General features: G+C 41.8%; 220 protein-coding genes, 5 tRNA genes, 3 rRNA genes and 3 riboswitches (2 of these 231 cut by a window edge). Of the genes, 50 read left to right on the plus strand and 178 right to left on the minus strand.

Translation table 11 applies throughout. The features are described 5' to 3' along the window. The 13 genes from ACY8DT_RS03060 to ACY8DT_RS03120 form a co-directional block, all read right to left on the minus strand. Positions 1–966, minus strand: the 5' portion of a protein-coding gene (locus ACY8DT_RS03060) for an MFS transporter (protein WP_462421475.1). The gene continues 276 nt to the left of window position 1, outside the view; the window shows 966 of its 1,242 coding nt (coding positions 1–966); the start codon lies at positions 964–966; its stop codon lies off the left edge, out of view. 168 nt (positions 967–1,134) lie between these two features. Continuing rightward, the gene (locus ACY8DT_RS03065) at positions 1,135–2,376 is read right to left on the minus strand and encodes an NAD(P)/FAD-dependent oxidoreductase (protein ID WP_462421476.1); all 1,242 of its coding nucleotides are present in this window, start codon (positions 2,374–2,376) and stop codon (positions 1,135–1,137) included. 159 nt (positions 2,377–2,535) lie between these two features. After that, positions 2,536–2,976 (minus strand): oxidoreductase, encoded by a 441-nt coding sequence (locus tag ACY8DT_RS03070; RefSeq protein ID WP_462421477.1) that lies wholly within the window; start codon positions 2,974–2,976, stop codon positions 2,536–2,538. Next, positions 2,957–3,307, minus strand: a complete 351-nt coding sequence (locus ACY8DT_RS03075; protein WP_462421478.1) for an oxidoreductase — start codon at positions 3,305–3,307, stop codon at positions 2,957–2,959. The genes ACY8DT_RS03070 and ACY8DT_RS03075 overlap by 20 nt, the downstream gene beginning before the upstream one ends. A gap of 122 nt (positions 3,308–3,429) precedes the next feature. Beyond that, complete coding sequence (locus tag ACY8DT_RS03080) at positions 3,430–3,828, minus strand: acyl-CoA thioesterase (RefSeq protein WP_462421479.1); 399 nt, start codon at positions 3,826–3,828, stop codon at positions 3,430–3,432. Beyond that, the gene (locus ACY8DT_RS03085; protein WP_462421480.1) at positions 3,828–4,913 is read right to left on the minus strand and encodes an acyl-CoA dehydrogenase family protein; all 1,086 of its coding nucleotides are present in this window, start codon (positions 4,911–4,913) and stop codon (positions 3,828–3,830) included. The genes ACY8DT_RS03080 and ACY8DT_RS03085 overlap by 1 nt, the downstream gene beginning before the upstream one ends. Before the next feature lies 1 nt (position 4,914). Beyond that, positions 4,915–5,694 carry a citrate/2-methylcitrate synthase gene (locus ACY8DT_RS03090; protein ID WP_462421481.1) on the minus strand — a complete coding sequence of 260 codons (780 nt, stop codon included), beginning with the start codon at positions 5,692–5,694 and terminating at the stop codon, positions 4,915–4,917. Further along, a complete protein-coding gene (locus ACY8DT_RS03095; protein WP_462421482.1) occupies positions 5,695–6,555 on the minus strand; it encodes a nitrilase-related carbon-nitrogen hydrolase in 861 nt (286 codons plus the stop codon). Next, positions 6,522–8,054 carry a class I adenylate-forming enzyme family protein gene (locus tag ACY8DT_RS03100; protein ID WP_462421483.1) on the minus strand — a complete coding sequence of 511 codons (1,533 nt, stop codon included), beginning with the start codon at positions 8,052–8,054 and terminating at the stop codon, positions 6,522–6,524. The genes ACY8DT_RS03095 and ACY8DT_RS03100 overlap by 34 nt, the downstream gene beginning before the upstream one ends. Beyond that, a complete protein-coding gene (locus tag ACY8DT_RS03105) occupies positions 8,018–8,464 on the minus strand; it encodes a MaoC/PaaZ C-terminal domain-containing protein (protein ID WP_462421484.1) in 447 nt (148 codons plus the stop codon). The genes ACY8DT_RS03100 and ACY8DT_RS03105 overlap by 37 nt, the downstream gene beginning before the upstream one ends. Before the next feature lie 19 nt (positions 8,465–8,483). After that, positions 8,484–9,266 (minus strand): SDR family NAD(P)-dependent oxidoreductase, encoded by a 783-nt coding sequence (locus ACY8DT_RS03110; RefSeq protein WP_462421485.1) that lies wholly within the window; start codon positions 9,264–9,266, stop codon positions 8,484–8,486. Between the two features lie 78 nt (positions 9,267–9,344). Beyond that, a complete protein-coding gene (locus ACY8DT_RS03115) occupies positions 9,345–10,148 on the minus strand; it encodes a polysaccharide deacetylase family protein (RefSeq protein WP_462421486.1) in 804 nt (267 codons plus the stop codon). A gap of 169 nt (positions 10,149–10,317) precedes the next feature. Then, entirely contained in the window at positions 10,318–10,701 is a 384-nt protein-coding gene (locus ACY8DT_RS03120; RefSeq protein WP_462421487.1) for a DUF805 domain-containing protein, read from the minus strand. A gap of 200 nt (positions 10,702–10,901) precedes the next feature. Continuing rightward, positions 10,902–11,003: riboswitch (purine riboswitch) on the plus strand. 77 nt (positions 11,004–11,080) lie between these two features. Between ACY8DT_RS03120 and ACY8DT_RS03125 the strand changes: the two genes are divergently transcribed. Beyond that, positions 11,081–11,665, plus strand: coding sequence for a xanthine phosphoribosyltransferase (locus tag ACY8DT_RS03125; RefSeq protein WP_462421488.1), 585 nt, complete (start codon positions 11,081–11,083; stop codon positions 11,663–11,665). After that, positions 11,665–12,990 carry a nucleobase:cation symporter-2 family protein gene (locus ACY8DT_RS03130; protein WP_462421489.1) on the plus strand — a complete coding sequence of 442 codons (1,326 nt, stop codon included), beginning with the start codon at positions 11,665–11,667 and terminating at the stop codon, positions 12,988–12,990. The genes ACY8DT_RS03125 and ACY8DT_RS03130 overlap by 1 nt, the downstream gene beginning before the upstream one ends. A 53-nt stretch (positions 12,991–13,043) precedes the next feature. On the opposite strand, the gene ACY8DT_RS03135 is transcribed toward ACY8DT_RS03130, so the two are convergent. From ACY8DT_RS03135 to ACY8DT_RS03150, 4 genes are all read right to left on the minus strand, one after another. After that, complete coding sequence (locus tag ACY8DT_RS03135; protein ID WP_462421490.1) at positions 13,044–14,564, minus strand: ATP-binding protein; 1,521 nt, start codon at positions 14,562–14,564, stop codon at positions 13,044–13,046. A gap of 288 nt (positions 14,565–14,852) precedes the next feature. After that, positions 14,853–16,733 carry a heavy metal translocating P-type ATPase gene (locus tag ACY8DT_RS03140; RefSeq protein WP_462421491.1) on the minus strand — a complete coding sequence of 627 codons (1,881 nt, stop codon included), beginning with the start codon at positions 16,731–16,733 and terminating at the stop codon, positions 14,853–14,855. A 388-nt stretch (positions 16,734–17,121) separates the two neighbouring features. Continuing rightward, on the minus strand, positions 17,122–17,355 hold the full coding sequence (locus ACY8DT_RS03145; RefSeq protein ID WP_462421492.1) for a heavy-metal-associated domain-containing protein: 234 nt from the start codon (positions 17,353–17,355) through the stop codon (positions 17,122–17,124). A gap of 108 nt (positions 17,356–17,463) precedes the next feature. Next, a complete protein-coding gene (locus tag ACY8DT_RS03150; RefSeq protein ID WP_462421493.1) occupies positions 17,464–19,344 on the minus strand; it encodes a heavy metal translocating P-type ATPase in 1,881 nt (626 codons plus the stop codon). Between the two features lie 309 nt (positions 19,345–19,653). On the opposite strand from ACY8DT_RS03150, the gene ACY8DT_RS03155 reads away from it, so the two are divergent. The 3 genes from ACY8DT_RS03155 to ACY8DT_RS03165 all read left to right on the plus strand — a co-directional run bounded on the left by ACY8DT_RS03155 (position 19,654) and on the right by ACY8DT_RS03165 (position 21,878). Beyond that, positions 19,654–20,121: an SRPBCC family protein gene (locus ACY8DT_RS03155; protein ID WP_462421494.1), complete on the plus strand. Its 468-nt coding sequence runs from the start codon at positions 19,654–19,656 to the stop codon at positions 20,119–20,121. A gap of 42 nt (positions 20,122–20,163) precedes the next feature. Further along, positions 20,164–20,616 (plus strand): antibiotic biosynthesis monooxygenase family protein, encoded by a 453-nt coding sequence (locus ACY8DT_RS03160; RefSeq protein WP_462421495.1) that lies wholly within the window; start codon positions 20,164–20,166, stop codon positions 20,614–20,616. Positions 20,617–20,876: 260 nt separating this feature from the next. Beyond that, positions 20,877–21,878: a YheC/YheD family protein gene (locus ACY8DT_RS03165; RefSeq protein ID WP_462421496.1), complete on the plus strand. Its 1,002-nt coding sequence runs from the start codon at positions 20,877–20,879 to the stop codon at positions 21,876–21,878. A gap of 46 nt (positions 21,879–21,924) precedes the next feature. On the opposite strand, the gene ACY8DT_RS03170 is transcribed toward ACY8DT_RS03165, so the two are convergent. Further along, positions 21,925–22,644, minus strand: coding sequence for a YheC/YheD family protein (locus tag ACY8DT_RS03170; protein WP_462422214.1), 720 nt, complete (start codon positions 22,642–22,644; stop codon positions 21,925–21,927). 142 nt (positions 22,645–22,786) lie between these two features. Here ACY8DT_RS03170 and ACY8DT_RS03175 point away from each other — a divergent pair, with 142 nt between their 5' ends. Further along, on the plus strand, positions 22,787–24,100 hold the full coding sequence (locus tag ACY8DT_RS03175; RefSeq protein WP_462420189.1) for an IS1380 family transposase: 1,314 nt from the start codon (positions 22,787–22,789) through the stop codon (positions 24,098–24,100). 178 nt (positions 24,101–24,278) lie between these two features. Here the strand turns inward: ACY8DT_RS03175 and ACY8DT_RS03180 are convergent, their stop codons facing one another. The 3 genes from ACY8DT_RS03180 to ACY8DT_RS03190 form a co-directional block, all read right to left on the minus strand. Further along, the gene (locus ACY8DT_RS03180) at positions 24,279–24,881 is read right to left on the minus strand and encodes a YheC/YheD family protein (RefSeq protein WP_462421497.1); all 603 of its coding nucleotides are present in this window, start codon (positions 24,879–24,881) and stop codon (positions 24,279–24,281) included. An 86-nt stretch (positions 24,882–24,967) separates the two neighbouring features. After that, a complete protein-coding gene (locus ACY8DT_RS03185) occupies positions 24,968–26,074 on the minus strand; it encodes a UDP-N-acetylmuramoyl-tripeptide--D-alanyl-D-alanine ligase (protein WP_052254686.1) in 1,107 nt (368 codons plus the stop codon). Between the two features lie 43 nt (positions 26,075–26,117). Beyond that, entirely contained in the window at positions 26,118–27,752 is a 1,635-nt protein-coding gene (locus ACY8DT_RS03190) for a hypothetical protein (protein WP_462421498.1), read from the minus strand. A 417-nt stretch (positions 27,753–28,169) separates the two neighbouring features. On the opposite strand from ACY8DT_RS03190, the gene ACY8DT_RS03195 reads away from it, so the two are divergent. Next, on the plus strand, positions 28,170–29,423 hold the full coding sequence (locus ACY8DT_RS03195; protein ID WP_462421499.1) for a serine hydrolase: 1,254 nt from the start codon (positions 28,170–28,172) through the stop codon (positions 29,421–29,423). Between the two features lie 45 nt (positions 29,424–29,468). On the opposite strand, the gene ACY8DT_RS03200 is transcribed toward ACY8DT_RS03195, so the two are convergent. The 3 genes from ACY8DT_RS03200 to ACY8DT_RS03210 all read right to left on the minus strand — a co-directional run bounded on the left by ACY8DT_RS03200 (position 29,469) and on the right by ACY8DT_RS03210 (position 33,983). Then, on the minus strand, positions 29,469–30,611 hold the full coding sequence (locus ACY8DT_RS03200; RefSeq protein WP_462421500.1) for a YheC/YheD family protein: 1,143 nt from the start codon (positions 30,609–30,611) through the stop codon (positions 29,469–29,471). Positions 30,612–31,083: 472 nt separating this feature from the next. Further along, positions 31,084–32,550: an acylphosphatase gene (locus ACY8DT_RS03205; protein WP_462421501.1), complete on the minus strand. Its 1,467-nt coding sequence runs from the start codon at positions 32,548–32,550 to the stop codon at positions 31,084–31,086. 44 nt (positions 32,551–32,594) lie between these two features. Beyond that, positions 32,595–33,983: a sugar-transfer associated ATP-grasp domain-containing protein gene (locus ACY8DT_RS03210; protein ID WP_462421502.1), complete on the minus strand. Its 1,389-nt coding sequence runs from the start codon at positions 33,981–33,983 to the stop codon at positions 32,595–32,597. Between the two features lie 388 nt (positions 33,984–34,371). On the opposite strand from ACY8DT_RS03210, the gene ACY8DT_RS03215 reads away from it, so the two are divergent. Further along, positions 34,372–36,045, plus strand: a complete 1,674-nt coding sequence (locus ACY8DT_RS03215; protein ID WP_462421503.1) for an ATP-grasp domain-containing protein — start codon at positions 34,372–34,374, stop codon at positions 36,043–36,045. 524 nt (positions 36,046–36,569) lie between these two features. Here ACY8DT_RS03215 and ACY8DT_RS03220 read toward each other — a convergent pair. The 13 genes from ACY8DT_RS03220 to ACY8DT_RS03280 all read right to left on the minus strand — a co-directional run bounded on the left by ACY8DT_RS03220 (position 36,570) and on the right by ACY8DT_RS03280 (position 54,845). Then, entirely contained in the window at positions 36,570–37,610 is a 1,041-nt protein-coding gene (locus ACY8DT_RS03220) for a CapA family protein (RefSeq protein WP_462421504.1), read from the minus strand. Between the two features lie 55 nt (positions 37,611–37,665). Further along, a complete protein-coding gene (locus ACY8DT_RS03225) occupies positions 37,666–39,099 on the minus strand; it encodes an acylphosphatase (RefSeq protein WP_462421505.1) in 1,434 nt (477 codons plus the stop codon). A 22-nt stretch (positions 39,100–39,121) separates the two neighbouring features. Further along, a complete protein-coding gene (locus ACY8DT_RS03230; protein WP_462421506.1) occupies positions 39,122–40,771 on the minus strand; it encodes an acylphosphatase in 1,650 nt (549 codons plus the stop codon). 33 nt (positions 40,772–40,804) lie between these two features. Then, positions 40,805–42,424 (minus strand): acylphosphatase, encoded by a 1,620-nt coding sequence (locus tag ACY8DT_RS03235; RefSeq protein WP_462421507.1) that lies wholly within the window; start codon positions 42,422–42,424, stop codon positions 40,805–40,807. A 31-nt stretch (positions 42,425–42,455) separates the two neighbouring features. Then, entirely contained in the window at positions 42,456–43,814 is a 1,359-nt protein-coding gene (locus tag ACY8DT_RS03240; protein WP_462421508.1) for an ATP-grasp fold amidoligase family protein, read from the minus strand. Positions 43,815–43,844: 30 nt separating this feature from the next. After that, positions 43,845–45,875, minus strand: coding sequence for a glycosyltransferase family 2 protein (locus ACY8DT_RS03245; RefSeq protein WP_462421509.1), 2,031 nt, complete (start codon positions 45,873–45,875; stop codon positions 43,845–43,847). 1 nt (position 45,876) lies between these two features. Continuing rightward, entirely contained in the window at positions 45,877–47,712 is a 1,836-nt protein-coding gene (locus tag ACY8DT_RS03250; RefSeq protein WP_462421510.1) for a glycosyltransferase family 2 protein, read from the minus strand. An 18-nt stretch (positions 47,713–47,730) separates the two neighbouring features. After that, positions 47,731–49,410 (minus strand): ABC transporter ATP-binding protein, encoded by a 1,680-nt coding sequence (locus ACY8DT_RS03255; RefSeq protein ID WP_462422215.1) that lies wholly within the window; start codon positions 49,408–49,410, stop codon positions 47,731–47,733. Between the two features lie 68 nt (positions 49,411–49,478). Next, positions 49,479–50,258 (minus strand): ABC transporter permease, encoded by a 780-nt coding sequence (locus ACY8DT_RS03260; RefSeq protein ID WP_462421511.1) that lies wholly within the window; start codon positions 50,256–50,258, stop codon positions 49,479–49,481. A 41-nt stretch (positions 50,259–50,299) separates the two neighbouring features. After that, on the minus strand, positions 50,300–51,097 hold the full coding sequence (locus ACY8DT_RS03265) for a glycosyltransferase family 2 protein (RefSeq protein WP_462421512.1): 798 nt from the start codon (positions 51,095–51,097) through the stop codon (positions 50,300–50,302). Positions 51,098–51,101: 4 nt separating this feature from the next. After that, positions 51,102–52,256 carry a glycosyltransferase gene (locus ACY8DT_RS03270; RefSeq protein ID WP_462421513.1) on the minus strand — a complete coding sequence of 385 codons (1,155 nt, stop codon included), beginning with the start codon at positions 52,254–52,256 and terminating at the stop codon, positions 51,102–51,104. A 21-nt stretch (positions 52,257–52,277) separates the two neighbouring features. After that, entirely contained in the window at positions 52,278–53,381 is a 1,104-nt protein-coding gene (locus ACY8DT_RS03275) for a glycosyltransferase (protein WP_462421514.1), read from the minus strand. Positions 53,382–53,537: 156 nt separating this feature from the next. Beyond that, positions 53,538–54,845: a UDP-glucose dehydrogenase family protein gene (locus ACY8DT_RS03280; protein WP_462421515.1), complete on the minus strand. Its 1,308-nt coding sequence runs from the start codon at positions 54,843–54,845 to the stop codon at positions 53,538–53,540. A gap of 234 nt (positions 54,846–55,079) precedes the next feature. On the opposite strand from ACY8DT_RS03280, the gene ACY8DT_RS03285 reads away from it, so the two are divergent. Further along, positions 55,080–56,393 carry a nucleotide sugar dehydrogenase gene (locus tag ACY8DT_RS03285; protein ID WP_462421516.1) on the plus strand — a complete coding sequence of 438 codons (1,314 nt, stop codon included), beginning with the start codon at positions 55,080–55,082 and terminating at the stop codon, positions 56,391–56,393. A gap of 61 nt (positions 56,394–56,454) precedes the next feature. On the opposite strand, the gene ACY8DT_RS03290 is transcribed toward ACY8DT_RS03285, so the two are convergent. Then, positions 56,455–57,198, minus strand: coding sequence for a glycerophosphodiester phosphodiesterase (locus ACY8DT_RS03290; protein ID WP_462421517.1), 744 nt, complete (start codon positions 57,196–57,198; stop codon positions 56,455–56,457). A gap of 160 nt (positions 57,199–57,358) precedes the next feature. Here ACY8DT_RS03290 and ACY8DT_RS03295 point away from each other — a divergent pair, with 160 nt between their 5' ends. Next, positions 57,359–57,829, plus strand: a complete 471-nt coding sequence (locus tag ACY8DT_RS03295) for an S-ribosylhomocysteine lyase (protein WP_462421518.1) — start codon at positions 57,359–57,361, stop codon at positions 57,827–57,829. Positions 57,830–58,050: 221 nt separating this feature from the next. On the opposite strand, the gene ACY8DT_RS03300 is transcribed toward ACY8DT_RS03295, so the two are convergent. From ACY8DT_RS03300 to ACY8DT_RS03315, 4 genes are read right to left on the minus strand one after another with little or no spacing between them, the layout of a single operon-like run. Further along, entirely contained in the window at positions 58,051–58,968 is a 918-nt protein-coding gene (locus tag ACY8DT_RS03300) for a DUF7916 family protein (protein WP_462421519.1), read from the minus strand. Between the two features lies 1 nt (position 58,969). Next, entirely contained in the window at positions 58,970–59,461 is a 492-nt protein-coding gene (locus tag ACY8DT_RS03305) for a GNAT family N-acetyltransferase (protein ID WP_462421520.1), read from the minus strand. 14 nt (positions 59,462–59,475) lie between these two features. Beyond that, the gene (locus ACY8DT_RS03310) at positions 59,476–60,075 is read right to left on the minus strand and encodes a response regulator transcription factor (RefSeq protein ID WP_462421521.1); all 600 of its coding nucleotides are present in this window, start codon (positions 60,073–60,075) and stop codon (positions 59,476–59,478) included. A gap of 1 nt (position 60,076) precedes the next feature. Next, on the minus strand, positions 60,077–61,117 hold the full coding sequence (locus ACY8DT_RS03315; protein WP_462421522.1) for a sensor histidine kinase: 1,041 nt from the start codon (positions 61,115–61,117) through the stop codon (positions 60,077–60,079). Positions 61,118–61,231: 114 nt separating this feature from the next. Between ACY8DT_RS03315 and ACY8DT_RS03320 the strand changes: the two genes are divergently transcribed. The 6 genes from ACY8DT_RS03320 (at position 61,232) to ACY8DT_RS03345 (ending at position 66,527) form a co-directional block, all read left to right on the plus strand. Beyond that, positions 61,232–62,158, plus strand: coding sequence for an ABC transporter ATP-binding protein (locus ACY8DT_RS03320; RefSeq protein ID WP_462421523.1), 927 nt, complete (start codon positions 61,232–61,234; stop codon positions 62,156–62,158). After that, positions 62,158–63,210: an ABC transporter permease gene (locus ACY8DT_RS03325; RefSeq protein WP_462421524.1), complete on the plus strand. Its 1,053-nt coding sequence runs from the start codon at positions 62,158–62,160 to the stop codon at positions 63,208–63,210. Before ACY8DT_RS03320 ends, ACY8DT_RS03325 begins: the two co-directional genes overlap by 1 nt. Beyond that, on the plus strand, positions 63,197–64,330 hold the full coding sequence (locus tag ACY8DT_RS03330) for an ABC transporter permease (protein ID WP_462421525.1): 1,134 nt from the start codon (positions 63,197–63,199) through the stop codon (positions 64,328–64,330). Before ACY8DT_RS03325 ends, ACY8DT_RS03330 begins: the two co-directional genes overlap by 14 nt. A gap of 35 nt (positions 64,331–64,365) precedes the next feature. Next, complete coding sequence (locus ACY8DT_RS03335) at positions 64,366–64,515, plus strand: hypothetical protein (protein WP_462421526.1); 150 nt, start codon at positions 64,366–64,368, stop codon at positions 64,513–64,515. Between the two features lie 79 nt (positions 64,516–64,594). After that, a complete protein-coding gene (locus tag ACY8DT_RS03340; RefSeq protein WP_462421527.1) occupies positions 64,595–65,491 on the plus strand; it encodes a fructose bisphosphate aldolase in 897 nt (298 codons plus the stop codon). Between the two features lie 268 nt (positions 65,492–65,759). Then, entirely contained in the window at positions 65,760–66,527 is a 768-nt protein-coding gene (locus ACY8DT_RS03345; protein WP_462421528.1) for an NRDE family protein, read from the plus strand. A gap of 266 nt (positions 66,528–66,793) precedes the next feature. On the opposite strand, the gene ACY8DT_RS03350 is transcribed toward ACY8DT_RS03345, so the two are convergent. From ACY8DT_RS03350 to ACY8DT_RS03360, 3 genes are all read right to left on the minus strand, one after another. Beyond that, positions 66,794–68,251, minus strand: a complete 1,458-nt coding sequence (locus tag ACY8DT_RS03350; protein WP_462421529.1) for a phospholipase D family protein — start codon at positions 68,249–68,251, stop codon at positions 66,794–66,796. Further along, a complete protein-coding gene (locus tag ACY8DT_RS03355; protein ID WP_462421530.1) occupies positions 68,252–68,761 on the minus strand; it encodes an RDD family protein in 510 nt (169 codons plus the stop codon). It lies immediately after the preceding gene. 63 nt (positions 68,762–68,824) lie between these two features. Then, a complete protein-coding gene (locus tag ACY8DT_RS03360) occupies positions 68,825–69,751 on the minus strand; it encodes a prenyltransferase (protein ID WP_462421531.1) in 927 nt (308 codons plus the stop codon). Between the two features lie 205 nt (positions 69,752–69,956). Between ACY8DT_RS03360 and gabR the strand changes: the two genes are divergently transcribed. Next, a complete protein-coding gene (gabR, locus tag ACY8DT_RS03365) occupies positions 69,957–71,375 on the plus strand; it encodes a MocR-like transcriptional regulator GabR (RefSeq protein ID WP_462421532.1) in 1,419 nt (472 codons plus the stop codon). A gap of 58 nt (positions 71,376–71,433) precedes the next feature. Here gabR and ACY8DT_RS03370 read toward each other — a convergent pair whose 3' ends face one another. From ACY8DT_RS03370 to ACY8DT_RS03430, 13 genes are all read right to left on the minus strand, one after another. After that, positions 71,434–72,198 carry a LamB/YcsF family protein gene (locus tag ACY8DT_RS03370; RefSeq protein WP_462421533.1) on the minus strand — a complete coding sequence of 255 codons (765 nt, stop codon included), beginning with the start codon at positions 72,196–72,198 and terminating at the stop codon, positions 71,434–71,436. Positions 72,199–72,221: 23 nt separating this feature from the next. Next, positions 72,222–73,562 (minus strand): acetyl-CoA carboxylase biotin carboxylase subunit, encoded by a 1,341-nt coding sequence (locus ACY8DT_RS03375; protein WP_462421534.1) that lies wholly within the window; start codon positions 73,560–73,562, stop codon positions 72,222–72,224. Between the two features lie 28 nt (positions 73,563–73,590). Further along, the gene (locus ACY8DT_RS03380; RefSeq protein WP_462421535.1) at positions 73,591–73,839 is read right to left on the minus strand and encodes an acetyl-CoA carboxylase; all 249 of its coding nucleotides are present in this window, start codon (positions 73,837–73,839) and stop codon (positions 73,591–73,593) included. A gap of 19 nt (positions 73,840–73,858) precedes the next feature. Beyond that, entirely contained in the window at positions 73,859–74,830 is a 972-nt protein-coding gene (locus tag ACY8DT_RS03385; protein WP_462421536.1) for a 5-oxoprolinase subunit C family protein, read from the minus strand. Beyond that, on the minus strand, positions 74,827–75,696 hold the full coding sequence (locus ACY8DT_RS03390) for a 5-oxoprolinase subunit B family protein (RefSeq protein WP_462421537.1): 870 nt from the start codon (positions 75,694–75,696) through the stop codon (positions 74,827–74,829). Before ACY8DT_RS03390 ends, ACY8DT_RS03385 begins: the two co-directional genes overlap by 4 nt. Positions 75,697–75,940: 244 nt before the next feature. Then, positions 75,941–76,567, minus strand: coding sequence for a nucleotidyltransferase family protein (locus tag ACY8DT_RS03395; RefSeq protein ID WP_462421538.1), 627 nt, complete (start codon positions 76,565–76,567; stop codon positions 75,941–75,943). Between the two features lie 18 nt (positions 76,568–76,585). Further along, entirely contained in the window at positions 76,586–77,410 is an 825-nt protein-coding gene (locus tag ACY8DT_RS03400) for an XdhC family protein (protein ID WP_462421539.1), read from the minus strand. Further along, the gene (locus ACY8DT_RS03405; protein ID WP_462421540.1) at positions 77,407–77,742 is read right to left on the minus strand and encodes an XdhC family protein; all 336 of its coding nucleotides are present in this window, start codon (positions 77,740–77,742) and stop codon (positions 77,407–77,409) included. Before ACY8DT_RS03405 ends, ACY8DT_RS03400 begins: the two co-directional genes overlap by 4 nt. Before the next feature lie 86 nt (positions 77,743–77,828). Next, on the minus strand, positions 77,829–78,686 hold the full coding sequence (locus tag ACY8DT_RS03410; protein WP_462421541.1) for an FAD binding domain-containing protein: 858 nt from the start codon (positions 78,684–78,686) through the stop codon (positions 77,829–77,831). Continuing rightward, positions 78,683–81,031 carry a xanthine dehydrogenase family protein molybdopterin-binding subunit gene (locus ACY8DT_RS03415; protein ID WP_462421542.1) on the minus strand — a complete coding sequence of 783 codons (2,349 nt, stop codon included), beginning with the start codon at positions 81,029–81,031 and terminating at the stop codon, positions 78,683–78,685. The genes ACY8DT_RS03410 and ACY8DT_RS03415 overlap by 4 nt, the downstream gene beginning before the upstream one ends. Before the next feature lie 3 nt (positions 81,032–81,034). Continuing rightward, positions 81,035–81,538 carry a (2Fe-2S)-binding protein gene (locus ACY8DT_RS03420; protein ID WP_462421543.1) on the minus strand — a complete coding sequence of 168 codons (504 nt, stop codon included), beginning with the start codon at positions 81,536–81,538 and terminating at the stop codon, positions 81,035–81,037. Positions 81,539–81,613: 75 nt separating this feature from the next. Beyond that, on the minus strand, positions 81,614–82,063 hold the full coding sequence (locus tag ACY8DT_RS03425; protein ID WP_462421544.1) for an SRPBCC family protein: 450 nt from the start codon (positions 82,061–82,063) through the stop codon (positions 81,614–81,616). 475 nt (positions 82,064–82,538) lie between these two features. Beyond that, on the minus strand, positions 82,539–83,933 hold the full coding sequence (locus ACY8DT_RS03430) for a purine-cytosine permease family protein (protein WP_462422216.1): 1,395 nt from the start codon (positions 83,931–83,933) through the stop codon (positions 82,539–82,541). Positions 83,934–84,168: 235 nt separating this feature from the next. On the opposite strand from ACY8DT_RS03430, the gene ACY8DT_RS03435 reads away from it, so the two are divergent. Beyond that, positions 84,169–85,014 (plus strand): hypothetical protein, encoded by an 846-nt coding sequence (locus ACY8DT_RS03435; RefSeq protein WP_462421545.1) that lies wholly within the window; start codon positions 84,169–84,171, stop codon positions 85,012–85,014. Positions 85,015–85,141: 127 nt separating this feature from the next. Here ACY8DT_RS03435 and ACY8DT_RS03440 read toward each other — a convergent pair whose 3' ends face one another. The 5 genes from ACY8DT_RS03440 to groES form a co-directional block, all read right to left on the minus strand. Beyond that, positions 85,142–87,109 (minus strand): acetoacetate--CoA ligase, encoded by a 1,968-nt coding sequence (locus ACY8DT_RS03440; RefSeq protein WP_462421546.1) that lies wholly within the window; start codon positions 87,107–87,109, stop codon positions 85,142–85,144. A gap of 49 nt (positions 87,110–87,158) precedes the next feature. Beyond that, a complete protein-coding gene (locus ACY8DT_RS03445) occupies positions 87,159–88,664 on the minus strand; it encodes a sodium:solute symporter family transporter (protein ID WP_462421547.1) in 1,506 nt (501 codons plus the stop codon). A gap of 220 nt (positions 88,665–88,884) precedes the next feature. Further along, the gene (locus tag ACY8DT_RS03450; RefSeq protein ID WP_462421548.1) at positions 88,885–90,051 is read right to left on the minus strand and encodes an acetyl-CoA C-acyltransferase; all 1,167 of its coding nucleotides are present in this window, start codon (positions 90,049–90,051) and stop codon (positions 88,885–88,887) included. Between the two features lie 96 nt (positions 90,052–90,147). Next, a riboswitch (SAM riboswitch) is annotated at positions 90,148–90,255 on the minus strand. 217 nt (positions 90,256–90,472) lie between these two features. Beyond that, positions 90,473–92,104, minus strand: a complete 1,632-nt coding sequence (gene groL / locus ACY8DT_RS03455) for a chaperonin GroEL (protein WP_462421549.1) — start codon at positions 92,102–92,104, stop codon at positions 90,473–90,475. Between the two features lie 43 nt (positions 92,105–92,147). Next, complete coding sequence (gene groES / locus ACY8DT_RS03460) at positions 92,148–92,432, minus strand: co-chaperone GroES (protein WP_462421550.1); 285 nt, start codon at positions 92,430–92,432, stop codon at positions 92,148–92,150. 174 nt (positions 92,433–92,606) lie between these two features. Between groES and ACY8DT_RS03465 the strand changes: the two genes are divergently transcribed. After that, positions 92,607–93,401: a CPBP family intramembrane glutamic endopeptidase gene (locus tag ACY8DT_RS03465; protein ID WP_462421551.1), complete on the plus strand. Its 795-nt coding sequence runs from the start codon at positions 92,607–92,609 to the stop codon at positions 93,399–93,401. Positions 93,402–93,451: 50 nt separating this feature from the next. Here ACY8DT_RS03465 and ACY8DT_RS03470 read toward each other — a convergent pair whose 3' ends face one another. The 3 genes from ACY8DT_RS03470 to ACY8DT_RS03480 are packed head-to-tail and all read right to left on the minus strand — an operon-like array spanning position 93,452 to position 96,393. Further along, positions 93,452–94,309 (minus strand): TPM domain-containing protein, encoded by an 858-nt coding sequence (locus tag ACY8DT_RS03470; protein ID WP_462421552.1) that lies wholly within the window; start codon positions 94,307–94,309, stop codon positions 93,452–93,454. Beyond that, complete coding sequence (locus tag ACY8DT_RS03475; protein ID WP_462421553.1) at positions 94,309–94,902, minus strand: LemA family protein; 594 nt, start codon at positions 94,900–94,902, stop codon at positions 94,309–94,311. Before ACY8DT_RS03475 ends, ACY8DT_RS03470 begins: the two co-directional genes overlap by 1 nt. Positions 94,903–94,956: 54 nt before the next feature. Beyond that, positions 94,957–96,393 (minus strand): phosphate--AMP phosphotransferase, encoded by a 1,437-nt coding sequence (locus ACY8DT_RS03480; protein ID WP_462421554.1) that lies wholly within the window; start codon positions 96,391–96,393, stop codon positions 94,957–94,959. 144 nt (positions 96,394–96,537) lie between these two features. Between ACY8DT_RS03480 and ACY8DT_RS03485 the strand changes: the two genes are divergently transcribed. After that, complete coding sequence (locus ACY8DT_RS03485; RefSeq protein WP_462421555.1) at positions 96,538–98,238, plus strand: M3 family oligoendopeptidase; 1,701 nt, start codon at positions 96,538–96,540, stop codon at positions 98,236–98,238. 745 nt (positions 98,239–98,983) lie between these two features. Here ACY8DT_RS03485 and ACY8DT_RS03490 read toward each other — a convergent pair. From ACY8DT_RS03490 to ACY8DT_RS03515, 6 genes are all read right to left on the minus strand, one after another. Further along, positions 98,984–100,339, minus strand: a complete 1,356-nt coding sequence (locus ACY8DT_RS03490; protein WP_462421556.1) for an LPXTG cell wall anchor domain-containing protein — start codon at positions 100,337–100,339, stop codon at positions 98,984–98,986. Between the two features lie 220 nt (positions 100,340–100,559). Continuing rightward, the gene (locus ACY8DT_RS03495) at positions 100,560–101,396 is read right to left on the minus strand and encodes a MurR/RpiR family transcriptional regulator (RefSeq protein WP_462421557.1); all 837 of its coding nucleotides are present in this window, start codon (positions 101,394–101,396) and stop codon (positions 100,560–100,562) included. A gap of 124 nt (positions 101,397–101,520) precedes the next feature. Next, positions 101,521–103,020, minus strand: a complete 1,500-nt coding sequence (locus ACY8DT_RS03500; RefSeq protein ID WP_462421558.1) for a glycoside hydrolase family 32 protein — start codon at positions 103,018–103,020, stop codon at positions 101,521–101,523. An 11-nt stretch (positions 103,021–103,031) separates the two neighbouring features. Next, a complete protein-coding gene (tatC, locus tag ACY8DT_RS03505) occupies positions 103,032–103,793 on the minus strand; it encodes a twin-arginine translocase subunit TatC (RefSeq protein WP_462421559.1) in 762 nt (253 codons plus the stop codon). Positions 103,794–103,840: 47 nt separating this feature from the next. Then, positions 103,841–104,044, minus strand: coding sequence for a twin-arginine translocase TatA/TatE family subunit (locus ACY8DT_RS03510; RefSeq protein ID WP_462422217.1), 204 nt, complete (start codon positions 104,042–104,044; stop codon positions 103,841–103,843). Between the two features lie 46 nt (positions 104,045–104,090). Further along, positions 104,091–104,726: a redox-sensing transcriptional repressor Rex gene (locus tag ACY8DT_RS03515; RefSeq protein WP_462422218.1), complete on the minus strand. Its 636-nt coding sequence runs from the start codon at positions 104,724–104,726 to the stop codon at positions 104,091–104,093. Positions 104,727–104,858: 132 nt separating this feature from the next. On the opposite strand from ACY8DT_RS03515, the gene ACY8DT_RS03520 reads away from it, so the two are divergent. Further along, positions 104,859–106,775 carry an ABC-F family ATP-binding cassette domain-containing protein gene (locus ACY8DT_RS03520; RefSeq protein ID WP_462421560.1) on the plus strand — a complete coding sequence of 639 codons (1,917 nt, stop codon included), beginning with the start codon at positions 104,859–104,861 and terminating at the stop codon, positions 106,773–106,775. A gap of 466 nt (positions 106,776–107,241) precedes the next feature. Next, entirely contained in the window at positions 107,242–107,481 is a 240-nt protein-coding gene (locus tag ACY8DT_RS03525; protein ID WP_462421561.1) for a hypothetical protein, read from the plus strand. 103 nt (positions 107,482–107,584) lie between these two features. Here ACY8DT_RS03525 and ACY8DT_RS03530 read toward each other — a convergent pair whose 3' ends face one another. Beyond that, on the minus strand, positions 107,585–107,827 hold the full coding sequence (locus ACY8DT_RS03530; RefSeq protein WP_462421562.1) for an AbrB/MazE/SpoVT family DNA-binding domain-containing protein: 243 nt from the start codon (positions 107,825–107,827) through the stop codon (positions 107,585–107,587). Between the two features lie 161 nt (positions 107,828–107,988). Here ACY8DT_RS03530 and ACY8DT_RS03535 point away from each other — a divergent pair, with 161 nt between their 5' ends. After that, entirely contained in the window at positions 107,989–108,555 is a 567-nt protein-coding gene (locus ACY8DT_RS03535; RefSeq protein ID WP_462421563.1) for a GNAT family N-acetyltransferase, read from the plus strand. A gap of 20 nt (positions 108,556–108,575) precedes the next feature. Here the strand turns inward: ACY8DT_RS03535 and ACY8DT_RS03540 are convergent, their stop codons facing one another. The 13 genes from ACY8DT_RS03540 to ACY8DT_RS03600 all read right to left on the minus strand — a co-directional run bounded on the left by ACY8DT_RS03540 (position 108,576) and on the right by ACY8DT_RS03600 (position 118,720). Then, positions 108,576–109,958, minus strand: a complete 1,383-nt coding sequence (locus tag ACY8DT_RS03540) for an LLM class flavin-dependent oxidoreductase (protein WP_462421564.1) — start codon at positions 109,956–109,958, stop codon at positions 108,576–108,578. Positions 109,959–110,063: 105 nt separating this feature from the next. Then, positions 110,064–110,172, minus strand: a riboswitch (SAM riboswitch). A gap of 136 nt (positions 110,173–110,308) precedes the next feature. Further along, a complete protein-coding gene (gene tsaD, locus ACY8DT_RS03545) occupies positions 110,309–111,331 on the minus strand; it encodes a tRNA (adenosine(37)-N6)-threonylcarbamoyltransferase complex transferase subunit TsaD (RefSeq protein ID WP_462421565.1) in 1,023 nt (340 codons plus the stop codon). Further along, the gene (gene rimI, locus ACY8DT_RS03550; RefSeq protein ID WP_462422219.1) at positions 111,324–111,749 is read right to left on the minus strand and encodes a ribosomal protein S18-alanine N-acetyltransferase; all 426 of its coding nucleotides are present in this window, start codon (positions 111,747–111,749) and stop codon (positions 111,324–111,326) included. Before rimI ends, tsaD begins: the two co-directional genes overlap by 8 nt. Positions 111,750–111,760: 11 nt before the next feature. Continuing rightward, on the minus strand, positions 111,761–112,408 hold the full coding sequence (gene tsaB, locus ACY8DT_RS03555) for a tRNA (adenosine(37)-N6)-threonylcarbamoyltransferase complex dimerization subunit type 1 TsaB (RefSeq protein ID WP_462421566.1): 648 nt from the start codon (positions 112,406–112,408) through the stop codon (positions 111,761–111,763). Next, a complete protein-coding gene (gene tsaE, locus ACY8DT_RS03560) occupies positions 112,389–112,844 on the minus strand; it encodes a tRNA (adenosine(37)-N6)-threonylcarbamoyltransferase complex ATPase subunit type 1 TsaE (protein WP_462421567.1) in 456 nt (151 codons plus the stop codon). The genes tsaB and tsaE overlap by 20 nt, the downstream gene beginning before the upstream one ends. Positions 112,845–112,921: 77 nt before the next feature. Continuing rightward, positions 112,922–113,036: ribosomal RNA gene (gene rrf / locus ACY8DT_RS03565) — 5S ribosomal RNA — on the minus strand. Positions 113,037–113,217: 181 nt separating this feature from the next. Continuing rightward, a 23S ribosomal RNA gene (locus ACY8DT_RS03570) occupies positions 113,218–116,104 on the minus strand. Between the two features lie 200 nt (positions 116,105–116,304). Continuing rightward, positions 116,305–116,380 (minus strand) — tRNA-Ala (locus ACY8DT_RS03575). 16 nt (positions 116,381–116,396) lie between these two features. Further along, a tRNA-Ile gene (locus ACY8DT_RS03580) sits at positions 116,397–116,473 on the minus strand. 102 nt (positions 116,474–116,575) lie between these two features. Next, positions 116,576–118,125 (minus strand): 16S ribosomal RNA (locus ACY8DT_RS03585). Together the 16S, 23S and 5S rRNA genes with 5 tRNA genes alongside form the textbook arrangement of a ribosomal RNA operon. Positions 118,126–118,287: 162 nt before the next feature. After that, positions 118,288–118,361 (minus strand) — tRNA-Gly (locus ACY8DT_RS03590). Between the two features lie 62 nt (positions 118,362–118,423). Then, a tRNA-Leu gene (locus ACY8DT_RS03595) sits at positions 118,424–118,508 on the minus strand. A 140-nt stretch (positions 118,509–118,648) separates the two neighbouring features. Further along, positions 118,649–118,720 (minus strand) — tRNA-Glu (locus ACY8DT_RS03600). Positions 118,721–119,009: 289 nt separating this feature from the next. Between ACY8DT_RS03600 and ACY8DT_RS03605 the strand changes: the two genes are divergently transcribed. Continuing rightward, positions 119,010–120,584: a catalase gene (locus ACY8DT_RS03605; RefSeq protein ID WP_462421568.1), complete on the plus strand. Its 1,575-nt coding sequence runs from the start codon at positions 119,010–119,012 to the stop codon at positions 120,582–120,584. 59 nt (positions 120,585–120,643) lie between these two features. Here ACY8DT_RS03605 and ACY8DT_RS03610 read toward each other — a convergent pair whose 3' ends face one another. The 15 genes from ACY8DT_RS03610 to ACY8DT_RS03680 all read right to left on the minus strand — a co-directional run bounded on the left by ACY8DT_RS03610 (position 120,644) and on the right by ACY8DT_RS03680 (position 133,890). Further along, complete coding sequence (locus ACY8DT_RS03610; RefSeq protein ID WP_462421569.1) at positions 120,644–122,785, minus strand: Tex family protein; 2,142 nt, start codon at positions 122,783–122,785, stop codon at positions 120,644–120,646. A gap of 65 nt (positions 122,786–122,850) precedes the next feature. Further along, positions 122,851–123,627, minus strand: a complete 777-nt coding sequence (sigB, locus tag ACY8DT_RS03615) for an RNA polymerase sigma factor SigB (RefSeq protein WP_462421570.1) — start codon at positions 123,625–123,627, stop codon at positions 122,851–122,853. Then, positions 123,602–124,078, minus strand: a complete 477-nt coding sequence (gene rsbW / locus ACY8DT_RS03620; protein WP_462421571.1) for an anti-sigma B factor RsbW — start codon at positions 124,076–124,078, stop codon at positions 123,602–123,604. The genes sigB and rsbW overlap by 26 nt, the downstream gene beginning before the upstream one ends. A 1-nt stretch (position 124,079) precedes the next feature. Further along, positions 124,080–124,406, minus strand: coding sequence for an anti-sigma factor antagonist (locus ACY8DT_RS03625; RefSeq protein ID WP_462421572.1), 327 nt, complete (start codon positions 124,404–124,406; stop codon positions 124,080–124,082). 97 nt (positions 124,407–124,503) lie between these two features. Continuing rightward, positions 124,504–125,478: a SpoIIE family protein phosphatase gene (locus ACY8DT_RS03630; RefSeq protein ID WP_462422220.1), complete on the minus strand. Its 975-nt coding sequence runs from the start codon at positions 125,476–125,478 to the stop codon at positions 124,504–124,506. 88 nt (positions 125,479–125,566) lie between these two features. Continuing rightward, positions 125,567–125,932: a type II toxin-antitoxin system PemK/MazF family toxin gene (locus tag ACY8DT_RS03635; protein WP_462421573.1), complete on the minus strand. Its 366-nt coding sequence runs from the start codon at positions 125,930–125,932 to the stop codon at positions 125,567–125,569. Next, on the minus strand, positions 125,933–126,097 hold the full coding sequence (locus tag ACY8DT_RS03640) for a hypothetical protein (RefSeq protein WP_462421574.1): 165 nt from the start codon (positions 126,095–126,097) through the stop codon (positions 125,933–125,935). 65 nt (positions 126,098–126,162) lie between these two features. Next, the gene (gene alr / locus ACY8DT_RS03645; protein WP_462421575.1) at positions 126,163–127,311 is read right to left on the minus strand and encodes an alanine racemase; all 1,149 of its coding nucleotides are present in this window, start codon (positions 127,309–127,311) and stop codon (positions 126,163–126,165) included. 12 nt (positions 127,312–127,323) lie between these two features. Next, positions 127,324–127,671 (minus strand): holo-ACP synthase, encoded by a 348-nt coding sequence (gene acpS, locus ACY8DT_RS03650; protein WP_462421576.1) that lies wholly within the window; start codon positions 127,669–127,671, stop codon positions 127,324–127,326. Then, on the minus strand, positions 127,668–128,141 hold the full coding sequence (locus ACY8DT_RS03655; protein WP_462421577.1) for a PH domain-containing protein: 474 nt from the start codon (positions 128,139–128,141) through the stop codon (positions 127,668–127,670). Before ACY8DT_RS03655 ends, acpS begins: the two co-directional genes overlap by 4 nt. Next, positions 128,098–129,672 (minus strand): PH domain-containing protein, encoded by a 1,575-nt coding sequence (locus ACY8DT_RS03660; RefSeq protein ID WP_462421578.1) that lies wholly within the window; start codon positions 129,670–129,672, stop codon positions 128,098–128,100. Before ACY8DT_RS03660 ends, ACY8DT_RS03655 begins: the two co-directional genes overlap by 44 nt. Further along, positions 129,665–130,129 (minus strand): PH domain-containing protein, encoded by a 465-nt coding sequence (locus ACY8DT_RS03665; protein WP_462421579.1) that lies wholly within the window; start codon positions 130,127–130,129, stop codon positions 129,665–129,667. The genes ACY8DT_RS03660 and ACY8DT_RS03665 overlap by 8 nt, the downstream gene beginning before the upstream one ends. A 112-nt stretch (positions 130,130–130,241) precedes the next feature. Next, on the minus strand, positions 130,242–131,759 hold the full coding sequence (locus ACY8DT_RS03670; protein WP_462421580.1) for a DEAD/DEAH box helicase: 1,518 nt from the start codon (positions 131,757–131,759) through the stop codon (positions 130,242–130,244). A 75-nt stretch (positions 131,760–131,834) separates the two neighbouring features. Then, the gene (locus ACY8DT_RS03675) at positions 131,835–132,458 is read right to left on the minus strand and encodes an alpha/beta hydrolase (protein ID WP_462421581.1); all 624 of its coding nucleotides are present in this window, start codon (positions 132,456–132,458) and stop codon (positions 131,835–131,837) included. Between the two features lie 67 nt (positions 132,459–132,525). Next, positions 132,526–133,890, minus strand: coding sequence for a UDP-N-acetylmuramoyl-tripeptide--D-alanyl-D-alanine ligase (locus tag ACY8DT_RS03680; RefSeq protein ID WP_462421582.1), 1,365 nt, complete (start codon positions 133,888–133,890; stop codon positions 132,526–132,528). A 115-nt stretch (positions 133,891–134,005) separates the two neighbouring features. Between ACY8DT_RS03680 and ACY8DT_RS03685 the strand changes: the two genes are divergently transcribed. After that, complete coding sequence (locus ACY8DT_RS03685; RefSeq protein WP_462422221.1) at positions 134,006–135,196, plus strand: FtsW/RodA/SpoVE family cell cycle protein; 1,191 nt, start codon at positions 134,006–134,008, stop codon at positions 135,194–135,196. Positions 135,197–135,230: 34 nt separating this feature from the next. Here the strand turns inward: ACY8DT_RS03685 and ACY8DT_RS03690 are convergent, their stop codons facing one another. Then, entirely contained in the window at positions 135,231–135,380 is a 150-nt protein-coding gene (locus tag ACY8DT_RS03690) for an Lmo0850 family protein (protein WP_462421583.1), read from the minus strand. A 136-nt stretch (positions 135,381–135,516) separates the two neighbouring features. Between ACY8DT_RS03690 and cls the strand changes: the two genes are divergently transcribed. Then, positions 135,517–136,998, plus strand: coding sequence for a cardiolipin synthase (gene cls / locus ACY8DT_RS03695; protein ID WP_462421584.1), 1,482 nt, complete (start codon positions 135,517–135,519; stop codon positions 136,996–136,998). Between the two features lie 57 nt (positions 136,999–137,055). Here the strand turns inward: cls and yidC are convergent, their stop codons facing one another. The 4 genes from yidC to ACY8DT_RS03715 all read right to left on the minus strand — a co-directional run bounded on the left by yidC (position 137,056) and on the right by ACY8DT_RS03715 (position 141,689). Then, entirely contained in the window at positions 137,056–137,928 is an 873-nt protein-coding gene (gene yidC / locus ACY8DT_RS03700) for a membrane protein insertase YidC (RefSeq protein ID WP_462421585.1), read from the minus strand. A 629-nt stretch (positions 137,929–138,557) separates the two neighbouring features. Further along, a complete protein-coding gene (locus ACY8DT_RS03705) occupies positions 138,558–139,463 on the minus strand; it encodes a nuclease-related domain-containing protein (protein ID WP_462421586.1) in 906 nt (301 codons plus the stop codon). Positions 139,464–139,702: 239 nt separating this feature from the next. After that, a complete protein-coding gene (locus ACY8DT_RS03710) occupies positions 139,703–140,605 on the minus strand; it encodes a LysM peptidoglycan-binding domain-containing protein (RefSeq protein WP_462421587.1) in 903 nt (300 codons plus the stop codon). A gap of 493 nt (positions 140,606–141,098) precedes the next feature. After that, entirely contained in the window at positions 141,099–141,689 is a 591-nt protein-coding gene (locus ACY8DT_RS03715) for a single-stranded DNA-binding protein (RefSeq protein ID WP_462421588.1), read from the minus strand. Between the two features lie 185 nt (positions 141,690–141,874). Between ACY8DT_RS03715 and ACY8DT_RS03720 the strand changes: the two genes are divergently transcribed. Next, entirely contained in the window at positions 141,875–142,297 is a 423-nt protein-coding gene (locus tag ACY8DT_RS03720; RefSeq protein ID WP_462421589.1) for a YwpF family protein, read from the plus strand. A gap of 7 nt (positions 142,298–142,304) precedes the next feature. On the opposite strand, the gene fabZ is transcribed toward ACY8DT_RS03720, so the two are convergent. From fabZ to fsa, 27 genes are all read right to left on the minus strand, one after another. Continuing rightward, positions 142,305–142,742 carry a 3-hydroxyacyl-ACP dehydratase FabZ gene (fabZ, locus tag ACY8DT_RS03725; protein ID WP_052254762.1) on the minus strand — a complete coding sequence of 146 codons (438 nt, stop codon included), beginning with the start codon at positions 142,740–142,742 and terminating at the stop codon, positions 142,305–142,307. Positions 142,743–142,745: 3 nt separating this feature from the next. Further along, positions 142,746–142,934 (minus strand): DNA-directed RNA polymerase subunit beta, encoded by a 189-nt coding sequence (locus tag ACY8DT_RS03730; protein ID WP_462421590.1) that lies wholly within the window; start codon positions 142,932–142,934, stop codon positions 142,746–142,748. A 14-nt stretch (positions 142,935–142,948) separates the two neighbouring features. After that, positions 142,949–144,238, minus strand: a complete 1,290-nt coding sequence (gene murA, locus ACY8DT_RS03735; RefSeq protein WP_462421591.1) for a UDP-N-acetylglucosamine 1-carboxyvinyltransferase — start codon at positions 144,236–144,238, stop codon at positions 142,949–142,951. Between the two features lie 97 nt (positions 144,239–144,335). After that, positions 144,336–144,575: a DUF1146 family protein gene (locus tag ACY8DT_RS03740; RefSeq protein ID WP_462421592.1), complete on the minus strand. Its 240-nt coding sequence runs from the start codon at positions 144,573–144,575 to the stop codon at positions 144,336–144,338. 34 nt (positions 144,576–144,609) lie between these two features. Next, the gene (locus ACY8DT_RS03745) at positions 144,610–145,014 is read right to left on the minus strand and encodes a F0F1 ATP synthase subunit epsilon (protein ID WP_462421593.1); all 405 of its coding nucleotides are present in this window, start codon (positions 145,012–145,014) and stop codon (positions 144,610–144,612) included. 19 nt (positions 145,015–145,033) lie between these two features. Then, positions 145,034–146,446 (minus strand): F0F1 ATP synthase subunit beta, encoded by a 1,413-nt coding sequence (gene atpD, locus ACY8DT_RS03750; protein WP_462421594.1) that lies wholly within the window; start codon positions 146,444–146,446, stop codon positions 145,034–145,036. A 20-nt stretch (positions 146,447–146,466) separates the two neighbouring features. Continuing rightward, the gene (gene atpG / locus ACY8DT_RS03755) at positions 146,467–147,345 is read right to left on the minus strand and encodes an ATP synthase F1 subunit gamma (protein ID WP_462421595.1); all 879 of its coding nucleotides are present in this window, start codon (positions 147,343–147,345) and stop codon (positions 146,467–146,469) included. 32 nt (positions 147,346–147,377) lie between these two features. Further along, on the minus strand, positions 147,378–148,886 hold the full coding sequence (atpA, locus tag ACY8DT_RS03760; RefSeq protein ID WP_462421596.1) for a F0F1 ATP synthase subunit alpha: 1,509 nt from the start codon (positions 148,884–148,886) through the stop codon (positions 147,378–147,380). Between the two features lie 16 nt (positions 148,887–148,902). After that, complete coding sequence (gene atpH / locus ACY8DT_RS03765) at positions 148,903–149,445, minus strand: ATP synthase F1 subunit delta (protein ID WP_462421597.1); 543 nt, start codon at positions 149,443–149,445, stop codon at positions 148,903–148,905. Beyond that, positions 149,445–149,960 carry a F0F1 ATP synthase subunit B gene (locus tag ACY8DT_RS03770; RefSeq protein ID WP_462421598.1) on the minus strand — a complete coding sequence of 172 codons (516 nt, stop codon included), beginning with the start codon at positions 149,958–149,960 and terminating at the stop codon, positions 149,445–149,447. The genes atpH and ACY8DT_RS03770 overlap by 1 nt, the downstream gene beginning before the upstream one ends. Before the next feature lie 96 nt (positions 149,961–150,056). Next, a complete protein-coding gene (gene atpE / locus ACY8DT_RS03775) occupies positions 150,057–150,272 on the minus strand; it encodes a F0F1 ATP synthase subunit C (RefSeq protein WP_052254771.1) in 216 nt (71 codons plus the stop codon). Between the two features lie 47 nt (positions 150,273–150,319). Continuing rightward, complete coding sequence (gene atpB, locus ACY8DT_RS03780; RefSeq protein ID WP_462421599.1) at positions 150,320–151,057, minus strand: F0F1 ATP synthase subunit A; 738 nt, start codon at positions 151,055–151,057, stop codon at positions 150,320–150,322. A 13-nt stretch (positions 151,058–151,070) separates the two neighbouring features. Next, positions 151,071–151,424 (minus strand): ATP synthase subunit I, encoded by a 354-nt coding sequence (locus tag ACY8DT_RS03785; protein WP_462421600.1) that lies wholly within the window; start codon positions 151,422–151,424, stop codon positions 151,071–151,073. 151 nt (positions 151,425–151,575) lie between these two features. Then, complete coding sequence (wecB, locus tag ACY8DT_RS03790; RefSeq protein ID WP_462421601.1) at positions 151,576–152,709, minus strand: non-hydrolyzing UDP-N-acetylglucosamine 2-epimerase; 1,134 nt, start codon at positions 152,707–152,709, stop codon at positions 151,576–151,578. Between the two features lie 24 nt (positions 152,710–152,733). Further along, the gene (upp, locus tag ACY8DT_RS03795) at positions 152,734–153,363 is read right to left on the minus strand and encodes a uracil phosphoribosyltransferase (protein ID WP_462421602.1); all 630 of its coding nucleotides are present in this window, start codon (positions 153,361–153,363) and stop codon (positions 152,734–152,736) included. Between the two features lie 33 nt (positions 153,364–153,396). Continuing rightward, positions 153,397–154,635 carry a serine hydroxymethyltransferase gene (gene glyA, locus ACY8DT_RS03800; RefSeq protein ID WP_462421603.1) on the minus strand — a complete coding sequence of 413 codons (1,239 nt, stop codon included), beginning with the start codon at positions 154,633–154,635 and terminating at the stop codon, positions 153,397–153,399. Between the two features lie 24 nt (positions 154,636–154,659). Next, entirely contained in the window at positions 154,660–155,211 is a 552-nt protein-coding gene (locus tag ACY8DT_RS03805) for a TIGR01440 family protein (RefSeq protein ID WP_462421604.1), read from the minus strand. Beyond that, on the minus strand, positions 155,180–155,608 hold the full coding sequence (gene rpiB / locus ACY8DT_RS03810; protein ID WP_462421605.1) for a ribose 5-phosphate isomerase B: 429 nt from the start codon (positions 155,606–155,608) through the stop codon (positions 155,180–155,182). The genes ACY8DT_RS03805 and rpiB overlap by 32 nt, the downstream gene beginning before the upstream one ends. A gap of 68 nt (positions 155,609–155,676) precedes the next feature. After that, on the minus strand, positions 155,677–156,090 hold the full coding sequence (locus ACY8DT_RS03815) for an arsenate reductase/protein-tyrosine-phosphatase family protein (protein WP_462421606.1): 414 nt from the start codon (positions 156,088–156,090) through the stop codon (positions 155,677–155,679). Then, positions 156,083–157,132 (minus strand): L-threonylcarbamoyladenylate synthase, encoded by a 1,050-nt coding sequence (locus ACY8DT_RS03820; RefSeq protein WP_462421607.1) that lies wholly within the window; start codon positions 157,130–157,132, stop codon positions 156,083–156,085. The genes ACY8DT_RS03815 and ACY8DT_RS03820 overlap by 8 nt, the downstream gene beginning before the upstream one ends. Positions 157,133–157,138: 6 nt before the next feature. Beyond that, positions 157,139–157,993: a peptide chain release factor N(5)-glutamine methyltransferase gene (gene prmC, locus ACY8DT_RS03825; RefSeq protein ID WP_462421608.1), complete on the minus strand. Its 855-nt coding sequence runs from the start codon at positions 157,991–157,993 to the stop codon at positions 157,139–157,141. Continuing rightward, complete coding sequence (gene prfA, locus ACY8DT_RS03830; protein WP_462421609.1) at positions 157,980–159,059, minus strand: peptide chain release factor 1; 1,080 nt, start codon at positions 159,057–159,059, stop codon at positions 157,980–157,982. Before prfA ends, prmC begins: the two co-directional genes overlap by 14 nt. A 107-nt stretch (positions 159,060–159,166) precedes the next feature. Then, a complete protein-coding gene (locus ACY8DT_RS03835) occupies positions 159,167–159,424 on the minus strand; it encodes a type B 50S ribosomal protein L31 (RefSeq protein ID WP_052254783.1) in 258 nt (85 codons plus the stop codon). 117 nt (positions 159,425–159,541) lie between these two features. Further along, complete coding sequence (gene rho / locus ACY8DT_RS03840) at positions 159,542–160,858, minus strand: transcription termination factor Rho (protein ID WP_462421610.1); 1,317 nt, start codon at positions 160,856–160,858, stop codon at positions 159,542–159,544. Between the two features lie 162 nt (positions 160,859–161,020). Continuing rightward, positions 161,021–161,986, minus strand: coding sequence for a class II fructose-bisphosphatase (gene glpX, locus ACY8DT_RS03845; RefSeq protein ID WP_462421611.1), 966 nt, complete (start codon positions 161,984–161,986; stop codon positions 161,021–161,023). A 107-nt stretch (positions 161,987–162,093) separates the two neighbouring features. After that, positions 162,094–163,356 (minus strand): UDP-N-acetylglucosamine 1-carboxyvinyltransferase, encoded by a 1,263-nt coding sequence (gene murA, locus ACY8DT_RS03850; protein WP_462421612.1) that lies wholly within the window; start codon positions 163,354–163,356, stop codon positions 162,094–162,096. A 30-nt stretch (positions 163,357–163,386) separates the two neighbouring features. Beyond that, entirely contained in the window at positions 163,387–164,031 is a 645-nt protein-coding gene (gene fsa, locus ACY8DT_RS03855; RefSeq protein ID WP_462421613.1) for a fructose-6-phosphate aldolase, read from the minus strand. A gap of 219 nt (positions 164,032–164,250) precedes the next feature. On the opposite strand from fsa, the gene ACY8DT_RS03860 reads away from it, so the two are divergent. Continuing rightward, positions 164,251–164,763, plus strand: a complete 513-nt coding sequence (locus tag ACY8DT_RS03860) for a DUF2529 family protein (protein WP_462421614.1) — start codon at positions 164,251–164,253, stop codon at positions 164,761–164,763. Between the two features lie 22 nt (positions 164,764–164,785). On the opposite strand, the gene pyrG is transcribed toward ACY8DT_RS03860, so the two are convergent. The 3 genes from pyrG to ACY8DT_RS03875 form a co-directional block, all read right to left on the minus strand. Further along, positions 164,786–166,381: a CTP synthase gene (gene pyrG, locus ACY8DT_RS03865; RefSeq protein ID WP_462421615.1), complete on the minus strand. Its 1,596-nt coding sequence runs from the start codon at positions 166,379–166,381 to the stop codon at positions 164,786–164,788. 134 nt (positions 166,382–166,515) lie between these two features. After that, a complete protein-coding gene (gene rpoE, locus ACY8DT_RS03870; protein ID WP_462421616.1) occupies positions 166,516–167,046 on the minus strand; it encodes a DNA-directed RNA polymerase subunit delta in 531 nt (176 codons plus the stop codon). 72 nt (positions 167,047–167,118) lie between these two features. Continuing rightward, on the minus strand, positions 167,119–167,958 hold the full coding sequence (locus ACY8DT_RS03875) for a GNAT family N-acetyltransferase (protein WP_462421617.1): 840 nt from the start codon (positions 167,956–167,958) through the stop codon (positions 167,119–167,121). A 350-nt stretch (positions 167,959–168,308) separates the two neighbouring features. Here ACY8DT_RS03875 and ACY8DT_RS03880 point away from each other — a divergent pair, with 350 nt between their 5' ends. The 3 genes from ACY8DT_RS03880 (at position 168,309) to ACY8DT_RS03890 (ending at position 171,458) form a co-directional block, all read left to right on the plus strand. Continuing rightward, the gene (locus ACY8DT_RS03880) at positions 168,309–169,892 is read left to right on the plus strand and encodes a BCCT family transporter (RefSeq protein WP_462421618.1); all 1,584 of its coding nucleotides are present in this window, start codon (positions 168,309–168,311) and stop codon (positions 169,890–169,892) included. Between the two features lie 63 nt (positions 169,893–169,955). Beyond that, positions 169,956–170,759, plus strand: coding sequence for a type II pantothenate kinase (coaW, locus tag ACY8DT_RS03885; RefSeq protein WP_462421619.1), 804 nt, complete (start codon positions 169,956–169,958; stop codon positions 170,757–170,759). A 72-nt stretch (positions 170,760–170,831) separates the two neighbouring features. After that, positions 170,832–171,458, plus strand: a complete 627-nt coding sequence (locus ACY8DT_RS03890) for a hypothetical protein (RefSeq protein ID WP_462421620.1) — start codon at positions 170,832–170,834, stop codon at positions 171,456–171,458. Positions 171,459–171,501: 43 nt separating this feature from the next. Here the strand turns inward: ACY8DT_RS03890 and ACY8DT_RS03895 are convergent, their stop codons facing one another. From ACY8DT_RS03895 to ACY8DT_RS03910, 4 genes are all read right to left on the minus strand, one after another. Then, positions 171,502–171,918 (minus strand): OsmC family protein, encoded by a 417-nt coding sequence (locus tag ACY8DT_RS03895; RefSeq protein ID WP_462421621.1) that lies wholly within the window; start codon positions 171,916–171,918, stop codon positions 171,502–171,504. 30 nt (positions 171,919–171,948) lie between these two features. Beyond that, positions 171,949–173,178 carry an Nramp family divalent metal transporter gene (locus tag ACY8DT_RS03900; protein WP_462421622.1) on the minus strand — a complete coding sequence of 410 codons (1,230 nt, stop codon included), beginning with the start codon at positions 173,176–173,178 and terminating at the stop codon, positions 171,949–171,951. A gap of 46 nt (positions 173,179–173,224) precedes the next feature. Next, positions 173,225–174,133: an agmatinase family protein gene (locus tag ACY8DT_RS03905; RefSeq protein ID WP_462422222.1), complete on the minus strand. Its 909-nt coding sequence runs from the start codon at positions 174,131–174,133 to the stop codon at positions 173,225–173,227. A 135-nt stretch (positions 174,134–174,268) separates the two neighbouring features. Further along, on the minus strand, positions 174,269–174,622 hold the full coding sequence (locus ACY8DT_RS03910; RefSeq protein WP_462421623.1) for a carboxymuconolactone decarboxylase family protein: 354 nt from the start codon (positions 174,620–174,622) through the stop codon (positions 174,269–174,271). Between the two features lie 138 nt (positions 174,623–174,760). Between ACY8DT_RS03910 and ACY8DT_RS03915 the strand changes: the two genes are divergently transcribed. Continuing rightward, positions 174,761–175,138: a DUF6176 family protein gene (locus ACY8DT_RS03915; RefSeq protein WP_462421624.1), complete on the plus strand. Its 378-nt coding sequence runs from the start codon at positions 174,761–174,763 to the stop codon at positions 175,136–175,138. A 58-nt stretch (positions 175,139–175,196) separates the two neighbouring features. On the opposite strand, the gene ACY8DT_RS03920 is transcribed toward ACY8DT_RS03915, so the two are convergent. Both ACY8DT_RS03920 and ACY8DT_RS03925 read right to left on the minus strand, forming a co-directional pair. Next, entirely contained in the window at positions 175,197–175,397 is a 201-nt protein-coding gene (locus tag ACY8DT_RS03920; RefSeq protein WP_462421625.1) for a hypothetical protein, read from the minus strand. 46 nt (positions 175,398–175,443) lie between these two features. Beyond that, complete coding sequence (locus ACY8DT_RS03925) at positions 175,444–175,950, minus strand: GNAT family N-acetyltransferase (protein WP_462421626.1); 507 nt, start codon at positions 175,948–175,950, stop codon at positions 175,444–175,446. Positions 175,951–176,136: 186 nt separating this feature from the next. Between ACY8DT_RS03925 and ACY8DT_RS03930 the strand changes: the two genes are divergently transcribed. Then, complete coding sequence (locus ACY8DT_RS03930) at positions 176,137–177,144, plus strand: NADH:flavin oxidoreductase/NADH oxidase (protein ID WP_462421627.1); 1,008 nt, start codon at positions 176,137–176,139, stop codon at positions 177,142–177,144. 61 nt (positions 177,145–177,205) lie between these two features. Here the strand turns inward: ACY8DT_RS03930 and ACY8DT_RS03935 are convergent, their stop codons facing one another. Then, complete coding sequence (locus tag ACY8DT_RS03935) at positions 177,206–177,802, minus strand: class I SAM-dependent methyltransferase (protein WP_462421628.1); 597 nt, start codon at positions 177,800–177,802, stop codon at positions 177,206–177,208. Between the two features lie 63 nt (positions 177,803–177,865). Here ACY8DT_RS03935 and ACY8DT_RS03940 point away from each other — a divergent pair, with 63 nt between their 5' ends. Together ACY8DT_RS03940 and ACY8DT_RS03945 are read left to right on the plus strand one after the other, a co-directional pair. Further along, positions 177,866–178,582, plus strand: coding sequence for a TMEM164-related integral membrane acyltransferase (locus ACY8DT_RS03940; protein ID WP_462421629.1), 717 nt, complete (start codon positions 177,866–177,868; stop codon positions 178,580–178,582). After that, positions 178,583–179,209 (plus strand): hypothetical protein, encoded by a 627-nt coding sequence (locus ACY8DT_RS03945; RefSeq protein WP_462421630.1) that lies wholly within the window; start codon positions 178,583–178,585, stop codon positions 179,207–179,209. Between the two features lie 81 nt (positions 179,210–179,290). Here the strand turns inward: ACY8DT_RS03945 and ACY8DT_RS03950 are convergent, their stop codons facing one another. From ACY8DT_RS03950 to ACY8DT_RS03985, 8 genes are all read right to left on the minus strand, one after another. Then, positions 179,291–180,136 carry an aldo/keto reductase gene (locus ACY8DT_RS03950; RefSeq protein ID WP_462421631.1) on the minus strand — a complete coding sequence of 282 codons (846 nt, stop codon included), beginning with the start codon at positions 180,134–180,136 and terminating at the stop codon, positions 179,291–179,293. A 19-nt stretch (positions 180,137–180,155) separates the two neighbouring features. Continuing rightward, on the minus strand, positions 180,156–180,683 hold the full coding sequence (locus tag ACY8DT_RS03955) for a chromate transporter (RefSeq protein ID WP_462421632.1): 528 nt from the start codon (positions 180,681–180,683) through the stop codon (positions 180,156–180,158). Next, the gene (locus ACY8DT_RS03960) at positions 180,680–181,219 is read right to left on the minus strand and encodes a chromate transporter (RefSeq protein ID WP_462421633.1); all 540 of its coding nucleotides are present in this window, start codon (positions 181,217–181,219) and stop codon (positions 180,680–180,682) included. Before ACY8DT_RS03960 ends, ACY8DT_RS03955 begins: the two co-directional genes overlap by 4 nt. Before the next feature lie 15 nt (positions 181,220–181,234). After that, complete coding sequence (locus ACY8DT_RS03965) at positions 181,235–182,824, minus strand: gamma-glutamyltransferase family protein (RefSeq protein ID WP_462421634.1); 1,590 nt, start codon at positions 182,822–182,824, stop codon at positions 181,235–181,237. A gap of 74 nt (positions 182,825–182,898) precedes the next feature. Continuing rightward, positions 182,899–183,933 (minus strand): Rho termination factor N-terminal domain-containing protein, encoded by a 1,035-nt coding sequence (locus ACY8DT_RS03970; RefSeq protein WP_462421635.1) that lies wholly within the window; start codon positions 183,931–183,933, stop codon positions 182,899–182,901. A 55-nt stretch (positions 183,934–183,988) separates the two neighbouring features. Beyond that, positions 183,989–184,912, minus strand: coding sequence for an AEC family transporter (locus ACY8DT_RS03975; protein WP_462421636.1), 924 nt, complete (start codon positions 184,910–184,912; stop codon positions 183,989–183,991). A 17-nt stretch (positions 184,913–184,929) separates the two neighbouring features. Further along, on the minus strand, positions 184,930–185,214 hold the full coding sequence (locus ACY8DT_RS03980; RefSeq protein ID WP_462421637.1) for a branched-chain amino acid transport AzlD family protein: 285 nt from the start codon (positions 185,212–185,214) through the stop codon (positions 184,930–184,932). Beyond that, positions 185,211–185,894 carry an AzlC family ABC transporter permease gene (locus ACY8DT_RS03985; protein WP_462421638.1) on the minus strand — a complete coding sequence of 228 codons (684 nt, stop codon included), beginning with the start codon at positions 185,892–185,894 and terminating at the stop codon, positions 185,211–185,213. The genes ACY8DT_RS03980 and ACY8DT_RS03985 overlap by 4 nt, the downstream gene beginning before the upstream one ends. Before the next feature lie 106 nt (positions 185,895–186,000). Here ACY8DT_RS03985 and ACY8DT_RS03990 point away from each other — a divergent pair, with 106 nt between their 5' ends. Beyond that, positions 186,001–186,855 carry an HAD family hydrolase gene (locus ACY8DT_RS03990; protein ID WP_462421639.1) on the plus strand — a complete coding sequence of 285 codons (855 nt, stop codon included), beginning with the start codon at positions 186,001–186,003 and terminating at the stop codon, positions 186,853–186,855. A 29-nt stretch (positions 186,856–186,884) separates the two neighbouring features. On the opposite strand, the gene ACY8DT_RS03995 is transcribed toward ACY8DT_RS03990, so the two are convergent. After that, complete coding sequence (locus ACY8DT_RS03995; RefSeq protein ID WP_462421640.1) at positions 186,885–187,043, minus strand: hypothetical protein; 159 nt, start codon at positions 187,041–187,043, stop codon at positions 186,885–186,887. 22 nt (positions 187,044–187,065) lie between these two features. Beyond that, positions 187,066–187,713 (minus strand): alpha/beta hydrolase, encoded by a 648-nt coding sequence (locus ACY8DT_RS04000; RefSeq protein ID WP_462421641.1) that lies wholly within the window; start codon positions 187,711–187,713, stop codon positions 187,066–187,068. A gap of 80 nt (positions 187,714–187,793) precedes the next feature. Between ACY8DT_RS04000 and ACY8DT_RS04005 the strand changes: the two genes are divergently transcribed. Continuing rightward, positions 187,794–188,720 (plus strand): VOC family protein, encoded by a 927-nt coding sequence (locus tag ACY8DT_RS04005; RefSeq protein ID WP_462421642.1) that lies wholly within the window; start codon positions 187,794–187,796, stop codon positions 188,718–188,720. A gap of 143 nt (positions 188,721–188,863) precedes the next feature. Here ACY8DT_RS04005 and ACY8DT_RS04010 read toward each other — a convergent pair whose 3' ends face one another. The 3 genes from ACY8DT_RS04010 to ACY8DT_RS04020 form a co-directional block, all read right to left on the minus strand. Next, positions 188,864–189,685 carry a DUF6612 family protein gene (locus tag ACY8DT_RS04010; RefSeq protein WP_462421643.1) on the minus strand — a complete coding sequence of 274 codons (822 nt, stop codon included), beginning with the start codon at positions 189,683–189,685 and terminating at the stop codon, positions 188,864–188,866. A gap of 72 nt (positions 189,686–189,757) precedes the next feature. Further along, positions 189,758–190,675 (minus strand): EamA family transporter RarD, encoded by a 918-nt coding sequence (gene rarD / locus ACY8DT_RS04015; protein ID WP_462421644.1) that lies wholly within the window; start codon positions 190,673–190,675, stop codon positions 189,758–189,760. A 122-nt stretch (positions 190,676–190,797) separates the two neighbouring features. Beyond that, on the minus strand, positions 190,798–191,826 hold the full coding sequence (locus tag ACY8DT_RS04020; RefSeq protein ID WP_462421645.1) for a hypothetical protein: 1,029 nt from the start codon (positions 191,824–191,826) through the stop codon (positions 190,798–190,800). A gap of 172 nt (positions 191,827–191,998) precedes the next feature. On the opposite strand from ACY8DT_RS04020, the gene ACY8DT_RS04025 reads away from it, so the two are divergent. Genes ACY8DT_RS04025 through ACY8DT_RS04035 form a run of 3 tightly spaced genes read left to right on the plus strand, consistent with a single transcriptional unit; the run spans position 191,999 to position 195,426 of the window. Further along, positions 191,999–192,469, plus strand: coding sequence for a MarR family transcriptional regulator (locus tag ACY8DT_RS04025; protein ID WP_462421646.1), 471 nt, complete (start codon positions 191,999–192,001; stop codon positions 192,467–192,469). Continuing rightward, complete coding sequence (locus tag ACY8DT_RS04030; protein WP_462421647.1) at positions 192,447–195,131, plus strand: MMPL family transporter; 2,685 nt, start codon at positions 192,447–192,449, stop codon at positions 195,129–195,131. The genes ACY8DT_RS04025 and ACY8DT_RS04030 overlap by 23 nt, the downstream gene beginning before the upstream one ends. Before the next feature lie 49 nt (positions 195,132–195,180). Then, a complete protein-coding gene (locus ACY8DT_RS04035; protein WP_462421648.1) occupies positions 195,181–195,426 on the plus strand; it encodes a hypothetical protein in 246 nt (81 codons plus the stop codon). A gap of 37 nt (positions 195,427–195,463) precedes the next feature. Here ACY8DT_RS04035 and argH read toward each other — a convergent pair whose 3' ends face one another. Together argH and ACY8DT_RS04045 are read right to left on the minus strand one after the other, a co-directional pair. Further along, a complete protein-coding gene (gene argH / locus ACY8DT_RS04040) occupies positions 195,464–196,837 on the minus strand; it encodes an argininosuccinate lyase (protein ID WP_462421649.1) in 1,374 nt (457 codons plus the stop codon). Then, positions 196,830–198,035, minus strand: a complete 1,206-nt coding sequence (locus ACY8DT_RS04045) for an argininosuccinate synthase (protein ID WP_462421650.1) — start codon at positions 198,033–198,035, stop codon at positions 196,830–196,832. The genes argH and ACY8DT_RS04045 overlap by 8 nt, the downstream gene beginning before the upstream one ends. 177 nt (positions 198,036–198,212) lie before the next feature. Between ACY8DT_RS04045 and ACY8DT_RS04050 the strand changes: the two genes are divergently transcribed. Both ACY8DT_RS04050 and ACY8DT_RS04055 read left to right on the plus strand, forming a co-directional pair. Next, on the plus strand, positions 198,213–198,797 hold the full coding sequence (locus ACY8DT_RS04050; RefSeq protein WP_462421651.1) for a hypothetical protein: 585 nt from the start codon (positions 198,213–198,215) through the stop codon (positions 198,795–198,797). Positions 198,798–198,900: 103 nt separating this feature from the next. Beyond that, positions 198,901–199,254: a YflT domain-containing protein gene (locus ACY8DT_RS04055; protein ID WP_462421652.1), complete on the plus strand. Its 354-nt coding sequence runs from the start codon at positions 198,901–198,903 to the stop codon at positions 199,252–199,254. A 36-nt stretch (positions 199,255–199,290) separates the two neighbouring features. On the opposite strand, the gene ACY8DT_RS04060 is transcribed toward ACY8DT_RS04055, so the two are convergent. Beyond that, complete coding sequence (locus ACY8DT_RS04060; protein WP_462421653.1) at positions 199,291–200,277, minus strand: cation diffusion facilitator family transporter; 987 nt, start codon at positions 200,275–200,277, stop codon at positions 199,291–199,293. 55 nt (positions 200,278–200,332) lie between these two features. Further along, complete coding sequence (locus tag ACY8DT_RS04065; protein WP_462421654.1) at positions 200,333–201,439, minus strand: amidohydrolase; 1,107 nt, start codon at positions 201,437–201,439, stop codon at positions 200,333–200,335. Positions 201,440–201,529: 90 nt separating this feature from the next. Here ACY8DT_RS04065 and ACY8DT_RS04070 point away from each other — a divergent pair, with 90 nt between their 5' ends. Both ACY8DT_RS04070 and menC read left to right on the plus strand, forming a co-directional pair. Continuing rightward, complete coding sequence (locus tag ACY8DT_RS04070; RefSeq protein WP_462421655.1) at positions 201,530–202,951, plus strand: YfcC family protein; 1,422 nt, start codon at positions 201,530–201,532, stop codon at positions 202,949–202,951. Positions 202,952–202,961: 10 nt separating this feature from the next. Further along, a complete protein-coding gene (gene menC / locus ACY8DT_RS04075) occupies positions 202,962–204,101 on the plus strand; it encodes an o-succinylbenzoate synthase (RefSeq protein WP_462421656.1) in 1,140 nt (379 codons plus the stop codon). 100 nt (positions 204,102–204,201) lie between these two features. On the opposite strand, the gene ACY8DT_RS04080 is transcribed toward menC, so the two are convergent. The 10 genes from ACY8DT_RS04080 to ACY8DT_RS04125 form a co-directional block, all read right to left on the minus strand. Beyond that, positions 204,202–204,852 (minus strand): LysE family translocator, encoded by a 651-nt coding sequence (locus ACY8DT_RS04080; RefSeq protein WP_462421657.1) that lies wholly within the window; start codon positions 204,850–204,852, stop codon positions 204,202–204,204. A 14-nt stretch (positions 204,853–204,866) separates the two neighbouring features. Continuing rightward, complete coding sequence (locus tag ACY8DT_RS04085) at positions 204,867–205,706, minus strand: metallophosphoesterase (protein WP_462421658.1); 840 nt, start codon at positions 205,704–205,706, stop codon at positions 204,867–204,869. 84 nt (positions 205,707–205,790) lie between these two features. After that, on the minus strand, positions 205,791–207,056 hold the full coding sequence (locus ACY8DT_RS04090; protein WP_462421659.1) for a hemolysin family protein: 1,266 nt from the start codon (positions 207,054–207,056) through the stop codon (positions 205,791–205,793). A 112-nt stretch (positions 207,057–207,168) separates the two neighbouring features. Next, positions 207,169–207,378, minus strand: coding sequence for a copper chaperone CopZ (gene copZ / locus ACY8DT_RS04095; protein WP_462421660.1), 210 nt, complete (start codon positions 207,376–207,378; stop codon positions 207,169–207,171). Between the two features lie 30 nt (positions 207,379–207,408). Further along, positions 207,409–209,754 carry a heavy metal translocating P-type ATPase gene (locus ACY8DT_RS04100; RefSeq protein ID WP_462422223.1) on the minus strand — a complete coding sequence of 782 codons (2,346 nt, stop codon included), beginning with the start codon at positions 209,752–209,754 and terminating at the stop codon, positions 207,409–207,411. 61 nt (positions 209,755–209,815) lie between these two features. Then, positions 209,816–210,118, minus strand: coding sequence for a metal-sensing transcriptional repressor (locus tag ACY8DT_RS04105; protein ID WP_462421661.1), 303 nt, complete (start codon positions 210,116–210,118; stop codon positions 209,816–209,818). A gap of 96 nt (positions 210,119–210,214) precedes the next feature. Beyond that, positions 210,215–211,996 (minus strand): S9 family peptidase, encoded by a 1,782-nt coding sequence (locus ACY8DT_RS04110; RefSeq protein WP_462421662.1) that lies wholly within the window; start codon positions 211,994–211,996, stop codon positions 210,215–210,217. A 227-nt stretch (positions 211,997–212,223) separates the two neighbouring features. Further along, on the minus strand, positions 212,224–214,041 hold the full coding sequence (locus ACY8DT_RS04115) for a purple acid phosphatase family protein (RefSeq protein WP_462421663.1): 1,818 nt from the start codon (positions 214,039–214,041) through the stop codon (positions 212,224–212,226). Positions 214,042–214,210: 169 nt separating this feature from the next. Continuing rightward, a complete protein-coding gene (locus ACY8DT_RS04120; RefSeq protein WP_462421664.1) occupies positions 214,211–214,987 on the minus strand; it encodes a 2-keto-4-pentenoate hydratase in 777 nt (258 codons plus the stop codon). A 122-nt stretch (positions 214,988–215,109) separates the two neighbouring features. Beyond that, on the minus strand, positions 215,110–216,270 hold the full coding sequence (locus ACY8DT_RS04125) for an aminotransferase class I/II-fold pyridoxal phosphate-dependent enzyme (protein WP_462421665.1): 1,161 nt from the start codon (positions 216,268–216,270) through the stop codon (positions 215,110–215,112). Positions 216,271–216,421: 151 nt separating this feature from the next. Here ACY8DT_RS04125 and ACY8DT_RS04130 point away from each other — a divergent pair, with 151 nt between their 5' ends. Next, a complete protein-coding gene (locus tag ACY8DT_RS04130) occupies positions 216,422–216,610 on the plus strand; it encodes a hypothetical protein (RefSeq protein WP_462421666.1) in 189 nt (62 codons plus the stop codon). 40 nt (positions 216,611–216,650) lie between these two features. Here the strand turns inward: ACY8DT_RS04130 and ACY8DT_RS04135 are convergent, their stop codons facing one another. After that, positions 216,651–217,817: an MFS transporter gene (locus ACY8DT_RS04135; protein WP_462421667.1), complete on the minus strand. Its 1,167-nt coding sequence runs from the start codon at positions 217,815–217,817 to the stop codon at positions 216,651–216,653. A 27-nt stretch (positions 217,818–217,844) separates the two neighbouring features. Next, positions 217,845–218,894 (minus strand): tartrate dehydrogenase, encoded by a 1,050-nt coding sequence (locus ACY8DT_RS04140; RefSeq protein ID WP_462421668.1) that lies wholly within the window; start codon positions 218,892–218,894, stop codon positions 217,845–217,847. 197 nt (positions 218,895–219,091) lie between these two features. On the opposite strand from ACY8DT_RS04140, the gene ACY8DT_RS04145 reads away from it, so the two are divergent. Continuing rightward, positions 219,092–220,156: a branched-chain amino acid aminotransferase gene (locus tag ACY8DT_RS04145; RefSeq protein ID WP_462421669.1), complete on the plus strand. Its 1,065-nt coding sequence runs from the start codon at positions 219,092–219,094 to the stop codon at positions 220,154–220,156. 296 nt (positions 220,157–220,452) lie between these two features. Here the strand turns inward: ACY8DT_RS04145 and ACY8DT_RS04150 are convergent, their stop codons facing one another. Both ACY8DT_RS04150 and ACY8DT_RS04155 read right to left on the minus strand, forming a co-directional pair. Beyond that, positions 220,453–221,199, minus strand: a complete 747-nt coding sequence (locus tag ACY8DT_RS04150; protein ID WP_462421670.1) for a 2-keto-4-pentenoate hydratase — start codon at positions 221,197–221,199, stop codon at positions 220,453–220,455. A gap of 115 nt (positions 221,200–221,314) precedes the next feature. Beyond that, entirely contained in the window at positions 221,315–222,760 is a 1,446-nt protein-coding gene (locus tag ACY8DT_RS04155) for an anthrax toxin lethal factor-related metalloendopeptidase (protein ID WP_462421671.1), read from the minus strand. 251 nt (positions 222,761–223,011) lie between these two features. On the opposite strand from ACY8DT_RS04155, the gene ACY8DT_RS04160 reads away from it, so the two are divergent. Further along, complete coding sequence (locus ACY8DT_RS04160) at positions 223,012–224,232, plus strand: DUF819 family protein (protein ID WP_462421672.1); 1,221 nt, start codon at positions 223,012–223,014, stop codon at positions 224,230–224,232. Between the two features lie 68 nt (positions 224,233–224,300). Here ACY8DT_RS04160 and ACY8DT_RS04165 read toward each other — a convergent pair whose 3' ends face one another. Beyond that, entirely contained in the window at positions 224,301–225,254 is a 954-nt protein-coding gene (locus ACY8DT_RS04165) for a zinc-binding dehydrogenase (RefSeq protein ID WP_462421673.1), read from the minus strand. 128 nt (positions 225,255–225,382) lie between these two features. After that, positions 225,383–225,892, minus strand: coding sequence for a thioredoxin domain-containing protein (locus tag ACY8DT_RS04170; protein ID WP_462421674.1), 510 nt, complete (start codon positions 225,890–225,892; stop codon positions 225,383–225,385). Between the two features lie 206 nt (positions 225,893–226,098). Here ACY8DT_RS04170 and ACY8DT_RS04175 point away from each other — a divergent pair, with 206 nt between their 5' ends. Continuing rightward, positions 226,099–227,325, plus strand: a complete 1,227-nt coding sequence (locus ACY8DT_RS04175) for a pyridoxal phosphate-dependent aminotransferase (RefSeq protein WP_462421675.1) — start codon at positions 226,099–226,101, stop codon at positions 227,323–227,325. Positions 227,326–227,400: 75 nt separating this feature from the next. Further along, complete coding sequence (locus ACY8DT_RS04180) at positions 227,401–227,697, plus strand: hypothetical protein (RefSeq protein ID WP_462421676.1); 297 nt, start codon at positions 227,401–227,403, stop codon at positions 227,695–227,697. Between the two features lie 102 nt (positions 227,698–227,799). On the opposite strand, the gene ACY8DT_RS04185 is transcribed toward ACY8DT_RS04180, so the two are convergent. Then, positions 227,800–228,597 (minus strand): carbon-nitrogen family hydrolase, encoded by a 798-nt coding sequence (locus ACY8DT_RS04185; protein WP_462421677.1) that lies wholly within the window; start codon positions 228,595–228,597, stop codon positions 227,800–227,802. A gap of 160 nt (positions 228,598–228,757) precedes the next feature. Between ACY8DT_RS04185 and ACY8DT_RS04190 the strand changes: the two genes are divergently transcribed. Then, a complete protein-coding gene (locus tag ACY8DT_RS04190; RefSeq protein WP_462421678.1) occupies positions 228,758–229,933 on the plus strand; it encodes an RNA polymerase factor sigma-54 in 1,176 nt (391 codons plus the stop codon). A 92-nt stretch (positions 229,934–230,025) separates the two neighbouring features. Here ACY8DT_RS04190 and ACY8DT_RS04195 read toward each other — a convergent pair whose 3' ends face one another. Further along, on the minus strand, positions 230,026–230,686 hold the 3' portion of the coding sequence (locus tag ACY8DT_RS04195) for a dihydrodipicolinate synthase family protein (protein WP_462421679.1). 221 nt of this gene lie beyond the right edge of the window; the window shows 661 of its 882 coding nt (coding positions 222–882); the start codon falls outside the window, past its right edge — the gene reads right to left on this strand; it ends in the stop codon at positions 230,026–230,028.

Raw genomic sequence — 230,686 nt, forward strand, 5'->3', positions numbered from 1 at the left:
CCCGTAGATAAAAAATCCTGCCAAGGCCAGAAGTAACGCAATTATTAAGTAATGACCATTCAAATAACCTATTGCTATTCCAATAAATATTGCTGAACTGAGGCCGCTTGATAAAACTATAAAAGGTGTGTGTTTATTTTTATTATCGGATAAGCGGCCAAACAAAAATGCACCTAAAATCCCTGCCAAGGGAGCAAATGAAGCCGTGAATCCAGATATTTCGTCTGACCATCCACTTTCTTCTATTAAAATTGTAGGAATCCAATAAGCAGCTAGATTAAATACGCTAAATAAACCTATTACGTATATAAACCCTGCTATAACAGTCCGGTATTTCAGCACCTTTAGAAATTCTCTGATGTTGAAAGAGTCTCTAGATTTTTCTACCACATTAAAATCTGGAGGATCTTTCAAAAATTTTAATGCAACCAATATAATCATCAGTAATAACAAACAACTTAAGAGCGAACCGATTCTCCAGTCAAAAGTTAAAAGAATCATCGAGAATAGATAAGTGGCAACTAAAGTCCCTATACCATCAGTCCCCAACATTATCCCTACACTCATGCCGGTAGTCTTTGTTTTTTCAAACCATACTATCGCCATAGTATAAGGAGCAATTATTAAAATCCCAACCCCGGCGCCTATCAACATCCTTGAAAACAACATAATATAGTAGTTTGGCGATACAGCGAATATCATTTGACCAATGACCAGAATGATTAATCCATAAATTATGACTCTCTTAGGCCCGTATTTATCCACATAATGACCTGCAAAAGGTAACACGAGTCCCCCCACTAAAGCTGTTACTGCAGCAAGCAAACTTACTTCACTATATCCTATGGACATCGCTTCCATTATATCCAAGGTTTTAATCGTATAACCTATATACGGTATGAACATAACTACCATCACTAAAAAGCTGAGCCACAATGCAAACCAATTTTGGTTACTTTTGACCATGATATTTCCTCCCTTGTCAGCATACGCTTTCTATTCTAAGGCTTTCAATTTGCCCGGTTTTCATTCCTCGTAACTATTTGATTTTTTAGAAAATACCATTCTTATCTTTAATCACGATGAGTAAACTTAAAAATTCGAGGGAATGGTGAGAGCATTTTCAAAAAATGTTCATTGCCACCCAACCATTCCGACTTTATCCCCTTGTTTCAGTGAGTCTCTGTCCAATTTCAATTCATCCAGAGGCAGGCTCGTTTCCTCGCCATTCACCATTTCAGAAATCAATTTGCCGGTTATCGGTCCGGCAACGTTGCCGTAAACGTGACCACATGCGACATACATGCCTTCATATTCCTTCACCTTATCGACGATCGGCAGCATATCAGCAGTATACGGCAGAAGGCCTGCCCATACATCGTCTATCTCCAGGTTTTTATACTCCGGCCACTGTTCCAAAAATGCGTTCATCGCCATATTAATCCCGCCGATGGAAGGTTTCATTGTATATGAATCTGGATAATCCATCGGGCAGCCTAATAAGAGTGAATTGTCCTGCAATTGTGCCATCAGCTCGAGACTTGTCACACCTGATGCCACATCTTCATGAGGTCCCGTGAAATAGTCGATTTTATATGACGGCAGATTGCAGAAGTCCACATAAGTCTTCGTCGCAAGAGGCCCGTAGATGACTTTGTCCAGAACCCTTTCCTTCAAGGGCATCGTTTTGATGACGCCCAGTCTTTCAGGTTCGACAGGGATGTCCACCCCGACAGTTTCACCCAGCAGTTTCGTCCAGGCTCCGGAGGCGAGCACCACCGAGCCAGCATCGATGTTGCCCTTGGTTGTCAACACCCCTTTGGTCTGACCATCTTCCACCTTGACTTTCATCACTGCAGTCTCTTCATATATTCTGACACCCATGTTCTTGCATGCTTCCCCCAGAGCTTTCACCAGCTTCGGTGTTCTCATCTGTCCGTCTTCGGGACTGTATGTCGCTCCGAGAACATTGTCCGGCAGGATGGGTGCGTACTCTTTGGCAGTCTTCGCATCCAGCAGTTCCATTTTAACACCGTCTTTATTCCTCGCCTCTACGAATTCTTCAAAGACTTTTTTCTGCTCTTCAGTATAAAAATAGATCATGCCGCCGTTCCGGCGGTATTCGAAGCTGTTGCCAAGATCCGGGATGAACACGTCCTCATAAATTTTCATTCCGGCCCTCGCCAAATCCAGCGCAATGCCTTTGTTCCTATTGTGCAGCCACAAATAACCTGGGTTCCTGCCGGAAGCACCGTGTGCCAATTCATGCCGTTCGACCAGGACAACATCAAATCCTTTTTTCTTAAGGAAGTATGCTGACGATACTCCTACAATTCCTCCACCTACTACAACCACTTCTGCAGAATCCAAACTCATGTAATATCCCCCTTAATGATATAAAAATCTATTCTGTCCAAACGTATTTTAATAAAAATTGATTCCACTATGAATATTGATTCAGTACTTTTTCAAACTCATCTTTCTCTTGAGTACGTGACTTGGCATAGTAACCCGATCTTGAGATGTTGTATCGTTTCATCTTATGAAGATCCCCTTCTTGACATCGGTGGGCGGAATCATTGCCGGTATGCTTTGATCAAGGTTCCCGCCGGACACCCGGATTGAAACGATGCCCATATCCTGAAGCCACTGCGATACTTGTACGGCTTCATCAAAAGTGATGCCGTCTTCCACAAATTCACCGAAATTCAACCGTACGATTACAGGAAAGTCTTCACCCGCCTCCTCCTGGATTGCCTGGACTGTCTCCTTTAAAAATCTGAAGCGGTTTTCAAGAGAACCACCGTATTCATCATTACGGATGTTGGAACCCGGTGAGAGGAACTGGGAAAAAAGATAACCGTGTCCCCCGTGTATTTCCACCGCATCCATATCCGCTTCGCGGGCGCGGCGGGCAGCCTGGCCGAAAGATAACGCCAAATCTTTGATTTCATCTTTAGTCAGCTCCCGGGGCACTTCCCCGGTGACCTTCGTCGGTACAGCAGAGGCACCTACAGTTTCCCCGACACTGACTGCATATGTCCGCCAGCTTTTTCCAGGATTCTATACTGTCATCTGAAGCGAGGGAAGGTGTGCGGACGTTGTATCTGAAATGATCGACCACACCGGTGGACTCCAGAATCAACATTGCAACCCCCCCTTCTGCCCGACGTTCCAGATAACGGATGAAACGTTCATTGGGTTCTCCGGATAACTCCGGCATTCCCGTCGCCATGGCAGACATGACGAATCTATTCTTCAATTTTAAAGAACCCAGATTGATGGGTGTGCTCATTATGGAATCCAATGTTTGTCCCTCCAAAACGTTACGATTAATTCTTTTTTCCGATTATCAAAATAACTCCGTAATAGATTACTTAACAGTAAGTAAATAAAGTATGATACTTCATCTGAACTGATTGACTGAGGTTATTTCTCGCTGGCCGTTAAAGTTTCAAGAAAATTCTTTATGTCATATGGAATAGGAAACGACTGGTTTTCTTTTATATTTACATACAGAATTTCAATGGTGCAAAGATGCTCATCTGCCGACATATCGTATTTCAGTTTAAAGCTTGATTTTCCCACATGGAGGACAGACGCATCGACTGTGACAAGATTATCCAACCCAGCCGGCGATTCATAAGTGATTTCAACTTTTTTCAAAACAAAGTCAAAACCCATTTCTTTCAAAGTTATTGGTGACCACCCCTCCAACCTGAAAAACTCATAGGCTGCATGGTCACACCAGGTCAAATAATGTGAATTAAAAACGATTCCCTGTTCATCGACTTCGTTATATCTCACCCTGTGTTGAAGGACTTCCATCAGCTTCTCTTCACCAGCTTCTTTGCGATACTTGTTTTCAGTGCGTCATTAGCGCCTTCTCCGACGAGATACATCATCGAATCCCTGATATACCTTTCTGTAGGATAGTCCTTCAGGTAACCATAACCTCCGAGGACCCTCAACGAAGTGACAGTTACATCCACAACCACTTCACTCGCAAAATATTTTGCTGCACTGGTTATTATATCGGAGTTTCCTTCCTGTTCAGCTGCCTGTTTCGTCAAGGCACGTGCCGCCTGGATGTTCGTATACATATCCGCTAAATGCAGCTGTACGGTCTGCATCTCACTGATGGGCCGGCCGTATGCTTCTCTTTCCTTTGCGTATTCGAGTGCATCATCATAGGCCGCCTGGGCCAGCCCCACTGAGGTCGCAGCCAAGGATAGACGCCCAAATTCAAGCGACCTCAGAAAATTTTGTATCCCCCGGCCTGCTTCTCCTAAAATGTCGTCCTCACTGATCGGGACGCCGTCAAAACTTACTTCTACAGTTTCAATACCTCTGATTCCCATCTTCCCCATATTTGGGCCGGGAGTGATTCCTTCCCTGTCTGTCGGGACGAGATAAATGGAAATTCCATGCTTGTCTTTTGCCAATACAGCATAGTGGGTTGCCGTGCGGCCATTTGTGATCATTGTTTTTTCACCTGAGAGAGTCGACTCCCCCTCTTTCACTATGGTCTGCACATTGCTTAAATCCGTCCCTGCCTGAGGTTCGGTCAACAGTATGGCACCCCTGTATTCTCCTTTGGACATTTTATGCAGAATGTCTTTTTGTTGTTCAGTTCCGTATATTTCTATCAGTTTAGCAACAATCAGGTGGGAATTTATAAATGCCGGCACGCTGCCCCAGCCGTAGGCCAATTCTTCGATCACCTTGATATATGTCATTTTAGAAATTTCCATACCACCGTATTTTTTGGGTATTGTTAAGCCGAAAAGACCAATCTCCTTCATCTCGTCCACTATTTCCTGAGGATATGTATCCTCCAGGTCATGAGCGGCAGCCTGTTTCTTCACGCTGTTTCTTACAAAATCTCTGATGATCAAAGGCAGTTCTTTCATTTTATTCCCTCACTTTCATTTCCCTTTTGGCTTCACCGACATATTCCATATCATGGATCTGCCGGATTGGAACACCGTTCTCCAACTCATATACGGTGTTTGCGATGATACCCGGCAGCATTGACATTGCCGCAACCCCGCCCATTTCCACAGGTTTCAGTCCTATTTCATAAAGTGCCACCGCCAGCATTCCATCCACGTTCATGACAAGATTTTTACCCGTCACTTCGTTCCAGTGATTTTGGATCGTTTTAAAAAGCTGATATGCATCATTGTTCAAATTGTTCTCTTCAAGCACCTTCTCCAAAGCCGCTGCGCGTGGGTCCATCCCCAATCCGCTCGGATGCCCGAGCCCCGGAACCCTTTTCTTCTGCACACGCAGAGTTCCCACAATATTTTCAGCGGTGGCGATGAAATCACCGTCATTGCTTTTGAGCTCTGTCAGAGCCTCCTGGATGAATTCTCCTGCATCCTGCGGGGAGACTGCGTATTTCCCCTGCGCCAAAATTCCGGCAGCCATCGCTGGTCCCAGCTGCGGATTTGCAGAAGCGACTACCCTGCCGGCAAACGGGGCAGGACCCATGGAATAATCCAGTATTGAATTCAAACATGCGGCAAACACCTTGGACTTTTGTTCAGTAGGGATTTCCCCCTTCAAAGTTAAATAAATTGCATCACTGAATCCCAGACGTTCTATAATTTCATCAATTGCGTAACCCCTGACTAAAATTTCTCCGTCCTGTACGGTACTGACCGGTGTTTTCCATTTATATCTATCCATTTAATTCTCAATCCTCTCTAATAATGATCTTAAAGGTGCCTCCGATTCGTATCTCGAGCCATCAAGTATCGATAAGTCGAGATCTGCAACAATGACATCATCACCCTCTTTTACGGACTTCGCCACTACGCCGTCTTCCAGCCTGGTCTTGTTGTCGACGGGGCCAAATATTCCTGAATGCCCCACAGGCCTTAAAGGTTTCTCTTCCGGGATGTCCAGAATGGTCTGGTTTGTGCTTGCGACCACATACATCTGATTTTCCACTGCTCTGGACCTTGCACAGATTTCCACCCTTGAAGCCCCCCTTTGGTTCACCGTCAGTGAAGGGACGAGGAGTATATCAGCACCGAGCCTGGCAGCTTCTCTCGCATTTTCCGGGAATTCAACATCCAGACAAATGTTGATGCCTGCTTTGACCCCTCCCGGCAGCTCCACGATTCCGGGTTCAGTCCCGCCTTCCATCGCCATCGCCCTCTCCGGCGGAGTGGGATTGAATTTGGGGAACCTTTTGAAACCGCCTTCATAATCGAAGAAAAAAGCGCCGTTATATGATTTCCCGTCTTCCTGGTACCAATGACTCCCGACAAGGATGTGTGTGGCATGTTTAAGGCAGAGGCCGGTCATCATTTGAATCATCGGTTCCGTCAAGTCAGTGAAGTAACTGTCATACAGTTCTTTCATTTGCGGTCTTCTGAAACCTTTTAAATTTTGAAGAAGCGGAAGCATTGCGTATTCAGGGAGGACGATCAATTCCGGCTGGCCGGCAGCCTTGATGACGTCTTCCAGATACTCTTCATATTTCTTCATGGTCGTTATATGACTGCCTCTTAATTGTATTGTCGCAACTCTGATTTTTTCCAATTCTTTTCAATCTCCTTTTTGGAAACCTTACCATTTTTTCCGCGGGGCAATTCTTCTAAAAGCTGTATGTGTTTTGGTACCTTATATTTCGCTATGAGCTGCAGTAAATCCTCTTTCAGCTTTTCAATTGAAATATTACTGCCTTTATTCAACACCACCGCCGCAAAGAGTTCTTCTCCCAAAGTTTCATGAGGGACGCCGATGACTGCAGACTCTTGAATGGCGGGGTGTCTGGCCAACCCTTTTTCGACATCCGCAGGGAATATATTGATGCCCCCGCTGATGATCATATCTTTTTTCCTGCCTACGATATAAAAATATCCTTCCTCATCGAAAACAGCTAAATCACCGGTGTAGAACCACCCATCTTTAAACACTTCCCTGGTCATCGTCTCCAGCCCTAAATACTCCTTGAACATAGCCCCGCTTTTTACTATCACTTCCCCGACTTCTTCAGGCTTTGTCACCGTTTCACCATTTTCATCGAGGATCTGCACCTCCACACTTGGAACTTTTCTCCCGCATGAGTTGATTTTATATTCCTGATCGTCATTAAAATTATATGAAAAAATCAACCGGGTTTCAGACAGCGCATAAAATTCATGTAATGTTTTACCGAAGTGTTCTTGAAAATCTCTTTTCATCTTGTCTGTTGAAGGCGCCCCCGCTGTCAGAAGGATTCTGATGGAAGAAAGATCATAATCTTTACCCTGCTCCCGTTTGACATTCAGCAGCATATTGAACATTGCCGGGACCCCCATAAAAATTGTTATCCTTTGATTCTGGATGATTTCGAGCACCCGCACCGGATGGAATCTCTCCTCGAGCACAATCTCTGCACCGCTGAATAATGAAACACCGCATCCGGCGGCCAGTGAAAACACGAATGACATCGGTAAGGTGATGAGGACACGGTCCCCTTTTTTTACGTGCCATGCAGTATTATAGACGCCGACGGAAGCAATCTCCGCTTCATGTGTCGACACCACGCCTTTGGGTTCACCCGTGCTTCCCGAAGTGAATGAGACCAGAACAGGGGCGTCCTTATCAATATCTTCCCTGATGAAGTCCCTGTCAGGATTCGACTGTAAAGGGGTTTTTATATCCATCAGCTCAATGCCGCCATCCACATTTATCTTTTCTTTTTGATCCGATGAATAAATGACCAGAGCAGGCTTGCATTTCTCAATCATAATACTGATTTCTTCCCTGGAGCTGTCGGGATGGAGCGGAACGAAGACTCCGCCCAGTCCCGCTGCAGCTATATATACGGCAAAAAGGGCGGGATTGTTCCTGCTGATGCAGACCAGCCGATCGCCCGGGTTTATAAATCCTTTCAAATGATTGCCCCAAAAGCATATCCTGTCTGTCAGGTCATTATAGGACAGCCTTTGGTCATTGAAAGTGATGGCTGGAGACCCCGGATGATGAGCGGCCCGGTCGATGAAATATCGGGCCAGGTTCATTCTTCTTCTCTCCTCATCATCATTACTTTCCATTCACCTTCCTGACAGACCACATCATCCTGATTGACGATTTTTACGTCGAAGAATACGATTCCTCTGTCTTTCTTTGACGTCTCGCGCTTTGAATTGATTGTCTCCACAATATGGATCGTATCTCCGATTTTAATCGGAGCCTTCAGATCCCATGTCATCCCTAAAAATGCTATCGCAGTACCGTCTTTGATGCCCAGCCTGCTTTCCAGACCTGTTGCAATCGCAAATCCGGCCGGCCCGTGAAGTATCCTTGTACCGAACGGTGTAGTTTTAGCAAATTCTTCGTCCGTATGGATTGGGTTGTAGTCCCCTGAAAAACCTGCAAAAATCACTACATCCGCTTCTGTAATTGTTCTTCTCGGCGTTACAAACTCCTGTCCAATTTCCAAATCTTCGTAATAATAACCCATGTCCATCCCCCTAAATTATTTATGTGGCAGTCCATCCGCCATCTACTGCAATCGATTGGCCTGTAATATATGATGATTCATCACTTGCAAGAAAAGCGACTAAGCTCGCAACTTCTTTAGGTTCTCCCGCCCGCTTCATAGGCAGGTTATTATCAAGGAACTCCTGTGACAAGCCTCTTCCGGTATTCATGTCCGGAGAGTTCTCACCGAGAATCTCCGAGGAGGTTTCACGTATTGAAGTTTTTATAACTCCCGGGCAGACTGCGTTCACCGTTATATTTTCTTTGCCTAATTCTACCGCCATCCTCTTAGTCAGCCCGATTACACCGAACTTTGCTGCTGTATATGATATACCGTCCGCTGATCCCCTCAATCCACCTACGGAAGATATATTGATGACCCTCCCGTTTTGGTTGGTGACCAGGTGATCAGTAAATATCTTGCTTACATTGAAAGTCCCTTTTAGATTTATGTCCAGGATTTTATCCCACAACCCGTCGGATGTATCTCTTATATCTGCATCCCCATCATAAATGCCGGCGCAGTTGACGATGATATCCACAGTCTCCACTTCATCCAAAACTTTCTCATGAAGCTGCTGCACTGCATCGATATTTGAAACATCCGCAGCGACTGCCATGCCCCCGCTGTTGCCCTGAACCATTTCCAGGGTCTCATTCATCCTGTTTTCGGATATATCCGAAACCACCACGTAGCATCCTTTTTGGGATAAAGTATTTGCAATTTCTTTTCCGATACCTGAACCGGCGCCTGTCACCAGCGCCACTTTATTCTCAAGCATTTCCCCACTCCTTTGTTTTTTCTACTTACCGGTAAGTAGAATATAGCATATAAATCTGAATTTTAAAATAAAAAAACATCATCCTTTATAGAATTCATATGCGTCCTTCATTGTGCAGAATTTCACCTGATCTCTGTAAGTTCTGATGAAGTCCCTCACCATTTCAATCCTCGGTCCTCTTCCGATGACTTGGGGATGCATCGTATAAGTGACGATGCTGTCCGGTATATTCTTTGCATAGTCCAGTTCTTCAGACCAACGGGCCTTCACTTCTGAAGGTGCAGCCAAACCGGTGTGCCTGCCGTGAGAAAAGTACGGAAAGTCATCCAGTTCCCAAGGCATCGGGAACTCCATCAATGCACTCTCTTCCCCAAATCGGATATTGCCCTCCAAATCTACTTCGTCCCCTGTCCTGAGGTAGTAGGGTTCATAATCCTGTGCAGACAGGCTAGAGTCGTATTTGATGCCAGCATCCAGCAGTAATTCCGGTGAATGTAAATTTAAATCGAGTGCAGGAGAGCGGAATCCCGTGATATCGCTTTCAATTAATGATTCAAGAGTATTTTTCCCCTTCTCAATCACCTGCTTCTCTTCGTTGAAATCCAGGTCGGTCCATCTTTCATGTATATATCCATGAAGCCCGATCTCGTGGCCGCCGTCTTTGATTTTCAGTACCAGTTCAGGATAGACTTCCGCGACTTTGCCCGGTATGAAAAATGTGGCTTTGACATTCTCCTCTTCAAGCATTTCAAGTATTCTATGGATGCCTACCCTCGCCCCGAATTCCCCTCTGGACAATTCCCTCAAGGTGGTTTTACGGAAAGTGCCGATCCACAAAAATTGAAAATCCACATCAAATGTTAACATTACTCTAGTGCTCATGTTGACCCCCTCTGTTAGATTGATTAAATATATTATATCATTTACTTACCGTTAAGTAAATAAGAATTTAGAATATTTTTTTAAGTCAGATAACCAGCCTGCTGATGGATTGAAAAAGACACCCCTAAGTCGGCAGCCAATGCTTACCACTCCGGGGGTCTTTTAATCTCTATTTCCTAAGCCGGTCGCTCGGCAGAAGTGTCAATATAAAGCCGACTGTATTGAACAGTGCGATGATGGTGATGATGACGGCTTTCATCCATTTTGCCACAAAATTCATGAACACGAGCGGGAGCAGCAGGAACGACAGCAGCTGCGGAAGCTGGAACCAGCCTGAGACCCCTGCATCCTGGTAACGCCTCGACGTCAGGCTGATCGACGGCAGGACGGAAACGATGCCGATGACATCCTCCAGTCTGCGCGGCAGTTTCAATGAGCGTATCAATACGCTTGCCACCACCAGAGCGAATGTCGGCAGCCAGTAATCCTTCCTTGTCGCCCTTCCTCTGAAATGGAATGTTTTCATAAAAAAATCGTTTAAAGCTTGAATCATATTATCTTCCTCCCCTTTGAAGACTCTTTCACCTTCAATTATACAGAAAAAGCTCTTGTTTTCTCATCTGGATCTTTATTTTATAATATTTCTCCTGAAAACACGAAAGTTATATTATCTTTTTTCATTGAAAACGTTATTTTAATGTACGTTATCACATAATCATCTTGATAAGTTCGTGTTTTATGTTAATATAAGTATCAATAAAATAAAATCACACTCATATAATCGCAGTGATATGGTCTGCAAGTTTCTACCGGGAAGCCTTAAAGTTCCCGACTATGGGTGGGTAACTGCCGTGGTCTGTCTGCACCCGGAGTGTACTCATCTCATGATGAAGCGCTCCGGGTGTTTTTAAATACATAGAAGAGGTGTCTTTGTGGACTTGTTGAAAGAAAGAATCATGAAAGATGGTACGGCTTTATCGGATACGGTTTTAAAGGTGGACGAGTTTTTGAATCATCAGATCGATCCGGAACTGATGGTCGAAATCGGCAGAGAGTTCAAAAGACGTTTCAATAATAAAAAAATCGATAAGATTTTGACTTTGGAGTCATCAGGCATTGCACCGAGCGTGATGGCTGGTCTTGAGCTCGGTATCCCTGTCGTCTTTGCAAGAAAGAGAAAATCACTGACGTTGGACGCCGGGTTGTTGACGGCGGACGTTTACTCCTATACCAAGCAGGAGACGAACAACATTGCGGTCGCAGAAAAATTCATCCAGCCGGATGACAATATTTTAATCATCGATGACTTTTTGGCAAACGGTGAAGCTGCGAATGCCCTGATACATATTGTAAAAAAAGCACAGGCCAATGTGTCAGGAATCGGCATCGTCATTGAAAAATCATTCCAGAAAGGCTCAAAGGAACTCCGTGACAATGGGTACCAGGTGGAATCACTTGCACGGATCGAATCTCTGGGTGAAGGCAGTATACAGTTTTTGGATGAGGTCAAAAATTAATGCAATTATCCAAAGTAAAACAACTTTCACTCGGGTTTCAGCATGTGTTGGCGATGTATGCAGGCGCTGTGGTGGTCCCGCTCATCGTCGGCAATGCACTCGGCCTGACTGCTGCACAGCTTACATATTTGATTGCCATCGACATCATGATGTGCGGCGTCGCTACAATTCTGCAAGTATGGAAAAAGAAGTTTTCAGGCATCGGTTTGCCGGTAGTACTCGGCTGTACGTTTACAGCCGTCGGTCCGATGATTGCGATCGGCAATACATACGGCATACCGGCAATTTACGGCGCGATACTAGTTTCAGGACTTTTTGTACTGTTGATTGCCACATTTTTCAGTAAGATCGTCAAACTGTTCCCGCCGGTCGTCACCGGTACCGTGATTACAATCATCGGCATCACTCTGGTGCCTGTCGCGATGAATGATATTGCCGGCGGTCAGGGCAGTGCGGATTTCGGTTCGATGACGAACCTCGCACTCGGCTTCGGCACCCTTGCTGTCATCCTGGTTTTATTCAGATTTGGCAAAGGATTCATGAAATCGATTGCGATATTAACCGGCATTGTCATCGGAACGGTCGGTGCATCGTTTATGGGTCTTGTAGACTTCAGTGCCGTCGGGGACGCTTCATGGCTCCATCTGCCGCAGCTATTCTACTTCGGTACACCTGAGTTTCATCTTGTACCGATTCTGACGATGATGCTTGTAGTGACCGTCGGACTGATAGAAGCGACCGGCGTATACTTCGCACTCGGAGATATTACTGAACGTGATGTGAACAGCAGCGACTTGAAGAGAGGCTACCGTGCAGAAGGCATTGCCATCATTTTTGGCGGGCTGTTCAACGCCTTTCCCTACACGACCTATTCACAGAATGTCGGTCTGATCCAGCTGTCCGGCGTAAAGAGCAACCAGATCATCTATATCGCAGGCGGCATGCTGATACTGCTCGGACTCGTTCCCAAAATCGGGGCCATCACCATTGCCATCCCCACTTCGGTACTCGGCGGTGCGATGCTTGCGATGTTCGGCATGGTCATCGCCTACGGCATTAAAATGCTCAGCCGTGTCGATTTCTCAGACCAGAGAAATTTGATGATCATGGCAGTCTCGATAGGCATGGGGCTGGGCGTGACAGTCGTCCCTGAAATGTTTGCGATTGTACCGGAAAGCATCCAGGTCGTGACAGAAAGCGGCATCGTCATGGGCAGTCTGACTGCAATCATATTGAACTTTATTTACCATATCGGTGATATGGGCTATATAAAATCGAAAAATAATGACGAAGCGTCACTCACGAAAGAACATGTGACGGAATAGCCAAAAGACATGTACTGTAAGTTACAGCACATGTCTTTTTATGTTCAAATATACTACTCGCCTTTCAAGTCAGCCAGTTCTTTTTTCAGCTTTGTAATTTCTTCTTTCATCGCCATGCTTTCTTTCCTCAGGCGATTGACACCGCCCATGCCTGTACTTTCGGGTGCTTCAAACTTATACATCAATAATGAATTCCACTCATTTTGGGCTTCGACTTTAATATCCAGTTTCGGGGCTATTTCCAATAAGTTTTCCAGAAATTCTGTAAGGTGCTTCGTCGTCCCTGAAACCACCAGCTTTGCTTTGCCATTTTTCAGCATTTTGATATGTCCGCCCAGTCTGTGCCCGGTGGCTGAATTGGATATGATATTTTTATAGTAATTGACATTGCCTGAAAGCACCAGATGGACATTTTCAATATTCCCCTTCGGTAAAGGCGGCAAAATGACTTCTTTTACTATGCCCTTTTTAAGAAAACGGAAAATCTTATCAAAATCGAAAGTGAAATAGTCATTCACCCCTTTGTCGATAGCAGCCGTTTCAGGAAAATAGTAATCGAGTATTTTTTTTGAAACATCCCTTGATTTACCGTAAATCGGAAACATATGGCCGCCGAGGTCCGGCCTGCAGTTGATTTCAAGCACTTTATTCGTGTCTTTTTCCTCATCCCTGATAATATCCACACCGCCCATGTTCATGCCGGGAATGCTCTTTACTGCATTGACTGCCGTCTGAATATAATCTTCTGAAACATCTTCAGTGATATCCACCGTATCCGATGCATCTTTTGCGAATGTACTGTCAGTCAGATTGATTTGCGTCCCTTTTTCAAGGACGGAATCCAAACTGTATCCCTGACTGCCGATAAAATCATTCAACTTTCCGTCAATTTTAATCTGGCTCGCGCTTAAATGCGGATTCAATCTCCGCTTCTGATTTTTCAAATCAATCAGCTGCCCGATAGTGTGTTCGCCCTCCCCCTCTATGTGGGCTGCCACTCTCTTGAATGCAGCAATCAGCCGGTCTTCGATGACGTAGGCCCTTGTGTCAAAACCCGTCGCGTGACGTTCAACGATGATATCTGTATAACCCAATTCCCCGTGGACATATTCCAGTCCCCCGGCGAGGGCAGCCCGGTCATTAAGATTCGTCCGGACGCCTATCGCCAGACTCGCATGGGCAGGTTTTACGATTACAGGGTATCCGATTGAATCAGCGTAGTCCAATGCCTCTGTAAAGTCATTCTTTTGAACAGATATCACTTTGCCTTCAGGTACAGATACACCCGCTGCACTTAAGTGCGCCTTCGTCAGCTCTTTACTCTTGCCGATCTGTCTCGCTTCTTTTGCGACTTTATCACCCAAAGATAGTTGGAATCTGTATGTCTTGTCGCCATAGGACAACTTATGACGGATTTTGATATGATTTTTAACGTATACCGTCATAAATCTGACTTCAATACCCCGGCGCCATGCCTCAAGCGCCATCCTATACATGCTTATGCTCGGGCCCTGGGCTTCTGCAGGATGGTTCAGCATAATATCTTTTGTAAAATCAAGTTCTTTTAACGTCATGACAAGTCTCCTCTTTCTACACTGCTGAATTTTAATAAAAACCGCTTATTAATATCAATTGTACCTTTATAACTACCCTCTTATTCCATGAGGTAATTGAATCTCATAATATAATTGGAACGCATTTACTTTTTAACGGCAAAATCCCTGTAACCATACTCCACAGGGACTACAAGGATTGCCTTCAAATAAAAATTCAAGTTAGAGATATAATTTCTCTGACCACTGATATTTCCAAGCTTCGAGGTTCTTCAATATGTACATATCCAAATTTTTCAGCTGTCGAACCTATTCTTTCACCTCTGACAGATTTAAAGATTGCTGCCCTGATTTCTTTTCTTTCCCCTGCCTCAGCAGACGCAGACCATTCAATATGACCAGAATGGTCGAACCTTCATGGAAAAGTACCGCCATCGGCAAATTCAGCAGACCGAAAATATTCAATATGACCAGGGTGATGATGACTCCAACCGAGAAGATGACATTGCCGACAATGATACGATTCAGTTTATGGCTCAACTTGAAACTATAGAAAAGTTTATGCAGATTATTTTTTACAATTACAACATCGGAAGATTCCATTGCAACCGAAGAACCGCTGCCCATCGCAATGCCTATATCAGCATTTGCCAGTGCCGGGGCATCGTTGATGCCATCGCCGATCATACCGACCACTTTGCCTTTTGCCTGGCTTTCATTGACATACCTTATTTTATCTTCCGGCAGACAGGAGGCAGCAAAATCGGCAATTCCCACTTCATCCGCAACTTTTTTTGCCACCATTTCATTATCCCCGGTCAGAAGGGAGACCTGGATATTTTCTTTTTGAAAACCGGCTACAGCTTGAACGGCTTCTTTCCGTATACGGTCGGCAAGGGAGAAGTAACCTTCAATCCGATTGTTTTTTCCTACGAAAATATTGGTATTACCGTCTATTGCCTTATTCATGTACCCAAACGGATCTTCAAAACTTGCAAATGCTGCAGGTTTACCAACTTCTATATGTCCTTTCCTCATTCCAGATCCGACAACTTCCTCGACCGGCTCTGTGTGGTCGATGCTGCCCAGATCCAGGTTTTTAAACCTGTTTACAATCGCTTCGGCAATCGGATGACTGGACTGTTGCTCCATATAAACAACTTCTTTAATAGTCTCTTCGTCCGCGGCATAGTCAACAACCTGAAAGTCACCATGTGTCAGTGTCCCTGTTTTATCACTATAAAGAATATCCATCGTACTCAGTGCTTCCATGGCTGCGCCGCCTTTAAAAAGTACGCCATTTCTTGCACCATTGCTTATGGCACTTAATGTTGCCGGTGTGGCCGAAGCGACCAGCGCACACGGGCTTGCGACTGTTAACATGACCATCCCTCTGTAAAAGGCTTCTTGAAATGGAAAGCCATTGACAACATATAATATGAAGATGAAAATCGGCACGCCGACCAATACACCGATTACATATTTGGATTCAATACGATCAATGAATTTTGAAACTTTGGATGGCCTGCTTTGTGCTTCTTCCACCATTCGTATAATATTTGAAAAAATAGTTTCATCACTTGCTTTGTTGACTTCCAGGTAGAAAGCATTTCCCTCATTGATCGTCCCGGCAAAGACTTCTTTTCCTATTCCTTTGGTAACAGGTACAGATTCTCCAGTCAAGGCGGATTCATTCACAAATATTTCACGATCGGCATAACCATCGATTGGAATCTGCTCCCCCCTCGATACGACAACCGTATCCCCCACAACCAGTTCTTCAGTGGGCACTTCTATCACTTCACCATTGTCTTTTAATACGTTTGCAGAGGATGGCACTTGTGACATCAATTCAGAAATTGCTTTGGTTGATTTATTGGTCGCATAGTCCTCTAATACTTCAGCGCCTGCAAAGATGAACAATAAAGCAGCGCCTTCAGATTCAAAGCCGATGATGACTGCTCCAATCGCGGCTAAAATCATAAGCAGGTCAACATTCGGAGATTTTGACTTGACTGTTTCTATCACCGCATTTCTTGCTGCAAAGAAACCTAAGAAGAAAATGGCTATATAGAAAGAAATACTGCTGCCGATATCAGTGAATAACATCAGAATGAAGCCTGAGATTATGAAGAGAGTGCCTATGAGCAGAAATTGACCCGCACGATTTTTGATCAGATAATTTAACATTTGATGGCTATCCCCCTTATAGTCCATAAAGCAGTCCAATGATTCGATTTTTCTTTTGCTGCCACTTTAAACTTGATTAAAAATTGATATGTAATGTAACCGCTCAATCTATTAAAATCTTAATTAATTATAATTATTATAATGTAATAGTATTTTAAAAATATATAGCCGTCAAATTTTATCATCAAATGATAATGAGTATTGATAGAGGTTGTCTCCTTTGATGAAAGTGTCAGATTTACTAAGACGAGTTCTCTTAATTACTGCTTGGTTCATAATCATTCATATCAATCTGATAATCAACCTCTCACTTATTCATTGGTTCATAATAAAAGATCCCGGACAATAGTTGGAAGGTCCGGGATCGGTCAAGTGGATATTATATTAATCAGGCAGCTTTTACTTTTGATTTTGTAACCGGATAGCCCAGTTTTTCAATCACATTTTCGATATTTTCAATCGTAGTCGCTTCCCCATCAAAATTCACTTTGACTTTACTTGCATTGAACATGACTTTGACGCTGTCTTTTTCAACACCGTCCACACCTTTTACAGCGTTATCAATCTTCTGGAGACATGATGGACATGATAGGGTTTCTAACTGAATGGTTGCTTTTTGCATAATATATCTCTCCTATTTATAATTTTTAGTCGTTTCCTTCTCTACAATTCAAGTATACGACGTTTTGCCGTTTAAATAATTGACGTAGATCAATTTTTGATGGATTATTTAAAATGTTTCTGCTGCATTGTTACTTTTGCCTCTTCGACGGTAAATCATCAATCTCATGGCGTTGAAGATGACCGCAAGGATACTCAGTTCATGTACCAACATGCCGATTGTCATGTTCATCCAGTCACTGAACAGCAGGGCGGCTAGTAAGACCAGCACCACACCGACTGCAATGATGATGTTCTGTTTCATATTTCTCGCTGTCGATTTCGTCAGACCTAAGGCATGAGTCAAGCGGCTGAAGTCAGAGTTCACCAGAACGACATCCGATGTTTCAATCGCTACATCTGTACCGGTGCCCATGGCAATGCCGATATCGGCCAGCGCCAAGGAAGGACTATCGTTCACGCCATCTCCGACAAATGCCACTATCTGTCCTTCTGACTGTAATTTTTCAAGATGAGCGGACTTATCTTCCGGCAGCATATGTCCGTATGCTTCTGTCAATCCAAGTTCGCCGGCAACGGCATCCACAGTGCCCTGGTTATCTCCCGACAGGACAACAAGGTTTTTAACACCAAGCTTTTTCAGATTTTCCAAGTCTTCTTTAACACCCGGTCGAATTTGATCCCGGATTCCCATCAATACCTGCAGCACACCATCCACTGCAGTCAGTACAAGGGAATTTCCGTTTTTCTCAAAACGTTCCAGATCTTTTCTGACCCTCTCATTCAACTCGACATTTTCTTTTTCCATCAAAGCGACATTTCCGACTGCGACACGGCGGCCCTCTACTTTAGCAATGATACCGCCGCCTTTGACGACTTCAGTTTCATCTACATCAGAGAAGTTCGTTGGGCCGATATCCTGCAGCACCGCTTTAGCCAGAGGGTGATCTGATTCCCGTTCGACACTGGCCAGATATCCGAGCACTTCATCCATGTCTTCTCCGTAAAATTCCTTTTCTGCAACTTCAGGATTTCCAATGGTCAACGTACCGGTTTTATCAAAAAGGATTGTGTCCACGTTACTGAAATCATTGATGACTTCACTGCCCTTTAAAAGGACACCGTTACGGGCACCGTTTCCAATGCCTGCAACGTTGGATACAGGAACACCGATTACTAAGGCACCTGGACATCCCAGCACCAGAACTGTAATCGCCAGTTCAACATTACTCGTGAACAGCCAGACAATAAAACCCAGTACCAGCACTGCCGGTGTATAGTATTTGGAGAATCGGTCAATGAACCGTTCAGCTTCCGATTTTGAATCCTGGGCCTCTTCCACCAATTCGATAATTTGACCGAATGTTGTATCTTCCCCGACACGGTCAGCTTCAATCTGAATCGTCCCGTTTTCCAAAATTGTACCAGCAAATACTTCTGATCCGTTCATTTTACTCACTGGAACAGACTCGCCGGTGATACTTGCTTCATTGATATGGCCTTCACCAGTTAAAACGGTGCCATCGACAGGTATTTTCGCACCGGTTTTTACTAATAAAACATCACCTTCATCGACATCATCAACGTCCACTTCTTCGAATTCACCAGCCGCATTTTGTTTCAACGCACTTTCCGGCGCCATTTCCGTGAGTTCTTTGATGGCCGACCGAGTCCTCTTCAGTGTCCGCTGCTCCAAATAAGAACCAAATAAGAATAAGAATGTAACAATCGCTGATTCTTCATAGTTTTGAATCAGTAAAGCACCGATAACGGCAATGGTGACCAATACGTCAATGCTGATAACCTTTACTTTTATTGCCTGATAAGCCTGGATTGCAATCGGTGCAATACCGATGACAGTTGCAATGATGAGTGACAAATCGAAGACGAACATGTTACCCATACCAAATCGACCATAGAATCCAAGTATGATCAACGTTGCACTGACCAATGTAATCAGGTTTTTTGCATCTAATATAATTCTTTGCATGATACTGCCTCCATCTCTCCATATCTTCTTGTTAATTAAAGTATAAGGGTTTAACGGCATATAAGAATTGACCTAAGTCAAGATTATAGGAATTAGATGTTAAAAACGCCTTATCAGTAGATAAAAAACTTAAAAAGTTAACGGAATCGTATGATGTTACGTTTCTTGACATCTGGTGGCAATATTTTCATCAACGCAGTATCCACAAACAAACGCAGTTTACCACTTGATGATTGATAAACTGCAGGGAAGTTATTTTATCGATAATTATGATATTATAAAATGAATATTAAGAAGGGATAAAACGATATGAAAATGTATACTTTGACACGTTATCAGAAGTTGCCCGTCACACCGGAAGAGGCATGGAAATTCTTCTCAAACCCAAAAAATCTGGAAGAAATCACGCCGGATGACATGCCTTTTGAGATGATCGGCGACGGGCCGCCAGGCATGTATGCTGGTATGATCATCCAGTACAATATCGAACCTTTCCCAAAATTCCCCGTCAAGTGGATTACAGAGATCACACATGTGGAAGAAGGAAAATACTTTGTTGATGAGCAGCGGTTCGGTCCGTTCAAATTCTGGCATCACCAACACCACTTCCGTGATATCGAAGGCGGGGTCGAGATAATCGACACGGTGAATTACATCCTGCCCTTCTCTCTCATTGGACGAATCACCCATAACTTGATGGTGGAGGGTCGGCTCGCGGAAATATTCGATTTCAGGCAAAAAACATTGAAGGCGGCTTTCGGCGAGATGGAAAATTAACTACATTAAAATCAATGTAATGACATTTTTAAATTTTGGAGGTTGAATATCATCAATATTATACTGAAGAAGAATGACAGCACGGATAAAATTGAAGTTACAGAAGAAGGTACAAACATTAAGATTGGCAACGATAATTATGAAATCATCGACCAGACCGGCAGCATCTCAAGTAGCGGCGCCATCGTTCTGAACTGCATTCCAGTCAAACCAGAAGGCCGGGAGAGATTTGAGGAGAGATTCTTGAACAGGCCGAAGCGGATTGAAAACGAAGAAGGTTTCAAAGGGATCAGAGTGTCACGACCACTTGAGGGAGATACGTATATCGTCCTCACCCAGTGGACGTCAGAAGAAGCCTTCAGAAACTGGCAGGACTCCGATGCTTATTCACATGCACATAAAAAACGCGGAACGGATAAGGGGCTAGACCGTGACGCAAGTGTGTTAAAAGCGAAACCTTATCATGAGGTTTATGATGTTGCATCATATAATTAATCATTGATATCTCGCCTTCTTTAACCACACTGGAATCTAGACCGCAATTAGTATAAAATAACAAATACACTCAACTTGTAAGAACACAAGATGATGTTTTGCTATTTTTATTTTATAATCAAATCAGATATTTTTGATAAGAAAAATGCCATGTGAATTTCATCTTATATTGAAGTTAACCACAACTTTCAATAAAGGAAGAAAATCTCATGATACTACTGAGTCCTGTAAAGAAAATATACGAGATTAGGAGTGATAATATGATGGTCGGATTTATGAGAAACGGGCGCAAACCTTTCAGATTTGTAAGGTTATTGGCTAAAACATGTGCTTATAACGATATTGATCTCGTTTATTTCAGTCCAAGGAACGTCGATATCGAAAAGAAAACGGTTAAAGGACAAGTTCTTATAAAGAATAAATGGATGACGAAAGAAGTTCCGATCCCTCCATTTATAGATACAACACCTTATTGTTTTAAAAATGAGAAAGTGACTGAATTCCTTAGAAAGAACTCTACTTTATCTACAGACAGCATCGGAACAAAAGATGAAATTTATAATAAAATCAAGGAAGATGGAGAATTTGCCCATTTACTGATTCCAACCGGGGAATATTCAAATTTCGAAGAGTTTTTGAATTTTATAAATACACATAAAACTATTGTTATAAAACCGAAAGCCGGTCTTCGAGGACATAATATTTATATGGTTAAACAGCTTAGAAGAAACAAATTTTTAATAAGCTACCAGCAGTCTGAAGAAAAAATGAATAAAGAAAAGTTAAAACAATTATATGAAGATACCTGGCATGGAGACGGACACATACTGCAAAAATATATAACTTCGAGAACGAAGTCAGGTGATCCATTCGACTGCAGAGTACGCCTCGAGAAAAATGGAAGAGGAAAATGGTCTGTGGCAATTTATCTTGTCAGGATAGGTTCAAATCAAAAAGTGGTCTCCAATGTTGCTCAAGGAGGAAGTGTGACAACACTCACCGCTTTTCTTGAAGGTAATTTCCCGGAAGAGAAAGATAGATTGAAAGAAGCAATCAGACGCATTGCAAAAACTCTTCCATATAAAATCGAGGAATTATTCGATGTGAATTTCAGTGCCCTCGGTCTCGATATCGGGATTGATCAGGAGGCCAACCTCTATCTGTTCGAAGTGGAAAATGGTCCCGGAACAGAATTCGGCGAAGGTCAGATTGCATCAGCTAAAACTGAATATTATAATTATATCTCAAAAAAACTTTCATAATTGAAAAAGTACATCCGGATTTTAAGTCTGGATGCACTTCTTTCTATCATTTATCTTTCCCTAATTTCTTTTTTAAACTGCCGATTTTTCTAACTGGCACCGTCAGTTTCCATGAACTGCTGTTTTTCATCTTATTATATTCTTTTTTATAATACTCTCTCTCTTTTTCGAGTACAGCAATCCGATTTTCCAATCTCTTAACTTTTTCCGGTTCATAACCAAGATACTTTTCCAATGTTTCAGCATGTGCTTTTTCGACTGCTTTTATTCCGTTATTATCTGCAATGTTATTTAAAATATATTCATAATATTGAATCCTTAACCGGCTTGTTCTTGCCAAGACCGTTTTAACGGCAGGGGCCCGGTTTGCTTCAAATAAATATAACTCTCCGTTCCTGGTGATTGCTATATCAAATCCAAAAGCCATAGTTGGTGAGTCTATCAGGCTCTCAATTTTAGTAGGCAGTGTTTCTGTCAGCTCTGTTATATCCTTACTAATCTCTTTCCACTGATTTTCAAAGTTCGCTTTAAGGAAAGGAACCAGATCACTGATGCCACCGCCCTGATTGACGTTTGATATGACTTTTTGGCCAATGCCTATTCTTATATAATTTTTGAGAACGGCCCATTCACCTTTTTCAGCTTTTTGTACATGTATTCTGCAATCAAAAGGATCACCCTGTTTCGTCCTGGAAGAAACATATTTCTGGCAAACATAGTTTTTCCCTCTTATAAACTCATTGAAATACCCTTCAACCTGAATTATTCATAGAAAATCATTAACAGGCAATTAATGCCGGTTTCACTGGCTTTTCAAGGGAATGGCCATTTACTTGAAAAGTGAAAAAAGAACCCAATTCTGATAAGGTTAAAGCACTACCAAATAACCATCAGAAAGGGTTCTTATAATGGCTACTTTACCGCAAATCTCACTGGATTTCAATCGCAAGATCAAACTTTCAAACGACGGCGGTGCACTGTCATCGGATACGGGCAGTTTCCTCTTCCGGGAATTCGATGAAACAATCGGATTCTCAAAGACGATTAACCAACATCTGCACTTGAAAGACGACCGGCTGTACCACATCCATTCCAATGCAAATCTGTTGCGTCAGAAGCTGTATCAAATAATCGCCGGCTATGCAGAAGATGATAGTGCCGACCATCTGACGACAGATCCAGTGTTTACACAAATCCTCGGGTCCGATGCATTGGCGTCTCAGCCCAGTCTATCACGGTTCTGGTCCCGTTTTGATGACACAAGCATTGAGCAGCTGGACCGTGCCAATCAGACACTGTTGGATAAAGTCCATGCGCACCGCCAGTCGGAAGCGCTCATCATCGACTTGGATTCCACCCATGCGGATACATATGGCGCCCAGGAGGATGCGGCCTACAACACGCATTACAACACGGTCGGTTTTCATCCTATCATTGCGTTTGATGGGATGACGGGGGATTTTCTCAAAGTCAAACTGCGGTCGGGCAATGTGTATACCTCCAATGGGGTCGTCGATTTTGTACAGCCGCTCATTGCTCACTACAATGAAAAGTTTCCGGCAACGACACCATTCCTCCGCGGGGATAGCGGTTTCGCCGTGCCGGCGTTGTATGAGTTATGTGAAACGGAGTCGGTCGCTTACATCATCCGCCTGAAATCCAATGCCATTCTTCAGCGAATCGCGGATGAAATGTCTCCGGCCACAGCGTCTGACATTACAGAGACGGAATATCATTTCGAAGCCACGGAGTATCAAGCGAAATCTTGGTCCAAACCGAGAACAGTGATTGTTCAGTCGGTCCGCCCGGCGAATGAACTGTTTTTCACGCATTCATTTTTCATCACAAATCTTGGTGATGCCTTTTCGCCAGAGAATATCGTCAAGGTTTACAACAAGCGCGGTACGATGGAGAACTACATCAAAGAAGCCAAGAATGGCTTCCGGATGGACAAGATGGACAGCCATACCTTCCGGATCAATGCAGCGAAAATGATGCTCAGTCTGTTGGCCTACAATCTGACGAACTGGCTGCGCACCCTCTGCTTTCCAGACGGCCAACAGACCATGCAGATTGAGACCATCCGGATACGCATCATCAAGGTGGCCAGTAAACTCGTGAAATCCGCCCGGTCTCTTCAATTTAAATTGTCCAGCAGTTTTGTATACAAGGATTTTTTCGACCAGGTACTCCGGCGGATTCAGAGACTGAAACTGGAGTGAATGCGGCAGGCATCCATTTTTTAAACACTGATGTTAGACCAAGGGTGTAGTCTGTCCAAAAACAGATCCGTTTTAGAAATTCGTTCTGAAATGTTGTTCAAAACAAGAAAATCACTTTGATTTTGCCAAGCAAATAGAAAAATATTAGGAATCATATAATTTTGAAGCAATTGACGGTTCAACTGGGAAGTATGAATAATTCAGGTTCAAGTTCTTTTTTATTAAAGTAGCGATCTTTCATCAGATAACTTAAAACGTAAGAATCATCATCTCTGAATAATTTGTATACTCCCCGGCCCTTGTCACTGTATATCGGCTTTAAGACAACAGCTTCGTGACGATCAAGGAATTTGATAATATTATCAAATTCCTCACTCCGGATGGATGGTATGACCAAATGGCTGAACTTGTCATCCTGCTTTAACCTTTCAAGAAGTGTATGCTTATCCAATGTATTTTTAGCATCATATGTGAAGTTTGAATGGTTTCTTAAATGATTGATAACAAGTTGATACTTTGGTTTGAAGCTTGCGGGGGTACTATCTATAACCAGAGGAATTTCAGTCGTGACTTCAGACCAGCCGGATCCATGAAACAGTTGTCCTTTGACAGTATTGCTATTTATATCAACATCATCCGGCCGCATAAATAATAGATTTAAACCTTGCGAACGGCACAGCATGGCAGTCAACTCTGCAAAAGCTGACGGCTTCTTCGCTGTTCTCATAAATCCGATCATCATATCATACAACCTTTCCTTCATTGATTGTTCTAATTCCAAATGATAGATAATCTCCTGAAAGATTTACTGATCTCCTTCTTGTATTATTTATATTTCACTCAAAAATAAAATTCGGGATAAAATCATTAAACTCTTTCGTACTCTGCCAGTATACGCTTCACGATTTTTATGAAGTTGGTCGATTTAGATGCCTTCAGCATTAAAGCTGTATCCTCTTCAAAATTTGCGATTATGTCATCAATCAATTCATCCATATCAGTATAATGAAACAGTTTTTTTTCGTCAAATCCTGTATCTTTCGCCTTCTGTAAAATATATCTGCTGCTTTCACCATACAAATAAACTTTATCCAGATTAAGATTGTTTAAAGCCCCTCCTACTTTTTCATGGCCTTCCTGAGTATACGAGCCCAACTCTGCCATATCACCCAGTAAAGCAATCTTTTTAGGGCTGTCAAGATAATTATTCAATACTTTCAAACCTGCAACCATTGCAGCCGGATTCGCATTGCCCGAGTCATCCAACAAGCTGCGGTTTCCTTCAAGTTGATCCAGTGTCAGCCTGCCTCTTTGGACTTTAACAGTACTTAAACCTTTCCTGATTTCTTCTGGTGTTAAACCCAGCTTATCTGCTATCGCGATTCCAAATAATGCGTTCACCACATTATGTTCACCCAAAATGGGTAAAAACATATATTCATTAACACTGTTAAGCTCTACATGAAATTCCATGCCGCCATTATTAAATTTGAGATCCGTTGCTCTGTAATCTGCACTTTCAGTTATACCGCATTTGATAATGTTGCCTGTAAAGTACTTCGTATCTATTAGCTGAGAGTATTCATCATCATCATTCAAGTACAGAGTCCCTTTCGGATCCATGTATTTCATCATCTCGGACTTGGATGAAACGGTCTCGTGAATCGAAGTGAAATTCTCGAAATGAGCGTGGCCGACTGATGTGATTACACCGATATTAGGCTGGATCAGTGTACATTGGTTCTTTCCGGTTTCTTTATTACCCATCGTCATTTCCATCACTACAGCTTCATGTTCGTCTGTTATTTTCTTAACATGTCTTCTTGTCGAACGTACAGTATTGTAATTTCTTTTGGATTTAAAAATATCATACTTAACAGAAAGAAGTGCCGCAGTGATTTCTTTCGTTGTTGTTTTGCCAAAGCTTCCAGTAATTCCGATTGTTGGTACATCCAAATATAAAGTAGTGTGCATAATATGAACTCCTCTAAAAATCTGTTGTTATCATTAAATATATTTATCTGCCAAATTTGCTTCTTATTTTTCTGACAGGTTCGGTAACTTTCCATGATTTACTGTTTTTAAGGTTTTCAATTTCCTGCTCAAGGGCAGTTATCCTGTCATTTCTTTGACAGATTTTCTTTTTATACTGTCTGATTTGACGTGAACTCTTTTCTTTGTCAGCTTTAGCAATATCTGTTTTTTTCAGCATTTTATCTGATGTTTCTGGTTCACTTGAACGTAAATCATTAAAACTGTATCCGATACACACTCCGGAATCATAATCAGCTGTTGAAATATCATTTAAATATTTCTTTGTCTGCAGATAATCATAGAAGTAAGCGACATCCTGATAATTGCCAACAATCGTCAATTCGAACAGACTATCATCTAATACATTGAATTCTCCATCAAATTTCAGTCTGATAAAATTATCCTTTATCATTTTTTTTAGTTTTTTCAATTCATATTTAGATTGAAACTTTATTGATTTTGATACTAAGTTTGGTTCATAACGATGTTTGGGTATCAAAATCCTGCTCAGACGATTGTTACGTAATCCATCATTCACAGATTCATAATCAAAATAGAATTTCGGTGTCTTGTCATTTAAATATTTACCTTTTGTTTCAGGAAAATAATAATCTATAATAGCTTTAGGAACCGGTCTTGCCTTACCCTGCATAGGATATAGATAATTCCTTATTCCTGGTCTGCCGTTTATCGATAAAACCGAATAATCTTCTGTGTCCTGATCGTAATGGAACTCTACTTCTCCCTGTATCAGACCGGGAAATGCACCAATAACATTGACCAAGTTATCTTTCATTTCTTCTGAAAATATATCTGATACATCCACAGGATCTTTACTCTCTGTTTCAGATTTTATAGCGACCTTCTCTCCTGATCCAGGAACTGAATCTATTTTGTAATTTTGCTTCTTCAAAACATTTTCCAATTTTTCATCAGCAGAAATTTCAAGATTGATGATGCTTGGCACTCTGCTTCTGACAATATTGCTTTCTTTCAGCAGCTCATTAATGGATCTAGATCCGTCACCCGTGATATACGGTGTTTCCTTTTTATAAACACCGATAACTTTATCATCTACTATATATGCATAATAATGTGTTTTTTCAGCAGATTCTTCCAATAAAAACCCTTTGTATTTAGCATTCTTCTTTTGCTTTGCAATAAATTTCGATACCTCTTCCGGACTGCCTTTTGTAACTGTTCTTTTATTTTTAGAAGAAGAAGCAAGTTCAGTTATTTTTACAGGGTAATTAAAATCACTTGTTATATTTTTAATTGCATCCAAGTCTGCAGTGTTGACGATTCCGCTTCTGACTGCAGGAATATCTTTGCCAGCCAGTATTTTTCTGGTAGCTATTTTATTTGCTACAGTTCTTACAGCCTTCTGGGAGACCAGCTCAGACCTGTTATGTGTGAACTTTACGTTTTTTTGCCTATTACCAATGATATATCTGATAAAGTGTCTTCCTCTTGATTTTGAATATACATTCTCAAAACTTACACTCAATCCTCTTCTCCATGCCTCAAAAGCAATGGTATACACATTAATTGATATACCATATGCCGCCTCTGGTACAGCGCCTTCAAGTTCTGAAAGCCAATATGGATTGTTATTCATACAGATTGCACTCCTTATTAGATTCATTGTTTGTTTTCAATTTCAGTTTTAATTTTCTTATCATATATAAATATTTCTTTATTAATATATTTGTAATTTTCAAATATATTTTTTAATAGTCAAATCCATGCTGCAAAACATATTTTGATATTAACTGTGCATGTAGTACAATAAAATTTAATTTAGCATATGAAATAATTCATCTCTGATTTTTTGTAACGTATGAAAAGATTATACATTTTAATAAGGAATAAAATCAAATTTTAATATGTTATTTGATATTGAAATTATAATTTCGGGATATGCTTTAAAATTTCAAAGGAGGTTTTTAATATCAGTAATGACCATGAAATCACCGCTAAACAGGCAACTTCTAAATTCATTGAAGAAATGAATGTCAAAGCCCGGAAAATTGGCATGATGAATAGTAATTTTGTGAATGTTCAGGGCTTTTATCATAATGAGCATGTCTCTACACTCAGGGACATTGCATTGATGATGCTTGAAAGCAAAGGTTACAAAGATATGATGAGAATTATGGGCAGGAGAAATTTCGAATGTAATATTGAAGGAGTAAATGCCAGAAGAATCAAAGCAATCACCACAATTGAAAATTCAAGCGTGGATGATAATTACACAGTTTTAGCATCTAAAACGGGACGAATCCCCAGAGTAACTACAAATTTGGCAGTCATTGCTGAAACTAAAAATGAAAATACTTCATTTCTCGGCGTTGTTTTTAAAGGAAGAACACGCTATGAAGGAATGAGGCAGTTATTTGATATAGGTAATACAGTCATGCATAGTAAAACTGAAGTAGTGCCCCATAAATTGATGTTCAAAAATGGGAATTTTGATTTTGGAAATAAATATTGGAAAAATAACAGTGGTTCTTTTAAATTGGATTTCAAAGACTACTATACTTATCCTGCTAGTTATGTAGCAACTTCAAGAGGCACTTCAACACAGATACACACAGGCCGGCTCAACTTCATTCCCGGACATAAATATTACGTTTCCTGCATGGTGAAATGTACAAGGTACAAATCAGGGACACTCGGCTTTCAATTTACCGCTATCAAAAAGTATGAAACTGTCGGTCTGCAGAGAGTATCTGACGGCTGGGAAAAGATTTCCGGTGTATTTACTGCGGAGGAGGGTGCATCTCTTTCGAGAGTATATTTCGGAGGTATCAATAAAGCAGATCTGGACGGCAGAATCGACAATGTAACGATTATTGATTTGACGAAAGTATACGGTGAAGGTGAAGAACCAAGTAAATCTGAAATGGACAGACATGTCTATCATAATCTATCTGCAGGCAATGGACTCGTAATTAAAATGCCACAAACATCGATTCCGTATAACTTTGAAAACCTCCATGTACTCTTCGAGAAAGATTCCGAATCAGTAGGCTATCCTGCATCACTCACCAAAATCCTGACTGCCATGGTATTTTTAGATAATATCTCTGACCTGGATCGGAAACTTACAATTAGGCAAAGTGATATAAAAGGCGGTTCCGGCACGAAATTCAAAGCTGGAGACATCATACTTTTAAGAGATGCACTCAATATGATGCTGGTAGAAAGCAATAACAGCATTGCTTCTGCATTTTCACGTTTGGCCGGAGAGCAATTGATTCTTCGGGATAGAAAAATTGTTGATTAGATGAAAATATCCCCTGCTGCAGATAAATACGCAACAGAGGATATTTTATTTTGTAACTTTTGATTTTAAAGTATTCATGATTCTTTTCAAATTTTTTAGTGGTTTCAATGATGTTCTTAAAATATTTGATGATCTACCTTTATTGTTTTGTGATGAAATGTTCTGCTCGTTATTGATACCAAGTATTTTATGTTGAACATATTTATAATAATTACTTCTTAAATATGCTATTTCACCTATTATAGACTTGAATGCAGGGCCGTCATTGACTTCGAATAAGTACAGTTTACCATCTTTGCCGATACCTATATCAATTCCCAGAGACATTATATGTGTTCCTCTCAATTCCTCAACTTTATAAGGCAGAGTAACAGCTAATTCCTTGAGCTTTTCGTTTATCTCTTTCCATTTGTCATCGTAATTTGCTTTTAAAAATGGAATAGGATCCGCTATTCCGCCACCTTGATTGACGTTTGATATAACTTTTTGGCCAATACCTATTCTGATGTAATTTTTTGCACTTTCCCACTTGCCGTCTCTATTTTTTTCAACATGTATTCTGCAGTCGAAAGGATCGCCCTGAAGCGTCCTTGATACAATATATTTTTGTACCAGATACATCTGATTCTTTATTTTCTCTCTGTATAAATTATAAAATTCCTCTTCACTTATGCGTTTTTCTAATGTATTATGGCCAATTATATATGCATCTACTGTTTTCTCTACAATGAAGATTCTTTTGCCCTGAATACCATCAGACGGTTTTAACACAACCTTTGTATACTGTTCTAAATATTGTGATATGTCATTATAACTCAGCACTTTTCGAGTCGGCAATACTAAGTGAGAATACTCCGGGTCTTCTTTCAAATATTCCTGCAGTGCTTCTTTAGTTAAAACATTATTTCTGTTATCTGAAAGAAACGTCTTTTTTTTCAAGTAATCAGTCACGGGCTTATACTTCTTTTTAAAACAATATGGAGTAATATCTATAAATTCGGGTATCTCTCTTTCTTTGGTTACCCATTTATTATTTATTAACATTTTTCCTGTCAAAGTTTCTTTTTCTATATTGACGTCTGGCGGCCGGACAAAAATAATATCTATACCATAAGCTTTACTGATTAAAGCTGTAAGTTTTATAAGTTTGGGCGGTCTTCTATAAGTAGACATTACACCAACAAGCATTTTTAAATTATCTCCTCTATACAAACTTAGAAAACTTTCTACTTTTTATTACTGAGTAATATTTGAAATCCGAGCTTGAAAGTCTTACTGTTCACAGAAATTTTTGTTTCTTCCAATGATTCAACTTTACATTTTTTGTTTTTTTAATTACAAATCTTCTAGCATGCATCGAAGTGTTTATAAGATCATATGCAATCGTGACTTTTTTTGCTCTACTTGCTTTGATATTGGTATAGATTCCTCTATATATAATGTCCTTGGCAAGTTAAATTGCTCTAGGAAAACCGATTTTATTTGCATAATTATAAATGTTCTTATCAACAATTTTTATATGATGACGTTAGAAATCAGTAACACTACTGCGGTTGCTTTCGTATGATTAATTGAAAAAATTAACTTTGAGGATAAGTATATCAATAAATAAAACATCCTTGTAAAAACTTGAAACATATAATTTTACAAGGATGTTTTATTATTTTTTCTTAGTAGTTAGTATTTCAAAACCTAATTTCAAAGTTTTATCATCAATAAGAACTTCTTTTTCTTCTATTGATTCAACTTTAGATTTTTTGGTTCCTCTCTGACATATATCTCTAAATCTACCTAATTCTTTTTTATCCGCTCCCACTAAAAAAACCTCTATTGAACTGGAGCCATGCTTTCTTGTATATCCTTGTACGTCTCTTTTTAATGCTTGCTTTCTAATATAAGTCATATAACCTGTTTTCAGGACTTTTCCATGCACTATAAATTGTTTCCCATATAATTCATGAGTTAAATCAGGCGCTTTTTTTATGATTATTTCATCTGCTGACCAGGTTTTCAATGGCTCTAAAACACTATGGAAATCAAAATACCAAAGTGATTTTTTAACATTTATTGTTTCTGGAAAATAATAATCTATTATAGCTCCAGAAACATCTCTCCCTTTACCTTCCCAAGGGAACATATGGAAAGCAATTTCTGCCGTTGCATTTACTTCCAAAATAACCCCTTTTTTATTATCTTCTGGGTCAACTATGACATCCACACCTGCATGAGGTATAGCTGGAAGTGCATTCAATCCATCAACAGCAACTTGTTTTACCTCATCAGTTAATTCATCTGTAGAATCTAAAGGATCACCACCGGCTGATAGATTACTTACTTTCCTTAACCCTAGCGTTTCTCCATCACCGATTACGCTATCCAATGTCAACCCTTTTTCCTCCAAAGCTAGTTTAATTTCATAATCAACTTTGATAGGTTTTGACTTAAGATACGGATTCCCTTGTCTTTCTTCGTTCTTTAACTTTATGAGATCTTCAATAGAGTGTATTCCATCACCTTGAATATTGGCCGGAACTCTATTTGTTGCTCCTATTACTTTATCTCCTACGACATACATACGATATTCGTTTCCAAAATAATGTTTTTCCATAATAATCTCTGTATATTTATGTCTTGCTTTAAAATCTCCAATCGCATTTTTTAAAGATTCCGGAGTTTTAATATTTGTGTATACTCCTCTACCCATACTGCCTTTAGCTGGTTTTATAACAACTGGAAATCCTATTTCTTGTGCATAATCAAAAACACTATCATCATTTACGTTCAGGGTTTTCCCTTTTGTAACAGGCACACCTTTATCCTGAACGATTCTTTTGGTTTCTTCTTTATCCTGTGCTATATAAACAGATTTATTAGCTACTTTATCCCCTCTGGAACTGAGAAAATAATGAGTTTTCTGATCAGAACTTAGAGAGAAAAACCTGCCACTTATACTGCCATTTTTTCTTGCTAACTTACAAAATCTGGTTTCATCCTTATACCATCTTAGAGTCAAACCCCTTCTCCATCCTTCAAGAGCCACGAGATAAGCATCTAATTTAAAACCTGTTATATCACCTACTACCTCTTTAGGCAAATGTGACATCAGTTCAACATTTCTTGTGTACATAAGCATTCTCCTTAAGTGTTAACAATCAGAAAGTTTATATGCTACTACTTTCTCTTGATTAATGAACTGATTTTACGCAGTGGTGCAGTCAATTTCCAACTGGAACTTTGTTTTAATTTATTGTATTCTTTCTTGTATTTCTCATTTTCTTTTCGTAATAGCTGAAATTCCTCATCATTATCAACTTTTTTATTGAATTTGTTAATGCCTTCGTTTTTATCTCTCCATACAGATTCCAAATCTGCTTTTAAATTATGGATAAGTCTCTGTTTTTCTTCTTCCTCTTTTTTTATTCTTTCTTCTTTTCTTTTTTCTTGTTTTTTAACATAACGCTTTTCCAATATAGGTTTTTTTGTCTGTACCTCTTTTTTAACATGCTCCATCACTTCTTCTGTGATATCGCCGAACATAGATTTTTGTGAGATTAGTTGATAAAATGCTGTAGATCCAGCAAAGTTTGCTTCAATAAACACCGGTTTTCCATCTTTACCAACTGCAATATCCCAAGAAACTAAATCTACATGTAATAAATTTTTATGACTGTCTTTAACAAATTGCTTGAACTCTTCATAATTAGGAATTGGTTTTAGTTTTGCCATTTCAAATCCTGTCGTAGGATGATGCGTTATTATTTCTAGATTTTGACTAATACCATATTCAAAAAATTCTCCTGAATCTTTTATTCCAACTCGAGGACTGACATCTACACTTGCATTATCTCTGATATCATCATTGCTGCCAAATCTAGCAAATGCCAGGAGATATTTCACTTCATTTTTCCACCTGAATGTAAGCATTCTAATTGTATTTACCGATGCTGGATGGGGAGCAGCCATATTTGGATGTTGCTCTAACATCTCTTGAATAATAAAGTTCTCTTTGAACTTCTTTAATAATTGACGTATTGTCACATGTTCTTCACCAATATAAATTTTATCATGTTGTACCGTAAGTTTTTTTATCCCTGCCCCATTATTTGATTTACTTGGTTTAATAATCATCGAGCTATCAATATTTAATAAAATTGATTCCGCTGTTTCAGGATCAATAATATTATAATCCGGATCAAAATATTTTCCTCTAATATTCCTCAACACCGTTGTCGCTGAACGTGAAGAATCTATCAACAGATCATAAATATTTTTGTCACCATAATAATCTGTTAAGCTGTAATCATTAAATACTGGAAGAACTTCGTAATGCATAACACCCGCCGTAACCAGTCTCTTATCTTTTATACCTGTTAAATTCATATATGCAATGTGTAGCGCTGGATCAACTTTTCTATTAGTTTTGTTTTTCCAAAAATTTTGCACATCTTTAATTAAATTTTTATCCAATTTATCCATAAGACCAGCTTCTGACCATTTCTTAAAGTTTTTATTTTTAGTTAATATTCCTAATTCTTTAAATTCCTCATTTTCATTTGACATTTTTTACCTCCACCGAATAATGTTTGTATTTTCATAATAGCTTTACGAAAACTTACACAAATTTCATTATAATTTATTTTCTAAATTTTAGAAGTAGAATCAATATAGTATACTAATAAATAGATTAAACTGATGCTCCAAATTAACCATGATAGATTAAGATATTATATTATATATTTTATACAGTTGCAAACTTCGATATATACTGGTCAAATTTGTATCATATAACTGATGCCAATAAATTTCAAAATATTATCTGAAATTTAAAACTTGCATACTAATTCATCTTGTTACTTTAAGTGAATAAATTATATTTCTATGTTAAAATTTATAGAGTATGTTAATTATATTCTTCTAAAGACTATTTGATTTGGAAAGGATTAAAAAAATGGACCTTACAAAAGATAAACGTTTTTTAAACCATTTAATAAATTGTATACCTGAGAGTGCATATAATTATAGACTCAGCAGTTATACAATAATTCTTGAAGCTTGGAGGAGAGGTCTTTCTGTAGATTATCAGTTGAATATAGATAAAGCAGGTACTCTAATTCCAAATTTTTATATTAGTAATAAGGAAAAAACGCATAAGTTCAATATTTCTACAGGTGATACCGTATCAGCTAAAGCCAAAAAAATCGTAAAGAATAAACATTTAACTAAAGAATATTTAAGGAAAGCTGGCGTAAATACTCCTGAAGGTGAATTTTTTGAGTCTGATATTACAGATGAAGAAATTGTAGCATACTCAAATAAAGTAGGCTATCCACTAGTTGTAAAACCACCAATTGGATTCGCTGGTAAAGGTGTAATAGCAAATATTAAAAATGAACAAGAAATGAGAAGTACTTTAAAATATATAAGAAACCAACTCAATTATAAAACCGTCATCGTTGAAAAGCATTTCTACGGAGAAGATCATCGCTTCTATGTCATCAATGATAAAGTGATTGGTGTTATAAAACGCGAACCAGCAAGTGTTAAAGGAAACGGCACGGATACAATTGAAACTTTATTAAATTTAAAAAATAAAGATCGTAAAAAAATTCTCTCGATAACAAATAAACCAATTATAGTAAATGCTGAAACTAGAGAACAATTGCGAAAAATCGGCTATACAATGCAAAGCATACCAAAAGAAGGAGAAGTAGTCTTTCTAAAATCTAAAAGTAATATTTCTGCGGGTGGCGAAGCTGTAGACGTCACAGATGATATTCCTGAAGAAATGATTCAATTGGCTATTGATGCAACAAAAGCTATCCCAACTCTTGTTCAAGCTGGTGTAGATATAATGATTAATTCTGAAGATAATACTGGAGTTGTTTTAGAAATTAATTCCAGAGCATCAATCAGATCACATGTTTATCCCTCCTACGGGAAAGCTAGAGATATTCCTTCAGCTATTATTGACCATTATTTTCCAGAAACTAAAAGCTATAATCGAGAAGAAGCAAAGCAGCTTTATATTGATTATGATTACCTGTTTGGCTCCAGTCTATCAAGAAACGCTGCTAGAATTAAATTGCCTGAATTTCCATCTCTACCAATCGCTTTAAAGCGATATGTCATTTCTGGATGTAGTTACACAGAAAAATTAGCTGCTAGGATCCGAAAATTAGCTTTTAATAATAGATTAAATGGTTATATAAAACCAATAAATAATTCCATTGTTGTTGTTGTTGGTGGTAATGATGATAAAGTTAATTTATTTTATGAACAGTTCAATAGATATATTAAAAAAGTGTCAAAAGGGGCTAAAATTACTACCAAACCAAGAACAACCCCAATCTCTCATGGATTCAAAATTATCGATCAAAATTTTGTAAAAGTAAATCAGAGTCGTGCGTCAAAAAATGATTTAGATAAATATAGCAATCTCCAGAATGAATATCATAAATTACAAAAGAAATTGGCTAAATATGAACAAAAAGAAAGTATCATGAACATTACAAAGAAACAAAATCTACAACTTAAAAAACGACTTAATCACATGGAAAAAAGTACATCTTGGAAAGTGACACAACCTATTAGGTCCCTTGGAAAGTTTAGAAAAAAAGACTAATTAATAGGGATGGAACAGAAAGCCTTTAAAACTAAGAAAAATGGCGATGCATTTTAAAATCAAGATGCATCGCCATTTTTCATGTCTATTTTCATATTTGTTCGCAGGAGGCCTTTCATCATATTTATATTTTTTCTTCTTTTCTTTGTAGTAGGTGATGAAAGGAATTAAGTCGGTGCGCTCATAGTCATCCATAATCATTTTGTAATTCGATTCACTTCTATAACTGGAGCCGCCCACTATTTCATCCAGTATATGCTGGAATGCTTTCCACCAAAATTTTCACGGCAAGCGAGATATCATATTCGGGCAGGAGGACTTCTAAATCGAGTGGCAGCGTGATTTGCTTTTTGCTATAATCTTTATATATAAAGTTCCTTCTTTCTTTGTTGGTTTCGTCACTTACATTGTATTAAGAAGGGCTTTGTTTTGTCTTCTATTTATATAAGAAATGCCCGCAGTAAAATGTGAATTTTACTGCGGGCATTCAATTTTAGTTAGGGCTTATGTCTCACCCCTATTTATTATCTCAATTCAATCTCAGGCATCCAACTTTTGAATCTATTACTCAGCTCACTATAAATATCTAGAGCGTCAAATTCACCATGTAATGTTTTCAAATATGGATTTTTTTCTATATATTCAAGGAAATGGTACATTTGATATCCACCTTTCCGATTGGCATCAACATAAGTAAGGTCAATCGCTGGATTTTGTATTTCAATACCAGGTTTTTTCTCTGAATTCTTTATTATATCTAAAGAGAGCACACCGCCTATCTGCCTGTACACTCCTTTCTGACCTGAATAAAAATTCCCTAGTGAGTATATGACAAATGATTTTTTCCCTCTGGAGTTTATTATCCATTCCGCAGGTTGAAGAACATGTGGATGGTTTCCAATAATGACATCCGCACCTGCGTCAGAAAGATAAGCAGATATTTCTTTTTGATAGGATATTGGATAAAGCATAAATTCTCTGCCATAATGCAATGATACAACTATTACATCAGGCTTTTTTTCTTTTTTTAAAAGCTCAATATCCGTTCTTAGTTTTTTAAATCTAGGTCCGCTGATTCGATTCAAGAGATATGTTTTATCTTTTGGTGCAAAATCTCCCATATGAGTAGCACTATAAGATAAAAAAGCACATTTAATACCATTCTTTTCAATAACTCTAAAATCTTTTTGATCTTCCCTAGATTTATGAGATCCAACATACATTAAACCAGCTTTTTCAATATTTTCTATTGACTTTAAAGCACCTTCTTCACCAAAATCCATTGTATGATTATTAGAATTTGTAACAATATCCGTTGAGAAAGACTTAAGGTTTTCTACTAATTCAACTGGATTATTAAATTTTGGAAAAGACTCTAGCCCCATCTCTTCTCCTGCTACTAATGATTCTAAATTTACAACAGATATATCTGCAGCTCCTAATAGTTTTTTTGCAGGTGCCATTTTATCAGTAAAATCATAGCCACCACTTTTTATTTTACTTATATTGTATATTCTTGAATGAAGTAGTACATCACCAGTTGCAGCCAATGTAATTTTAGACATTGCAAACCTCCACATAAAATTTTATATAAAATATATATTTACAATTGACGCTATATCAATTACTCCTTATTTCAAATCCTATTTGAATACCCTTTTTCCATACATGCTCTCTGATTTTATTAACTTTGGATCGTTTTGGACCTTCAAAACAAAGGTGTTTGAAACTATCTACTTTCTCTTTTTCCAATCCACCGACAACCACTGCAACATCACCATTTTTCAAATTACGCGCATAGCCGTGGAGTCCTTCTCTGATTGCATTATTTTCAGCCCATATTCTATAACCGACTTTTTGAACTTTGCCAGAAATGATATAGCGCTTGGCATAGAGCTCACCCACCGGCGCATCGGTAATCTCAATCTGTTTGATGGAGTTACTTCTTAACTGCTTAAGGATGACTCTGTAATCGAAGTAAAGCATGTTACTTCTTATCTGATTCTTTGTTTCTGGAAAATAATAATCAATTATTTTTTCTGCTACATTCTGTGATTCACCGAACAATGGGAAAGTATGCAGAGCGGTACTTCCTGTAGAATTAATTTCAATAACAACCGCATCTTCATCGTTTACAATCATATCGACCCCTGCATGGTGCAGATCCGGAATGGCTTTTACAGCGGCAACAGCAACTTCTCTGACATCAGGCCTGATCGAGTCAGTGACATCAATTGAATCTCCACCTGCAGAAATATTGCTTTCACCTTTCAGATAAACTGTTTCGCCTTTATCCGGCACATGAGACAGCTGCAGATTCTGTTTCTTCAGATAATCTTTCATTCTGTCATCAATTTTAATCAGTCTGGTCACTGTATGCGGATTTTCTTTTCTCGATATATTTTTAGCAACAATGAGTTCTTTGATTGAACTTGTACCATCTCCGGTCACATTGGCTGGAATACGTTTAGTTGCAGCTGCGATTTCATCACCGACCACATAAACACGGATGTCTTCTCCCTCGATATGCTGTTCTGCAATAAAATCGCTATAGTCAAATGTTTCTTTAATATACTCCAGACTTTCCTTGAAAAATTCCTTCGTCTGGATGTTAGTTGTCACGCCTTTGCCAAGACTGCCGAAGGTTGGTTTCAATACGAAGGGGCTGTTTTTTTGAAATATTAATTCTGTCACTTCTTCTACAGACGTTTCGCTTGTGAAGCTAAACCCTTCAGGAACGGGTACACCTGCATTTTCCAGATATTTTTTTGCCAGTTCTTTATCAGTACCGATATCGACCGCTTCATTGGATATTTTATCTCCTCTTGTCCTGTAGAAGAAGTGTTTTTTGTCTTCTGACGAAAGTGAGAACAGTTTACCTACCGGATCAAAGCCGATCAATTTCATGTCCGTTTTAGCAGTACGGTGTTCATAGAAGGTCAGGGATAACCCCCTGCGCCAGCCTTCAAGTGCTACCAAATAGGCATCTATATTGAATCTGCGTACACCTTTCAGCATTTCTTTGTCCAGCCAAAATGGATAAAAATCTGCCATTTAATCCCTCCGTAACTAAAGTCTACTGTGACTTTCTGTTTTTGACTTTTTCACCCAGTGTTCTCAGTGGAGATGTGAACTTCCATGAGGTACTGTTTAAAATATGCTTATTATCTTTGACGACCCTGTCTCTTTGTTTTCTAAGGTGGACCAGATCTTTATTCATACGGCGCAATGCATGCTGGACTGATTTAACACTTCTTGTATTATATTTTTCAGTGATTTCAAATCCGACCGTCACCGGCTCATCCCATTTTTCTTCAGTAATATTTTCTACTTTGGAAGCCTGTGGGTAATTTGATATCTGTTCTTTAAATTCATTGATAACCGCAGTATCCGTACCTGCAACAACAATTTCAATTTCATTAAATACAGTATTCTTCACATAACCATGCAGATTCCTGTCAAGGGCGCTTTGTTTCAGCCAGCGGTGATAATTGTGACGTTGTACCTGACCTGTCACTACGAATCGCTTGATGTGAAGTTTGCCCATGGGTGCGGGTGATACTTCAACTTCAATCGCCGATCGATTTTCAAGAGGCTCAAGTACATTGATGAAATCGAAGTACACCTTGGATTCGGATGTATCAATATGTGCAGTTTCCGGAAAATAATAATCTATGATTGCACCTGGAACGTCACGTGCAGTCCCTCTGAGCGGGAATAGTGCACCGCCAATCTGCGCAGTCGGATTCAATTCTATGACTACTGCGGGCACATTTTGAGCTCTATTTTCATTTACGATGATATCTACCCCACCGTGTATAAAACCGGGTAATGCCTTTAGAGCATCTACAGCAATCTGTTTAATCTCATCTGACAGGTCATCTGTTGCATCTAACGGGTCTCCCCCTGTCGACACGTTCGTTTTTTGTCTGAGATAAATGCGTTCTCCCTTTTCAGGTATGCTCGTCAGAGCGTAGCCGGCCTCCTGGATGAATTCCAGAATTTCTATATCCATTTCAATCAAACAGCTGTTCAGACGGGCATTCTTTCGTCTTTCCCTGTTCTTCAAACCGATCAGTTCTTCGATGTCATGCTTGCCGTCACCGATGATATTTGCAGGTTTCCTGTTATAGATTGCGACCACTTTGTCATCCACTACATAAACCCTGTATTCTTCGCCTTCGACATGCTGTTCTACTATGACTTCCTTATAACCCAGATCATGACGGACATACTTCAATGCCTTCAGGAAACCTTCATCATCCTGTATATTCGTGACGACACCGTTACCCTGACTGGCATTCGTGGGTTTAAAAACGATTGGATAGTCAATTGTTTTTGAATACTCGATAATCTCTTCATCTGTTGCTTCCGGTGGAAATCCTTTACCCAGAGGTACAGGAACGCCTTTTTCCAGTAAAATTTCTTTTGTCTCATCTTTTTCTGAACCGACTTCCACTGCTTCATTGGAAACCAGGTCTCCGCGCGTCCTAAAGAAATAATGTGTTTTCTCATCGCTGGACAGGGAAAACAATCTCCCTGGCGGATTGACACCAAAAATGATCATATCATCGAAATGTTCTGAGTCTTTTGTATACCATGTCAATTTAAGACCTCTGCGCCAGCCTTCTATGGCAACAGCAAATGCATCCAGACGTGTTTTTCTGGCATTCTTAACAATATCTCCGGTCAGTTGAGGCAGGCTGATGCCTTCATTTCCTTCCATTTATAATTCCTCCCTGTGGAATCTTTTAAATATTTATTTTTTGAACTTTTTAATTACTCCGCCCGCCAGACGCACTGGCAGTGTGACTTTCCAGGAAGTACTGCGATGAAATTTTCTGTTCTCAACTTCCGCTTTCTTTCTTTCATATTCAGTAATATCCAGTTCTCTTTTATATTCCTTCAATTCTTTCAACTGTGTTTTCAGATCTGTTTTAATTTCAAATCCGACTTTGATCGGCCCTTTGTATTCCTCTTTCTCGATTTCAAATACTTGAGCCCTCTCTTCATCTTCCCAAAATCCATTTTCAAAATCATCGACCATCGCAGGGTCTGTACCACCGACAATGACTTCGATTCCCCCATCTTCAAGATTCATGACGGAACCATGAAGGTATCTTTCAAATGCCTGTTTCCTCAGTCCACGGTGATAACCGATATTTTGAACATCGCCTGTGACAAAATACTTCTTCGCAAAAATTTTTCCAGACGGAGATGGTGTGACAGTCGTTGTTGCAGCATCTCTGGATTGCAGCGGGTCGAGTACATCATAAAAATCAAAATAGGCGCGTGTCCTGTCAATGTCGTGATTTTCAGTCTCCGGAAAATAGTAGTCAATAATCGCTGAAGGTACATCTCTCGATTTCCCTTTGATTGGAAACAGTAATCCGCCAAGCTGTGATGTTGGATTCAATTCTATAACATATGCTTTCTCATTTTTATCCAGAATCATATCCACTGCACCATGCTCCAAGCCTTGTACTGCTTTTAAGGCGTCCACCGCCGAATCTTTCACTTCCTGTGATATTTCATCGAATATATCGACAGGGTCGCCGCCGATTGAAATATTTGCTTTATCACTGAGAAAGACCTGCTCGCCTGCATTTGGCACAGTCTTCAAATTATAATTTTTTCTTGCCAGATAATCTTTCGTTTCGTCATTGACAATTATCGGGCAGCTGATCAGTCTTGGGTTATCGTTCCTGATTTCATTTTTCTGTTTAATCAGCTGTTTGATGGTAGAGCTTCCATCCCCTGTAACATTGGGAGGGATACGGTGCATTGCTGCGATTGCCTGCTTGCCGACTACATATAATCTGTAGTCTTCACCTTCGATATATTGTTCTATGATGACATCTCTATAGCCGAGTTCTTCACGTACATAGACAAGTGCATTCTGGAGTTCTCCTGAGCTCGTTATATTGGAGACGACACCTCTTCCAAAACTGCCGTCAGTCGGCTTTAATACGATGGGATATCCCAGGTCTTCTGCGTAACTGATCAGCACTTCATCCTGCGCTCCTTCAGCGAAACGCTTTCCTTCAGGTATCAATACACCTGCATCTTTAAGGGAGTCATTTGTCTTTTCTTTGTTTCTGCCGATCTGAACAGCTTCATTTGTCACTTTGTCTCCGCGGGATCTGAAGAAATAATGCGTCTCTTCTTTAGAGCTCAATGAAAAAAGCTGCCCGGGACGCTCAACAAACCACGTTTCCATTTCCTTAAACTTTTCAGAGTCTTTCACATGCCATCTTAACTTCAATCCTCTGCGCCATCCTTCAAGAGCTACGGCATATGCGTCCAGAAAGTTACCTTCAACTTCAGAAACAACTTCATTTGATAAATGCGGCAACCATTCCGTTCTATTCTCTTCCATTCGTAAGTCCTCCTAAATTCTAAACACTCGTCTATCTTTGGCTTAAGTCCATATATGTTCCGAACGTTTTGTGATTGATTAAATCGTACGTCAGCCTGCCTTCTGCTTCAAGGAAATAATCTCCCATCCACTGGTCGGTCTCAACATCAAAATCGTCATAATTTCCCGGTTTTGGCGTGAATTCACCGAATATAAGTCCATCTTCAGATCTCAAGAAGTCTATTCGTATGAAAGGGGCCGGAATCTCTTCACTTATCTTTGCTGCCATTTCAATCTCTTCTTTGGTGACACCTTCACCATTAAATGGTTCATTGTCATATTTCCCTGTGTGAACCCGCCTGCCATCCGCTGTCCACCAACAGTATTTCAGCTCAGGATATCTGTTGATTTCAAGTATAAGGCCTACTTTCCCATAGAAGCAGTAGAATTTTATATCGCTGCCGGGTGTTTTATTCTCTTTATCTTCAAGAATCAGTTCTTCAGCCATCCAATCATCTTGCACTACCCATCCAGATTCCAGATCCTGTTTCATACTTTTTACAAGTTCCTCGGTGCTGCTTAGTTTCCTTGCACGTTTGAGGTCAATTATATCATTAAAGTCATGGATGAGGTATACGCCTCTCGCCCCTGCTCCGTCAGCGGGTTTGATCACTGTCGACACTTCGAAAGGGAGCGCTTCTGCGCGATACGTTCTTCCTTCCGTCCACGGTCTTCTGATCTTCAGTCTGTCCATGAATTCATAAGCTGTCTGCTTGTCATCCAATACATATTCAGGCAGGAATCCTGTCAGCTGGTACTGTCTAATCCTCATGTTAAGGCTCGCTCTGAACGAGGCAGCGTCTTTCAGCTGCATGTTATCTGTCAGTGCCTCTCTCATCATGAATTCAGGAATATCTTCGATTTTAAGGCCGGGAAGAAGCGTTGAATAGATTGCCGACTTGTAGTCATCCTGTTCATTCATAAATAACCTTCCGGCATATGTAAGTGCCTGGTTGTAGTTTTCATCATGGCGGTTCTTCTGTCTGACCGCTTTTTCTATATAATCGATGAGATTGGCATCATTTTTCATTTCTCTTACAGATTTTTGAATTTTGACGCTGTTCATTGAAGTACTGTCCAATTTTGCCAGCTGAAGTGCTTCTTTGGTTTCCAGGAGTTCTTTACGTGTAGTTTTCAATTCTTCCTCAAGTATGTGGATTTCATTATCAACTGCATTCTTTTTCCCCAGTTTTTTCAACGGCCCTGCTGATTTATATGTCCTGCTGCTTTTAATCTGATGCGTACGTTTATCCGCTGCAGATCTTTCCCGCCCAGCTTTGTCTATTTCAGCTTTTGTGTGAATCAACGCTTTGATCAGTTTGTGCTTTTCCTTCTTTTCACTGTCAGCCATAATTTTCACCGCCTTCTTCTTAACAGAGTTTTAAATGATCCAGTCATCCAGCCTGTGCGCATAGTCTGTCCAGTTGTCAGCTGTCAGTCTGATATGCTTTTCATTGATGGTTTCACGCACTTTATCATTTACTGGATACCATTTTACCTCTTTGCCAGCATATTCTGAAGCATTTCGAGTACACTGCCTCAACTCACTGAAAGTATCTTCTATAACACCCCGTGCAGCTTTTGCTCTGATGACCGGAATATATTCCTGATGATCTTCAAATACACCTGGATGTTTAATGATCATTACCTCGGCATTCACAAATTCCCCGTAAACGATCATCTGTACATGGCTGCCGTCTATCAGCTGTCTGATGCTGTCGTCGATTTCCTTCTTGATGCTGAAATCATAATGAGCCATCTGCACGAGTCCTGTACGGAGTCCGCGCTGTTTATTGAGCTGTATTTCCTTGATGGTATCCTGATGACGGACCCCGTCCAATCTGAAATCTGCTATGATGACGACATCAAAATGTCTGTATCCGCCTGTTTTCATTTCTCTTTTCATCCACAGCGGTTCAGGTACCGGGTATGCACGTTCGGTCTGATTGAATGGGTAAGACAATGCGAGTCTGTCCACATGACTATGGAACCGTCTGTGCACTTCCGCATATTCTTTTCTAATGCCCATCAAAAATCCTTTATAACCGAAGGCTGAACTGCTTGTGAGTGACCCTGCAGCCTGTCTTGGAAAAGAAAGCGGTCCGCTGTCGAGATCTTTTACCGCACTGCTGCCGAATACAACTGCGATTCTTTTTTTATACTCACTGTCAGCTGCAAAACGTACAGTATCCCAGTAACCGATATTTTCTAAAACTTGCCGTCTTCTGAACATCAGAGATGACATATTTGAAAAAACATAAGTTCCGGGAGTGCCTCTTCTATGCAGTTTCAGTTCTTCGGTCAATCGTGCATGGGCGGATGTGTTGGCAATGATATTTTCATTGTCCATCAGGTGTTTGGCCTGTGTTTCAATTTTTTCAGGATGGGACCAGTCATCAGCATCATTGATCGTGACGAACTCGCCTGCCGCTTCTTTCAATGCGATATTTCTAGCGACATACGGCCCGCTGTTTTCAGGTGTGGACAGAAGTTTTACCCTGCTGTTCTTTTCTGCATATCTTTCAACTACTTCTCTGGTATTGTCAGAACTGCAGTCATCAACAACTATGAGTTCGATATTTTCCCATGTCTGACTGAGGATCGAGTCGATTCCCGTTGTAATCCCTTCTGCAGCATTGTAGGCCGGCATGATGACTGTTACTTTCGGTCCGTGTGCCTTGCGCGGTCTTACTGCCGTCAGGTCCTCGTATGTGCTGCCGTTAAATTCAATGGGTGAAAGATTATAAACGCTGATTGCCTTATTCACCCACTTTGTACGTTCATCCAGACCTTCTTCCAAGTTCGCCATCGCAAGATAGATATCCGGATGGTTTTGGTGCATGACCGTCTTCAAAATTTTCCTGGCAGACGTTCTATGGTCCAGCCTGTCTGCACATTCTGCAGCGATGATTGCGGCTCTTCTTAAAAAATCTTTGTCCTTAACGCCGTGTACTGCCTGCGGTAAGTATACAAATGCCTGCTCTGCACCTGTTTCGGTGTATTTATTGGCGTGCCAGAGTGTGAGCTCCCAGGCGATCGCTTTTTTCAAATTATTATTTTTCGTCGTTTCATACAGCTGTTCCAGATCTTTCAGCGCTCTTTTGGTAAAACCCAGTTCGTACAGATGATAAGTATACTGCTTCAGCTTATTCTGTGCATCTTTTCTTCTGTAGGAAGGACTGTACAGCTGTTTACAGTTTCTTCTGCCGAGTGCGTAGGCACCGGTCGTACGGACAAACCCCTTTAAATTTCCAGGGATGTTTTTTGCATTATTGATGAATTTTTCTGCGGCATTGAATTCCATCTGTGCTGTTTTCAGGTCGTGGATGGATTCTGCTTTTTCTGCCTCGCTTCTTGCAAGCACGGCCTGCAGCTGCTGCAGTTCCGCTGCGAGCTGTTCTTGTTTAAGCATCCTAAACATCCTCCGCTCTTTTACCGAAATACTCTTCGATCCGCTCCAAGACCTGTGCTTTATATCTGCTTTCAACCGTTTCCATGTTTTTTACCGTGACATTTTCCGCCTTTATTTCCGGCCGGTATTTCTGCCATGTAAGCAGCAGTTCAGGCTCTGTTATAATCAGTTGCCTTGTCCTGATTTTCTCACCATAGACAAGCATCTGCACTTTATTACCATCCAGTACATTCCGTATATTCTGCTGAATGCCGCTTTGGAAGTTTAGATCATATTCATAAAGCTGCACCAGTCCAATGCGTCCATATTCCTTTTTCAGTTCATTGATTTTGTAAATATGTCCAGTACTGTTCTTTCTGAAATCTCCTGTCAAAACGACATCAAAATCTCTGTAACCGTCTGTTTTTCCCTCTCGTACAGGCCACATCGGTTCAGGCACCGGGAATGGCCGTCTCACCTGGGGATAGGGGTAGTAGAGACCGTCTGCCGAATCATGATAATATTCAAGGCTCTCGACATACTCTTTTCTGACGCCCATGAAAAATCCGTCATAACCGAATGCCGAACTGCCGGTCAGTGACGATACGGATTGTCTCGGCAGTGACAACGGTCCGGATTTCAAGTCAACATAACTTTTCTGCCCGAATGTTTTGATCAGCCGTCTCTTGAATTCACCGTCTGCTGCAAAACGCACACTGTCCCAGTAGCCGAGTTTTTCAAGTACTTGATCTTTTCTGAACATGATCGACGACATATTCGGAAATATATATTTGCCGGGCGTCCCTCTTCTGTACAATGTCAAATCTTCAGTCAATCTTGCGTGTTCTGAAGTATTTGCGATGACTTTATCATTTTCCAATAGATGTCTGACCTGAGTTTCAATCTTCTGTTCGTGGGACCAGTCATCCGCATCATTGATCGTGATGAACTCACCCGTCGCTTCTTTCATAGCGATGTTTCTTGCTGTATACGGACCGCTGTTGGTTGGTGTGGACAACAGTTTTACCCTTGGATCTTTCCTCGCATATTCCTTGATGGTTTCAACTGTGTCATCCGGACTGCAGTCATCCACAGCGAGCAGTTCTATGTTCTGCCATGACTGGGAAAGTATAGACTCTATTGCGATTCTGATTCCGAACGCCGCTTTATACGCTGGAAGAATCACTGAAACTTTCGGTTCTTCATGTACTTTTTTGTTTTTATCAGAAGATAATGTAACCAGATCATCGTAAGTCGCTGTATTGTAATCTGTTTTAAAACCGATCGGCTCTAAATCATATATCTCAAATGCTTTGTTGATGATTTTCATGCGTTCTTCGATATCTTCTTCAAGATTTGCCAGCGCAAGATACAGATCTGGATGCGGGGCGCTGGTCAGTTGTTTTTCCAGCAGTTCACGGGCATGTTCTTTATGGGACAGACGGCCGAAGCATTCTGCAGTGACAATGATGATTCTTCTCAGTTGATCAGGACTATTTTCACCTTCTGCCGCCTCCGGCAGAAACTTTACCGCCTCTTTGGCACCTTCGACAGTATTTTTATTGGCGTGCCAAAGACTCATCTCCCAGGAGATGAGTCTTTTCATTTCACTATTCTCTGTTTCCACCAGAAATTCACGCATATCTTTCAATGCTCTTTCGGTGAATCCCAGATTATACAAGTGGTGCTTCAATGCTTTCAGCTTCCGTCTTTCACGAAACTTCTTACCGTTAAGCAGCCGGGTGATATTTTCTTTCTGTTTTTTTGAAAGCATATCACCAATCTGTTTCCGCTGTTTTTCACCCATCACTGAATAGACGACCCAGTCCACAGGCTTTGATATTAATTTTTTCAGCATCAAAACACCACTTTCATACTATTTATTAGTCGTTTTCTGGTTTACTGCCTGATTCTTTCCCGGCTGCTTCCTGTTCACAGTCCCAGGGCCGGCTTTCTTATTTACCACTTTCTGCTGCTGTCTGTTGGCGGCTCTTCTGTTGACCTGGCCCTTGGCGGCGCCCTGTCTTCGTCCGACAGGACGTTTCTGTACCGGTTTTTTAAGCAGCCCTTGAGATTCTTTATACTTATATACCGCTTCTTCTGCAGTCCCGTCAAACATCACCCGTCCCTGGTCCATCCATATACCGCGGGTACATATTTTTTCAATGAATGACAGGCTGTGGGATACGATGATCACCACTTTTGCCCGGCTCATCATTTCCTGTATACGTTCGCTCGCTTTTTGCTGGAACGCAAGGTCACCTGTCGACAGGGCTTCATCAACGATGAATATATCGGGTTGCAGATTGGCTGCGATACTGAAGCCGAGACGTGCTTTCTGACCGCTCGAAAAATCTTTTACAGGCTTTTTGACTTTGTCGCCAAGCCCGGTGAATTCAATGATTTTGTCATATTTTTCATCCACCCGGCTTTTTGGAATTCCCAGCAGAAGCGCATTCAGATAAATGTTGTCCTCGCCTGTGAGATGGGGATTGAAACCCGTTCCGTAGCCGAGCAGCGCCGAAGTTTCTCCGTAGAGCTCCATATGCCCTTCGTCCGGTCTCAGAATTTTGGTGAGTGTTTTACATAGCGTGCTCTTACCGGCACCGTTGTGGCCGATGATGCCGACAACTTCGCCTTCCCGGACTTCGAAGTTAACATCTTTCAACGCCCAGAAATCACCGGTGGTCAGCTTATATTTAACACTGACATCATTCGCACGGATAACGACATTGTCCGTCATATTCGTTTCAGTCTTTCTAAGCTGCAGTTTGCCGCGCCTTCTTTGAATGTTCCGCTTCGGTACAGTCGCGCGGTAATTCGCAATGACCGTCTTCGGGTCGCCGATTTCCCGGACTTCCCCGTTATCGAGCCACATGATCCTGTTACAGTTCCGCTGTGCATATCTCAGACTGTGGGTGACCAGGATGACCATTTTCGCATCCTTTACGAGCGACTTCATCTTCTGTGAGGCTTTTTGTGAAAATTTTCCGTCCCCGGTATTCAACGCTTCATCGATGACCAGTATTTCTGGGTGGAGGTTGGCCGCCACACTGAAACCGAGCCTTGATTTCATTCCGCTTGAATAATACTTCATCGGCTGCTCGAAAAAATCGCCGAGGTCTGAAAAGTCCTTTATATCCTGAATGTATCTGTCGATTTCCTTTTTATCGATGCCTAGCATCAAACCGTTCAAATAAACGTTTTCCCTGCCGGGCAGTTCCTGATTGAAACCCATGCCGAAACTGAAGAGCGCAGTGACCTTACCCTTCACTTCCATCACGCCGTAATCCTCTTTCAGAATACCGGCGATTATTTTGGACAGCGTTGATTTCCCTGCACCATTCGATCCGATGATACCGAGTATTTCGCCTTCTTTCCCTTCAAAACTGATGTCCTTCAGCGGATTTACAAGATGTCTCTCCGGCAGTTTCCAAGTCTGAAAAAAGTCGAGTATTCTGGATTTGAAATCTGCGGCATGGTTTCCTGAGAAAAAGCTGATACCGACGCCTTCAGATTTTATCACCGTTTTTTTATTGTCAGTTTCTTCATTCATTTTTGAATCTTCGCCTATAGCCAATTCAAAAACCCTCTTTTTCTTAAATTCGTTTTCGCTTTCAGTCTTTACATCGCTTTGATTATCTTATATTCATTTCTGCTGTAGTACCAAAGCATGAACACGATTACTGCAGTGGATACTATAAAGATGATACCGAGACCAAGAAAATTCGGCAGGCTCGCATACATCAATATATCTCTGTAGGCTGTGACGATTACGGCGATCGGGTTGTATGTCACTGCCCAGCCGTACTCCGGCGGCAGTCTGCCGCCTTCCCAGATGATCGGGGATGCGTAGAAAAATGCACGTGTGACATATTGGAGCACGTTTTCAATATCCCTTACAAAGACCGTCACAAAAGCAAGAATCATACCGATTGCCAGCAGGAATGTCGTCTGTATGATGATCAAGAGCGGCAGAAATACGATTTCCCACCCCGGCATCACACGGAACCACGCCAGGAACCCTGCAATCACTATGAACCCAAATGAAAAGTTGAACAGCTGGGTGAGTGTAAATGATATCGGGAACAGTGATTTAGGCAGATAGACCTGACTCACTATCGAACTGTATCTCATGATGGAACCTGATGACGAGTTCAATGTCGTACTGATACAACGCCAGACAATCAGCCCGATGACAAGGAACAGAGGAAAGTTCTCTGTATCCCCCCGGTCCAATATCACTACGATAAGAAAATAAAAAACCAATACGTTAAGAAGTGGATCAAGCAGCCACCATAAATAGCCCAGGTAGCTGTTGCGGTGTTCCGCTTTTAAACCGGATCTCACTAAATAATATAACAAGTCTTTACGACTTAACATTTCCTTTAAATAAGTTTTCATAATTAAAAATGACACCGCCTAGTTTACTAGCGGCCGGAATTTCAACTCCCGGCCCTTCTGTTTACAACTATTTTATATTTAATCAAATCTTTTATGGCAATGACCGCATAGTGGCCGAAGTACCATAATGCTTTTGGCAGATTCTGACCCTCAATATGTCTGAAAACATACCAGTTTCTTTTAGCAGCTTTCCATTTGTTGCTTGAAATCGAATCGCCCACCACCCTGTACTTCGCAAGTACTTCCTGCAGACCATATGCAGTATGACCCTGTCTTGTGAGACTGAGCCACAGTGCATAATCCTGGCGGGTGCGGATGTCCACCATTCTTATTTCTCCGGTTTTTTCAGTATCGATCATTACCGTCAAACAGCCGATGACACAACGTTTCATCAGGGCATCCCAGTCGACGGTCTTTGGTGCTTTTGAAATATAATCCGTTTCTGTGCCGTCTTCGAGTGTACGGACATATTCAGTAAAGGAAAATGCGATATCTTCATCCTTCATAAATTTAAGCTGATGCTCCAGCTTTTTAGGATACCAGCTGTCATCACTGTCCAGAAATGCGATGTACCGGCCTTTTGAATGTTCAATCGCAGTGTTGCGAGCGACTGCTGAACCTGAGTTTTTTTCAAGTTCTATCAGTCTGATCCGGGTATCCTTGTCCATCATTTCTTTTATGAGGCTGACTGTATTGTCCTTCGAGCGGTCATCAACAATAATCATTTCCCAGTCGGAATACGTCTGATCCAACACGCTCTGAATCGTTTCTTTGATGAATACCTCTGAGTTGTATGCGGGAGTGATGATCGAAATCACCGGTTCTTTGTCATGAGTCATAGTATCAGACCTCCTCTCCGGTTCCGGAAGATAATTCTTCATTCAACAGACCATTATACCAGCGAATCAATTTATATTCCTGAGTCTGCCAGTTCAACTCTTCCATGACGGCTTTCTTGCCGTTTCTGCCCATTTTCGATGCTTCTTCCGGGTTGTTCTTAAGATAATCAATCGCTTCTTTTATCGCTTCGTCATCTTCCGGATTTACAGCTATACCGCATTCATGTCGTTCTACAAATGCTTTCCACACCGGGAAATCAGAACAGATGACAGGAATACCTGCATTCATATATTCAAAAAACTTTGTCAGCTCTTTTTTCTTATAGTGTTCTGTCGGTGGGAACATGGCGATGCCGGCCAGCCAGTTCCTCTCAAGGTATCTCTCTTCTATCACTTCTTTTTCAATGAAGCTGTCGATACCCTCTATATGAAGTCTATTCTTATGTTCTCCCGCCACGTCGTACATCTCATCTGCCAGTTCGCTCGGACACTTGCCGACGAAATGGACGTCGATATCCGGATCGATTACAGGGAGTTTTGCATGATATCTTGCCCCGCGCACATGTGAAACATTTCCTGTGTACAATACTTTGTTTTCAACTTCACCGGTTCTTTCATGTTCGATGAATTTTTCATTGACAGTTGGATAGTTCAGTATCCATACACCGTCAGGATAAATATCCTGGTAATACTTTTCAGCAAGTGACAGTCCCATGCCTTTTGTGAAGAATTTCTCCATTAACTTATAACCGGACGCCGCTATTTTTTTCACAGGTTCACTTAAATAATCTTTTTGCATGATGCTCGTAATGTAATCTTCATGAATATCATAGATGACGACATGATTTTGCTTTTTTAGCAGCCATGCAGCCGGCAGCAGTTCCGGATCATGAAAAGTAATGATATCCGCATTCATCGATTTTGCTTTTTTATAAGCATCGATTGTACCGAAAACCATGCGTTTCAACCGGCTTTTATATGTTTTAAGTAAAATATGGTTGATTGTTTTATCACCATCGTTCCCTTTAGGATCACGTCTTGCTATCAGCGTGACATCAAAACCGGCGTTCTCCAGTGACTTGCACTGTTTATGGTAGATTCTGGGGTCGTAAGGGTGATGAACGGTAGTCATGTGTACCACACGTTTTTTTGTTTCCATATTGTATCTCCTGTTTTTCAATTATTTTTCCAGTACTTCTGTAAACATCTGTTCATACTGCCGGGTGATTTTATTTACATGGAATTCTTCTGCACGTTCCAGGCCTTTTTCAATGATGTCTTCTCTTTCACTGTCGCTGAGCTCAAATACATGATTGATGCCGGCCGCTAGCGCCGCCGCGTCGGATGGTTCGCACATATACCCGTATTCTCCATACGCCAACACTTCTTCCGCGCCGGGACGTGCCTTCGTTGATACAACCGGTGTCCCCGTAGCCATTGCTTCTGTCAGTACATGACCGAAACCTTCCCTTACCGATGAGAGTACAAACAAGTCTGCATATTTGAAGTAGGCGTATGGGTTATGCTGGAAGCCCGCAAAATGAACGGAATCTTCAATGTCTAAATCGACGGCCATCTGCTTCAGATCTGCCTCCAGCCCGCCTTCACCGAGAATGAACAGATGACTGTCCATATGATTTTCTCTCACTTTTTTAAATGCCTTCAATAATGTTTTCTGGTCTTTGTCTGGATGAAGGCGTCCTGCTGTGATGATCGTCCTGCCACTGCTTTCAAAAATCGCTTTGTGCACATCTGAAACTTCATCTTTTGCCATCATCTCCCGAATGCCTTCAATATCAACCGGATTATATATAATATCAATTTTATCAGAATTCACTTTATACCTGTTAATAATATTCTTTTTAACACCTTTTGACAGTGCGATTACCTTTTTTGCCCGTCTGTAGAGCTGACCTGCAAAACGTAATTTCAGATTTTCTTTTGCACTGCCGCCGAGGTAGGCCGCTTCCCTCACGACATTTTCAGCTGACGTGAACGACAGCATGGTCGCAAGAAGCGCTATGATATTGTAATTTGGAATCGTACTGAATACGAGCTCCGTCCGCTCTTCTCTGATCACTTTTCGGAGCGGCAGTATCGCGCTGCGCAGCCTTTTCGTCTTTAATTTTATAAATTTAACATCTTCATTGATATACTTCTCGTAGCTGCCATCGTAATTGAGCGTCACGAGTACGGGCGTGAACTTCGTCCGGTCAATATTGTTGATGATATTGAGCAGTGTTCTTGCTGCGCCCCCGCCGCCCATTTGATAAATAAAAAACATTATTCTTTTCTTTTTCACGATATCCAGCCTTTCATAGAACCGGTATTTCACCCCGAACATTATATCATAAACATATTAGTAAACAAGTTATCGTACATGCTGCGAGCACCTTATAAAGCAAAAAAGCCGACTGTAAAGTCGACTTCCCGCTGACGTTCATTTTCTGACAGAAGGACGGCCGATGGAGTGATACTCAACACCGCTCTCTTCTGCTTCTTTTAAAGTGAAACAGTTTCTGCCGTCAAATATTACCGGCCGGTTCATCAGCTTCTTATATTCTTCGAGAGGGAACTCTTTTATTTCCTGCCACTCTGTCAGAATGATGACGATATCCGCATCTGTTACAGCCTGTCTGATATCATCCGAATAAATGACTTCATCTGATAATATGCGCTGTGCATTTTCCATCGCCGCAGGATCGTAAGTATGGACTTCCGCACCCTCTTCAATCAGTTTTGCCGTCACTGAAATCGAAGGCGCCTCCCTCAGATCATCCGTGTTCGGCTTGAATGCGAGGCCAAGCACTGCAACTTTCTTTCCTTCAATAGATTCAAAACGCTCTTTGACCTTGTCGACGATGATACCTCTCTGCCGCTCATTTGAATCCACTACATTTTCAAGGATCTGCATATCATATGAAGCATCTTTCGCCACTGATATGATCGCTCTCGTATCTTTCGGGAAACATGAACCGCCGTAACCGATGCCGGCATTTAAAAACGCACTGCCGATTCTTCCGTCCATACCCATGCCTTCTGCCACATCATCGATGTTCGCTCCTATCTTTTCAGATAGATTGGCCATTTCATTGATAAAGCTAATCTTCGTAGCAAGGAAGGCGTTGGATGCGTACTTTATCATCTCTGCACTTCTGAGATTTGTCCGGACGATTGGAAGGTTGAAGCCCGCGTTGACTTCTTCCAAAGCATCCAGCACCGTCTCATCTTCTGCACCGATGACGATGCGGTCTCCGTTAAACGTATCGTAGACAGCTGACCCCTGTCTTAGAAATTCAGGGTTGGATGCGATCTTTATTGTCACATCGTTGACGATCCTGTCTTCGATCGCTTTTTTAATATATTCATTCGTACCGACGGGCACTGTACTTTTTGTCACGATGATGATGTCTCTGTCGAGGTGGGCTGCGAGCGATCTGCATACTGCATCCACCGACGTCAGGTCTGCTGAACCGTCATCATTTTGCGGCGTACCGACAGCAATGTACACGATGTCTTTGTCAGCGAGCCCTTCTTTGTAGTCTGTAGTGAACTTCAGACGGGACTCATTTATATTCCTGTTAAGCAGTTCTTCCAATCCATCTTCATATATCGGGCTGACGCCCTGTTTCAAAGTTTCAATCTTTTCTTCATCAATATCTATGCATGTCACATGATTGCCGATTTCAGATAAACAGGCGCCTGTGACAAGCCCCACATACCCGGTACCGATTACTGCGATTTTCATAAATCTTACACTCCCAGTTTTTGCCGCATCATTAAAATCTGCCTGCAAAAATTCCATCCGTATTTTATATGATTCATCTTTTTATTTTATCATTCACATTCATCAATTTTATCATATGCCTTGTGAACATTCTACTTTGAGGATGGAATGAGTGCATGGCATCGTGATAAAATGTATAATAATGGAGATGGAAATACAACCTTGAGAAGTTGAAAAAAGAAAGGTATAGATGCTATGAATATATATGAAAAACTGGAATCACGTGAAGAAACATTATCGGTAATCGGACTCGGCTATGTCGGCCTGCCTCTTGCCGTCGAATTCGCAAAGAGATACAACGTCATCGGCTTTGATGTGAACCAGCAGAAGTTGGATGAGTATATAAAAGGTAATGATGTCACGGAAGAAGTCGGAGATGCGGCACTTGCAAACACGACGATGGAATTTACAAGCGATGAATCGGACTTGAAAAAATCAAAGTTCTTTGTCGTTTCTGTTCCGACACCGATCAACACGGACAAAACACCGAACTTGACCCCTGTCATCAGCGCGAGTGAGACAGTCGGCAAAAATCTGACTGAAGGCTCGATCGTCGTTTATGAATCCACAGTCTACCCGGGAACGACGGAGGAAATCTGCATTCCGATACTGGAAGAGAAGTCCGGCCTTAAATATGGTAAGGATTTTAAAGTCGGCTATTCACCTGAACGCATCAACCCCGGTGATAAGGAAAATACGCTGACGCAAATAGTAAAAGTCGTTTCCGGTTCGGACGAGGAAGCATTGAAGGAGATCTCCAGTGTTTACAGCTCCATCATCGAAGCCGGTGTGCACGAAGCAGAATCCATTAAAGTGGCCGAAGCTTCAAAGGTGATTGAAAACTCGCAGAGAGATATCAACATCGCTTTCATGAATGAACTTTCCATGGTATTCAACAAGATGGATATCGATACGAATGCAGTTCTGGAAGCTGCAGGCACAAAATGGAATTTCCTGAAGTTCACACCGGGCCTTGTCGGCGGACACTGCATCGGGGTGGACCCGTACTATTTCACTTATAAAGCGGAACAGCTCGGCTATCATTCACAGATCATTTTAGCGGGCAGAAAAATCAATGACGATATGGGTAAACATATCGCAGGCAACATCATCAAGCAGATGATCAAGGCCAAACAGCTGATCGACGGAGCGAGAGTTGCGGTTTTAGGACTCACTTTCAAGGAGAATGTCGCAGACGTCCGCAATACCAAAGTGACTGATATCATTGATGAGCTCAAAGATTACGGTGCTGATGTGCTGGTGCATGATCCTGTGGCGGTTCCCGAAGCTGTGGAAAGAGATCTTGGCATACAGCTTGTGCCGGATGCAGAGTTAACCGACCTGGACTGTGTGGTTCTCACGGTGCCTCACGCTGAATACCTCGAAAAAATCAATTTTGACACTTTGGACACACTATTCAAAGATGAACGTAAAGTCCTCATTGATGTCAAAAGCATATTGGACAGAAGAGATTTTGAATCCAAGGGCTACCACTACTGGAGCCTGTAATAGAGCGTTTTAAAATACGGTATAAATAAAAGCCTTCATTCAGAATGAAGGCTTTTGCCATCTAATCTTCTTTTATCTCCAGTGCAGTATCGGGATAGTCGGTGATGATTCCACGCACACCGGCATTGATCAGCTGCTGCATCTGTTCCTTATCATTGACAGTCCAGATTCTGAAGAATATCCCTTTCTCTTTCATTATTTCGATATTTTTCAGAGCGGATTTAACGTGCAGGTGAATGGCTTCCAAATCATATTTATCTATCATCTCTTCATAATTCTTCGGCAGGGATTTCGTCAAATACGCCACTCTGACGTTCGGATCATGCTTCTTCAGACGTTTTATCGTTTCCATATTGAATGATGAGAAAACCACTCTCTCCTTCATGCCGTGGGAAGCGACAATATGATGCACTTCTCTTTCTATCCCCGTATAATCATGAACATCCGTTTTCAGTTCGATGTTGATCACCATATTATCATTGGCAAACAATGCGAGCACTTCAAACAATTCAGGCATTCTTTCTTTGTGCCATGTCTCATTATATTTAGGCAGTTTTTTAAACTTCGTTCCGGTCTTGACTTTTTTCAGTTCAAAAATTTTCCAATCCTTGATCAGACCTTTGTCAGTCGTTGTACGGTCCAGATTTTCGTCATGCATGACGACGACTTGTTTGTCTTTAGTCAAATGAACATCAATTTCAATGCCGTCTGCACCCATTTCCTGGGCTTTGATGAAGCCGAGCATCGTATTTTCCGGGTAATGTCCCATGGCCCCGCGATGGCCGAATATTTTAGTCGTTGGCATTATTTTTTTCCTCCAATTTGATATACGTTCAAAAGTTAATTTACAATTATTATAAGTTAAAATACAGGAAATGGCACTTCTCACGCTGCTTCCTGTCCTTTGTATTATTCAGTTCAATCATATATCATTATTTTAACAAAGTTTTTAAGGAGAGAGTACTATGACCAAGATGAACGTCGAAAGTTTTAACCTGGACCACACGAAAGTCGTCGCACCGTACATCAGACTTGCCGGCACAAGTGAAGGCGAACACGGTGATGTCATTTATAAATATGACATCAGATTCTGTCAGCCGAATAAAGAGCACATGGAAATGCCGGGCCTCCACTCCATCGAACACCTGATGGCGGAAAACGTCCGCAACCATCACGATAAAGTGGTCGACCTGAGTCCGATGGGATGTCAGACCGGTTTTTATTTATCAGTGCTGAATGATGATAATTACAACAACATCCAGAATGTCATGGAAAAAACATTGAATGATGTTCTGGCAGCCGAAGAAGTGCCGGCCTGCAACGAAGTCCAGTGCGGCTGGGCAGCAAGCCACAGCCTGGAAGACGCCAAAGAGATCGCCAAAAAGATGCTCGCAGGCCGCGACCAGTGGGATGAAGTGTTTGGCGGAATAAGATAATTGATATAGTTTGAATGATTGCTGTCTGTTCGGAGGGTTTTGGGTCTCCGGACGGGCAGTTTTTCTTTGGATTGGAAAGAGGATGGCCGCCCTAAGTGCTGTTTCGGTCACTGGGAGACGTGAGTGACCGGATGAAGTGGATTGCCGGTCACTGAGAGTTGCGAGTGACCGATAAGAGTGATGTTTCAGTCACTGAGAGTTGCGAGTGACCGGTAGACAGCCTATCTCCTCACCGACCGGCCCATCCTCACGTATGTATGGCGTCGGCCGCGAACGGCAATTGAATATGTCATGATATTTTCCGGCACGGCGATGCCGTAAAACCCCGTATCTCCCAAATGATACACATCAGCGCCTGCCATTTTTGAATTCAACGCAATTTGCCTGATTGTATGTTCATCGGCTCCTTCCTGGGAAGTGCCGATCGTGAGCAGCGCCAGTGCATCATTCGCATGTGCGCACTCCACATATTTCTGCGCTTTATCCACAGTCATTCCCGGTACTGTCCCCGGTGCCGGCAATAAAATGATATCCGCACCCGCGTGTGCAAACTGCTCTATCACCTGCTCAGAAATGATGTCACTCCCGGATTCTCCCACAACTCCCGCGCCATGCATCTTGCCTGAAATGATCAGACCTTCTTCACCGAAAATTTCACGCGCATTCTGTATCGTTTCGATCGTCATTTCATTCGTCACACCGGTTTTTGGATTGCCGGTCAGACAGACGAAATCAAATCCGAGCTTACAGGCACGCTTCAGACTTTCAACCGAAGCCAGCCGGCCCCGCGGCACTTCATCCAAAGTTTCAGAAGCATGGAGATCGGCATCCACCGGCTCCAGATTGACACCGACCGGCCGGCCCAGCAGTTTCTTCAATTCAATGATGATCTCCTCATCATTTTCAACTTCCAACCCCTTTACGGCAGGTTCAAAAACATCAAACAGATTCAAAAGAACGATATCAGCACCAAAACCGGCTGCAAGCTCCGCATTCGTAATATCCGGATAGAGCGGCTCGGGGGTTGTCATCGTTTCAGCAATAATGACCCGTCCCTCACTCGCCTTGATCGACTGCTTCAGTTCCTGACCCGTCATACCCAAAAAATCCGATGCACTGCAATCCAGTAGTCTCTTCATACTATTCAAGCTCCCTTTTCATTCTTATTGATCTCTGAACTTCTCCGGTCCCCGTAGAAGTCTCTTTAACACTTTGAAAATAAAAACCGTTTGCTTCATAAAATGGCAGTCCGAGTGTGTTCCCCTCCTGAACGGAGGCCCACTGGACCTCCGCTCCTTTTTTCATGAAATACTCAGTGAAAATATTCAGCAGCTGCTTTCCTATTCCCATATAGCGGTAATTCCGGTCCATATAAAAGACGAACACTTCATTTTCACTGCGGCTGATCATTCCGCCGCCGATGACACCGGCAACGGTGTTGTCTACTTCAGCGACAAAGCTGTACTGTCCCTTTTTGATATCCTGTTCGACTTTAGCCGGTGAATACCAGAACTCGACATTTTTCGTCTTATAAGTATCCGACAACCTATCATCCACAGTATCCAGCCAGCCGTTTCTGCAGATTTCAGCCACTCTCCCCGCGTCTTCCAACCTTACTCTTCTGATCTTCAAATCCACATGACCACCTAATTTTTATAATAATAAACAGCTAGCTGAGTCCGGTCTCTCAGTTCCAGTTTACCCAGCATCTGCGAAATATAATTTCTGACTGTGCCTTCACTCAAATACAACCTGCCGGCAATCTCTTTATTGTTCAGACCTTCAGCGACCAATTCGAGAATATCCCTTTCACGCTCTGATAACTCATCCAGTTTTTTACTGCTGGATGCAGCGGACATGCTCTTCACGATATTGCTGTCGAACACCATGTTGCCAGCCTCTATCGCCTGCACTGCAGGAACGATGCCGGTGAAATTATCTTTTAGCAGGTAGCCTTTACATCCCACTCTCAGTGCTTCGGAAATATATTCATCATCTTTGAAGGTGGTGATCAGGAGTATATTTGCATGCTCATATCTGTCCAGAATGATTTTGCTCGCATCGAGTCCTGTCAAATCCTCCATGCGGATATCCGTCATCAGCAGATCCGGATGATGGGTTTCAAACAATCGGACGGCTTCCCTGCCGCTGTCGCCCGTAGCGACCACTGTGTGCCCTGAACTCTCTACAATTGTCGTCAGTGCAGAAACAACGAGTGCGTCGTCATCCACTATTATTACTTTCATTCTATATTTCCTCCTTATACAGGAATACATGGACTTTGAAGCCATCATCATCCATCGTATTGAAAACGCCTTTGTATTTTCGCACAGTCTCCTTCATAGACTGGAGTCCCATGCCGTGTGGGCCTTTATTGATATTACTGCCATTGTCTTTAATCGCGATGATGATATATTCCGGATGTTCCCTGACGATTATGCTGACCGCCGTTGCATCTGAGTGCTTGCGGATATTCGTGAGAGATTCCATGACGATGGACAGAAGGTCCAGTTTCAATTCATGGGACATCGGCATATCGACATTATATTGAAAATCGATATCATAATCCTGCCTCATATCATCGGCATAACTCTCCACCCTGCTCCTGAAATCGATTGATGTATCGTAAAGATGATGGATGCTGTTTCTAATATCATCCATACCCGCTTTCAATCTTTTCTGAAGCGTCTTCAACGAGGTTTTTATTTTCTCGCTGTCATCCACATACTGCAGTGACTCAATCAGTAAAATGCTGCTTGAAAGTGAGTGCCCCAACGCATCATGCATATCACGCGCGATTCTGTTCCGCTCATTCAAACTTGCACTGAACACTTCCTTTTCATGGCTTTTCATCAGTTCATTGTGCTTCTCCTTCAACTGGATATTATCATGTGTCAGCCTGTCGCGGATTTTCCGGTTGTCTGATTCCAGCGACCCGATCCTTAAATTCAATGCTGACAAATAAAACCCTCCAAAAGCGATCAGCAGCAGCAGCCATTCTTCATATACGACAAAGATCAGCAGCAGCAGGTAAGCACTTTTTCTGTATTTTTTATGCACAAACAGTGTCAGCAGCGGAAAGTAGTATATCCATTCGATATCGACAAAGACGAGCACTATGAACAGTACCGTGATAATCTCCAGCAAGTACTTCATTCTTAATACTTCCGGTAAAAATAAAATAATGAACGAAGTCAGCACTATAAAAATGTTCACTTCATCACTGAAAAGTATATATACAAGCGTCATCACCATGAACATCGTTAACTTTTCCAATATATCACGCAATATTTTCACCCCACTATATGACAATTGTCATATCACTTCATTACCATGGGCACTAACCCCACTTTAATTTATATTATAAACTTAAATTAACAAATGTAATAGGAGGGACTCAAAATGATAATGATGAAAGACGTAATTAAACGTTATAAAGAAGTGATTGCACTGGACCACTTCTCTTTTTCCGCCAACGAAAATGAAATTATCGGCCTGCTCGGCCCGAACGGCTGCGGTAAAACAACAGCCATCAACTGCATGCTTTCCATACTGAAATTCGATCAAGGCGAGATTGAAATTTTCGGTGAGGAAGTCGACCCGAACAACAATGATATTAAAAAACGGATCGGTGTCGTCCCCCAGGAAATTGCGATATTCGATAATTTGAACGTTGTTGAAAACATCAGTTTTTTCTGCGGCCTCTATGTTAAGGATTCTACTGAACGTAAAAAACTTGTAGATGAAGCGATTGAATTTGTCGGTATTGAGAAATACAGGAAATTCAGCCCGAAACAGCTGAGCGGCGGACTGAAACGTCGTTTGAACATCGCGTGCGGCATTGCGCATAAACCGGACCTGTTGTTTCTGGATGAACCGACTGTTGCGGTGGATGCACAGAGCCGGAATTTTATTCTTGAAGGCATTAAAAGAATGAAGGACAACGGCACTACTGTCATTTATACGACACACTACCTGGAAGAAGCCGAAGATTTGTGCGATCGTCTTGTCATCATGGATAACGGAAGGAATGTGGCACAGGGCACCATGAATGAACTGCAGAAATCCATTTCCACACAGGAAAGCATCACAGTCAGCTTTGTGGATGATGGTGATTTACGCAAAAAATTAAAATCACTGCCCAATGTGGTCAATGTGGAAAAGAATGAAGATCTTTACAAAATTCAATTCGAAAAACATCAGAACAATTTACCGAATCTCATAAAATTCATAGAGGAGAACCAATTGACCTACACTCAGATTGCAAGTGAAAAACCATCACTCAGCAATATCTTCCTGGAGCTTACCGGCAAGGAGCTGAGAGATTGATGGGAATATTCAAAATGACTTACCAGATGATGCTGATCAATTTCAAAGACTTCGGCTACTGGTTCTGGACTCTGCTTTATCCGTTATTGCTGTCGACACTCTTTATACTGACCACCTCGAATATCACCGGTGACAGCATGGACGATATACCGGTCGGCATTACGGAAGAACATCAGCTCGCCGGTACTTTGACTGAAATTGACATTTTGGAAGTGACTGAAACAACCGAATCAGACGGTCTTACTTTAATGGAAGATGACGAACTGTCCGGATTTATCACAGAGGATAATGAACTGCTTGTGACAACCAGCGGGCTTGACCAGACAATACTCGAATCTGTCTTAAATGAAATCACCCAGGTTTATGAGAGTGGCATTCCAGCTGAAAACTTCTCTTTTGATAATGATCTTATTGTGGAAACAGATGCCGATCGTGAACCGCAGGTGGTCATGTTCTACTCTCTGATTGCCATGATGGTTTTCTATACGATGTTTTCGAGCATAGAGTTCATAACAACCATGCAGCCGAATTTGAGCACGATGGGCGCAAGATTCCAGGCAAGTCCCTACAACAAGATAAAACTGCTTATGGCGAGTGCCGTCGGTGCGCTTTTTCTTGGACTTCTCACTAATTTCGTCATCATTTCCTACTTGATGATCTTTTATCAAGGAACATTATTCAATGAATTTTTACCCACTGTAATCCTTTTGATCATCGGTAATATCGCTGGCATCGGTATCGGCTTTGCTGTCGGTCTCTTCCCGAAAATCAATGCAAATTTTAAAACATTTGTCGGTCTTATCGTTCTGCTTGCGCTGACCTTCAGTGCAGGGATGATCGGTCCGGGAGTGAGGATGCTGGTTAATGAAAATCTCCCCATCGTTAATGAACTGAATCCGGTGGCCCTCTTGACAGATACATTATTCAGAATCAATCTGATGGGCAACTTTGACGATTATATGATGACACTCGCTATTTTAACCGGTATCGCCGTCGTCATGTTCATGATCACTTTAATCGTCCTGAGGAGGAAACAATATGACAGTCTTTAAAGGTATGCTCATCCATTTTTGGAGATATAAAATAATGGTCATCATCGTCACTCTTCTGTTCTTCGGAATCGCACTGCTGTTTGCCCAAAATCAGACCACTGATGTGTTTGAAGCAAGTTCGATGGACATCACGGTCGTTAATCCGGAAGAATCCGAAATCGCTGATGGGTTGATCACTTACCTGGCAGAAAGGAACGATGTGGAAGTCATCGACAGTTTTGACAGAAATCAGATCGAGGAAGAGATTTTCCTGCTGGAAATGGACGGTGCGGTTGTCATTGATGAAAATATTGACTCTAAATTTGTAAACGGTGCTTCAGCGGTTGAAGTACTGACCGATCCAAGGAGTTCAGGAAGTGTCCATTTGAACAATGAAGTTTCAAAATACTTCCGCTTCCTTGAAGCAGATTACAACTTTACAGGTTCGGTCAATACTGAAGAAACTCTGTCAACCTTGTCCAACCGGATCACCGTCGATATTGCAAATCCGGAAAGTGCTTCCGAAGCATCTGATTTTGACGGTATGAAGTTCTACACAAACTATGCAGGTTACATCATCATGCTTTTGCTTCTGCTGTTCATAGGCAATATCATGACAGAATTCAATAAGCCGGAACTTAGAAACAGGGTCAGTGTATCCCCTATGAAGACTGTGTCCTATACAGTCCAGATCATCAGTGCCCAAAGTATCATGGCAATATTTGCAGTACTCATCATGTTTTTTGGGGGTATATTCATAAGATGGAACAGTCTCGAAGGTGTCCCGCTCGATAAAATATTCGTCGCACTTTTATTGATCAGCATCTTTACGCTGGCCCTGCAGTTTGTAATATCATCACTGACGACGAATAAATTTCTGATCAATGGCATTGCGAATTTCATCTCCATCGGGATGGCGTTCCTGTCCGGGATTTTCATACCCCAGGAAATACTGGGTGAGACAGTACAGAATATCGCAAAGTTTTTACCACTATATCACTTCACACAGATTTATGCTGAATCCGATATTACATGGGCTGAAAGCATCGTTCCCGTGACAATATTACTCCTTTTCATTTTAGTGATGCTGATCATTGGAATAATCTTTGAAAATAAAAGAAAAAGTTCATTTAATCTATGATATTTCGGGTAAAATAATATAAGGGGGAACGCATCATGAAAACAAAAACATTAAGCGCGATGACAGAAAAGGGTCTCGATAAGAAAATTGATGAATTCATGTATGAAAATGCATATGCCGAAATCATCGATATCAAATTTTCAGTCGGCAGTGTATTTGCAGTACTCATCCTTTATAAAGACTGAGACTGATTAAATCATTGCATGAAATGCCTTTATTTAGCATAATGATAATTGAAGAGTAAATTATTTAGGAGTGATTTTAGTGAATCAGGAACAATTTAACAGAATGAAAAACGATGATGGTTTTATCGCAGCACTTGACCAGAGTGGCGGCAGTACTCCAAAAGCTTTAAAAGCATATGGAATTGATGAAGACCAGTATTCTAACGAAGAAGAAATGTTTGATCTTGTGCATAAAATGCGCTCACGTATCATTACTTCACCTTCTTTCAACAAAGAAAGAGTTCTTGCAGCTATTTTATTCGAACAGACAATGGACCGTACAATCGATGGTAAATACACTGGTGATTATTTAGCGGATAAAGGAATCGTACCATTCTTGAAAGTTGATAAAGGCCTTGCTGACGTGGAGCACGGTGTTCAGCTTATGAAGCCTATGCCGGACCTGGATGATCTGCTTTCACGCGCAGTAGAACGCAACATCTTCGGTACTAAAATGCGTTCCAACATTTTAGAAGCAGATGAATCAGGCATCAAAGCTGTTGTGGAACAGCAGTTTGAAATTGGTAAACGCACTGTGGCTTCCGGCCTCGTTCCAATTATCGAACCAGAAGTGAACATCCATGCTGAAGAAAAAGAAGAGATTGAAGAAATTCTTAAAAATGAAATCATGAACCACTTGAATCAATTGAATGATGATGAGTTTGTAATGTTGAAACTCACAATTCCAACTAAAGCCAACCTTTATAAAGAACTTATCGATCACCCACAGGTGATCAGAGTCGTTGCCCTTTCCGGCGGCTACACACGCCGTCAGGCAAATGACAAGCTGAAAGAGAACGACGGATTAATCGCAAGCTTCTCAAGAGCACTTGCTTCTGATCTGAAAGAAGAGTTGACTGATGATGAGTTCAACACTACATTGGACGAAGCAGTAGAAGACATCTTCGACGCTTCCGTCCATAAAACTTTAAAATAAAATATTAAAATAGACGGATGGATCAATTTCCATCCGTTTTTTATTTGGAATTTGAGTGCCTGCTGCCGGCTGGCACGAACCGGGTTGTTTCCGGCATTTCGTGCCATTTTTGACTGCCGGCTGGCACGAACCGGGTTGTTTCCGGCATTTCATGCCACCTCCCACCGCTCGCCTCTCTTTGGCAGCCTTTCAAAATCAACATATTGGAGCAGCCAATCGATTTTAAGTATAATCTAATGTAACTTTAAAACTGATGAGGCGGGATTTTATGTGTTTAATCAATTTCCAGTTGAATAACCATAACAAATATAAGCTGGTGATGGCTGCAAACCGGGACGAGGAGTACAGCCGCCCTACAGAAGCGGCACACTACTGGAAAGATTATCCTCATATATTGGGTGGAAGAGATCTCCGCGGCATGGGGACGTGGCTGGGCATCACAAAAACCGGCAGAATATCTGCACTGACAAATATACGAAATACAAAAGAACTGCTCTCCACCCACCAGAAGTCACGCGGCCATTTAGTGAGCAATTATTTGATCGGCAATCAAGATCCAGCTGAATATTTAAATGAAGTTTCAGACGAAGGCATGGACTATGCCGGATTTAATCTACTTGTCGGCAATCAGGGTGAGATTTTTTATTTGAATAACTATGACAATGAAGTCAGCCGGGTGGATGACGGGCTGCATGGCCTCTCAAATCACCATTTGAATACACCATGGCCAAAGGTCATCAAAGGTAAAACCGGACTTGAAAAAATCATGGACAGTGAAGATTCCGATATCGAGGATCTGTTCCGTCTGCTCCGGGATGATGATACTGCAGAAAATAAAGACCTGCCTGACACCGGTCTTTCAAAAGAGATTGAAAAGAACTTATCACCATTGTTCATCAACATGGACAAATACGGCACACGATGTTCTACCGTGATTTTAATCGATCAGGATGATAATGCTACATTCGTGGAGCGTACTTATTCGGAAGGGCAGCAGACAGGTGAAGTAAAATTCGAATTTAAGATTGAGAATTAAAAAAGACATTTTTAAACCACGCATAATAACAGCATGCAATGCTGAATTTATGCGTGGTCAATTTTTGTCATCATAATAATTAATATATATTTTCATACTTCATCACTTATATTAAGCCGATCAACGACAATACCGCTGCGATTACTACAATGAGACCAATAATATAAATAATACTTCTCATTCTCTACGCCTCCTATGAAGATCAGATTCTTCTTTCTCTTTCATAGGTTTAATTCCCTTAACGTTCATGCTATAAACATATTTAACTAAAAAGTGGACAGCCCTGTGTCTTCCTGAATTCTGTACAATATATTTTTCCACCATACATCTTCACTGTAAGCTTCATAGTCAGCAGTATAAATACCGTCTTCATTATTCCAGATCCTGTCATAATAGCCGGTAATTTCAGTCATCAGCTCCGAATCGCTGGAAGCGGTTATTACAAGGTTTGTTTCGAGATTATAATCTTCTATATTTCTTCTTGTAAAGTTTGAAGACCCGCCTGTAATTGTGACTTCACCATCCGACTCCACCATCATGAACTTCGCATGATACTGCTCGCCGTGAGATTCGTACCAGCGGATTTCAGGCGCATTTTCATTGTCCATCAATTCGGCTGCCACGGGTCTGTTCGGAATTCCGATCTTTTCATTGCCGAATGCGTCCTGATTTACATCAAGTACCATCTGCACCTCCACGTCCCGGTTCAAAGCATCTTTAAGTGCGTTGATGACATCCCTGTCCGAAATATAGAAAATCCCCGTCTGAATCGTGTCCCCTGCCGCTGTGTTCTCAATCATATCAATCATCTGATCTTTGACTTTTTTCTCGGTCACAAGCTGGACATCATAGTCCCCGTCGCCGGATGCTTCAGTATTCACTTCAAAATCATCAAAAACTGAAGTGTCCACTCCTGCCATATCAAGGACAGCCCGCTCTGAAAGCATCAGATCCTCCAATATGGGGCCCTGGACTTTAAAGGCAATATTGGAATGATAAAAACTCGCATCATGCGGATTCCCCGACGTAACCAGTGCAGAATCTTCATGCATCACCGTTTTTCTGTGATTCGCCTTGAAGTTCAGCATACTGAAATAAGAACGTACATTCACTTGAGGACCTTCGGGCCTCAGTGCATTCGGCAGCCATTCAGCGGACGATGAACCAAACCACTGTAAGTACGCCCTGTAAAAACTGGAGTACAGGGGGTTGGAGTCACGGAGCGGTGCCAGATCCGTCTGGTGGACCGAGATACCCGCCTCTGTCATATCTTCAATTTGCGGCGGTTCGTATGTTTTGTAAAATGAGTTGATCGGATCTGTGATGAAAATGATTTCCATATCGGGATTCTCCGCCTTTTTATCCACCAGAGCATCAGATAACTCCTGGGACAAAGCCGGAAAATCCAACTCAGGGTCGCCGTGATCATAATCATCGTTGAACAAAAACATATCAATCAGCAGAAATTCTTCCGCTTCATCTATCATCCCAAACACTTCGTCAAAAATCTCCTGTTCATGTGTTTCCTCGCCGTCATTATCCGCATAGGTCAAGTCGTAAAGAAACTCCACAGAATCCGTTGAATAAACTTCACTCTCATATGTAATATTTTCGGGCGTCGGCTTAAAATAGTTAAACAGCCCGACAGTCAGAGGTATGATAATTAAAAAGACCAAGACCAGTACAAAGAATAATAACCATATTTTCTTTCTCCGTTTCATCATTTAATGAGTCCCCTTCCCAATGACCTTTGTTCCGGCAATCAAATCCGGAATATGCTTGAAATTTTTATTGAATAAAACCATACAAATATATATAGCGGCCAATAGCACACCGATATTGCCCACCATAAACCATACGGTTGAATAATCCTGATACATCGCTCTGATGACACCGGTGTGCCCGATGTGCCACGGCAGGAATTTCAAAGTATTTCGCAGCAGACTGGACCAATATGAACGTCTTTTATATGCCACTTCCAGACCCATCCGTCTTTTGCCGATTGTTGCATAAGGATGCCTATATTCCATATATGAAAAAACTAAAGTTACAGGAATAACTGTAGTGATCAATGCCATTAAATGCGAAGTGATTTCATTGAAAACCGGAATCTGGTCTAGAAAGACAATATATATTATTGAAAAGAGTAAAAACAATGAAATCAGGTAAATCCAAATGAGTATATAGTCGATCAATAGAGCCAGAAACCGCTTTTTTAAATATGATTTTCTCATATAGAACACCCCCTTACGCTCCTTTGGTTTCATTATACACCACGGGAAAGATGTCCGGCCGACTTACATTGTCAGACCTAAAACTATTGCAGTTACCGACGCCATGATCAGCATCTTTTTCTCAACCGCCGTGACCGCTTCAACATCCTTATTTTTCATATCAAAAAGCATGAGCACTGTTACGATTGCAAGAATCAGTGTAACCATGCCTGCCAGTTCACGTGTAGATGTCATTACTACAGCGAGTGCCGAAATCACCACAAGGTAAAGTACTGCCGGCATGTGCGCCGCACGTCTCCCCCATCTGTTCACTGCGTAGAGTACCGTCGTGTTCTTGACGGGTCTTGCTCTTTGATCGGCATCAATGTCCGGTATATGATGCACTGTTACCCACGACATGCACCAGACAGCATTGATTGCAGCGTTGAACCATGCCCAGACAGGAATGGTATCCAGCATGATCCACGGTGCAGCGAGTCCTAAAAACAGCATGGATGGAAACAGGCTCAGCCACTCACCTGCAAAGGGACGGTATGCAAAAATGAACGGTTTCATAGAATATGTCAATGCACCCCATATGCCGATAATTGTCAGTATTCCAAGTTTCACATGACCGAAAATGAAAAAGAATATGGCTGCGAGCACCATAGCAGTACATAGCATGATTCCGAAAAACTTCAGCTGATTGTATGTAAAAACTTTTTCCTGGATGACCCGGCTGCCTCCTGAAAGCACTCCCGGGCTGTAGTCATCCGTCCCTGATTTAAAATCAGCGAGGTCATTGACGATGTGGGTCAGTAATCCGTGGGTCAAAAATGACCCCAGAAGTAAAATAGCGCACAGTATCAATATAGTTCCATTGTTCAGATCCGGATAAAATATAATCAGTGGAATCGTAGTGGAAAGTATCGTGATAAAACTCGAAAAAGCGACTGCTAAAATACGGGTGAGCATACTGAACCCTTTTAAAAATTTGAATTTCTCCTGCAATGATAAGCCCCCTTCTTTAATTCAGAAAAATTTTTGCATCGTTCTGTACCGGCATTTGTGCAATTATACCAAATATCACTTATCGTTACTCTCATTCTTAGTAAACTGATGTATGAAATATTATGATTCATTGATTATTAATCCCTTATTCTGATATGTTTAAAAAGAGATTATTTGTAAAATCATTAGTATCACAAAGGGGACGATGATCATTTATCTATTTAATATTGAAAAAGATAGGGATTCAGGGTATTTATACCAAAGAATTTATAAACGGCTGAAAGAGGATATTCTCAACAGAAAATTTAAAACACATGAAAAATTACCAGCTAAACGAACATTGGCTGAACAATTGAACATCAGCATAAATACAGTGACCAATGCATATGAACAGCTTCTGGCTGAAGGATACATATATACGATTGAACGCAGTGGATACTATGTCGAAGAAATTACACAGTTTAAATCTCCGAAAACAAAACCCTTCCAGTTCCCGGAGGAATTAAAAGAACAGCATATAGACAAAGAGGGATGGCTGTCTCTGTCCCACATGACATCAGATGTGGAAAACTTCCCTTTTAAAGAATGGCTGATGGCCGAACGGGACGCTATCACGAATCACGCTGAGGAGCTGGCTGAAATCGGACATCCCCAGGGGCCGTATATAGTAAGGGAAAGTATAGCAAAGCTTATTTCACTGAACAGAGGTGTACAATGTGAACCTGAACAGATTGTCCTCAGTGCCGGTGCACAGCCTCTGGTCCAGTCACTGATGCAGATGCAGCCAAAGAATACGACGGTAGCTATGGAGTCTCCAGGGTATTCGAGAATTCACTCATTACTTGTCAACACCCTTGAATTGAAAGTGAAATTGATGAATATCGACGAGATGGGGATAGATATCAATCAGGTGGAACAATCCAATGCCGACTTTTTATTCGTTACACCTTCACACCACTTTCCAACGGGCAAAATCATGCCTATTTCAAGACGGATCGAACTCCTGAACTGGGCTTCAAAGAAAGATGACAGATTTATAATAGAAGATGACTATGACAGCGAATTTAAGTATAAAACCAATAACATACCTTCTCTTCAAAGTCTGGATCAGCATCAGAGCATCATTTATCTGGGGACTTTTTCCAAGTCACTGCTGCCTACTCTCAGAATCAGTTATATGGTCCTGCCGCCGAAAGTTTTGAAGATATACAGAGAGAAATTTTCCCATGTCATCAATTATAATAATACAATATCTCTATTTACGCTTCACTACTTCATACAGTCGGGAGCATATGACCGGCACATCAAGAGGATGAACCAGCATTATGAAATGAAGCGCACTTTACTGATAGATAGCCTGGAAAAAGTATTTGGCGGCAAAATTGATATTAAAGATATCCCTGCCGGCCTTCATTTCATGGCACGTTTCGAGACGGATAAAAGTTATGATCATATTGAAGAAAAAGCAAATGAACACAAGCTTGAAATTTATACTTTGAAACGTTTTTCATTGGAGAATGAAAGTAAGCCAAAAAACCACATCGATCTCATACTCGGTTTTGCCAACATCAAGACTGAGGATATAAATGAAGCGGTGAAGAGGCTTTCAAAAATCATCGGATAAAGGCAATGAACATTATAAAACGCAAACCTAAATAAAGGTTTGCGTTTTATAAATTCAGTTATTTAATTATCTCTCTGACAGGCTTGATATCAATTTCAGCTGCTTTAAGAGCTGACACTATTGATTTCGCCAATTGAGGCGCGGTGGGTGTATCACCGTGTATACAAATCGTCTGCACATCGATATCTGCATCCTGCTTGTCATGTGTGATCACTTTTTTCTCTCTGACCATGCGGACGACCCGCTGTGCCATCGCCTCATAATCTTCCGCAGCTTCGCTTGTTCTCGTCATTACCAATGAACCGTCTTTCGTATGCTCACGGTCTGCATAACCTTCTCTTGCTACAGGTATGCCCATCTTATTCGCCTCATCAAGCATCACTGAATTATTTACAGCAAAAACTATAGTGTTCTTATCGATGTCATTGATTGCTTCCAATATGGCTCTCGCAACTTCCCTGTCTTCCATTGCCTGCATATAAAATGCACCGTGCGGTTTACAGTGTTCGATATGCACATTTTCTGCCCGGGCAAACTCTCTCAGAGCCCCCATCTGATAAGTGATGAAATCCTTCATCTCAGAAGGCGTACAGTCCATCTTCCTGCGTCCGAAACCGACCAGGTCAGGCAGGCCCGGATGTGCACCAATCCCTACATCATATTTTTTAGCCATTTCCACAGTCTTCCTCATTACGTGAGGATCTCCACTGTGGAATCCGCATGCAATGTTGGCGGATGAAATATATTTCATCATCTCTTCATCATTACCCTGAACATGCAGACCGAAACTTTCACCCATATCACAATTAAGATCTATTTTCATTAACATCACAACCTTATATAAAATTAGCTGTTATATTCATCCAGGAAATTAGTCGTATATTGACCGGAAGTAAATTGTTCCGCGTTCATAATGTCTTCGAGCAGCGTATGATTGGTGGTGATGCCTTCCACTTCCATTTCATCGAGTGCCTGTTTCATCTTATCAATTGCTTTTTCCCGGTCCTCACCGTGTACAATGATCTTGCCAATCATTGCATCGTAGAACGGTGTGACGTCAGAACCTTCGACAACTCCAAAATCATATCTGCCGATTTCTTTTGAAAGGTGGAGCTTCGTGATTTTACCTGGTGAAGGAAAGTATGTTTTAGGATCTTCCGCGTACAATCTGCACTCGATGGCATGACCGGACTGTTCAACCTCTTTCTGAGTCAGAGGCAGCGCTTCATTTGCTGCGATTCTGATCTGCCACTCTACCAGGTCGAGCCCGGTAATTTCTTCTGTAACAGGGTGTTCGACCTGCAGTCTTGTATTCATTTCCAGGAAATAAAACGCGCCGGTCTTATCAAAGATGAATTCCATCGTACCCAGATTGGTATAGCCAAGATAGTCCACGCCTTTAATCGCAGAGGCCAGCAATTCTTCTCTGATTTCATCTGTAAGGAACGGCGAAGGAGATTCCTCTACCACTTTTTGATGGCGTCTTTGCACAGAACATTCTCTTTCAAATAAATGTATGATATTACCCTTTGTGTCTGCAGCGATTTGAACTTCAATATGACGAGGCTCATAAATCCATTGCTCTAAAAATAATTTATCATCAGAAAAGAAGTTTTCAGCTTGTTTCTTCGTCGTTTTGAATGCCGCTTTCAGCTCTTCTTCATCATGCACCTTTTTCATGCCGATTCCGCCGCCTCCGGCGCTGGCTTTCAGCATTAGAGGATACTGCAGACCTCTGGCAACTTCTATTGCCTCTTCAAGCGATTTCAAGTTTTTATCAGAGCCCGGAACAACAGGAATACCTGCTTCCATCATCTTTTGACGGGACTGCAGTTTGCTCCCCATGATTTCCATTGTTTCTTTGTCCGGGCCGATAAATGTAATGCCTGCATCTTCACAAAGTTCAACAAAGTTTGAGCTCTCCGATAAGAAACCATAGCCCGGATGAACAGCATCGACATTTAATTCTTTAGCTGCGGAAATAATTTTTTCTATGTTCAAATAACTTTTCTTTGCCTGTGCTTCGCCAACACAGACAGATTCTGTCGCCTCCTTGACAAAAGGGGCTTCCTTATCCGCTTCCGAATAAACTGCCACAGTATCAATATTCATACGGTGACAGGTTTTAATGATTCTAAGTGCTATCTCTCCGCGGTTTGCAATTAAAATTTTATTGAATAATGCCACGATATCCCACCTCATCAACTTTATGCATCTATTTTTGACTTATGATTGCTATTTCCTGACCTGCTTCCAGCATGCCTTCGTCTTCAACTTTAAATTCACTGATAATTCCGCTTGACTCGGCTTTCAACTCATGGAAGCTCTTCATGACTTCCACCAGACCGATGACATCTCCTTCTTTGATCTCATCGCCTTCGTTGACAAATACTTCTTCATCCGGCGATGGTTTACGGTAGAATACTCCTGGAATTGGTGACAATACTTTTACGCTGTTACTCATTATAATTCCTCCTGATTAACTATGATAATTGTTCTCTGATTTTATCCAGCTTATTTTTGACTTCTTTTCTCGCACGGAGTGATTCTTCAATATCCACAGATACAAATCTGACTTTTTCTCCCGACTTGATTTGAGCCATCTTATCTAAATCCGTACTAATGATTGTGGCAACAGTCACATAGCCGCCGCCGGTCACGGCATCATTCAATAAAGCTATCGGCTCTACGCCGCCCGGAATCTGTATCGATCCGATAGGATAACCCTGATCCGTTACGTTCGATGGGTCGCTCCCCGCTCCAAAAGGCTGTTCCCTGTCGACAAAATCCATTTTTTCACCCTTAAATCGGTAGCCGACTCTATTGGCATCCGGTGTCACCTGCCAGTCAATATTGAAAAACTTCTTTTTACTCTCTTCAGTCAGACGGTAACTGCATAGACCCATGACCACTCTGATTTCATGGTCTTTTGTATATTTGGGAATCAGTTCATCATCTATTTTCTGGCCGGGTGAGATATCAACATTTTTCTCCGACCCTATATTTAAAACATCATTCTCCTGCAGGGCACGCCCTTCCAGACCACCGATACCGATCAATGTATATGTTGAACGGGATCCCATAATGGTCGGAACATCTATACCACCCTGTACAGCTAAATAAGAACGCGCTCCACCTTTGACGAAATCGAAAGATAAAACATCACCTGCGGAGACCGCAATGGTTTCCCACATGCCGACAGGTTCGTCATTGACCTTCGGTGGTATCTCTCCACCTGTGACTGCAATGATTGCATCTTTTTCAAATTTTAATTTTGGTCCCATATATGTTATTTCAAGGCCTGCTGCGTTTTCATCGTTTCCGACCAGCAGATTGGATACCTTCAGCGCATACTTATCCATTGCGCCGGACGGGGGCATCCCCACTTCATAATAGCCGATTCTTCCTATATCCTGAACAGTTGTCTGCAGTCCCGGTTGAATTACTTTAATCATTTATATAACCTCCCGATTACATCTTCTGAAAAGGCATCAGGATCTTTCAGAACATCTTGAGGTTTATATGAAAAATCCCTGGTTAAATATTCGAACTTACCTTCTGCGACTTTCTTTCTGATTTCATCATATTCCTCTTTTGTGATACTTCTATATCTGAAAATATCACCTTGTCTCGGGAATGTAATATCATTTTGAAAGTCTTTATTTTTTTGTTCATTTTCAAATATCGGAGCTGCAGCCGTTCCAAACAGCTGATATCCGCCGGCACCTTCAACAGGATAGATTACAGCAAATGCCCCGCCGAATCCGAATGCCCGCTCTGGTGTAAACGTCCGTGGTCTTACATACTTCGGCACTTCAATCTGTTTCTCCTGAGGAACCATCTGATAACACCATGGAAGTCCCGGTACAAATCCGATCATAGATACAAGATAAGGCGCATCTGTCATCGCTTTGATCAAGTCTTCTTTCGAATCATAGCCATTGATTCTTGCTGCGTATTCGAGGTCCGTACTTTCTGGATCCTGGTGATTATCCCTGAATCTCATAAGTACCTCGTGCGTCCATGGATCATCAAAAAATATCGGTACATCCACGATTCTTGAGTGGATTTCCATATCTTCCCAGGATACCTCTTCCTCCAGTTTCCTCAACTTTTCAATCAGTTCATCCGGATGGATCTCCTCCGGTATGAATCGAATCATATATGAAGCGTTGCCCGGACAAATATCTACGATTCCCGGTAATTTCTGTTCCCTTAAATCCTCTGTTATTGCTTTGGCCTGGAAATTCGCCTGCAATGTCATTTCTTCTGAAAGTTCAACGAAAATAAATTCATCGCCGCCATACTCATATCGAGTCATGTTTCCCATCTCTCCCCTTTTACAAAAGTAACGTTTTAATACTTCAAACACTATTTCAAAATATAAAATACGATCAAACTCTAAAACGCTTACATCAAAATAACAAAATAAAAAGATTCAACCATAATCCTCATTCAAAATTAGCATTTTTCTGATTATTAAAAAAGTACCACAAATAAAATTTTATGGTACCAGATGTTCATTATAACCTACTTAATCTATGTAAACTGTTGTGCTATATTTATTAATGATCGCTTTCAAGTTTTTTCATGGCAGCTTCATACTGTTCTTCAGTATCAATATCATAATTTGAACCCTCGTCTTCCACATCGATAAGTTTTTTGACTTTGAATACATTCTTTAAGGATCTGAAGCCTGAATCCCCTTCCAGCTGTTCAATCAGCTTACGATTGATGTTGCCTATAAAGACCGGGTGTCCAATTCTTTTATCATATTGAGGACGTATCATGAAAGGGTCTTTGAGCTGCAAGTTTAATTTTGCGCCTTCGGAGTAAATGAGACGCATCGTCTCTGATTTGATGAATGGCATATCACCCAGAAATATCATTGCACTGTCATAATCCGGGTGAATATGCTGCAATGCTTTTTTTAAAGAAGTGCTTTGGCCATCTAAATAATCATCATTCGTAATCCAATGATGACGCTGGTCCAATACATGTATTTCTGATCTAACTCTCTCTGATTCATGTCCTGTTACCGTATAGACTGCACTGTAATTTTCAGCGAGCACTTTTTCGGTGACATGTTCCAGTATCGGCTTACCATCAAGGGGGAGCAGTTGTTTAAAAAAGCCCATCCTGCTGGATGTGCCTGCAGCCAGAACAATTGCACAAGTATTTTCCATTAACATATATTTACCTACCAGCAATTAATTTTTAACAGGCACCTCATAATTTGAAGTATATTTATGGATGCTCTGTTTATCATGTAAAAATCCACCGTTGTGTCCTTTTGTAATCGCAATAATTTCTGCAATGATACTTATCGCAATTTCCTCAGGTGACTCTGCACCGATATCAAGACCGACCGGATTATACATTCTTTCCAGTTCAGAACCAGTGAAAACTGTGTTTTCCTCACATAGCTGATTCAACATCTTTTCCCTGCGTGAGCGTGGACCGAGCACACCAACATACGGCGCTGTGGATTCCAATGCATATTTTAAAGCCATGGTGTCTTTGACTATATGATGATTCATGACTATGACATATGTGTTTTTTGTAATCGTGACCTGCTTATGAAAATTCTCCGGCTGGACAATGATCCTCTCAGCACCTGGAAAATTTTTCTTATTATTAAAACCTTCACGCGCGTCCACTACAATTGTATGAAGCCCGAGAGACATACTGTACCTGGCAACAGGAACCGCATCATGGCCGGCACCGAATATCAAAACCTGTGCTGGTGGATGATATACATCAATGAAAAGATTGATGAAACTGCCATTGTCCGATGTCATTTCTATTGTTTCTGATTGACTGTTTTTCTCATTGATTTTCTCTTCCAACCTGCTCTTAATGACTTTGGTTAAATCTTTATCAGGAAGATTATCAGCCATTTCACCGTCTTCATTTAAAAATAACCGTAATGGTTCATATGAATCATTGTCTTCCTGCAGCACAGTGGCTAAAACACCTATTTTATTTTCTTTGATGCTTTTTAACCAGGAGTCATAAACTATATCATTTGTCATACTTTAACCTCCTGACTGATCGGTTCAATATAAATTTTGACTTTACCGGGACAGCCCAGTCCCAATCCCCACATAAAATCTTCATCGAGGTCGTAAAACCTCACCCGGGGTTTACCGGATTTTATGACTTTTTTCGCTTCTTCAGCAACATCGGATTCGAGACAGCCGCCCGAAATAAGGCCAACATTGTTTTCATTTTCATCTATGAACATTTTTGCGCCTTCACGCCGGTAACTTGAGCCCATCACTTTAATGACAGTCGCAACAGCAGCTCTCTTTCCCGACTCCCTCGCATCATTGATTGCATCATATACTTTCATATTCTCTTTCAACCGAGTGACCCCCTTAATTTTTTATAATAATAACTTTTAATAATTGCGAGAAACTTTTTTAAAAGTTTCTCACAGAAAATTAAGGTTTACTTGAGCACATCTTTCAATGCACGTTTTACATAGATTTTAGTGATATGTTCACGGTATTCGGATGAAGCAAACAGGTCTGAACCCATCTCTTCCCCGTCCACTGCCAGATCAGCCGCTTCATTTATCAATTCTTCAGTCGGTTTTTTTCCATTTAAAAATTCTTCTACGGCATGGGCTCGATATGACACGTCACCGACGCCTGTGACACCGACTCTTATATAATCGATGTTCCCTTCATCGTCCACTCCTGAAACTGCAGCCACACCAACTACCGGATAACCTGAAGCCGGGTGAGCCAGTTTTAAATAAGTCTGTTTGACATGTGATGGCGGAAGTTCAAAGCTTATTTCCGTAACGAGTCCATTTTCAGGCATCATGGTGATTAACGGTCCCAACACAAAGCCTTCCAGAGGCATCATTTCCGTACCTTCTTCACTCTCGACCTTCAATTCGCCACCTAAAGCCAGCGCAATCGCCGGGTAGTCGGCAACAGGGTCACCATGCACAATATTCCCACCGATTGTGCCGTAATTACGTACCTGCAGATCTCCAGTCAAACTCGCAGTCTGTGCCAGTGACGGCAGATTTTCAATAATTGTTTCATCATTTGAAATTTCAAAATGAGTTTTTAATGCCCCTACGATCAATCGGCCATCTTCTACCTTTACATTTTTCAAATCAGGAATACGAGTGATATCCACTAGTGTCCCCGGTGTCGTAATTCTAAATTTCATCAATGGCACCAGGCTGTGTCCGCCTGCCAAAACCTTGCCTTCACCATCACTTTCCTGTAATAGAGAAATTGCTTCTTTAACAGATTCTGCTCTGACATATTTAAATTGAGAAGGTATCATAATTCAGCGCCCCCTTTCTGAATTGCTCTCCACACTTTTTCCGGTTTTAAAGGTAATTCAATATTTTTTACACCGAGCGGTGACAATGCATCAATTACAGCATTCGCTGTAGCTGCAATCGCTCCGGTTGTGCCCGATTCAGCAACACCTTTTGTGCCCAGCTGGTTAACGGGTGACAGTGTTTCTGTAAAATCCATTTCAATTTTAGGGAAGAATTTTGCCTTAGGCATTGTATAGTCCATGAATGACCCGGACTGTAACTGACCGGTTTCATCATATTCCATACCTTCCCAGAGTGCCTGTCCGACACCTTGGGCGATTCCGCCTAAAATCTGCCCTTCGGCAACTGTCGGATTGACAATTTTTCCTGAATCATCGACAGAAACATAACGCAGTATTTCTATCTCTCCAGTTTCTATGTCCACTTCCACTACTACAAGGTGGGTTCCAAAAGGATAAGTGAAATTTGAAGGATCAAAGAATGTTTTCTCTTCTAAACCTGGCTCCATCCCTTCCGGCATATCCCATGCAAAGTTGGCCGCTTTAGCAATTTCCTGGAATGTCTTCTGTTTCTGGTCATCGTCTTTTACAGAGTATACTCCTTCATTGAACTCAATATTCTCTGCTTCGGAGTCGAGCAGATGTGCTGCAAGCAGCCTGCCTTTTTCCACTACTTTATCTGTAGCAAGTGCAACAGCATTACCGCCGACCGCGAGTGAACGGGAACCATAAGTGCCCCATCCCATGGACACTGCTCTTGTATCGTTGAAGACGAAATTGATATCTTCATACGGAATTCCAAGTTTATCTTTGACAATCTGACTGAATGTTGTGTCGTGACCCTGCCCGTGCGGAGAAGTTCCTGTAAATACTGTCACTTTACCCGTCGGATGCACACGTACTGTCGAGTTTTCCCAGATTCCACCCTGGAATCCTATGCCTCCGGCTACAGCTGAAGGACCGAAACCGGAAAGCTCAACATATGATGCCAACCCGATACCGGTATACCTGCCCTGCTTTCTCAGTTCTTTCTGTTCCTTTCTGAGTGATTCGTAATCTGCATTTTCTACAGCTCTCTCCAGAGCTTTTATATAGTCTCCGCTGTCATAGATCAGCCCTTGAGCATTGGTAAACGGAAATTCTTCTTTTGAAGCGAAGTTGATGCGTCTGACTTCCACCGGATCCATATTGATTTCTCTTGCAAAATCTTCTACCGCGCGTTCCAGCATATATGTCACTTCAGGCTTACCTGCCCCCCTGTAGGAGTCCACCGACATCGTATTTGTATACATGCCGTAAGTTGTAACTTGCGCTTTCTCTATCTTATATGCACCGGATAACATCAGACCGAAGTCGATAGTAGGGTTGCCCGGACCGAAAGTGGCCAGATATGCACCGATATTTGCATGGTTCACTGCACGCAGTGCTGTTATCCTGCCATCTTTGGTTCCTGCCAGTTCCAGATCAACCATCATATCTCTTCCGGCGTTCGCAGACTGGAAATGTTCATTCCTTGTTTCAACCCATTTAACGGGCTGTTTCAAATCCATGGCTGCATATGATACAAGTGCTTCATCAGGATAGACACCGATTTTCCCTCCAAAACCGCCGCCCATATCAGCAACCTTCACCCGGAGTTTATGTTCCGGAAATTTAAGTACTTCCGATAAAACCATTCTGTGAATGTGCGGATTTTGTGAGCCCACATACAATTTCAGCTCACCATCACCTGGATTGTACTGCGCCAGTGAATTTCTGGTTTCCATAGGACTCGGGGCCACACGTTGAGTATTATAAGTGCCTTTCATAAGCACTTCCGCATTGTTTAAATCTTCGTCCGACACTTCACCTGCCACATATTTGAACGCCACATTATTTTGTACTTCTTCATATATTTGAGGTGCGTCATCTTTACGTGCATCTTTCTGATTTGAAATTGACGGCAGAACTTCATACTCGACATCTATCAATTCCACAGCATCTGCTGCAATATATTTACTTGTCGCCACCACCATGGCGACCCCGTCACCGACATAACGTGCAGTATTGATTGCTAGCGGATACTGCTCAGTTTCTATCAAATTCATACCCGGGACCTTCCATGACGTTGGGACAGGATTTAATTTACCCTCCAGGTCTTTTCCTGTATAAACTGCTATAACACCCGGAACTTCCAACGCTTTGTCTTTATTCACACTGATGATGTTTGCATGTGGATAAGGGCTGCGAAGAATGCTCGCATGCAGTAATCCTGGTATTTTAATGTCGTCAAGATACAGGCCGTTCCCCGTTATGAGCTTAGGATCTTCTTTTCTTTTGATTCTTTGTCCAACCATCTTTTCCATAAGTCAGACCTCCCCCTTGACTGTGTTTTCCTCATTTATCATACGTGATGCACTTCTCACCGCATTGACTATGAATTCATAGCCTGTACAGCGGCATATGATGCCGTCCAGACCTTCACGTATTTCCTTATCTGTAGGATTTGGATTTTGCGTCAGCAGATCAATGCTTGCCATCATTGCACCCGGAGTACAATATCCGCACTGCAATCCGTGCTCATCCCAAAATGCCTGTTGAATCGGATGAAGATTTTCTGTACTTCCAATACCTTCAACCGTTATTACCTCTGCCCCATCCGCTACAACCGCCAGAAGTGTGCACGATTTTGTCGCTCTCCCATTGACTAAAATCGTACAGTTACCACACTGGCTGGTATCACAGCCGATATGTGAGCCTGTTGTGTTTAAATGATCCCTGATAAAATGAATAAGCAGCGTTCTCGGTTCAACTTCAGCGCTTTTTTCGACTCCGTTGATAGTGATTGTTACATTAACTGTTTCATTACTCATAATACGCACCCCCAAAATTTTTCACGCATTGAAACTGAAAATTCAGATATTTTATGATAAAAATTATTACACCTGTTAAGACGTTTTCTTTACCGTTTCTTTTTCAATATTTTTAAAGAACTGTCCTAGAACAACCTTTGCGACACCGCCAATCATACGCTGACCGACAGTCGCCATTAAGCCCGTCGATGAAACATCCGCTTCGCACGTCAATTCCGTCCCATCTTCCGCTTCAGCCAGAACCATTTTTGAATCGGCCCCGATCTCTCCCGGTTTCCCCTTCGCTTTAACCAGCAGTCTGTATGAGTGCGGCTCAAGTTTATCAACCTGCTGAACATTAGCAGTAAATTCACCTTTGATTGCACCCATATTGATTTTCATAACTGCTCTGTATTCCTCATCTCCAACTTCTTCAAACACTTCACAATTTGGTAAAGCAGCTTGAAGAGCTTCAGGATCCTGTATCGTATCCCAAACCTCTTGTTTAGATAGATTTTTAAATTTATACTTGTGTTTGATTTCCAATCTGCGTCCTCCTTCTTAGTAAACGGCTTCTGTAAACGGAATAAAAAAACGTTTTCATAGAAATGTAAAAAAATATACTTTATGCACACATACAGAAATACTTCTCTTCCCTCTAGACTATGCACAATTTTCTAAAAATTATAAAGTACCAAAAAATGATTTGTATAGGTACCAGGCTGTGGTAAAAGATATTTTTATTCAGCACCACTGAAGCAGATATAAAAACAGCCGGCCATCATCGATGACCGGCTTTCATAGTTTACAATCATGTGTCTTAATGAAACACACATTGTCCGAACTTCCTTTATCTCATTGAACAACCATCATAGAATTCACTTTCCATTTCAGGATATGAACAAAATTGATTAAGTGCCGTAATAAGAACAGTGATTCACATATAATAGTCATTTTCATCTCTATGTCAGATGGTGTTCTCTTTACGAGCTTAAAGATTAGATAAATAGAATCGTTTTTCTCAGGCTATATGATCTTCTTTAGGAATGTCATTGTTTTCCTGTCTGATATAGTAGCCGCCTTTAGTTGCAAGGGCGACAACCACCGTCAGGACAGCTGCAAGTAATGCAGCAAAGAACGCTGCGGTGCTTGCCAGGAATGGCCCCATGAATCCCAGAGCTGCGACGGTTCCGAGACCACTCGCAACAATCAGTGCAGTAACACCGACCGGATTCCATTTGAACAGATTAGACTGTCTGGCTTCATAATAGCCCGGTCCGATTTTCAGCAGTCTCTTAACTATGACCGCATCCGTCACCAGCACAGCTGCCCAGGACAGAAGGAATACACCCTGGAATGTTAATGCCGTATCGAGGTTTTCCGTAATTCCTCCAAGCATTAAAGCAATAGCAACCACTCCACTCACGACTACCCAAAAACGACGACCTGGTTCAAAGTTCGCGATATTTTCGAAGAAGTTCGATAATGATAATGAACTGCTGTAAATATTCGTTACATTAATTCTCAATTGAGTAATCAGTGTGAACAAAGCCCCACCGATTCCCAAAAGATGAACGATGTAAACACCCGGGTTGGGTTCGGATAGAAGAACACCAAACCAGATACCCAGTCCGCCCATGATTCCATAACAGAAAATCTGTGGAATAAAACCAATTGCCACAGTCGCTTTCATATCTTTCGGTTTCAGAAATCTTGCATAATCTGAAGGTATCAGAGCCGTCAGACCCATAATACCGTGGTGCATACCCATACATAATAATAACGCCGTACCTCCAACCTGCACGCCTTCCGGCATATAAGTAAAGACATTTCCAGTGTATTCAGGCGTCACAAAAAACGCCATGATAATTGCTGCAGCTAAAAAGACAAAAAATAATGGTAAAGACCATTTTTGCAGTTTATCCAACTGTTTAATTCCAAACCAGTTAAGCGGTATAACTATTGTTCCAAAAACAAGAATATATACCCACATAGGAATCGCAGGAAAAAACTCATTCAATGCATATACAAGTATCATACCTTCTAAAGCACAATACATAATAAAGTTCGACGCATATATCAGAGAAGTCAGCGAAGCACCAATGTAACCGAATCCGCCGCCTCTGGACAGTAAATTGACATTCAAGCCACTTTTAGCAGATAAGTATGAAATATATGTACTCAAAATTCCTGCTACGACAATCGCATATATTGATGAAATAATTGCGTTGATCGCGCCAAACTGTAACGCCATGACACTTCCCAGCTGAAAATAAAAAATCGCCGTAGCGATTCCGAATGTAATATTGGTTATGCTTAACCAACCCATATTTCTTTTGTTTCTCGGGACTCTCTCTAATGAATAATCATCACTTTGCCCCGTTTCTTCTACAATTTCATTTGTATTGATGTAAATCTACTCCCTCATAATAATAATTTTAAATGCACTATTAATATGTGTAGGTATTCACATCCTTATTACGACTGCATTTTCTAACTATAGCATTGAACTAGGGTTTAATCAAACGTGCTTGTGTCGCTTATTAAACAACAATTCACTTATATAAATATTCTAATAAAGACAATTATTACCATAAATATAGTATAATGTATTCATATATTAAAATTATTTATGTCCGGAGTTGAGTTTATTGAAAAATTATCTGTTTACAGGTGGTTTAGCAGCCTTTTTGATGTTAGGTGCATGCGGAAATGAAGTCCCGGAAGCCAGTGAAGAAGTTGAAGCTGAAGAAAGTACTAATCAGCCGGAAAATGAATCATCAGTTGATAATTCGGAAGCTCTTGAAGAGTTACGTACTGAAAATGAATCATTGCAAGGCAGAATAACCGAGCTGGAAGAAGAGAACGAAGAAGTTGAATTATTACAAGAGAGAATTACAGAGTTAGAGGAAGAAAATGATGAACTGGAAGAAATGGCTGCAAAAAGTGCCGAGGAAGAAGATAATACTGAAGAAGACCAATCGGAAAGTAATGAAGATGATAATGCTGTAGATGAATCAGGCTCTACCGAGGAAGGTACCCGTTCTGATCCAATGCAGTTAGGCAGCACGGCACAATTGGATGTAACAATTAATGGTGATGATTATGATGACCGGTATGAAGCTGTTGTTAACCTGACTGTTGATGATATTATAATCGGTGAGGAAGCATACGGCATGCTTGTAAATGAAAATCCATACAATGACCCCGCTCCTGACGGTTATCAATGGGCGCTGATACATTCGGCAATCGAACTGGTTGAATCTGAAACAGATGATTATTCTTATTACGTAATGGATCACTTTGAAATAGTTGAAGAAGATGGCTCTTCTGCACCAAGAGAAAGTGCTGTAACTCCCGATTCATACGGTGGTGAAGACATATATTCCGGCGGTACAAGTTCAGGATATTCATCCGTGTTAGTACCTGAAGAGGGTGACTTCTTAATCAAATATGATGGTTTTTCATCTAATATCGTATTTTTTGAAATTGACTAGCAAAAAAATCTATCCAAAAGTTTAAACTTTTGGATAGATTTTTATTTCCTGAAGGTTATAAATAGCTGTTTTACATCATACTCGGAATTTCGTCACTCATGAGCACTGTATCCCTCTCTTTTTAGATTTATATATAATTCCTGTCAGTCAATGATGCATATTCTTCAAGACACTCCGGGTTTGTTAAGGAGGCTTTGTTTTTAACATCTTGTCCGTGAACAATTGAACGGACAGCTCCCTCGACCTTTTTACCGTTATTTGTATATGGTACTTCTTTTACTGCATAAATACGTCGTGGTATATGGCGTGGAGATGCCTTTCTTCGCACATCCTGACGGATTTTCTCAGCCAGCGCCGCGTCTACGCCGCCATCCTCCGTCACGATGCACAATGAGATTTCTTCATCATTCTCTATAGGAAAACCAAACACCAGTGAATCTTTGATTTGCGGAATTTGATCCACTACACGATAAATTTCCGCTGTGCCGATTCGAACTCCCCCTGGATTCAGTACTGTATCCGTACGGCCATGAATAATGAACGTGCCTGCTGCCGTCTGTTCCACTAAATCACCATGAGTCCATATTCCCTCATGCTTTCTGAAATAAGAGTTGAAATAACGAGCATCCCCGTCTTCGCCCCAAAAAGTCAGTGGCATGCTCGGAAAAGCTCGGGTACAGACTAATTCTCCTTTTCTGCCAATAATAGGAGCACCACGTTGATCCAGAATATCAACCGCCATGCCAAGCGCCTTGCAAGTGATTTCACCACGTTTGACTGGATGAATTGGTGTGCCCATGAAGAAGCAACCAATAATTTCAGTCCCGCCGGAAATCGATTCTAATACCAAATCTTCTTTAATCGTATTATACACCCAGTCATACTGTTCACCGATCAGCGGTGATCCTGTAGTCATCAAAACTTTCAGTGCAGACAAATCATGATTTGCACCAACTTCATATCCACATTTTTCTAGTGTCGAAAGGTATTTTGGACTTGTCCCAAAATGAGTGACTCCAATCTCCTCTGAGATTTCCCATAAAATACCTCTCTGGTCCTGTCGAATTGGCGAACCATCATATAGCAAAATGGCTGCTTCGCTGGCAAGGCCGGATATAAGCCATGGATACATCATCCATGATGTGCTCGTATACCATGACATGACATCCCCCTGCTTGACATCCCCATGGAGTTGATGCTCTTTTACATGCTGGAGCAAAACACCACCTGCAGAATGGACTATGCTTTTTGGCAGACCTGTCGTCCCGGATGTATATAAGATATAAAGAGGGTGTTCAAATGGAACACGTGTAAATATTGGCACCTCTGCATCATTGGCCAATAGTTCACTCCATGTCAGTAACTGAGCATCGGATTCCAGCGCCAACTCCGGTGTTTCCGACAAACAGACCACCGAAGACAAACTTTCCAGTTTCTCAATGACCGCTTCTACATTTTCACGAATATTAAAAGACTTTCCATTATATTCGTAATCAAGAGAAGCAATGAGTACTTTGGGTTGGACCTGACCAATGCGATCGATGATTCCCTTGGCCCCGAAATCAGGAGAACATGAGCTCCAAACAGCCCCGAGTGAAGACGTGGCAAGTAATGCGACCAGTGATTGCAAATCGTTCTTTACAATACCTGCAACACGGTCGCCTACCCCCACACCCAGCTTATGTAAACCTGTCTGCGCCTTCGCAACCATAGTGCGTAATTCCTTCATTTTAATCATCTGCTGAACGCCATTCTCATCAGCTTCATAAACAGCAACCCGTGAACCAGACCCGCGTAATAAATTCTCAGCAAAATTGACGTTTGCTTCAGGGAACCATTTTGCACCTAACATACCATCATCTTCTGCAGGAAGGAATATGGTTTCACCCTTATCTCCAGTAATTCCTGAGAAATCCCAAACCGCCGACCAAAACGCTCCCGGTTTTGCTATTGACCATTGGTGCAGGCGTTCATAAGGCTCAAAGGGGATTCCCACTTGTTCCGAGAACTTCTTTATATTCGACTCCGACACCCACTGCTCGGAAGGCTGCCAAATTATATCACTATCTTTGATTTCTGCTTGTTGTTCCATCATTGCTTCTTCCTCCTCTTACTTTTAAAGATAAAATAGCCCGCTAAAAATATTATTTATTAGAAACCGTTAAAGACTCCTGGTGTTTGGTCGTTGCGCTTTGGGTTGCCAAAGATGTGACCACCATTACAGCAAAAGCAAAAGCGGATGCAAAAACCATAGCTACATATATATTTCCGATGATATTTTGCTGTGTGAAAAGGACATACAGTACCGTCCCCGTAATCAAAGCAGCGATTGCACCAGGTCCATTTGATTTTTTCCAAAAATATCCTAATGTAACCGGGGCAATAATTCCACAGATAATTGCTGTGAAGCTGAATTGAATCAGAAAAGCTAAAGATTCCGGACGATCAAATGAAAGATACAGTGTAACCAAACCAGCAAGTACCAAAGACACTTTTGCCACCTTTACAGAATTCTTATCCAAGTCATCATCATCAATTGGTTTTTTAGATAAAATCGGCGCCAATACTTTGTAAAAATCGTTACCAATGCTGGTCGTCAGGCCCAGGTAAAGACTATCCGTAGTTGATAGAATCGCAGTGATAAGCCCTACAACAATAAGCGCCGCAAGAACAGTCGGAAATGATTCAATTACATACACGGGGATTGCCGAATCCGCACTTGCCAAAGACGGGGCAATCACCCTTGCTGCCAGACCGCCAAGCACCATCAACGTGGAAATCAAGAATAAGACCACTCCTGCCGATAGAGTAAATGGTGCAAGCTGCTTCTCACTTTCAAGTGACAACACTTTATTTAATAGATGCGGCATTAATACAAAGCTGAATAAAAGGAATTGTACGGCCATGATTGCCATCGGACTGTCATAAGGTCCTCCTGTGGATAGAACGCCTGTCAGATTCGGATCAATCGCCTCAAGCTTACTTGTCAGCTCTCCAAATACATTCAAGCCTCCACCTATTGTCCAAAATAAAGAGACAAGAATTAGGATGGAAGTGACAGCCATCAAAATTCCTTGCATACCGTCCGTAATGAGCTGTGCGTAAGCCCCGCCAAGTCCTATGTAAAGAATCGTGATAACTACACCAATGATAATTCCCCAGAAATACGGGATATTTAAGACTGATTCAAAGATGGTAGCCAGTCCGACATTTTGACCGACAATATAATATATGTTGAATAAAATTAAAACAGCCACAAGCACTTGCAACGCCTTGCTGTTGTATCTTCTTCCAAGCCATTCCGGCAACGAGGAAACACCGCCGAACTTTTTGCTGTATCTCCAGAATGTCTTAGCAAATAAAAGCAAACCAATCCAGGAAACCCCAAAGCATCCCAATGTATACCACAGCACTGATGTTCCATATTGATAAGCCAGCCCCGGCACACCGATAAATAAATTGGCGCTTGCATAAGAAGCGGCAAAACTGGTTCCGACAATCACAGGATTCACTTTTCCTCGGGCCGTAGCAAAGCCGGACATCGAACTGCTATGGCGCTTTCCCTTTTTACCAATCCAAATGATATATCCAAAATATAAAACTAACAAAACAATAATTGTCCAAAATAATGGTCCTGTGACGTTAAGCATTATTAATCCTCCTCTCTTCCCTTTGATACATAAGATTTTTTCCATATCAGTAAACCGACTGCCCAGAATATGGCCAGTAATACAAAGTATAGTGCTATCATAATTAATCATTCCTCCAGATTACATGAATTCATTTGAGTGATAGATTATAAACGCTCCGGCTGATCTGTATTTAATACATCAGTATCGACATCCAGCGACTGTTTCAAATGAATGTGTATTACCAGCTTTTAGGAACCTCTATCAATAGAGCCATGCCTTGACCGCCGCCACCGCAAAGTGATGCAATTCCCTTCCCGCCGCCACGACGTCTCAGTTCTTCTGCAAGAGTTAAAGCAAGCCTGAAGCCGGTTCCGCCAAGCGGATGACCAATCGCAATCGCACCGCCATTGACGTTCACTCTTTCATAGTCAATGTCCAGTTCCCGGCAGCTTGCAATGACCACACTTGCAAAAGCTTCATTGATTTCAAATAAATCAATATCATTCACTGTCAGGTTCGTCTTTTCCAATACTGCTTTGATTGCCCTGGCAGGCTTTGTATGTAAACTCGTATCCGGCCCCGCAACTTCAGCCCAGCCCAGAATGCGTGCCAACGGTGTTTTACCAAGCGCCTCCGCCCTCTTTTCAGATGAAATGATTCCGACACTTGCACCATCTGTCATTTGAGACGCATTTCCCGCTGTAATCGTACCGTCTTCAATGAATGCCGGTTTTAAAGCTGCTAATTTTTCAATGGAAGAATTAAGTCTGATACCTTCGTCATCAGAAAAAGTTTTCCCATTCACAGTCACCGGTATGATTTCATCCTTCAGGTAACTTTTTTTCAGTGCTTCAGCTGCCCGCTCCTGGGACAACTGTGCATATACATCCTGGTCCTCTCTGTTGACCTTAAAATCTTTATTCTTCGCATCGGTTGCCACCCCCATCGATTGATCTGTCAGCGCGCACCACAAACCATCGTTACTTAATGTGTCCGTCAGCTGCAGCGATCCCATTGACTGTTCCTTACGGACCGCAGCAGTGTACGGGGCATTGGTCATCGAATCGAATCCGCCTGTAATATATAATTCCCCTTCGCCAAAGTGAATGCGGCGAACAGCGTCTGATACTGTTGCCAGCCCGGCCAAACATACATTATTTAAAGTAATTGCTGGTACAGATAGCGATACACCGGCTTCTGAAGCAACTCTCCTGGCTGGATTTTGTCCCTGGCCTGCTTGAAGTACCTGTGCCAGTAGGACCCCGTCTGACTCTTTTGCACCGGGCACTCTTTGCAACAGTTCTTTCACAGCTAAAGCCCCTATTTCGCCTGCCTCCAATTCTGATAAAAATCCCTTCCACTTGCCAAAAGGGGTTCGAACACCTTCCAGAATCACCTTGTTCATATACCTCATCCTTTCTTATGATCTGATTTTTTAAATAGAAAAACCCTCTTTCCTAAAGAAAGAGGGTTGAAATCATGAATATATCACAGTTTCCCCCTCTTATCTTCCAGACATTTCTGCCTGTTGGAAGTAGCACCATTCCCCATAAAAGGGTGGTTGCCGGGCGTCAAAGGGCCAATTCCCTCAGCCAACTCGTGATAAGAGTGATCTAATAAAATTATCTTATTGTTAGAAATTATTTGTTTATTTGATTATTCACACTATCAGAACACAGCTGAAAGGTCAACATCTTATTTTTGAACAAGTAAATTCTCCTTAGACTTTTAAATCAGTATTTCATTTCCTTCTGTCCCCTCCCAATTCAAAAAACGGGGTCTGCACAATGGCAGACCCCGTTTTTACAATAGTCATTCGCTTAAGATTACATCATGCCCGGCATTCCGCCGCCCATGCCGCCACCCATATCAGGGCTGCCGCCATTTTCATCCGGAATGTCCGCAACGACCGCTTCTGTCGTTAAGAACATTGCAGCGACAGAGCCGGCGTTCTGCAGTGCTGAACGTGTCACTTTAGTCGGGTCGACAATTCCTGCGTCAACCATGTTCACCCACTCGTCAGTTGCAGCGTTAAAGCCATAACCTTCTTCCTGGGATTTAAGTTTTTCAACAATTACAGAACCTTCCAAACCAGCATTTTCGACAATTTGACGCAACGGTGCTTCCAATGCTTTAAGCACGATGTTGATACCCGTCTGTACGTCTCCTGATTCTTCCAGTTGTGCAACTTTATTGTGCACTGCTACAAGTGCTGTACCACCACCGGATACAATACCTTCTTCAACTGCTGCACGTGTTGAGTTCAATGCGTCTTCAATACGGAGTTTACGCTCTTTCATTTCAGTTTCAGTCGCAGCACCCACTTTGATTACTGCAACACCGCCTGAAAGTTTCGCAAGTCTCTCCTGAAGTTTTTCTTTATCGAAGCTTGAAGTCGTTTCGTCTATCTGTGATCTGATCTGACCGATACGAGCTTCGATATTATTAGTTTCACCCGCACCTTCAACGATTGTTGTATCATCTTTGGATACGTTCACTCTTGAAGCATTACCGAGCATGTCGATTGTCGTATCTTTCAATTCAAGACCTAAATCTTCAGTGACAACCTGTCCGCCTGTCAATATCGCGATATCTTCAAGCATCGCTTTACGACGGTCACCGAACCCAGGTGCTTTAACAGCAATTGCCGTGAACGTACCGCGCAGTTTGTTAAGCACGATATTCGCCATAGCATCGCCTTCGACATCGTCGGCAATGATCAGAATCGGACGAGACTGCTGAACAACCTGTTCAAGTAGCGGCAGAACATCCTGGAAATTTGAAATCTTTTTATCAGTGATTAAAATATATGGATTCTCAAGATCTGCAATCATTTTCTCGGAATCTGTCACCATGTACGGTGAAGTATAACCACGGTCGAACTGCATACCTTCCACTACTTCAAGTTCAGTTTTGAATCCGCGTGATTCTTCGATGGTGATTACGCCATCTTTACCTACTTTTTCCATCGCTTCAGAAATGTATTCTCCGACAACAGGATCATCTGCTGAAATTGCACCCACCTGTGAGATGGATTCTTTGTCCTGAACCGGACGGGAAATATTCTGAAGTTCTTCAACTGCCGCTTCAACCGCTTTGCTGATGCCTGTACGGATACCTACAGGATTCGCACCACTTGTAACGTTTTTAAGGCCTTCCTGTATCATTGCCTGTGCAAGAACAGTTGCCGTCGTCGTTCCGTCACCTGCAATTTCGTTTGTCTGGTTTGCCACTTCGGCAACCAGTTTTGCACCCATGTTTTCATATGCATCTTCAAGTTCAATTTCTTTAGCAATTGTCACACCGTCATTAGTGATCAATGGTGATGTGAACTGTTTATCTAAAACAACATTACGGCCTTTTGGTCCTAATGTTACTTTCACTGCATTAGCAAGTTTATCAACACCGTCCAGCATGGACTGGCGTGCATCTTCTGAAAATTTAATTTCCTTTGCCATTACTTCTGCCTCCTAAAAAATTTGAGTTATAATATTTTATCTTTTACTCAACAATTGCTAGAATTTCATTATCAGCTAAAACTAAATAATCTTTATCTTCATGTTTTATCTCAGTACCTGCAAATTTGGAATAGACTACCTTGTCTCCAACTTTGACCTCTACTTCCAAACGGGTGCCGTTGTCTAAAACTTTACCTGAACCCACTGCCACAACAGTACCTTCCTGAGGTTTCTCTTTCGCTGAATCTGTTAAAACAATACCACTTTTAGTCGTTTCCTCTTTTTGAGTCAAATCGATTACTACACGATTGCCTAAAGGTTTTAACACTTTAACATCCTCCTCTTATTTCATCACTGCAATTATCATTTTAGCACTCTGATCTTTTAAGTGCTAACAATTAATATAATAATCAAAGAAGGTCAAAATTGCAAGTGTTTTATATTGCTTTAAGTTGAGTTCGATTTCATGTAAAATAATTTTATTGCCATTGGAGGGAATCGCTTGAAGAAACTTTTTAGAAATCGTCAAATTAACAGTGCTTTAATCTTACTGATATTCATCGGCGTTCAGCTCGCCGTCTTACCTGTTGGTATCATAATGGGTGTGACCAGCCCGGAACTTGGTCCTGAAGAATTGATCACTGCGGTCATTCCTTATCAGTTCATCGCATTTTTAATCGGTACCATTCTTGTCATCATCATTGGCAACCTTCACCAGAATAAAAATGCGATTGAAAGAGGAGGACAGACTGATGTACCCGTCACGCTCGTCTGGATTGTCGGCGGTGTAATACTCGCATATGCTTCGCAGGTCATTGCTGGGTTGATCAACGTCTATGTGCTCGGCAACCCGCTGGAAAGTCAGAATACGAATGAAATCATGGATATGATCGAATCCATGCCTCTGATGATCCTGATTGTAGTCATACTCGGCCCGATAATAGAGGAATATGTATTCAGACGTGCAATATTTGCTGAAGTCTACAGTTTATTCCCAATGAAAAGTATGGGATATAAAATTCTTGGTTTCCTGGTTGCGGGTTTAGTCAGCGGTTTGATATTCGCTGTGGCACACTTTGATTTTACCCACATCATCATATACTTGGCGATGAGCTATGCATTCAGTTTTTTATATGTGATGACCGGCAGACTGCTTGTTCCGGTACTCATTCACATAATAATGAATGGTCTTGTTGTCGGCCTGCAGATTTTTCTTGGTGAACATATAGAAGATCTTCAACAGTATCAGGAGACACTTGGCATTATATTTTCATCTGTAAGAAATATTTTATTCTAAAAATATACTGAATACAAAAAAGACTGGATATTTTCCAGTCTTTTTTGCTGCTAGAACCCCCGGCCTGCGCCGCCTCCGCCGCCAGAACCGCCGCCGAAACCGCCAAATCCACCGGAACCGCCTCCGGAACCGAAGCCACCGCCGCCTGAAGGTGGGAACAGTACGACGGGGCCACCGCGTCTTCTTCTTGTACGCCTGTTTCGGCCACCCGGACCTCCTGGTCCTCCTGAATTATTTGAAAACAGTTTATATAGTACATATATCACTGCCATCATAAATAGTATTCTGGTAATGATATTAAATAAGCTGAGTTCATCATCAGCCGGTTCCTCCCGGGTGAATTCACCGTCTGTAAAACCGTAAGCTTCCAAGGACTCCTCATAGATTGCATTATATAAATTCACTAAACCTTCTTCATAATATGCATTTCTGGTACTTTCATCATCTGCATCTGCTGCTCTCTGGAAACTTTCCATCGCAGCGTCATCTATGATTCTTCCGATTTTAGCATCGTTCAAATAGCCCTCGACACCATACCCGACCTGGATATCAATGCCCCGATTATTAAACTCATTGCCATTATCCAGGTTCAGGAATATGACGATGCCGTTGTCATGCTCTTCTTTACCGACGCCGTACTCTCTCAGAACTCTGAGTGCATAATCCTGACGGTGCTCCTGGCCGACGGTCGGCATGGTAATCAACAGGATTTCCGCACCGGTGCCCTCTTCCAGATGTTCACCCAGCTCATTTAAAGATGCTGTGGTCTCCTGGCTCAGAATATCTGCATGGTCCTGAACGAAGTAATGCTGAGTGTTGATTTCCGGTAAATCCGTTCTTGCAAAAGCATCCGAACTAAAAGATAAAGCAAGGAATGCTGCTGCAAAGACTAGCAACAAATGTCTCATTACTCATCACCAGAATCATCTTCACCTGAATCAAAATTTACTTCAGGCACCTCATCCGCAGATTCGTCCGCTTCGAAATACGGTTTTTCATCAAAACCAAAAATTCCAGCGATTAAATTACCGGGAAACGCCCTTATATTTCTATTATATTCCTGGACAGTGGTATTGTAATCCTGTCTTGAGACAGCAATTCTGTTTTCCGCCCCTGCAAGCTCATCACGCAGTCCGGTGAACTGCTCACTCGCCCTCAGTTCCGGATAAGCTTCCGCAACAGCAATCAATCTTGATAAGGCTGAACGCATTTCAGAATCTGCTTCAGACACTTCTTCCATGTTGTCAGCATTTGTTATATTACTTCTCGCTTCCGCAATGTCCGTGAATACTTCCTCTTCATGGTCTGCATACTCCTGAACGGTGTTGACCAGATTCGGAATCAAATCTGCACGTCTTTGCAGCTGCGTATCAATATTGGATTCCGCATTATTCACATCTTCATCGAGATTCACCAGTGAGTTATATCTTGGTACGATTAAAATCGCCACAAGAATGATCAGACCCACAAAAATCCCGATTGGAATCAAGTATTTTTTCATATTAATTTCCTCTTTCCATTTCAATGAACTTTATTTAAAATTATACATGAAAAATTAATTCCGCTCATCATTTAACACTTTTTCACACGCAGATATAATTCTCTTTAAAACTTCTATACGCGCATATCTTTTATCATTTCCCGGGATGATATGCCACGGTGCATATTCAGTGCTCGTCTTTCGGATCATATCTTCACCGGCTTCAAGGTACTGATCCCATTTTTCACGGTTTCTCCAGTCTTCTTCGGTGATCTTCCACTGTTTTTCAACGTTCTCTTCTCTTTCTTCAAAACGTTCCAGCTGTTCATCTTTGTCCAATGACAGGAAGAACTTAAGAATGATAGCTCCTGAATTATAAAGAGACTTTTCAAAATCTTTTATTTCATCATAGGCTTGATTCCACTCTTTGTGACTTGCAAATCCTTCTATCCTTTCCACTAATACTCTGCCGTACCAGCTCCGGTCAAAAAATCCGATATGCCCGCTGCGTGGAATACCCGTGGCAAACCGCCATAAATAATGATGGGCAAGTTCTATATCCGAAGGCGCACTGACGGCATTGATCGTATAACCCGTCGGGTCCAGCCGCTGGCGCGTCCTTTTAATATTGCCGCCTTTACCCGCAGCATCCATTCCTTCATACACCAATACTAATGGAATTTTATGCTGATACAGCTGAAACTGTATATCTCTCATTTTCAACTGCAGTTCAGGCAGAATCTTTTTATATTCTTTTTTTGATATTTTTTCTTTATCGAAATCAAAAGTAAATAGGTCCGATTCGAAATACTTGGTAAAGTCACTGACGATTCTTTCCACAGCAGTTGTCCGTTCTTTTTCAATTCTTTTCTCAAGAGTATCTATTATAGTCTTGAACATGGTATTGATCGCTTCATTTTTATCTTCAAAATCAATTTCAGTCCATGGTATCCGCTGCTTCTGATTGATGAATCCCTCCATCTCTTCTTCATAATTAAACAGTTCAAGGTGTTCTTCGAATTCCTCGGCTTTCCACTTTAAAATCGGATTATCTTTTAATTTGTCCAAATGTTTCTGTCTTATTTTTTCAGATGTATTCACATAGAACTTTATAATTTCATAACCGTTCTGTTGGAGCGTCTTCTCAAAGTTCTCCATATCAGTGGATATTTCCTTGAAATCAACAGCGATATTATCAGTGATACCCCCTTCCTTATATTCGATATATTGTGCATACCAGCTTCTGAAGTGGATATTCACGTCACCCGATTTAGGTAGATGATTCCAAAATCTCTGCATGAAAGGATAACGGAGATCGATATCCCTCGGCGGTCTGGTCGCTACAAAATCTGTATATTTTGCATCCAGCGCCATGTAGAGCGCATTGGACAGCCGCGACTTACCAGAAGCCGGCGGTCCTTCTATAATAATCATTACAGGAATATCCATCTCATGTGTCTTCCTTGTAATCTCTCCAATTTTAAACTCCAGTTCATCATCTATTTCAATCATGATTTCTCCTCCTGACTATTATGTATATATACCCTTTATTCTGATAAAATAGCATGATTTAAAAATTAACGGCTATCAAATTTTAGATTGTCAACGGGTGACTATGATAGAATATTTATGACTAACAATAAGGGGGAAACAAAAATGGTCACGAAGTTTCAAGACTATGAATATGAAAGACCCGATCTGCAAAAGATATCTAAAGAGGTAGCTGAGCTGATCGAAAAATTTAATGAAGCAAAAGATGCGAAAGAGCAAAGCACAGTCATAGACGAATTGAATAAGATTTTCAACCATGTGGATACTATGGCGACACTCGCCCACATCCGTGCATCCATAGATACCAAAGATGAATTTTATGATTCAGAAAGAAACTTTTTCGATGAATATGACCCTGTTATCACAGAAATAAACAACAAATACTATGATGCGATCGTAAACAGTGATTTCCGTTTCGATCTTGAAGATTTATATGGCAGACAACTTTTCGCTCTTGCTGAAAACCGGCTGAAAAGTTATGACCCTGCAGTAAAGGAGTTGATCCAGGAAGAAAACCGTTTATCCACGCAGTATTCAAAACTGCTGGCAGGTTCTGAAATTGAATTTGACGGCAAGACTTTAAACCTCTCAGAGTTCAGTCCATATATGGAAGACCCTGACAGAAGCGTCCGCAAAGCCGCAACCGAGGCGGTACAGGGCTTTATGGGAGACAACCTGGAAACGATAGATGATATTTACGACAAACTTGTAAAAACAAGAGATAAAATAGCCAAGGAGCTCGGCTATCAGGATTTTGTCGAACTCGGTTATGTAAGAATGAACAGAATCGACTATGACCGTGATATGGTCGAAACATTCAGAGACCAGGTCGCAGAGTATGTCGTACCGGTCGTCACGAAACTCAAAGAACGCCAGAGTAAAAGGATTGGTTTATCCGACCTGAAATCGTACGATGAATCATTCGACTTCTTAACCGGCAATGCAGCGCCAAAAGGCAATACAAAAGAAATTATGAAGAACGGTGCAAAAATGTATAAGGAACTTTCACCTGAAACGGATGAATTTTATACATTCATGACAGAGCGTGAATTGTTTGATGTTGAAGCTAAGAAAGGTAAAGAAGGCGGTGGATACTGCACTTTCATTCCTGAGTATGATTCACCGTTCATCTTTTCAAACTTTAACGGTACGCTTGGCGACGTCACTGTATTGACCCACGAAGCAGGGCATGCTTTCCAATCATATATGTCCCGGGGTTTCGATATTCCGGAATATCAGTTCCCGACACTGGAATCAGCTGAAATCCATTCAATGAGCATGGAGTACTTCACTTATCCATGGATGGATTTGTTCTTTGAAGAAGACACAGATAAATTCAAATACTCTCATTTGGCAAGCGACATTTCCTTCCTGCCTTATGGTGTAGCAATTGATGAATTCCAGCACATCGTTTATGAGAACCCTGAACTTACACCAGAACAACGCCGTGATGAATGGAAAAAACTCGAAGCGAAATATTTACCTCACAGAGATTATGATGGCATCGAACCACTCGAAAGCGGTTCGTTCTGGCATTATCAGGGCCATGTATTCGGTGCACCATTCTACTATATCGATTACACACTCGCCCAAATCTGTGCAATCCAATTTTGGGAACGTGCCAAAGAAGATTTCGATGGTGCGTGGAAAGACTATGTTGCACTATGCAAGCTCGGCGGATCACTGCCATTCAACTCGCTGATTGAAGCAGCAAAACTTAAATCACCATTTGAAGAAGGCAGTTTAAAAGAAGTCGTTGAAGAAGTCAGTGATTACCTGGATTCAATTGATGATACGAAACTGTAAATATGATTATAAAAGACAGGATAAAAACTCTTCGACCGGGTTTTTATCCTGTTTTATTTTGAGTCTGGATTAATGACCTGATATATCCTCTCGCCTCCCGACATCGTTTTTAAGCCATGTCGGGAGACTACCTCTGCCCCGACATCGTTTTTACGCCATGTCGGGAAAACACCTCTGCCCCGACATCGTTTCTATGCCATGTCGGGAAAACACCTCTGCCCCGACATCGTTTTCACGCCATGTCGGGAAAACACCTCTGCCCCGACATCGTTTCTATGCCATGTCGGGAAAACGCCTCTGCCCCGACATCGTTTTCACGCCATGTCGGGAAAACACCTCTGCCCCGACATCGTTTTTACGCCATGTCGGGAGAACGCCCCTGCCCCGACATCGTTTTTACGCCATGTCGGGAGAACGCCCCTGCCCCGACATCGTTTTTACGCCATGTCGGGAAAACACCTCTGCCCCGACATCGTTTCTATGCCATGTCGGGAAAACGCCTCTGCCCCGACATCGTTTTCACGCCATGTCGGGAAAACACCTCTGCCCCGACATCGTTTTTGCGCCATGTCGGGAAATCGCCTCTGCCCCGACATCGTTTTTACGCCATGTCGGGAGAACACCTCTGCCCCGACATCGTTTTCACGCCATGTCGGGAGGCTGAGAATATCTCCATAAATCTATTTCGAAATACAAAAAAACGAGTGTGAATCCAATTGGATTCACACTCGTCTGGCTATTCTCGTTATTCATTTTCATTGTCAGGTTTCTTAGTTAGGAAAAACAAAATTCCTCCGGCTAAAATCAATACAAAGCTATAGATGAAGTTGTATTGTTTTGTATCTCCCGTATTGGGCAGGGCATCTCTGTCAGAAGATGCGGATACCACTCCGGATTCATTTTTAATTTCTTCTTCAATTTCTAAAATCTCTTCGTCAGACATATCGGTTTCCCCGACGATTTTAGAAGTCATGATGCGGTTGATTCTTTTATCCAGTGTTGAAAGGTTTTCTTCCGTCATTCCCGGTTTCAAGTCGATCCCGTTTAAAATATCGCCATAGTTATAGCGGTAAAGTTTCTTACCTGCCACGCCTGACTTTTGTCCTTTTTCAGCTTCTGAAGATGAGCTTCCCTCGCCGTCTTCTTGTTTCCCTTCAAGCTGGCTGCTTTGTGCAGCCTCAGGTGTTTCTTCAGATACTTCACCAGAATCCTGTTGTGCAGGATCTTCGACACTTGTTGGATAGTCATTCTCTGCTCCATCAGTTTCAGGTGTCTCACCTTGATGATCATTATCTTCTAAGTCTGGCTCGTCATACCCGGTGTTACCCTGATTGTTTCCAGTCTGCTGATCTTCCTCAGTCTGGTCTTGATCATTATTACCAGCCCCGCTTCCGGCATTGATATCGCCAGTCTCGTTGTTATTTTCACCAGCCCCGGGCGGCAGGTCAACCGGATTGTCTTCAATTGGAGTATCGTTGTCCACACCATCTCCGTTATCGACATCTTCGTGGTCTTCTTGCTCTGACTGATTGTTGTCATTTGCCGGTTCTTCTCTACTATCTTCAGGTACGTCCTCAGGATTGTCTTCTGTTCCTCCATTCTCTTCAGTACCGTTTTCCTCATTCAGTCCTATTTCTTCTTGAGAATCTTCCTGAGTTGTTTCATCATAGTTTTCTTCAGGTACTAAAATATCATCGTCGGACGCTGTTTCAGTACCGGATTCATCCACGGGCTCCTGATCAGAAGCCGGAGCGTCTTCGGTATTTTCATCCGACTCACTTTCTTGACTGATGACCTCATAAGTTTCCTGCCCGGGCACTGATGAATTTTCATTTCCCTCTTCAGGAGCCTCTTCTATCATTGATTCCTGATTGTATGTTTCAAGTGTTTCTTCTGTTGGTTCTGATTCGTAAGTATCATTTTCGGATTCGTAAGTGCTCTCCTCAAATTCATCTCCCTCAGATTGTTCTTTTATATATTCTTCGGGGTTTTTTTCTTCTATATCATCTTCTGTATTAGCAAGTGTATTGTTCGTCATATTAAAAAGAGTTGATGAAATGAGTATGGATATCAGCGTGATTTTCATCGTTTTTCTATTCATGTCTATTCCTCCATACTGAAATAACTATGTACTGCTTAAATCGTTAGACTAAGTATATAAAAATTTACAACCTGTATCTACAGTTTTTGCAATATGTAACACAGCTTTAATACTAGTAAGCAATTATTTCAATTTCATTTCAAGGAAGATGATGATGTAATATTCAATAAAAAAAGAACCTGTCAAAAAAAGACTGGTTCTTCAAAGTTTTCATTCATATTCAATGGGATGCATCATATGTTTTTATAATATTATCATATGCCGAAGTCCCGAGTTCTCTGCAGACATAGAAAAATAAAACATCGCAGATCACCAATTGTGCAATACGGCTAGTCATATTCATATATTGGATATTAGTCTCTTCCTCAGTAATTTCAATGGCCAGATCGGAATGTCTTTTAGCGATTGATGCATGGTTCTGAGTCAGAATGACAGTTTTGACACCAAGCGCTTTCGCTTTCTTGACCACTTCTATCACTTCTGCCGTTTTACCTGAAAGTGTTATGACAAATAAAACATCATTTTCTGATGCATTCGACAACCTTGTAAAACACAAATATTTATCCGCTGTAAAAAATGCATTCACATTCACACGGTGCAGTTTCTGTTCCATATCCTGTCCAACATTAGCTGAGTCTCCCACGCCGTATATAAATGTGTTATCCGCCTGTAATAAAAGATGTGCAGCTTCTTTCATCACATCACGGCTGACGATCTTTTCAGTATTATAAAGTGCCTGTATCGTATTTTTAAACACTTTATCAAATATATCTTTATGATTGTCTGTTTCTAAATCTATCACTCTGGAAATATTTTCTTTTTCTAAAGTATGCAGTTCTTTTGCCAGTTCCACTTTTAATTCTTTTATACCTGCAAGACCTACTCGTTTAGCAAATCTGACAATCGCAGCATCGCTCGTATTGCTGTTCACTGCGATATCTTTAACTGGCATATTGATTACTTTTCTTGGGTTTTCAAGAATGAATGTTGCTATACGCTGTTCAACTGGTGTCATGTATTCCTGCCTTTTACTAATCTGGCTCAGTACCGAGAACATATAATTTCCCCCAAACTTATTGATTCCGCTCAAATACTAGAAATATTTAATTAATTATAACATGATTTCATGATCTTGATGATAAATTCAGCAAAAAATTACTAAAATTTACAAATTTATCACATTAATACTGAGATATAATTTCTTCATGATCAAAAGGTTTCAAATCATGGCGAATCAAGTTCACATAGCATTGTCCGGTCTCAGTTGATAATTCGACTCCCGTGGCATCTTTTTCGGGGAAAATCCTGGCCGACATGACAGCTTCGCCGTCATTAATAAAGATCTCCAGACTTGAGACATCCATGAATATTTGCAGTTTATACAACGGGCTCTCAAGATGCACATGCCTTTCGCATTCTTCGACCCCTTCAGGCTGCTCTCCGCTGAAAGAAGTATCGAGCTTGAACAATCGATGTTCTACATTATAAATCAGACGCGTTTCGTTTCTTTTTCCAACACGAAGATTCAAATAAATTTCACTCGCATTATAATCATTGAACTCTGCGATGAGCTCGTAAGAATCTCCGTAAAAATCCCTCATCCTTTTATTGTACTGTTTGAAATAACCTAAAGCTGTCACTTTATTTTCTCTTAAATTGACCATATTCGGATGCGGTGTCTGGATGAGCTTTTCTCCTTTAAGATTTAAAACTCTCGGGATGCTCAAGCAGTTGTCATAATGAAATTTTTCTGTCGGATATGATGTAGTCGGCATGCTCAGGCTCCCTATTATAACTTGACGGTCTTCCTGATCTTTGAAGACTTTAGGTGCATAAAAATCGAAGCCTCCATCGAACTCAATAAATTTGCCGTGACTCATGGAATGATGATCAAAGTCCATCTCCCCCATCACATAGCCCGCCTGGAAATTATTTCTGAAATAATTGCCGTATCTGTCGACTCCCTGAGGACAAAATATCAATATATCCATGCCGTCGATAGAAAAGTAATCAGGATATTCCCACAGCCAGCCAAACTCATCCAGACTGCTTTGAAGGATGCCTTTATATTCAAAACTGGATACATCATCCGCTTCAAACACTGCAAGACAGCCGTTTTCCATATTCGATTCTGCACCGATAAGCAAAATATATCTTCCGTTCTCCATTATCACTTTAGAATCTTTAAATTGTCTGAAATGCTCTTCATAACCTTCAATAAGAGGTACAGTATGTTTGACCAATTTAAACCGTTCATCCATATGCGCAATCAATTGTTTATATTTAAAAGACTGTCGGGACTGAGAACGTCCTATATAAAAGAAATGTTCGCGACCATTGAGGTTCAATGCAGAACCTGAGGAAAGACCTTTGTCATCAAACAGAGTATCAGGTTTTAATTTAACCCCTTCATTTGTGAATGATGCCAAATCTTTTGAGGTCACATGATACCAGTGCTGTTCTTCTTCACCCACTACCGGGAGCCATGTGTAAAACAGATGGTATCTTTCATCAATATCGTCATAAAAGACCACAGCCGGCGCGATGAGTGAACCAAGTACACTCTGTACATGATATTTCTGGCGCCACGGGCAGCTGTTAACATGTTCAATATACGAATTTAAATCGTTATGACTCATTGCTTCCAACGCTTTCAATTGAATATTCTCATGTCTGTCCAACTTTCCACCCCCTAGTCTTCTTCTAAAGATTCTTCAATTGCTTTCTGTTCAGCTTTCAAATATCTCCTATAACCGTATTTAGAAATAACGATACTGACTTCATAAAGTAAAATCATCGGAATAGTTAAAATTATATGTGTCATAAAGTCCGGCGGGGCAATGATCGCTGCTATGATGAATAGTATGAAGTAGGCATATTTCCGGTTTTTCTTAAGGAACATCGGTGTTATCATTCCCAACTGCGTTAAAAAGAGAACCAGTATAGGCATTTGGAATATCACGCCGAATGGAAGTACTGTACGGAACAGAAAACCGAAATACTGATTGATTCCGATCGTCGTTGCGATTCCCATCTCAGCTGATAAATCAAAAGTGAATTGTACAATATAAGGCACTACGATGAAGTAGCTGAATGCCATACCGATCAGCATCAATACCATCACTATAGGAATATAACTCAATGTCAGTTTCTGCTCATTACTGTAAAGACCCGGGGCAATAAAAGCCCATAACTGATATAGGATGACTGGTAAAATAATGACAAAAGCGATGATTATGATGACCATTATGTATATTTTAATCGGATCTGCCACCTGAAATGCATGCATTTGTATATTTGTTGTCCAAGGTGCATTCTGCATCTGATAGATTAAAGGTTGGGATAAAAAAAAGCCCACTATTAATGCAGCAAGAAAGAAGTACATTATGATGAGCAGCCGTTTTCTGAGCTCATCCAAATGCTCCATTATATCCTTCTTTTCTTCATCTTGCATAAGCTGATTCACCTCTTAAAAAAAGGTGGCTTCCGCCACCATTATTATTATGATTCTGATTCAATTTTCTTCGGTTCTTTCTTTTTCTCTTCTTCGTCATCATCGTCATCTGCCAAACCTTTAGTTGCATCTTTAAATTCCTTCAAAGTTGAACCGACAGCTCTCCCGAACTGCGGCAGTTTCTTAGGTCCGAATATGATCAATGCAACGACTGCGATTACGATTAAACTGACGGGACCAACTGCCATCATCAAAGTTGATGGTAATAAGAATGTAAACATAATTATTTTCCCCTCTCTATAAGTTCTTCATATAAAAGAATAATGCCTGTAATTCAACACCCAGATCGATGTTATGTACATAAATCTTTTTATCTAAATCCAATCTTGTCGGCGTGAAATTTAAAATGCCTTTGATGCCTGCTTTCACAAGTCTTTCGGCCATTTCCTGACTCACTGATACAGGTAAAGTCAATATTGCAACTTCAACTTTTCCTTTTTTGATTATAGACTCAAGTTCGTCTGCATGATGAATTGTTACATCATTAATCGTCGTGCCTATCAGCTCTTCATTGTTGTCGAGACCTGCCACTACATTCATTTTATCACTTAAATTATTAAATTTATAATTCAGTAATGCACTTCCTAAATTGCCGACTCCCACTAGCACAATGTTTTTCTTGTCAGTACCCTGGATATGTTCCATAAAGAAATTTAACAGGCTTTTTACGTTATAGCCATACCCTTTACGACCAAGTTCACCAAAATAAGAAAAATCTCTTCGGATCGTGGCTGAATCAATATCCAAAGCCTCGCTTATCTCCCTTGATGATACTCTGTCTGTAGCTGCTTCTTCTGCCTGTTTAAAATATCTGTAATAAAGAGGTAGCCGCTTCATTGTTGCGTTTGGAATTTTCTTTTTTGTATTCACAATCATTTACACCTACCCATTGACTAATGTCATTATTATAGCATATATAGGACTTCCCTTCCTACTATTGCAAATGAATTACCATCGTTTTTTTCAGTATATTATTGTAGACTATAGAGAAAGTGAGGGAAATTTATGATCGTAATGCAATTATCTAATTTAAAAAAAGCTTTTGTCACTGATGTGGTTTTCGAAAAAGTCACTTTGGAAATCAAATCAGGTGAAAATATAGGTATAGTCGGCAAGAACGGTGCAGGCAAGACTACCCTTATGAAAATTATGGCCGGAGAGATGAGCTATGACAGTGGTAATCTCACCCAGCCCAAAGGAACATCCGTCGGGTATTTGACCCAGCAGATGACATTGGAATCAAGCCGGACTGTATTGGAAGAGATGAAACGTCCATTCGCCAAACTTCTGGCTGTGAAAGATGAGATGGATGAAGTCACTTTGTGGCTTGAAAATAATGAATATACTCATGAAAAATACCAGGATTATGTGAACAGGCTGGAAAGACTCCAGAACACTTTTGAAAATCAGGACGGCTACCACATAGACTCCAATATCAAGATGGTGCTGACCGGGTTGAATTTTGAAATCACAGATCTGGAGCGTCCTGTCGATGAATTTTCAGGCGGTCAGAAGACACGTCTGTCACTCGCTCAAATGCTCCTTTCAAAACCCGATCTGCTGCTTCTGGATGAACCGACCAACCATCTGGATATGGATACGGTGGAATGGCTGGAGCAGTATTTAAATGGTTTCCAGGGTGCTGTTGTCATCATCAGCCACGACAGATATTTTCTGGATAAAACCGTCGATAAAATTTATGAAGTCGAGCTCGGCACCGGTACACTCTATCACACCAATTATTCGAAATATGTCATTGAAAAAGAGAAACGTTACCAATTGACCATGAAGCAGTATGAACGCCAGCAAAAAGAGATATCCAGACTGGAAACTTTTGTCGATAAAAATATCGCACGTGCTTCCACAAGCGGCATGGCAAAAGACAGAAGAAAGAAACTGGAGATGATGGAACGCATCAACGCACCGAAACAAGACCATAGGAATGCCAATTTCACTTTCAGTATCACACGTGAAAGCGGTAATGATGTACTCAGGATCAATGACCTGTCCATCGGCTATGATCAAGTGCTTAACAGTCATATCAACTTCAGCGTGGAGAAAAAGGACAGGCTCGCGATACTCGGACCAAATGGTATCGGCAAATCCACACTGGTCAAGACCATCGCCAAAAAAATCCCTGAAAAAGCCGGTGACATCGTATACGGCACCAATGTTTCAATCGGTTATTACGACCAGAAACAGGCGGAATTCACATCCAACAAAAACGTACTGGAAGAATTATGGTCTGAATATCCTGAGATGAGAGAAAGTGATATCAGGAAAATATTAGGCCGGTTTTTATTTACACAGGATGAAGTTAAAAAAAGTGTCAATGATTTAAGCGGCGGAGAAAAAGCCAGGATTCAGCTGGCAAAACTGATGCTTGAAAAAAATAATGTACTGATCCTCGATGAACCGACGAACCATCTGGACATAGACAGCAAAGAAGTCCTTGAAAATGCACTGGATGAATATGAAGGCACCATCATTTTCGTTTCTCATGACAGATATTTCGTCAACAGGATCGCAAACCGCATTTTGGAAATGGAAAAAGAGAAGCTGTTTCTTGTAAATGGTAATTATGACTACTTCCTTCATAAAAAAGAAGAATTGAAAATGACCCAGGAACCTGAAGTGACAGTGGCCGAATCAGAAAATAAAGGCAGCCTCAGCTATGAAGAACAGAAAAGACAGCGTAATGAGATTGGAAAATTGAAAAAGCAGGTTAAAAAACTGGAACAGGAAATTGCAACGCTGGAGGAAGATATAGAGAATATAGAAAATCAGCTGCTGGAGCCTGAAATTTATAATGACTATACAAAATCTGCTGAGCTCAATGAAAAGCTGATAAACAGAAATGAAAAATTGGAACATGTCATGGAACAATGGGCAGAAGGTGAAGAACAATTATCAGAAACGTAGAAGCGTTCGGTCAATATACCGTACGCTTCTTTTTTATTCATATGTTCGGGGTATAAGGTAATTTGTCAGAATTATAACTTCATCACAAAGTTATGCACAAGTCCAGAGTGATTAAATCAACTTTTTAAAGGCTTATCCACATTATCCACAAAGTTTTACACAGTTATACACATTTAAATCCACAGTTGTTGAAGACTTATCCAAGATGAAGCAGGGTTTATTCCACAGGTTATCCACAGAATGTGGATAAAACAAACGTTCCCTGTTGACAACGTCGTTATTATCTTTAATCCACTAAAATTGAATGTATGTTCGTTTCTTTAATTTGCGCATAATAAAAACGAAGACCAGTGACGATCTCCGTTTTTATAAGGGTAAATAATTATAATTGCACCGCCTTATATTGTTTAACTGCCCGGAAAAAAGGTAAAAGTAACTATACAGTGATTTTAAGGAGCGTGTAATGATGGCTGAAAATCATAAAGATCAGCAGGAAAAGATGAGAGAGGAAGCTAAAAAACAGGCTGAAGAAGGCCAGGAACAAAAAGCTCAGATGGAAGAGAAGGCACAGGCCAAGAAACACGATTTTAAAGATGAGAAATCCAAAGCCGGGTCGAAGCAGGAAGAGACTCAAGGCAAGGTCGATGATGCCGTAGAACAGGTCCAGAAGGAAAAAGGGAACAATCAGTTTAATCAGTATAGATAGCATTGTATTATCTTTAAAAAAGCGAAGGCGCAAAATCCAGCCTTCGCTTTTTATATTTTCACATTACATACTATCCACTGTTTCTATATTATCTCGCCCTACTCTACCATTTTTCATTACCGGCAGGTTCGAATTCCTGAATATTTGCTTGAAAAGAAGCCCCTTTATAGGCTTTGAACATTTCTTCAATCATGATTTCATTTTTAGGTTTTGTCAGAATAATTGCATTATCTTTCACTTTAATTTCCAAAGTATCGTTATCTTTAATATCAAGAGATTCTGTTACAACTTTGGGTAACCTGATACCTTTACCATTACCCCATTTATTAACGTTTACTTTTACCATGATATCACCTCTTTATTAATATCATCATAACATTATGGATATACTTCTATATCTTTTAGTATTAGATGTATATTAAACTTATTTATATTATTATAAGTACTATGAAGGATATCATATACTTTCTATTAATTATGATTACACTGAAGAAATGAGGGATTCAAATGGACAGTTATAAAGTGTTGCTTGCAAAGCATAACCGGCTGGAGACAGAACGGTTGATCTTAAGGCCGGTCACATTAAAAGACACTGAAGATATGTATGAATACGCTTCTGATGAAGAGACCACCTATTACGTTTTCAACCGGCACAAGTCACTGGCTGACACCGAAATGGCCATAGTGAACCACTTTATAGAACAGCCGCTTGGCAAATATGGCATTGAGCTGAAGGAAAATGGAAAGATGATCGGGACCATCGAACTGAGAAGAAAAAGTAAAGATTCAAGAGGGATCATCGGTTATACATTAAATCAAAATTATCAAGGCAAAGGTTATATGACTGAAACCGGGGAAGCCATTTTAAAAGTGGGTTTTGATGTCCTCGGGCTGGACTGCATTGCTGCCATGTTCGATGAACGGAATACCGCTTCGGGAAAAGTGCTTGAACGATTGGGCATGAACAAAGAAGGTGTGCTGCGGCATGTACATAAATGGAAAAAGGGCGAATATTTTAATGATGTCTATTATTCCATCCTGAAGGATGAGTATGATATAAAAAGCCCTGAATAATTTTCAGGACTTTTCTTTAATCAAACATTCACTTTTCCTGCTATTCCAACTCTTTTTGCATGATGACTCTCAGGAATTCTCACTTTACCTTTACCAAAAAGATTCTCCCTTAAAGTGGATGCTTCGTATTCTGTTCTGTAGCTGCCGCGTTCCTGCAGAACGGGAATCACATATTCTATGAAATCTTCGAAAGTGACAGGACTCGCTGCCTGGATGATATTAAAGCCGTCGGCGTCACCGATGTTCGCCATCGCTTCCAGTTCATCGGCAATCTGTTCAGGTGTGCCGACCACTTTAGTCGCCCCGATGCCGAGTCCGTGATGGAGCACTGCTTCCCTTACCGTCCATTTTCGTGTCGTACTTGCCGAGTATTTTTTAAGAAAACCATGTGAGGCTTCCGTCTCTGCATCTTCCACATATTGATCCGGCTCATATTTGGAGAAATCGATGCCCGTATGTCCTGAAAGCATTGCTGCTGTCCCTTCATAGCTGACATAAGATAATAGTTCTTCATACTTTTCCTGTGCTTCTTCTTCGGTGCGTCCGACAATCGGCACGATGCCCGGAAAGATTTTTATATCTTCAGCATTTCTGCCGTTTTCCACTGCACGTTTCCTGATATCCGAGGTGAAGGCCTTCAATTCTTCAAGATTACTTGCAAGTGTCGTGAAGAGCGCTTCAGCGTGTTTTGCTGCGAAGGCTTTTCCTTTTTCAGAAGCACCGGCCTGGAACAGTACAGGTGTGCGCTGAGGCGACGGTTCGACCAGATGTTCACCCGGAACACTGAAGAACTCGCCTTTATGATCGATCGGGTGAACTTTATCCGGGTTTACATAGACACCCGTTTCTTTATTTGCAACGACTGCATCCTCTTCCCAGCTGTGCTCCCAAAGTTTATAGACGACATCCATATATTCATCCGCGCGGTCATATCTTGTATCATGTTTGATCTGGCCTTCCATCCCGAGATTGACTGCTTCACTGTTCAAATACGATGTGACGATGTTCCAGGCCACACGACCTTTCGTCAAGTGGTCCAAAGTTGAAAATTCACGAGCCAGCTTATAAGGTTCTGTGTAAGTCGCAGAATAAGTTGGTGCAAAGCCAATATGCTTAGTAACAGCGGCCATGGCTGAAATTGGCAGCAACGGGTTATGCAGTGGCACCTGCACTGCATTTTTTATCGCAGCATCAGAACTGTTTCCATAAACATCATAAATACCAAGTACATCAGCTAAAAATATTGCATCAAATTTACCCTTTTCCAAAAGCTTGGCAAGATCAGTCCAATAATCCAAATCACCATGACGGGCCCCCTGATCTTCCGGATGACGCCACAATCCCGGCGAATGCGGTGCTACAGAATTTAAAGTGAAACCATTCAGACGTATTTGTTTTTTCATAAGTAATCTCTCCCTTTAGCATTGATCAACTTAATTCTTACTAATATAGTAGGAATAGAAAAAGCCTCTTCCTGAGGAAGAGGCAGTTAAGATAAATGCTGCTCCTCCTCATCTTTCAAGCACATCGCTTGTTGGAATGGGCACCTTCCACTGTTAAATAGTGAGGTTGCCGCAGGATCTAAGGACCAATTTCCTCCCCTGCTCTAGATAAGGACTTTATTCTGTTTTAAGTTAAATATCATACTATCAGGGTATGAATGCTATGTCAAACATAATTTTTAGAAAAGTTGATTATTTCTGAAGAATTAGATTGAAAAGCCCAGCCTACAGTATAGACTGGGAATAATATATTATTTAGTATACTCTTCAATATCGATGAAATTCCGTCCGTTTAAGTCAAGGCCAGTAAAATGCTCTTTTAAATATAGCTGGTATGCAGCTGCACCGATCATGGCGGCATTATCAGTACAAAACTTCAGTTCAGGGATATGCAGGTTGATATTCTGCATTCTTGTCAGCTGTTCAAATCTTGCTCTCAATCCACTGTTTGCAGCGACTCCCCCTGCGATGATCAGATTTTTGACTTTATATTCTTCAACAGCCTGCATCGTTTTATTTGTCAATACATCCACGACACTGTGCTGGAATGAAGCCGCTACATCTTCTGAGTTCACTTCCAGATTTTTCTGCTTATGGTTGTGGAGTGAATTGATTACAGCAGATTTCAATCCGCTGAAGCTGAAATCATAGCTGCCCGGTTCCAGGTATGCTCTTGGAAAATTGAATGTATCCCGCCCCTCTTTACTTAATCGGTCGATATGAGGTCCGCCCGGGTAAGGCAGACCGATGACACGGGCCACCTTGTCGTATGCTTCCCCTACGGCATCGTCACGTGTTTCACCGATCACTTCGAAGCTCAGATGATTCTTCATATATATCAGCTCAGTATGACCGCCTGAGACAATCAGTGCCATTAAAGGAAATCTTAATTCTTCTTCCAGCTGATTCGCATAAATATGTCCTGCAATATGGTGGACAGGAATCAAAGGCAGATCATGTGCAAAACTGAATGCTTTCGCAGCATTGATGCCGACCAAAAGTGCACCGATCAAACCTGGACCTTCTGTTACTGCTACAGCATCAAGGTCTTGGGGAATCAGTTCCGCCTGGTTCAGCGCCTCTTCTATAACTGTTGTGATGGATTCCACATGGTGTCTCGAAGCAACTTCAGGCACCACACCGCCAAAGCGTTTATGACTGTCAATCTGGCTCACTACGATATTTGACAGCAGTTCATGTCCGTTTCTCACGACACTGCATGCTGTTTCGTCACAGCTTGTTTCTATACTTAATATTGTAATGTCTTTATTCATCCAGTTTCACCCACATCACGTGTGCATCCTCTCCCGGTCCGTAGTAATCTTTTCGTATCCCCCCGTAGGAGAATCCTTCTTTTTCATACAGGTTTTTAGCTGCATCATTAGCCGTATTGACTTCAAGAGACAAGGTTTTGGTAGACTCTGCAGAATAATCTTTAACATATTTAAGCAAAGTATGCCCGAGACCAAGTCCTCTCTGGTCATCTCTTATTGCAATTGTTGTAATCTGACTCTGGTCAAGAATCAGCCAAAGACCGCAGTAGCCAATGATTTCAGAGTCTTTTTCAATGACAAAATAGTGCGCAAATCTGTTTACGCCAAGCTCTCTTAAAAAAGCTTCTTTTGTCCATGAAGTCTTTGTAAAAGAAGCTGTTTCAATCAGATGTACGGCGTCAATATCCTCGATTTTCATTTCTCTTATAGTTACTGATTTTTGTCCATCCAATTTCTTTCAGCCTCCGATACTCTTAAGTATTCAGGTACAATACCATGAACATCTTCCTGCACAAGCGCTTCATCATAACGCTCGACATTTGAAATTCTCGGTGTCAGATGAGAGAATCCTTCAATATTTTTAAATTGTTCAGTAGAATTTCCGTAAAAGATTACATCATCATTTTCCATTTTTTCTTTTAATTCATCAAAAGCCATGTGTGCCGGAGCCTGTATTGTTTCGAATTTATCTCCATGAAATTTATAGGCAGCCGCAAACACATTGCCCCGTCGTGCATCAAACAAAGAAGCGACTACCCCCTGGGGATTCGACGAAGCTGCCAGCACAAACAATGAAGATACTGAGTATAATTCCACCTTTAAACTGTAGGCCAGTGTTTTAGCGACAGTCACACCGATTCTGACACCGGTATATGATCCGGGTCCCCTGGCAACTATGATACGATCTATATCGCTTTTATTCATTCCGGCGTAATCAAACAGATGACTGATATACACCATCAGAGTTTCTGAATGAGGTCTTGCCACATTGGCATTAATCTCTGCTATATTAATACCATCATCATTAATTGCCAATGATATTACTTTGTTCGATGTATCAATCAAAAGTGATTTCATCTAATGCCTCCATAATTTCATCATTTAAATTCCTGTTTTCTATTTCAAACATACGCCCGTCGCCGTCATGGGTAATTGTAATATTAATAACATTTTTCGGCAAATACTCTTCAATGAAATCCGGCCATTCCACAATGACGATACCATTGCCGAAGTACTCGTCAAAACCAAGGTCTTCATCACTGAACTCAAGACGGTAACAGTCCATATGATGCACATTGAGTGTATCGACCTGATAGCTTTTAATGATGTTGAAAGTAGGAGACGTCATCCTGCGTCCTACACCTAACAGCTCACCAAGAGCCTGAGTAAATGTCGTCTTACCGGCGCCCAGATCTCCCCGCAACAGTAAAACATCATTCCTTTTAATATTATCGGCAAATACTTCAGCTATCTGCTTTGTTCCTTCTATATTATCTGCTTTTATCTTTATCATGTAATCACCTGTTTGAAATAAAAATACTTTAATCTCATTATACAAAAAAAGAGACCACAAAGGGTCTCTAGAAAATTGCCTGGCAGCGTCCTACTCTGACGGGACGAATGTCCAACTACCATCGGCGCTGGAGAGCTTAACGACTGTGTTCGGCATGGGAACAGGTGTGGCCTCTCCGCCATCACTACCAGACAATGTTGACTGTCGAATACATGAAATGTAATCACAGTTTTGGGATGTTCGACTCCGTCGAACGAATGTCTATCTGTGCCGTTCTAAGCATTAGAAATGCAAGAACGTCATCGATATACACTCAAAACCGGATAGAAGCAGACAAACACAAGTGTAAAAACCCTTTACACGGTACAAATCTTTGAATAAGTCGTCGATCGATTAGTATTCGTCCGCTGAGTATGTTGCCATACGTACACGCCGAACCTATCTACCTCATCATCTCTGAGGGATCTATTGGGGAAATCTCATCTTGAGGGGGGCTTCATGCTTAGATGCTTTCAGCACTTATCCCGTCCATACATAGCTACCCAGCAATGCCGTTGGCACGACAACTGGTACACCAGGGGTATGTCCATCCCGGTCCTCTCGTACTAAGGACAGCGCCTCTCAAATTTCCTACGCCCACGACGGATAGGGACCGAACTGTCTCACGACGTTCTGAACCCAGCTCGCGTGCCGCTTTAATGGGCGAACAGCCCAACCCTTGGGACCGACTACAGCCCCAGGATGCGACGAGCCGACATCGAGGTGCCAAACCTCCCCGTCGATGTGAACTCTTGGGGGAGATAAGCCTGTTATCCCCGGGGTAGCTTTTATCCGTTGAGCGATGGCCCTTCCATGCGGAACCACCGGATCACTAAGTCCGTCTTTCGACCCTGCTCGACTTGTTGGTCTCGCAGTCAAGCTCCCTTATGCCTTTACACTCTGTGAATGATTTCCAACCATTCTGAGGGAACCTTTGAGCGCCTCCGTTACTCTTTAGGAGGCGACCGCCCCAGTCAAACTGTCCACCTGACACTGTCTCCCGCCCGGATCACGGGCGTGGGTTAGAATATCAACATCACCAGGGTGGTATCCCACCGGCGCCTCCATGTATACTGGCGTACACACTTCACAGGCTCCCACCTATTCTGTACGGGGGATGTCAAGATTCAATATCAGGATACAGTAAAGCTCCACGGGGTCTTTCCGTCCTGTCGCGGGTAACCTGCATCTTCACAGGTAATATGATTTCACCGAGCCTCTCGTTGAGACAGTGCCCAAATCGTTGCGCCTTTCGTGCGGGTCAGAACTTACCTGACAAGGAATTTCGCTACCTTAGGACCGTTATAGTTACGGCCGCCGTTTACTGGGGCTTCAATTTGCACCTTCGTTCCGAAGAACTAAGCGCGCCTCTTAACCTTCCAGCACCGGGCAGGCGTCAGCCCCTATACGTCACCTTTCGGTTTGGCAGAGACCTGTGTTTTTGATAAACAGTCGCTTGGGCCTATTCACTGCGGCTCATATCTCTATGAGCACCCCTTCTCCCGAAGTTACGGGGTCATTTTGCCGAGTTCCTTAACGAGAGTTCGCTCGCTCACCTTAGAATTCTCTTCCCAACTACCTGTGTCGGTTTACGGTACGGGCGGTATATATCTTGCTAGCAGCTTTTCTTGGCAGTGTGAATCAACAGCTTCGCCTACTAAATTTCGGCTCCCCGTCACAACTCACGGTTACACAGGGCGGATTTGCCTACCCTGACCACTCGTTGCTTGGACATGCACTTCCATCGGCATGCCTGACCATCCTCCTGCGTCACCACATCACTCGAACAATATACACCGGTACAGGAATGTCTACCTGTCATCCATCGCCTACGCGTCTTCGCCTCGGCTTAGGTCCCGACTAACCCAGAGCGGACGAGCCTTCCTCTGGAAACCTTAGTCATTCGGTGGACGGGATTCCCACCCGTCTTTCGCTACTCACACCGGCATTCTCACTTCTAAGCGCTCCACATGTCCTCACGATCATGCTTCGCTGCACTTAGAACGCTCTCCTACCATCAATAAATTGATCCACAGTTTCGGTAATATGTTTAGCCCCGGTACATTTTCGGCGCAGCGTCACTTGACTAGTGAGCTATTACGCACTCTTTAAATGATGGCTGCTTCTAAGCCAACATCCTAGTTGTCTGTGCAACGCCACATCCTTTTCCACTTAACATATATTTGGGGACCTTAACTGGTGGTCTGGGCTGTTGCCCTCTCGACAATGGACCTTATCACCCACTGTCTGACTCCCATGAAGCGCATCTATGGCATTCGGAGTTTGTCTGAATTCGGTAACCCGGGATGGGCCCCTCGTCCAAACAGTGCTCTACCTCCACGATGCTCTCATGAGGCTATACCTAAATATATTTCGGAGAGAACCAGCTATCTCCAGGTTCGATTGGAATTTCACCGCTACCCACACCTCATCCGGTCACTTTTCAACGTAAGTCGGTTCGGCCCTCCATCCAGTGTTACCTGGACTTCAGCCTGGACATGGGTAGATCACCTGGTTTCGGGTCTACGACGATATACTATGGCGCCCTGTTCAGACTCGCTTTCGCTGCGGCTCCACATTCACTGCTTAACCTTGCATATCATCGTAAGTCGCCGGTTCATTCTACAAAAGGCACGCCATCACCCATTAACGGGCTCTGACTACTTGTAAGCACACGGTTTCAGGTTCTATTTCACTCCCCTTCCGGGGTGCTTTTCACCTTTCCCTCACGGTACTGGTTCACTATCGGTCACTAAGAAGTATTTAGCCTTGGGAGATGGTCCTCCCGGATTCCGACGGAATTTCTCGTGTTCCGCCGTACTCAGGATCCACCTAGGGCCGACAACGTTTTCGTCTACGGGACTGTTACCCCCTCCGGTTCATCTTTCCAGATGGTTCGACTAACATTATCTTTCCACATTGGTGTCCTACAACCCCAGCCGAAGCTGGTTTGGGCTCTTCCCGTTTCGCTCGCCGCTACTCAGGGAATCGTGTTTACTTTCTCTTCCTCCGGGTACTAAGATGTTTCAGTTCCCCGGGTCTACCTCCAAATGCGCTATGTATTCACGCATTGGTAACGTCCATAAGACGCTGGGTTCCCCCATTCGGACATCTTCGATTCACAGCTTACTTACAGCTCCTCGAAGCATTTCGGTGTTGGTTCCGTCCTTCATCGGCTCTTAGTGCCAAGGCATCCACCGTGCGCTCTTCATCACTTAATCGTAATGAATTTGTGAGTGTACTGGTTACAGTACATCGCGTGTATCTTGAACTCTTTGTTCTCGGTTTTCTACGCTTGTTTTGATTTCGGTTAAAATCATTTGTTTTGTTTGCTTCTCTATCCGGTTTTCAATGTACATCATTCTCTACTACATATTATAGAAGAGATTTTTAAAAGACTATCTAATAGATAATCTAAAAATGGTGGAGACTAGCGGGATCGAACCGCTGACCTCCTGCGTGCAAGGCAGGCGCTCTCCCAGCTGAGCTAAGCCCCCATGATTATAATATAAATGGTGGGCCTAAGTGGACTCGAACCACCGACCTCACGCTTATCAGGCGTGCGCTCTAACCAGCTGAGCTATAGGCCCATCAATAATCATAAGATATTAATTTATATATGAATGTTAAAGAACATTCAAAACTGAATACAATATGTCAAACGTCAATCCCGTTCCTGTAATTATCCTTAGAAAGGAGGTGATCCAGCCGCACCTTCCGATACGGCTACCTTGTTACGACTTCACCCCAATCATCAATCCCACCTTCGACGGCTGCCTCCATAAAGGTTGGCCCACCGGCTTCAGGTGTTACTGACTTTCGTGGTGTGACGGGCGGTGTGTACAAGACCCGGGAACGTATTCACCGTGGCATGCTGATCCACGATTACTAGCGATTCCAGCTTCATGGAGTCGAGTTGCAGACTCCAATCCGAACTGAGAACAGTTTTATGGGATTCGCTTGGCCTTGCGGCGTTGCTGCCCTTTGTAACCTGTCCATTGTAGCACGTGTGTAGCCCAAATCATAAGGGGCATGATGATTTGACGTCATCCCCACCTTCCTCCGGTTTGTCACCGGCAGTCAACTTAGAGTGCCCAACTGAATGCTGGCAACTAAGTTTAAGGGTTGCGCTCGTTGCGGGACTTAACCCAACATCTCACGACACGAGCTGACGACAACCATGCACCACCTGTCACTCTGCCCCGAAGGGAAACCATATCTCTATGGCTGTCAGAGGATGTCAAGATTTGGTAAGGTTCTTCGCGTTGCTTCGAATTAAACCACATGCTCCACCGCTTGTGCGGGTCCCCGTCAATTCCTTTGAGTTTCAACCTTGCGGTCGTACTCCCCAGGCGGAGTGCTTAATGCGTTTGCTGCAGCACTAAGGGGCGGAAACCCCCTAACACTTAGCACTCATCGTTTACGGCGTGGACTACCAGGGTATCTAATCCTGTTTGATCCCCACGCTTTCGCACATCAGCGTCAGTTACAGACCAGAGAGCCGCCTTCGCCACTGGTGTTCCTCCATATCTCTGCGCATTTCACCGCTACACATGGAATTCCACTCTCCTCTTCTGCACTCAAGTTCCCCAGTTTCCAATGACCCTCCCCGGTTGAGCCGGGGGCTTTCACATCAGACTTAAGAAACCGCCTACGCGCGCTTTACGCCCAATAATTCCGGATAACGCTTGCCACCTACGTATTACCGCGGCTGCTGGCACGTAGTTAGCCGTGGCTTTCTGGTTAAGTACCGTCACACACATGGCAGTTACTCCATGTGTCATTCTTCCTTAACAACAGAGTTTTACGAGCCGAAACCCTTCTTCACTCACGCGGCGTTGCTCCGTCAGACTTGCGTCCATTGCGGAAGATTCCCTACTGCTGCCTCCCGTAGGAGTCTGGGCCGTGTCTCAGTCCCAGTGTGGCCGATCACCCTCTCAGGTCGGCTACGCATCGTCGCCTTGGTGAGCCACTATCTCACCAACTAGCTAATGCGCCGCAGGCCCATCCATCAACGGCACCAAAAGCGCCTTTCAACTTTAAGACTTGTGTCTCAAAGGATCATCCGGTATTAGCCACGGTTTCCCGTGGTTATCCCAGTCTGATGGGTAGGTTGCCTACGTGTTACTCACCCGTCCGCCGCTCGATTGATTGGAGCAAGCTCCAATCAATCGCGCTCGACTTGCATGTATTAGGCACGCCGCCAGCGTTCATCCTGAGCCAGGATCAAACTCTCCATAAATGGAAAGCTCATCTTGAGCTCGGTGTGATACTTCAATCATGAAGCATCGGTTTGCGTGTTCCGTTGTTCGCCTCAACTTGTGTTCCTATATAATAGAAACTTTATCGGAATTAAACGTTGACATATTGTCATTCAGTTTTCAATGTTCTTCATTTAAAATAATGGAGCGGGTGATCGGAATCGAACCGACGACATCAGCTTGGAAGGCTGGGGTTATACCACTTAACTACACCCGCATATATAAATAGAAAGAAAATGTTTTTGTTTTAAAAGTAACTTTCGATTGCTTCAGGAATAATGCGGCTGAGAGGACTTGAACCTCCACGGGATTACCTCCCACTAGGCCCTCAACCTAGCGCGTCTGCCGATTCCGCCACAACCGCGTATCAATAAGCTATTTAAAAGTTCTTATAAAACTTTCGCTTTTTCTTATTTTAGCGACAAGAATTATTGTATAACATCCAGCATTCTTTGTCAACAATTTTATAAAACTAATTTCAAATCATTGTTTTAAAATAAGAAGTGACCCGTACGGGACTCGAACCCGTGTTACCGCCGTGAAAGGGCGGTGTCTTAACCGCTTGACCAACGGGCCATTGATTAATGCAACGTCATTTATATTACAAGGTTATTTGTTTAAAGTCAATACATTTCCAATACAATTTTTACAAAACCTTAATATACCCTACTCTTTTTCATACTAAACCGAGTTTCTACCTATATATAGTAAATTTCATCACCTTTACACCATATTCTCATGCCCTCTTTAATCTTTACTTAAAAATGGTGCATTTCTGTTGTTTTTTTCTACCAATATGTTACTATTTATTTATAATCATTCTAAACAAGAATGTTATAAAACATTGTCTTGGAGGGATTTTTTAATGGAAAACGATAACCAAAAACAGCATTCTGGCGACGTACGGGCCGGCGGCGGAGATCAGGCCAGAGAACAAGGTAAACAACAGCCGGCGGATCATCTAACTACTCTATTCGGTGCACCTGTCGGTGACCGTGAGAACTCTGCAACTGCAGGAGCAAGAGGACCAATGGTCATGCAAGACCCTTATTTCCTTGAGCAGATGGCACACTTCGACCGTGAAGTGATTCCTGAAAGACGTATGCACGCTAAAGGTTCAGGTGCCTATGGTACTTTCACTGTAACACATGACATCACTAAATATACAAAAGCAAAAATCTTTAGTGAAGTTGGTAAGAAAACTGAAATGTTCGCACGCTTCTCTACTGTAGCAGGAGAACGCGGGGCGGCGGACGCTGAACGCGATATTCGCGGCTTTGCTCTTAAATTTTACACTGAGGAAGGTAACTGGGACCTGGTTGGTAACAACACGCCTGTATTCTTCTTCCGTGACCCTAAACTTTTTGCGAGTCTGAACCACGTTGTAAAACGTGACCCTAAAACAAACATGCATAACGCAGAAAGCAACTGGGACTTCTGGACACTGCTTCCTGAAGCACTCCACCAGGTAACAATCATCATGACTAACCGCGGGATTCCAAAAGGTTTCAGAAATATGCATGGTTTCGGTTCACACACATACAGCATGCTTAACGAAGATAACGAACGCGTATGGGTGAAGTTCCACTTCAGAACACAGCAGGGTATTGAAAACTATACAGGCGAAGAAGCTGAAGAAGTCATTGCAAAAGACCGCGAATCTTCACAACGTGACCTTTTCAACGCCATTGAAGAAGGCAACTTCCCTAAATGGAAGCTATATATTCAGGTGATGACAGAAGAACAGGCGAAAAACCACTACCATAACCCATTCGACTTGACTAAAGTTTGGTATAAAGATGAGTATCCACTTATCCCTGTTGGTGAATTTGAACTTAACCGCAACCCTGAAAACTACTTCGCAGAAGTTGAACAGGCTGCGTTTGCACCGACCAACATAATTCCTGGCATCGGTTTTTCACCGGATAAAATGCTGCAGGGACGTTTATTCTCATACGGAGATACGCAAAGATACCGCTTAGGTGTCAACCACCAGCAGATTCCTGTCAACTCACCTAAAGCTGTAGACAATGTCTGCCCATTCAGCCGTGACGGCGCAATGAGAGTTGACGGCAACCTTGGTGCACATACTAACTATTATCCTAACAGCTATGATCAGTATCAGGATGATCCAAGCGTCAAACAGCCGCCACTTGAAGTTGATGGTCCTGTTTATGAGCACAACTTCCGCGAAGATGATGACCAGTATTATGAACAGCCTGGGAAGCTCTTCAATCTTCAGTCCGATGAAGATAAGCAGCATCTATTCAAGAACACTGCAGCTGAAATCGGTGCCGCATCCGATCGCGTCAAGCACCGTCATATCTTCAACTGTTATCAGGCAGACCCGGCATATGGCCGCGGTGTAGCTGATGCACTTGGAATCAATATCGACGATGTTGAATTAAAAGACAAGAGTGTACACCTATTAGATAAATAGAAGTCAAAAAAGACAGGTCATTGACCTGTCTTTTTTTGTGTCGTTTTTAAATTTTAAAACTATACGTCTTTCATCGTTAATGATATTCTTCCTTTTTGTGCATCTACATCCAGCACTTTGACATCAACGATATCTCCTGTTCCCACTACTTCCAGCGGATGTTTGACGAAACGTTTGGTCAATTGTGAAATGTGGACCAGCCCATCCTGTTTCACTCCGATATCTACAAATGCACCGAAGTCGGTCACATTTCTTACGGTCCCTGATAATTTCATGCCCTGTTTCAGATCTTCCATTTTCAATACATTGGATTTAAGCATCGGTGTTTCATAATCATCTCTGATATCTCTTGTCGGCGATTTTAAACTTTCAACTATATCCCTCAGCGTCGGTACACCGACTGAAAGTTTCTCAGCATATTCTTTAATATCAATGCCATCCAGTTTTTCTTTTATATCTTCTGAACCTATCTGATCCTTATTTATACCCAGTTGTTTTAAAAATTCATTCGTCGTCTTGTATTGCTCCGGGTGAATCGGAGTCTGGTCCAAAAGCTCATTACCCTCCGGTATTCTTAAGAAACCGATACACTGCTCATATGTTTTCTTACCAAGTCGCGGCACTTTCTCGATTTCTTTTCTTGTTTTAAATTCTCCATTTTCAACTCTGTAATTGACAATATTCTTACTTATCGAAGGGGACAGACCGGCGACGTGTTCTAGCAGTGTTACAGATGCTGTATTCACATTGACACCCACCTGATTCACACTCGTTTCCACCACGAAATTCAGAGAATCCGTCAAATATTTCTGATTCACGTCATGCTGATACTGTCCGACACCAATAGATTTCGGATCGATTTTAACCAGTTCACTCAATGGGTCCTGTACACGTCTTGCGATGGAGACAGCACTTCTCTCTTCAACATTGAAATCAGGGAACTCGTCACGTGCAATCTGTGATGCGGAATAAACACTCGCACCCGCTTCATTCACTATGATGAATGGAATATCAAGATTCTTTTCAGTCAACAGTTCATCAATAAACAGTTCCGTCTCTCGTGAAGCCGTCCCGTTCCCTATTGCGATTAAAGTAGCATCGTACTTCTCAATCATTTTGACAACTTCATTTTTCGCCTGTTCCACTCTTGTATTCGAAGTGTGCGGATATATGATACTTTTATCCATGAATCCCCCGTTGTCATTGATGACCGCAAGTTTACATCCTGAACGGAATGCAGGATCAACACCAAGAATCGTTCTTCCTTTAAGCGGCGGCTGGAGTAGCAGACGCTTTAAATTCTCTTCAAATATATCTACAGCATGCTCTTCACTGTATTCAGTCAAATCATTTCTGACTTCCCGGTCGATGGAAGGGATGATCAGCCTTTTCAGGCTGTCATCAATTGCAGTCTCAATATACCCGGCAGTTTGTGAATCCTCTTTGATGACCTGCTTCGAAATATAATTTTTCAACCGCTCCAGATCATGCTGCAGTTTGACTGTCAGCACTTTAAGTTTCTCACCGCGGTTGATTGCCAGCACTCTGTGCGGCACAATTTTTTTGATTGGTTCTTCATAATCATAATAGATTTCAAAAATCTCAGTATCATCTTCCGCCTTTTTCTTTTTCACAGAGGTAATTGATGAGGTATCTTTGATCACTTTCAATATATAACTTCTGAATTTAGGTTCGTCGGATATGTTCTCTGCAATGATATCAAGAGCACCGTTAACCGCATCTTTTTCAGACTCAATTTCCTCATTCAGATAATCTCCGGCAAATGATTCAATATCTTTTTCATTCTGCTCAAAAATAATTTTTGCCAGCGGCTCAAGCCCTTTTCTTTTCGCCTCTGTCGCTTTTGTTTTTTTCTTCTGCTTGAAAGGACGGTATAAATCCTCCACCCTGTTTAAGACAGTCTGTTTGTTAATATCATTTCTGAGTTCTTCTGTCAGCATCCCCTGTTCATCAATCAGACGGATTACTTCTTCTTTCCGCTTCATAAGGGATTCCATATAATTGAACTCATCAGCAATCTGTTTGATTTCTTCTTCATTCATCCCGCCGGTCATCTCTTTACGGTAACGTGCAATGAATGGAACAGTGTTTTTATCCTCTAATAATTCCAATACACTTTTAATATACTTTTCTTTGAATGATGTTGTTTTTTCCAACGCTTTAATCAGACTCTGTGACATATTTTTTCTCCTAAACATTCAGTTTTCTTCTTTAAAATAAAAACCCTAACCTTATCGGTCAGGGATCATTCATTCTCAACAACTGCCTGTCGCAGTTTATCAATAGCCGTTCTCTGTAATCTGGATACATGCATCTGACTCAGACCTACACGTTCTCCTGTTTCTTTCTGGCTTAAACCGTCCATAAATGTAAACTGGATAATCTCTCTTTCCCTGTCCGTCAATATCGGCAGGATTTTTTCCAGCATCAGTCGTTTCTCCGCCAATTCATAGTTATCATCGCGGTCCCCCATCACATCCAATAATGTGACTTTGGAACTGTCTTTATCCGCTTCAACGGAATGGTCGACTGATAAAGCATTATAACTCTGACCCATCTCCATCGCTTCAAGTACATCCTCATCAGTAACTTCCAGGTATTCTGCGATCTCCTGTATCGTCGGTGAACGTTCCAATTCGGCGACAAGTGTATCATTGGCATTTTTTATTTTCGGACCGATTTCCTTTATACGTCTCGGTACATGAACGCTCCATGTCTTATCACGGAGATATCTCTTTATCTCTCCGACGACTGTCGGCACTAAAAAAGCTTCAAACCTGCGTTCAAAAGACGGATCGAATCTCTTTATTGCGCCCAGCAGCCCGACCATGCCGACCTGCACCAGGTCTTCATGATGGCTTTGACCTTTGGAATAACGGTACGCAAGTGATTCAACCAGCTTTTGATAATATTCGACCAGACTGGTCTGTGCGGCATCGTCCTTATCTTCCTGGTAGCTTTTAATTAGAAAATTGATGTCTTCTGCGGAATATCCGTTATCTGTTGCTGATTGTTTCCCCATCTGAATGCACCTGGCTTTCATCAATGTACTTAGTCATGCTTATTGTAACACCTGGATCCTTTCTTACAACTATTTCATCCATTAATGTTTCAATTAAGAATAACCCGAGTCCTCCTTCTCTCAAGTAATTGACATTATCATCTTCATTATATGGTCCAAGTTCAGATTTAATCTGTTCGTAATCAAAGCTTTGTCCATTATCTGATACTATGATTTCGATTTTATTGCTGAAAACAGCGAAACCGACCAGGATATTTCCCGCTTCATTATCAGTATAGGCATGTTTTACAGCATTGGTCACTGCTTCGGATACTGCAATTTTTGCATCTTCAATCTGATCATACGTTGCACCTACTCTTGAAAATACGCCAGACAGAGTGAGCCTGATCAAACCGACATATTCGGCACTTGAAGGGAATTTCATTTCTATATAGTCATATTGATGACTCATCCTATTCCACCTCCGATGATTCATTAATATGCATCAGGTCTCTTAATCCCGTAATTTCAAACAGTCTTAAAATACGGTTTGATGCGCCGGTCACACGAAGTTCCTTATCATGCTGGTTCAGGTCTTTAAGTGTACCCACAAAAATTCCAAGGCCTGTCGAATCCATATAAGACACATCAGTTACATCTATTCTTACATGATGGGTTCCGTCCTGTCTGACAGGATCCAGAACTTTCTGCAGTTCCGGTGCCGTATAGACATCCAGTTCCCCGCTCATTTTTATGACGTACTCTTCGTTTTTTTCTTCTGCGCTAATATTAATATTCATTATGTATATACACTCCTAATAGTTTCTAAACATAATCCAATTTATAATTACCCTCACCTAAATAAGATAAACATGAATATCGCATTTATTTTAAATTTTACTCACTGGTATTTTTTAAAATAAACAGAGTCAGGTCATCTTTTTTGTGTGAATGCTGCATACGAGTGAGTGATTCATACACATACTGGACTATATCCTGTGGGTGATGTTCTTTAGTTTCGACAATCATGTCCTTGATATCATCGAGATCGATAAAGGTGTCATCATGTTTCCTGAGCTCTGTCACACCATCAGTACAGACAATCAGCATATCACCTTTATAAAGTTTCACCTGAAGCTGCTCATATTCAGCTGAGTCAGTCACACCAAGTACTATACCCTTGGCATCAATTTCCTCAAACTCGTTTGTTTCGTGTCTGTAAATTAAACCGGGTTCATGTCCTGCTGATGAAAAGTGCAGTGTATCCGTCGCGATATTATACAGACCATAAAACATTGTGATGAACATATTCTGGTTTACGTTTTTCTCCACCACTCTGTTCAGCTTCTTCAAACCTTCGCTCGGATTTTTGGTGGCACCCTGGAAATCCATGGAGAACTTGATCATAGACATCGCAATAGCCGCCGGGATCCCTTTGCCGATGACGTCAGCGACACCAAAACTCAATAAATTGTTTTTGTGATTGATGATGTTGAAATAATCTCCACTCACTTTACTCGCGGGAACCGAAATCGCACCGATTTCCAAACTGTCCAGTACGGGTATCGTTGTCTTCAACATTGTTTCCTGAAGACTTGATGCGACGTCCAATTCTTTATCATGTACTTCAATTTTGGCCAGCATGGCTTTATAATCGCGATATGTAAAACCGAATGCGATCAGGACTTCCTGCACAATATGCAATGATGCACGGATTTTAACACCGTCAGTCACTTGCAGATCATCCAGCAGATCCATGTGTAAAGTTACTATTTCTTCAGGAGAGGTATCGATTTGAATGACTTTATCGCTGAAAGTATGGCACATTTCCAGAGCTTCGTCCTGCTTTTGATCAAACAGATACTTGGACATTATATCTTTATATTCTTTGGCTAATTCATCTACATACGTCAAAACTTGCACCTCCTGCTGGAATACAGAGCACCCGGATCACTCTGATCTATTTCTTTTTCCTTTTCTTCTTTTTAGTGTCTAATGCCAGACTCACCTTTAAAGCAGTATCCACTTCTGCCATCTTATCGTCTTTTAAATATGTAAGTTTTTCCATCAGACGTTTTTTATCGACCGTTCTGATCTGTTCCAATAAAATGACGGAATCCTTATCCAAATTATATGTATCCTTTGAAATCTCCACATGTGTAGGTATCTTAGCTTTGTTTATTCTGCCTGTAACAGCAGCAACTATCACAGTCGGACTGTGATAGTTACCCACATTGTTTTGTATAATGACAACAGGCCTCTTTCCACCTTGCTCTGAACCTTCCACCGGTGATAGATCCGCAAGATAAACTTCTCCTCTTTTCATCTATTCACCATCTTTTATATAGTCAAGGTAATCCTCATTGCGTTTATGCGCTTCACATTCTGCCATGTGAAATTCAGTCACAATGGATAGATTGATATCGCTCATCTCAATATAACCCACTTTCAGTGCCATATCGATGCTGTTTGCATTTGATTGTTCGCTCATTATCAAATCACTCCTGGAACGCTAATGTAATTATAATTTTACCATGTACAATCACAAGTGACTAGCTATTTCAATACCTCATTATACACGAAGCTGACATCTTCACCCTCATAGTACCGCGGAATGCGCCTTGACAGCAGCGTCAGTGACTCATAGGGAATCGTGTCTGTATAGTCACTGTAAACATCCATCGACTGCAATGAATCGGGATTACTGCTGATAATGCATGCTTCATCACCTATTTCAATATCAGCAGGCACTTTAACCATTATGGAATCCATGCACACTCTGCCCACTACTGGACATTGCAGGCCGCCTATTTCAACTTTCGAGCCAGACCGTGCCCTGATGAAGCCGTCTGCATAACCAATCGGTAAAGTGGCGATCGTCTCATCGATTTCAGCAGTATACGTCCGGCCGTAACCCACTGAGTCACCACTGTTCAGCCTATGGACTGCGGCAACTTTTGTCATTAGATCAATTGCAGGTTTCAAATCAATTGACGAAGTGGCTTTGACGAAGGGGCTTGTATAATATCCATATAATGAAATACCTATACGCATCGCGTTGCAAAAATCGGCATCGTAGCATAATGCCCCTGCTGAATTTTGGATATGCACCAGTTCTGGTTTTTCAACCTGATCGATGATATCTTTAAAAGTTTCCATCTCCATCTGCGTTGATTCATTATCCATATCAGCTGAAGTCAGGTGGCTGAAGATTCCTTCATAGATGAAGCGTTCAAATCCATTGATTTCTTCTATCATTTCTTTTATTTCTTCGGGATCTTTTGTGCCGTACCTGTTCATGCCTGTATTCACCTTAATGTGGATCCAGACTTCCTTCTCATATTTATCATCCACATTGGCTTTGGCACTTCTTACCCAGTCGACGCCTGGAGCGGTAATTGCGATTCTATGCTGTATCGCTTTGTTGATGTCCTCGGGATTGATAATACCCAAAACGAGAATCTTATCTTTAATGCCGTGCATTCTCAGATCAATAGCCTCATCCAATGTGGCGACTGCGAAATAGCCGACACCACGTTCAGACAGGTAGTGTGCCACCGTGTCACTGCCGAGACCGTAGCCGTCCGCCTTGACGACTGCTATGAATGTTTTATCGGGATGCCTGCTTCCGATCATTTTATAATTATGATGAATGGCTTCTAAATTTACATGTACCAGTGTGTCGCGATAGTATCTCTCACTCACGGAACTGCCTCCTTATTGTGTTTCCAGAACAACCGTTGCTACAGCATATTCTTCAGCATGTGATATGGACACATGCGCACGCCGGTCATCTGCGATTGACGGTTTACCGTGGCAATCGTTTATGCATTTAATGTCTTTAAATGCCACAGTTTTACCGATTCCGCTGCCGAGTGCTTTCGAGTATGCTTCCTTGACTGCAAAACGTCCTGCCAAAAACTCCATTTTCCGTCTATCATTCTTTATATTCATATATTTATCCAGTTCTTCGTCCGCCAGTATCCTTTTGGCCAGACGGTGGTCTTTATTCACTTTTTTAATTCTGCTGATTTCGATAATATCGGTACCTATTCCAATAATCATAGATTCAACCTCGATTGATGATTAATAATGTCACGTATCGTCGTTCTGAGTGCATCTGCATCCTCATTCTGTAGCTCAGGTATATAAACCCTTTCTGCAGGTGTTCTTAAACTGATGCCTTTCAGTTTCATCCTTCTCATAATGGGACCGACGGTCGTATCGATATTCTGAATTCTGAATATCGGCACAGCTTTCTGCTTTTTAATGAATATCCCTTCGTGTACATGGATTTCATCATCAAAAATGCCATACCTGAAAAATCTGTATTTCAGTTTTGGCACCAGCCATACATCCACCAGCACAATATACAATGTAATCAAAAGCAATGCGAGCGGCACATACCACGGTAAAAACTCCAGAACCGTCACTGACAGTATGAAGACTGCTATCGAGATGAGCAGAACTATTGAAGCATATATACCTGCTTTAATCCTCCATAATCTGATTGCTTTCGGAGAAATCTTCTTCATCCGGGCCGCCTCCTTCTTTAATCCAGTTCCAGATTATCTCTATATCTTTTCTGTCTATGAATTTCACAGTCGCGGTGGAGCCGACGATGCCGGCTGCTGTTGTCACTGATATATTCGCAAGTTTTGAGCGGATCAGAAATGGATTTTCCAAAATCGCACCTTCTATCACCTTGTCATGCTTGATGACGAAATGGCTGCGTGTGAAAAAGCTGGTGGTCAGCATGTTTATCTCATCATCTTTTATGACATAACCATTGTTTCTGGCAGAATAAATACCTGCGGTAATGACGATGATCAATGCAAACAGGCCGATGATCCACGCCCAGCTGATCCAGAAATACTGCACAACTCCCGTAATCAGTACCAATATCCCAGTAGAGATCTGGAAATAACGGCGGTAACCTCTTAGAGGCACATTACTTTTCGGTTTCAGCAAATCATAATTCGGAAGTATTTCTTCTACGATGTCATAAAGTACATCTCTTTTTACAAACGGCATAATCTCAACAGTGCTGTTGCCGCCGTCACTTTCGAATGTATCACTCGTAATGGTAACTGACAGTGAGTAATAGCCTATCATGCGTCTTAAAATGGAATCTTTGATAATTATATTTTGAATCCGGTTGATATTCACACTCTTATGCTTTTTCTCAAGCAGTCCATACTGAACTGCGAGATCATCATCTTTTCTGCTCAATGTATAGTCATAATACTTGATGAGTAGAATAATGACACCGAAGGCATACCCTACGACCACAAAGAATATTGCCGCGACTGACATTGCAATTACCGTATTTTGAAACAGGCCTCCAAAGTAATCAAAATATCTTTCAACGATGAACTGCGTACCGATAATGTTTAAAATCGCAAAAAGTATTGCGATAAATGCCCCCAGTGCACCGCTCGTCATGCTCATCAGCAATAGTTCGCCGCGCTTTAACTTATGCAGTATTTCAAAAGTTTTCTTAGGTACTTCTTCAATTTCTTCTTCGGCAAAAGCAGTGCCTTCTTCTCCAGGCCATGGGCTCGCATCACCGATTCCAACACTGTCAGACTCCTCTGTTCCATGAGCAATCCTTTCCTGTTCATCATAGATGATTGCCTGAAGCTCTTCTGCCTGGGTCTTTTTCATCGTATCTATTACGATACCTTCACCTGGCGTGAATACTTCCAGCTTCACGGCTTTGAACAGACGGTGGAAGATCGGTTCGGAGAAATCGATGGACTGGATCCGTTCGATATCAAACTCTTTCTCTCTTCTTGTCAGAATGCCGTCCTTGTATATAAACTTACCGTCTTCTATCCAAAACCGGGTGCGGTATTTATTGATAAAGTCCAGACCGCCGAAGACGATTACCAGCAGCAGGAAGAGACCGCCTATTCCAAACATCCATCCAAGTGATATATTCCCTGACATGATTGTTTCTCTCTGGTTAAAAAATACAATAATCAGAGGTATCCATAAGTTTTTCAGCGCATTGCCCACACTTCCAAGGTAGGCAATCGGATGAAGCTTCTGAGGACTATACATCAGAAATCTCCTCCTTTACCAAATCGATGATCTGTCTCTTCAGCCGCTCGCCCTCTTCGATTGCAATCGGCGGCAGATCGATGCCCATACTCGCAGTTTTAGCACGCAGTATTGTAAGATTATAACGTCTTGAAACAGGACCTGTAACAAGTTCGACACCCTGGATCCTCTTAATCGGAATCAGAGTGGTCCTGATTAAAATAAAACCCTTCTTGACGATGATCTGTTCATCAGCAAGTTCATAACGGGTCACTCTGTAAAATATCATAGGGCGGATAATTACATTAATAATAAATAAGATGGTAAAAATACCAGCAGCTATCCAAATGACATACATTGGCCATTCGAACCATAATGTCAGCCCCGTGACCACTGAACCGATAACAAGCCACCATATCATATCAATCAGTGCACTCACCCTCAAATAAGGCTTTGCATTTTCAGATAATCTCTTCATACTTACCTTCCTTTTACAGAGAAGATTTTTATTCTACCTTATCATTATACATTTAATAGCCATTATACTAAATAAAAGCACCCACTTTAAGTGGATGCTTTTATCATTTAACTTATTTTATATGATCTTTGAAAGTGCGGCCGGATTTGTTACGGCGCTGTGATTGTGGCTTGCCGCCGTTTCTGTTCTGCGATTGCGGTTTACCGCCGCCGCGTCTGCCTTTATTATCGTTACGCTTTTGAGGGCGTCCTTTTCTGTTGCCTTTGTGATTGGACGATCTATTTCCTCTGCGGCCGCCGGAACCTTTTTTAGATAACGGCTTTTCAAATGACAGTTGAATATTTTCATCCTGTCTTGAGAACATGAATTCATTCAGCATTGCAGAAATGACGTTTTCAGCACCATGAATTTCAATCAGCTTGTCTGTCATTTCTTTAGTGACTGAACTATTATCATTAGCCATCCACTCAGTGATTTTATCGAATACTTCGCTTTGTCTCGCCGCTTCAACCTCTTTTTTGTTTGGCGGTCTGAGTGCGCGGATTGTTTTCTGTTTGTCATTCTCGATCATTCTTAAATAATCCATTTCAACAGGGTTGACGAATGTTAACGCCATACCGGAATGACCTGCACGGCCGGTACGTCCTATTCTGTGTGTATAGCTCTCTGCATCCTGAGGGATATCAAAGTTGTATACATGAGATACACCGGAAATGTCCAGACCCCGTGCGGCAACGTCAGTCGCAACAAGTATGTCCAATGAGTTATTTTTAAACTTCTTAAGCACTTCAAGACGTTTTGACTGCGTAATGTCACCGTGAAGCCCTTCAGCACGGTAGCCTTTTGCAATCAATGCACCCGTCAGCTCATCGACACGGCGTTTTGTCCGCCCGAAGACAATTGCAAGTTCCGGCTGGTGAACATCCAGGAAATCAGCGAAAATCTCAAGTTTTTCCAACTCTTTGACAATCGTGTAGTTTTCGTCGATCTGCGGGTTGTTAGTTGATTGTTTCATCGTCTTGACAATCTTCGGATCGTCCATGAAGCGCGTCACCAATTCCTGAATCGCGCCTGGCATTGTAGCTGAAAATAATAATGTCTGGCGGTTCTCTGTTGGCACTTCAGACATGATGAACTTGACATCATCGATAAAGCCCATGTTCATCATCTCATCTGCTTCATCCAGAACAAGCATGTTCACCGTCTGCAGTTTTAAAGTGCGGCGTTTGATATGGTCGATGATTCTGCCCGGAGTACCTACTACGATTTCCGGTTTTCTTTTTAATTCTTTAATCTGACGGTCGATGCTCATACCGCCGAAAATTACAGATACATGTAATTTTTTATACTTGGAAAATTTGCCTATTTCTTCTGCCACTTGTGCAGCCAGTTCACGAGTCGGTGTTAAAATTACATTCTGGATTCCTTCACCTTTAGTCGTTCTTTCTATAAGCGGAATACCGAACGCACCTGTTTTACCCGTTCCTGTCTGAGCTTGACCAAGTACATCTCGTCCTTCTAATGCAAACGGGATACTTGTTTCTTGTATTGGTGTCGGAGTTTCAAATCCCATATCATTGAGGGATCTGAGCATTTCCTCACTCACACCTAAATCTTTAAAAAACTTCAACTTTTAGTCTCCTTTGACTCTTAACGTACTATTTTTATTATAACTTCTCTATACTAACACCATTTACACATTAACTCAAGAATTCTTTTTTACCCCTTTAAATAAAAATCTTTCTGCCAGGATATTCAGTGTGTGCTGATGGTTCTCTGTATAGGACATGACATGGGGCGCACCCTCAATCAGTTCCAGACGGCTGTTTTCAATTTTCTTTTCTGCTTCCACGCTCGACATATAAGGTACCAACAGATCGATTTTGCCGTGTACGATCAATGTTTCTGATTTTATCTTCTCGTAGTCGGGCATCTTTGCCTCCATGATCATACGGAATTCATTGAATGCACGGAGGGACAGCTTGGGCAGCCTGCTTTTGACCACATCTATCGTCTTGATCTTCATGTGCTCACCCAATCCTTCCGGTCTGAGATTCAGGCGGGACAATCTATTCAGGTGGGTATATTCAAACGCCGGTGCGATGAGCAGCAGCTTCTCCACTTTGTGGTGCTCCGCAATATGACTTGCAAATAAACCGCCCATCGAAAAACCGATGATATATACTTTATCCACCTTTCTAGACAGTATCTGATAAGCTTCAAAAGCCTCTTCATACCAGTCGTTACCCGTAACGTTTTTAAAGTTCAATTCAAGACCATGTCCGGGGTAGACGGGAAATTCATATTCAAAATCATATCTCGACTTCAAATATTGAAACAGGGGCTCCAGCTCGTATCGTCCGCCCGTATATCCATGTAAAAATAAAATACCGGTTTTACCAGATATGACTGTTCACCCTTTCCATCTCCATGCCACGAGATCCTTTTAACAGTACGACTGTCTCATTATTCAGCATACCCTTTAAATAATCGCTTAACTCATCCAGGTCATTAAAATGTCTGCTGCCGTTGACATCCGCTTCTTCATTTATCAGATGTGCGTGTCCGCCGTATGTCAGAAGTTCAAAATCCTGATTGATGGAAGCGATATGTTCTCCAATCGCTCTGTGCAATGCTTCACTGTAATCACCCAGTTCCAAAATATCACCCAGCACCAATATTTTTTTGCTGTATGCCATCTCGCTCACAGTATTGATGGCACTCTTCATGCTCGTGGGACTTGCGTTATAGGCGTCATTGATGATCAGTGCGCCACTTTTATGGACGTTCTGTTCCATCCGCATTGAAGATACCTGCAGCTGATTGAATTTCCCGCTGCTCTTTTCCATATCTTCACCCAGTGCGTGCACAGCGAGGAGGCTGAGTGCCGCATTCATCGCATTATGCGTTCCGAGCTGAGGCATTTCCACTTTGAAATCCGACATTTCAAATGCTGTACCATTTTCAGTCTGGCTGATATTTGAAATCGTAAATCCATTTTCGGGTGAAATACCGGCGGTCTGCATCTCAAACTGCGGATTCTCCAATCCATCTGTCAAATCATTCAATAACGGATAATCTTTTGAATAGATGAGCACGCCATCATCTTTTAAACCATCAATGATTTCGTATTTTGCTTCAGCTATCTTTTCCCTGGAACCCAATTTCTCAATATGGGATTCACCGACATTTGTAATGATTGCAATATCAGGCTTTGTCAGACGACTCAAGAAGCTGATGTCACCTGTCTGGTCCATACCCATTTCCAATATGGAGATTTCCGTATCTCTGTCCAGTTCCAATATAGTTAAAGGCAGTCCGATTTCATTGTTATAGTTACCGATGGTCTTCTTAACTTTATAGTCATCAGCAAGCAGACATTCCACCATATCTTTTGTTGTTGTCTTACCGTTTGAACCGGTGATTGCAATCACTTTCGGACTCACGAGCCGTAAGTAGCGCTCTGCAATCATCTGCAGTGCATGAAGACCGTTCTCGACGTGAATCATAGGAAAAGAATTTTCCGTATTTTCAAGCGGCATCTCGGTCAGTGTGGCACTCGCACCTTTTTCCAGGGCATTTTTTATAAAACGGTGTCCATCCACATTTTCACCTTTGAACGGAATGAAAAGATTCCCTTCTTCAATCGTTCTTGTATCTATGGACACCCCATTTATGGATTCTCCGGCAATTTCTACAGCTCTGTCATTCAAAGTTCCGTTGCAGTATTCCGCAACATCTTTAATAGATATATTTATCATTTCGCTCCATCCATTTCACAGTTATAATAGATTTGTAATAATTTTTGCACCTTAGGACTCATATCAGATTATAAAATATAGTATAATGAAAATCATGATTTTATTTTTGGATAGGGTGATATTCTTGGAAGATAATCAAGGATACAAGAGACAGAACTCTAATTTTTTGTCTCGTATTGACTGGATTTTAATTTCTTTACTGGCTCTCCTTGCATTGATCAGCATATTCACCATTTCATCTGCAATGACCAGTGGACAATATAATACAGATTTCTCAATGAGACAGACTTTATTTTATATATTGGGTTTTATTTCATTGTTCATCGTTACTTTTATACCCGTAAGGCTTTTTAAATCTTATATCTGGGTTTTATACGGGCTCGGCGTTTTAAGCCTGGCTGTGCTTTTCTTCGCACCTGTCACTCCGCTGACCCCGATTATAAACGGCGCCAAAAGCTGGTATCAGTTTGGTTTTATGAGTATTCAGCCTTCCGAGTTTATGAAGGTATTGTACATAATGGCGCTTGCCTATGTGATACATCAACACAATAAATACAAGATTTCCACAGATTTAAGCTCTGATGTGAAGTTACTTTTCAAGATGTTTCTCGTATCCATTCTACCAATGTTTTTTATTTTAGTACAAAACGACCTGGGTACAGTTCTTGTTTTAATCGCGATTCTATTCGGAATGATTATCGTGTCCGGCATCAGTCTCTGGATCATTCTGCCGACGCTTACCATCGCTGCTGTTACGGGGACTGCTTTGATACTCGGCATACTATACAGACCTGACCTGCTCCAGACCTACCTTGGAGTGCGTCCTTACCAATTTGAACGTATCTATTCATGGCTGCAGCCTGAAGCGTACTCCACCGAGGGAGGTTTTCAACTGAGCAACTCGATGCGGGCAATCGGCTCCGGTGGTATCGAAGGCAAAGGTTTCGGACAGGGGATCGTCTATATACCTGAAAGTCATACAGACTTCATATTTACCATCATTGGTGAAGAATTCGGTTTTTTAGGGACGACTCTCGTCATCGTCGTATTCTTTATGCTGATGCTGCACCTTGTCCGAATTGCTTTGACAATAAACGATTCATTCTCATCATACTTCATCGTTGGTTTCTTATCATTATTGATATTCCACATATTCCAGAACATCGGTATGACTATACAGCTCGTACCGATTACAGGGCTGCCGCTGCCGTTTCTAAGTTATGGCGGGAGCGCTTTGTGGGCAAACATGATAGCGATGGGTGTCGTCATGAGTATATATTTCCATCAATATAAGCAAAGTAAATAAAAAATGCAGTCAGATTTACAGCTGACTGCATTTTTTAAATATTTTGTTCTTTCAATCTCAATTTCTCGTTAGTAGCAATACGATTCATTATATCGAACCTTGAGCTCGAAACCTTTACCTTGACCCCGAGTTCATTTAGCAACGTGACGACTTGTTTAACTTTCGAATTGTCGATTTTGTGCATAATGACACTCCTATCTGATTGGTTAATAACATTTTACCATTGTTCGCACATAAATATCCATAGGATTTCAATATTAATTATTACGAAATTTTAAAACTTCTAAAAATAATATACAATGTATATGGAGGTGAAATATATGACATGGTTATCCATTGAGAATTGGGACTTCAGTCTGGTTCTGTCAACAGTTGCTGCAATTTTATTCATAGTTAACTTATTACTTGCAATCGGTCTTATTTTCTTAGAAAGGCGCAGTGCACAAAGTGTATGGGCCTGGGTGCTGGTTTTATTCTTCCTGCCAATCGTCGGGTTTATCATTTACGTGGCTTTTGGCCGTACAATATATAACCAGAATATATTTAAAATTGATGAAAAGGACAAGGTCGGTCTGGAACATCTCGTCCAACAGCAGTTGGAAGACATTAAGAACAAACAGTTCAGCTTTGTCAACCCGCTGGCGAACAAACATAAAAAGCTGATACATATGCTTCTGTATAATAACCAGTCATTCTTAACGAATAACAATTCCATTACCACCTATACTGATATGGATGAAAAATTCGACCAGATGATTGAGGACATCGAAAATGCAGAGGATCACATACATTTCCAATATTATATTTTCAGGTTGGATGGTATCGGAAAGAAGTTATATAATGCGATGCTCAAGAAACAAAAGGAAGGCGTTTCTGTAAAGATCCTATATGATGATATGGGATCACGTGCATTAAATTTAAGACAGTTCAGAAAGATAAAATCCTACGGCGGTGAAGTGGAAGCATTCTTCCCGTCCTTTTTAACAATTATTAACCCCAGGGTGAACAATAGAAACCACCGTAAAATTGTTGTAATCGATGGAAAGATCGGCTATATCGGCGGCTCCAATGTCGGTGATGAATATATCGGAAAAAGTAAAAAGTTCGGCCCCTGGAGAGATACACATCTCAGAATCCAGGGAAATGCGGTCAAGTCTCTACAACTCAGATTCATGCTGGATTGGAACTCTCATGCCAAACGTAATAACATGGTATATTCCGAACGCTTCTTCCCTGCCAATTATCATGACGGCGACAGATATATACAGATCGCATCAAGCGGGCCGGATGAAGTATGGCAGCAGATTAAATACGGTTACTTGAAGATGATATATCATGCCAAGCACAACATCTACATTCAGACGCCTTATTTCATCCCGGACCAATCTGTCATGGAAGCACTGCGTATAGCAATACTGAGCGGCGTCAAAGTGCACTTGATGATTCCAAATATGCCGGACCACCCTTTCGTATACTGGGCCACATATTCAAATGCAGGATCACTCGTCAAGATGGGCGCCGACGTACACATCTATGAAAAGGGCTTCCTCCACCAAAAAGTCCTGATGATTGATGATGAAGTTGTCAGCATTGGAACAACGAATATTGATAACAGAAGCTTCCTGTTGAACTTTGAAGTGAATGCATTCATATACAGTAAACGTGAGGCTGAAAAGCAACGGGATATTTATGAAAGGGATGTTGCAAACAGCAGCCTGCTTACTGAAGAAAAATATGGTGCGAGAGGCAAATGGATCAAGCTGAAAGAAGCTGTAGCAAACTTGATATCTCCAATATTATAAAACAGATAAAAAAAGCGATTGAGCCGATGTATGAATCCGGCTCAATCGCTTTTTACATTATTTCTTTTTACGCTTCTTTTTATTTTTAGGCATTAATTTGGCGTTTTTAAGACGACGCTCTTTCTCTGCCTGTTCACGCTCATGCGCTTCGATGATCGGAGCCATTTCTGCATGCACTTTCTTCTTCCAGAAAGTATTACCAGCCCACGTTTGGAATATAAGGAAAATACCGCCGACAGCCCAGTATAGAGGCAGAGCTGCTGGAGAAATGAATGAAATCCAAATAATCATCAGTGGTGAAATATACATGAACAATTTCATTTGCTTACGCTGCTCTTCAGAAACAAACTGCATTGATACATATGCTTGTATAAAGTATACTATACCCGCAATTGCTGTCATCAGAATGTCAGTTTGAGTCAAGTCCATCCATAAGAAGTTCGGATATTCCGTAATACCGCCATCTGACGGGTAACGAAGTGCAAAGAACAGTGCCATGATGACCGGCATCTGCAGTAGGATAGGCAGACAGCCCATATTCAATGGGTTGATACCGTGCTTCTTGTAAAGCCCCATCATTTCCTGCTGAGCTTCCATCTTCTCTTCCTGAGTCGTTGCAACTTTTACTTTCTTCTGAATAGCTTCCATTTCAGGCTTAACTATTTTCATTTTTTCACGCATCATCATTTGGTTCTTATATGTATTCATCATGAATGGGAAAATAATAAGACGTACAATCAATGTGATAACGATGATTGCCAAACCATAGTTATTACCTAAGTTGTCACCCAAAAAGTGTAAAAAGTTATCCATTGGCTGGACAAATGTATTAAAGAAGAAACCGTCTCTGTTCTCTTCCTGCGAGTAGTCACAACCCGCCAAGAATAGCACGAGACCCATCATACCAGCCAGTAGCCATTTTTTATTCATTCTTTCACCTCAAAAATTTATCTCACATGACTAAAATTGTACCATAAATCACTATGTAACAAAATGAATATTGTGCCGATAATGCGAAAGTTTCTTGAACTTGGTCCTAAAGCTTCGAAGGAGTTCGTAGATTCGCTCACTGATTCCGCACGATCCCATTAGGTTCATAAGGCCTCGTGCGATTTCTGCATGTGGTTTCGCACGAACTCAGCAAGCCGAGGCACATCGTGCGATTTCAGCATGTGGTTTCGTATGAACTCATCAAAGCCACTCCACATCGAGCGATTTCAGCATGTGAGGTCGCAGGAACTCAGCAACCCGTCCCACATCGTGCGATTCCTGCATGTGATTCCGCACGAACTCAGCAAGCCGCTTCACATCGTGCGATTTCAGCATGTGGTTTCGTATGAACTCATCAAAGCCACTCCACATCGTGCGATTTCAGCATGTGAGGTCGCAGGAACTCAGCAACCCGTCCCACATCGTGCGATTTCTGCATGTGGTTTCGTACGAACTCAGCAAGCCGCCCCACATCGTGCGATTCTTGCATGTGATTCCGCACGAACTCAGCAAGCTCATCGACATCATCTCTTCATTTTAAAAAAATTACAATTGCTTCACTCTAATAATTACTTGAGTTCAATATTTCCTGCTTCCTTATGCTTTCTAACACAGCTTTCAGAAATTTCTTTACCTGAGAACTTATTAATTAGCGACGGAGTGATTTTCCAGTTACTATTAAGCGTTTTTAATTCATAAATTAATCTATTCAACATCTTGAGAGTAGTCCGATTTATATTACACTTATTACATCGAAAAAATCGAAGAGTCATCCTCATCAGCTTCCCGCCGCACTCTTCACAAAAAACTCCCGCATTCAATTCCTCAAATAAAACACCGATGTCTCCCTGATATTGGGATTCGGGCAGCTCCCTCGCTTCGAATTGCTCTAATAATCTTGAATGATCATATCGGTTTTCGAACAGGACTTTCCTCAATTTTTTCAATAGATTGCTTCTGACAATTATCTCCGGATGTTCGGGCAGATTATAGATTGTCTGTTCCGGGTTCACAAAAACGAGTGTGCTGAAGACTTTTAAATTGGAACCAAGATCTTCAATCATTTTCTGCAAATAGCTTTTTTGTAATCTGATTTGAATAAGTGGGTCTGAAAACTTTCTGCCATTCAGGTAAGCCCAATGCCCATCGTCGTATTTCAAATCGAAATTGTAGTTCTTTATTTCGAAAGTGATTACCCTATCTCCTGCAATAATGATATTATCAATTTGAACTTCTCTATCAATACTGTTCTCTGCTTTGGTGGAACTGAAATTATTCTGGCCGACTTTGAAACAATAATCTTTTATGTGTATAAAATTCAGATCATTGAACTCATCTGCCAAAACCCTGTCAAACTTTAGCTCGCCTTCATATCCTCTATTTAAGTTTGCCAACTCCGCACGTTCTTCTTCTACTAAATCATATCTATATGACAATATCTCTAATTGCTTATGCCTCCGTGATTTTCTTCTCACCAAAGACAACCCCTTCCTGCAATAAACTACCACCTTTCCATATTAATATGAAATTGAATTGTCTACACATCACAGCAATTTAATTTTTGTCATAAGAAATTCTCAGTTTTAAGATTTTCGTAGCTAAAAATATACAGATATACAAAATCTGCACTCAAAAACACGAAATTTGTGAATCGTAATAAAAAAGAAGTACAGACAAGTTAGCCTCGTCCATACTTCTTAATCGATAATTTATATTACAGTCTTGAACCACATACAGGCCAAGGCTGTGAACCTCTTGAATCATAAAGCTGTTGAGCTCTTTGAGTCTGTTCAGCTGCTGATGCTTGTGATGCAACACCTGAGCCGCCTACTGACTGCCAAGTTTGAGCGTCAAACTGGTAAAGACCGTGGTAAAGGCCGTTGCTGCTTACGATGCTTGCATTTCCGCCTGATTCACAAGCTGCAAGTGCACCCCAGTTTAAGCCACCGTTGTTGCTTGGCGCTGCTGATTGGTTTTGTGTTTGAACTTCTTGCTGCTGTTGCTGTTGTTCTTGCTGAGCCGCTTCTTGAGCTGCCGCTTCTTGAGCTGCCGCTTCTTGAGCTGCTGCCTGCTCTGCTGCCGCTTCTTCAGCTGCTGCCTGCTCTGCTGCTGCCTGGTCATAGTCATTGTTATTATTTTCTTCAACTACAGCTTCTTCAGCTGGAGCTTCCTGTACAACCGGCTCTTCAACCACTTGTGGTGCTGCTACTTGTACATCTTCAGATACTGCGTCTTGTGAAACGATCAATTCATTTCCTGCAATGATCATATCTGATGACAAGTTATTTAAATTCATCAGTTCTTTAACAGTCAAGTCGAATTCAACTGCAATTTCAAATAAAGTATCTCCAGGCTGGATAACATAAACACCATCTTTTTCTTCTGCAGCATCTTCAGAAACTTCTTCAGTTACTTGAAGCACCTGTCCTGGAAGGATTAACTCTGATGATAAGTCGTTAGCTTCTTTTAATGCACTTACTGTTGTTTCATTAAGTGCTGCGATCTCTGATAAAGTTTCTCCTGATTCCACTTTATGATCTTGTTCTGAAGCTTCCGCGTTAGCCGCCAATACTGTTGAAAATGCAACTGCTGTACCTACTGATAATAATTTTTTCATTATAAAATTTCCTCCTGAGTTTTACCTATTATCTAATCTTAGTCTGCTTTTTCTATATATGTGTGTTTCATTTAGGTTTACTTGATTACTAAATAGAACTATAACAGATAAAAATATTTCATAGGTTACAGGGAGATAAAATGTAAAGGTCTCTTTTACAGTTATGTTACAGAGATATTTCCTTAACACTTTAATTGTTTCAGCAGATTTTGATTTTATGTAATTGATCACTTTTTTTAAAGCTGATTCTTAAAAATAAAACCATTTAATGCTGTTAAATCAACGCTTTGGATTTTCTTTTCTATTCTTTAAAGATTTCCACAGAAATCTGATAACTGTAATATACAGTTTTTAATTGTAACAAATAAAGTCAAAGAAATATTTACAAACATTTAAAAAGCTTGCCAGATGTCTTTACGCAGTTAAAACATCTGACAAGCCGGTGTGTGAGTTTTGAAATTAAGGATACATGAGTGGTTGTAATCATTCTATTTTATGCATGTACTTTCTCTTCTACATCTTTGTTGTCTTCTTCATTATCAATCTCGTTGGATATTTCTTCAGCAGTTTCATTATCTTTAATCATGTTTTGCAGTATTTCAACGTGCTTATCAGACTCCGATTTATTAAGCTCCTCTTCAATCATTCCTGCTTTACTGTTTACAATCGTAAGTATTCGTTCCTCTCCAACAAAATCATAACGGTTGTAATTTTTGACTGCTTCATTGATCAGTTCATTTGGATTTTTAATATTTGAGCTGTTTTGAAGTTTTTCTGGCATGAATTTTACACTTTCCGCCCAAACCTCCATCCGATACTCTTTCGTTCCATCCTCTGCAGTATGCATCATCGTTGCAAGCTGACCGCTTACACACAATATCTGCCCTTCTCTTGCACTGTCCAGTAAATTAGGTATTGCCTTTCCAAACCCTTTACAGTAGATAAAATGTACTTCATGATCTCTCTTTTGATCTTTAGGTATACGTATCGTGGCCAGTATGAATGAATTTACATTCGTATTGTTGCTTTGTTTAATCGAAACATTTCTGACGAGCTCTCCGACAAGCACTACTTTGTTTAACATCCAATCCACCCCCTTCCATGCTCATAGCTTAAATCGGGGATAAATATTCTGCAAATGACAACAATTTAATTTTTGCAGTAAATAATATACAATAAAGGGGGAACTGTATTTAAAAATGCACAGAAATTAAAAATCTGCTGACAGTTTTACGAAATCTGTAGTTTTTGAAAAAAGAGGGGGATTTCATGAAATCTTTTAAAATTGTGGATATAAAGATGCAGCACGAGAATAATTATATCATTTTAGATTTACTGGATGGAATTATCATCAATAAGGAAGCAGGCAAGGATTCATGGATAGTCGAGGTTGCAATTTCAGAGGATTTCAAAGATATCCTTAAGGAGTTTCTGGATACCGAGGTCACTTTACTTATCAGAATCACAAGAACATCAAACCAGCCTGCATTATTTGAAGGAAGATTTTTAGAAATGAACCCGATCAACACGGGGATATCTCTTTTATTCGTCGGTGATATCATTCAGCAGGATCCTGACTATGCTGAAAATCTACTGGAGAAGCTAATGGAAGAGAATTATGAAGGCGATGCACTATTAAACGAATTCAAAGCACGTATGGATTCCAAAGAAGATATAAAAACATCCGATTGATTAAAAATCAATCGGATGTTTTATCCTGTATGGCAAAAGTGATTTCACATTTACATGCAACCTCGCCGTCAACAAGAGCCACAGCATCACCCTTACCAATAGGGCCTTTCATTTTCGTAATTTCTACGGTCAGTTCCAATGTATCTCCAGGTGTAACCTGTTTTCTGAACTTACATTTATCAATTCCAGCGAAAAATGCAAGTTTCCCTTTAAATTCCGGCTGTTGCAATAATGCAACACCGCCCACCTGTGCAAGAGCTTCTACTATTAAAACTCCGGGCATGACTGCGTATTCTGGAAAATGACCGGGAAAAAACGGTTCGTTTCCGGATACTTGTTTAATGCCTGTACATTTTACCCCGGGTTCGATTTCCGTTACACGGTCAATCAATAAAAATGGGGGTCTGTGTGGAATGATTGCTTTAATCTGATCATAAGTAAGCATATTTTATACCTCTGTTAAGTTAATGATATGTTCCCAAGTTTCTATTCTGAATATCTCAAATGGGTTGCCCAAAATACCATAGCCTATCATCAGTCCTACGAAAAAGACGATGATTGCAATATATATGAACAGTAAAATACGAACGACGAGCGGAAAACGTCTATGAACCAGTTTTTTTGATGTTTCTTCCATACTACAACCTCACTCTAGTTAGTCACGGGTTCTTTCACTTTATCTTCGTCACTAACTCTTTCGATATCGGCACCAAGCTGTCTAAGCTTTTCGTGAAAATCAACATAACCGCGATCTAAATGCCTTAATTCTGTAACTACAGTATAACCTTCAGCGGACAATCCCGCCAGTATTAAAGCTGCTGCAGCTCTCAGATCTGTAGATTTGACACGTGCGCCCTGCAATTTCCGGCCGCCTTTAATCACTGCAGTGTTATCTTCTAATGTGATATCTGCATCCATATTGCTGAATTCATCAACGTGCATAAATCTGTTTTCAAAAATTGTTTCAGTAATGGTACTTGTTCCTCTTACTGTTGTTAACAATGCCATCATCTGACTTTGCATATCCGTCGGAAAGCCGGGATGAGGCATAGTCTTCACGCTGATCGGCTTCAGTGTGTCATAAGACATAACTCTTATTTCATTATCACTTTCCATGATTTCAATACCCATTTCTTCCAGTTTCGAAATCAAGGATAGTAAATGATCAGCAACGACATTCTTCAATACAATTTCACTGTTGGTGATTGCTGCTGCAATCATAAAAGTCCCCGCTTCAATACGGTCCGGAATCACCTTATGCTCCACACCTGTCAGTTCATTCACACCTTCAATTGTGATATGATTTGTACCGGCGCCGGTAATGCGACCGCCCATACTATTGATATAGTCAGCCAAATCTTCAATTTCAGGTTCCATGGCGACGTTCTCAAGCTGAGTGGTGCCCTCAGCAAGGCTGGCAGCCATTATCAAGTTTTGAGTTGCACCAACACTCGGGAAATCCAATGAGATTTTCGCACCTTTCAATGTGCCATCCGTATATCCTTCGATATTGCCGTCAACATTCCTGAAAGTTGCTCCCATTTTTTCAAGACCTTTAATATGCTGCTCAATCGGCCGGCTACCTATTGCACAACCACCCGGCATGGCAATTTTACACTTTCCATAACGTGCAAGCAGCGGTCCCATGACGAGCATGCTTGCTCTCATTTTACTTACCAGATCATATGGCGCGTTGTAAGATAAGCCGTTTGAAGAATCTACCCTGACGGCACCTTCTTCAGTTTCAACTTTTGCGCCCAGTAATTTCAATAAAGAAGTTAAGGTATCCACATCTGATAAATCAGGCACATTTGTTATTACAGAACTGCCTTTGACCGGTAGCAGCGAAGCTACCAATATCGGTAGTACTGCATTTTTTGAACCTTCTATATTTACAGATCCTGTCAATCTGTTTCCACCCTTAACGATGATTTTATCCATTGTCCACACTCCATAAATAATAGTTAAAACACTATCTATTTAACTATAAACAATACTATAGTTGTCTAAACATGTTGTAAAGCAATTTAATCAGTTTTTAATTGAATATTAATGAAGCTTCCTGGACAAGGGAAAAGAAATCCATAATAAAATTACTCAAGGCGCTTCCCAGTAGAACAGATAAGACTATCATCAGTAATACTATTCTTCCAGTTTCGCCTTTTCGGAAAAATCTCCCTACATTTAACCCTTGTATCAACCAAAAGCAAAAAACGACACTGAACAGATGTAATACTATATGCATGAAAGCCAGTTGTGAAAATAAAATATATATCATCCTTTAAAAAAAGCCTGGGGGAAGTCCCCAAGCTTTAGCTGTGTTGTGCAACATTTATACGATTGAGTGCACGTTGTAATGACAACTCTGCACGATATCTATCAATTTTTTCATCTTGTGACTGTTGCAGTAATTCTTCTGCACGCCCACGTGCTGCTTCTGCACGGTCTGTATCTATATCTTCAGCAAATTCACTTGCTTGAACAAGTACAGTGACTTTTGAAGGGTTTACTTCTGCAAATCCCTCAGTTACAGCAAAGTATTCATACTGACCATTTATCTTTACTCGCAGACTGCCTATTTTAAGTGCAGCTACTGTCGGGATATGTCCAGCCATAATACCAAGTTCACCTTGTTTTGACTGAAGTATGATAATTTCGCAGTCTTCTTCTTGAAAGACCGAACCATTAGGAGTCACTATGTCGAGTGAAATTGTCATGTGATTTTACCTCCCGATTTTATACTTCTACACCCATACCACGAGCTTTTTCAAGTACATCTTCGATACCGCCGACTAAACGGAATGCATCTTCCGGTATATGGTCGTAATTTCCTGTCAGGATTTCCTTGAATCCTTTAACAGTTTCAGCAACTGGTACATAAGAACCTTTTTGACCTGTGAACTGTTCTGCTACGTGGAAATTCTGACTTAAGAAGAATTGGATACGGCGTGCACGGGACACTGTGACCTTATCTTCGTCTGACAACTCATCCATACCAAGAATCGCAATGATATCCTGTAATTCACGGTATTTCTGGATTGTAGCCTGAACTTCTCTTGCAACTTCATAATGCTCTTCACCAACAACTGCAGGTGATAATGCACGTGAAGTGGAAGCAAGTGGATCCACCGCAGGGTAAATGCCCATCTCTGATAATTTACGTTCAAGGTTTGTCGTTGCATCCAAGTGAGCGAAAGTCTGTGCTGGCGCCGGGTCTGTATAGTCATCGGCTGGTACGAAGACCGCCTGGATTGACGTAACTGAACCAGTGCTTGTCGTTGTAATCCTTTCCTGCAGCTGACCCATCTCAGTTGCAAGTGTAGGCTGGTAACCTACCGCTGAAGGCATACGCCCAAGAAGTGCTGAAACCTCTGAACCTGCCTGAGTGAAGCGGAAAATGTTGTCGATGAATAAAAGAACGTCCTGTCCTTGTTCATCTCTGAAGTATTCTGCCATTGTAAGACCTGATAGTGCGACACGCATACGTGCACCAGGCGGCTCGTTCATCTGCCCGAACACCATGGCTGTTTTTTCAATAACACCTGAATCACTCATCTCGTAATAAAGGTCGTTACCTTCACGTGTACGCTCTCCTACACCGGCAAATACTGAAATACCGCCGTGTTCCTGTGCTACGTTGTTGATCAGTTCTTGAATAAGAACTGTTTTACCAACACCGGCACCACCGAACAGACCGATCTTACCACCTTTTGTATAAGGTGCAAGCAAGTCTACCACTTTGATACCTGTTTCCAAAATTTCTACATTTGTAGTCAACTCATCAAATGTCGGAGCTTGTCTGTGAATCGGATCTCTTCTTTCAGTTTCAGCAACAGGTTCACCTAAATCAATATGTTCACCTAATACGTTAAATACCCGGCCAAGAGTCACTTCGCCGACAGGCACTGAAATTGGGCTGCCTGTATTGACAACTTCTGCACCACGCTGAAGCGCATCTGTTGAAGCCATCGCAATTGTTCTTACAACATTATCACCCTGGTGAAGTGCCACTTCCAATGTAAGGGAAGTTGTCTCGTCACCTTTGTGAATGTCTACAGTCAATGCGTTATTTAACTCAGGCAGTTCACCTTCATTAAAACGAACGTCAACAACAGGACCCATGACTTGTATTATTTGACCTAAAGCCATTCGTTTTCCTCCTAGCAATCTTATTCAAGTGCAGCTGCACCGCCAACAATCTCTGTGATTTCCTGTGTAATTGCAGCTTGTCTTGCACGGTTATATTCCAAAGATAAATCATCAATAAGCTCTTTAGCATTATCTGTTGCAGCTTTCATTGCAGTCATACGTGCTGCGTGTTCACTTGCTTTAGCTTCCAATAAGGAACCATAGATTAAACTTTCTGCATACTGCGGCAGAATAGTAGCAAGCAGAGATTCTTTATCAGGTTCAAACTCATAGCTTGTTAAAGCTGATTCCTCTGCTGAACCTGAATCCATTTCCAACTTTGATAATGGAAGCAGCTTATCAGCTCTTACCTTCTGTTCAAGCACGTTAACAAACTCATTATATATAATGAACAGTTCATCTATGTCTTCATCTATAAAGCTCGATACAGCCTCGTGTGTAATCTCCTTGACACTGCTGAAATCCGGCTGATCTGCCAAGCCTGTACGATATTTAGAAACATTGTAGCCTCTGGACGTCAGGAACTCATAGCCCATTTTTCCGATCGCTAAAATATCGTAATAATCAGCATTGTCATTATGACGTTCTTTTATTTCACCAGTCAGTTTCTTTAAAACGTTTGAGTTATACGGACCTGCCAACCCGCTGTCAGCAGTAATCACGACATAACCGGTACGTTGAACAGGACGATCTTCCAGCATAGGGTGCTCTGCAGTAGAGTCTCCAGACGCAATCGCCTGTACAGCCTCCTGCAATTTGTTGCGGTATGTCTGAAATCTGGTCGCATTCTCCTCGGCACGGCGAAGCTTTGAGTTTGAAACCATATGCATCGCACTGGTAATCTGACTCATCTTCTTCGTCGAACCGATACGCCCTTTTATCTCTCTAAGTGAAGCCATACATTCACCACCTTATCCATCATAGTCTTTTCTTACTTTGAAGGATTAAAAATTTTCTTGAAGCTTTCCATCGCATTAACGTAAGCTTCGTCGTCTGGTAATTGTTTTGTATCCCGGATAGTGTTCAACAGATCTTTTTGATTGGAATCCATCCAGCTTAAAAACTCGTCTTCAAAACGTGTGATATCTTCAACTGCGACATCATCCAAGTGCCCGTTTACAAGCGCATATAAAATTGCCACCTGGTACTCAACTTTCAATGGGTTGTTCTCACCCTGTTTAAGTACTTCAACCGTTCTCTTACCACGTTCAAGTTTAGCTGCGGTCGCTTCATCAAGATCTGAACCGAACTGTGCAAATGATTCCAATTCACGGAATGAAGCAAGGTCAAGACGCAGTGTACCTGCAACTTTTTTCATTGCTTTAATCTGAGCGGAACCACCAACACGTGATACTGACAGCCCGGCATTGATCGCAGGCCTTACACCTGAGAAGAATAAATCGGATTGCAGGAATATCTGTCCGTCTGTGATGGAGATGACGTTTGTCGGTACATATGAACTGATATCTCCCGCCTGGGTTTCGATGAATGGAAGTGCAGTGATTGAACCGCCGCCTAAATCATCGTTCAGTTTTGCAGCACGCTCAAGTAAGCGGCTGTGTACGTAGAATACGTCACCAGGGTAAGCTTCACGGCCCGGCGGACGACGCAGAAGTAATGATAACTCACGATAAGCAGCTGCCTGCTTCGTCAAGTCATCATAAACAACAAGGACATGTTTGCCATTGAACATGAATTCCTCTGCCATGGATACGCCGGCATAAGGCGCAATATATAATAACGGTGCAGGCTGTGATGCACTCGCAGATACTACGATTGTGTAATCTAACGCACCGCTTTGACGTAATGTTTCAACTGTAGCTGCAACTGTTGATTCTTTTTGACCGATCGCAACATAAACACAGATCATATCCTGATCTTTCTGGTTTAAAATTGTATCGATTGCAACAGTTGTTTTACCTGTTTGACGGTCACCTATAATCAGCTCACGCTGACCACGGCCGATTGGAACTAAAGCATCAATCGCCTTGATACCAGTCTGTAACGGCTCATCAACACTTTTACGGTCCATTACACCAGTCGCAGGGCTTTCGATAGGTCTTGTTTTCGTTGCACCAATCGGTCCTTTGCCGTCAATCGGCTGACCTAAAGAGTTTACAACGCGGCCGATAAGTTCTTCACCTACAGGTACTTCCATGATTCTTCCTGTACGCTTAACTTCATCGCCCTCTTTAATATCATCATACGGTCCTAAAATAACAATACCGATATTATTTTCTTCTAAGCTCTGTGCCAGTCCCAGTACTCCACTAGGAAATTCCAGCAACTCTCCAGCCATTGCATCGTTCAAACCATGAGCAAGCGCGATACCGTCACCCACCTGGATAACCGTGCCTACATCAGATACTGTCATGTCCTGCTCATAATTTTCAATCTGGCTTTTTAAAAGAGTACTAATTTCGTCAGCTTTGATTGCCATGAATGTCACTCCTCAATTAACTATTCGCGTGTTCCTTGAATTGATTTTTCAAAGTGTTCAACTGCCCTCTTACAGAAGCATCATATACTTTCGTACCAATAAAAACTCTGATGCCGCCTATTAGGTTTTCGTTCACTTCATTCTCAATCATCAGTTTTTTCAATCCTGTTTTCTTTATGAAAAACTTTCCAACATCGTCCAATTCATCACTGGACAATTTATAAACGGATTCGACCAGCACATGTTCCTGGCTGAAATGTTCATTGTACAGTCCGATGAAATCTTCATGAATACTTTCAAGCTCCGTCATCTTACCTTTGTCAAATAAGATTAGTAACATGTTGTGCAAAGATTCTTCAACTTCACTGAAAGCATTTTTAAGAACTGCTTTTCTATCAACTCTGGTAATTTTAGGATTTGTGATGAAATCATTAAATTCCGGCACGTTATGTACACTTTTAATAACTTTATTGAAATCCTTTTCAACTTCCATCAATGTCTCGTCGTCCTTAACTGCATTGAACAGGGCACTGGCATAATTATTCGATACTTCCGCCATTATTTATCCCCTGCTTCCTGTAAGTACTGCTGTACCAATTTCTGCTGATCTTTATGATCCATCTCTTTGGAAATCATCTTCTCAGCAATCAGAATTGACAGTTCAGCGACTTGATCATTAATTTCCAGAATCGCTTTTTCTTTTTCCCGCTCTACATCAGCCTTTGCATTTGCCATAAGCTGGTTGGCGCGTGTATTCGCATCATGAACGATGGCTTCTTGTTCTTTAGTTGCCTGGTTTTTGGCATCTTCCATAATTGATGAAATATCTGCCTGTGTCTTTTTGACTAATTCTTCGTTTTCTTCCTGTAGACGCTGTGCTTCTATTCTGCGCTGTTCTGCATCATCGATTTCTGAATGTATTAGATTCTCTCTGTCATCCATCACTTTTTTCAATGGCTTCCAGACAAAGTATGACAAAGCACCAAGCAGAATAAGGAAACTCACCAGCAGCACAAGACTGCTCCCTATTGCTACTCCAACATCTCCAGTATTTCCTAATATAAGAAATTCCACTTATGTACACTCCTTTCAAGAAAGTTTCGTTCACTCATCAGATAACATAATAAGAGGGCGAAATCTTGATATAAGACTTCGCCTTAGTAACGATTCTTAGAACGTAAACATAAGTAGGAATGCGATAACGATAGCCATGATTGGAACGGCCTCAACCACACCGATACCGATGAACATGATTGTTTGTAAAGGACCTTTAGCTTCCGGCTGACGCGCTACTGACTCAACTGTTTTCGAAACTACCATACCAATACCAAAGCTCGCTCCAAGTGCTGCTAATCCTGCTGCAATACCAGCTGCAAGTAAATTCATAAAATATTTCCTCCTAAATAGATATAAATGTAATTTTAATTTTTATATTAATGATCATCGCTCAATTTATGAGAGAGATAGACCATTGCTAACATAACGAAAATAAACGCCTGAATCGCACTGATGAACAACTTGAATCCCTGCCATACCATCAGCGGTACAAAGCCACCGATAGCACCCAGCACTCCACCTGTGACTATCAGGTTTACCAGTAGTAATAACAGGATTTCACCTGCATAAATGTTACCGTAAAGACGAAGACCTAACGTTAAATTATATGTAAATTCTTCAATGAACTTGATCGGTGCCATAAACCACATCGGTTGAAAATACGATTTAACATAGTTCCCCAAGCCCCGGGCCTGGACTCCGTAATAGTGTGTCAGTACAATCATCAGTCCGGCAAGTGTCAACGTCACCGTTGGATCTGCCGTAGGTGATTTCCACCACAAAGTGTGGTCGGCATCTGGGAGTATGATTGTAAATGGTATACCGATTATATTGGCCACAAAGATAAAAGCAATCAGAGTAATTGCCATGAAGTGGAATTTGCCACCCTGTTTCCAGGCCATATTACTAGAAATCATACCTTTAACGAAGTTCACCAGTGTTTCCACAAGAACTTGCGGTTTTCCCGTCGGTCTGACGGCCAGCTTCCGTGTCATGAAAAACATTACAAAGAAAACGACCAGACACGAAATGATGATCATAAGTGAAGTTGACAGATCAAACATTATTGGCAAACCGAAAAAATCAATTGTAATCGTTGGAGTTCCGTGTTCCATTCTTTCACCTCTTTCACTTCGTTAATTCTCTGACAGCATGAAAAATAATCAATATATAACCAAGGAGAATTCCTACAGTTATCGCAAAAATGTTAAATGTTTCAGGGAACCTCAGCCATACCAGCAGTGTCACTATTACAATGATGAATCTCGTCATCGTCCCGAGCTTAACTTTGTCATTTTCTTCTTCGTATGCCTTATCGAGATGATAATACCAGTTGAAAATCATCAGCGTGGACGCAAAAGTGCCTAAAAAAAGTCCGTTTGCTATCGATGATTGTGTAAAAAGGACAAAGAGTAAACTACCTACAAGAGGAAAAGATAAATATCTTAAGAAATGAGTATGAAATCGTCTGAAAAATGACACTATTAACACAGTCTCCTAGTGGTTTGAAAAGCTTCCTAGAGTAACTTTCACATTCCTCTTGTAATGATATATGAGTGCAATTTTTGTGTCAATAACATGAAGGGATTTATTTGAACAACATGCTTTCACGACATATTATCGACACATTTAATCACACGCGGAAACTTTCAGGTTTATCGTTTATAATACCATAAAAATGCTTGATGTTTTCACATATCCGTTTGGATGCCTCACCGTCTCCATACGGATTCGCCGCCTGGGACATTTTCTGGTACACCTCTTCATTTGTAAGCAATTGTCTGGTCAGGTCATAAATATCCTGCTTTTCAATGCCTGCAAGTTTCAACGTCCCTGCTTCGACACCTTCAGGACGCTCTGTAGTATCCCTTAAGACAACTACAGGTTTTGCAAGTGAAGGTGCTTCTTCCTGAACACCACCTGAATCAGTCAAAATGATATGGCTCTTTGCTGCGAAATTATGGAAATCAACGACATCCAAAGGTTCAATTATTTCGATGCGGTCATGGTCTCCCAGGTATTCGGCAGCAATGCTTCTCACTTTAGGGTTCCTATGGATTGGATAGACGACAGTTACATCTTCGAATTCATCTACAATGTTTCTGACTGCACTGAAAATATTATGCATCGGCGTACCGATGTTTTCACGTCTGTGAGCAGTCAATAGAATCACTTTATTATTTTTATGCTTTTCGATTATCTCACTTTGATAATTTTCGTTCACGGTAGTTTTCAATGCGTCTATTGCAGTGTTGCCTGTAACTGAAATAGATTCCTCATTCTTATTTTCCACAAGAAGATTCTGCTTGGAATTTTCCGTTGGTGAAAAATGAAGATCTGCAAGGATACCTGTCATCTGCCTGTTCATTTCTTCAGGGAATGGTGAATATTTGTTATGTGTTCTGAGCCCGGCCTCTACATGTCCGATATCTATCTGGTTATAGAATGCTGCAAGACTGCCTGCAAACGTTGTCGTAGTGTCACCGTGCACTAAAATCATATCCGGTTTCGCTTCTTTGATTACAGAATCAAGACCCTGGATCACCCGGCCCGTAACTTCTGGAAGTGTCTGCCCCTGCTTCATAATATTTAAATCATAGTCTGGTTCTATATCAAATATTTTAAGTACCTGGTCGAGCATTTCTCTATGTTGAGCGGTAACTACAACAATTGGTTCCAGTTCCGGATCCTTTTTCAGAGCAAGCACCAGCGGTGCCATCTTGATAGCTTCCGGGCGGGTCCCAAAAATAGTCATAATCTTTTTCATGATTTTTCTCCCTATCAGTTTGAATTATTTTGTTCCGAATAAACGGTCTCCGGCATCACCCAGACCCGGTACGATATAACTGTGTTCATCCAATCTGTCATCCAGTGCTGCAATATAGATGTCTACATCAGGATGAGCCTCCTGAAGAACTTCTACACCTTCAGGTGCGGCGATTAAACAGATGAAGCGAATCTTGCTGCCGCCCCTCTTTTTGACAGCTGTGATTGCTTCTACTGCAGATGCGCCGGTTGCGAGCATCGGATCAATTACGAAAATATCCCGTTCTTCAATGTCTCCGGGGAATTTAGCATAGTATTCTATTGCCTGTAATGTATCCGGGTCGCGGTAAAGGCCGATATGGCCGACCCGGGCAGAAGGTATAAGTTTATGAATACTTTCCTGCATCCCGAGTCCGGCTCTTAAAATCGGAACCAGGCAGATTTTTTTACCGCTCAGCCTTTTGGCTGTGGTTGTCTGTATAGGTGTGTCCACCTCAACGTCTTCCAAATCCAGATCCCTCGTCACTTCATAAGCCATCAGCATGCCTACTTCGTCCACCAGTTCCCTGAATGTTTTTGTGGGAGTATTTTTATCTCTTATAAAACCCATTTTGTGCTGAATAAGAGGATGTTCCATCACTTGAACCTTTGACATAAATGCCCTCCTGTTCATTACTAATTCTTATTTTTATTTAGAATATAAAGGATAATCAGCAGTCATTGCATGAACTTTTTCGATTATTCCATCCAGACTTTCATCGTTCTTCGCACGTTTCAACGTCTCTGCCATCAACTTCGCCACTTCTTCCATGTCTTTTTCTTTGAAGCCTCTTGTAGTCATGGCAGGTGTGCCGAGACGCAGACCGCTTGTTACGAACGGTGACTCCTTATCAAACGGAATCGTGTTTTTATTACATGTGATTCCAATCTCATCAAGAACTTCTTCTGCCTGTTTACCAGTCAGACCGAAGCTTTTAACATCAACAAGAACGATGTGGTTGTCAGTGCCTCCTGAAACGACTCTGAGGCCATGATCAGTCAGACCTTTAGCCAAGGCTTGGGCATTTTTGATTACCTGCTGCTGGTATTCTTTGAAGCCGTCCTCCAGTGCTTCACCGAAAGCCACTGCTTTGGCAGCGATGATATGCATCAACGGACCGCCCTGGATGCCCGGGAAGATCATACTGTTCAGTTTTTTGCCATACTTCTCTTTTGCCAGGATGATGCCGCCTCTCGGCCCTCTCAGTGTCTTGTGTGTAGTAGAAGTGACAAAGTCTGCATGCGGTACCGGGTTGGGATGCAGTCCTGCTGCAACAAGGCCGGCGATATGAGCCATATCCACCATGAAGTAGGCACCGACTTCGTCAGCGATTTCACGGAATTTAGCAAAGTCGATCTGTCTTGAATAAGCACTTGCACCTGCAATGATCAGCTTCGGCTTTTCTTTTTTAGCTGTTTCCAATACAGCATCATAATCAATCGTTTCTGTATCCTGATCGACACCATACTCGCTGAACTCATACATCTTTCCACTGAAGTTGACCGGTGCCCCATGCGTCAGGTGGCCGCCGTGGCTCAAGTTCATACCCAGGACCTTGTCTCCCGGTTCAAGTATTGAGAAATAAACCCCCATGTTTGCCTGGGATCCTGAGTGCGGCTGGACGTTCACGTACTCGGCACCGAAAATCTCTTTCAATCTGTCTCTCGCCAGATCTTCGACGACATCCACAAATTCACATCCGCCATAATAACGTTTATGAGGATATCCTTCCGCATACTTGTTCGTTAATATTGAACCTTGAGCTTCCAGTACCGCTTCTGATACAAAGTTCTCAGATGCAATTAATTCAATGTTTTTATCCTGACGCTTAAACTCGGACTCGATTGCTTCAAACAGTTTTGGATCCTGTGATTTGATATTTGACATTTGTATTCTCCCCACTTCATTTATTTAATTATTATATTTCGCTCTGGGACCGCCAATCAATTTAGGTCTGGTCTTAGCTATTGTGACAACAGCTTCACCGATAAGTCTGGTATTTGTTCTCAAAGGTACAGCAACATGCTTTAAATGCATACCTATCATAGTCTGGCCGATATCTATACCGGAATCCGCAGTGACGAATTCAGCTACGACCGGGTCGGCCATTTCCTGGTATGCATATTCACTTAAACTTCCGCCGGCGCTCCTGTGAGGCACGACACTCACTTCATCGAAGCCGAACTGAACAGAAGTTCTTCTGTCCATTGTCACTGCTCTGTTGATGTGTTCACACCCCTGAAACATTAAATGAATATCATACTTCTCTCTTACTGTTCTAAAACTGTTGAAGATCACTTCCGCCACTTCAAGCGAACTGCTTTTACCGATGTGTTCACCGATCACTTCAGATGTGGAGCAACCGATGATTAGACACTGGTTTTCAAAGAAAAAGCCTTCTGTTTCCAGCTCCTCTATCAGTGTTTCCAGATCATTCTTCAATTTTACGAACTCTTTTTTCATGTCTACCACCCTCGAATTCAGTATTTAACCAAATATCTACAATGTCGGACGCGAGACCTTTTCCAATTACTCTTTCTCCCATTGCAAGAATGTTGGAGTCATTGTGCTCTCTTGTCGCTCTTGCTGAGAATGTATCATGCACTAACGCACACCGGATACCTTTGACTTTATTTGCTGAAATACTCATGCCTATACCTGTTCCGCAAATCAGGATGCCTTTATCATACTCCCCTGCAGCGACTTTCTCCGCAAGCGGTTTTGCAAAATCAGGGTAATCCACCGAGTCATCTGATTCCGGGCCGAAATCAGTGATATCCACACCTTTTTCTTTCAGTTCACTGACGATGGCATTCTTCAGATTAAAGCCGCCATGATCTGAACCAACTATAACTTTCATATTTTCACCTCAACTATATTATATATAAAATTCTCTTACTTGAAAGTAATCATATTACTTTTATCACATTATTTAAACAGTTCATCTATAAAAGTCTTGATTTGTGCATAAACTTCCCTGTAATCTTCATAACTTCCGCCGAAAGGATCACTGATGTCTTTGCAGCTGTCGTCTGCATATTCACTCAATAAATATATTTCCGAATCAGGATACATCTCTTTTAATACATTGAAATGACTTCTTGTCATCGTCAATAATATAGACGATCCGGCATCCTCAGCTGATATCTGCTGAGGCGTTTCCGGCTGAACCAGCGATTCTTCATCAATGATCTGCTGGGATATCGGACTTATTGTACTGCCGGTGACCATGATTCCTCTCGAAGCAAATGTGCGATCTTTAAAAGCTGACTTCGCATAGCTCTCAGCCAGAGGGCTTCTGCATGTATTCCCCGTGCACACAAATACAATTGGTTTAGTCAATTTCATGCGCTCCTTCTATCAATACATTGCCTGTCGCTTTATAAATTCTGTTCAAAAGTGCTTCAGACTTTGGATTTTCTCTGAATCGATATATATAAATGACATCAACATCGGACTTGTCCATCTTTCTGAGTGCACCGTATAAATTTTTAGCCGCTTCCCTGTAATCATCTTCCCTTTGACATAAGCTTACAAATTCCACACCTTCTGGTACATCCTGCCGGAAGGATTCCGGTGCAATCACACCGATATTCTGTTCCTTCCTGGAAGCCAGTGTCTGTGCCAGCACACTGCCCTCAATCAAAATAAGCGGCTGCCTCGGGGCATAATGTTTATATTTCATTCCAGGGGAAATGGGCTTGTCCATATCTTCTGAATGAACCGCAACACGCCCGTCGATGACAATTTCCAGATTTTCTTTCGTAATCTCTCCCGGCCTTGCTATACGGTAAGGAAATGTCGTGCAGTCCAGCACTGTACTCTCGATGCCGTAATCTGCCGGATCACTCGCAATGACACCGTACACTTTATTTTCTAAATCATCTATCACATGACTGTAATCGGTCGGTGAAGGCTTTCCACTTATATTGGCGCTGGGCGCAGCCAGCGGCAAATCCGTATATTCTAAAATTTTCAATCCTACAGGGTGGCTGGGCATCCTTACAGCCACCGACCTTAGATCCGCAACTGTTTTTGATGCAATATAATCATCCTTCAAAGGTAATATGAAAGATATCGGACCCGGCCAGAACTTTTCCATTAACTTTAAAATCCGTTCATCGGGTATTTCAGCGAACTTTTCCAATTGTTCAATACTGTGTATATGAACAATCAGCGGATTATCCTGCGGTCTGCCTTTGGCATTGAATATTTTTTGGATGGCTTCGGGGTTCGTTGCGTCTCCCGCAAGGCCGTAAACTGTTTCGGTCGGCAGGCCGACGACTTCTCCATACATGAGTGCCGTTTTTATCTCTTCCATCTTATCCAATGTCTCAGAGCTGTTCAGTTCATCTGATGAAATCTGCCAAATTTTTGTGTCCAAGCGCCCTCATCCTTCCCAGGTGAAATAAAGTATTCTGTCCTGCTTGTTGATATCTTTCACTACCCCGAAATGTTTTGTTTCCGGCCATATCTTTAATAAATATTTTAACAATGACTCCTTTTGATTAAAAGCAATTTCACAATAGACTCTGCCGCCGGCATTTAGAGCTTCAGGCAGCCCGTCAATCAGTCTTTTGTAAATTTCAAGGCCCTCATCTTCTGCAAACAACGCCTGGTGCGGCTCATGTTCAATGACCGAAGGCGTCATGATCGAGAGATCCTCTCTGGATATATAAGGGGGATTTGAGATGAGGATATCTGCCTTTATGTTGTTTTCTACCAAGGGGCTGTATAAATCCCCCTGATATAACGTAATGTCCACATCATGAAATTCACAGTTTATTCGTGCTACTTCAAGGGCGCTTTGTGAGATATCGGTTGCGTACATTTTATTCTTGCTCCAGTGTTTTTGCAGTGTCACCGGTATCGCTCCGGTCCCTGTACCAATATCCACTGCCGTCTGACCATCATCACTCTCTTCATCAAGAACAAACATGACCAGCTCTTCAGTTTCATTTCTCGGAATCAATGTATCTGTCGTCACTTTGAATTTCTCCCCGTAAAACCATGAAAACCCCACAACGTATTGATAGGGTTCTCCGGCACACACTCTTTTCACAGCTTCAAAATAAAGACTTTTTTCCTGTTGCGGCATCGGCTCATCTGACTTCATCATGATCTGAGCCGTTGTCAGAAGAAACAAATCTTCCACTAACAGTCGGGCTATTCTCTTTTCTTTGCCATGTTCCAGAAGAGAAGTCTCCGCTTTCTTCATTGCCTCCCGGTAACTATATTGTGGCATTGTTCAACTCTTCCAGTTTGGATGTCTGCTCTTCGATGATTAGAGCGTCTATAATATCATCCAGTCTGCCTTCGATGATCTGGTCGAGCTTTTGAATTGTAAGACCGATTCTGTGGTCCGTTACACGGCTTTGAGGATAATTGTATGTTCTTATTCGTTCAGAACGGTCCCCCGTCCCTACTGCCGATTTTCTCTGCTCTGCATATTCAGCTTCTGCTTCCTGCTGCATCAGGTCGTAGATTCTTGCATTCAAAACTTTTCTCGCACGTTCTCTGTTTTTAATCTGAGACTTCTCATCCTGTGAAGTGACCACAACACCTGTCGGAAGGTGCGTAATGCGTACGGCGGAATCTGTTGTGTTTACGTGCTGCCCGCCCGCTCCGCTTGAACGGTAAGTATCTATCTTAAGATCTTCATTTCTGATATCCATTTCAACATCTTCAACCTCAGGTAAAACTGCAACAGTTGCTGTTGAAGTGTGGATGCGTCCGCTGGACTCTGTCTCAGGCACTCTTTGTACACGGTGTGCGCCATTTTCATATTTCAGCCTGGAATAGGCGCCGTGGCCCTGTATCATAAAGCTGATCTCTTTGTAGCCGCCATGGTCACTCGCATTCGCCTCGACCACTTCAGTTTTCCAGCCATTATTTTCTGCATAACGTGAATACATTCTGAACAGGTCGCCTGCAAATATTTGGGCTTCGTCTCCGCCTGCGGCACCGCGTATCTCAATGATAACGTTTTTGTCATCATTTGGATCTTTGGGAAGAAGTAATAACTTTAATTGCTCTTCCAGTTCCGGTATCTCTTTTTCTGAATCTGAAATCTCTTCTTTCAACATATCAATCATGTCTTTTTCATTCGTCTCTTCCAGCATCTCTTTTGATTCTTCTATAGTCTCTTTATGATTTCTGTATTCACGAAAGACATCCACCGTCTTTTGCAGATCGCTCTGTTCTTTTGAGTATTCTCTTAATTTATCAGGGTCACTGACAACATCAGGATCACTTAAAAGTTCATTCAACTGCTCATACCGGTTTTCAATTATCTCCAATTGATCAAACATATTTTCACCTTTTCCGTCTTCTATAATCTTTATAAGTATATCATATTTTCAACACAAAAAAACTGCATTGAAACACATGTCCCAATGCAGTTTGACTGTTTTTAAAACTATTCATTTGCTGATTTGAAACCAAATTTTTTGTTGAATCTCTCAACACGGCCATCCGCAGATGCGAATTTTTGACGACCAGTATAAAATGGGTGTGAATCAGATGATATGTCTAGACGAATAACCGGATATTCGTTCCCATCTTCCCATTCCATCGTTTCATCGGAAGTACGTGTAGATCCACTCAAAAATTTATAATCTGTAGTAGAATCTAAAAATATTACTTTATGATATTCCGGATGAATATTTTCTCTCATGATATTTCAGCTCCCTTGCCCTGGACCATCTGGAACAGAGTTATTTTGTGGTTTTGCCACACAATACTTGTGTATTATACATTGTAGCACTTCAAAAATCAACCGTTCCTAAGTATTTTATATTACAGGTTTTCCTGATTTTTGTGAGGAAACCATACGGTCTCTCAGAACATCAAAGAATTCTTCATTTGACTCCGTCTGTTTTAAGATTCTCAGGAATCTTTCCGTAAAGTCAGGCGCATCTGTAAACAGTTTTCTAAGTTGCCATAGTATATCCAACTCTTTTTTGTCTAACAGCAGCTCTTCTTTTCTCGTGCTTGAACGGCGGATATCAATCGCAGGATAAATCCGTTTTTCACTGAGTCCCCGGTCCAGATGCAGTTCCATGTTCCCCGTCCCTTTAAACTCTTCATATATGACGTCATCCATCCGGCTGCCTGTCTCAACAAGAGCTGTGGAAAGAATAGTCAGGCTTCCGCCTGCTTCTATATTTCGGGCAGCACCGAAGAAATGTTTCGGACGGTGTAAGCTCGCCGGATCCAGCCCCCCTGATAAAGTACGTCCACTAGGCGGAATGACGAGATTATACGCTCTTGCGAGACGTGTAATGGAATCCATTAGAATAATGACATCTTCGCCCATCTCTACCATACGCTTCGACCTTTCGAGAAGAAGCTCTGCAACTTTTACGTGGTGCTGCGGCGGCTCGTCGAAAGTTGAATGTACAACATCCGCATTTTCAACAGAACGCTCCAGATCAGTGACCTCTTCCGGTCTTTCACCAATCAGCAGGATGAACAGTTTAGCTTTCGGATGATTTGCTCCGATTGCATTTGCAATTTCTTTCAGCAATGAAGTTTTCCCCGCTTTTGGCGGTGCGACAATCATTCCACGCTGACCGAAACCGATAGGTGTAACAAGGTCCATAATACGTGTGGACAGCCCGCTTTTTTGATTTTCAAGATGTATGCGCTCTTCAGGATACAGTGGAGTAAGCGCCTGGAAGTGAGGACGTTTCTTCACATCTTCCGCATTTTGATCGTTGATGAAATCGACCTGCAATAAGCCGTAATACTTTTCATTTTCCTTAGGTTTTCTGACTTTGCCCGTGACTTTGTCACCTTTCTTCAATTCGAATCTTCTTATTTGGGATGCTGAGATATAGATATCTTTCTCACCTTTTGAGAAGTTGACAGTACGGAGGAAGCCATAGCCATCCTGCTGAATATCATCCAGCACGCCCTGCATGTAATAATTGCCGTCTTTCTCCATTTCGGCTTCCATGATGGCAAGTACAAGTTCTTTTTTGTTCAACTTGCTGTAGTTTGTTAACTTAAGTTCTTTTGCACGTTCGGTAAGCACTTTTGTGGAATTACCTTTATACAGCGAATCGAAGGTTTCATACTTCATGCCTTCTTTATTTCGATCAGCCATGTATTCACTTCACTTTCATATTTTTGGGTATCGTCTGATTTATGGTTAAAAAGTTTAAAGAGGATAGTTGAAGATGTTGCGAGATGAACAACTGATATTCTACATGATTTAGAAACAAATGAAAAGAAGCATATCATTTTTTCAGATACACTTCTGTAATAACTAGTCTTCCATTACCATGTTCGGTTTCTTCTGCAGACTGTGACGTCCATTGATGAAACGGACAGTGCCCGATTTGGCTCTCATGACTACGGATGAAGTTTCAGCATAGCTGCCTTTGAACTGGACGCCTTTCATCATTTCACCGTCAGTCACTGCTGTTGCAGCAAATATTGCATCATCACCTCTGACGAGGTCATCCATCATAAGCTTCTTCTCAGGGTCCACCCCCATGGACTCACAGCGTTCAGCGTCCCCATCTCTCATGGGTACCAGTCTGCCCTGGAAATCTCCCCCCAGACATTTGATGCCGACAGCCGAAATCACGCCCTCAGGGGCGCCGCCGATTCCAAGCATGATATCTACGCCTGTCCAGTCAAAACATGTATTGATGGCACCTGCAACGTCACCGTCATGGAAAAATTTGATGCGTGCACCGGCCGCTCTTATTTCATCTATTATTTCCCGGTTTCTTTCTCTTTGAATGATTGTAACCGTAACTTCAGAAATGCTTTTCCCTTTCGCCTTTGCCACTGCTTTCAGGTTGTCTGTCACTGAAAAGTCCAAATCCACCATTCCGCGGCATTCCGGACCGACTGCAATTTTATTCATATACATATCAGGCGCATGCAGCAGATTTCCTTTATCAGCTACAGCAAGAACCGTCAGAGCATTCCAGGCCCCGTTTGCAACAATTGAAGTGCCTTCAAGAGGATCGACTGCAATATCAATTTCCGGTCCCTCACGTCTGCCCAGTTCTTCACCGATATACAGCATAGGGGCTTCATCAATCTCACCTTCGCCTATTACCACTTTTCCTGACATCGGTATAGTATCAAATACCGTCCGCATCGCTTCAGTCGCTGCCTCATCAGCCGCTTCCTTCATGCCTTTTCCAACCCATTTAGCACTTTGAAGCGCTGCCGCTTCCGTGACCCTGACCAGCTCCATAGATAAACTTCTTTCCATGCGAGAACCTCCATAAATTATTTCAAAACCAATATATTATATTGAAAAATTACAAAGCATAATAAAAACCCGGAACTAATTTTTTCATTAATCCCGGGTTCAATTACTTATTCAACAGTTTCTCTCCATATATCCGCACCGAGCTCTTCCAGCTTCTTCACTATATCACTGTACCCCCGGTCAATGTGTTCGACATTATGAATTGTCGTTACACCGTTTGCAATCAGACCGGATAACAGCAGACATGCACCGGCTCTCAAGTCACTGGCATAAACATCTGCACCTTGGAGTTCAGATGGATAGATCAGAGCAGTTCCGCTTTTCTTTTCGATATTTGCACCCAGACGTCTCAGTTCATCAACATGACGGAATCTTGCCGGATAAATCGTTTCTGTAATTTTACTTACTCCATCTGTCAAAAATAAAAGCGGGGTGATCGGCTGCTGAAGATCAGTCGCGAAACCTGGATATACCTGTGTTTTCAGCGATACCGGCTTATACGTTTTTGGATGTGATAATACGACATAGTCGTCGCCCTGCTCAATTTCAACACCAATTTCCTGAAGCTTTGAAGTCAATGACTCCATATGGGTCGGAATGATGTTGTTGACACGGTAATTTTTACCTTTGATTGCTCCGGCAATCATGTATGTCCCCGCTTCAATCCGGTCAGGTATGATGTTGTGCCTTGTACCCCGCAGCTTGTCCACACCATAGATTTTTATCGTATCAGTACCTGCACCTTTGATATTCGCGCCCATTTTATTGAGAAGAGATGCCACATCAACGATTTCCGGCTCTTTCGCAACATTTTCCAAAATTGTTTTGCCTTCTGCCTGGCTTGCTGCAACCATAAGGTTGATTGTTGCACCGACACTGACAACATCAAAGAAAATTTTCGCACCTGTCAGCTTTTCGGCTTCCAGATACATCGCACCGTATTCATTCGTCACTTTGGCACCAAGTGCTTCGAAGCCCTTGATATGCTGATCAATGGGTCTCGGTCCAAGAGGGCAGCCGCCCGGCAGACCGATCACACATTTTTTAAAGCGTGCCAGCATCGCACCCATCATATAGTAAGATGCTCTCAACGACTGAACTTTATTGTTGGATAAAGGCATATTTTGTGCATTTTCAGCATTGATTTTCAAATTCGTGCCTTCTAATTCCGTACTGATATTCAAATCATTCAATAAACTCATTAAAGTATCCACATCAGAAATTTCAGGCAGTCCTTCCAATATCATTTCACCTTCGGATGCCATCAAGGATGCAGGAATCAATGCAACCGCACTGTTTTTTGCACCACTTATGTCGACTTCTCCTGTAAGAGTCCTTCCGCCACGTACTTTAATCACTTCTTTAGTCATATACTTACTCCTTACTTGATATCGAGCGTTTTACTTGTCTTTATTCCAGTCATTTAAAAACTGCTCGATTCCCTTATCTGTCAGTGGGTGATCAGTCAATTTCTTCAATACTTTGTATGGGACTGTCGCAATATGTGCACCTTTAAGTGCAGCACCATGGATATGACCTTCATTTCTTATTGATGCCGCAATGATTTCAGTATCGATGTCATGCAGTGCAAAAATATAACTGATATCTTCAATCAGCTGCAGACCTTCAAGACCGATATCATCCAATCTTCCGATGAAAGGTGATACATAAGTCGCGCCCGCTCTTGCTGCAGTCAGTGCCTGTACAGTATTGAACACAAGAGTGACGTTTGTTTTGATACCTTCTGAAGCTAATACTTTAACAGCTTTCATACCTTCACCGGTCATCGGTATTTTAACGATGATGTGTTCATGAAGCTTTGCAAGCTCTCTGCCCTCTTCAATCATGCCTTCTGCATCCAGCGCAATGACCTCGCCGCTTACAGGTCCCTGAACCAATTCACAAATCTCTACAAGACGTTCATGAAATGAGATGTCTTTCTCTTTTGCAACGAGCGAAGGGTTGGTCGTCACTCCGCTGAGCACGCCCCATTCATGTATTTCTTTAATTTCATCCATATTTGCTGTATCAATAAAATATTTCATAATTAAAATCCTCCATTACATCTTTTTATTCATTATATAAGAATCTTGTTTGTACCGGCAAAGAAAATGATGAAAGATTTTATAGTCAATCAATCTCATTATAATATCTTTCAATTAAAATCCGATTAAAAATACGGCATTGTTTTATTAGAATTCAAATAAGCATTCAATTTATCGTTAAGATGATATATGCTTAATTATAATACAGGGGTGATAATCATGGATAAAATATTACAGACTCAACTCATCAATATTTATAATCATATAGATGCTCAGGAAGAAGAAATCGAAATCGCTGCACGATTATTATCTCAGGCGGTTCATGGTGAAGGCAACATCATCATGAAAACATTTCATGACTTTACAAAACTCGAACCACTCCTTCTTCACGGAGAGTTGAAACTCGGCACTCCTTCTCCATTCAGTGCCATTGAAAATATAGATACACCGGACAGGATACTGGTTATTGCCAATATTTTCGATGACGAAGTTAAAACTTTCATAGATGAGTTGAATGCTCAGCACATCGACTACGTACTGATTTCAAATTATAACAGACATGAAAGTGAGACGCTCGATAATGTGCACCATTATATCGACCTGTCCTCACCCAGAGAATTAATACCTACGCCAAATTTTGATAAAATAGTGAACCCATATATCAATGCATTCACTTATCTATACTATCATCTATATGTACTGATTGATGAAATGACGAATGATGAATATTAAAAAATCCCCTTCCGGGGATTTTTTATTTTAAACTCGCGTCGATTAAACCCTGGAATAATGGATGCGGTCTTGTCGGCCTTGATAAAAATTCAGGATGGAACTGCACACCCATAAAATACGGATGATCTTTCAATTCAATCATTTCCACCAGACGGCCGTCCGGAGATGTTCCGGAAAATACCATTCCATGTGCTTCCAATTGTTCTTTATATGCGTTATTAAATTCATATCTGTGTCTGTGTCTCTCGCTGATCAGTTCTTTATCATAAAGTTCTTTGGCAATCGTGCCGTCTTTCAGCTCGCATGGAAAACTGCCGAGCCTGAGTGTCCCGCCAAGGTCAATAACGTCTTTTTGCTCAGGCATCAGGTCGATGATCGGATGAGGAGTGTTAGGATCAAGCTCTCTTGAATGGGCTCTTTCTAATCCGATGACATTCCTGGCATACTCAACCGTTGCAAGCTGCATGCCGAGACAGATTCCAAGTAAAGGCACACTGTTTTCTCTTGCAAATTTCAATGCCAGAACTTTTCCTTCAACCCCGCGTTCGCCGAATCCGCCGGGTACGACGATACCATCCAGTCCGTCTAATTTCTCTTCATAATTGTCAGAGTTTATATGTTCTGAATTGATCCATTTGATATCTATATCCGTCTGGCGCTCATATCCCGCATGCCTCAATGATTCAGCCACTGACAGATAAGCGTCCTGCAATGACACGTACTTTCCGACGATACCGATGGAGACTGATTTATCTATATTGTCGAGATTTTCAAGAAGATGTTTCCATTCCGACAAGTCTGCCGGCTCAGATGGACGCAGACCCAGCTTTTCAATGACTAGATCATCAGTTTCCTGCTCCTGCAGCCTCATGACTATATTATAAATTGTTTCTTCATCACGGGCTTCGATGACATTTTCTTTTTCAATGTCACAGAACAGTGCGATCTTATCTCTTAATTCCTCTGCCATTTCATGCTCGGAACGGACAACAATCATATCCGGCTGGATGCCGAGACCGCGAAGCTCTTTAACACTGTGCTGCGTCGGTTTTGTCTTCATTTCTCCGGCTGCCTTGATATAAGGCAGTAAAGTACAGTGTATATACATGACGTTTTCACGCCCGATATCACTTCGCATCTGTCTGATGCTCTCGAGGAACGGCAATGACTCGATATCACCGATTGTCCCGCCGATTTCAGTGATGACGACGTCTGCTTTTGAAACTTCTCCCGCTTTGATCAGGCGTGATTTAATTTCGTTTGTGATATGCGGGATGACCTGTACAGTTGCACCAAGGTAATCTCCGCGGCGTTCTTTTCTGATTACCTCAGAATATACTTTCCCTGCTGTAACGTTTGAGTATTTATGTAGATTGATGTCGATGAAACGTTCATAGTGGCCAAGATCCAGGTCCGTTTCAGCGCCGTCTTCAGTAACAAATACCTCACCATGCTGATACGGGCTCATCGTCCCCGGATCCACGTTCAAATATGGATCGAACTTCTGAATCGTCACTTTATAACCACGGTCTTTCAATAATCTGCCAAGTGATGCTGCTGTAATTCCTTTACCGAGTGAAGATACAACTCCTCCGGTAACAAAGATATATTTAGTCATCTTTCTTCCTCCTGTAAAAATAAAAATGCTCCCTTTCACACAACGTGAAAAGGAGCCGTTCTTTATCTTCCCTGTTTTAGGGAGCCCAAATAAAATAATAGCACTTCTGGGAATAAAGTCAACTATAAGTTGAGTTACACACTCTGCTCATCGTCTTCATAAGAGTCTTCAAGTTCATCGGTATCGTCGTATTCGATCGTTTCATCGATAGAACCTTCAAGGGCTTCGTCTATTTCTTCATCTTTAGAATCATTTAAAGGGGTTTCCAAATCTTCCGTATCACCATCTACGAGTTCTTTATCCTGGTCGAAAGCATCTTCAACAGTATCATCTTCGTAAACTTCAGGTTCTTCTTCCTCTGTTGCAAGTTCTATTTTATGAATCGTAGGTGCAACTTTGTCAGAAATATCGTCTACTGAATACCATTCTCTGAGTCCCCAGATATTTTCACCTGTGCTCAGGAATCTGCCGTCAGTGTTCAAATCCGTATAGAACTGTAAAATGCGGTTTTCTATTTCTTCCTCTTTATAATTGCCCACTTCTTTGAATTTATCTATGATTTCGTAAAGGTCAGCATCTTTTCCTTTGTCTTCCAGGTAAATGAACGACATATCTATAAATGAATTTTCATCCATCATTTCTTTTGAATATTTATCTATTCTCATTGCTTTACATCCTTTCGTCCGCTCGTATCTTTAGATATGATACAGTTATTTAACCAATGAATCAAGAAGTATTTAATATTTAATATACTTTATATAGAGATCATCTTTATCCGTCTCTTTAAAGCGTGCGAAACCGACATATTCAAATAACTTGTTAATGCTTTCATCATCATTGACCGCTACAGCAAGTTCAGAGATTTCTTTCATATTCCTTCTGAGGAAAGTGCCAATCTGCCTTAAAGCGCTGGAAGCAATCCCTCTATTTCTTTCATTCTCATCTACGAATATATTTTTAATCAGGAGCCTTCCTTCTTCTACTGTTCCTTCAAGATAACCAATCATTTTTTCATTATCAAGGATAATGTCTATTTTAATATTTGGTGACACTATTTCTTCATCTACCACTAATTTGATATTACTGACATATTTTTGGTCAAGATCTAAATGATACAGCCTCTCCAGCCCGATCGGTCCATCTTCTTTAGTTGCTGTATGAATGAAACCTGCTCTTTCGTAAAGATTCCATGCCGCAGTATTATCGGCATCCACTACAAGATGCAGATGATCATACTCAGAAAAATGTTCCTGTACAAATATAGGGAGATTCAAAGCAACTTTTGTACCATAGCCCTTCCCCTGCACACTTTCATTTATCGATAAAGAGCGGACGAATACGACTTCTCTCCGGGTATCATAGCCTTCATGCCGGTAATGTTTATGAAGAACGAAAAATCCCACAATCCTGTCATCGTTGTCGATCACTACACAGGGCATACGATCATCATCCCCCAGGGCATCACTCAGTACATCCAAGGGCAGGCTGGTAAATTCAAGCTGCTGTACACTCAGCTTAAAACCCTTTAATGCTTGACGGTCTTTTTCCTCAAATGGACGTATTTTAATCTCATTCATAATTTTGTCCCCTTTTTGACATATGTATTTATTTTGTTATGATACAGAATATACGATTTGAATTTCAATTATACTTTAGTTTCAATATCAGAATAACCTTAAGTTCAATTGAACAAACGTTCTTTTTAGTATATAATTTTCCTATATTATACTAAAATGTGTAAGTTTTTTCTAAAAAAATTTATTAAAGTAATTTAATTGACAAACACACAGGCAATTATCTTACTATCAGCGAAATGCCGCTGGTACAGGGTACCAGTGGCATTCTTTATGGAAACTCACAAGAGGCACATCACTGTAAATTAAAACTGTAGAAAAGCTGAAAAAATATTTTTATGGAGGTTTTTTTATTGAGTAAAGAAACAGAGAAGGAAGATCCTAAAAATACCAGACGTAAATCACCGGGAGAGGACAGTTCAAAGCTTGGTATAGTCTTTTGGGGCGCCGGCGGGATAATTGCTCTTGCAGCTGTAATGGCAATACTGTTTCCAACGGCTGTAGAAAATGCATCTTACAGTATTTACGACACAATTGCGCGTAATTTCAACTGGTTGTTCTTAATCAGTGTGTTCGGCTTTGGTGTATTCTTATTATTCATGGCAATTTCTCCATATGGCCGTGTCAAGCTCGGTCCGGATGACTCAAAGCCTGAATTCTCATTCCGTTCATGGGTAGGCATGCTGTTCTCAAGCGGGCTCGGTGTCGGACTCGTATTCTACGGTGTTGCGGAACCGATGGAGCACTTCATGATTGCACCATTCCCGGGGGGAGAGGTTGAATCATATGAAGCTGCACGCATGGCCATGGGCTATACCTTCTTCCACTGGGGGATATCACAGTGGTCGATATTCGGAGTCGCAGGTCTCGCGATCGGGTACAGCCAGTACCGCAAAAAGAAAGACGGCATGGTTTCTACATCCCTCGAACCGTTATTCGGTGAGAGTTACAATAAGCCGTCAAGAAAATTGATTGATATTTTGGCAGTGATCGCGACAGTCACTGGGATGTCGACTTCGGTAGGGTTAGGTATTCTCCAGATGGATGGCGGTCTGAGCTTTGCTTTCGGCTTCCCTTCCGGACCGGTGACACAGATTGTTCTGACTATACTGATGACAGCACTATTCTTATTCTCGACAATCACTGGACTCAAAAGGGGCATGAAATGGTTAAGCAACTTAAATATGGCACTCGCACTGATTTTAACTGTTTTCGTCATGTTCATGGGACCTTTCACCTTCATCATGGAAACTTTTGTTCTCGGTATCGGTGATTACTTAAAGAACTATGTTGGATACTCTCTCAGAACACAGCCGTATTCAGGCGAGTCATGGGTTCAGGAATGGACAGTGTTCTACTGGGCCTGGGTAATTGCATGGAGTCCGTTCATCGGTTCATTCGTTGCCAGAGTATCGAAAGGACGTACGATTAGAGAATATGTCCTCGGTATTCTGATTGTTCCACCACTGCTTTCCTTCTTATGGATTGCAGCACTTGGCGGTACAGCGATGTATTCGGACTTGTTCAACGGTACGAACATCGGCGAGATTGTACTGGATGACCAGACCGCAGCCCTATTTACGATGTTTGACCAAATTCCGATGACAGCAATTACATCCGCCATTGCGATCATCTTAATCTTTACTTTCCTGGTCACTTCCGCCGACTCCGCAACATTTATCGTTGCAGGCATGTCATCAGGAAATACGGAAAATCCATCAACACGCTTAAAGATTCTTTGGGGGATTCTGCTTGGTTTCTTGACGATTTCGCTGATATTAGCCGGAGGGCTGAGCAGTTTACAGGCTGCTTCACTGCTCGCAGGTCTGCCGTTTACATTAATTTTGATAATGATGATTTTCGCAGTTTCGAAATCCTTGCGACGAGAATCCAACGAAGCGATGAAGAGACGCCCAAGAAGAAAGAAACTTAAATAATTCTACAAAAGATGAAATGTCATTGGTATACTATTGCCAATGACATTTTTTTGGGGGCATATTATGAAAATAAGTATTGATGCCGGGGGCACTTTATTAAAAATAGTTTATATTAAAGATGATGATGAAAGAGTGTTCCACAAGGTCCCCTCTTTGAATATCGATGACTTTATAGATGATTTGAATAATAATCATCCAGACGCTGACATATATATTACAGGCGGTAAAGCGGAATACATGAGCCGCAAACTGAACCACGATGTGAATATCTCTATCGAGTTCGAGGCCACTTATATCGGCTTGAAACAGCTTATGAATGAGCAGGACTTACATATTGAACGATTTGTATATTTAAACGTCGGTACAGGAACTTCATTCCACCAGGCAGATGCTGACGGCCAGAGACGAGCCGGGGGGTCAGGTGTCGGCGGCGGTACTTTGATGGGGCTCTCCTACCTTCTGACCGGCACCGACAATTTCAATGAGATTGTGAGTCTGGCCAAAGAAGGGAACCGTGATGAAATAGACTTGAAGGTACACCACATATACGCAGGCGACGCATCACCGATACCCGGCGACCTGACCGCAAGTAATTTTGGAAACGTCAAATCAGGTGACAGAAAAATAGTCAGACATGCTGATGAGCTGCAGGCTGTGATTGCACTTGTAGCGGAGACTGTCAGTACAATCGGCATCAATCTGGCAGCTGGTTTTGATACCAGAGATATCATCTTCATCGGTTCCACGATCAGGGATAACGATGTAATGATGGATATCATCAACAGGTACGTAACCCTGAAAGGGATGCAGCCGCACATTATTAAAAATGGTGAGTTCTCCGGCGCACTTGGTGCATTGTATTTATAAACCATATAGATTCTGGCGTTTCCAGCATTGGTGATTTAAAATATAATCATAAGATTATTATGGGGGGATTAAATGAAATTCATACTTTTACTCTTTACTGCACCATTGTTTTTAATTTCCTGTTTAAGTACGATTACGGGGAATAATCCTAATGATCTTGAAACTTCAGAAGAAGTCACTGAAGAATCTGAAGAGGCTGAAGATGCAGAAGATGACGAAGTAACAGAAGAAGAGACCGAGCCGCCGGAAGTCGAACCGATCAATCTTACTTCCGATGCTTTCATCTCAAATTTTTTCTCCGCGAGCTATGAATACCGTACAATTTCACTGGGGTCGAGCTATGATTATATGATAAATACATTGGGTGAACCTGATGGCAGCGGTGAATTGACCGACGGCACATATTATCATTATGAACATATTGCTTTCAATTTTCCGGAATCTGCCAATGAAACAGATACTTCAGCGCTCACAGCAGACGGAATCATCATCTTCCCTGAAGAATTCTCTAAAATGGATGCTGTAGCCAATTACGGCTGGCCGACGCTGGATGACACGTCCAACTTCAGAATGATGTATGACAGCGATCCAGATAACGGTTATTATGTAATGATGACTTATGACCAGCAAGACTACATCAATGAAATTATCCTTCACGGTAAAAACTTTGAGGATACATCTCTGAGTGATGACGATTAATATGAAGAAAGGCGCTTCCGGATTGTTTTGGAAGCGCCTTTCCTTATATATCTTTACCATTTAATACTGTTTTTGTTGTAAACTCTGCATTTAATGAATTGACCGCAGAACAATATTTTTCATGTGACAGCTTAACTGCACGTTTCAGAACCTTCTCAGGAACGTCTCCGACAACTTTTACTGTAATTTGTATATCTGTAAAGCGTTTCGGTTCTGTCTCTGCACGATCGCCGTCAAGCTCGAGTTCCAGTTCATTCACTTTATCCATGTGATGCCTCATTATGACACATAGATCGATACCCATGCAGCCGGCAACACCGTGCAGCACCATTTCCATCGGTGATGGGGCACTGCCGGAGCCGCCCGCTTCTTTCCTCGCATCCATATTTACAGTGTGTCCTGAAACATCTGCCGTCGATTCAAAAGAAATGTTTCCCTGCCATTTAGTATTTACCTTCATTCTTATTCCTCCACTCAATTGTCTGTCACATTATACTGCGCTGAAAAAGCTCGTGATTGCATCATACAGACTGTACGCACCTAAAAATGTAACGCCTGCCGTAATCACATAACCTGCAATATTCAATGCCGTCGGGTTTTTAAAGTTGCCCATCAGTCCTTTTTTATTAATCACTATCATAATAAATATAGCAATAATCGGTAAAATCAGACCATTTAATGCCTGTGCAATAAGCAATACTTCCAACGGTTCAAAACCAATTGCAGAAGTGATGATACCAATAGTGATTACAAGTGCGAAAATCAACTTGTACTTCTTATTTTCAAATCCGCCTTTCCAGTGCATGAAGCTGCTGACCGTTGCAGCTGCCCCCATCGGAGAGGCAATGGCTGATGAGAAACCTGCAGCGAAGAGTCCCACACTGATAAATATCGGTGCCAGCTCTCCCATCAACGGTTCAAGCGGTGCTGCCAGCTCTACGACACTTGTCACTTCGGTCCCTTGTATCAAGGCACCGGCAGTGATCAGAATAGCGGCAGTAATAAGACCGCCTACGGATATCATTAATATTGTATCAAATCTCATATCAGACAGCCTGGAAGTGTCCCCCCATTTTTCACTTGCCGTCTGTGCATGTATGAAAAAGTTATACGGAACAACCGTCGTACCGATCAAAGCGATGACCAGGAGTATGGATCCGCTTGGAATCCCCGGGACAAAAGTACCTTTAAGTAAATCTAAAATATCCGGTCCTGTCACAAACATTGTGGTGATAAATGTGATTCCCATAATGATGATCAGAATAACCATCAGCTTCTCAATGACTTTGTATCCGCCCGACAGTGCCAGGATTAAGATAATTACGCCCAGTATCGGCGCAACTATATTTTCCGGTACATCGAACAGATATGAAACCCCGAGTGATGTGCCCAGCAGGTCGCCGCTGATATACGCCGCACAGCCGATTGCGACTGCAATCATCACGATATATACTGATGCAAATTTAAGTATTTTATTATCGAACAGCTCTCTGATATTTTCACCTAAACCCTGTTTTGTTACAATACCGATTCTTGCAACCATTTCCTGCAGGATAATCGTAGCAACAATCGCAAATATTACCGCCCAGAGCAGGGCGAAGCCGAAACCCGCGCCGGCCCTTGTTGCTGTAGTAACTGTACCGGGACCGATAAATGATGCAGTGATGATCGCACCCGGACCAATTTCCTTAAGCTTTCTTATAAATCCTGATTCTGCCATACTATCATCCCCTTTTGTTTATAAAAAAACAGGAGGCCACCCCTGTTTATTTGTGGTGACCTCCATTGATATGACCCGCAAGAACATAAAGCACTGCTGTTGAAACAAAATGTGCAGAATTCTGATTGGCATCCTGCATCGGATAGACTTCAACATAGTCCATTCCGCACAGACCGCGCTTACCGAATTCATAGATCATCGTCAATAGTTCATACGAATTCAATCCATTGCCGTCGACAGGGCCGCCTGGATTAAAAGCAAAGTCAAGAACGTCGCTGCAAATCGTCAAGTAGACGACATCGACATCTTTCGCCGCCATATCATATATTTCATTTGCATATGCTCTCAAATCATTCTGCTCGCGGATATCATTGATTGTCAGCGTTACAGCACCCGCTTCTTTTGCCGCTTTCCCATTTTCAGGCTTATTGCGCGGACCTTTGATACCTGTATGGATCAGACTTTCATTCCTCACACCTTCTGTTTCATATAATCTTTTGAATGGTGTGCTTCGGGCATACTTATCCCCTTCATAATCCTCATAGTTGTCATAATGAGAATCGAGATGAATGATGCCGACTTTCTTCCCTGTATTGGTCAGTGCCTTTACGATTGGATAGGATACACTGTGATCTCCGCCGATACCGACCAGAAATTTTCCGCTGTTCCACAGCTTTTCAGTGAACTCTTCAATGATGTCCACTGTTTCCGGGACGTTATGAGGATTTACAGCCACATCTCCAACATCACCAAAACTTAAATGATCTTCTATATTTATATGATCGAGCTCTGGTAAATAAGTGCTGTATCTCTGTGAAGACAGACGAATCTGCTTCGGGCCGAGCTCCACTCCCGTGTAATCTCCCCATGTACTTGAAGCTTCCCATGGTACACCATAGAAAAGTACATCCGTATTATATTCAGCTGCCCCTGTTAAATTTTCAGCTCCAAGCATCGGTGGTGTATTGCCGTAAATATTTTTCTCTGCCACTGGATGAACACTCCTTTAATATTATCATCACTTACTCCATATACCTTTCAATTAACCTAAATTAGAATATATAAACCAGCACAATGTATACTTTTCAGCCTATAATTGATTTTTCTCCGAGACTGCTTCATCATAGGCTTCCATAGCTTTCCCACTGTAGACCATGCCGGGCCCCCCGCCCATTACGACAGCCACTTCAGCAATTTCCGCGATTTCCTGTCTCGAGGCACCCAGCTCCACCAGTTTATTGATGTGGTTGCCGATGCACCCTTCACACTTGTCTGCTATCGCATATGTGAGGGCGATAAATTCTTTCGTCTTTTTATCCAGAGCACCTTCTGCATAAGCAACATTCTGCAGCTTTTTGTATTCTCTCATCATTTCCGGAACAGTCTCCTGAATGCGTTTAGTATTGGCCTGTGCACGTGTATTCAACTCTTTCCATGTGGACATGGAATCACCCTTCCTATTTTCTTTCTTATTAAAATATTTTTACATATTAAATATAACAATGAAAATTTAAAAAGTGAATTGACAAAGGTTTAAAATGATGTATGATAGTGAAAGTGAATTTGAAAAGGAGGCTTGAAAATGCAGGTAGAGTTAACAAAATTTCGTATAAAACAAGGCAAAAGCGAATTGGTAGATGAATGGATGGCGTTTCTTAATGAGAACATGCAGGATGCACTGCTTTCACTGGATGGTGAAAAAATGTTTGTAGAGACGATTATGCGTGATACTGTAGGAGATCGTGAGTATCTCTACTGGTATTCAATTCAAGCTGACGATGGCGACACCAACTCAGAAGCTGCTGAGTGCATAGACCGCAGACACGTCACTTATTGGAACAAGTGTATCGATAAGTCATACCGTCCGAGAAACTTACAAAATGAAGTCGTCATGATTCCACACCGTATAAAAGACTATATGCATCATCTGGAAAATGAAGATAAAGCTGTAACAGTATAGATATAGAAAAAAGGTACCAGATCAAATTGATTTGGTACCTTTTCTAATATGTGTCCCATTATTCATTATTTTCCCGGTCAGCTTTAGAATGCATTGTGAATTTTACTATCAGCATTATGAATAAGATGATAAGGGAAAGTATCAGTATCAGACTCGCCACTGCGTTAAACGCAAAACTGTCAGGGAAGAATGCAATTCCTGTAAATATTAAAAGGAACCCCAGCAGAACACCGCTGCCGACCATTAAAATGGATTTCATAATTCATCTCAACCTTTAATCTTATGATAGCTGCATCTGCAGCGACTTATTTGACGAACTTCGCCATCTGAATCAGGTCTGTATAACCATCTTTCAGCTTCACCTGGTCTTTTTGTCTGCCTTCCTGTACAAAACCAAGTCTTTCGTAAAATCGGATGGCACCCTCATTATTGGAAAACACGTCGAGTACGATTTTTTCAAGCACCTTACTTTCTTCAGCATGCTTAACCGCCCGGTCAATCAGCTCAGTGCCGATACCATGCCCTGCATACTGCGGTTGAAGGCTGACGCCAAACTGACAGACATGCTCAAACTTTTTACGCGGATTCTGTCTCAAATTCAAAATGCCCACAATGCGGCCATCCACTTCCACAACCAGTCCCAGATCCTCTTTCGAAAGAGAAGTGATGTTATCTTCCTGCTTCTCAAGAGGAATGCCCCTGTCCTCAATAGGAGTGGCAAGAGTATCCGGATACTCTTCAGTCACAATTTCTTTATGTTCAATGATCTGTTCTGCATCTTTAAGTTCAGGTTTTCTAATAATATATTCCATGCCGACTCTCCTATACTATTGTACTATCATCTCAATTTTATCATGTGGATAATTTATTACAATTTAAGTGTTTATGAGAAAATTTCCATCAAACTGTCTGAATTTGTTCATATTGCAAATGACTGGACTTTGAAAACCCGCTCATACACAATAAATATATCAATTTACTTTTGGAGGTATTTTCAGATGTCTGTTTTTGAACCTTATAAAATAAAAAACCTTGAACTGAGAAATAGGATCGTCATGGCGCCCATGTGCCAGTACAGTGCAAAGGACGGCATACCCAATGAATGGCATACGACGCACTATTTATCACGTGCACATGGCGGAGTCGGAATGGTCATGGTTGAAATGACCAATGTTGAACCGAGAGGACGTATTACAGACGGCTGTCTCGGTATATGGTCTGATGGGCATGTTCCCCACTACAAACGGCTGGTTGACTCAGTGCACAAAACCGGTGCAAAAATCGGCATACAGATTGCCCATGCCGGCCGAAAAGCCGAGGATGCCGAAGAACCTGTATCATCCAGTGCCATCGCATACAGCGGCAAATTTAAAAAGCCGCATGAACTGACGACCGAAGAAGCAGAAGAGGTCATCGAAAACTACCGTCAGGGTGCCCGCCGTGCTGTTGAAGCCGGTTTCGATACGATTGAAATCCACGGCGCGCACGGTTATCTGATCCACCAGTTTTCAGCGCCGCGAACAAATAACAGAAGTGATGCATTCGGCCAGGACTTGAGTTTATTCGGTGTTAAAGTGATTCAAGCAATTAAAAATGAAATGCCTGAAGATATGCCACTTCTGATGAGAATATCTTCCAAGGAATTTGCGGATGGCGGCTATGATCTGGACCACGGCGTATATCTTGCCAGACAGTTCAAATCAGCCGGCGTCGATATGATCCACGTTTCTGCCGGAGGCGAAGGAAAGCCTTCGGCCGAACGATTCCCGGGTGCGTCACCGGGATACATGCTCCCTTATGCAAAACGCATTAAAGATGAAGCGGATATTCCTGTCATCGCAGTCGGCATATTGGATGAACTGGAAGATGCCGAGCGTGCGATCTCTGAAGCAGGCGCAGATCTTGTCGCGCTCGGCCGTGTCCTCCTCCGCGATCCGCATTGGGTACTGAATAATGATAAGAGTAAACAGTTCGTTCCTGAACAGTATAAAAGAGGTTATAATTAGACTCACCTAAAAAGAGTGTATTCCGTTTAATGGAATACACTCTTTTTTGATGATCTATATCTTATTTTTCACCTGAAGCCATGAGGACTGTCGCATCAGTTTTCACGAATATTTCCTTACCTTCGTAAAAGTTTTCGACTTTGACATTCTTAAACCCTGCGTTTTCCATCATTTCTTTTAAATTTTCGTGAGTGAATCCGTTCGTCACTTTTGGATGTGTCACTTTATCGTTTTTATCGAAATCTACTATATAAGCTTCTCCGCCGTCAGCTAATGTATCGTAAAGTTTCTGAATCAATTTCTGATGATTTTTTACATGGAGCAGTACGAGGGACATAATAATGATATCAGCTTTAATGACAGTGTCCGATTCGAGAAGATTCATTTCATGCGCTTCTGCATTTTCAATATTTCCAAGCGCTATCTTTTCTTTTAAAATTTTTACCATTTGAGATGAGGCATCCGCAGCATGCACTTTTTGGAATGAATCAGCAAGTTCCAGTCCGAGCAGACCCGTGCCTGCACCGTAATCAAGGAGCACTTTACCTTCTGTTTCATCAAGATGCTGTTTCAGTTCATTTAGAATGACACCCGCCAGATGCCGGCGTTCTTCATTGTCATAGCGTTTCGCCATCTCATTAAAAATTTTCTCATTCATTGTAAAACTCCTCTCAAGTCGTTTATTCTTAAATTATAATACCTTACAGGAAGTGGGTCCCCTATGGATAGTATGGTCAATCCCGATACGCCTTATATTGAACCCGGCGACTTAAGTTATTTTTTATACATGGTTTTACTGTTGATCTCCGCTTATGTAATATATCGGCTGAGGTTTAAAATTTCAAGAAATACAGACAGAATGTTACTCATTTTTCTTTTTATCTCTATCAGTCAGAGAGTGTTGATCAACTCCTGGTATTTGATCAATGATGACTACTCACTGTCATATTCTCTGCCTTTCCAGATTTGCCGTGTGGTCATCTGGCTGATCATCATCCAGTACTTTGTCAGAAAAGATTTTTTAAATCAGGCTATATTTTATATCGGCCTTTTTGCGTCTGCCGCTTTCATCTATCCGATCGGCATACACCCTGTTTGGCATATGGCCGGATGGTCATTCTTCATTCTGCATGCCGCCAATGTACTCTTCCCACTGGCAATGCATTTCGGGATGGGCTTTGTCCCCACTTTAAAAGGTGTCTTTCAAGCTTATGTTATATTCATCAGCTATTTTATTTTTGTATATTTTTTAAACACTTATGTCGACGGCAATTACTTTTTTATCAATAACCGGCCTTTTTTCCATGATATGAATGAGGCCTTATATGTTACTGTAAACTTAGTCGGAACACTCACCGGGTTTATGGCCGCCTATATTATCTTCCGGCTGATAATTAAATTCAGAAAAAAACTTATTCATAAGACAGGAGACATATGAATGACTGCACGAGCCAATAATAAACTGAACCCCCTGATATATTTTTATATGAGCCTTTTTTTGCCGAACCGCATCTTGAATCACACAAAGGTTGTTTCAAAATGGATGAGCGTACTTGTCAGCACAGTGCCGGTGATAATATTCCTTATACTGGCATTGTATCCGCTGTATTCACTCTTTGAGACAGGATTCGGGGACGGTACCATCGTCATACTTGCAGGCATCTTCCTGATGTTCTATTTATGGGCATTTTTTGCCGCCGGGTTCCTTGTATTTTATTTTATGAATAAATACGCGTTGAAGCAGCCGAAAAGTACAGGAAAGTTGATGCATGACTACGGCGTGCTGGCATTGATGACGCAGTTCATCTTAATACTGCTCGCAATACTGATATACGTCCTGATCATCACATCCGCGGATATCACAATCGCATTTGTCATTACGATACCTTCAATCATACTGATCATGTTCATATATTTTACATTTTCAATATTTATATTCGGTAAATACCTGATTAAAGATAAGAATCCGCAGACTGTCAAATGGGTCTTGATCTTCCTTATCCTACAGCTGTTTACAGCATTCATATTCACTCTGCTGCCGCTGATTATTTTCAGGTTCAGCTAGAGATGCTTTTCAAGCCATGAATATAATTACTGGAATGACTCATACGTATAAAGCCCCGCTGAAATTCCAGCGGGGCTTCTATTAATCTGCAAATGTTTCCAAAGTCACTTTATCCGGATCTTTGCCGACTCTTTCACGGCGGTCGAGAGCAGTGATGGCCTCAATTTCTTCACCGGTCAGTTTAAAATCAAATATATTCCCATTTTCTTTTACCCTGTCAGCACTGACTGATTTCGGTATGGTGGAAACTCCTGTTTCAACGTCCCATCTTAAAATGATCTGCGCCGGCGTCTTTTTGTATTTTTCGGACAGTTCTACAAGGACAGGTTCATCGAACATCCGGCCGCGCTTGAGCGGAGACCATGCTTCGAGAAGGATATCATGCTCTTTGCAGAAGGCTCTAAGTTCCTTCTGCGCGAGATGCGGGTGATACTCGACCTGGTTCAGCATCGGTTTGATTTCACATTCATCAAACAGATCCTGCAGGTGATGCGGATTGAAGTTACTAACGCCGATTGCACGCACTTTACCTTCTTTATAGAGTGTTTCCAATGCTTTCCATGTTTCCACGTATGTGCCCGGCATCGGCCAATGGATTAGATAAAGATCGATATAATCCATATCAAGTTCTTCGAGACTTTTATCAAATGCCTTTAAAGTGTTTTCGTAGCCCTGCTCCGTGTTCCATACTTTTGTTGTCACGAAAATTTCTTCTCTCAGTACTCCTGAATTTTTGATCGCCCTGCCGACACCTTTTTCATTTTTATAGACTTTCGCCGTATCAATATGACGGTATCCATATTCCAGAGCACTTGAAACAGCCGTCTCGAGTTCAGTTTCATCCACATTTTTATAGACACCGAGCCCCATCACAGGGATTTTCACCCCGTTTGATAAAGTATAAGTATCCTGAATTGATGTTGCCATTCTATCACCTTCTCTGTAGTTATAGTAACAGCGCACCGTATACCAGCCCGAATAAAATGACCAGGGCCGGGTGCACTTTGAATTTCGTCAGCATCAGAAAGCTTGCAATGATTAAAACAACAGTATGCACAACACCTGATTGGATGAATGCACCGCTGAAGAAGTCGTATGCGATGACACCAAGTAAAATCGCAATGACCGGCCTGACAAGTGACGTCAGTGTTTCAAACTTCTTAGTGCCCTTCATTTTGTAGAGCAGCCCCGCTAAAAATATCATCAATAGTAATGACGGCAGAACAGCCGCAGTTACAGCAATGACTGCGCCCGGCACACCACCGACCATAAAGCCGATATAACCCGCCATCTTTGTGATGATCGGGCCGGGCAGGCCGTTGCCGAGTGCAAGTACTTCCGCAAACTGCTGGGAATCCATCCACCCGTAGTTTCTGACCACTTCCTGCTCAACAAGCGGGATGGAAGCGGGTCCACCGCCATAGCCAAGAATGCCGGGAATGAAAAACGCTAAAAAAATCTGGATATATATCATGTTTTTCTCCCTTCTCTTCTAAGCAGGCTGAAGATGATGATCACTGCGATGATGATTGCAGGGTGCACACTCAAAGGAACAAGCAGCACTAAAGAAACCAATGTAAATGGTATCAGGAAAATCCATGTCGTCTTTGCTTTCGCTTTACTTAAAAAGTCGATGGTCAGCAGTGCCATCATGACACCGACGACGGGCAGGACACCGCGGCTCATCCCCTGGACCCACCCAAGGTCTTTGAATTCCACAAATAAAGTCAGCAGGATGATCATCAGGAATATTGTCGGTATGATGGTCGCCAGCACTGCATTGATCAGTCCAAGCCAACCGCTCTTTATATAACCGATATATCCTGCGAGCTTTGTCGCTATCGGTCCGGGCAGAGTGTTTCCAATTGCCAGCATATCCTGGAATTCATCATCCGTCATCCATTTATGTATATCCACCACTTCTGCTTTTATCAGAGGGATTGAAGCCGGACCGCCTCCGTAGCCCAGCATTCCCACTTTGAAAAATACCCAAAATATCTTTAACTGCATATTTGCTCACTTCTTCTAATAGATTGATATGGAACCGTCCGTCCTGGATTCAGTCCCACCGACATAAGTGCCGTTGTCCTGCTGGATGATCACCTGCCCGCGCCCGAAATGGTTCGGTTCGAGATTGACATTGACTGCGTGTCCTCTTCTGTTCAGTTCGCGTGCAATATCCGCCGGGAAGCGGTCTTCAACATCCACCCTCAAGCCTTCCATGAACTGCCATCTCGGTGCATCCAGTGCACTTTGAGGATTCATGCCGTGATCAATCAGGTTCATTGCAACCTGCAGGTGACCCTGCGGCTGCATAAAGCCGCCCATGACACCGAATGGTCCGACGGGTTTCTTATCTTTCGTGATGAACCCCGGAATAATCGTATGGAAAGATTTTTTACTGCCGCCGATGTAGTTCGGATGATTTTCATCTGTCGAGAAATTGTGACCTCTGTTCTGAAGTGCAATCCCTGTTTCAGGCACGACGACGCCTGAACCAAAGCCCATGTAGTTGCTCTGAATATATGAAACCATATTGCCTTCATCATCTGCTGTTGCGAGATAAACAGTTCCGCCTTTCGGCAGTTCACCGTGGACCCGCTCTTGTGCATAACCGTCAATCTCCTTCCGGCGTGCCTGCAGGTATTCCACATCGAGCAGATCATCAGAAGTCACTTTCATATGGCTGCTGTCTGAAACATATGTCGTCGTATCACTGAATGCCTGTTTCATCGCTTCAATCTGATGGTGGTAATAATGACCGTTTTTCTCGGCAAAGTTATCATCTTTTAGTATGCCGAGGGCCATCAATGCAGCGATTCCCTGCCCATTCGGGGGAATTTCATGAATATCGTACCCTTTATAATTGATGCTGATCGGCTTGACATATTCCACTTCGAAATTTTTCAAATCTTTATGTGTGATAATTCCGCCCGTCTCTTCAGCATATTTGACTATTTTATCTGCCAGGTCGCCTTCATAAAATGATTTTGCATCCGTATTTGCGATATCTTCCAATGTGTCGGCGTGTTTCGGCAATGTTTTCACATCACCCGCTTCAACCTCGCCGAACACTTCAAACCAATTTTCTATCTCCGGGAAATTTTCCACTTCTCTTTTAAATGTCCTGTGCGCAGCCTGCCAGAACTTGGCTACCGTCGGCGTTATGACATATCCATCCCTCGCTGCCCGGATGGCAGGCGCTAAAACTTCTTTCAAAGTGAGCCTGCCGAACTTACTGATGAGGCTTGCCCATGCCGCAGGCACTCCCGGAACATTCACCGGCAGCCAGCCGTATGCAGGTATTTCATTATGACCATGCGCTTTTAAAGTTTCCATGGACGCTTTATCCGGTGACTGCCCGCTTGCATTCATACCATGTAAGTCACCGTTCATCCAGGCGATCATGAAAGCATCTCCGCCTATGCCGTTGCTGGTCGGTTCCACTACGGTCAAAGTCGCAGCAGTCGCAACTGTTGCATCCATCGCATTACCACCCTGCTTCAATACTTCAATACCTGCTTCTGTTGCCAAAGGATGCGTCGTTGCGACCATCCCGTTTTTTGCGTATACACTGTAGCGGCTGTTCTGATATGGATAATTGTTATGTTTCATAAAATCCCCTTAATTTTATTATTTTGAAAATTATGTACAAAGAAGAACCCTGTATTACACAGGGTTTTCTTATATTAAGCACCGCAGCATTTTTTATATTTCTTGCCGCTGCCGCACGGACAAGGATCATTGCGTCCGACTTTTACTTCTTTAACGATTGTTTTCGTTTTTAATTCTGATTCTTTATGGCCTCTGAACTTGAAGTGGCGGGTGTTTTCAACGATGCCTGCAATATTATCAAAGAAATCTCTTTGATCATGGACGTTGCTGAATTCAACATCGAGCGACATTAAATACTGAACGATTTCGTCCTGCTTTTCCCCGCGCATGATCAGCTGTAAAAGAGAAATGTAAATGCTCTCATGTTTAGAACGCGGCACTTTCACATTCTTCTCTATCCATTCTTTCAGCTTTCTGTGATTGGATGACTCATCAATATAGTTCGGATTGCTGAACTTGATGAATTTGCCGAACTCAGGCTCATAGTACGGTCTGTCACCCTGGAGCTTCTTGACCATTTCATACTGGGCATAGTTCATATCATCAATCACTATTTGGGCATTATCTTCATCAATCGAAATATCATAAGGGGATTCTTCAAGGAACCTTATGATTTCGTTCGAGGTCACTTCTTCATCATAATACTTCTTGAATAAATGGATCAGCTGTTCAAAGCTTACGATGCCATAAAGGTGAAGCGCCGCTCTGAAGAGGTTCAGTCTTCTTTGAACTTCTAGTCTTTCTTCCCTGTTCCCTTTTGTATCCACTTCTTTATACAAGTCGACTATCGTGTCTGTCAGGAAGAAGTTGTCTTCCAGTTCTGTATCTTCGAATGCATACCCCATGATATACAGACCGAAAATCTCTTCAAGTGAATAACGCTTTTCTTTTGGATCTTCATCCACCGATTTTTTCCATGTGTTAAATGAATCTTCATCAATGTACTTATATGCATATGCTGCCGTGTCAGCATCTTTCTGCTGTTTAATGATTTCATTGATCAGATCATCTTTTTTAAAAGTTGAATAATTTTTAACCGAAATGGTCTTTGCCAATCTCTTTAAATCATTCATATTATATGCTTCCAAATGTGTCTCTGCATTTGCCATGACAGATCCACCTCCAAATACTGTTTAGTAATTACATTTTATCATATCCGGAATATTAAAATACATTCAAAGCGATGTAGATGACGAGCGGCACTGTCACCACACTGAATAATGTACTGAACATGACAATTTCCGCAGCATATTCAGGATCATCACTGTACTGCTGTGCAATGATCGTGCTGTTGACTGCCGACGGCATCGCAGTGGTGATCAATATCGCCTGGGCGACCACGCCGGTCAGATTGAACAATAATAATAAAACAATTGTCAGGGCAGGTCCAATGATAAGTCTGATGAAACTCGCAGCAATCGAGCTGATACGGATGCGTTTGAATGATATACCTGCTATCTGGGCACCGAGTATGAATAGTACTGTGCCGATCATCGCATCACTGATGTAGTCAAAAGATATGTATACGGATGCCGGTACGCCGATATTGAAAAAGTTAAATATCAAACCCAATGCCAGACCGTAAAATATCGGCATTTTAAAATATCCCAGCAGTGCTTTCCATTTACCGGATTCACGAGCTCTGAGCGAGACGACGCCGTAGGAGTACGCAAACATATTTTGAAAAAATACCATCATGATCTGAACACTCATCGCGAACGGATCACTTCTGAAAACAAGATCGTTGACCGGCACCCCGTAGTTCCCTGCATTATAGAATAGATTCGAATTGGTAAAAAGAATCTGATGCCCGGGGTCGAGTCCCATCGCCCTACCGACAAAATATGTAAGGAGGAATGTCAGAGCTGCATATAATATGAGAAACAGCAGAACAGACATAAGCAGCGTCAACTCCATATCCGCTTCGAATAGATTCATGAAAATAAAGACCGGCATAATGTAGTTGATCATCAGCTTGGCAAGCGTGGCACGCTCAAGTTTGAATCTGAGCTGGACAACATATCCGATAATTACAATGATTGCGATGGGGAGCATGACATTAATGAATATAAACAAAAATTCTGACATAATGTTCCCTCACTATTTCAAATTAAAAAGTATACGAAAATAATTGTTCCAAATACAACAAAGAACAGCGGCACTCTGAATATCGCAAGTATCATTGCAAATAAACCGCCTAAAACTCCCTGCAGAGGCGTTTCCACCGCCGTCAACAATCCCGGAAAAATCAATACGCCAAGCGCAGCGTATGGTATGTAATTGAGCAGAGTGATCAACCACTGCGGAAATGCGAGACCACCGACAAAAAATGCAGGCAGAATTCTCGTGATGATTGTCGATAGAAATAACATGACGATTAACATTATCATACCTTACCACCCCTTTTTTCCAAAACCAACCCAAACATTGCAGCCAGTACCATCGCTAAGATGATTGCAATGCCGGACGGTATGAAGTTTATTTCTATAAACAGGAAATGTAATATCATGCCGAGCACAGCGACAATCAAATATTTATAATGTGTTCTGACGGCCGGCACCAATAGAGCGATGAACAGTGCATATAAAGCGATGCCGCTTGCCGTCACCCATTCTTCACTCATTATTTCCCCGGCCAGATAGCCGACAACGGAGAACACAACCCAGAATATGTATGCCGTAATAAAAATAATGAAATAGTTTATAAAGTTTTTGCGTTCGTCTTCAATGTTTGCAGAGAGTGCGAATGATTCGTCGGTGACATAAGATGAAATGAGCAGTTTTTTCAACAGCGACTCATCTTTCAAATCATAGTTGATTTTAAAAGACATCACGAAATGCCTGGAGTTCAAAACGAAAATCGCGATGATGATTGCTGCTGCACTGCTTGAGGCGGAAAGCATCTGAAGTGCGAGAAACTGGCTTGCACCGCCGAAAACCATAAAGCTCATCAAAAAAGTTTCAAATGCAGTGAGAAGCGGTTTAGCCGTTATTCCGAAGGCGACAGCAACCGGCAGATAACCGAGCCCGATAGTGAGTCCGTCCAGTAAAGATTTCCTGTATGTATTCAATTTCTGTTCTCACTCCAATTAATTTAATTAACAAACATTTTATCATATTTGGTATAGTCTAATTAACAAATAAATTCAATAATCATACATTATAGGAGATATATTTATGAAAGCGATCGCTTTGGATATGGATGGTACCATTTTAAATGACCGTGGTGAATATTCGCCGCGTTTAGTCGATGTTTTAAATAAACTGCACGATAAGGGCATGATGACTTTTATCGCAACCGGCCGTACGAAGAGCGGCATTTTAAGAGTGACGCCTGAGTCGGTCCCCCTGTCGGGATTTGTTGCAGCGAGCGGCATGAGCATTTATAATCGCGAAGGTGAAGATTATAAAAGAATCGTCAGTTATCAGTTTGACAGGGAAGTTGTGGAAGAAGTGCTGAATGCAGCAAGGGAACGTGAAATCTTTTATCAGACCTACACTGCTGAAGAAAGCGCAAGAACTTTAAACAGGGATAAAGGATATGCAAGGCGTGACATCGGTGCAGAAAAACCTGAAACGATGAAAGAGTACGAGCATGCTGCACTGCTTAAAATGCTGGATGTTGAAACCCATTGGGTCGACGAGCTGAAAATGGATGAAATACTTAAAGTGTTTTTCATTTCAAAAGATGTTGAAAAGATCGACGCATGGTTCGATTACTTAAGTGCACGGCAGGATGAACTTGGCTACTCCCTGTACAAAACGAGCAGGCATAATTCTGAAATCATGCTTGGTGGCAAAGATAAAGGCACAGGCCTCGAGACTTTATTGGAAGAATATGATTTTGATGCGGACGAAGTCCATGCAATCGGCGACTCCATGAACGATCTGCCTCTCTTTGAAGTGTGCGGGAAAAACACGGCGATGGCTAACAGCACAGAATCTGTCATCAGTGCCGCAGACGACGTGACGGAATTCAATAATGACGAAGACGGACTTGCGATATATCTTGAAGAAACTTATTTAAAATAAAAAACAGGCTTAAAGCCTGTTTTTTTCGCTTAAATTTTGTTCCTCTCCTGCTCGGACTCTTTCTTCACACTTTTATATTTTTCATTGATGGTTTCGATCTTTCCTAAAGTCACACATTTCAGCATTGTAAAGAATATCAGTTGGAAGCCCAGAGTGAACGTCCGGCCCGATTGATCGATGATTTGCATTTTACATCCCCCATGTTTTCATTTATAAACTATCGAACTCATCTTCCAGTGCATCTTCAATATCCCGCTTTATGCCTAAAAACCAGACATGCCCTTCCATCAATTCATCAGGCACGATTTCATGGCCGCCGTCCGTGAGTTTCACTTCGGCAACAGCACCTCTAAGCTCAAGTTCTTTTCTCAATTGATAGGATTCTCCGGCAGTCGCCATCATGTCCCTCGCCCCTGCTGTGAGAAGGACATTGGTCCGCGTCAAATCCACTTTTTCCATCTGTTCGCTTCTGTATCCGCTGTGAAGGAGCAGTGCACCGAGTACATATAAATTATAATTTAATAAAAGATGGGCAGCCATATTTGCACCGTTGGAATAACCGACTAAAATCGACTGTCCCAGATCTATATCATATTCTTTTTCGAAATCCAGCAGCGCATCTCTTACTTTTATGCCTTCTTCCCGCAGACTGTCTTCATCAAATTCCCCCGGACTGTGCCGCTTGAAAAATCTTGTCTGTCCGTTCTCATCAACATCCCCGCGCAGACTTAACACATTGGCATTGGAATCTATCGTTGCCGCCACATCCAGGAGATCGGTCTCGCGTCCGCCTGTTCCGTGAAATAAAATGATCGTATAGGGATTTTCATTCTTCCCTTTTATAAATAGATGCTCCATATTCAACACCCTCTAAAGTTAGTCTTCCATGCATTCGTATTATATAATAAATGTAACATATTTACCGAGGAGAGATATCTGTGTCAGTTAAAGGATTGCATCATGTCTCTGCAATAACTAAAGAAGTTTTGGATAATCATGATTTTTACACAAAATTATTAGGTCTCAGACTGGTCAAAAAAACAGTCAACCAGGATGAGCCGAGTATGTATCATCTGTTCTATGCTGATTATAAAGGTACACCGGGCACCGACATCACATTTTTTGAAATCAGTCAGTCATCCAGATATCAGCCCGGTACAAACTCCATCTCGAGAACTGTCTTCAGAGTGCCCTCAATGGAAGCCCTGGAGTATTTCAAGGGACGTTTCCAGGAAAAAGGCGTGTATACAGAAGGTATCATTGAAAGATTCGGTTACACATATATGAATTTTTCAGATTATGAAAACCAGCGCCTGGCTCTGATTGTCGATTCGGAATACGATGAATCACAACCATTTACAGGAGCCGGCATTCCTGAGGAATTTGCCATCACCGGTATTAAAGCAGTTGAAGTCACCGTCCAGTACTTGAAGCCGATGGTTTTATTTTTAGAAATGCTCGGTGGGAAAGTCAAAGGGGAATGGGACGATGAAACCGAAGAAACGGAAGTGAAGTTTGGTCTGGACTCCGTGTTTGTCATAGAAAACAGGTCTTCCCAAATTGAAAAAGAGGGCTTCGGGAGTGTCCATCACTTCGCACTCAAAGTACGTGACGAGGAAGAACTGAAGAACGTTTTAGATATTGTCAATGCGGAGAAATGGCGGAACTCAGGAATTGTCGACCGCTTTTATTTCAAAGCAATCTATATTAAGGCAGCCGGCAATATCACCGTTGAAATTTCAACCGAAGCACCCGGCTTCACCGTAGATGAACGACTCGAAGCATTGGGTGAATCACTGTCCCTGCCGCCCGACCTGGAAAAAGACAGAGACTTTATAGAGCTGTACATGACTCCGATCAATTGACAGAGGTTATGACGGGCTTAAGTGGTGAAAATACGAATAAGTCCATCCATAATGTAAAGTTATAAGGTTCTCTTTTCCTGAACATCAAAAAACCGGACGGCTCATATGAGCCGTTCGGTTTTCAACATTTACAGACTAGACTTTTAATTTTCTTCTATTTCAGCAGGCAGCTCTATATCTTCCACTTCATTAAAACTTGTGAATTCCACATCACCGTTCATCGAGTATTCTCCTTGTTCATCCTCACCGGATGCCTCATAGGTAATATACTCCAGTACATGGTCTTCTTTATCCACTTCCACTTCCAAGTCACTGTATATTTCTGAAGTATCCAATGCACCGAATTCAAATCCGAGCAATGATTGAAACGCCTTATACACCGACTGGTTCGACCCTTCATAACTAAACAGGTAGGAATCATCTGTCTCCTCTTTAGTCAGTTGTCCTGATAAATCAGATAAGGAATTCAGTGTGCTTTCATATGTTACGAAAAATAAACTTTCAATATTCATGGATTCGGTAGTTTCCACCCATTCTTCACCAGTGAATATATAAGTCGAGCCGTCTTTTGCAACTGTTCTCACTTCATCATTAGACTTTAATAGCAGATCAGGTGGATCTCCATCTTTAATAGCGGCTTCAGCATTTAATGTGTATGGTGCACCATCGACAGAACCTTCCAAGTCTATCAGCGCCTCGTAACTATCAAGGTCTTCCGACTTATCGATCACCTGATTGAATATCTCATTATTCTCTTCGGTATTCACGTCTGTTTCTTCGGTCTTTTCCGGCTCTTCAGATGCAATCTCACTATTTTCTTCTTCATCTATATTTTGATCTTCGCTCTGTTCTTCTGTCGTTTCATCAGATTCTTCTTTTTCCGCTTCCCCGGAATCATTCTGACAGGCGGCAAAGAACACTGACAGAAGGAGCAAAGGTATCATCATATATTTTTTAGTCATCATTAATATTTAACTCCTCAAAGCCTAATCTCTATAAAATAATAACACGCTTAATTGATATTAACTAATGATATGCTAATTCCTGATGCGGCGTCTGGATCGTTTTTTATTCTCATTACGCATCGTTAAATACCTGTTCACGCTGTACAATATCAGTCCGCCCCAAATGAAAACATATGCGACTGCGTGAACGTCGGTAAACGCTTCATCATACATGAAAACCCCGATAATCAGCATGATTGTCGGTGCAAAATACTGCAGAAAACCGATCAGTGACAAGCGTATTTTCTGAACGCCGAGACTGAACAGCAACAGAGGGATGACCGTCACGAGTCCCGCACCCATCATCCACAGGCTTGCTGTGTTCATACCGAAGTCGCCCGTACCTGAAGCCTGGACAAATATGATATATATCAACGCAAAAGGAGCGAGTACAAACGTCTCCACTGCCATTGCGTAAATGGCATCGAGATTGATCGTTTTCTTGATCAGACCGTATACACTGAAACTGACAGCAAGATAAAATGAAATCCACGGTGCCGACCCCAGCCCTGCAATCATGTAGACGACTCCGATGGATACTATGCATATCGCAGCCCATCCCACTTTGGAAAACCTTTCACCTAAAATGAGAAGCCCCAGCAGAATACTGATCAGCGGGTTTATGTAATAGCCAAGACTCGCATCCAGTATATGACCAGCCTGCACTGCGATTATGAATACCAGCCAGTTGGATGTGATGACGGCCGATGCCAGGAACAGCGCAGTCACTTTCTTTTTATTACTGAAAATGAATTTTAAATCTTCCTTGAAATATCTCCACTTGCCAATCAGTACTATAAATAAAATCATGAATACAAAAGACCATAAGACTCTGTGCGCGATAATTTCATAAGAGGAAACTGCTTCGATCTGCTTCCAGTAAATTGGAAGAAAACCCCAAATGAGATATGCACCCAGAGCAAAGATCACACCTTTTTTGCTTTCACCCAATTCGCTATCACTCCCGACATCAACATTTAACTGCAGTAATCTAATGTTACTTCTCTGCCCCGATAATTAAAAGTGTTTCAACTCAAACTAAAACCCGGGAAGATCCCGGGCTGAAAGTCATTTTAATAATCCCTGCCATCCAGAGGTCTGAGACCGTCATCCCGGAAGTCACTGCCATGAGTTTCCGGTTCGGCCGCATGGTATGGCGCAGCGTCTGCCGCCTGTCGATCCAATACATCCCGTCCTTTATAGTAGAAGGCGACGATTGAACCGACCATCAGATACATTACATAAATGTAGATGATTAAGAATAACAGCGCTGTAATGGCCACTATAAGCCCTGTCATCAATCCGTTATCCATCGCACTGATCAGGAAACCGACCAGTATTCCACCAACGATTAAAAATACAAAGTACAGAATAGTCACACCCGCCAGCAGCAATACATTGCTGAAAAATAATTTCATCAGACTTTGACCGGCCTGGAACATCACTTTAAAAGCGATGGAGAATTTATCCACTGTCGGAATATGAGGCTGGTCAACATATACAAGGTAGATCAGGAACATATAAATCATCAACAGTACATAAGGTATATACATCAACAGAATCAGAATCAGGTTGATTACTGCCATCAATATGAACACGCCGATCTGTCCGGTGATCATTGCAGCAGATGATTCTATGCCGTTTTCATATGACAGACCGCCTAAAAGTGCTGAAAACGGCAGGTTGACTACAGTAAACAGCAGCTGCATCAAAAGAGAGATTCCTAAACTGATGATAATGTAACCGATAAACACCAGAATGGTCAGCTTAACAGCTTTACCGTACCTGCGCCCCCTGAATACGAAGAACAGATCACCAAAGCCATAACTCTCTCTGGTATATGCCGCAGTGAAAAATTTTATGATTCCTATGCTTAAAGGATAAATGACAAACACACTGAATAAAAATAATAAAAAAAAGATGAAAAATAAGTACAATAATACCCAGGTACTGTCACCAAAAGCAAACGCAGGCAACAGACCGATAACAAAAACAATAAAAAAGCTGATAGTTATAAAAATTCCTGCAAGTATTGTCAGGCCTATAATTTTTCCAGCCTGGCCACTCGCATTTTTCCTGAACAGAGATTGATATTGAAACATCCCATCACCCTTCTTTTTTTATTTACAATGTAAGAATATCATTTTTATAACAATTGTGCGATATTAGACAAATTGTCATACAGGTAATTCATTGAAGAGCCCTTTTAAAAATGCTAAACTTCTTCTGTGGTAATTTAGTACAACATACTAAACTATATGAGGAGGGGAACATATGGAAAGGATGCCTGAAACTGTAAACAATTTACGTGATATTTATGGATATGGCTACGCAAATATTTTCAATGATGTTACAGACACTGTTTCCAAGTTACATATTTCCAGACCGCAGATGGAAGTACTTCAATACCTGTTCGTTCATACCCATGCCACCCCCTCAGATATTACCGAAGCTTTGGACACGACCAAGAGTTCAACTACACACACTTTGAAGAAGCTTTTCAATAAAAATCTGATTTCTTTTAAAATGAACGAACTTACAAATGACCGGCGTTCAAAATTAGTTGTTTTGAATCCAAGTGCAAAAAAGCTGATAGTGGAATTTTTATCAAATATTAAAGATTCCATATACGAAGATATCAAAGATATCACTGCAGATGAGTTATCAGAGTTGCACCAGGCAACAGAAATAATACTTAAGTATACAGATGGAGGAAGAATGAATGAAACATATCCTGAAATTTAAATGGCCGGTAACGGTTCTAATGATTGCCTTCGCAGTCCTCACGTTCATATTTTCTCCAAACTTGACAGAGCTTGCCGCTGAAAAAGGTGATGTGCAGTTAGCTGATGATCAGCCAAGTGAACAGGCTCGCAAATATTTGGAGAAGCATGGACAGGATACTGAGATGATGTCTCTTGTGCTGGAGTTTGACGATGGTGTCAAAGCGCATCAGGAAGACATTGAAACATATATTGAAGAGTTGGAGAATGTCGGGGAAGTAGACAATATTACCAACCCTCTTGAATTGAGCGAAGATATCCAGGAAGGATTCATCAATGAAGAATCAGGCGTGATGATGATTCCAATGGAGTATACTGGGGATGAAAATGTCATATTGGAAGTGGCAAACAGCATTGAGGAATTGAACCCTACTGAAGCGGATACTTCAATTACATCCAATGAGCTGATTCAGAGAACGCTTGAAGAAGATGCGATGAACGGTATCCAGACAACTGAAATCTTCACGGTCATCATCGTTCTTGCAGTGCTTTTAGTCATGTTCCGTTCAGTCGTCACACCTTTGGTACCTTTAGTGGTAGTCGGGGTCTCATACTTGATCGGGCAGTCTTTCGTGGGATGGTTCGTAGAATGGTTCGGTTTTCCGATTTCGCCTCAGACGCAGAGCTTTTTAATCGTAATTTTATTTGGTGTAGGTACGGATTACTGTATTTTACTGCTGAATAGATTTAAAGAAGAACTGCAGGTAAATGATAAATACGAAGCAACGTTGAATACTTTTAAAACAGGTGGTAAAACGGTATTCATCAGTGGTATATCCGGCGCTGTCGTGTTTGCAGTATTATACTTCGCAAACTTTGAAATCTACCGCTCAGCTGTAGGTGTTGCACTCGGCATGGCATTTATGCTGCTGTCATTATTTACATTGCTGCCAATTCTCATGTCTCTTCTTGGAAAGTATATTTTCTGGCCGAGCATTAAAAATATCGAAACAAAAGAGAGTAAGATTTGGAGAGTGTTCGGGACATTTTCAGTCAAACACCCTACCCGGGTGATTTTCTCCCTTGTAGCCATACTGGTTGTACTGTCATTCTTCTATGACGATGAGGTGAGTTACGATTCATTGAGTGAACTGGATGATTCCTACTCTGCAGTACATGCGACCAATGTCGTGAGTGAAAGTTTCGATGAAGGAACCATTTTTCCAGTACAGGTCATTCTTTCCGATGGTGATGATCTTGTAAACCAGGAAAGTCTGACACGGATTGAATCTGTCGCAGATACGGTGAGCAAGCTTGACGGCGTCAAAGAAGTACAGACTGTCACAAGACCGACAGGCGACCCGATAGATGAACTCTCAGTCAGTTACCAGTTGAATGAAGCGAATTCCGGCATGGATGAAATTACAGGCGGAATGGATGATGTCACCGGCGGCCTGGACGAAATTTCCTCCAATTTATCAACCATCAGCGAAGAACTTTCAGGTCAGGAAATGGCTTCGGGTGATATGAGTGAGCTGAGCAGCGGCCTGGGCGAACTCAGTGAGGGTGTTGAAGGCATCAGCCAATACTTGACGATGACCGGCGATGTTCAAGGTGCAGCTGCACAGCTTGAAGAAGTGCAGAACGGCCTGAATGAAATGACCACCCAGGTGGAAACGGCAAATGAAGAAATGGCTGCCCAGCAGCAGCAGGCTTCAGAACAGATGGCCGAACTTTCCGGCGGTCTGGAAGAGATGTCCACAGGATTGGATGAAATCAACACCGGCATCGGAGAAGCGAATGATGGTCTTGGAGAAATTCAGAACTTATTGACTGAGATCACGGATAATGGCGCTGTTGATCATACAGGTGTCAATGTGCCTCAGGAATTCGTAGAGTCTGAAGAATTGGAAAGTGCGATCGAGCAATACAGCTTTGCTGATAATACTGCAATCAACTTGAATGTCATTCTGGACGGTGACCCTTACAGTCACGAAGCAATGGCGGTGCTGGACGATGTAGAGTCCACAGTAACAAAAGAACTCAACCGTTTGGAATTGAATGAAGTGGAAAGTTATTTCTCAGGTGTAACAAGCATGAACAGAGACCTGGATCAGATTACAACAGAGGATTACTCTTATGTTGTCACCATATTCGTAATCACTTTATTTGTAATACTTGCAGCGCTTTTCAGATCATTCATTCTGCCTATCGTTATGATCGGTTCAATATTTGTTACGTATTTTGCGTCAGTAAGCATGACCCAGTGGATACTCGGCTGGTTTGGCATAGATCAATTGAACTGGGCGGTGCCGTTCTTCAGTCTGATCATATTTGCTGCACTCGGTATCGACTACTCAATATTCATAATTGACAGGTTCAGAGAAGAAGTTATCAATCACTCAATTAAAGATGCAATAGAAATTGCAATCAAGAAGATGGGAACTGTAGTCATTACCGCAGTCATCATATTATCCGGTACATTTGCAGCACTCTACCCGTCAGGCATCGTCATTTTAGTGCAGGTGACCAGCGTCATAATATTCGCACTGCTGTTCTATGCATTCATCGTCCTGCCGCTTCTTATACCGGCATTGATTGTCACGTTGAAACGCGGTAACTGGTGGCCGTTCAATATGCCGGGCGGCGCTGAACGAAAATCAAAGTTTAAAGACGAGGAATAAAGGGTACATCATAATAGTTGAATTTATACGAAATGAGGAATTAAATTTTATGCCGACACAAAAAAGTGCAGGTGTTGCTGCGGTATTAAGTTTCTTTATCAGCGGCCTGGGACAAATATATAACGGACATTTCTTTAAAGGAATAACGTTGATTATTCTCCAGGTGATTAACGGTGCTTTGACTGCAATACTGATCGGTTACATTTTCCTGCCGATTGTATGGTTATTTGCAATTATCGATGCATACAGAAGTGCCAATAAAATCAACGCAAGGAACAACCGAAGGTTCAGATAAATAAAAAGACTCGCATATCACTGATATGCGAGTCTTTTTATATGATTTCTTTAGCATACTTAATCTGCTTTTTCACTGATTCTGTCGAAGTACCGCCGTAACTGAGCCGTCTGTCAACAACAGTTTTTGGAGACAGTACATCATAAATGTCTTCCCCGATTAAGCTGTTTGCCGTCTGGAACTCTTCAATGCTCAAATCTTTAAGATACTGATTGCTGTTAATACATTTAAGCACAAGTTTACCCACCACTTCGTGGGCATCTCTGAACGGTACATCCTTTTCCACCAGGTAGTCTGCAAGTTCTGTTGCGTTGGAGAAGTCTTCATTGATGGTCTGCTCTAATCTTTCTTCGTTGACTGTCATCGTATCAATCATGCCGTTCATTATTTTCAAGGCACCGAGAACAGTCGTTACAGCATCAAATAAGCCTTCTTTATCTTCCTGCATATCTTTGTTATAAGTGAGCGGCAGACCTTTGACAAGCATCAGCATCGACATGAGTGCGCCTGTAGTGCGACCTGTTTTTCCACGGATGAGTTCAGCCATATCAGGGTTTTTCTTCTGAGGCATCATGGAACTGCCTGTAGTAAACGTATCACTTAAAGTGACAAACTTCGCTTCTTCACTCATCCAGAAAATGATCTCTTCAGAAATTCTCGAAAGATGTATCATCACCAGATTGATGCCGGACAGTGTTTCAATGATATAATCCCTGTCGCTTACGGCATCCATACTATTGTGATATAAATCTTCGAAGCCGAGCGCCTCTTTGGTCATCTCTCTGTCGATGTTGAATGTCGTTCCGCTGATTGCGCCTGCACCGAGCGGTGACACATCAATACGCTTCAAAGCATCCTGCATGCGTTCCTTATCTCTTTTGAACATCCAAAAATAAGCCATTAAATGATGGGAGAATAATATCGGCTGTGCTCTCTGCAGATGCGTATAGCCCGGCATGATCACATGAATGTTTTCCTCAGCTTTTTTAATTATTGTGTTCTGCAGCTCTTCGATTGATTGAATGATCGTCTGGACCTGTTCTTTTACATAGAGATGCATGTCTGTAGCTATCTGATCGTTTCTGCTGCGTCCTGTATGGAGCTTGCCGCCAACAGGACCAATCAGTTCTATCAGCGCATGTTCGACATTCATATGAATATCCTCATGCTTTATGTCCCATTCGATATTGCCTTTGTCAGCCTCTTCTTTGACACGGTGAAGTCCGTCAACGATTGTATCTTTGTCTTCGGCCGAGATGATATCACAGCCTGCAAGCATTTCTGCATGGGCGATACTTCCTTTTATGTCCAGGTCTAAAAGGATTTTATCAAAGTGAATCGATGCATTGAATTCTTCCACCCATTCGAGTGCTTCACCTGAAAACCTGCCGCCCCATGCTTTTTTAGTCATTGATCTTTACTCCGTTATCCAGCATCGCTTTTACTTTCGTCGGCAAACCGAATATTTCAATGAAACCGACGGAAGCTTCCTGGTTAAATGCATCTTCTGAAGTATAAGTTGCAAGTTTTTCATTGTACAGGCTGTTATCTGACTGACGGCCCGTCACTATGACATTTCCTTTATAAAGCTCAAGACGTACGTCACCGTTCACTTCTGACTGCATATCTTTCAGCATTTTTCTTAATGAATCGCTGAGAGGCGAATACCATAAGCCGTTATAAACCTGCTCTGTATATTTCTGTTCAACAACCGGCTTGAAATGGGCAATATCTTTCGTTAAAGTAATCGTCTCCAAGTCATGCTTAGCAGTTAAAATTACAGCTGCGCCGGGGGTTTCATAGATTTCTCTCGATTTTATGCCGACCAGTCTGTTTTCAACATGGTCTATACGTCCAATACCATGGGCCCCTGCGATGTCATTCAATTTAAGGATTAAATCATCCAGCGCATAGCTGACACCATTTATCTTAGTCGGGAGACCTGCTTCAAATGACAGCAGAATTTCTTCCGCTTCCTCTTTTGCAGCAGTTGGATGAACTGTTAAGTCATATGCATCTTCCGGAGGCTGATTCCATGGATTTTCAAGAACACCGCATTCGTTACTTCTGCCCCATAAGTTCTGGTCGATGGAATATGGTGAATCCAGATCCACAGGAATCGGAACATTATGTTCTTTTGCATATGCAATCTCTTCTTCACGGCTCCAAGTCCACTCTCTGACAGGCGCCAGCACTTTAATTGTCGGGTCAAGAGATTTTATAGCAACTTCAAAACGCACCTGGTCGTTCCCTTTACCTGTACACCCGTGTGCTACATAGTCCGCATTTGCTTCATGTGCAACTTCTACCAGTTTCTTTGAAATCAACGGTCTGCTGAGTGCTGATACTAATGGGTACTTACCTTCATACATGGAGTTTCCATAAATTGCATAGCTTACAAATTCGTCCGCAAACTCTTCTTTAGTATCGACGACGTAACATTCCGACGCTCCCATTTCCAGAGCTTTCTGTTTAATCATTTCCAGATCTTTTCCTTCGCCGACATCTAAACATAAAGCCACTACTTCGAAACCTTCATCGATAAACCATTTAATCGTTACGCTTGTATCCAATCCGCCTGAATATGCTAATACCACTTTTTCACTCATATAATAGACACCTCTGTAATTTATTTTTGGATGATAATGATATTTATACTAACATTATAATAATGCCATTTCAAGTATATTTATGCAAAAAGATGAATGAATTTTTTATTTATTGAAATATACTCATGAATTTTTGAAGTCGCAAATTTTTTATCTGTTTTTAATCATGGTACAATTATGTTTAAAGGAGTGATTACCATCGAAATTTTTGGTTTATTGGCCGGCCTCGTTGCTATCGGTATAATCGTATTGATATTTTTAGTTGCCGTCGGACTGGTTAAATGGTTATTGCAGGGCTACTTCCTGTTTCGTATAGCTGAAAGAAAGAACCTTGACGTACCTATGCTGTCTTTTGTTCCTTTCGGTACATTCTATGTGGCAGGACAGGATTTTGACGGAAATGTTTTTCAAAAAGGCAGTTTCAATCCAAAACACCTCGGTTTAATCTTTGCTGTCACAGGACTTGTTGTCTACTTTCTCGGCTTATCTGTCGGTGATATCGCAATTTCCTATGTATTGATGGAATCTGTCATCTTCATCGGAGTATTTAATGCATATACAAAGAATATCGGTGTAGCAATTCTATTGGCATTATTAAATGTAGTGACTGCCGGCATCGCGGCGATTATTATTCTTTTCCTTTATCATCGTAAATTATCCAGGGCATTTGAAGATCCTGTCGTTTATACAAAAACAAACGATGATGCTTCAGTGGATGATTCTGTGAATACGGATGATGTGGACCGGCACAGAAATATTTAATCATTGAATCGAGCCTGACAAAGGCTCTTTTTTTAATTTTCTTTAAGTATGTTTAATGAGTATAGTGCATGTCATTTAAATATACTTTTTGGAGGAGATAAATATGGCTAAACCATTTATCAAAGGTTATATGAATGATGAAGAACTGCAAACAGATATAGAAAAGCTGAAATCACAAAACGTTGGAGAAAATGATATTTATGTCATTTCCCACGATGATGAGCGTACAAAACGCATTACAAAAAATGCCGGCATCAACACAATCGGTGCCAATGAAATGGGTATCGGCGACGCAGTAAAAGGTGCTTTCGATAAAAAAGGCGACCAGTTGAGAAAACAGTTGGAAAACATCGGCTTTTCAGAAACTGAAGCAGAAAATTATGAATCTGAGATGGATAAAGGAACTGTGTTCCTCATCGTTACAAGAACAGACAATGTAAATAATATACTCGCATAATGAAAATTAAGAGCATGGACAATCCATGCTCTATTTTTATGTTATTTTCCTGGATATCTGCTGCGGCCATGCCCGGCGTCCATCATCCTCTTCAAATTCCATATTCACATCAGCAACATGATTTTGCTTCATTATAATCTCTTCGATTTCATCTCTGATGTCATTAGCCCGTTCTACTGAATGGTTTTTATCAATCTCTGCAACCACTTCCACATGTAAATCATCGCCCTCTTTCATAACAATCAACTTTCTGATGTCCCTGATTTCATCATGATTGAGTACAATTGAGGAAATTCGTTCTTCCATATGGGGATCACTCTCTCCGAGGACGCCTGCAGCATTTTCCATAAATACTTTATAAACAATATAAAACATCATTAAACCGATGATGACTGAAGCGATACCTTCTGCGACGGGTATATTCAAGTACTGGCCGATCAGAATTGCAATGATTGCAATGACAGCACCGACCGTTGCCACAGTATCTTCCAAAAATACAAGTTTAGTCGCTGGCTTCGCACGGTTCATATGAAGATAACTCGTAGTCAGTGGTTTTAAACCATCATACGGCTGATTCGCCTGCTGTAATAATTCTTTACCTGCCTTATATAAAACCATTGTCTCTAAAATGAATGAAATTGCCAACACACCGATACTGATCAAAATCATCATATTGTCAGTCTCGCGGGGTAATGGTTCTATAACGTGATTGATGCCTTCTTTGACCGTTTCATAAGACAAAATTGCTACAATGACAATTGCAAACAGACAAACCAGGTTGACCAGTCTGCCGTATCCGAATGGAAATCTTTTCGTCGGCGCCTTCTTGGACAGACTTGATCCGACGAACACAAAAAACTGGTTTATGGAGTCACCGAACGAGTGCATCATCTCTGCAAACATCGCAACATTTCCGGTAAGGAAAAATGCGCCGCCCTTCAATAATCCGATAAAAAAGTTGACGACAGCCGCTGTCAAAGATGCCATGCTTCCTTTTTTGAATAAAGAAAAAATTTCTTTCATAAAACATCCCTCCTATTCAAAGTTATATTACCCTTTTGAATAGGAATAATGCTTTTTATTCTACTTTTAAAATGGACTGGTAAATGATTTCAGATCCAATTTCCATCGCACCATGGTCGAATGTCATATTTGGATGGTGCAGGCCGGGTTTAAGGTCGCAGCCGAGGCCGATCATTGCACCTTTTAAATCGGGATATTTCACTGTATAGTAATGGAAATCATCCCCGCCGCTTGTAATGATGGGTTCCATAAGTTTTTCCTTGCCGACAGCCTCAATAATACCCGCCTTCAAATATTGAATCGCTTCTTCGTTGCTTTCACTCGCAACAATACTTGAGAAGTTCTGTTCTTCAATTGATACGTTGTAGAAGTCTTCAACATACTTCAATATTTTAAAGACACGCTCCTTTAGATTATCCATCTCTTCGTTCGTCTGAGCCCGCAGATCAATTCCACATTCTGCAATGCCCGGTATGATATTCAACGATTTGCCGCCGGAGATGAATTTTGTCATCTTCACTGATGAGGGGATGATCGGGTTGATATGGATTTTGGACAGCATATTCACGATATCCGCACCGATTTCGATTGCATTGTAGTTTAAATGGGGGCGTGCACCGTGGGCATCCTCCCCCACTATTTTAAACTCCAGTGATGCAGCAGAACCGTGCTCGATACTCGGTGACGCCTCTCCCATCGATGCTTCTTCAATCGGACGCAGATGGATGCCGAATAAATAATCCAGATTCTCGATGATGCCTTCATCTGCCACCGCCAATGCACCTGTACCGACCTCCTCAGCCGGTTGGAAGATGAATCTTATGCCCTTCGAGTTCAATGTTTCATGATCTTTAAGCTTCAGCATCGCACCGACGACCATCCCTGTATGCGCATCATGTCCGCAGGAATGATTAGCGCGTTTCACCCCGTCCACTTCCTGATACAATGCATCGATATCCGCACGTACACCGATTGTGGGATGGTCATTGTCAAACATACCCATGTCACAATAGAGGCCGGTGATATTTTTAAATTTAACAGGATTGAAACCCTCCTGCTCCAAATAATTGAATATATAGTCCGTCGTTTCATGTTCCTCATTGCTCAGCTCCGGATTTTCATGCATATGGTTGAAAACTTCTAAAACTTTTTCATTACTCATTAAAATTTCCTTTCTGAAATTATTTGTATTATCACACTATTATATTTAATATAAACTTATAAAACTATAAATTCAATGTGGAGGGATTAAATGTCTGATGAAAATAAAAAAGATAAAAAGACTTCAAAGTGGTTGAAGCTGCCCGATGCTTACGGGATTTTATTTTTCTTTCTTGTGCTCGCAGCGCTTGCAACTTACATCATACCTGCCGGGGAATTTGAAACCGAAGAATCGGCAGAAGGCATTGATGTAATTGTTCCGGGGACCTTCAGCGTCATCGATTCTGCCCCTGCAGGTTTTCTTGATGTTTTCCAAGCCATCGTCACAGGTTTGATTTCCACTGCTGATCTGATATTCCTTGTCTTAATTATCGGTGGTGTATTTGCAGTAATAGAAAAGACCGGTGCAATCGATGCTTTGGTTACAAAAATCATTAAAATCACAGAGAACAAAGAATGGCTGCTGATTGTTTTAATCATGTTTGTATTTTCTGTTTTCGGTACACTCGGAATTATCGTCAATGCAGTTATTGCTTTTATCCCTCTCGGTATCATTTTGGCACGGTCCATGCGCATGGATGCGATAATCGGCGTATCCATTATTTACCTGGGTGCCTACACCGGATTTGCCGTGGCAATACTGGATCCGTTGACAGTCGGATTTGCACAGGAAATTGCAGGCATACCTATTTTCTCAGGTGCACCTGAACGTACTGTAATGTATACTGTGACGTTAATCGTAACAATGATTTACGTCATCATGTATTCAAAAAAACTGAAAAGAGACCAGCACAGCGGCATTTTAAAAGATAATCCATTCCCAAAAGAATCCTCAGAAGAATTGACGGTTGGAAACCAGAAAATGAAGCCAGTTCATGTTTTTGTTCTGTTAACTTTATTTCTCGGTATTGCCGCATATGTCACCGGTGTATTTGTGGCTGAATGGAACCTGGAAGAAATGGCAGCCGTCTTTCTTGTCATTATGCTGGCCACAGCAATTATCGGCCGTATCGATATCAACAATATGGTCAGTTCGTTCATCAAAGGGGCACAAAGTGTTCTTTACGGTGCATTGATTATAGGTATGGCACGATCCATCGTTGTGATTCTAGAAGATGGCATGATTCTTGATACTGTCGTAAATGGCATGTCAGCTGTCATGGAACCTTTCTCAAGCACGATGGGTGCGATTATGATGTTTATCGGAAATGGTCTATTCAACCTGGTCGTCACTTCCGGCAGTGGTCAGGCTGCTATTGTAATGCCTATTCTGGGGCCACTGGCGGATATTATGGATTTCCCAAGACAAATAGCTGTACAAGCCTATACAATGGGCGATGGATTCACTAATATCATCACTCCATTATCTGGTGTCTTAATGGCAAACTTGGCTATCGCCGGGGTGCCATTTGTGAAATGGCTTAAGTTTGCATTACCATTAGTGGTAATATGGTATATATTAGGCGTTATTTATCTCATTGTTCTTGTTGCTATTGATTTTGGACCTGTTTAGGAGGAATATCATGAAGATTAAAGAAATTAAACTGCATCAATTGGAGATGGATTTGAAAAATCCATTTACAACGAGTTTCGGCTCTCAGAAGAAGAGATTCATCACGATTGTTGAAGCTGTAAATACCGACGGCCTTTCAGGCTTCGGTGAATGTGTTGCTGGTGAAGACCCTCTCTATTCAGAGGAATTCATGGACAGTGCATTGATTGCGATGAAAAAATACTTTGCCCCGATCATCATCAAAAATGAAATCGGACATCCTGATGAAGTATGGGATTTACTCGCGCCTTTCAAAAAGAATAATATGGCGAAAGCAGGCATCGAAGGTGCCGTATGGGATCTATATGCCAAAGAAAATAATATGACGCTGGCCGAAGCTGTCGGCGGAAAGAAAGCTGAAGTGGATGTCGGCATATCCCTCGGGCTTGAAGATACCGATGAACTGCTTCTTGAAAGAATCGAGGAAAAGGTCGAAGAAGGTTACAAGCGCATCAAAGTGAAAATAAAACCCGGACGCGATGTTGAAATGCTCAGGAAAATAAGAGATAAGTTTCCGGGCATTCCGCTGATGGTGGATGCAAACTCTGCATATACTCTGGATGATATCGAACTGCTTAAATCCATGGATGAATTCAATCTGATGATGATTGAACAGCCTCTCGCAGCGGGCGACATTGTCGACCATGCCAAACTGCAAAAAGAAATTCGGACACCGGTCTGTCTGGATGAAAGCATTGACAGCTATCAGGCTGCGAAAGCTTCAATAGAACTCGGAAGCTGTAAAATCATCAACGTCAAAGTCGGACGCGTCGGTGGTATTACACAGTCGAAAAGAATCCATGACCTTGCGGCAGAGCACAACATTCCCTTATGGTGCGGCGGCATGCTTGAAGCCGGTATCGGCAGACTGCATAACATTGCTATCACGACACTGTCCAACTTCACACTGCCGGGCGATACCGCTTCTTCCAGCCGTTACTGGAAAGAGGATATCATCACACCTGAAGTCGTTGCTGAAAATGGCGTGGTCCAGGTCAGCGACGAGCCGGGCATCGGTGCAAAAGTCGATTTTGATAAGATGGAACAATACTTGAAAAAAACAGACGTAATCACTGCTGAAGATAGTGTCGATATGGTGTTTTTTGATTAAAGTTTTGAAATGAAGAAGGCATAACCCTGAGTGGGTTATGCCTTCTTCATTTCAATTACATTATCATTCTCATTAAGCCTTCAGTCCCTTCAGTGACCGGCTATCCCCAAAATAATGTCCGTATGCCGAAGAAGATGATGACGGCACCGGCACCTTTACTGAGCCAGTTTTGAAATACATGGGATTTCATCCAGCGTTTCAGAAGATTCACAAGTTCAACCACTGTCATAAACCATATGATCGAAACAATGAGAAGTATCGCCGCAAGCAGAAGTATCTGCTGATTATACCCTAGTGTTGTCTGTGCCTCACCCGCCACGAACTGGGGAATGATTGTCATATATAATATCAACACTTTCGGATTCAAAATATTTGCGACAAATCCCTGTCTGAATGACTGCATCAGAGATTTCCGGCTGACTGTCTCTTTCAGGGAATCAATATGGTCTATCGATTGACTGGGTACAAGTACACCTGCGCGTATGCTTTGAATACCGATATAGATCAGGTAAAATGCACCTAAATACTTGATCGCATTAAAAATCGCGGGGGAATTGGCAATGATCACTGCCAGCCCGACAACTGAAATGACAATCCAGAATAGATGCCCGGCGAGTATGCCTGTAAGCGTTATTCTCCCTGCCAATCTGTTCATTGACAGTGTATTTTTCATGATTATCATCATATCGGGACCGGGCACCATCGCCAGTACGAACATGACGATGACATATGCTGTCAGCTGCTCAACCACTCATACCACCTCAATTATTTCTTTTTTAATGTTATTACAACGATTTCAGGGCGGTTGAATACCCTGAAAGGAAACCTGCTGTTGCCGAGCCCTCTGCTGATGGATAATGTCGTTTTGTTTCTATAATGTGTGCCTTGAGTATATTTTGGCAGTACGCCCTGATGTGGTGAATAAAGACCGCCTGCAAACGGCAGACGGATCTGGCCGCCATGGGCATGGCCGGATAAAACCAGGTCCAGTTCATATTTACTGTATATATGAAACAACTCCGGACGATGAGACATTAAAATCGTAAAGCCTTCCGGCAGGCTGTCAACCTGCTGCTGCAGCATTCTCTCAAAATACAAGTGGACATCAGGATCTTCCTCATCACCTAAAAACCATGGATCAGGCATGCCGGCCAGATTAATACTTTTTCCGTCCTTAAACAGTTTTGCCGATGAAAAGCTCAAATTCTCCATATCGGATTCTGTAATGTGTTTTTTCAAATTAAACCATCTTTTATAATGTGCTTCATGATTGCCGGTCACATAGTAAGTCGGCAGAATTTCAGCCACCTGTCTGATAAAAAACTTCGACCGTCTGAGGTTAGGAGTTCTCCGGTCTATGATATCACCGGTAATTAATATTATGTCTCCATCGGCCTGACGGATTTTATTCAGCAGATCTTTTGCTTTCCAGCCGAACCATGCATTGTGATAATCGGAGACGTGGATGATTCTGTAACTGTCAAAAGTTTCCGGTATTCTGTCACTGGTAAAATCACGTTCATTCACCTGGATATTCTTATCTTGTTTATATAAAAACCTGCCCAGTGCAATGACAAAACCCAATATAACAGCATATTTTTTCATATTTGCGCCCTCTATTTTAAATAATATCAATCTTACCATTATTTGCTGCATAATAAAAAGCCCGGTTCATTCCAGGCTGATTTTCTAATCTCCATTTCCATCTGACACTTCATCATCCGATTCTTCTTTTAAAATACGGATGGTCCGGATGGTCTGACTTTCCATGACCACGACTTCAAACCTGAGTCCGAGTTCTTTATTTTTAAAAACGTCTCCCTGGACCGGAATGTCGTTGAATTCTTTGAACAGATACCCTGATAAAGTATCTTCTTCCTCAGGAATTTCTGTTTCAAACTGTGTATTCAGACGGTGAAGAGTGATTCTGCCGTCGCAGATGATTTCATCTTTCGTCATCTTATCTACAAGAGCATCGCTTTTTACATCCGTTTCATCTTCAATATCAAATCCGAGCATATTTTCGATGATATCTTCGTGTGTGACGATTCCTTCTGTACCGCCGTATTCATCCAGCACTATCGCCAGATGCCGCCGTTCTTTCGTCATCTTTCGAAGAACAGTCTCAACCGCATCAAATTCTTTGACGGTCAGAGGGTCGGGATCGGCAAAATCTATCAGATTTCCCTCAGGACTGAGTGACCATTTAAGCAGATATTTAGTATGGAAAACTCCGACAATATCATCCAGGCTTTCGTCGTAGATCGGGTATCTGGTATGCATCAATCCAACTACAGTCTCAAGCACTTCATCATATGACGCATCCACCCTGATGGCATCCATCTCAGTTCTCGGCGTGGACATGATATCTTTCACATTTAAATCGCGGAAATCCAGAATACCTTTTATCCTGTTCCGTTCTCCTCCTTTTAAGACACCTTCAGCATTCGCAATATCAATCAGGTTGACAAGCTCATCTTTGGATACTGTCCATGCAGGCTGCTCGCCTCTTGATAATATTTTCGTAATATTGTCTGTGATCAAATTTAACATCAGCGTCAGCGGCTTAAAGATAATAATGATGAAAGTGATCGGCGGCCGTACCATATTGGCAATCTGTTCAGGAAATGCTGCGGCAATTGATTTTGGTATGACTTCGGCGAATAAAATAATTGTAACAGTGACTGCAGCGCTCGCAACCGCTATACTCCAGCCATAGTCTATCGCCATCGCAGTCACAACTGTAGGCAGCAGAATATTGGCGATGTTATTACCGATTAGTATCGTTGTGATGAATTCACCCGGTTTAGAGATGATTCCGAGCAGCTTTGCAGCTTTCTTATCCCCGTTCTGTACTTTTGCCTGCAGCTTCACTTTATCCACTGCGGTTAATGCTGTTTCACTCCCTGAAAAGAAAAATGAAGCGAATAGTAAAAATACGATCAAAAAGACCAAATGACCTTCCCCTTCCTATGACTCCTTATAACACCCGATTATGTTTCTTCATTATATCAGATTTAAAAGAAAATGAGCTTGTACCTTTTTCAGATACAAGCTCATGTTTTTATTATTGTACTACATCATAGCCCTGATCTTCAATCGCTTCATTCATTTCATTTACAGTCACTTTATCTTCTTCGTACTCGACAGCAACCTGATTGGCAGCCAAATCGACTTCCGCCTTACTTACGCCGGACAGTTTTCCAAGCGCACCTTCCACCGAGCTTTTGCAGTGTCCGCATGTCATGCCTTCTACTTTAATTGATGTTGTGTTCATATTAAATACCTCCATATTGATTATATATTATTATATTTTCACTTTTTTCAATCTTAATGAGTTGGTGACAACGCTGACTGAACTGAATGCCATTGCAGCGCCTGCAACCCATGGGGCAAGGAACCCGAGTGCTGCAATTGGAATACCAGCCGAGTTATAGGCAAATGCCCAGAACAGATTCTGTTTAATATTCCGTATCGTCTGGTGGCTTAAGTTGATCGCTTTTGGTATCAGTGTCAGTTCCCCGCCCATAATTGTAATATCTGCCGCTTCAATCGCAACTTCTGTTCCTGTGCCGATTGCGATTCCGATATCTGCTGTTGCCAGTGCCGGTGCGTCGTTCACACCATCTCCGACCATCGCAACGGATTTACCCTGTGCCTGAACCTTTTTAACCTGTTCGGCTTTTTCTTCAGGAAGCACTTCCGCTATTACGGTATCGATATTCACTTCTCTTGCGATCGCTTCAGCCGTACGTCTGTTATCTCCGGTAAGCATGATCACTTCAAGTCCCTGCTCACGCAGCGAAGTAATCGCTTCTTTGGCTGTATCTTTGACTGTATCCTGCACAGCAACAATACCTGCAATCTGATTATTGACTGCAACCAGCATCGCTGTTTTACCGTCATATTCATATTGTGTCATTTCTGAGTCATAATTTTCAACTTCAATGTTCTGATCGAACATCAATTTACGTGTGCCGACCAAAATACGGTCGCTGCCTATAGTCGCCTCTATACCGTGTCCCGGTATCGCCATGAAATCATCCACTTCAGGAATTTCTATTTCTTTTTCTGTAGCATAAGAGACTATTGCCGTTGCCAGCGGGTGCTCAGAACCGTTCTCAGCTGCTGCAAGCAGCTTCAATACATGTTCGTCACCTGTGAAGTCCGTCACTTCCGGTTTACCTTTTGTAATTGTTCCTGTCTTATCCAAAATGACTGCATCGAGATTATGCGTCTTTTCCAGATGTTCACCGCCTTTGAATAAAATACCGTTCTCCGCGCCTTTACCTGTACCGACCATGATTGATGTCGGCGTTGCAAGACCCAGTGCACAAGGACAGGCAATGACAAGTACTGTAATTGATGCAATCAATGCCGGCTCCAGGTTATAAGGTGATGCGATAAAGTACCAAATTAAAAATGTCACAACCGCTATACCGATAACGATTGGTACGAAGTAGCCGGAAACAATATCCGCCATTCTCTGGATAGGCGCTTTTTTACCCTGCGCTTCTTCCACAACTTTTATGATCGACTGCAGCGCTGTGTCTTTTCCGACACGGGAGGCTTCAACAACAACGTTACCGTTCTGGTTGATTGTCGATCCTATTACTTTATCTTCAATATTCTTTTCAATCGGAATCGATTCACCTGTCAGCATCGATTCATCGACTGACGTTCTTCCTTTAGTAATCACACCATCGGCCGGAAACTTCTCACCCGGCTTTACAACAAGTGCATCGCCTACTGCGACTTCTGCTGCAGGAATCATTGTTTCAACGCCGTCTCTTAAAACTCTGGCTTCTTTAGCCTGCATGTTCATCAATTCTTTTATAGCACCTGAAGTCTGTGATTTGGCACGGGCTTCAAGATACTTGCCGAATAAAATCAGAGTGATGATGATTGCACTTGCTTCAAAATATAAGTGTGGTTCGGCTGTTGCACCGATGATCCATCTGTATGTTTCAAAAAGACTGAAACCGAATGCTGCGGTCGTACCCATGGCGACCAGCACATCCATGTTGGCACTGAAGCTTTTCAGGCTTCTGTATGCTCCCACATAGAACTGCCAGCCCAGTATGAATTGTACCGGTGTCGCAAATGCCAGCTGGAACCACGGATTCATAAATATAGCAGGGAGACTCATACCGAATAGATGGTCCAGCATTGTCACAAGTAATGGAAGTGACAGTAATGCAGAAATCACCACTTTCCACTTTAATCTGGACAGCTCTTTGCCTTTCTTTTCTTCTCTTGATTCAGCACTTTCCTTTGCCGCGGCACCGTAGCCCAAATTGTCGATACGGGCAATCAGATCCCCTTCAGAAAGTACATTAGAGTTATATTCGATTACAGCATTTTCTGTTGCCAGATTTACCGTGGCATTCGAAACGCCGCCGGTCTTGTTCAGAACTTTTTCGATTCTGTTCGAACATGCCGCACACGTCATGCCTGAAATATCAAACTCAACTTCATCATACTGGACACCATAGCCCAAATTTTCAATCTTGTTCGTAATATCATCTATTTTGATACTATTTTTATCATAGTCAACGGTTGCCTGCTCTGTTGCCAGATTGACCTTTGCATCAACGCCGTCCATCTTGTTCAATACTTTTTCGATTCTGTTCGAACAGGCTGCACATGTCATACCCGTTACGTTCAGTCTTGCATTTTCTCTCGTTTCCACTTTTCCGGCCTCCCTTACTTATTTATTTGGAAAACTGTTTTAATACCGCCATCAATTCTTCGATTGATGAATCGCCCTCACCTTTGTCGATTGCATCAGTGACGCAGTGCTTCATATGTCTTTCTGTCACTTCATATCCCACATTTTTCAGTGCGGATTGAATCGCGCTGATCTGAATGAGGATATCTACACAGTAACGGTCTTCTTCAACCATTTTCTGTATCCCCCGGACTTGCCCTTCGATACGTCTTAAACGCTTCTGGACTTTATCCTTTTCATCATCTGTACGCGGAATCACTGCATGATCGTGTAATGTCTCTTCCATATTTGATCACCGTCCCGGTTCTTATTTATTAATTCCATTATACCCTACAGGGGTATTTGTGTCAACACTAAAAACCCGCTTTCGCGGGTTTTGATGTCACTGATTTTTATTTAAAAATTCCAGCATTGATTTATAAACCAGAATTTCATTTTCTTTTTTGGAGAAGCCGTGGCCTTCATCTTCGAGCACTATATATTCAACCTCGCGCCCGGCATCTCTCAGCTTCTCCACAATCTGGTTTGACTCTTCCTTGACGACACGCGGGTCGTGTGCGCCCTGTATGACAAGCATCGGCTTCGTCATCGTTTCCAGGTACGTCACAGGACTGTCAGTTTCGAAACGTTCCTTATCATCCACCGGATCCCCGATCCACTGTTTCATCATCGGCTTCCAATGTTCCGGAACAGAGTTGTAAAATGTGAATAAATCCGACACGCCGAAAATATCAACGACTGCCTTGAAGTACTCCGGATGGCGGCCGTGCAGAAGCAGTGCCATATATCCTCCGTAGCTGCCGCCAACAAGGAATAACTTATCCGGGTTCGAAATACCTTTTTCAAACAGCCATTTGATGCCCTCGACATTATCGAGTCTCGGACCGTGACCCCAGTCGCCTTCCACCATTTTGACGAATTCTGCACCGTAACCCGTACTGCCTCTGAAGTTCGGACAGAAGATGTTGTAACCGCGGTTCAAGAATATTTGGAACATCGCCCTGAATGACTTACTCTCATTATACTGGGGTCCCCCGTGGGGCCAGAATATTGTATAGCCATTCTCATTTTCAGGTTTTGCCCTGAACAGCAATGCCTCGATTTCCAGATCGTCAAATGATTTGTAAATGATGACTTCAGGTTCGACCATGTCTTTCGGAACGACGCCGAGAACTTTATTCTTAGTAATCTGTTGCCATGATTCATTTTCGTATTTAAAAATATTCACCGGCACCGCAGCACTTGTGCCTTTTATATACAATGCGCCGCTCCGTGCTGTCACCACTCCGCTGAACGAAGTCACCGGTGCTTTAATGGGTTCAAGCTGGTCATGGTTTAAATCATAATAATATAAATTTTGGACAACGCCTTTTTGTGTAATAAGATACATCATATTCGTATAACGGTTGAATTTGATCATCATCAGAGATTCCTGTTCGAAATCCAATACTTTTTCAAAAGATTTTGTCGTCAGGTCATATTTCGCGAGGTAACTGTAATTCGAATCATAATTTGTCACAAACCATGCTTCGTCATCTTTGACGAAAGTGATGCTGCTGACGGTATGCACCTTCTCGATGTCAGGTGTCAAATACTCAATCCCTGCTTCAGTTTTAATAAAACCGATCATATAAGTGTTGGCATATGCAGTAATGTAAACTGAGTTCTTTTCGTCCTGCGAGACATCAACCAGATGCGTTGCACCCCCCTCTCCCTCGTGCAGCAGCGTTTCCTCTTTCTTCTCTATGTCATAGACGTATGAATTCAAATAGCTGTCATTGCCTTTTGAAGAAGTATAGTACACCCTCGAGCCGTCTTTGGATAATTTCGTAAACATGAATTTATCCTTGTCTGCAGCATCAATCAGCGGCTCAGGTATACCCCCCTCGGGTGGTATCGCATAAATTTTATGATTTTCATTACCATCTTTATCAAAACCTGCGAGCACATATTCCCCATTCGGTGCCGCCTGGATGAAACTGGTGCTCTCATTCTTGCCGGAAAACTGATACGGATAATAATTCGGCAGATCCATTCCGTAAATATTCACTTTCCCGTTCATATTTGACGAAAAGAGCAGACGTTTCTCATCCGCACTGATTGAAAAATCCCCGATGCTGTAGGGCGTGAAAAACTGCTCCACCGTCGTATTTTGAAACTCCATTAAAACCCCTCCGTTTTTATCGCTCATCATAATTTTAATCGAGATTCACAGTGAGTGCAATTTATGGGGAGGATAGTTCTGTCTGCCTCCCGACATCGTTTTTACGCCATGTCGGGAGAACGCATCTGCCCCGACATCATTTTTGCGCCATGTCGGGAGAACACAAATATTACACCACAAAAAAGAGACCGGAAACCGGCCTCTTTCAAAATCAATCAGAGATTTTATTATTCAGTATCTTTAGCGATTCCGAACTGGTCAACCAATTCTACTGAGCGTTCTTCGCCTTCCAGCAATTCGCCTTCGATCTGATACATATTCACTACTAATTCGTTGCCTTCCATCTCATAAACTGCGAAGTTCTGTACAGCTGAATCTCTGTTGTTTGAATGAGTTTCATCAAATGTATCCGTTTCCTGCGGCTGGTTGCCATAAGCAAACAGATCATTGTAGTAATCCATATCTTCCTGAGTCATCCAGTCAAGATCCGGCCTGACTTCATGTAAGTGGTCGACACCTTTGGAATAAACGTCATCGTACTCTTTAGTACCGCCTGTATTCGGAAGAACATAAGTCGTCCCTTCCGGGTTCTCCAAGTATTCAACGCCATTATCGCCGACGGATGATTCTACATCTTCAACTTCACCGTTTGAGAAGTTTTCATCAGAGTCAACGTGAGTCAATGAGTGTGTTCTAGAAATTACATGGTCATGACCCTGAAGTGCCAGGTCGACATCCAGTTCATCAATCAGTGCTGTCAGCTCTTCTCTGATTTGCTGAACGTCTTCATCCTGCAGTGAATGGTATGACTTCGAATAAAGTGGTTTATGGTAATTCAGAACCACCCACTCTGCACCGTCTGTGCGTGCCTGTTCAATGTCTTCCTTGATCCACTGCATCTGCTCTTCACCGATTGCACCGCCATTCGGATTGTCATCGGATTCTTTATTGTCGTTCGTGTTTAAAGTGACAAAATGCACACCGTTATAATCGAAAGAGTAGTACGAGCCGCCGCTTACTGCATCATTTGTAACCGGTACGTTGAAGTGTTCATTGAATTTCTCAGTCACCGGGTCATCGTTCCAGTCCAGCGCATACTCATCATGGTTGCCCGGGGCAACTGCCATTGCCGACTGCATGAAGTATGGTCTTGATTGTTCGAATATATCCACCCACTCATCTTCAACTTCAGCAACTTCCACCACATCACCTGTGTGCAGCACAAAGTCCGAGTCTCCGGCTGTTTCCAGTGCTTTCTGTAAAGTGTCGGCACCGAATGCGGCTTCATTACGAACATTTTCGTTCCAGAATGCATTTTGAGTATCTGTGTAATGAACAAATTTGAAATGATCTCCTGCTTCACCCGACGTTTCAAACTCTCCGACTTCACTGATTTCTCCCGTCTCACTGCCTACTTGATAATGGTATGTAGTGTTTGGTTCCAAATCAGTTGCCTGTGCTTTATAGGAATACTCCTCCACATCAATTAAATCCAACTGTCCATATTCAGATCCGGACATCCAGTCTCCGCCGTGAGCCTGCGCGTCGGTATAGTAGCCGTTGATTATCGGTTCGCCGTCTTCACCTGTCACAGGTTCTCCATCATCGTCTTCTTCTACATCAGCAAAGATATAGTAGCCTTTTTCGTCACGTTCACCGTAACTGGAAGTCACTTCCTGTGCCTCTGCTTCAAATTCGATTGTATCGTCAAAGTTCCCACTTTCGGAAACCCACACTTTTGAATCTTCATACAGATCTGTCGTATACCAGTTAAATCCCATCTCACTCGTCGTATCACCTTTAAATGTAGCCGAGATACGGTTCGGTGTATTGTTTGCCCCGACTTCCGCCACTTGCGGCTTTTCATCTGTCAGTTCAGGTATGAACTGCTCCGTGACCGGTTCTGCAGATTCTTCCTCAGGTCCTCCGCCGCCGGCTGCCTGTGCAGCGGGGGTGAACAGTGATGATAATAAAAGTAGCAGTGCAGCAAAAGCGACACCGAATGAAGTTGTAAATTTCCTGTCATTAAACAAATTGACATTCATGAACAGCAGACCTCCCAAAGATTTTTGATCAAATAATGACCTCTTACATCTATATGATAGAGGTAAAATGTTCATGCAGTTTTAATTTGAAGTAAATATTCGTTTAATTTTCAACCTCTTTATTTTGATCGAGTAAACTTTATTAAGATATTTTAATATGGCATCGTCTCTATCTGATACTGAACTTCACTTCACCCATACCTTCGAATTCAGTGATGATGTCATCACCTCTGTTTAAAAGGATGGCTTCGGTCATCCCTCCGGTAAATATGATATCGCCTTTCTTCAGACCGGAACCATTCCGCTCATGCAGCATCTTTGCGAGCGTCGCCACCGACTCAGCAGGATGTCCAAGGACAGCCGAACTCGTCCCTTTGATTTTTTCTTCACCATTAGAGTTGATTGTGACACTGATATTTTTCAGGTCATGTTCTGCAGGCGAAAACTTCTCTTTTCCATAGACGACACCTTTGGCTGAAGTATTATCTGCAATCACATCCGGCAGTGTAAACTTGAAGTTTTTATACCTGCTGTCTATGATTTCGAGCCCCGGTATTATCGATTCAGTGCACTCCATCACTTCATCGATAGTGACATCTGTCCCTTTGATTTCATCTTTAAGAATAAACACCAGTTCCGCTTCGACTTTCGGATGGAGGTAGTCATCAAAGTTTAATATATCACCGTCATATTTCTCCATATAGTCGAAAACCTTGCCGTGAATCGGATCATTGACGCCCATCTGTTCCATCTTGCCCCTGCTCGTCAGACCCATCTTATACGCGGTGATTTTCTGTCTTTTATTTTCCTTCAGTCTGATGACTTCCTCCTGAATATCATAAGCCTCTTTGATTGTAATCTCACCGAAATCATCCGTGATCCGGTCAATGAGATAATGGCTGTCTTCCGCATTATGCACATGTTTTGCAATTTCTTTTATATTCATGAATTCTCGTCCCCTTTTCATATCGTATTCACTTGTATTATATCCTTTTGGTAAATGATACAACAATTTTCCGTTTTTTGACAAAGTAAAAACGCCCTCATGATGAGGGCGTTTTGAAATTTCTATTTCATATCCAGTATTTTAATATACTTCTCAAGACGGTCTGCCGCTTCAGTCAGCTCCTCCATACTGCAGGCGAAAGACAGTCTGATATGCCCCTCTCCGTACTCTGAGAACGAACGTCCCGGCACCACTGCCAGGTGAACATTTTCAAGCAGGTCTGTGGCAAATTTGAAAGAATCCTCTTCATACTTGCTGATGGACGGGAAGATGTAAAATGCGCCGGTAGGCTTTGATACTTCAAGTCCCATGTCGATCAGTCTTTTATAAATATAGTCCCGGCGCTGAATATATGCCTGATTCATTTCTTTTGGAATGTGAAGCTGGGTGGTCAGCGCTTCAATTGCCGCATACTGGCTCGGAATGCTTGCACAAATTGTATTATAGAGGTGAACCGCTGTAATATCTTCCATAATCACTCTATGTCCGACAACATACCCGATACGCCAGCCTGTCATGGCGTGTGATTTGCTGAGGCCATTGACGATGATTGCTTTTTCTTTGATTTCCGGATACATCGATAAGCTGATATGTTCGCTTTCCAACGTGTTCTCACCATAAATCTCATCTGTAATGACAAAGATATCATGCTTTTTAAACACTTCGACCAGAGCATCCATCTGCTCTTTTGTATATGTCACACCAGTCGGGTTGGTCGGATAATTGAGCAGCACCGCTTTGGTTTTATCCGTAATATTCGATTCAATCAGTTCAGGTGTGGCAATAAAGTCCGTATCCGTCATGTCGACGAACTTCGTCACTCCGCCGCTGAGTTCGATGATCGGTTCATACCCGAGGTAGGTCGGCGCCGGAATGAGCACTTCATCCCCCGGATCGATAATGGCTCTGAGGATACCGTCTATCCCTTCACTGCCGCCGACAGTGACAAGCACTTCACCGTTCGGGTCATACTCTGCACCATAACTTTCTTTATAGTAATCACTGATTGCCGTTCTCAGTTCAAGCAGTCCGGTGTTATGTGAATACTTCATCGACTTCGTATTGATGGCTTCTATCGCCGCTTTCTTTACCGGCTCGGGAGTGTCGAAGTCCGGCTGTCCAAGTGTCAGATCCACTGCATCCGGGAACTCTTCAACACGGTTGGCGAACTGTCTCGTCCCCGGCACTTCTATATTTTTCATCTTTTTATTAGCCTGTGGCATGGTATCACTCTTCCTCTGTTATATTCATCCCGATTATACCAAATGCATCGGAAAATGACTTACTATATAATATTTCATAATGACCATTCCCTCATTTATGTTAAAATAACAACAATCATACATTCTCTGATAAAATATGGAGGCTTTTATTTTGAGTAAAAAGACAGTCAAAAGAATTTATGTTATCGGCATGATCATCTTGTTATTGATCGCTGTGATGAATTTAATTCTGGAGGAAGCGCTGCTGAATCCATTCATCATATTCGGATTTATGTTCATACTTCTTGCAGTCAATATTTATAACAACACGAGAGCGGACGGCGAAGATGACCCGAAATGAAAACTGAACTTTTGCCGGTGAGGCAAAAGTTCAGTTTTGTTTATACCGTCAAATATTTCTCTTTTCTTCCATATACCATGTAATACATTATCGCTGCAATGACAACAATGATCGTCATTGAATTATACAGGCCGCCGTATCCTATGAATGGCACGAGCTGGCCGAAAATATATGACCCCACACCGAGACCGAAATCCAGGCAGATGAAGAATGTCGAAGTTGCCAACCCGACATTTTTCGGTTCTGCGAGCTTAATGCATAATGCCTGAATGATTGACTGGAAATTACCATAGCCCAGACCGATCAAACCGCCTGCAAGAAGCAGCATCCATCCAGACTGAGCATTGCCGAGGACAAGATAAGCCGCGAACAAAACGACGAATGCCGGGTAGACGATGATATTGGCGCCCTTCTGGTCCATCAGCCGTCCGGTGAACGGCCGGGTGACCAGCATCACAATCGCATTGACTAAAAAGAAGTAGCCCGCTGCCGTACTTAAACCCTGCTGATCTGCATATAATGCAATGAATGAAAAAATCGTTGAATGGGCCAGACAGATAATCAGTATCGTCGTTGCTGCCGGCAGTGCATCTCTGTCAACAAATTGAAATTTCGGTTTAGGTTCTTTATTAAGATCGATCGTTTCATTATCCGTATTTATGAAGATCGTAAAGATACTTGCTATCAATACGACGGTAAAGACGAGAAGAAACAACATCTGATAGTCTACATACTCTAGCAAGGTGAAGGCAAGATATGGACCGATCGCAGTTGCCATGACAAAGCTCAGGCTGAAATATCCGATGCCTTCCCCTCTCCTTCTTGCTGGAAGTGCCAATGCAGCAATCGTCCCGACTGCTGTTGTTGCCACGCCATTCGCAAACCCGTTAAAGAACCTGACGATGAGCAGCGTCCAGAAGTTTCCTGCAAAGAAATAAAGTCCGTATGTAACGATGAACATGAGTGTACCGATATACATGATTTTTCTCGCACCCATCAGACTCAACTGATGCCCGGTGACGATTCTGCCGATCAAGGAACCGACAATGAATATCCCTGCCGCGAGACCCGCATTACTTGTCGAGATACCGAACTCATCGATCGCATAGCCGCTGATCGTTACCATCAAAAGGAACATGGCCAGCATAATGAAGAAATTAAATATGAAAACTATGATGAAATCACGGGTCCATAGACGTTCCTGCACGCCGCCCCCTCCTTACTCTTTCTATGTTTACAGTCTGTTCAATATCGATGCCGTCACTTCTTCTGTTGAAGAGTTTCCACCGATATCAGGTGTCATTATACCTTCTCTTAACGTATCTTCAATCGCTTTCATCAGCTGACTGCCCAAATCTTCATATCCGAAGTGGTCAAGCAACATTTTAGCAGTCCAGATCTGACCGACCGGATTTGCGAGGCCTTGTCCGGCAATATCAGGCGCCGAGCCGTGAACCGGTTCGAACATGGAGGGGTATTTTCCATTTATATTCAGATTGGCACTTGGTGCAATACCGATGCTTCCCATAATACCTGCCCCGATATCAGATAAAATATCACCGAATAAATTACTTGCCACTACGACGTCATACCTTTCAGGACGGGTGACAAATGAAGCAGACAGTGCATCAATATGTTCGGAAGTGGTCGAAACTTCCGGATATCCTTTTGAAACTTCTGTGAAGACATCGTCCCAGAAAGGCATTGCATGATATATACCGTTTGATTTTGTCGCGCTCGTCACTGCAGCGCCACGGGACTGTGCGAGCTTGAAGGCGTACTCCATCGCCTGGGAAGTTGCACGCTTTGAGAACACGCTGCTTTGAATCGCAATTTCATGATCTTCATGGAACATGCGTCCGCCGACTGAACTGTACTCGCCTTCACTGTTTTCCCTCACCACAATCAGATCGAAGTCCTTCGGATTCCCGAGCGGAGATTTAACCCCGTCAAAAACCTTCGCCGGTCTGACGTTGATTTCCTGCTGAAACTCTCTGCGGATTTTTATCAGCAGACCCCACAATGAAATATGATCGGGCACTTTATTCGCATCTCCTACAGCGCCCAGAAAGACCGCATCACTTTCACTGAGCTTTTCAATACCATCTTCAGGCATCATCTCACCATTCTGCAAATAATAATCACAGCCATAATCGTAATGTTCAAATTCAAATTTCAAACCGCCGTGCAGTTCTGCCAGACGTTCTAATATTGTCAGTGCGCCGGGTACCACTTCATGGCCGATACCGTCGCCCGGGATTACAGCAAGTTTTATCGTTTTCATCACTTCACTCCTCCTGTTTAAATTCACAATAATTCCATTATAACAAGTTCCTTTCTCATATACGTCGTTGTTAGAAATAAAATTAAATTTTAAATAATCTGAAAACGTCTTGCTTTATTGGTGGTTACTTGATAAAATAAACACTAATTTTCAAATCAAGCAAGCGTCTTGTTTTAAAGTTAGAAGGAGGGTCCATTATGGGACAAACAATACAAATCGAGAAAGCAAATTCATTGAAAGAAAAACCAGATGTATCAACGGTGAAATTTGGAACTGTGTTTACTGACTATATGTTCACATCCGATTATACACCTGAGCATGGGTGGGAAGAACCTGCCATTGTACCGTATAAAAATCTCGAGATTTCTCCCGCTGCAAACGGTATCCATTATGGACAATCTGTTTTTGAGGGTTTGAAAGCATACAAGAACGGTGATGACATTTTATTATTCAGACCGGATGAGAACTTCAAACGGCTGAATACCTCTTTAGAGCGTCTTGCAATGCCTCAGATCAATGAGGAGACCAGCTTGAATGCACTTTATGAATTGATTAAATTAGAACGTGACTGGGTGCCTGACGGTCCCGGACAGTCTTTATATATTCGTCCGTTCATATTTGCAGATGAAGCCTTTTTAGGCGTCAGATCTGCAAGAACATACAAATATAATATTATTCTATCCCCTGTTGCAGGATATTACGGCGGTCAGCTGGATCCGACAAGCATCTATGTCGAGGATGACTACGTCCGTGCAGTACGCGGCGGTGTCGGCGCCATCAAGTGTGCCGGTAACTATGCTGCAAGTATTCTTGCACAGCAGAAAGCCGCAGAACTTGGTTACGAACAGGTATTGTGGCTGGACGGTGTTGAACAGAAATATGTCGAAGAAGTCGGAAGCATGAATATTTTCTTCGTCAGGAATAACGAACTGATCACACCAAAGTTGAACGGCTCCATCCTTTCAGGTATTACAAGAAAGTCTTTGATCCAGCTTGCTGAATATAAAGGTTATACAGTGAAAGAAGAGAAAATCCTTCTTGACGATCTGCGTGACGGTCTCCAGGACGGCAGTATAAGTGAAATCTTCGGTTCAGGGACGGCAGCTGTCATCTCGCCTGTCGGCCGCATGAACGTTCACGGCGAAGACTATATTGTTAATAACAACCTGGTCGGTCCTGTTGCGGAAGACCTTTACAATCACTATACAGGCATTCAATATGGCACTTTGGAAGATCCTTTCGGCTGGATTGTCAAACTTTAATAAAAAATAAACCCGGTAACTCATTAGTTTGAGTCACCGGGTTTTATTTGTTTTCGTAAGCTTTGAGTGGATTTGTCATAAGCTTACGGTTTCAACATCAAGTTTCGTAAGCTTTGAATGAATTTAGCACAGGCTTACGGTTTCAGCGTCTAATTTCGTAAGCTTGGAGTGGATTTGGCACAGGCTTACGGTTTCAGCATCAAGTTTCGTAAGCTTGGAGTGAACTCGGCACAGTCTTACGATTTCAACATCAAATTTCGTAAGCTTTGAGTGAATTTAGCACAGGCTTACGATTTTTATGTCACTTCGAGAGTCACAGTGCCTATATTCTCATATTCCGCTTCATACGTACCCTCTTCCAGATCGATCGGCAAATTAAACGTGCCGGAAGAAACAATCCACCCGGCTTCAATCACTTTGCCTTCTTCATGGAGCTTATGGATCAGCCATTTTACCGATTCAGCCGGATGTCCCATGACTTCGCTTGAGCGTCCTTCTTTAATCACTTCACCATTGAATTTCAATGTACCTTTAATATCATCCAAATTCTTATAGTTGAAGTAATCACTGTTGCCGAAAGTGACACTGCCTGCCACGGCACTGTCAGAAACCACTTCATATTTTGATGCGTGCGGGAACCAGTCTTCATAACGTCCATCTGGTATTTCAAGGCCGGGAGCAATCAGACATTTCCTTAAAATATCTTCAGCAGTATCATCTATTGTAAGGTCCTCCTGTACTAAAAACACCAGTTCCATCTCTAGCTTAGGTACATTATAATCTGACAGTGATGCATTACTGATTATATTTTTTTGTGTAAATGCACCATAGAGCGGTTCATCATGGTCAAACATCTCCTGTGTTTCTCTGCTCGTTAAACTGACCTTGTATCCTCTCAGCACTTCCTCATTATCTTCAACTTTCAATTTCAGAACCTTATCCTGAATTTGATAAGCCTCTTCAATTGACTGAACATCAATGCTTCCCAGTGCTAAAGGCACTTTCTCAATATAAGCTTCATACAACTCATCAGCGATTGACATGAAAATCCTCCTAAACTGTAGTTATTAGAATGATATCATTTTATCCTTCAAAATTCACAAGTGGGGATAAAAAAATATCGAACTGTTCATACAGTCCGATATTCCTGTTTTCATTTTACTTCCTTAATACTCTGATCAGCACTGCTGAGATTGCGGCTAAAATCAGCAGTATGACCGCGACGATGAAAATGAAGTGATTACCATCAAAAATAGGGTTGGCTACCGCCTCACTTTCCTCATCAGTTTCAACCTCAGAAGCTTCTTCAGTTCCAGACTCATCTTCGGATGATGTGTCTTCTTCTGCGGATTCCTCTACAGATGTGCTTTCTCCCTCTGGTGCTGTTTCTTCTGCAGACTCTTCTGATTCAGACTGCTCTTCCTCAGCAGACTCCATGGCATCTTCTTCAGGTTTTTCCTCTTCGTCCATGGAATTCTGCTCGATTGCCGTCAGCAGGGCCTCTGCCGCTTCATCAATCGATGACTGTTCCTCGACGTTCCCCTCATTACTTTCAGCCAGAACTCCCTGTGCGTCACTCAGTTTGTCCGCTAAGTCATCTGAACGTTCATCTTCCGGAATTTCTTCTGTCTGGCTGATTGCTTCTTCCAATTTTGAAACATCCACATCCGGCGACTCTTCTTCCTCAGCAGAATCATCCGGCTCTGCTGAAGTGGTCGCGTGACGGTAGAATGATGTGAATAAAGCATCCCCATTGGCATTTAACGGTTCTACATAAAATTCATAGTTCGTGCTCGTTTCTAATTCCTCCGCGGTATATTCAGTTTCTGAAACGTTATCCACCAGCTCACCATTTTGATAAATATTGTAAGACTCCGCATCTTCATGCGCATCCCAGTGGATGGTCATCGTGTTACCCGTGATTTCTCCGAACGATACAATCCTGTTATGCAGTGTCTCAATGTATTCATATGTCTGAGGTGCTCTGGATTGAAGTTTATTACGCTCTTCACCGCCAAGATAATACATTGCAAATACTTCTGCAAAATATTCACTTGGTACATCAAAATACTGCGATACCTGATGGTCTCCGAACAATGCATTTTTCTCACTCGCCATCAGACTGCTGAATTCTGATGTTGAACTGAATGTGAAACCTGCAGTATAGCTGTCCACAGCGTGTGCATACTCATGCAGTTCCAGATTGATTGTCGAATGCCCATTACCGGCATTACTGTATCCTATTCTCGCTGCAGTCGTAAAACCGCCGGCTCCGGGCACATCATCCCAGGTGCTTCCGCTCTGTTCCCAGCCTCTCGGCACAGTGCCGGACAGATGCTGGAATTCAGGCAGATCAGTTAAAGGTACATCCATTAAAATAATACTTACTCCAGAGCGGTTGGTTTCATATAGAATTCTTGAATCTACATTATTCAACCTCTCTATCATCTGCTCAGCTTCAGCATTACTAGAACTATCCGTTGTCCGCACTTCAATCATATCAGTCAGATTTTGATCCTGAGCTGAAATATCCTGATTTAATCCGATAAAAATTAATAATCCCGCAATTAAACCGATCATTAATTTTCCCGTGTATTTGTGCATGGAACAACCTCCCCTCTGAAGTAATTTCATTTGTATATATTAATATATGAGTATAAAACATTCCAAAGTGACTTTCAAAGAATAGCACGTTTAAATTAAAAGTTTATTATTTGGCCGTTATACTTTTATTCCCTCAGAAGACGGTACGTAACCTAAAAGTTTACATATCACAATAAAAAATATATTAAATATTAATTTTATTTTTCAATAGTGATATAATCTAGGCTAAATAAACAAGGGGGTAAAAGAAGATGGATGTTGAAGTGAATTCCTTGATTTCACCGGACCAGACTTGGATTTTATGGGCCTTTTTAGTGGGATGGGCAGCGGTGAGTATCGTTCTCGAACAAAAGTATTCCTGGGCATCAAAACTGTCAGGTGCAATCATTGCACTCGTCGGAGCGATGCTCCTCGCCAACCTGCAGATCATACCTATTGAATCTCCTGTGTATGATGCTGTATGGGGTTATGTCGTACCATTATCCATACCGCTTCTGCTCTTCCAGTCGAACATCGTGAAAATATGGAAAGAAAGCGGACGTCTCCTGCTGATTTTCCTGATCAGTTCTGTGGGAACCGTAGCAGGTGCGATTGCCGGTTTCTATATTCTCCGGTCATTTATACCACAGATTGACATGGTCGGTGCAATGTTGACAGGTTCATATGTCGGCGGCAGCGTGAACTTTGCAGCAATGGCCGCACGATTTGAAGTGCCCGAAGAAATTGTATCATCAACAGTTGTCGCCGATAACTTATTGATGGCTTTATATTTTTTAGTTTTAATCTCAATCCCGACCATCAGTTTCTTCAGAAATAAATTCAGCACACCTTATATTGATGAATTGGAAAAGAATACGGATAGTGATAATCAGGCAGCTTCCTATTGGCAAAGAAAAGAAATCTCATTGAGTGATATTGCGCTAGCTGTCGGTACATCATTTGCAATCGTTGCAGTTTCTTTCACACTCGCTGAGTTTTTCACAAACCTCATTCCTGAAGATGCGAATATTTTCTTATCGATTTTAAGAGGCATCATCGGTGATAACTATTTGATGCTTACAACATTAACGCTGCTCCTGGTCACAATGCTGCCCAAGTACTTTGAAAGCATTAACGGGGCACAGGAAATCGGTACTTTCTTAATTTATATATTCTTTGTCGTAATTGGTGTACCTGCATCAATTCCATTGATTATACAAAATGCGCCGATCATTCTCGTTTTCGCCGCGATTATGGTAATTGTTAACATGACCATCTCTTTCGGGGTCGGCAGACTGTTTAAATTCAATCTGGAAGAAATCATATTGGCAAGCAACGCAAACATCGGCGGACCGACAACAGCCGCCGCCATGGCCATTTCAAGAGGATGGGTGAAGCTTGTCGGACCGATATTGATCATCGGTACGCTCGGTTACATCATCGGCAACTATTTAGGCACGATGATTGGCCTGTGGTTCGGCAGTATGCTGTAAAACCATAGAAACAAAAAAGCCTGAGGACGCAGAAAAAAACTGCATCTTCAGGCTTTTATTTATACAGATTATTTTTCCATATTTGCAACTAGACGTCCTGTCACTTTGTTATCTTCAAGCATTTGAATACCTTCAGGTATTTCATCGAAAGTGATTTCAGTTATTTTAGGACTTACTTTTCCTTCAGCCATCAGCGCATACATATCTTCTATATCCTGTTTTGTACCGCCGTTACTGCCGACTAATGTCGCCTGCTTCGTGATCATCGAAGTGACATTGACCGTCGTTTCAAGTTTACCCATACCGACAAGCACGACCTTACCTTGGAAAGCTACAGACTCAAGTGCTTCACGGGTTGTAATATCAAAACCTGCATAGTCAATGATTACTTCAGGTTCGAATTTTGCAATCTCTTTTACGTTTTCATAAACACCAGCAGCTCCAAGTTCCTTAGCCAGCTCTCTCGCTTTAGGGTTTGTATCAATCGCATACACTTCAATGCCCTGAGCAATTGCCGCTTCCAGCGCAATCTGTCCAAGACCGCCGATACCGATCATACCGACCTTCATACCTTTTTTAATACCGCCTTTATTGAACGCTGCGTGATAAGATGTCATACCTGCATCTGTTCCTGCTGCTGCAGCTGCAAATGATACACCGTCAGGAATTTTTACAAGATCATCAGCCGGAGCCAATACTTTCGTACCGAAGCCGCCGTCGTATGCATAGCCCGGTGCTGTACCACTCGGTCCAGTCGGACATACAGCAACTTTATCACCGACTTTGTAGGCTGTGACACCTTCGCCCACTTCACTGATGACACCCGCTACTTCGTGTCCCATGATGACAGGCAGTTCCCCGAGTAAAGCCTTCCAGCCTTCGTCTCTTAAAACGCCTACATCCGAGTGGCATAGACCTGCCACCTTCATATCAATAACCACTTTTCCAGATTCAGCTTTCGGATCTTCTTTTTCAACTAACTCCAACGGTTTATTCGTATCAACAAATTGCCAGCCTTTCATTGATATCCCTCCATAGATTGTTATTTGTTTCACATATTAATTATAACAATAAAACACGAAAATTACCAATTTTTAAAATTATAATCCAACATAAATGGGACACTGAAATCAGTGCCCCATTCATGAACTTACAGGCTTTTCAATTTTGTAGTGAATGCTTCTTCAATTTCAGCATCTTCACCTTTGACAGGGAATTCAAATTTCTCTCCATTAATAAAGACAGTCGGCACGACTCTGACGCCCCGCTCGGTGGCTTCAGATAAAATTTCTCTTGTACGGCCCGCCTGTCCAACTTGTTCAACAAGATCCAGCGCTTCCAGCTTCATAAGTGTCTCTTCAAAGCTTCCCGTCCATTCAGGTCTCGTTTCCAGCAGTTTTTTCATATTTTCATAAGCTTTTTCAGGTTCATCATAATTTAAATAAGTGCCTGCCACCGTTCCTTTAAGCAAAGCGCCGTTCGTACGGTCTACATGTTTGATGACATGTTTCACTTTTCCTGAGTCAATATAAGGCGCGAAAATTTTATCGATCACGCTTATATAAGTAGAACAGAATGGGCATCCAATATTGATGAAAGACTCTATCGTCGTTTCAGCTTCATCAGAACCTAAAACCAGGTGTTTTACTTCATCTGACATAATTATTCCCTCCTCGTCAATTTAAATTGTACCTATTTATGAGGAGTTATTGAAATGAAGTGCTTGAAGAATTACAGTTCATCAATCAAGATTGATTCTAATATTTTTATTTAATCAGTTGCTGCATACTTCTCCAAATACCGTATTTTACTTTATATAAAAAGAAGTGCTACTCTAGAAATGATTAACTTTAAGGAGCGTGTCATATGTCTTCAGTAGAAGAGCTTTTCAATAAACTGAATGCCGATTTAGCACCAGGGCAGGAGAAACGTTTGAATTTTGATGATATTGAACTTAAAGGGGAAAATCTGCCGGGAGAACCTGTCGATTTCTCCCACGGTGATGTCGATGCCTTTGAACCTGTGCCGGGAGCTTTGGAAAACTTCAACTATGGTTTTAGGGAGATCGGCGGCACCCAGGCCTACACGGTTTACAGAGGCAGAGAAGACATTCTTGAAGATGTCGCATCCAAACTCTCAAACTATGCCTCAACATCAATAGATCCTGAAAATGAACTGATCATTACTCCCGGAACTCAAGGGGCGCTGTTCCTTGCAGTCGGTTCAACGATTACCCGCGGGGATAAAGTTGCAATCATGGAACCGGATTATTATGCAAATAGAAAACTCGTCCATTTTTTCCAGGGAGAGCTCTATCCTGTCCAACTGGACTATTTGAATTATCAGGAAAAATCAGGTATCAACCTTGAAGAGCTGGAAGCCAGCTTCAAAGACGGTGTATCGACTTTTATTTTCTCCAATCCCAATAACCCGAGCGGGGTCGTCTACAGCAAAGATGAAATCACTGAAATCGCAGAGCTCGCCCGCGAATATGACGTAAATATAATTGTCGATGAATTGTATTCCAGACAGCTTTTCGGCAACAGGGCGTTCACCCATCTCGCCAGCCTGGATATCGTGCCAAAGGAAAATATCGTGACAATCATCGGGCCGTCAAAGACGGAATCACTCAGCGGTTTCAGGCTCGGCGTTGCTTACGGCTCGAAAGCCATCATCGACAGAATGGAACAGCTCCAGGCAATCGTTTCACTGAGAGCTTCAGGCTACAGTCAGATTGTATTGAAGAATTGGTTCAGCGAGCCTGACAACTGGATGGCTGACAGGATCAAAGCGCACGAGGACATCAGGGACACGCTGCTCACATTATTCAGAGAGGCAGGCTTTGAAGTGAGAACGACAGAAGCGGGCAGTTACATCTTCCCTAAGATCAATAACCTTTCAATCGACTGCGAGAATTTCGTCAAAATACTTAAGAAACAGGCAAAAGTGACCGTTACACCGGGCACACAGTTCGGCCCTCAGTTTACAGACTGCATCAGGTTGAATTTTTCACAGGATAAGGAAAAAGCGGTTGATGCAGTAAAAAGAATCATCAAAGTGACGGAGTATTATAAAAATGAACCCAAAAATTGACGTGGATCAATTTTAAATGCCGCACTTCAGTGTAATCTATAGTTAACAAGAATATAGATGAAAGAGTGATAGTAAATGACAAGATCAACTTTTAATAATGTTGTTGAAAAACATTTCCCCACATTGGAACAGTACACACCGATTGTCGCAAGAGTACATGGTGAAAACCATCCAGAACTCACAGTGGTGAGAGATATTTTCGCTGATATGAACGTTAAGATAAGATCAGAAGAAGATGCCGACCTGACTTCAGAGTTCAAATCACTGAGGGAAGTCACTTCAAACTATGAAGTCCCTGCGGATGGCTGTGAAGCCTACACAGAAACTTATGAATTGCTTGAAGAAGCGGATAAGGCATATCATGCATCCTAAACAGTGAAACCGACAGGATACCCCCATATCCTGCCGGTTTCTTGATTTTTATTTATATGCCCCGACATCGTTTTTGCGCCATGTCGGGAGACGGCACCGACTCTACAAAAATTTATACATATCTCTTCTTCTGCTCTTGAATATAGGTATATCCTCTCTCACCCGGGCAATATAATCCAGATCGATATTCGCTTCCACCACTTCTTCATTATCTGCACTGCCCTGCGCCAGAACTTCACCGAATGGATTGATGATTATGCTGTTGCCTGCAAACGTCGTACCGTTCGGCTGCTTACCGAACGTATTGGATCCTACGATATAACACTGATTCTCTATCGCTCTTGCTTTGAGCAGTGTCAGCCAGTGTTCTGTTCTTTCTGCCGGCCACTCTGCGACGACAAAGATGACTTTTGCTTCATCCAATGCTAAATCTCTGAATAATTCAGGGAACCTGAGGTCGTAACATATGACCAGGCCGGCTTTGTTTCCCAATAGATCGAACGTTTCGACTGATGTGTCTCCGCCTTTTAAATACTCAGGCTCTTTAAGCATCGGCACCAGATGTATTTTGGAATATTCATATACCAGCTCTCCATTTTTATCGATGACAAATGATGTATTCAGAACATCATTCCCTTTTTTTATATTAGGAACTGATCCTGCAACAATATTGACTTTATTTTCTACAGCCAGTCTTTCAATCTCTTCTTTAACACCATTCAGATCATGAAATGCAAGTTCTTCAATGTTTGGAAGATCATAGCCGCTGGTCCACATTTCCGGAAGGACGACTATGCTGTCTTCCTCCAATTCATTTTCCCGAAATAAACCTTTCACCTTATCAAGATTCTGTTCATAATTGCCTTCAGTCACTTCGAATTGAAAAATCACCGTCTTCACTACATCATCTCCGAATTTATATTTGATTGGTTCATACAGTATAACAAAAATTATTTATATACTGAAACCGGACAACATATGCGAACTGCATTTGACAACGCTTCCATCTAAGGATAGAATTATTTGAAAATAACAACTTTTAAAGGAGGGGGTGGATTTAGTGATATCACTGAATATCAATACAGAGACGAATATCTCATTGAATAACTACATCATCAACTCGATCAATATTTTTAAATATACGCCGGGCGAGCTTCATAAATATGTGATTGATAAATGTAATGATAATCCATTGATATATATTAAAGACGACCACCCTCTTCCGGATCAGGCGTCCGGCGGCGAAAATATACTGGATGATATCATCACACATTTTAATTGTATATTACCGGACGAGGATAAGAAAATCATGGATATTATCATCGCTTCACTCTCATCAAAGGGATTCCTGGAATCGACGCCTGCAGAAATCGCTTCTATCGTAAATGGCTCTTCCTCCAAAGCAGAGGGGTTGATTGAATCACTGAAGGCATATGATTCAAAAGGGATCGGTTCTTCAGGTGCAATTGATTTCATCGAATTCCAGCTGAAGATGAATCATACATATAATGAAGATTTATTTTGTGCTTTTAAAGACCATTTATCAGAAATAAAATCCAATAACTTCAAATTCTTATCTGAACTGGATATCACTCAGGAAGTTTTCTCCGATTACATGGAGAGCTGCATAAAAGAGTGCCGGCTCTATCCTTTGGATGGTGAGGAATCCATAGATATTTTGCCGGAAGGCTCAATTAAATTAAGTGAGGGCCGACTGCAGGTTCATATTGATGATTATTTGGCTGAAGATATCATCTACGAACCGATATATCTGTCTGAAGGTGCTACCGGCTTTTCTGAAAAGATGAAAGCATACCAGGATGAATATACGGAGCTTGTTTCCATGCTGAATGCGAGAAAAATTTACATGCTGAAAATACTCAATGTAATCTGCGAAGTCCAGCGGGATTTTTTAGCCGGAGAATCTGATTATTTGAATTCACTGGACCAGACGACCCTCGCAGATCAGACTGCACTAAGTCCAGCAACAATCAGCCGGTTGATATCAAAAAAATATATATCAACACCACGCGGTATCCTGCCTATTCAAAGTCTTTTATCAAAGGAATGCTGTAAAGGGTTTTCAGTCAGCCAGGTAAAGTTCATCATTCAAAATATCGAAAGCTATGAAAAGCTCTCAGACAATAAAATCTCGACCTTACTAAATGACCTTGGTATTAAAATCTCCAGAAGAACGGTCAATAAATATAAGAATCAGATACTGCAGGAGAGTTGAACCGCACAAGTCTCCCTGAAACTAAAAGTTATGCGAATATCAGCCTCAAAATATAAAAAGAGGGACTTTGGTGTGCAAAGTCCCTCCCGCTATTAATCCAGCTTTTCCATTAATCCTTTCAGCTTCTCCACTTCATCATCCGTCAGTCCCAAACGCGGCTTTCTGGATGGTCCGCCGTTCAGGCCTTTCAAATCCATCGCTTTTTTAACGATTTGAACGTATTTTCCTGAATCCTCCAGGAACTCACATAATGGCAGCAGGTCTTTATTCAACTCTTTTGCTGCTTCATAGTTGCCCTCTTTCATCAGTTCATACAGTTTCGTCGCACTGTTCGGTGCGATGTTCGCAGCGACCGATACCCATCCTGTCGCACCAACCGCAAATGATTCATAAGCCAGGTCATCCGATCCGCAGAACATGACCAGGTCCGTATTTTCTACGAGCGTGCGCACTTTTCGGATGTCACCTGTCGATTCCTTGATGTACTGCACTTTATCGAGCTCTTTATCAATCTTGTAGATCGTTTCATTCTCAAGATCCACATTCGCCGTAAACGGGTTGTTGTACATCATGATCGGCTTCGTCACCACATCGTTGACATCTTTGAACTGGTGGAACGCTTCTTCTTCCGTCGGTGTCATATAGAATGAGTTGATCAGCAGGTGACCGTCCGCCCCTTTTTCCTCTACAAACTTCGCATACTCGATGATTTTGTCCGTTCTTTCATCCGCGATACCGACAAGCAGTTTAGTA

It is taken from the genome of Salinicoccus sp. Marseille-QA3875, assembly GCF_054950095.1.

What these genes read in the sequence shown, in the direction of transcription:
- ACY8DT_RS03835 (WP_052254783.1), bottom strand. Translation starts at nt 159,424, where the DNA reads ATGAGAGAAAATATTCATCCGGAATATCATAAAGTAATATTTTTAGAT.
- rimI (WP_462422219.1), bottom strand. Translation starts at nt 111,749, where the DNA reads ATGAAAATCGAGGATATTGACGCCGTACATCTGATTGAAACAGCTTCT.
- ACY8DT_RS03945 (WP_462421630.1), top strand. Translation starts at nt 178,583, where the DNA reads ATGACTGCACGAGCCAATAATAAACTGAACCCCCTGATATATTTTTAT.
- pyrG (WP_462421615.1), bottom strand. Translation starts at nt 166,381, where the DNA reads ATGACTAAATATATCTTTGTTACCGGAGGAGTTGTATCTTCACTCGGT.
- ACY8DT_RS03860 (WP_462421614.1), top strand. Translation starts at nt 164,251, where the DNA reads ATGGATAAAATATTACAGACTCAACTCATCAATATTTATAATCATATA.
- ACY8DT_RS03475 (WP_462421553.1), bottom strand. Translation starts at nt 94,902, where the DNA reads ATGAAAAAATACTTGATTCCAATCGGGATTTTTGTGGGTCTGATCATT.
- ACY8DT_RS03255 (WP_462422215.1), bottom strand. Translation starts at nt 49,410, where the DNA reads ATGAATGAAGAAACTGACAATAAAAAAACGGTGATAAAATCTGAAGGC.
- ACY8DT_RS03745 (WP_462421593.1), bottom strand. Translation starts at nt 145,014, where the DNA reads ATGACAATTTCACTCGACATAGTGACTCCTAATGGTTCGGTCTTTCAA.
- ACY8DT_RS03905 (WP_462422222.1), bottom strand. Translation starts at nt 174,133, where the DNA reads ATGCTTGGAGCTGAAAATTTAACAGGGGCAGCTGAATATAATACGGAT.
- ACY8DT_RS03330 (WP_462421525.1), top strand. Translation starts at nt 63,197, where the DNA reads ATGACAGTCTTTAAAGGTATGCTCATCCATTTTTGGAGATATAAAATA.
- ACY8DT_RS03295 (WP_462421518.1), top strand. Translation starts at nt 57,359, where the DNA reads ATGACCAAGATGAACGTCGAAAGTTTTAACCTGGACCACACGAAAGTC.
- ACY8DT_RS04055 (WP_462421652.1), top strand. Translation starts at nt 198,901, where the DNA reads ATGGCTAAACCATTTATCAAAGGTTATATGAATGATGAAGAACTGCAA.
- ACY8DT_RS04165 (WP_462421673.1), bottom strand. Translation starts at nt 225,254, where the DNA reads ATGAAAGGCTGGCAATTTGTTGATACGAATAAACCGTTGGAGTTAGTT.
- ACY8DT_RS03440 (WP_462421546.1), bottom strand. Translation starts at nt 87,109, where the DNA reads ATGATGGAACAACAAGCAGAAATCAAAGATAGTGATATAATTTGGCAG.
- ACY8DT_RS03875 (WP_462421617.1), bottom strand. Translation starts at nt 167,958, where the DNA reads ATGAATGAGATTAAAATACGTCCATTTGAGGAAAAAGACCGTCAAGCA.
- ACY8DT_RS04030 (WP_462421647.1), top strand. Translation starts at nt 192,447, where the DNA reads ATGAAACATATCCTGAAATTTAAATGGCCGGTAACGGTTCTAATGATT.
- ACY8DT_RS03370 (WP_462421533.1), bottom strand. Translation starts at nt 72,198, where the DNA reads ATGAAAATAGATCTTAATTGTGATATGGGTGAAAGTTTCGGTCTGCAT.
- ACY8DT_RS03120 (WP_462421487.1), bottom strand. Translation starts at nt 10,701, where the DNA reads ATGATTCAAGCTTTAAACGATTTTTTTATGAAAACATTCCATTTCAGA.
- ACY8DT_RS04140 (WP_462421668.1), bottom strand. Translation starts at nt 218,894, where the DNA reads ATGAAAACGATAAAACTTGCTGTAATCCCGGGCGACGGTATCGGCCAT.
- rpoE (WP_462421616.1), bottom strand. Translation starts at nt 167,046, where the DNA reads ATGAGAATAGATAAATATTCAAAAGAAATGATGGATGAAAATTCATTT.
- ACY8DT_RS03995 (WP_462421640.1), bottom strand. Translation starts at nt 187,043, where the DNA reads ATGCAAATCATCGATCAATCGGGCCGGACGTTCACTCTGGGCTTCCAA.
- tatC (WP_462421559.1), bottom strand. Translation starts at nt 103,793, where the DNA reads ATGCAAGATGAAGAAAAGAAGGATATAATGGAGCATTTGGATGAGCTC.
- ACY8DT_RS03320 (WP_462421523.1), top strand. Translation starts at nt 61,232, where the DNA reads ATGATAATGATGAAAGACGTAATTAAACGTTATAAAGAAGTGATTGCA.
- ACY8DT_RS03130 (WP_462421489.1), top strand. Translation starts at nt 11,665, where the DNA reads ATGCAATTATCCAAAGTAAAACAACTTTCACTCGGGTTTCAGCATGTG.
- ACY8DT_RS03250 (WP_462421510.1), bottom strand. Translation starts at nt 47,712, where the DNA reads ATGCTGAAAAAATTAATATCAAAGCCTGTGGACTGGGTCGTCTATTCA.
- groL (WP_462421549.1), bottom strand. Translation starts at nt 92,104, where the DNA reads ATGGCAAAGGAAATTAAATTTTCAGAAGATGCACGCCAGTCCATGCTG.
- ACY8DT_RS03525 (WP_462421561.1), top strand. Translation starts at nt 107,242, where the DNA reads ATGGCTGAAAATCATAAAGATCAGCAGGAAAAGATGAGAGAGGAAGCT.
- ACY8DT_RS03690 (WP_462421583.1), bottom strand. Translation starts at nt 135,380, where the DNA reads ATGCACAAAATCGACAATTCGAAAGTTAAACAAGTCGTCACGTTGCTA.
- ACY8DT_RS03350 (WP_462421529.1), bottom strand. Translation starts at nt 68,251, where the DNA reads ATGATGAAACGGAGAAAGAAAATATGGTTATTATTCTTTGTACTGGTC.
- ACY8DT_RS03665 (WP_462421579.1), bottom strand. Translation starts at nt 130,129, where the DNA reads ATGAAGAGATTATCTGAAAATGCAAAGCCTTATTTGAGGGTGAGTGCA.
- ACY8DT_RS03420 (WP_462421543.1), bottom strand. Translation starts at nt 81,538, where the DNA reads ATGAGTAATGAAACAGTTAATGTAACAATCACTATCAACGGAGTCGAA.
- ACY8DT_RS03225 (WP_462421505.1), bottom strand. Translation starts at nt 39,099, where the DNA reads ATGGCAGATTTTTATCCATTTTGGCTGGACAAAGAAATGCTGAAAGGT.
- ACY8DT_RS03265 (WP_462421512.1), bottom strand. Translation starts at nt 51,097, where the DNA reads ATGACTCATGACAAAGAACCGGTGATTTCGATCATCACTCCCGCATAC.
- ACY8DT_RS04175 (WP_462421675.1), top strand. Translation starts at nt 226,099, where the DNA reads ATGTCTTCAGTAGAAGAGCTTTTCAATAAACTGAATGCCGATTTAGCA.
- ACY8DT_RS03470 (WP_462421552.1), bottom strand. Translation starts at nt 94,309, where the DNA reads ATGAGACATTTGTTGCTAGTCTTTGCAGCAGCATTCCTTGCTTTATCT.
- ACY8DT_RS03355 (WP_462421530.1), bottom strand. Translation starts at nt 68,761, where the DNA reads ATGAGAAAATCATATTTAAAAAAGCGGTTTCTGGCTCTATTGATCGAC.
- ACY8DT_RS04000 (WP_462421641.1), bottom strand. Translation starts at nt 187,713, where the DNA reads ATGGAGCATCTATTTATAAAAGGGAAGAATGAAAATCCCTATACGATC.
- tsaB (WP_462421566.1), bottom strand. Translation starts at nt 112,408, where the DNA reads ATGAAATCACTTTTGATTGATACATCGAACAAAGTAATATCATTGGCA.
- ACY8DT_RS03085 (WP_462421480.1), bottom strand. Translation starts at nt 4,913, where the DNA reads ATGAAAGAACTGCCTTTGATCATCAGAGATTTTGTAAGAAACAGCGTG.
- ACY8DT_RS03610 (WP_462421569.1), bottom strand. Translation starts at nt 122,785, where the DNA reads ATGTCACAGAGTCTGATTAAAGCGTTGGAAAAAACAACATCATTCAAA.
- ACY8DT_RS03395 (WP_462421538.1), bottom strand. Translation starts at nt 76,567, where the DNA reads ATGTTAATGGAAAATACTTGTGCAATTGTTCTGGCTGCAGGCACATCC.
- ACY8DT_RS03175 (WP_462420189.1), top strand. Translation starts at nt 22,787, where the DNA reads ATGGCTACTTTACCGCAAATCTCACTGGATTTCAATCGCAAGATCAAA.
- ACY8DT_RS03890 (WP_462421620.1), top strand. Translation starts at nt 170,832, where the DNA reads ATGAAATTCATACTTTTACTCTTTACTGCACCATTGTTTTTAATTTCC.
- ACY8DT_RS03490 (WP_462421556.1), bottom strand. Translation starts at nt 100,339, where the DNA reads ATGAATAGAAAAACGATGAAAATCACGCTGATATCCATACTCATTTCA.
- ACY8DT_RS03910 (WP_462421623.1), bottom strand. Translation starts at nt 174,622, where the DNA reads ATGTCCACATGGAAAGAGTTGAATACACGTGCACAGGCCAATACTAAA.
- ACY8DT_RS04085 (WP_462421658.1), bottom strand. Translation starts at nt 205,706, where the DNA reads ATGAAAAAATATGCTGTTATATTGGGTTTTGTCATTGCACTGGGCAGG.
- ACY8DT_RS03110 (WP_462421485.1), bottom strand. Translation starts at nt 9,266, where the DNA reads ATGCTTGAGAATAAAGTGGCGCTGGTGACAGGCGCCGGTTCAGGTATC.
- ACY8DT_RS03325 (WP_462421524.1), top strand. Translation starts at nt 62,158, where the DNA reads ATGGGAATATTCAAAATGACTTACCAGATGATGCTGATCAATTTCAAA.
- fsa (WP_462421613.1), bottom strand. Translation starts at nt 164,031, where the DNA reads ATGAAATATTTTATTGATACAGCAAATATGGATGAAATTAAAGAAATA.
- ACY8DT_RS03155 (WP_462421494.1), top strand. Translation starts at nt 19,654, where the DNA reads ATGAAAATGTATACTTTGACACGTTATCAGAAGTTGCCCGTCACACCG.
- coaW (WP_462421619.1), top strand. Translation starts at nt 169,956, where the DNA reads ATGAAAATAAGTATTGATGCCGGGGGCACTTTATTAAAAATAGTTTAT.
- ACY8DT_RS03220 (WP_462421504.1), bottom strand. Translation starts at nt 37,610, where the DNA reads ATGTCTAAAATTACATTGGCTGCAACTGGTGATGTACTACTTCATTCA.
- acpS (WP_462421576.1), bottom strand. Translation starts at nt 127,671, where the DNA reads ATGATTATTGGAATAGGTACCGATATTATCGAAATCAGCAGAATTAAA.
- ACY8DT_RS03115 (WP_462421486.1), bottom strand. Translation starts at nt 10,148, where the DNA reads ATGAGCACTAGAGTAATGTTAACATTTGATGTGGATTTTCAATTTTTG.
- tsaE (WP_462421567.1), bottom strand. Translation starts at nt 112,844, where the DNA reads ATGATAAAGATAAAAGCAGATAATATAGAAGGAACAAAGCAGATAGCT.
- atpA (WP_462421596.1), bottom strand. Translation starts at nt 148,886, where the DNA reads ATGGCAATCAAAGCTGACGAAATTAGTACTCTTTTAAAAAGCCAGATT.
- ACY8DT_RS03635 (WP_462421573.1), bottom strand. Translation starts at nt 125,932, where the DNA reads ATGAAAAGAGGAGAAGTTTATCTTGCGGATCTATCACCGGTGGAAGGT.
- ACY8DT_RS03310 (WP_462421521.1), bottom strand. Translation starts at nt 60,075, where the DNA reads ATGAAAGTAATAATAGTGGATGACGACGCACTCGTTGTTTCTGCACTG.
- ACY8DT_RS03235 (WP_462421507.1), bottom strand. Translation starts at nt 42,424, where the DNA reads ATGGAAGAGAATAGAACGGAATGGTTGCCGCATTTATCAAATGAAGTT.
- ACY8DT_RS03300 (WP_462421519.1), bottom strand. Translation starts at nt 58,968, where the DNA reads ATGAAGAGACTACTGGATTGCAGTGCATCGGATTTTTTGGGTATGACG.
- rsbW (WP_462421571.1), bottom strand. Translation starts at nt 124,078, where the DNA reads ATGAGTCATCAATATGACTATATAGAAATGAAATTCCCTTCAAGTGCC.
- ACY8DT_RS04110 (WP_462421662.1), bottom strand. Translation starts at nt 211,996, where the DNA reads ATGGAGTTTCAAAATACGACGGTGGAGCAGTTTTTCACGCCCTACAGC.
- ACY8DT_RS03165 (WP_462421496.1), top strand. Translation starts at nt 20,877, where the DNA reads ATGATGGTCGGATTTATGAGAAACGGGCGCAAACCTTTCAGATTTGTA.
- ACY8DT_RS03660 (WP_462421578.1), bottom strand. Translation starts at nt 129,672, where the DNA reads ATGTATAGTCCTCAGAAGCTTCATCCGATTGCCTACCTTGGAAGTGTG.
- ACY8DT_RS03090 (WP_462421481.1), bottom strand. Translation starts at nt 5,694, where the DNA reads ATGGATAGATATAAATGGAAAACACCGGTCAGTACCGTACAGGACGGA.
- ACY8DT_RS04025 (WP_462421646.1), top strand. Translation starts at nt 191,999, where the DNA reads ATGGAAAGGATGCCTGAAACTGTAAACAATTTACGTGATATTTATGGA.
- glyA (WP_462421603.1), bottom strand. Translation starts at nt 154,635, where the DNA reads ATGTCAAATATCAAATCACAGGATCCAAAACTGTTTGAAGCAATCGAG.
- ACY8DT_RS04050 (WP_462421651.1), top strand. Translation starts at nt 198,213, where the DNA reads ATGTTTAAAGGAGTGATTACCATCGAAATTTTTGGTTTATTGGCCGGC.
- ACY8DT_RS03990 (WP_462421639.1), top strand. Translation starts at nt 186,001, where the DNA reads ATGAAAGCGATCGCTTTGGATATGGATGGTACCATTTTAAATGACCGT.
- ACY8DT_RS03925 (WP_462421626.1), bottom strand. Translation starts at nt 175,950, where the DNA reads ATGGAATATATTATTAGAAAACCTGAACTTAAAGATGCAGAACAGATC.
- ACY8DT_RS03535 (WP_462421563.1), top strand. Translation starts at nt 107,989, where the DNA reads ATGGACAGTTATAAAGTGTTGCTTGCAAAGCATAACCGGCTGGAGACA.
- ACY8DT_RS03105 (WP_462421484.1), bottom strand. Translation starts at nt 8,464, where the DNA reads ATGGGTTATTATTACGAAGATTTGGAAATTGGACAGGAGTTTGTAACG.
- ACY8DT_RS04120 (WP_462421664.1), bottom strand. Translation starts at nt 214,987, where the DNA reads ATGAATATAAAAGAAATTGCAAAACATGTGCATAATGCGGAAGACAGC.
- ACY8DT_RS03805 (WP_462421604.1), bottom strand. Translation starts at nt 155,211, where the DNA reads ATGAAAAAAGAGTTCGTAAAATTGAAGAATGATCTGGAAACACTGATA.
- ACY8DT_RS03900 (WP_462421622.1), bottom strand. Translation starts at nt 173,178, where the DNA reads ATGGCAGAATCAGGATTTATAAGAAAGCTTAAGGAAATTGGTCCGGGT.
- ACY8DT_RS03280 (WP_462421515.1), bottom strand. Translation starts at nt 54,845, where the DNA reads ATGAAAATCGCAGTAATCGGTACCGGGTATGTGGGGCTTGTCACAGGC.
- atpD (WP_462421594.1), bottom strand. Translation starts at nt 146,446, where the DNA reads ATGGCTTTAGGTCAAATAATACAAGTCATGGGTCCTGTTGTTGACGTT.
- ACY8DT_RS03955 (WP_462421632.1), bottom strand. Translation starts at nt 180,683, where the DNA reads ATGATATATATCCAGATTTTTTTAGCGTTTTTCATTCCCGGCATTCTT.
- ACY8DT_RS03630 (WP_462422220.1), bottom strand. Translation starts at nt 125,478, where the DNA reads ATGTCCAAGTATCTGTTTGATCAAAAGCAGGACGAAGCTCTGGAAATG.
- yidC (WP_462421585.1), bottom strand. Translation starts at nt 137,928, where the DNA reads ATGAATAAAAAATGGCTACTGGCTGGTATGATGGGTCTCGTGCTATTC.
- ACY8DT_RS03940 (WP_462421629.1), top strand. Translation starts at nt 177,866, where the DNA reads ATGGATAGTATGGTCAATCCCGATACGCCTTATATTGAACCCGGCGAC.
- ACY8DT_RS03920 (WP_462421625.1), bottom strand. Translation starts at nt 175,397, where the DNA reads ATGAAATCCATTTTAATGGTCGGCAGCGGTGTTCTGCTGGGGTTCCTT.
- ACY8DT_RS03240 (WP_462421508.1), bottom strand. Translation starts at nt 43,814, where the DNA reads ATGGCTGACAGTGAAAAGAAGGAAAAGCACAAACTGATCAAAGCGTTG.
- ACY8DT_RS04180 (WP_462421676.1), top strand. Translation starts at nt 227,401, where the DNA reads ATGACAAGATCAACTTTTAATAATGTTGTTGAAAAACATTTCCCCACA.
- gabR (WP_462421532.1), top strand. Translation starts at nt 69,957, where the DNA reads ATGATCATTTATCTATTTAATATTGAAAAAGATAGGGATTCAGGGTAT.
- ACY8DT_RS04170 (WP_462421674.1), bottom strand. Translation starts at nt 225,892, where the DNA reads ATGTCAGATGAAGTAAAACACCTGGTTTTAGGTTCTGATGAAGCTGAA.
- ACY8DT_RS03080 (WP_462421479.1), bottom strand. Translation starts at nt 3,828, where the DNA reads ATGGAAGTCCTTCAACACAGGGTGAGATATAACGAAGTCGATGAACAG.
- murA (WP_462421591.1), bottom strand. Translation starts at nt 144,238, where the DNA reads ATGGATAAAATCATCGTTAAGGGTGGAAACAGATTGACAGGATCTGTA.
- ACY8DT_RS03640 (WP_462421574.1), bottom strand. Translation starts at nt 126,097, where the DNA reads ATGAGCGAACAATCAAATGCAAACAGCATCGATATGGCACTGAAAGTG.
- copZ (WP_462421660.1), bottom strand. Translation starts at nt 207,378, where the DNA reads ATGAACACAACATCAATTAAAGTAGAAGGCATGACATGCGGACACTGC.
- ACY8DT_RS03410 (WP_462421541.1), bottom strand. Translation starts at nt 78,686, where the DNA reads ATGATACCTTCTCAATTTAAATATGTCAGAGCAGAATCTGTTAAAGAA.
- argH (WP_462421649.1), bottom strand. Translation starts at nt 196,837, where the DNA reads ATGACTAAAAAAGCATGGGGCGGCAGGTTTTCAGGTGAAGCACTCGAA.
- ACY8DT_RS03260 (WP_462421511.1), bottom strand. Translation starts at nt 50,258, where the DNA reads ATGAAAACTTATTTAAAGGAAATGTTAAGTCGTAAAGACTTGTTATAT.
- upp (WP_462421602.1), bottom strand. Translation starts at nt 153,363, where the DNA reads ATGTCAAAGGTTCAAGTGATGGAACATCCTCTTATTCAGCACAAAATG.
- cls (WP_462421584.1), top strand. Translation starts at nt 135,517, where the DNA reads ATGACATGGTTATCCATTGAGAATTGGGACTTCAGTCTGGTTCTGTCA.
- ACY8DT_RS03385 (WP_462421536.1), bottom strand. Translation starts at nt 74,830, where the DNA reads ATGATTAAAGTAATTCAACCGGGACTGCAGACAACTGTTCAGGATATA.
- glpX (WP_462421611.1), bottom strand. Translation starts at nt 161,986, where the DNA reads ATGGAAAGAAGTTTATCTATGGAGCTGGTCAGGGTCACGGAAGCGGCA.
- ACY8DT_RS04150 (WP_462421670.1), bottom strand. Translation starts at nt 221,199, where the DNA reads ATGTCAATCGCTGATGAGTTGTATGAAGCTTATATTGAGAAAGTGCCT.
- ACY8DT_RS03710 (WP_462421587.1), bottom strand. Translation starts at nt 140,605, where the DNA reads ATGAAAAAATTATTATCAGTAGGTACAGCAGTTGCATTTTCAACAGTA.
- ACY8DT_RS03345 (WP_462421528.1), top strand. Translation starts at nt 65,760, where the DNA reads ATGTGTTTAATCAATTTCCAGTTGAATAACCATAACAAATATAAGCTG.
- ACY8DT_RS03975 (WP_462421636.1), bottom strand. Translation starts at nt 184,912, where the DNA reads ATGTCAGAATTTTTGTTTATATTCATTAATGTCATGCTCCCCATCGCA.
- prmC (WP_462421608.1), bottom strand. Translation starts at nt 157,993, where the DNA reads ATGCCACAATATAGTTACCGGGAGGCAATGAAGAAAGCGGAGACTTCT.
- ACY8DT_RS03290 (WP_462421517.1), bottom strand. Translation starts at nt 57,198, where the DNA reads ATGCCAACGACTAAAATATTCGGCCATCGCGGGGCCATGGGACATTAC.
- tsaD (WP_462421565.1), bottom strand. Translation starts at nt 111,331, where the DNA reads ATGAATAAAGACATTACAATATTAAGTATAGAAACAAGCTGTGACGAA.
- ACY8DT_RS03605 (WP_462421568.1), top strand. Translation starts at nt 119,010, where the DNA reads ATGGAAAACGATAACCAAAAACAGCATTCTGGCGACGTACGGGCCGGC.
- ACY8DT_RS03720 (WP_462421589.1), top strand. Translation starts at nt 141,875, where the DNA reads ATGAAATCTTTTAAAATTGTGGATATAAAGATGCAGCACGAGAATAAT.
- ACY8DT_RS03140 (WP_462421491.1), bottom strand. Translation starts at nt 16,733, where the DNA reads ATGTTAAATTATCTGATCAAAAATCGTGCGGGTCAATTTCTGCTCATA.
- ACY8DT_RS03980 (WP_462421637.1), bottom strand. Translation starts at nt 185,214, where the DNA reads ATGATAATGTTAATCGTCATGTTATTTCTATCGACAATCATCACGAGA.
- ACY8DT_RS04105 (WP_462421661.1), bottom strand. Translation starts at nt 210,118, where the DNA reads ATGGAAGAGACATTACACGATCATGCAGTGATTCCGCGTACAGATGAT.
- ACY8DT_RS03915 (WP_462421624.1), top strand. Translation starts at nt 174,761, where the DNA reads ATGCAGGTAGAGTTAACAAAATTTCGTATAAAACAAGGCAAAAGCGAA.
- ACY8DT_RS04100 (WP_462422223.1), bottom strand. Translation starts at nt 209,754, where the DNA reads ATGACATGTGCAGCCTGTTCGAACAGAATCGAAAAAGTATTGAACAAG.
- ACY8DT_RS03285 (WP_462421516.1), top strand. Translation starts at nt 55,080, where the DNA reads ATGAATATATATGAAAAACTGGAATCACGTGAAGAAACATTATCGGTA.
- atpH (WP_462421597.1), bottom strand. Translation starts at nt 149,445, where the DNA reads ATGGCGGAAGTATCGAATAATTATGCCAGTGCCCTGTTCAATGCAGTT.
- ACY8DT_RS03135 (WP_462421490.1), bottom strand. Translation starts at nt 14,564, where the DNA reads ATGACGTTAAAAGAACTTGATTTTACAAAAGATATTATGCTGAACCAT.
- ACY8DT_RS03730 (WP_462421590.1), bottom strand. Translation starts at nt 142,934, where the DNA reads ATGGAAGAAACATCAAAAAAACTGGTTCATAGACGTTTTCCGCTCGTC.
- ACY8DT_RS03195 (WP_462421499.1), top strand. Translation starts at nt 28,170, where the DNA reads ATGATGAATAGTAATTTTGTGAATGTTCAGGGCTTTTATCATAATGAG.
- menC (WP_462421656.1), top strand. Translation starts at nt 202,962, where the DNA reads ATGAAGATTAAAGAAATTAAACTGCATCAATTGGAGATGGATTTGAAA.
- ACY8DT_RS03450 (WP_462421548.1), bottom strand. Translation starts at nt 90,051, where the DNA reads ATGAACAAGGTGATTCTGGAAGGTGTTCGAACCCCTTTTGGCAAGTGG.
- ACY8DT_RS03950 (WP_462421631.1), bottom strand. Translation starts at nt 180,136, where the DNA reads ATGGCAACATCAATTCAGGATACTTATACTTTATCAAACGGGGTGAAA.
- ACY8DT_RS03210 (WP_462421502.1), bottom strand. Translation starts at nt 33,983, where the DNA reads ATGTCAAATGAAAATGAGGAATTTAAAGAATTAGGAATATTAACTAAA.
- ACY8DT_RS03335 (WP_462421526.1), top strand. Translation starts at nt 64,366, where the DNA reads ATGAAAACAAAAACATTAAGCGCGATGACAGAAAAGGGTCTCGATAAG.
- ACY8DT_RS03390 (WP_462421537.1), bottom strand. Translation starts at nt 75,696, where the DNA reads ATGACTCGATATGAGTATGGCGGCGATGAATTTATTTTCGTTGAACTT.
- rho (WP_462421610.1), bottom strand. Translation starts at nt 160,858, where the DNA reads ATGGCTGATCGAAATAAAGAAGGCATGAAGTATGAAACCTTCGATTCG.
- ACY8DT_RS04065 (WP_462421654.1), bottom strand. Translation starts at nt 201,439, where the DNA reads ATGAGTAATGAAAAAGTTTTAGAAGTTTTCAACCATATGCATGAAAAT.
- ACY8DT_RS03415 (WP_462421542.1), bottom strand. Translation starts at nt 81,031, where the DNA reads ATGGAAAAGATGGTTGGACAAAGAATCAAAAGAAAAGAAGATCCTAAG.
- ACY8DT_RS03245 (WP_462421509.1), bottom strand. Translation starts at nt 45,875, where the DNA reads ATGCTTAAACAAGAACAGCTCGCAGCGGAACTGCAGCAGCTGCAGGCC.
- ACY8DT_RS03930 (WP_462421627.1), top strand. Translation starts at nt 176,137, where the DNA reads ATGTCTGTTTTTGAACCTTATAAAATAAAAAACCTTGAACTGAGAAAT.
- ACY8DT_RS04020 (WP_462421645.1), bottom strand. Translation starts at nt 191,826, where the DNA reads ATGTTTCAATATCAATCTCTGTTCAGGAAAAATGCGAGTGGCCAGGCT.
- ACY8DT_RS04115 (WP_462421663.1), bottom strand. Translation starts at nt 214,041, where the DNA reads ATGAATGTCAATTTGTTTAATGACAGGAAATTTACAACTTCATTCGGT.
- atpG (WP_462421595.1), bottom strand. Translation starts at nt 147,345, where the DNA reads ATGGCTTCACTTAGAGAGATAAAAGGGCGTATCGGTTCGACGAAGAAG.
- ACY8DT_RS03270 (WP_462421513.1), bottom strand. Translation starts at nt 52,256, where the DNA reads ATGGAAACAAAAAAACGTGTGGTACACATGACTACCGTTCATCACCCT.
- atpB (WP_462421599.1), bottom strand. Translation starts at nt 151,057, where the DNA reads ATGGAACACGGAACTCCAACGATTACAATTGATTTTTTCGGTTTGCCA.
- ACY8DT_RS03655 (WP_462421577.1), bottom strand. Translation starts at nt 128,141, where the DNA reads ATGAAGAAGATTTCTCCGAAAGCAATCAGATTATGGAGGATTAAAGCA.
- fabZ (WP_052254762.1), bottom strand. Translation starts at nt 142,742, where the DNA reads ATGCTTACTTATGATCAGATTAAAGCAATCATTCCACACAGACCCCCA.
- ACY8DT_RS03200 (WP_462421500.1), bottom strand. Translation starts at nt 30,611, where the DNA reads ATGCTTGTTGGTGTAATGTCTACTTATAGAAGACCGCCCAAACTTATA.
- atpE (WP_052254771.1), bottom strand. Translation starts at nt 150,272, where the DNA reads ATGAATTTACTTGCAGCTGGTATTGCAGCAGGATTAGCAGCACTTGGA.
- murA (WP_462421612.1), bottom strand. Translation starts at nt 163,356, where the DNA reads ATGACTAAAGAAGTGATTAAAGTACGTGGCGGAAGGACTCTTACAGGA.
- ACY8DT_RS03215 (WP_462421503.1), top strand. Translation starts at nt 34,372, where the DNA reads ATGGACCTTACAAAAGATAAACGTTTTTTAAACCATTTAATAAATTGT.
- prfA (WP_462421609.1), bottom strand. Translation starts at nt 159,059, where the DNA reads ATGTTTGATCAATTGGAGATAATTGAAAACCGGTATGAGCAGTTGAAT.
- ACY8DT_RS04125 (WP_462421665.1), bottom strand. Translation starts at nt 216,270, where the DNA reads ATGCCACAGGCTAATAAAAAGATGAAAAATATAGAAGTGCCGGGGACG.
- ACY8DT_RS03740 (WP_462421592.1), bottom strand. Translation starts at nt 144,575, where the DNA reads ATGATATATATTTTATTTTCACAACTGGCTTTCATGCATATAGTATTA.
- ACY8DT_RS04035 (WP_462421648.1), top strand. Translation starts at nt 195,181, where the DNA reads ATGCCGACACAAAAAAGTGCAGGTGTTGCTGCGGTATTAAGTTTCTTT.
- ACY8DT_RS03485 (WP_462421555.1), top strand. Translation starts at nt 96,538, where the DNA reads ATGGTCACGAAGTTTCAAGACTATGAATATGAAAGACCCGATCTGCAA.
- sigB (WP_462421570.1), bottom strand. Translation starts at nt 123,627, where the DNA reads ATGGGGAAACAATCAGCAACAGATAACGGATATTCCGCAGAAGACATC.
- ACY8DT_RS03895 (WP_462421621.1), bottom strand. Translation starts at nt 171,918, where the DNA reads ATGAAGGTAAATACTAAATGGCAGGGAAACATTTCTTTTGAATCGACG.
- ACY8DT_RS03150 (WP_462421493.1), bottom strand. Translation starts at nt 19,344, where the DNA reads ATGCAAAGAATTATATTAGATGCAAAAAACCTGATTACATTGGTCAGT.
- ACY8DT_RS03520 (WP_462421560.1), top strand. Translation starts at nt 104,859, where the DNA reads ATGATCGTAATGCAATTATCTAATTTAAAAAAAGCTTTTGTCACTGAT.
- ACY8DT_RS03965 (WP_462421634.1), bottom strand. Translation starts at nt 182,824, where the DNA reads ATGAAACATAACAATTATCCATATCAGAACAGCCGCTACAGTGTATAC.
- ACY8DT_RS03480 (WP_462421554.1), bottom strand. Translation starts at nt 96,393, where the DNA reads ATGATTGAAATAGATGATGAACTGGAGTTTAAAATTGGAGAGATTACA.
- ACY8DT_RS03715 (WP_462421588.1), bottom strand. Translation starts at nt 141,689, where the DNA reads ATGTTAAACAAAGTAGTGCTTGTCGGAGAGCTCGTCAGAAATGTTTCG.
- ACY8DT_RS03935 (WP_462421628.1), bottom strand. Translation starts at nt 177,802, where the DNA reads ATGAATGAGAAAATTTTTAATGAGATGGCGAAACGCTATGACAATGAA.
- ACY8DT_RS04060 (WP_462421653.1), bottom strand. Translation starts at nt 200,277, where the DNA reads ATGAAAGAAATTTTTTCTTTATTCAAAAAAGGAAGCATGGCATCTTTG.
- ACY8DT_RS03540 (WP_462421564.1), bottom strand. Translation starts at nt 109,958, where the DNA reads ATGAAAAAACAAATACGTCTGAATGGTTTCACTTTAAATTCTGTAGCA.
- ACY8DT_RS03400 (WP_462421539.1), bottom strand. Translation starts at nt 77,410, where the DNA reads ATGACAAATGATATAGTTTATGACTCCTGGTTAAAAAGCATCAAAGAA.
- ACY8DT_RS03185 (WP_052254686.1), bottom strand. Translation starts at nt 26,074, where the DNA reads ATGCACACTACTTTATATTTGGATGTACCAACAATCGGAATTACTGGA.
- ACY8DT_RS03970 (WP_462421635.1), bottom strand. Translation starts at nt 183,933, where the DNA reads ATGGCAAATGCAGAGACACATTTGGAAGCATATAATATGAATGATTTA.
- ACY8DT_RS03205 (WP_462421501.1), bottom strand. Translation starts at nt 32,550, where the DNA reads ATGTACACAAGAAATGTTGAACTGATGTCACATTTGCCTAAAGAGGTA.
- rpiB (WP_462421605.1), bottom strand. Translation starts at nt 155,608, where the DNA reads ATGAAAGTTATAGTTGGTTCAGATCATGGCGGCTTTAATCTGAAGAAT.
- ACY8DT_RS04010 (WP_462421643.1), bottom strand. Translation starts at nt 189,685, where the DNA reads ATGATGACTAAAAAATATATGATGATACCTTTGCTCCTTCTGTCAGTG.
- ACY8DT_RS03065 (WP_462421476.1), bottom strand. Translation starts at nt 2,376, where the DNA reads ATGAGTTTGGATTCTGCAGAAGTGGTTGTAGTAGGTGGAGGAATTGTA.
- ACY8DT_RS03445 (WP_462421547.1), bottom strand. Translation starts at nt 88,664, where the DNA reads ATGCTTAACGTCACAGGACCATTATTTTGGACAATTATTGTTTTGTTA.
- ACY8DT_RS03960 (WP_462421633.1), bottom strand. Translation starts at nt 181,219, where the DNA reads ATGCAGTTAAAGATATTTTGGGTATTTTTCAAAGTGGGAATGCTGGGC.
- ACY8DT_RS03495 (WP_462421557.1), bottom strand. Translation starts at nt 101,396, where the DNA reads ATGTTCTCGGTACTGAGCCAGATTAGTAAAAGGCAGGAATACATGACA.
- ACY8DT_RS03510 (WP_462422217.1), bottom strand. Translation starts at nt 104,044, where the DNA reads ATGATGGCAGTTGGTCCCGTCAGTTTAATCGTAATCGCAGTCGTTGCA.
- ACY8DT_RS04070 (WP_462421655.1), top strand. Translation starts at nt 201,530, where the DNA reads ATGTCTGATGAAAATAAAAAAGATAAAAAGACTTCAAAGTGGTTGAAG.
- ACY8DT_RS03145 (WP_462421492.1), bottom strand. Translation starts at nt 17,355, where the DNA reads ATGCAAAAAGCAACCATTCAGTTAGAAACCCTATCATGTCCATCATGT.
- ACY8DT_RS03275 (WP_462421514.1), bottom strand. Translation starts at nt 53,381, where the DNA reads ATGTTTTTTATTTATCAAATGGGCGGCGGGGGCGCAGCAAGAACACTG.
- ACY8DT_RS04145 (WP_462421669.1), top strand. Translation starts at nt 219,092, where the DNA reads ATGGGACAAACAATACAAATCGAGAAAGCAAATTCATTGAAAGAAAAA.
- wecB (WP_462421601.1), bottom strand. Translation starts at nt 152,709, where the DNA reads ATGAAAAAGATTATGACTATTTTTGGGACCCGCCCGGAAGCTATCAAG.
- ACY8DT_RS03680 (WP_462421582.1), bottom strand. Translation starts at nt 133,890, where the DNA reads ATGATAAATATATCTATTAAAGATGTTGCGGAATACTGCAACGGAACT.
- ACY8DT_RS04045 (WP_462421650.1), bottom strand. Translation starts at nt 198,035, where the DNA reads ATGAGTGAAAAAGTGGTATTAGCATATTCAGGCGGATTGGATACAAGC.
- ACY8DT_RS03230 (WP_462421506.1), bottom strand. Translation starts at nt 40,771, where the DNA reads ATGGAAGGAAATGAAGGCATCAGCCTGCCTCAACTGACCGGAGATATT.
- ACY8DT_RS03625 (WP_462421572.1), bottom strand. Translation starts at nt 124,406, where the DNA reads ATGAATATTAATATTAGCGCAGAAGAAAAAAACGAAGAGTACGTCATA.
- ACY8DT_RS03380 (WP_462421535.1), bottom strand. Translation starts at nt 73,839, where the DNA reads ATGAGTAACAGCGTAAAAGTATTGTCACCAATTCCAGGAGTATTCTAC.
- ACY8DT_RS03100 (WP_462421483.1), bottom strand. Translation starts at nt 8,054, where the DNA reads ATGGAAAGTAATGATGATGAGGAGAGAAGAAGAATGAACCTGGCCCGA.
- ACY8DT_RS03190 (WP_462421498.1), bottom strand. Translation starts at nt 27,752, where the DNA reads ATGAATAACAATCCATATTGGCTTTCAGAACTTGAAGGCGCTGTACCA.
- ACY8DT_RS03530 (WP_462421562.1), bottom strand. Translation starts at nt 107,827, where the DNA reads ATGGTAAAAGTAAACGTTAATAAATGGGGTAATGGTAAAGGTATCAGG.
- ACY8DT_RS04160 (WP_462421672.1), top strand. Translation starts at nt 223,012, where the DNA reads ATGGATGTTGAAGTGAATTCCTTGATTTCACCGGACCAGACTTGGATT.
- ACY8DT_RS04155 (WP_462421671.1), bottom strand. Translation starts at nt 222,760, where the DNA reads ATGCACAAATACACGGGAAAATTAATGATCGGTTTAATTGCGGGATTA.